Below are 226,686 nucleotides of genomic sequence, written 5' to 3'. Positions count from 1 at the left end.
GTCGCCACGCGTGCGGCTTGCGCTGGCCGAGGCGATCGCCTGGTCGCCCGATGCGCCGCGCAACCTGATTCTTTCGCTTGCCGAAGACCAGCCCGAGGTCGCCTGCCATGCGGTGACCTGTTCGCCGCTTTTGAGCGACGCCGATCTCGTCGACCTTGCCGCGCGCGGCAACGGCGCGACCCGCATGTTGATCGCCGCCAGAGCGCATGTGACGCGGCCGGTTTCCGCCGCGCTTGCGGAGGTCGGCGATGAGGAAGAACTGCTCTGCCTGCTGGAGAATGACGGCGCGGTGATCTCCAGCCTATCGTTGAAACGCATCGCCGAACGGCTCGGCGACTGCTGCGATATTCGCAACCTGCTTCTCGACCGGAGCGATCTTCCCGCCGATGCCCGGCAACTGCTCACCCAGCATGTCAGCAATGCGTTGGTTGGCTTGCCGCTGGCGCAGGCGGCGATCGGCCTGCAGCGGCTTCAGCGCATCAGCCGCGAGGCGACCGAGGCTGCCATCGTTTCGATCGCCGGCGACATCGCGCCGCGCGAAATACCCGATCTCGTCCAGCATCTGCGCCTCAACGGCCGGCTGACGCCGTCCTTCCTGATGCATGCGCTCTGCGCCGGCAAGGTCGACTTTTTCGCCGGCGCAATCGTCGATCTGACCGCGTGCAGCGAGCGCCGCGTGCGCTCGATCCTGGCAACCGGGCGGATGCATGCCGTGCGCGCGCTCTACGAATCGGCTGGCCTGCCGAGGGATATCAGCGTGATCTTCGTCGAGGCGACAATGCTGTGGCGGGACGCCGCCAGAAAAGCGCCGGGCAGCGTGCTCGGCACTATCTGCGGCCGTCTTCTCGAAAAATTCCGCCATCACGACGCGCATGGCGCGATCGGCGAGTTGCTCGACATAGTGGAAAAGCTGCATGTTAACGAGCAGCGACAATCGGCCCGCGTCTATGCAGCGCTTGCTGCCGCCTAAAATACGGCGAAAGGATTGGCCTGCGCGCATTAGGCGCATAAACATAAGCAATATGGGGCGTTGCTGCGCGTGTTCGGAAGATTTTTTGAATCTCGGCTTGATTCACCGATCTAGTAAGCGATCAACCGGTGTTTATGTGCTTTTTCCGCTAAACGCAGCGGTTGGGCAACGTACTGTTTCAATTGTTGACAATGTGGCACTGCCATCTGATGCCAAAAAATTCGCTGCGTTCCGGGCTGGTACTATCGACCCGGCTACGCGAAAGGTGGGTGTGTGGTGGCTATGGGATGGAGAGAACGAATTGCAAATCGGACAGCTGACCACTGAGCAGCGTCACCTCTCGATTCGTGGAGTATGGAACGATATGTTGTTGATTGAGCGAATTGAATCTGGTTGGACGCCGGAAACAGACCCGACGTAAGCGTGGTGGGCGGGGCACATGTAGGCTCGATGATAGGGTGAGTAAATGGAGACCGTTTCAAGGCTTTGTGCCTGGTTTGAGCGTCAATGCGTAGACGAATGGTATGAGGACCGTGGGGTCAAAATCGGCACCATAGACAATCCTGGCTGGTCGATGAAAGTTGACCTCAAGGGAACCGCCCTTCAAGACAAGGACTTTCAGGAGATCCGAGTTGAAAGATCGGATCGTGATTGGTTTGTGGCTCGCAGAAATGATCAAGCCTTTGAGGCATTTGGCGGGCCAATTAATCTTAATGAAATGGTTGAAAGTTTTCTCGCTTGGGCTGAATAGTTCTCGTGTAGACGTGGGCGTTGGCTTGAAGAAGCGCCGTGAGGTTCGAGAAGGCGTTTCTTCAAACCTGCTCATTCCAGACCGTGTTAACACGACCTAGTACATGAGCAGAACGATGGGGCGCGCTCGGTACGTCCTATCGGATGCGCGACGACCTAATCACTCAGCCGCGTGACCACCCAGGAATAGCTGGCGGAGACGAAATGCACCGGTTTGGTGAGCGTGCTCTTGACGCTTTTGCCCGAGGGCAGATGGGCGCGGACCTGCCCGGCGATGCCTTCAGCAAAACCGCCGATCCTTCCTGTGGGTTCCTCGGGCGCTGTGACGGCGACCTCGGGCGCGGCGGCAGGCACGGGCGCTGGTTTCGGCGGCTCGGCGGCGGCTATGGCTTTCGGCGCCTCGCACACCGCGATCACCGAGGGATAGTTGACATTCACATAGGTCTTCAGCCGCCGTTCGGCTTCGGCATCACAGGCGGAAACAGTTTCCCAGCGTTTATCGACCGTCGCGACATAATTGCACTGGCTGATGGAATCGTCGCAGCCGAGAATGGTCATCGCGATCAGCACCGCTTGCATATTCTGCTTCCTTGATTATTGAGCACCTCATCGTCTTAGAGGGCGCAATTCCAACCGAATGAAGGCAAGGGTATTAACTCTTCGTCATATCGGGGAAAATTTTGTTACGCGCCGGCAGAGGGAGCCAACATGTCCGTCACCATCGCTCTTGAACCGCCACGCCAGGAGGGCGTCATCCGGCTTCTCGATCTCTCCGATGCCTATGCACAATCGCTCTATCCGGCTGAAAGCAACCATCTGGTCGACCTTTCCGTGCTGGAGAAACCTTCGGTGAGCTTCCTCGTCGCGCGCAACGACGATGCGATCGTCGGCTGCTGCGCGCTGGTCGAGGCCGGGGACGATACGGCGGAGATCAAGCGCATGTTCGTCGATCCCGAGGCGAGGGGCCTGAGGATCGCCAGCGGCCTGATGAATGCGCTCGAAGCGATCGCCGGGGAAAAGGGGCTGACGGCGATCCGGCTCGAAACCGGCATCTACCAGCCCGAGGCGATCGCTCTCTACCGCAAATACGGATATCGGGAAATCGAGCCCTTTGGCAGCTATCTGCCGGACCCGCTCAGCCTGTTCATGGAAAAGCAGCTGGGCTAGCCGGTCTGCGAAACCATGTTTAGCCTTCGGCGACGCGCGGCATGGTTTTCGGCGAACCGGGGACCGGCGGCGGGGCCTGTTCGTCGATGATGATCTGGGGTCCGGTCTCGCTCTTGTCGGCGTTGCGGGCCTCGTGGATCCATTCGCGCCAGATGGCGACGATCAGCGCCATCAGCACCGGGCCGATGAAGAGGCCGAGGAAACCCATCGTCTTGACGCCGCCGACGAGGCCGAAGAAGGTCGGCAGGAAGGGCAGCTTGATCGGACCACCGACGAGCTTCGGCCGCAGCGTCTTGTCGACGATGAAGAGCTCGACCGTCCCCCAGACGAAGAGACTGATGCCGGCGACATGCGAGCCGCTCGCCAGCAGATAGATGGAGACCAGCGTGAAGGAGAGCGGCGCACCGCCCGGTATCAGCGCCATCACGCCCGTCAGCACGCCGAGCGTCACCGGCGATGGCACGCCGGCAATCCAGTAGGCAAGGCCGAGCACGATGCCTTCGCCGATCGCGATCAGCGTCATGCCCATGACGGTGGAGCTGATCGTCGCCGGCACGACGCGGGAAATCCGCTCCCAGCGGTTGGGCAGGATGCGCTCGCCCAGCATGTCGATCTGCTTGGAGAAGGAGAAGCCGTCGCGATAGACAAAGAACAGCGCGATCAGCATGAAGAGCAGCGTCAGCAGCAGGTGGAAAGCGCCGCCGCCGGCCGCAAGCACGGCACGGTATATGTTGCCGATATTGGCGCCGCTGACCGCCTGGATGACCTCGCCGAGCGCGCCGGGACTGCCGATATATTTTGTCCAGACTTCATCGAGATAGGCGCCGGCCCAAGGCAGCGCGACGATCCAGTTTGGCGTCGGGGCGCCGGCGCGGTTGGCGTGGATTGCCCAGGCGACCCAGGTGCGCACTTCGCCCGTCGTATAGGTGACCGCAAGCCCGATCGGGATGACCAGGAAGGTGATAATCAGGATGATGGCGATGGTCGCGGCGATCGTCGTATTGCCGCCGACGCGGGCAAGAAGCTTGCGATAGAGCGGCCAGCTGGCAAAGCCGATGACGAGGGCCGCGAGCACCGGCACGAGGAAGCCGTAGAAGAAATAGACGCCGGCAGCGACGACCAGGACCAGCAGCCAGCGCGCCGCCGAGATGGAGGGAATCAGCGGCGTGCGCGTCTGCGCCGACGATCCGAGCCATCGCGGTTCATGATTACTTTTCTGACGGTCGAACACACCCACGCGCGCCTCTTCTTATTCTTGTACTCTGGTTATGGGCCATCAACCCGGCGGTTTCAAGGTCCGTAGCGGGAAAGCGTATACAAAGCGTCGCTATTCGCCCCCCAGATCCGAACGCCTTACTGCTGCGGACGGCTGAGAACCTTGAAGGCGTAGAATTGCGTCTTCTGACTGGGCGAGAAATTATTGTCGGAGCCGAGAATGAGGACGTCGGCGCCGTCCTTGGCCTTGCCGAGCGACATCGCCTCGATATTGTCGGGAACGAGGCCGATTGCCCTCAAATCGAGGATCTGGCTCTTGCGGGCGGGGACGACGCGCTGGTCGTTTTTGGCGAGCGAAGCGATAGCGGATACATCGGTGGCATCAGTCAGATCCATCATCATGATCTTGATATTGTTGCCGAATCCCTGGGCATAGCTGCGTTCGACGGCAAGCAGGCGGTGATCGTCGAGGGCAAGAAACTCGGACATGCCGTTGTCATTGCCGCCGTCGGGTTTGGTGGCGGCCTGCGGGATCGGCGAGACGGGGTAGACGTACTCAGCCTTCGGCTCGCCGGTGGCGCCGTCGTAGCGGACGATGCGCGACAGGCCGCCCGACGTCAGCGAGGGGTTCGGACCATCCTGGTAAAGGGCGGCTTCAACACCGACGAAAACATCGCCGGAGGGCGCAACAGCAAGATCCTCGAAGGCGAGATTGTCCCGGATGCCGGTCGACTTGTCCGCAGTCGGCGCAAAGCCCTCCGGCAGCTTGAATTCGCGGACGAAGGAACCGTCCGGCGACGCGACACGGACGAAGGGCGCCAGCAGCGCCTTGCCGTCGCCTTCGCTGCCCCAGTAGATGCCGTCCTTGCCGAGGCGGATCGATTCCGGATCGACGGTCCGTGCAGCGAAGGGCTCGCCATTCTTGTCCTTCAAGGTCACCTGCTTGACGACCGAAACGCCCTTGAGGCCCGACGCGTCGAGATCGACTTCGAGTTCATAGAAACGGGCAGGGCCTCTTTCCGAACGGTCGTCGCTGATGGCGATATAGTGGCCGGTGGCGGCATCGAAATCGAGGCCGGAAATACCGCCGAATTCGACGCCGTTTTCCATATGGCCGGTCGGGATGACGAATTCACCGAGATAGGAGAGCGAAATGCCGGCGGCGCAATCGCCGAAGGGGCAGGCGGTCTCGAAAGTGGCGCCGATATCGGTGGCCCCGATATCTGTGGTGCTGGCGGTGACGGTGCTGGACAGGAGAACGAAAGCGGCAGCCGCGAGAGAACGCTTGGTCATGACAAATATCCGGCATGGGTTGAAACGGTTCGAACCGGCGCAGTTGCTTCTCCGAGGGGAAGGCGCGCCGACCGCTTCATGCGCCGGTTGTTTGACGGAGTTGTTACGGTTCTTCGTCAGTTCCGTGAAATCGTCGATGCTAAAATGCGTGGCGACGCTTTAAATATCGAGGTTCTCCGCGAAGGCCGCACGGTCCTGGATGAAGCGGAAGCGGGCTTCCGGTTTGGTGCCCATCAGATCGTCGACGGCGCTGCGGGTGCCTTCGAAATCCACCTCGTCGATCAGCACCTTGAGCAGCGTGCGCTTGGACGGATCCATGGTGGTTTCCTTGAGCTGGGCGGGCATCATCTCGCCGAGACCTTTGAAGCGGCTGATCTCGACCTTGGCCTTGCCCTTGAATTCCGTCTGCATCAACTCGGCGCGATGATTGTCGTCGCGGGCATAGGCGGATTTCGAGCCTTGGGTGATCTTGTAAAGCGGCGGCACGGCGAGGAAGAGATGGCCGCCGCGCACCAGCTCCGGCATCTCCTGATAGAAGAAGGTGATGAGCAGAGAGGCGATGTGGGCGCCGTCGACGTCGGCATCGGTCATGACGATGATGCGCTCGTAGCGCAGGTCCTCGTCGCGGTATTTCGAGCGCGTGCCGCAACCGAGCGCCTGGATGAGATCGGCGAGCTGCTGGTTGGCGCCGAGTTTTTCGCGCCCGGCGCTGGCAACGTTGAGGATCTTGCCGCGCAGCGGCAGAATGGCCTGGTTGGCGCGGTTGCGCGCCTGCTTGGCCGAACCACCTGCCGAATCACCCTCGACGATGAAGAGTTCGGCACCCTCGGCGGTGTTCTGCGAGCAGTCGGCGAGCTTGCCGGGCAGGCGCAATTTGCGCACAGCGCTCTTGCGGTTGACTTCCTTTTCCTTGCGGCGGCGCAGGCGCTCCTCGGCGCGTTCGATCACCCAGTCGAGCAGCTTGGCCGACTCGTTCGGATTGTCCGCAAGGTAATGGTCGAAAGGATCGCGCAGCGCGTTCTCGACGATGCGCTGGGCCTCGACGGTCGCAAGCTTGTCCTTGGTCTGGCCGACGAATTCCGGCTCGCGAATGAAGACCGACAGCATGCCGACGGCCGAAATCATCACGTCGTCGGTGGTGATCTGCGCGGCGCGCTTGTTCTGCGTCAACTCGGCATAGGCCTTCAGGCCCTTGGTCAGCGCGATGCGAAGGCCGGCCTCATGCGTGCCGCCTTCGGGCGTCGGGATGGTGTTGCAATAGGAATGCACCTGCGGATCGCCGCCATACCAGGTAATCGCCCATTCCATCGAGCCGTGGCCGCTCACCTTCTCCGTCTTGCCGGCAAAGATCTCGCGGGTGACGGTGAACTCCTTGCCCATCGTCGCCTGGAGATAGTCCTTCAGGCCGCCGGGGAAATGGAAGACGGCCTTGTCAGGGACCTCGGAACCTTCGGGCAGCACGCCCGCCTCGCAGCTCCAGCGGATCTCGACGCCGCCGAAGAGATAGGCCTTCGAGCGCGCCATGCGGAAGACGCGGGCGGCGTCGAACTTCATGTGATCCCCAAAGATCTGGGGGTCGGGATGGAAGCGCACGCGGGTGCCGCGGCGATTGTGGACGTCGCCCAACTCTTCGAGACCGCCCTGCGGCAGGCCTCGGGAGAAGCGCTGGCGGTAGAGCTTGCGGTTTCGCGCCACCTCGACCTCGAGATCGTCGGAGAGCGCGTTGACGACCGAAACGCCGACGCCGTGCAGGCCGCCCGACGTCTCATAGGCCTTGCCGTCGAATTTGCCGCCGGCATGCAGCTTGGTCATGATGACTTCGAGCGTCGACTTGCCCGGCACCTGCGGATGGTTCTCGACCGGGATGCCGCGGCCATTGTCGGAGACGGTGAGATAACCCTCGAGGTCAAGATAGACCTCGATGAAATTGGCATGCCCGGCGACCGCCTCGTCCATCGCATTGTCGATGACTTCGGCAAACAGGTGGTGCAGCGCCTTTTCATCGGTGCCGCCGATATACATGCCCGGGCGCATGCGCACCGGCTCGAGGCCTTCGAGGACGCGGATCGACGAAGCGCCGTAATCATCGGAGTTCGAGGCGGCGGGCGCCGGGCGTGCGGAGGCTCCGGCAGCAGGAGGTGCTGCCGCTGCGGCGGGCGCAGCCGTCACCGGCGGCCGTTCGGAGGGCACCGCAGGCTTCTGCGCCTCCTCGCGTTTTTCAGAGAGGGGCATTCCGGAAAAGAGGTCGTTGCTATCGTCCATGGAGCCGTTCAGATCTTCATCCTGTCTTGGGTCTGGCTTGGGCGGGCATCCGCCGCCGACCCAAAATCACCGCATTTCATGCCACGTTTGCGAATCAGGCAGATTTTGCCAGAAAGCACCTCTATACGCGACACCGCCGGATTTGGCGGGCTTTTCCCAAATGATTTGCGTTGCCGGGCGCAGAATGGCAAGCGGCGGCAGGCTTCAGGAACCATCCGAATGCGAATGTCCACAAGTCATTGCACCATCATCACCGCAATTGCGGCGTTTTTCTTATCCGCAGCCATCCTGTCCGCTGTTGGCCCGGCAGAGGCGGCCGACGCTTTGCCGCCTTTCAAGGACGATCTGTTTTCCAAGCAGTCCGTGTTGGAGACGGGCGACGGCGGCGCCTTCGAGGTCATCGACTATGACGAGATGCGCGATATCAACGGCCGCGATCAGATCCCGCAAAAGCGGGTGCAGCAGAAATATGTGGCACTCGGCATCCGCAAGGCGCAAGCGGACGAGACGCTGTCCCTCGACGGCATTAAGCTCGATGTCACCAGGGTGGGACCGGCTGGCAGTGCCGCCTTCACGGTGATTTTCATCCATGGCCGCGACGGCGACCGCCGGCTCGGCGCCAACGACTATAGCTTCGGTGGCAATTTCAACCGCCTCAAGAACCTCGTCGCCGGCAATGGCGGCGTCTATTATTCGCCGACGGTCAAAAGCTTCGACAGCAGCGGCGTTGCGGCGATCGCCGGCCTCATCCGCTATGCCAGCGCGCAATCGCCCGGCCGGCCGATCATCCTTTCCTGCGCCTCGATGGGCAGCCAGGTTTGCTGGGGCATTGCGCGCGACAGCGACAGTGTCAAGCGGCTGAAGGGCATGCTGATCATGAGCGGGGTCTCCGATCCGGATTTCATCAAGAGCGCCTTCTACAAGGCAAAGCTGCCGCTGTGGTTTGCCCATGGCAGCCGCGACCCGGTCTATGCCGCCGCTAACCAGCAGGCGCTGTTCGAAAGCCTGCACAAGGCAAAATATCCGGCGCGTTTCACGCTGTTTCAGACCGGCAATCACGGGACACCGATCCGGATGATCGACTGGCGCAGGGTGGTGAACTGGATTCTGGCCGGCTAAGGCATATTGCGCAAAACTGTGCAGCCGTTTTTTCGATAACGGCATGCAGAAAAAACCAAAAGGCGGTTTTCGGCAGAAATATGCTCGGGATTGCAGAGATTCCCCTTACGTCAAGGGCATGATGCTTTTCTTTGCTGCAAGCTTTTGATATTGCCCAAGGCATAAGCAGATTGTGGAAGGCCGGCATGACACCTGACGTGCGCCCGCTTGTGGCGGGAAATTGGAAAATGAATGGCATGCGTGCCTCCCTGGATCAGATCAAGACGATCGCCGAGGGTGTTCGCCCGCCGTTGGCCGACAAGGTCGAAGCGCTGATCTGCCCGCCGGCGACGCTGCTCTATGTGGCGACGGCGCTGTGCACCGACAGCCCGCTGGCGATCGGCGCTCAGGACTGCCATCAGAACCCGTCCGGTGCGCATACCGGCGACATCTCGGCCGAGATGATTGCCGATTGTTTCGGCACCTATGTCATCGTCGGCCATTCCGAGCGGCGCACCGACCATGCCGAAACGGATCATCTGGTCCGCGCCAAGGCGGAGGCCGCCTTCGCCGCAGGGCTGACGGCGATCATCTGCATCGGCGAGACCGCGGATGAGCGCCGGACAGGCCAGGCGCTCGACGTCATCAAGCGCCAGCTTTCCGCCTCGGTTCCGGACGGCGCCACCGTCGAGCGCACAGTCATCGCCTACGAGCCGATCTGGGCGATCGGCACCGGCGTGACGCCGACATCAGCTGATGTCGAAAAGGCGCATGCCTTCATGCGCGCAGAGCTTGTGGCCCGCTTCGGCGATGAAGGCCGCAAGATGCGTCTTCTCTATGGCGGCTCCGTCAAGCCGGCCAATGCCCATGAACTGATGGGCGTTGCCAATGTCGACGGCGCGCTGATCGGCGGAGCGAGCTTGAAAGCGGCCGACTTCCTCGCCATCTACCGGGCCTATGAGGCGCTGCTAGCCTGAGGCATTGTTCATTGGCAGTTTATTCCGGGCCGAAGGGCTTGGAATAGATGAAAGCCTCATGTAAAGAGCCGCCAGAATTCTTAACTTTGTCCGTCTCCACGCGGGCAGGACTGGACCCATGCAGACCGTATTGATTGTCATCCATCTCATGATCGTGCTCGCCCTTGTCGGCGTCGTGCTCATCCAGCGCTCGGAGGGCGGCGGCCTCGGCATCGGCGGCGGTTCCGGCTTCATGTCGGCCCGCGGCACGGCCAATGCGCTGACGCGCACGACCGCGATCCTTGCGACCCTGTTTTTCCTGACCTCGCTCGGCCTGGGCATCCTGACGCGTTACGAGAGCCGTCCGAGCGACATTCTCGACCGCATTCCGGCAACAGGCGGCCAGGGCAACGGTATTCTCGATTCGCTCGGCGGCGCGCAGGCTCCGGCAGCCCCGCCGGCCGGCAACGGCGTTCCGAGCAGCGGCGCGGCGGCACCCGCACCGCAGGCTCCCGCCGCTCAAGCTCCGGCAACTGGCACTCCGGCGACTCAGGCCCCGGCGGCCACCGCGCCTTCAACGACTGCTCCGGCAACGACTGCCCCGGCAACGCCCGCAGCTCCGGCCGCACCGGCACCGGCTCAGCCCTCCGGCGTCCCGACGGGACAGTAAACCGGTCTTCGACATAAACCGCCGGCAGGCCCTCGGGTCTGCCGGTTTTCTTTTGTTCAGATTCCTGCGCCACGCATCGAAAGTTCTGGAAAAGAATTTTTGGGCTGGTGGAATCGTTTTTGAAAAGGTATCCGGTGACTCCCATGGCGCGATACGTATTCATCACTGGCGGCGTGGTTTCCTCTCTCGGAAAAGGAATTGCGGCCGCGGCTCTCGGAGCGTTGCTGCAGGCCCGTGGATATCGGGTTCGGCTTCGCAAGCTCGACCCCTATCTGAACGTGGACCCGGGCACGATGAGCCCGACCCAGCACGGCGAGGTCTTCGTCACCGACGACGGCGCGGAAACCGATCTCGATCTCGGTCACTACGAACGCTTCACGGGGCGTTCGGCGACCAAGACCGACAACATCACCACCGGCCGCATCTACAAGAACATCATCGACAAGGAACGGCGCGGCGACTATCTCGGCGCGACGGTGCAGGTCATCCCGCACGTCACCAACGAGATCAAGGATTTCGTCATCGAGGGCAATGACGACTACGACTTCGTCATCTGCGAGATCGGCGGCACGGTCGGCGACATCGAAGCGATGCCGTTCATGGAGGCGATCCGCCAGCTCGGAAACGACCTGCCGCGCGGCACTGCCGTCTACGTTCACCTGACGCTGATGCCCTATATTCCGGCGGCCGGCGAGCTCAAGACCAAGCCGACGCAGCATTCGGTGAAGGAACTGCAGGCGCTCGGCATTCATCCCGATATCCTGCTGGTGCGGGCCGACCGCGAAATTCCGGAAGCCGAACGCCGCAAGCTTTCGTTGTTCTGCAACGTGCGCCCGTCCGCCGTCATCCAGGCGCTCGACGTCGCCAACATCTATGACGTGCCGATCGCCTACCACAAGGAAGGCCTCGACGACGAGGTGCTTGCTGCCTTCGGTATCGAGCCGGCGCCGAAGCCGCGTCTCGACCCATGGGAAGAGGTCTGCAACCGCATCCGCACGCCGGAAGGCGAGGTGACGATCGCGATCGTCGGCAAATATACCGGCCTCAAGGATGCCTATAAGTCGCTGATCGAGGCGCTGCACCATGGCGGCATCGCCAATCGCGTCAAGGTCAATCTCGAATGGATCGAATCCGAGGTTTTCGAAAAGGAAGATCCGGCGCCCTATCTCGAAAAGGTGCACGGCATCCTCGTGCCCGGCGGCTTCGGTGAACGCGGTTCGGAAGGCAAGATCCACGCTGCCCGCTTTGCCCGCGAGCGCAAGGTGCCGTATTTCGGCATCTGCTTCGGCATGCAGATGGCGGTCATCGAGGCGGCGCGCAATCTCGCCGACGTGTCCGGCGCCTCCTCGACCGAATTCGGCCCGACGAAAGAGCCGGTGGTCGGCCTGATGACCGAATGGGTCAAGGGCAACGAGTTGCAGAAGCGCACGGCAGCCGGGGATCTCGGCGGCACGATGCGCCTCGGCGCCTACAAGGCGGCGCTGAAGAAGGGCACGAAGATCTCGGATATCTACGGTTCCACCGATATTTCCGAGCGTCACCGCCACCGCTACGAGGTCAATGTCGACTACAAGGACCGGCTCGAAAACTGCGGCCTGGTCTTCTCCGGCATGTCGCCGGACGGCGTGCTGCCGGAGACGATCGAATATCCCGATCATCCCTGGTTCATCGGCGTGCAGTACCACCCGGAACTGAAGAGCCGGCCGCTCGACCCGCACCCGCTGTTTGCCAGCTTCATAGAAGCGGCGACGGAACAGAGCCGTCTCGTCTGACGACTGACAGCACCAGATCGCGTTGTTTCAGGCGCGATCTGGATAACATCCATGCCTGCGCTAACTTGCCGGCATGACCCCTTCACGCAGCACGACCGTCTCACGTTTCATCGCAGCGCCGCGCGAGCGCATCTACCGCGCCTTCCTCGATGCAGATGCGGTCGCCACCTGGCTTCCGCCTGATACGATGAAGGGCATCGTCCATGCCTTCGAGGGCAGGGAAGGCGGCGCCTTCAGCATGTCGCTCGTCTATCCCGACGACGAGATATCGCAACCGGGCAAGACCTCCGACAAGACAGACAGGTTCGAAGGCCGCTTTGCCAAGCTCGTGCCGGACGAACGGATCGTCTGGGCAACGGTCTTCGATTCCGAGGACGAGGGCTTTTCCGGCGAGATGACCGTCAGCACGCTGTTGTCGCCTGCGGATGTAGGCACCGATGTGACGATGGTCTGCGACAATATTCCGTCCGGGATCCGCCTCGAAGACAATGAGGAAGGCTGCCGCTCGACGCTCGACAAGCTGGCCGCTTTCGTCGGCGGTTGAGGATCGGCGGCAGGACATGCTGCCGCCGAATTAACCTTCACGCCGCCGCCGGCAGCGGCCCGATATAGACCGAGCGTGGCCGGATCAACCGGCCGTCGAGCGCCTGTTCGCGCGCGTGCGCCAGCCATCCGACGGTGCGGCCGATTGCGAAGACGCCGGTGAAGGCCTTACGCGGAAAGCCGAGCGCTTCGAGCAGCAGCGCGGTATAAAACTCGACATTGACGTCGAGCGGACGGTTGGGCTTGCGCGCCTTCAGGATCGCCAATGCCGCAGCCTCCACGGCTTCCGCCAGCGCACTGCGGGCGCTGTTTACCTGTCCGGTCGAGATCAGCGGCTTCAGCGCGCCCTTCAGCGCATCGGCGCGCGGATCGCGAACGCGGTAGATACGGTGGCCAAAGCCCATCAGCCTTTCGCCACGGTCGAGTGCTTCCTCGAGCCATGGGTAAGCATTCTCCGCCGCTCCGATCGCATCCAGCATGTCGAGCACAGGACCAGGCGCGCCGCCATGCAGCGGCCCTTTCAGCGCGCTCAGTGCGGCGAGCACGGAAGAGTTAAGGCCGGCCTGCGTCGAGGCGATGACGCGCGATGCGAAGGTCGAGGCATTGAGGCCATGGTCCGATATCGTCACGAGATAGGTGTCGAGTGCCGCCGTCTGCTCCCTGGTCGGCAATTTTCCGGTCAGCATACGCAGGATATCGGCCGCCTGCGGCAGCGAGGCGTTGGGCGCGATCGGTCTTTTGCCGCTTTGCATGCGAAGGATCGCCGGCAGGAAAACTGCGGGCGCAGCAAGAAGGCTGAGAGCAGTATCGAAATCCTCGCCGTCGGGCAGGCGGGCGATCAGCGCCCGCATCGCATCAACAGGAGGCAAAGCGAGCAGAGCGGCATCGGCGGCCTTGATATGGCCGAAAATCCTCGTTCGCGCCTGCGCCAACCAGTCGCGCAATTCCGCTTCGTCGAAGCTTTTTTCCATCAGCCCATCGAGCAATAGGGCGGCGACGCCTTCATAAGTGCCGTCTGCAATCAGGTGATCCAGCGATACGCCGCGGATGATCAGACGTCCCGCTTCGCCATCGACATCCGAAAGCTGCGTTTCGGCAGCAATGACATCTTCCAAGCCGTTTTTCATGTTGTTTCTCCTTTACGACAATGATGATCCGACCTAGTCTCATTGACGTCAATCTTGATGCAATTGATCAATATGAGGTTCCGATGTCGTGGCTGACTGCCGAGGAGGCGCTGCGGGCACTGAAGACCAAGCCGCAGACGCTCTACGCCAATGTCAGCCGCGGGCGCATCCGCGCCAAGCCCGATCCCGCCGACCCGCGCCGCAGCCTCTACCAGGCCGCTGACGTCCAGCGGCTTGCCGAGCGCCATGCCGGCCGCCGCAAGACCGAAACGGTCGCCGCCGAGGCGATCCGCTGGGGCTATCCGGTTCTGTCCTCGGCAATCTCCACCATCATCGGCGGACGGCTTTTCTATCGCGGAAAGGATGCGGCCGGTTTCGCTGAAGTCGCGATGCTGGAGCAGACGGCGGCACTGCTCTGGAACGGCGCGGAGCCACTCTCCTGCAGCGCCGGGGCCGGACATGCCTCTCCGTCGCTTCAGGCGGCATTCCTGGCGCTGGCGGGGCGGGTGACATCGGATCTGCCGTCGCTCGGCCGCTCGCAGGCCGCACTTCGGCGTGAAGCAAGCGGGGTTCTCCATACAGTCGCCGATGCGCTAGCACCTGGGTCGTCGGACCGGCCGCTGCATCTCAGGCTTGCTGCAAGCTGGCAGCGGCCGGCGGCTGCCGATTGCCTGCGCCGCGCGCTGGTGCTGCTTGCCGATCACGAACTCAACGCCTCGGCCTTCGCGGCGCGGGTCACGGCATCGGCGGGTGCAGCCCTTTCGGCCGTCGTGTTGTCCGGTCTGGCGACGCTGACAGGGCCGCTGCATGGCGCTGCCTGGCAGGGCGTCGATGCCTTGATCGATACCGCTTCCGCGCTTGGGGCGGAGCAGGCGATCCGCCGCACGCTCGCCCAGGGCAATCGCCTTTCGGCCTTCGGCCATCCGCTCTATCCCGATGGCGATGTCCGGGCCTTAGCGCTGCTGTCGCAGTTCCACCTGCCGCCGCAATTTGCCGAGGTCCGGGAAGTGGGCGAGGAGATGGTCGGCGAGAAGGTCAACGTCGATTTCGCGCTTGCCGCGATGTGTGCCGCCTTCGATCTCCCGAGGGAGGCGCCGATCATCATTTTCTCGCTTGCCCGTTCAGTCGGTTGGCTTGCCCATGCAATGGAACAGATCGACAGCGGCGAATTGATCCGGCCGCGGGCGCGTTATACCGGACCGGCGCCTGAAACGGATAATAGAGCGTAAGAATTTCGCCGGCGATTGCGACGATTTGCTTTTTTGGTCTAGGGAAATATTTGAATTCGGCTATCATGCTTCATATTAGAAGACGGTTGGGAAGAAGACGCGGTTGATGGACGCTTTCGAAAAGACCCGTCCGCACGGTCAAGGGGACTTTCCATGAATACGACGCTTCGCAACCTTTTTGCCGCCGCACTCGCTGTCGGCCTCATTCCGCATGGGGCGGCCTTTGCGCAGTCTGCCGGCTGCACGGTATCGCGTGATGCCGGCGCCCGCCAGGTGCTCAATTGTCCCGGCGGCGTCACTGTGACGGCGGAGGCCGGCGCGGCCTACAGCCTCGTCGACCGCAACCGTGACGGCAGCCCCGATTCGGCATCGCTGCGCCGCAAGGCCATTCTTGTCGACGTCGACAACACCCAGCACGCCGGTGGTTTTCAGGTCGTGACACCGCAGGCGATTGCGGCCGTGCGCGGCACCCAATGGGCTGTCGATGTCGCAGGCGGCCAGACCTCGGTGCTGGTCGTCAGAGGCAGCGTCGCGGTTCGCCGGCCGGCTGGCGAACCGGTGCTGCTGTCGCCGGGAGAGGGCGTCGACGTTACCGCCGGAACCGAACCCCTCGTCGTGCGTCGCTGGCCGGCGCCGCGCGCCGCTGCCCTTCTTGCCCGTCTCGGCCAATAAGCCCCATGAGCCATCGCCTGCTGACTGTGATCGCGCTGCTGCTCGCCGGTCTTTGGGGAGCTGCGCTCGGCTATACCAATCTCCATGCCGGAAGCGGCCTTCTCGACCGGATGGAGGCCTCGCTTGCCGATATCCGCAGCCTCATCGTCGGGGCGAAAACACCGCCTCCCGTCGTCTCGATCGTCGCGATCGACGACCGCACCGCTGGGGCGCACGGCTATCCGCTCAATCGGGCGACACTTGCGCGCCTCGTCGATGCCATCACCGCGCTTAAGCCGAAGGCCGTGGCCATCGATATTCTGCTGGTCGATCCGGGGCCGGAGGAGGGCGACGCGGCCCTGACCTCAGCCCTTCGCCAGGGGCCAAGCGTGATTGCGGCCGCGGCCACTTTTGCGCAAAGCCGCCAGCGGGTCACCGATGCGGCCGAGGATCCGCTTGCCGCCATCCCGGAGGCAAACCAGCTTCTCTTGCCGCTCGCCCGCTTTGCCGAGGCCGCCGCGGTCGGCATCGTCAACGTCGCAACCGACCAGACCGGCACACCGCGCTTTATCCCGCTGATCTCGCGTGCCGCAGACCGGCTGGATCCGGCTTTTCCGCTGCGTGCCGCGTCGGTGGCGCTCGGCGTCGATCCCACGATCGAACGCGACGCCATCATGCTCGGAAAGCTGCGTATTCCCACTGATATCGGCCAGCGTCTGCCGGTGACATTCTATGGCGGGCACGGCAGCATCGCCACGTTCAGCGCCGCCGATGCGCTGGACGGCAAGCTTTCGGCGGATGCGGTCGCTGGCCGCATCGTCGTCATCGGTTCGACTGTCACCGGCGGCGGCGACGTCTTCCCGACCCCGTTCGATCCCGTCATGCCCGGCGTCGAGGTGATGTCGACGGCGATCACCCATCTCGTTACCGGCGACGGCATGGTGCGCGACCGCAGGATGCGGCTGATCGATGCCGCCACCGCCATCGGACTGCCGATCGTGCTCGTGTCGCTGGTCGCCTGGCGCCGGAGTGCGGCAGGCTATGTCATCATCGTGCTGACGCTGATCGTCTGGGCGATGGTCAATCTGTCGGCCTTCGCACATGGCTATTGGCTGAGTGCAGCGCTGCCGATCGCCGCAGCGCTGCCGCCGGCGCTGGCTTATGGCGCGGCCGAACTCTGGCTCGACCGCGGCCGCGCCCGTCATTACGCCGAACAGAGCGCGCTGCTGCAGCGCATCGAGGCGCCTGGCCTCGGCGAGTGGCTGGCACGCGATCCGAATTTCCTCGCCGCGCCGGTGCGCCAGAACGCCGCCGTCATCTTCATCGATCTCTCGGGCTTCACCGGCCTCAGCGAAAATGTCGGGCCGGTGGCGGTCAGCGAGATGTTGAGCGACTTCTTCGAACTGGTCGACGAGGAGGCCCGCGCCCATGGCGGCGCCATCACCAGCTTCATGGGCGATGGGGCGATGATTCTGTTCGGCCTGCCGGAGCCCGCCGATGACGATGCCGCCCGGGCCGCCGCCTGCGCCGTCAGTCTGTGCGAGCGCACAAGGGCCTGGCTTCAAGCGCATGCCGGCTTTGCCCAGAAGAAGATCGGCTTCAAGGTCGGCGCCCATTGCGGCCCGATCGTCGCCTCGCGATTGGGCAGCGGCGACCGGCAGCAGATCACGGCGGCGGGCGACACCGTCAATGTCGGCAGCCGCCTGATGGAGGTCGCCGCCCGCCATGGTGTCGAACTGGCGCTGAGCGCCGAAATCGTCCGCGCCGCAGGTCCCGACAGCGTGCTTACGCAGTCCGGCCGGATGGAGGGACCGTTGGAAACGGCGCTGCGCGGCCGGGCAAGCCGCATCGACGCCTGGCTGTGGCGCAGCCGCACGCTTTGACAATCGCTGCGGGAGCGGCTAGGAACGGCGCAAATACCCCGCCGGCTGGCTCCGGCCATGGCGCAGCAACGCGCCTGACAGCTCCGAAAGATCGAACCCATGACAGAATTTAACGGCGTCGTTCCGGCGATCGCCAAGGCGTTGCAGAAGCGCGGTTACGCCGAACTCACCCCGGTGCAGAAGGCGATGCTCGATCCGGCGCTCGCCGCTTCCGACGCGCTGGTCTCGGCTCAGACCGGCTCCGGCAAGACCGTCGCCTTCGGCCTGGCGCTCGCGCCGACGCTGCTTGAGGGCAGGGAGCGCTTCGGCAATGCCGGCGCGCCGCTCGCTCTCGTCATCGCCCCGACCCGCGAGCTTGCCCTGCAGGTGAAGCGCGAGCTCGACTGGCTCTTTGAGATGACCGGTGCGGTGATCGTCAGCTGCGTAGGCGGCATGGACATCCGCAGCGAGCGCCGGTCGCTCGAACGCGGCGCCCATATCGTCGTCGGCACGCCCGGCCGGCTTTGCGACCATATCCGCCGCAGGGCGCTCGACATGTCGGAACTGAAGGCCGCCGTGCTCGACGAGGCCGACGAGATGCTCGATCTCGGCTTCCGCGAAGACCTGGAATTCATCCTCGATGCGGCGCCGGACGAACGCCGGACGCTGATGTTTTCGGCAACCGTTCCGGCGGCGATCGCCAAGCTTGCCAAGAGCTACCAGCGCGATGCCGTGCGCATCAGCACCGCGGCCGAGGAAAAGCAGCATATCGACATCGAATATCGCGCACTCATGGTGGCGCCGAGCGACCGCGAGAATGCGATTATCAACGTGCTGCGTTATTACGAGGCGACCAACGCCATCGTCTTCTGCTCGACGCGCGCCGCCGTCAATCATTTGACCGCCCGCTTCAACAACCGTAATTTCGCCGTGGTGGCGCTGTCCGGCGAGCTGACCCAGAACGAACGCAGCCATGCGCTGCAGGCGATGCGCGACGGGCGCGCCCGCGTCTGCATCGCCACCGACGTCGCTGCCCGCGGCATCGACTTGCCGGGCCTCGATCTCGTCATCCATGCCGACCTGCCGACCAATCCGGAAACGCTGCTGCACCGCAGCGGCCGTACCGGCCGGGCGGGACGCAAGGGCATCAGCGCCATGATCGTGCCGCTGAATGCACGGCGCAAGGCAGAGCGCCTGCTCGAGAATGCCGGTATTTCGGCTGCCTGGGCGCGGCCGCCTTCGGCCGAGGAAGTGAGCGAGCGCGACGACGAGCGGCTGCTCGCCGACCCGATTTTCAACGAAACGCCGCAGGAGGAAGAGCAGGGGCTGGTACAGCAGCTTCTCGCCAGCCACGGCGCGGAAAAGCTTGCCGCTGCCTTCCTGCGTCTTTACCGCACCAATCATTCGGCGCCGGAGGATCTGATCGAGGTTACCGTGCAGGACGAGCGCAGCCGCAAGCGCCGCGACAATGCCGAACCGTACGAGCCGGCGCAGAAGGGACCGCGCGAGGATTTCGGCGCCAGCGTCTGGTTCTCCGTCTCGGTCGGGCGCAAGCAGAATGCCGAGCCGCGCTGGCTGATCCCGATGCTCTGCCGCAACGGCAATGTGACGAAGCGCGAGATCGGCGCGATCAAGATGCAGCCCGAGGAAACTTTTGTGGAGATCGCCGCGGCGAGTGCCGAAAGCTTCCTGGCGGCGATCGGACCGAACAAGGCGCTCGAACGTGGCATCCGCGTAACCAGGCTTTCCGGCACGCCGGATTTCAGCCGGGCGCCTGCGCCAAAACCCTATGCCGGCAAGCCATCCCGTGACGAGCGGCCGGATGATTCGTTCCGCAGCGAGCGGCCGAAGAACAAGTTCGGCAAGGGTCCGGGCGGCGGATATGCCGCGGCCGACAATGCCGGTGGGGACAGACGGGATAGCAAGCCCTGGAGCAAGAAGCCGGGCAAGCCAGCTTTCGATGGCCCGAAATCCGACAAGCCGAAATTCGACAAGCCGAAATTCGAAGGCCCCAGATCCGAAGCCCTCAAATATGAGGGTAAGGGCGGCACCGGACCAAAAGCTAAGTTCTCAAAGAAGAAGCCCGGCTGATTTTGCCGGCAGCCCTTCGCTGGTCCGGCGGAGGGCTTTGGGCCGTATCCCCTGAGGGTGGCAAGGATGGTGATGGAAACGGCAATCCTCAGCGTCCCGGTTTTCAGTACACTCTGCAATGAGGCCTTCCGGCTGCGGCGTGCTGTTTTCGTGCATGAGCAGAAGGTTCCTGAAGCCGAGGAATTCGATGCCGACGACCTCAACGCCCATCATCTTGTCGCCGTCACGGCGGGTGAAGTCTCCGGCACGCTGCGGGTCATTTACGCCGAGGAACATGTGAAGATCGGCCGGGTTGCGGTTGCCGGTCTACGGCGCGGCCAAGGCATTGCAGCCGCAATGATCGGGCAAGCGATGGAACTGCATCGCGCTGCCCGCGACAACCGCTTCTATCTCACAGCACAGGCGAACAATCTGCCGCTCTACGAGCGTTTCGGCTTCGTCGCCTATGGCGCGGAATTTCTTGACGGTGGCATGCCGCATCTTGCCATGAAGAATTACTAAGTTTCAGCGACGCGTCATTTCAGTCTTGGGCTTTCACGTCGAAGGCAAGCGAACTTGAAAGGTCGCGGTAGGCATCGATCTGTTGCTGCAACAGCGCGATTTTCTGTTCCACCATGCCAACAGCATCAGCTCCGGCGATGAACCGGCGGGGTAGCTCCGGTTGGTTGACCAGGGTGATCAGCGCCTGGGCGAGTTTTGCGGGATCGCCGCTCTGCTGACCGTTGGCGGATTTCCAGAATGCCAGCTGTTGGGCGCGTCTTTCGTCGTAGTCGCTGACAGATGACCGAGCATATTGGGTTGATTCGTCAGTCAGCAATTCCGTGCGGAAGAAGCCCGGATTGACGATCATCGTTTCGATACCAAACGGCGCCACTTCGGGCTGCAGCGATTCCATCCAACCATCGAGGGCAAACTTCGCGGCAGAGTAAGCGCTGCAAAACTCAAAGCCCAGCAGGCTGGCCGTCGATGAGATCGAGACGATCTTGCCGGATTCCTGCCGGCGCATCACCGGCAGGACGGCGCGGGTGACACTCATGGGGCCGAGGAGATTACTGGCCAACTGCAGACCCATCTGGGCTGAGGTCAATTCCTCAAAATAGCCTGCGTAAAAGTTCGCGGCATTGTTCACCAGCACGTCGATGCGACCAAAACGTTCAAGTGCTGCTTTGACAGCGGAGTCCGCATCGGCAGACTTTGTCACGTCCAGCGTGACGACCAGCAGGTTTTCCGATTGACCGATGGCCGTGGCAACGCGCTCACGATTTCGGCCGGTGGCGACGAGCTTGTCGCCGGACGCCAGAACCGCCTTGGCGAAATCGAGCCCCATGCCGCGCCCGGCGCCTGTGATCATCCAGACTTTACTCATAGAGTTCTCCTTGATGGCGAGTTGTATACCGACACTTTATGCGTTGGCCTTCCGCCCGTGCGCCGCATGATCATCGTTGATCTTGCCGGTCAACGGTTTGTGAAGTGACAGATAGCGATGAAGACAAACGATGATTAGCCGCTATAATCTGCATGAAGTTAGAAATGGGGCTGATAAATGAGACACGGTGACTTCAGCGAACTTGCAGCCTTCATCGCCGTCGCCGAGGCCGGAAGTTTCACCCGCGCCTCCGCCAAGCTGGGACTTTCCCAGTCTGCCGTCAGTTACTCGGTCAGGATGCTGGAGCAGAGGCTGGGGGTGCGGCTAATCTCGCGCACTACACGAAGCTTGTCGCTGACCGATGCCGGAGAGCGTATGCTTCGGAGCCTCCGCCCTGCCTTCGAACACATCGAAAGCGAGATCGCAGCCGTCACCTCACTTCGTGACAAGCCGGCGGGCACTATCCGCATCACGACGTTTCGATATGCCGCCATGAGCGTGCTTTGGCCTGTCATGACAACATTCTTGGCGGAATACCCGGACATTGAAATGGAGGTCATTCTTGACGAGGGCCTGACGGATATCGTGGCCGGCCGGTTCGACGCCGGTATTCGCATTGGAGAACAGGTTCAAAAAGACATGGTTGCCGTCAGGATCGGTCCTGATCTTCGCATGGCAGTCGTCGGATCGCCGTCCTACTTCCAGAACCGCACAATCCCGATGACGCCCCGCGATCTCGGCGACCACCGGGGTATTAGCTACCGGCAAACCACAGGAGGTGGGTTGTATGCCTGGGAGTTCGAGCGCGACGGCGAGGAACTTGTGGTCAGAATGAACGGGCCGCTCATCCTCAACGATAGCTTGATGCTGGAAGCCGCTGCTTTGGATGGGCTCGGGCTTGCCTACACTTTCGAAAGTCAGGTTTCACAATACATTGCAGACGGGCGACTGATCCGAGTCCTCGACGATTGGTGCCAGCCGTTCCCTGGCTATCACCTGTATTACCCAAGCCGACGTCAGCATACGGCTGCGTTTGCGCTCCTCGTCGAGGCGCTTCGTTTCAAAGGCTGACGCTCCTGCCAGGGCTGCCCGGTAGATGGCCGCGATGCGTTGGGGGATTGATCTCGGTTGCGCGATTGCCGATAGACGTGAAGTCCTGCCTGTCCTGATTGCTTGTGAAGCGCGCGGTCATCGCTGACCGCGAAGTGTTGGCGCCATTATTGTCAAGACGTCACGCAACAGGAATATCGCGGCCCTGTGCGGCCCGCTGCATTCAGCGGAACACAGGACCGGGGCAGGCTCTCGTCCGAGCCAGGTTCTAAGCGAGGTTGAAAGGCATCTGCCTGACTGGCTTGCCTGTCAGACGCGAGATGGCATTGGCAAATGCCGGCGCCAAAGGCGGCAGGCCGGGTTCGCCCATGCCTGTCGGTGCATCCGCGCTCGGTACGATGTTGACGTCGAACTCCGGCACATCCGTGATCCTTGCCACCGTGAATTCGCTGAAGTTGCCTTGCTCCACAATACCGTCCTTGAGCGTGATTTCCGCGCCGGCAAGACATGTCGACAAGCCCATGATTGCCGCGCCCTGTACTTGCGCTTCGACGGTACGAGGGTTGACGGCCAGATTGCAGTGAACCCCGGCCGTGACCCGATGCAGCTTCGGCTGTCCATCGACAACGGAGGCTTCCACCACGTAGGCCACCACCGACGCAAAGGATTCATGCACAGCTACACCCCAGGCCCTACCTTCGGCCAAGGTCTTGGAGCCGTAACCACTCTTGTCTACGGCGAGCTGCAGGGCATCCCGGTGACGAATATGCTCGTTGCCGAACATCTTCATGCGATAGGCGACCGGGTCCTGGTCGGTTGCGCGCGCTATATCGTCAAGCAGGGTTTCCATGACAAAAGCCGTATGGGTGGAGCCAACGCTGCGCCACCAAAGAACCGGCACGTTGACAACTGGATGATGCACCGTCAGGCACATAGGAAGCGGATAAGGGTTCCGCATGCCTTCGGTCGTGGCGGCATCGATGCCGTTCTTCACCATGAACTGCTCGAACACAGTTCCCGTCAATATCGACTGGCCGACGATGCTGTGATCCCAGGCCAGCACGTTACCTTCTTTGTCGAAGCCGATGCGAGCGCGGTGTAGGTGCAGTGGACGGTAGTAGCCACCCTTCATATCGTCCTCGCGGCTCCACAGTGTTCGCACTGGCGCGTCCAGCCCCGCCGCCTTGGCCGCTTTGGCTATCTGGCACGCCTCGATGATGGTGTCGCTGCTGCTGGAAAAGCGCCGGCCGAACCCACCGCCCGACGTCTGCACGTTGACCACAACTTGTTCCGGCTTGAGGCCGAGCGCGGTTGCGGCCGCGCCGGCATCGAGCCCGGCACTTTGGCTCCCCATCCAGATCTCGGCGCGATCGTCGGAAAGCCGAATTGTACAGTTCAGCGGTTCCATCGCCGCGTGGGCGAGATAGGGGAACACGAATTCAGCTTCCAGACTGAGTGGTGCGGTTGCCAATGGCGCCATGTCGGCATCGAATTGGCGCGGGCCAGTCTGCGTGGCCATCTCGCGGAATTGTGCAAGCAGCGTTTCGGTATCGACTTTTTCGACCTTCGACGCGTCCCACTCCACCTTAAGGGCATCGCGGCCCTGAGACGCTTGCCAATATCCGTCCGCGACGACGGCCACCCCCTCCGCACCGCGATCCAGCGGCACGCGCAGGACGGCCTTCACGCCTTTGATGGCGCGCGCTGCACTGTCGTCAAGGGAGGCAATTTTGGCGCCGAAGACCGGAGGGCGAGCAACCACGGCCGTCAATTGTCCCGGCAGCTTGAAATCGATGCCAAAGCTCTGTTGGCCACTGCTCTTGGCTTTTGCGTCCAGGCGCTGGGTGGGCTTGCCGATAATGCGGAAATCCTTCGGGTCCTTCAGCGTGATCTTCTGCGGCACCGGCAAGGCCATGGCCGCCTCGGCGAGCTCGCCGTAACCCAGCTTGCGACCATCGGAGGCGAGAACCGCACCGGCCTCGGTTCGCAGAGTGGCAACATCCGCGTTCCAGCGGTCTGCGGCGGCGGCAAGGAGCATGGCGCGGACACGCGCACCCAATTCGCGATACTGCGTAAAGCTGTTCTTGATGGTGTTCGAACCGCCGGTCAGGTGCATGCCGAAGGCCGGATCGACATAGGCCATGTCATTGGTGCCGAGCTGGCTGCGGACAAGGTTCCAGTCTGCATCGAGTTCTTCGGCAAGGATCATCGGCAATGCCGTTTGGACGCCTTGACCGAACTCCAGCCGGTTGATTGTGACCATAACCTCGCCATTTGGCGCAATTTGAACAAACGCAGAAGGCTGCTCGGTCGGCTTCAGAGCGGTGGGCACCTCACCCGCGTCGGTGGACTGGGCGGCGGCCAGATGGGGGAAAATGCCGACAGCCAAACCGAGGGTCCCCGTCAGCTTTAGAAAGCTGCGGCGTGGCAACGCCTGAACCGCCGTTGAACGACCCCGTTCCAGCATGTGCTGCAGCGCACGTGGTAATTCGCTATAATCCATGTTCGGCAACATATGGTGTCTCCCTCAAACGAGATTGCTGGCAGCATCGGCTATGGCGGCGCGGATACGGACATAGGTTCCGCAACGACAAATATTGCCTTCCATTGCCGTATCGATCTCCGAGGCGGTCGGCTGCGAACCGGAGGGCAAGGATGCCAGGAACGCTGTGGCGCTCATGATCTGGCCGCTCTGACAATAACCGCACTGCGCTACATCGTGCTTGACCCAAGCTGCGTGCACAGCGGCGCCGACGCGGTCGCTGCCGTCGGTCGCTTTTTCTATGGTGGTGATATTCAGGCCCTCGGCAGCGGAGAGAGGGGTGCTGCAGGAACGGACAGCCTCACCATCCAGATGTATCGTGCACGCGCCGCAAAGCGCGGCGCCGCAGCCGAACTTGGTCCCGGTCATGCCGAGCGTGTCGCGCAGGACCCAAAGGATGGGTGTCTCCGGGTCGGCATCGACCTCGTGCTGATTACCGTTGATATTCAGTGTGATCATGACTGGTCGGTTCTCCGATGTTTCATAATGGATGTGCTCGTTGACTGCGGTCGTTAGCTAACGGTTAGAACCGTCGATCTCTGAGGCGAGCGACGGCGACGGGAGTGCCGCCAGCAACCTCCAGGATGATGAGACGCCGTCGACCAAGAGCCTGCTCTCCGCGGCAACGTTAGCTCGTCCGGCGGCGCCAAATTAGTTGGAAAAACCTGCACGACGTTAGAAAGGCGGCTTCTGAATGCGAGGCAAAAGCACGAGCAGACACGTCAACCCAAGACCGACCGGCGATGATCAGCCGCGTTGGGTGCCCATCGATCGCCGGCTTGCTCAGCCACGAGGTTCGCCGCTACTCCGACAGGGACTTCAGGTAAGCGATGATGTTTAGCCGATCCTCAGGCTTGGGTACGCCCACGGTCATCGTGGTGGTCGGTACGACTTCGCGCGGCGCTGCTAGAAATCGGTCCAACGTCGCCTCGTCCCATACTAATCCCGACGCCTTCATGGCCGGCGAATAGCGGACGCCTTCCGCAGCGCCGGCCGCGCGCCCGACAACGCCACCGAGCCCCGGCCCAGCCTTTTTCTGATCCGTGGTCGAATGACAGGCGGAACAGCGCTGAAACGCTTTTTGTCCCAAGGCGACATCTCCCTGCGCTGCCGCAAGAGCCGTCGCCGACGCAAGGATCAAGGTGGAGATAACAACAGAAGCCAAAATTTTTGTCATGCGTGTACTTCCCGAATACAGGCTGCCGAAGCCCTGAAAGGACGGTGTAGTAGCGCGCGCCAGCACCGTTGCTGGCAGGCCGCGCCAAAGACCTTAGACCCAAGACACGCCTCATCTTCTCCGGACATGGCATCGCACTGGAGACGGCGGTTGGTTGGGGACGTTACCTCGCCTCAGCATGGAGCATTAGGCGGTACTATTTGCATGATGTTAGAAATGAGGTTCATAAATGCCCGACAGCCAACGATCGTCGACGAAGGTTGTCTGCCTTGCTTTGCACGAGCAGGAATCAACCCTGTTGATGCCTGCCGCAGCGTGCAATCAGGAAAGCTTAAGCTTTCCTCAGACATCGGTTGCAGGACGGAAGTTCGCCTATCGTCGGCTTAGTGATTCCCCGCTGATGGAGTAGTTTCTCGCAGATCTCGCACGCGCCGAGGCTCCCAAGACGGTCTCGCTTCAACGGCCTGTGTTGCGTTCTTGAATGGCATATGGCACGCCTCGTCACGAATAGCGGTTCAGTCCTTGCGAAAAGCCTGGGCTCGGCTTCATTATTCACCTCAATCGTGGCGTGCATAAATGGCGGGGAATTCCACGACGGCGACCTGCTCTTGTTATTAAAAACGATGACGCCCTTACAGCCTCGGCAGGAGCAGACGACGATGAAACGCCCGGGCATGTCGCAACCCGATCCGGCCGCCTTCATCCGTGCCAACCTGCCTATATCACCCGTTCCCTCGATCCCCGAGATTTGCCTTCATACGGCAGGGCCTGCGAGCGGGCTCTGGCGGCTTGCCGGTAGCAGAGAGGCCGATCCGCCGCCTTACTGGGCTTATCCCTGGGCCGGCGGCGCCGTGCTTGCCCGCCATCTGCTCGACCAGCCGGAAACGGTCGCGGGCCGCCGTGTCCTCGATCTCGGCGCCGGCTCAGGGCTCGTCGCTATCGCGGCAGCAAAGGCTGGAGCGCGCACGGTTACGGCGGTCGACATCGATGCCAATGCCATTGTCGCGATCGGCCTCAACGCGGCGATCAACGGCGTGGATATCGTAGCTCGGGCCGCCGATATCATCGAGGATCCGCCACCGGAGACAGATCTCCTCGCGGTCGGCGACCTGTTCTACGATCCAGCGTTAGCCTTGCGGGTCATGGCCTTCCTGCGGCGTTGCCAGGCGAGCGGCATCGAGGTGCTGATCGGCGATCCCGAGCGGGCTTACCTGCCGCAGGGTGAACTCAGCCGAATCGCCACCCATAGGGTAGCGGATTTCGGCGGGGGCACAGGCGGCGGTGCCGTGCCGGCGGGCGTTTTTGCGCTCTCCGGCAACGCTGAAGGCGAGATTATGCCACAAGGTTAGGCCGCAACAACATGACCGGGCAGGGCGCTCCGGCCGGCAATTCCGGCGCATGTGGCGGGCGGATGACAAGGCAGTCGGCTTTGGCGAAGACCTTCATCATCGAGGAATCCTGCTTGCCGAAAGGCTCGGCGAGCCAGTGGCCGGCAGCGGATTTCGAAAGTTTCGCCCTGATATAGTCCTGCCGGTGGTCGTTGGCGCGCAGGGTGACGGCTGCCTCCACCGTTACCTCGCGCTGCACCGGTGGCAGGGAGGCGAGCTTGCGGATCAGCGGCTCCAGGAAGAGCAGCGAACAGACGAGGCTCGAGACCGGATTGCCGGGCAGGCCGAGCACATGCGTCTCGCCGAAGCTGCCGACCATCAGCGGTTTGCCGGGGCGCATGGCGATGCGCCAGAAGTCGAGCTGCATGCCGGCCTCGATCAGCGTGGCCTGCACCAGATCATGGTCGCCGACCGACGCGCCGCCGAGCGTGACGATGACATCGACCCTGGCGTCCCGCGCCGTGTCGATCGCCGCGCTGATCCTGGCCTTGTCGTCAGGCACGATACCTAGATCGAGCACATCGGCGCCGGCTTTGCGGGCAAGGGCTGCAATACCAAACGTATTGGATGCGATGATCTGCGAAGGGCCGGGCGTGCTTCCCGGCGGCAGCAACTCGTCGCCGGTTGCGAGGATGGCGATCAGCGGGCGCCGCAGCACTTCGACATCAGGCCGGTTCATGCCGGCAGCAACCGTCAGTCGCGAGAAATCGAGCACGGTGCCGGCCGACAGCACGGCTTCGCCTTCGGCGAAATCCTGGCCGCGCGGCCGAACATGCTGTCCCTGCCGGACAGGGAAATTGGTTCTGATGCCGCCCTCGATCTTCTCGGCATCCTCCTGCAGCAGGACGCTATCGGCGCCAGGCGGAACAGGCGCGCCGGTGAAGATACGAACGGCCTCTCCCTGGCCGACGCTTCCCTCGAAGCCGTGGCCAGCGGAAGACATGCCGATGACCTTCAGCAGGGCGCCCGGCTCCGGCGCGTCTTCGCGGCGTAGCGCATAGCCATCCATGGCGGAGGCATTGAAGGGCGGCTGGGTCAGGCCAGCCGTCAGATCGACTGCCAGGATACGGCCCTCAGCCTCGGCAAGCGGCAGCGTCTCGGACGCAGCAATGGGCTTTGCGCTGGAGAGCAAGCGGTTCAGCGCCTCGGCGACCGGGAGAAGGTTCATCTCGCCTCCGGATGACGGAAATCGCCGGATTTTCCGCCGGACTTTTCAAGGAGCCGGATGCCGCCGATCTCCATTGCCTTGTCGGCCGCCTTGGCCATGTCGTAGATTGTCAGACAGGCGACGGAGACTGCGGTCAGCGCCTCCATCTCCACGCCGGTCTTGCCGGTCAACTTGGCGGTTGACGTGACGCGCAGGCCGGGCAGGGCGGCATCTTCCTCGATCTCAACCGTGACCTTCGTCAGCATCAACGGATGGCAGAGCGGAATGAGATCGGCGGTGCGTTTTGCCGCCATGATGCCGGCAAGGCGCGCCGTGCCGATCACATCGCCCTTCTTGGCATTGCCTTGGCGGATGAGAGCGAGCGTTGCCGGTGCCATCTTCACATGACCCTCGGCCGTGGCGATGCGCACCGTCTCGGCCTTGTCGGAGACATCGACCATATGCGCCTCGCCGGAGGCATCGATATGCGTGAGGCCTGGCTTTGGGCCGCTCATATCATTCGGCCGCGATGGCGGCTTCGCCAAAGAGCAGTGTGCGGGTGGCGGCGGCGACGTCCTCCTTGCGCATCAGACTTTCGCCGACAAGGAAGGTATTGATGTCGACGGCCTGCAGGCGCTTACAATCGGCATGGGTGAAGATGCCGCTTTCGCCGACCAGGAGCCGGTCTGCCGGCACCACGGGGGCAAGCGTCTCGCTGACGGAGAGGCTGACCTCGAAGGTACGCAGATTGCGGTTGTTGATGCCGATGAGCGGTGAGGAGAGTTTTAGCGCCCGCTCCATCTCCTCGGCGTCGTGGACCTCGACCAGCACGTCCATGCCGAGGGCGAAGGCCTCGTCCTGCAGGCGCTCGGCTTCATCGTCCGACAGCGAGGCCATGATCAGCAGGATGCAGTCGGCGCCCCAGGCGCGAGCTTCGTGCACCTGATAGGTCTCGAACATGAAATCCTTGCGCAGCGCCGGCAGCGTGCAGGCAGCGCGGGCGGCTGTCAGAAATTCCGGCGCGCCCTGGAAGCTCGGCGTGTCAGTCAGTACTGAAAGGCAGGCGGCACCGCCGGCCTCATAGGCGCTCGCCAGCGACGGCGGATCGAAATCCGGGCGAATGAGACCCTTCGAGGGGCTTGCCTTCTTGATCTCGGCGATCAGGCCGAAGCGGCCAGCGTCGCGCTTGGCAATGAGCGCCTTGTGGAAGCCGCGCGGGGCGGACTGGCCGGCCTGCATCGCCTTCAGATCTGCAAGCGACACTACCGCCTTGGCAGCGGCGATCTCCTCGCGCTTGTAGAGTTCGATCTTCTTCAGGATATCGGTCATCGAACAATCCTAATCGATATCGTTGGAAACGGCGATGAGTTTGTCGAGGGCGAGCGCGGTCGCACCGCTATCCAGCGACTGCGTGGCCAGCGTCATGCCGTCGCGGATCGTCTTGACTTTGCCGGCGATGACGAGCGAGGCGGCGGCATTGGCGAGCGAGACATCGCGATAGGCATTCTGGGCGCCGCCGAGGACCTCGCGAAGGGCAGCAGCATTGGCGACACCGTCACCGCCCTTGATGTCGGCGAGCACACAAGGGCTGACGCCGAAATCGGCGGGCGAGAGCTCGAAGGTGCGGATCTTGCCGTCTTCGAGTGCTGCGACTTTCGTGATGCCGGTGGTGGTGATCTCGTCGAGCCCGTCGCCATGGACGACCCAGACGCATTCGGAGCCGAGATCGCGCATGACTTCGGCAAGCGGCACCAGCCATTGCGGTGAGAAGACGCCGAGCAGCTGGCGGCGAACGCCGGCCGGATTGGAGAGCGGCCCGAGCAGATTGAAGATCGTCCGCGTGCCGAGCTCGACCCTCGAGGGACCGACATGGCGCATGGCGGAATGATGCATCTGCGCGAACATGAAGCCGACGCCGGCCTCGGCAATGCAGCGGGAGATGATTTCGGGACCGACGTCGAGCTTGACACCGAGTGCGGCCAGATTGTCGGCTGCGCCCGATTTCGAACTCAGCGCCCGGTTGCCATGCTTGGCGACGGGAACACCGGCGCCGGCGACGATCAGCGCTGCCAGCGTCGAGATATTGTAGGTGCCGCTGGCATCGCCGCCGGTGCCGACGATGTCGATCGCATCGGCCGGCGCCTCGACGGTCAGCATTTTCGAGCGCATCGCGGTGACGGCGCCGACGATCTCATCGACGGTTTCGCCGCGCACGCGCAACGCCATCAGGAATCCGCCGATCTGCGAGGGCGTCGCCTGGCCCGACATCAGGATGTCGAAGGCGGCGCGGGCCTCGTCACGCGTCAGCGGCTCGCGGCTTGCGGCCTTGGCCAGGAACGGCTTCAGATCGGTCATAAAGCCTCCTAGCGGACCGTCGCCTGTTCAGCGAGCGTCTGGTTGATCTGAGCGCCATAGTGCGTCTGCAGCAGGTTGACCATCTGATCGAGAATATCGTCGCCGGCGGCATTGGCCATGGCGGTGATCTGGGCATCGCGATTGTTCAGCACGTCGCCGGTCGGCTGGGTGTTGACCTCGGTGACCTTCAGCAGGATCTGCGTCGAGGGATCGGCGCCGACAGCACTTGCGACCGTATCGACCGGACCCGAGAAGGCGGCTGTGACGCCAGCCCGGCCGAGGACTGCGTCATCGGTCGCGCGGGTGACACCGCTCTTGCTTTCGACGGCAATGCCAAGCGGCATTGCGATATCGGCAAGGGCCGTGCCCTTCTGCGCCTCGGCCTTCAACGCGTCGGCCTTCTTGGCGAGCTCGGCCTTCTGCTGCTCCGCCGTCCAGTCCTCGACGGCCTTTTCGCGCACTTCGGCGACCGGGCGGTCGCGGTCCGGCGTAATTTCGCGGACGTTGAACCAGACATAGCCGTCATTGCCGATCGGCAGCGGCGGCGCATCGACGCCGACCTCGGTCTTGAAAGCTTCGCCGAGCAGTTGCTGCTTGGCTGGGATATCCTTGACCTCTTTGCCATCCTTGTCGGCGCCGGTCATATCGACGGCATCGACGGTTACGGCTTTGAGATTCAGCTGGCCGGCAATATCCTCGAGCGTCGAACCGCCAGCGCGCAGGTCCTCGATGCGGTCATGAACGTTGATCACTTCCTGAGAGGCGTTGGAAAGCGCCAGCTGCTTGCGGATATCCTCCTTCACCTCGTCGAAATTCTTCGCCGTTTCCGACTTGATGTTGGTGACGCGCAGGATGACGGGGCCGAAGGAGCCATCGACGACAGGCGTCGTGCCGCCATCGCGCGAAACCGCGAAGGCGGCATCGGCAACGGCCTGGTCGGGAACCTTGTCCTTGGTGAACTCACCGAGAAGCACGTCGCTTGCCGTCTTGCCCTGGTCGGAGACCAGCTGATCGAAGCTGGTGCCGCTCTTCAGCGCCGTTTCGGCGGCAGCGGCGAGATCCTTGCTGGCGAAGGTCAGCTGTTCGATGGTGCGGCTTTCCGGCGTGCGATAGGTATCCTTGCTCTTGTCGAAGGCTTCGTGGACCTGGTCGTCGGTGACGGTCGCGGCATCGGCAATATCGGCAGGCTGCAGCTTGAGATAGACGAGTTTGCGGTATTCAGGCGCTCGGTAGCGCTGTTTGACACCTTCGAACCACGTCGCCAGCACGTCGTCGGCAGGTGCCTTGATCGGCTCGATATTGGCATTGGTGAGCAGCAGGTATTCGACGCTGCGACTTTCGTCGCCATAGAGCTTCAAGGCGTCGACCAGCGTCTTCGGTGCGGTGAAGCCGTTGGAGATGGCATCGACCACCTGGCTGCGGACAGCGACCTTGCTGCGCTCCTTGATGTAATCGTCCTGGCGGATGCCGGCATTGCGCAGGCGCGAGATGAAGAGCTCGCGGTCGAACCGGCCGTTGACGGCCTTGAAAGCCGGATCGTCAGCAATCAGCTGGGCGAGGCGATCTTCGGAAAGACCGAGGTTCATGTCTTCGGCGAGCTGGTCGAGCGAGGCGCCGGCGACGAGCTGGGCGAGCACCTGCTGCTCGACGCCGAAGGCGCGGGCCTGCTCGGGGGTGAGGCGCGTGCCGAACTGCTGGCTGAGGCTTGCCACCTGGCGCTGATAGGCGAGGTGGAACTCGTTGACGTCCACATGCTGATCGCCGACGGTCACGACCGTGGTGCTGTTGCCGCCTGACAGCAGCTCATGCGACACGCCCCAGACGCCGAAGGACGCGACGAGCAGAAGCAGGAGGAGCTTGGCAACCCAGGTCTGAGCAGCTCTTCTCAGGATATGGAACATAGAAACGCAAACCTCGCAGTATCATTGACCCGCGCGCGGGCGGACATTCGACGTTCCTTAAAACAAAGCCGACAGGAAATGAAGGGTTTGTCGCGCGAAAAGCTGCACAAGGGGTCCACTCAGCCGCGGTGGCTTTGCGGCGAACAAAAGATCGGTTGCGGCGGAACCTTTCGGGCCGCCATTTCGTTGAAGCGGCATCCCATGAAACAGGAGCAGACCATGGCAGAATTGAAAACCGCTTCCGCCGAATCCACCGCTGCGCGCGTCAAGGCTGATATTGCAGCAGACGATCTGTCGGCACAGGTTGCAGCCCTTCGCAACGATCTCTCCCGACTGACGGAAAGCGTGGTCGCGCTGGGGCAGGGGGCGAAGTCGGCGGTGACCGACGAGGCTTCGCTGATGACGGAACGGCTGCGCGACAAGGTGCGCGAAGAACCGCTCGTGGCGCTCGCCGTGACGGCAGGCATTGCCTACGTGTTCGGCCTGCTCAGCCGCCGCTGAACGAAATTCAGGGTAAGGAAAAGCCGGACGTGATGAACGCCCGGCTTTTAACATTTACGACGATCGGCAAAAGCGCCCTTTAGCGGCGTATGACGCGCCCGATCGCGATCAAGATGCAGGCACCAACGAAACCGGTGATCAGATAACCCAGCCAACCGGCGAGCGGCTGGATGTGCAACAGACCCAGGATCCAGTTGGCGACGATGGCGCCGACGATGCCAAGCAGTATGTTCATGAGCAGGCTCATGCTGCTGCGCATGGCCTTTTCCGCCAGCCATCCGGCGACACCGCCGATAATGATGGCTGCAATCCAACCCACGCCTGCGTCTTCCATGCTTATCTCCCTCCTGGCAAAACGAGTCACAGAATGCACGAAACGAAGGGAAGTTCCACTCCCAGTTACGAAGATCGCGTGCGGGTTCAGCAACTTATGTGACTCACAGCTGCAGCAGGGTGACCGGAGAGCGCAGCGCGTGGGCGATTATCTGGAACAGCAGGCCTGCAATGGCGAGCAATGCGAAGCCAATAGGCATAATCAGGCTTTTGCTAAACATCATCCCTCTCCCCTTTTGCGCAAAGCATAGGCGGAAGCGGGCGGAGCGCAACAATATTGTTAACGAATAGTTAAGTCTGGCAATTAATTAAAATTAAATACATCGATGAGCAGAAAAATACTTACGAATTGTTGAAGACTTTGTTTTGCACTTTTCCCGTGTTAGTGCGGATCATCTGTGATCTATGCGCTCCAGACCTTCCGGTCTCCGTCTTGTTGTCAAGGCGGCGACTGGTGCTGCAATCTCTGTGGATCACAAACAGCGGGCCTGTGATGAAGCTGTTCCAGTAACGAACTGGCTGTCAGCCAGCCGGATCTATGTCCTGTGAACAACGAGCATGAAGACGAGGAAGGACGCTGTTGCGACCGTCGCAGCGAAGGCAATCTGGTAATCCATGTCGTTAACCCCGATTGGATGGCTCCCGTAAACGCCTGTGGCGTCACCGAGTTCCACGCCTGCGGATTGATTTTGGCGAAGAATGCGTCATCTTCCCTTGATCGCCATTCAATCCGGGGAAACACTTGATGCCAAAAGCTGCAATCGCCATCGCCTGCATCTGCCTGCTGACACTTTCCGGCTGCGGCAATACCGCATACGGGCTGAAGAAGGACGGACAGGAGGCGAGCCACGCCATGGACAATGCGACACATCGGGTGCTTTCGGCCGGCGCCAAGAAGTGATGTAGGCGATGGAAAAAAAGCCCGCCTGGGGTGAGGCGGGCTTAGGATTAACAGGGAGAATGGACGGATAGACTCCGCCTCAACTCATAAAGCAGTTTCTTAAGCGCATGACTTTACGTCATTCGACGTAGCGCGACCGGCAACGACCGATGCGGCCATGATTCGCAATCGAGTCAGAGATATCCGGATCGAATCAGAAGTTGCCCCAGTTCTGAGCGCGGGCACGAGCGCGAATAATGCGGTATTCGCGACCGCCATAGAGCGAGCCGATTGTCAGCAGAAGCGTCAGAACGTCCCAGATGATATGCATGTTATCCTCTTAGGTTGGACGGGCCCTGCCGTCGATCGGGTAAAGATACAATAGCAATCTTTCAAACGTGCTTATATGACAAGAAATCGGGATGAGCGGGAAAGCCGGCAGGGCGCTTCCGCAGAAGAGAGGCGGCGTTGCCGCCTTGGAGCAGCAAAGTGAACAGATTCGACGGTGGCTTATGACGATTTTCTCCGTCCGCCACATCACGTCCTATCGTTACGTCAGGGACGTCGATTTCGGTGAGCATCGCTTGATGTTCCGGCCGCGCGACAGTTTCGACCAGCGGCTGCTCGAAGCGTCGTTGACGATCTATCCTGAGGAAAGTCATGTGCGCTGGATCCACGATGTTTTCGGCAATTGCGTGGCACTCGTCGATTTTTCGAGGCCGGCGTCCGAACTTCGTTTCGAAACCTGGATCACGCTCGATCATACGCCGCAGGTGGCCCTGGATCTCAAGGTCGACGACGCAGCCCTGACCTATCCATTCTCCTACGACAAGGACGAGATCGCCGATCTGACGCCGGCGATGCAGCGCCATTATCCAGATCCGAACGACGAGGTCGGACGCTGGGCGCGGCAGTTCGTGCGCCTTGGGCGTCCGACGGAGACCGGGCATCTGCTGATGACGCTCTGTTACGCCATCCGCGAAAGCTTCGTCTATGCGCGGCGCCATGAACATGGAACGCAGACGCCGGTGCAGACCTTGCAGCTTCGCTCCGGCACCTGCCGGGATTTTGCGCTTCTGATGATGGAGGCGGCACGCATCCTCGGCCTCGCAGCGCGGTTCGTCACAGGCTATGTCTATGTTCCCGACCGGGACGGTTCCACCGTGCTCGGCGGCGGTTCCACGCATGCGTGGTGCCAGATCTATCTTCCAGGCGCCGGCTGGACCGAGTTCGATCCGACCAACGGCATCGTCGGCAATCGCGATCTCATTCGTGTCGCGGTTGCCCGCGATCCGCGCCAGGCCGTCCCATTGAGCGGCAGCTATGACGGGGACGGGAAGGATTTCGACAGCATGACGGTGCAGGTCAACGTCACCACGAGGTAATCTCGATTACCTCCGAAGTAATCTGGGACTGCCACGAGTTGGCCGCGCAGTGACAGTCCCGCGGCCACGGAACCGGGTAGCGCGATCAACGTTCCATACTCACCTCCACCGATGCGGAGACGCGACAAGGAAGCGACAATGAAGATACGCGCCGGGTTTCATCTGGGCTATGAATGCACGCAGCCGACGCCGATGCTGCTCGTCCTCAACATCCATCCCTCCCGTCGCGCCGATCTTCTCAGCGATCAGATCCTGACTTTCGACCGGCCGATCGAGGCCTGGGGCTATACCGATGTGTTCGGCAATGCCTGCAGCCGGATCGTCGCTCCGCCGGGGCTGACGACGATCTCCACGGAATTCGAGATCTACGACAGCGGCCAACCCGACATCGTTCCCGACGATGCCGTCCAGCACGCGATCAATGACCTGCCGGACGATGTGCTGGTCTTCCTGCTCGGCAGCCGATATTGCGACACCGACAGGCTTGCAGATTTCGCCTGGGCAACCTTCTCGTCGACGCCGCTCGGCTGGGCGCGCGTTCAGGCGATCTGCGATTTCGTCCATGACCACATCACCTTCGATTACCAGAAGGCCGACCTCCTGCGCACCGCGCATGGCGGCTTCATCGACAAGGCAGGCGTCTGCCGCGACTTTGCCCATCTCGCCATCGCGCTTTGCCGGTGCATGAATATCCCGGCCAGATATTGCACCGGCTATCTCGGCGATATCGGCGTGCCGATCGATCCCAATCCGATGGATTTCAGCGCCTGGTTAGAGGTCTTTCTCGGCGGCCACTGGCATACGGTCGACGCTCGCCACAACACGCCGCGCATCGGCCGGATCCTGATCGGAACCGGCCGCGACGCCACCGACGTCGCCATGTCGACAGCCTTCGGCCCGGCAACGCTCTCCCGTTTCGAGGTGATCACCGAGGAAGTGCCGCCGGAGGCGGTGAAAGCCGATTGATCGCGGAGTCACGGGCGAGGGACTTTATGCCTTCTTCAAAAACTCGGTTTTCAACACGAGGCCTTTGACCTGCTTGGTGCTGCACTCGATCTCGCCCGGATTGTCGGTCAGACGAATGCCCTTAACCAGCGTTCCACGCTTCAGCGTCTCCGAGGTTCCCTTGACCTTGAGGTCCTTGATCAGCGTCACGGAATCGCCGTCGTGAAGCTGGCTTCCGTTGCTGTCCTTTACAATGATGTCGGTCATAACGTCCTCGTTTGGTGATCACAACGGGAAATCACGGCGACGGGGGATAGTCAACACACGGATCAATCGGGTCAGACCTTAGATCCTACGCGGCCCTTCAATCAGCGCGCTCGCAGGTGTCCCGAACGCAGCCGCGCAGCCATCGATGCGCGGGGTCGGCATCCATCCTGGGGTGCCAGAGCAACGAGACCGTAATCTCAGGCGTCGGGACGGGGAGGGGAAAACTATGCATCCCCGCGCGTAAGGCTCCGGTGTGCCGTTCGGGCACGCTGGCGATCAGATCGGAGTTCCGGGCGAGCGCCAGCGCCGTGGAAAAGCCGCTGACGATGGTGGCGATCTGCCGTTCCAGCCCGAGCGCATTCAAGGCGTCATCGATCGGTCCCTTGTCGAGGCCGCGCCGCGAGACGTAGATGTGCTCGCCGCCGGCATAAAGGGAGGGTGTCATCTCGCGCTCGCAAAGCGGATGCCCCAAGCGCACGACGCCGATGAAGCGATCGCGGAACAGGGCCTGCGCCCGCACCTCTGGACCCGTCGTCCCGCTGACAACGCCGGTTTCTAGATCGACGGTTCCATCGCGAAGCGGGGCGCTGTCCTTGTCCGGTTTCTGCACGAAGCGCAGCCGCACACCGGGCGCTTGCCGGCCGAAGCGTGCGATGAGATCAGGTCCAAAGCTCTCGGCAAAGCCTTCGCTGGTGCGCAGCGTGAACGTCCGGACCAAGCGTTGAAGGTCAAGCGCCTCGGCAGGACGCAAGACCGCCTGCGCGTCCTCGACAATCTGGCCGACCCGCTCGCGCAGTTCGAGCGCGCGCGGCGTGGGGACGAGGCCGCGGCCGGCGCGCACCAGCAGCGGATCGCCCGTCGTCTCGCGCAATCGCGCTAAGGCCCTGCTCATCGCCGACGGGCTGAGCCGCAGCCTTTGCGCCGCACGCGCAACGCTGCCCTCGGCTAGCAACACATCGAGGGTGACTAGCAGGTTGAGATCGGGTGTCGACATGCATCAACTATAACACTGTTTCATCCTGATGTGGCGTCAAACGCATGGATGAAGTGCAAATCTTGCGCCTTCCGCCATATCACGCGGAAGACTAGTTTTCACCAGTTCCATTCGGGGAACTAAGAGAAAACGGAGTTCACGGGGTGAAATCGATTATTGCAGCGCGAGGCGAAACAGTCGCCGAGCAGGCACCCTCCATTCGATGGGCGCTTGCCAGTCTTTCCCTCTCGATGTTGCTGCCTTCACTCGGCACCAGCATCGCCAATGTCGGCCTGCCGAGCCTGGCGCAAGCATTCAACGCCGCCTTCCAGGATGTGCAGTGGATCGTTCTCGCCTACCTCCTTGCCATCACCACTCTGATCGTCAGCGTCGGACGGCTCGGCGACATCACCGGCCGACGCCGACTGCTGCTCATCGGCATCCTGCTCTTCACGCTGGCCTCGATCCTCTGCGGCCTCGCGCCGACGTTATGGCTGATGATTGCCGCGCGCGCGGTGCAGGGTCTGGGTGCGGCCATCATGATGGCGCTGACCATGGCCCTTGTCGGCGAAACGGTGCCGAAGGCGAAGATAGGGGGCGCCATGGGGTTGCTTGGAACGATGTCGGCGATCGGCACCGCTCTTGGGCCTTCGCTGGGCGGCCTGCTGATCGCCGGGCCTGGCTGGCCGGCAATCTTTCTCGTCAACGTGCCGCTCGGTGTTCTGACCTTCGTTCTCGCCTATCGCTATCTGCCCGCCGATATCAGCAAGGGGAAGACGGATTGGAAGGGCTTCGACATGGCGGGCACACTGCTGCTTGCGCTGACGCTTTCCGCCTATGCGCTGGCGATGACGACCGGGCACGGCCGCTTTGGCCTACTGAACATCGTCCTGCTCTCAGCCGCCGTCTTCGGCACCGGTTTGTTCGTCTTCGCCGAGGCAAGAGTGGCATCGGCGCTGATCCAGTTGACAGTATTCCGCAATCGCGTGCTCACCGCCAGCCTGGCGATGAACATGCTAGTTTCGACTGTGATGATGGCGACGCTGGTCGTCGCGCCGTTCTACCTCTCCCATGCGCTCGGGCTCAATCAAGCTCTCGTCGGCATCGTCATGTCGATCGGCCCCGTCATCTCCATCTTGAGCGGGGTTCCGGCCGGTCGGCTGGTCGACCGTCTGGACGCGCCATTCGTGGTTGTCGCAGGGCTCGTTGCCATGGCGGCAGCCTCCGTCGCCATGGCCGTGCTTCCCGGAATATCAGGCTACATCGCCGCCATCGCCATGCTGACACCCGGCTATCAGCTGTTCCAGGCAGCCAACAACACCGCCGTCATGGCGGATGTGCGCCCCGACCAGCGAGGCGTCATCTCGGGCATGCTCAACCTGTCGCGCAATCTCGGGTTGATTACCGGCGCATCCGTGATGGGCGCCGTCTTCGCGTTCTCTTCGGGAACACCCGATATCACAGCGGCGCATCCTGAGGCCGTTGCCTCAGGCATGCGGATGACCTTCGCCGTTGCGGCAGCACTGGTTGTCGTCGCGCTCGTCATCGCGGCCGGGACTTACCTCCGTCGAACCAATCCGAAGGCGCATGATCGGCGCCCGGTATGAACATGCGAGCACAAACCGCCGGGAATTCAACTGGACTCGAGTTTGCCGGTCCAGCGGTTTCTCCCCTTCCAATATGAGCAATCCGGGCAGGCCTCGCCGCTCGGATAGTCGATTCCCTCCTCGTGGGGGCAGCCGATGATTGCGTCCACCGTCACCCACCGACTTCACGTCGCTCTCGCGCAGGAATGCGGCGATCTCGGCGATCACAGTCTCGTCCATCCTGAGATCGCCGGTTTCGGCAAACCATCGGCGCAGATCGACCGGATCCGCGAGCGCAAGGAAAAGGAGCGGCTGGCGGCAGAGCGAAAAAAGCAGGAGGCAGAAGAGGCCCGCGCCCGCCGCGCGCGCCTCAACGCGATCATCCAGCGGGGCGATGCTGTCTGGCGCGAGATCGAGACCGAGATCGAGCGCCGCAACGCTTCCGGCTATGACAAGGCGACCAGCCTGCTCGCCGACCTGAAGACGATTGCCGAACAAAATGGCGGCACGGCCGATTTCATCCGCCGCCTGCATTCGATCCGTGAACGCCACGCTCAGAAGGGGCGCTTCATCGAGCGGCTGAACGTTTTCGGTTAGTCCGCGCGAGCGAAGCTCAGACCAAGGTCCGATCCATCCCGGACTTCGTGCCCATAGGAACTTTCCGGTGATGCAATAGGTTGCTTCGACATGCGTGGAGGTGTTCGGAGTTTTGCTGTGACTAAAATGTTCGTTGCGGGGATGATACTGACGCCGCTTATCTTCTGGGGTTCTATTGGCGTCCTGATATACTCGTACTTCTCATGAGGGCTGTCCGGCGAATCATCGACATCGCCAAGCCTGTATTTCGAAACATTCTGCGCCTTGACGATACCGGCCGATGGCGCCGAAGAGATTCCGCACTGCAGACCGGCCGCCGACACATCGGGATCAGTTCGATTGGCCACGGAAGATCGCAACGGCCGCAGCGACCAGCGCGGCATTGTCGTTCGCAATCGTCCCATCCGGGAGGTGCTTGCCATCTTCCAGGCCGATACGGGTGGAGTAGCGCCGCTCGCGCGCCAGCCTGACGAAGGGCCAGACGGTGTCGTCGAAACCGTGCAGAAGAATGGGCCGATTGACCCGGCTATCCCTGAGCACCTCGACAATGCCGTCCGCGATATCACATGCGCGCTGCAAATCCTGTTCGTCATCGAGTTCGATGAGCAAGCGAAAGACCCGCTCATGATCATCGAGGCCGATGTAGCGCTCCGCATCGGCGACCGATGCCAGTCCGACTTCAATGCCGATATCTTTCTGCCGCAGTAACTGCATGACATCGGGCGCATCGTCTTCGGAGAGGTTCACCGAGGCATAATCCGGCAGGACACGCCAGCGGCGGATGGCTTCCCGCGTTTTCTCCCGATCGCCTTCGATCCAGGCGCCGGTGGATACGCCGATCAGCGTTCCCGGACAGGCACGGCGGATCGCGCCGACAGTGTCGTCGACGGCGGCAAGGCTCTCCTTACCATTCGCCGCACGCGGATGAACATGGAGCTCTGCGGCGCCGGCAGCGACCGAAGCCGCGGCGTCACGCACCATGGCATCGATCGTCAGCGGAAGGAGAGGATGGAAATCGCTCGGCCGCGCGCCGTTGATGCAAGCTTGAACGATCATAAAGGAGCCTCGCTCTTGTTGGACCGCTTAAGACACTGGAAACCTGAGGACTTAGGGGCGCTGCTGACAAGGTCGCTTCCTTTGCCATTGCGCCCAATATTATCAAGTCAGTCGAGATAGGCGACTGCTGCTCTCGTGCAAGGTCAAGCTGTGCGGATGCGGACCAGAGGACGGCCACGTGATCTCGTGGCAGCGACGTGACGTCAATCTGCCGCCCGACCCCATTCTTAAGTTAATGGCGGTCGCGTCCTGTTGTTGCCTGTATATTATCTCATCGTCAACGCAAAGGAGGAGGCGTGAAACTCATCTATTGCCTCAGGGAAGGCCAACCTTCTTGACGGTTGCGATAACGGATGGATCTCGCGCAAAACGGCAATTTTCGGAAAACGACATATGGCGGAAGAGGTGGGATTCGAACCCACGGTACGGTTTCCCGCACGCCGGTTTTCAAGACCGGTTCCTTAAACCACTCGGACACTCTTCCATCTGATTGAAAAGGTTGAGACATCAACATCTTGTTGATTTCTACCAACCGGCCATCGCGGCCGATTTGCTACCCAATCACTCGATGGCTGGCTTTTTAGCAGCTTTGATAGCAGCGTCAACGTGCGCTGCAGCATTTGCCGGCATCCTTGGCGCAACGCGCGAATAAGCTCGAGCATGAGCCGAGGTAGGTCCATTCCGCACATTGGAAATGACTCGCGTTCGCCCCGGCTTGAGCGTTTACTGCGTGTTCTGGCGGAGGAAACAAACCATGGCCATGTATCTCACACGCTTCAGCTACACGCCCGAGACCTGGGCGCGGATGATCGAAAACCCCGAGGATCGCCGAGAGGCGGCACGGAGCTACATTGAATCCGTGGGCGGAAAGCTCCATGGCTTCTGGTACGCCTTCGGCGAGCATGATGGTTGGAATCTGTGGGAGGCGCCTGATAACGTATCGATGGCGGCTGTAGCACTTGCGATCGGCGCAGGAGGCGCGCTCAGCTCCATGGAAACCACTGTCCTCCTCAACGTCGAGGAGACGATCGAAGCCTTGGAAAAGGCGAAGTCGATTCGCTATCGTCCACCGGCAGCATAGACGGCCCACGGCTTCCCACCATGTCGAAGATGAGCGCTTCGCGCGCATCATTCCCGGCGCAAGCTCTGTGAATTGCGCTGGCGACATAAGAGATTTAGCTTCCGTCAGATCCAAGGCCCTTCGGGCCGTTGAGCTGTTTCATATCCTCGCCGAGAGATCGAACCGCCTCCATCGTCACGGCGAGGGCCGACATCAGGATTGCAATGTCGTTGTCTTTATCCGGCTGGGCAAGCGCGCAAGATCGGGCATGCAACTGCTGGCTGATCGTGTCGAGCTGAGTCAGGGTTTCATCGTTCATGGTGATCCTCCAAAGATCTAACCTTCAAAGCCCGTGGCCGACAATTCGTTCCCATACAGCCACGAAGCGTCAAATACGCGACCCGCGTTGCATCACATCTATCGGCGACGCTACCTAGCCATTCGGTTTGCGCAAGTGCGGAAGCCGCAGGTAGGGATTTTGGGGATCGTAGGTTCCCTTCGGCTCACCCTTGCCGGGCTTAACCAGATTGGGCACCAGCTTTCCCTCCCGCCCGAAAATATAGTCGATACCGGCGCAGAGGTGGGCGAGGGAGCGGTAGTTGAAATATTTGAACCAGTCGTTGGCGAGGAAGGCGGCTTCGTCCCACGCCTTTCCGCGGATGCGGCCATAGCCTGCCCGTTGAAGAAATGCTTCGCCTGCTCTCCGGTCGATGGCGGCGTCGAGGCAAAGGTTGCCGGCGATCAGCGACAGCCTGAGCACCTTGAGGGTTTCGGCATCCTTGTTTGGTAAGGGTTTCAAGGCCTCGGCCAGATAAAAATTCGTCTTGGGATTATTGGTCATCGTCTTGCGCCAATAGGCGGGAATTTCCTCCGCGACGGCGCCGTCGGCCGATGAGGCTGATATCACGACCAGCAAGATCAAGCTTTTGAAAATTCTGTCCATTCTTATGCCCTCAACCCGCGCCGAGAGTGCATAGCGTCATATCACGGGGATAGGCAAGCTAGTGACGCGCCGCCGCTCCTCAAATACGCGCAGGCCGTGTTCCAATATGGAGCTTTGGGGCGTCCGGACTCACCCAGATGTTCACCATATGCCCCGCATCGGCACGATGATTTCGGGCCTCATTGCGGCGGCGGAAGGGCAGGCGGAAGGAGCTTTTGTTAATGATCTATAAACCATAATCATTAGAATTGTCGCTATCGCTGCGAAATCGTTCGTAAATTTGCCACGAACTTAGCAAGATTAAAGCCTCGTTAGGCGGGCGGGAATAAGGCGCTATTGCCCCAGAATGGGCAGGGTTCCTTAACCATAACGATCTTTGAGCGGCGTGGGGCATATGAAACTGGATTACGGGGCGGCGTCTTTCGCAACGACAGCACGGTGGCTGGCGATCTCGGCGATGTGTGCAACGGTTGCGGCTTGCGGCACGACGCAGGCGGTGCCGAAGAAAAAAGCCCACGGCAAGGAATATTTCTCCGAATCCGAATATGGCGTGAAGGCGAGCCCACGGGTCGCGACCGGCAACAATATCCCGAAGGGCGGCGGCCGCTACATCGTCGGCAACCCTTACGAGGTGAAGGGCAAGTGGTATTATCCGAAAGAAGATTTCTCTTATAACAAGGTCGGCGTCGCCTCCTGGTATGGCTCTGCCTTTCATGGACGCCTGACGGCGAACGGCGAAGTCTACGACCAGATGCATCTTTCCGCCGCACATCCGACCTTCCCGCTGCCGAGCTATGCGCGCGTCACCAATCTCGAAAGTGGTTCTTCCGTCATCGTGCGCGTCAACGATCGCGGCCCCTATCACGAAGGCCGCATCATCGATCTTTCCAACAAGACGGCCGACATGCTGGACCTGCAGCACAGCGGCACCGGCAAGGTGCGCGTGCAATATGTCGGCCGGGCCCGCATGGACGGCCACGACATGCCCTATCTGATGGCCTCCTACGCGCCGAAGGGCAGCCGCATTCCCGGCGTCAATCCGGAAGGCCAGATCGCAACCGGCGTGATGGTCGCCTCCAACAGCCGCAAGATCACCCGCGACCAGCTGCAGAGTTCGGAAGACTACGAGACGCCGGCCAACGTGCCGGTGCCGAGGTCGGCCACCTCCTATGCCGGCTCGACGCCGAGCGCCCGCAACAATGCAGCAGCCGCCACGGCACCGGCTGCCCATGTTCTGGTCGCGCCATCAGCACCATCCTTCAACGGCGCGCAGGCCATGGACCAGATGGTAGTGCTGCCGGAGATTGGTCCGATGCCCTATGAGCGCCCCCAGAATTCGCTGGCGCTCGGCTACCAGAACGAAGAGGTGAAGACGGTGACCGTCGATCTCGCCTTCGACGCGGTGATGGTGCGCAATGACGGGCTGACCCAAGAGTCCATCCTTGCCTCGGCCAAGCGCCAGCAGGCAAAGTTCGACGCGCGCTGAACTGGCAATTGCATCGGATTTCCTCGCGTTCTAACCTCCTGAAATACGCCGCTCGATCAATGGAAATTGCGATGCTGAAGCCCGCGCTTCGCCTGCTTGCATGCCTGATGCCGTTCGCCACCGGAGCCTTTGCAGCCGATGACGGTGCCGCCGGCTTCGCCACCAAGGCGGCGCAGGCCTATATGATCGAGGCCGCCACCGGCACGGTGCTTCTCGCCAAGAACGAGGACCAGGGCTTTTCGCCCGCCTCGCTCGCCAAGCTGATGACGATGGATCTCGTCTTCGAGGCGGTGACCAAGGGCCAGATCACGCTCGATACCGAATATCCCGTTTCCGAATATGCCTGGCGGACGGGCGGTGCCCCGTCGCGGACGGCAACGATGTTTGCCAGCCTCAAATCGCGCGTGCGCGTCGAGGACCTGATCAAGGGCGTCGCCATCCAGGGCGCCAATGACAGCTGCATCATCCTTGCCGAGGGCATGGCCGGAAGCGAGCAGCAATTTGCCGTGTCGATGACGCGGCGCGCCCGCGAACTCGGCATGGAGAAGGCCGAGTTCGGCAATTCCACTGGCCTTCCCGATGGCAAGAGCAAGGTGACGGCACGCGAGATGGTGACGCTCGCCGCCGCCCTTCAGCAATCCTATCCGAACCTCTATTCCTATTTCGCGCAGCCGGATTTCGAGTGGAACAAGATCTTCCAGCGCAACCGCAACCCGCTGCTCGGGCTCGATCTCGGCGCCGATGGGCTTGCGACCGGCTTTACCGAGGGCGAGGGCTATTCGATCGTCGCTTCGGTGCAGCGCGACGGCAGGCGGCTGTTTGTTGCGCTTGCCGGCATCGCTTCCGACAAGGAGCGGACGGAGGAGGCCAAGCGGGTGCTCGAATGGGGACTGACGGCCTTCGAGAACCGGCAGATCTTCAGCGAGAACGAAGTGATCGGCGCCGCCAGCGTCTATGGCGGCACGGCGCGCACCGTCGATCTCGTCGCCAAGGCGCCGGTCAGCGTCTATATCCCGATCAGCAATCCCGACCGGCTGTCGGCGCGCATCATCTATCGCTGGCCGCTGACGGCGCCGGTCAAGCCGGATACCCAGGCAGGCACGCTGAGGATTTTCGCCGGCAGCCGGCTGCTCAGGGAAGTGCCGCTCTATACCGTGCAGGCAGTCGGCGAGGGCTCGCTCAGCAGCCGGGCGGTCGACGCCATGTTGGAACTCGGCGAATCGCTGTTCTTCTCCTGGCTCTGGGACAAGCCCGCGCCCGTCTGACGAGCTGTTTTCAATGCAATTTGCCGGGAAAGGTGAATATGTCGCCGCGGCGAAAGGTTTTCCTCCCTGATATCTTCGGATAGATAGAAGGAGCGGGGCGCGTGAGGCGCCTGGAATGCGGGAAGTTGTCATTGTCATCCGGTACGGGATTGTTCGTTACGTTTGAAGGCGGGGAAGGCGCTGGGAAATCCACGCAGATCCGCCGCCTCGCCGAGGCGTTGAAAGGCGAAGGTCACGACGTGCTGGTGACGCGCGAACCAGGCGGATCGCTTGGCGCCGAAGCCGTGCGCCATGTGCTGCTGTCGGGGGCAGCTGAAGCCTTCGGCACGCGGATGGAGGCGATCCTCTTTGCGGCGGCCCGCAACGACCATGTCGAAGAGGTGATCCGGCCGGCCCTTACCGCCGGCAAGGTCGTGCTCTGCGATCGCTTCATGGATTCCTCCCGCGTCTACCAGGGCATCACCGGCAATCTCGAGCCTGATTTCATCGAGACGCTGCAGCGCATCGCCATCAACGGCGTCATGCCGGATTGTACCGTGATCCTCGACATCCCCGCCAAGGTCGGGCTGGAGCGGGCGCAGAAGCGCGCCGCGGCCGATGGTCCCGATCGCTTCGAGAAGGAGCGGCTGGAAACGCACGAGAAACGGCGCGAGGCCTTTCTCGATATCGCCGCCCGTGAGCCGGAGCGCTGCCACGTGGTCAATGCCATGCAGACGGAGGAAGCGATTGCCGCCGAGATCCTGGCGATCGTCAAGCAGCTGCTATCGCCCGCAGGTCGTGCCCGAATGCCGGAAGCCGCTCACCATGAGTGAAGCCCATCATGAGTGAAGAAAGGCCCGGACTGCTCGACGGCGCCATCTGGCCGGGGGAAAATACCAGGCTGTTCGGCCATGAGGAGGCGGAAGCCTTCCTTGCGCAATCTTATCGCTCCGGCAAGGGCCATCACGCCATCCTGATCGAAGGGCCGGAGGGCATCGGCAAGGCGACGCTGGCCTTCCGATTCGCCAACCACGTGCTCTCGCATCCCGATCCCGCGACAGCGCCGGAGAAAATCGGCGATCCAGATCCTGCCTCTCCCGTCAGCCGGCAGATCGCGTCGGGCGCCTCGCACAATCTGCTGCATCTTGCCCGGCCGGTGGACGAAAAGACCGGCAAGGTGAAATCGGCAATCACCGTCGACGAGGTGCGCCGCGCCGGCAAATTCTTCTCGCAGACGTCCGGCACCGGCAACTGGCGGATCGTCATCATCGATCCGGCCGACGACATGAACCGCAATGCGGCCAATGCCATCCTGAAGATCCTGGAAGAACCGCCGAAGCGGGCGCTGTTCCTGGTGCTGTCGCATGCGCCGGGGCGGCTGCTGCCGACGATCCGCTCGCGCTGCCTGCCGCTGAAACTGGCGCCGCTTGCCGATGATGCACTCGTCGCGGCCCTTGACCATCTCGGCATATCAGGCGAGGGCGGGGCGGTGCTTTCAGCCGCCAAGGGCAGCGTCGGCGAAGCGCTAAAATTGTTGAACTACGGCGGCGGCGAGATCATCGCCGCTTATGATGAGATGCTTTCCGCCGAAGGGCCGACAGCACGCAAGGCAATGCATCGGCTGGCCGACGCGCTTTCGGGGCGGGAAAGCGACACGATCTTCGATTTCTTCGTCAGCCATGTCGGCGACGACATCATGAACCGGGCTCGCGCGGCAGCGGGCGAGGGGCAGATCGCGGCGGCGGAGCGGCTGGCTCGGCTCTATTCCGAGATCACCGAGCGGCTCACCATTTCCGATGGCTATAACCTCGACCGCAAGCAGACCATCATCAGCATTCTTGCCGACATCAAGCAGCCAGGCCTTTAAAGCGCTAACGCTTTGACCCCATAAACTGAGCGAGGTTCGTTATGCGATGCGGGGGACGCCAGGCTGGCGTTCATCGAGCGTTTCACCGACTATCAGTCGATCGAGTATTAACTCAAAATCGTTAGCCCAATGAAGCTGCTCGCGCACGCTGGGAAGGTATTCTGCCCGGCTTCGTATCGTGGCGACGGCGGACCGAAGGCTGAACAAAACCTGCTTTGAGATGGAAGACTCGTGCTTGAGACCTTCGGCTTTTCGCCAAAGATGGTCCTTCAAGGCCTCGAAAGCTGAAGCGTCGAATGTATCCGCCTTCATAAGCCTGTCGACGGACCGTTCCTTCAGCTCTTCGAGTATAGGATCGAAGTGATTTTCTGACATGCATTATCTCCGTTTATCAGTCTGCACCTGGTCAGCCGGTCAACAGCTTGAGTGCGACAACCGCAAGCGTGGCGGCAAGGACGATGCGGATGGTGCGTTCGTGCAGCTTCGGCGCCAGGAGGCTTCCGAGGATGATGCCGGGGATAGAGCCGATCAGCAGGGCAAGCAGCATCGGCCAGTCGATCTCGCCGATCAGCCAATAGCCCGTGCCGCCGATCAAGGTCAGCGGTACCGCGTGGACGATATCGGAACCGACGATCTCGCGCACATCGAGCCTGGGATAGAGGACCAGCAGGATCGTCACCCCCAGCGCGCCGGCGCCGACCGAGGTCAAGGTGACGAGGACGCCGAGAACGAACCCAAGAATGACGGTGAGGGCGAGGATGGTCGTCGGCTTCGGCGGCGTTCGATCGCCGATGGCGTGGCGCGCCAATTCGAGGATCGGGCCTCGGAAGACCAGCATGATCGCGGTCATGACGAGAAGCCAGCCGAGTGCCGTGGTGATCGTGTTGGTCACGCCGATGCTTTTGCGATCGACGCCCGCCAGCAGCCACAGCATCAGCAGGGCGGCCGGCAGGCTGCCGGCTGCGAGGCTGCCGACAATCCTCCAGTTGACCCGCCCATGCATGCCGTGAATGGCCGTGCCGGCCGTCTTGGTGATCGCCGCGTAGAGAAGATCGGTGCCGACGGCGGTGGCGGGATGGACGCCGAAGAGCAGCACCAGCAGCGGCGTCATCAGCGAACCGCCGCCAACGCCGGTGATGCCGACGAGGGCGCCGACGAACAGGCCGGAAAGCGAATAGAGCGGCTCGAAGGTCAAACAAGCGCCCCCGACGGCGCGGGGTCACGAGAAATCCGGTAGATGAAAACTGGCACTTCGTTCTTGTCCCGCCCTCTTTCCCAAGACGGGTAGATTGGGCGAGAAGCTGAGTCAAGTTCACGCCCCCATCGTCCCGGAAATCATCGACGGTGGCGAAACTTGAGGTTTCGCTTGACGGTGACATGCGCTAAGAGCGGCTGACCATTTTTATAGAGTTAGCCGGACATTGGCCGCCATGACAGACAAGACACCCTTCTACATCACCACCGCGATTTCCTACCCTAACGGTAAGCCGCATATAGGCCATGCCTATGAGCTGATCGCGACCGATGCGATGGCGCGTTATCAGCGCCTGGATGGCAAGGATGTGTTCTTCCTGACCGGCACCGACGAACACGGCCAGAAGATGCAGCAGACGGCGCGTGCCGAGGGGATCACCGCGCAGGCGCTCGCCGACCGCAACTCCGGCGAATTCCAGGCGATGGCGACGCTGCTCAACGCCTCCAACGATGATTTCATCCGTACCACGCAGGAGCGTCATCACGAGACGTCGCGCAACATCTGGAAACTGATGGCCGACAATGCCGATATCTACAAGGACAGCTATGCCGGCTGGTATTCGGTACGCGACGAGGCCTATTACCAGGAAAACGAGACGGAGCTGCGCGCCGACGGTGTGCGCTACGGGCCGCAGGGCACGCCTGTCGAGTGGGTGGAAGAGGCAAGCTATTTCTTCAAGCTCTCCGAATACCAGGAGAAGCTGCTGGCGCATTACGAGGAAAACCCCGACTTCATTGGTCCCGCCGAGCGCCGCAACGAGGTGATCTCCTTCGTCAAGTCCGGCCTCAAGGACCTCTCGGTCTCGCGCACGACCTTCGATTGGGGCATCAAGGTGCCGAACGATCCCGCCCACGTGATGTATGTCTGGGTCGACGCGCTGACCAACTACATTACCGCGACAGGCTATATCGAGGACAGGAACGGCCCGCGGGCGAAATACTGGCCGGCCGACGTGCACATTATCGGCAAGGACATCATCCGCTTCCATGCCGTCTACTGGCCGGCCTTCCTGATGTCGGCGAAGCTGCCGCTGCCGAAGCGGGTCTTTGCCCACGGCTTCCTGCTCAACAAGGGCGAGAAGATGTCGAAGTCGCTCGGCAACGTCGTCGATCCCGTCAATCTGGTGAACCATTTCGGCCTCGACCAGGTGCGCTATTTCTTCCTGCGCGAAGTCTCCTTCGGCCAGGACGGCAGCTACAGCGAAGAGGCGATCGGCACCCGCATCAACTCCGACCTCGCCAACGGCATCGGCAATCTCGCCAGCCGTTCGCTGTCGATGATCGTCAAGAATTGCGACGGCAAGATCCCGGAATGCGGGGCGCTCAGCGGCGAAGACAAGGCGATGCTGGCTGAGGTCGACGCGCTGCACGCATCGACGCGCGAGGACATGAGCAAGCAGCAGATCCATCGGGCGCTCGCCTCGATCATTGCAGTGGTTTCCGAGACCGACCGCTATTTCGCCGGCCAGGCGCCGTGGGCGCTGAAGAAGACCGATCCGGAGCGGATGGGCACGGTGCTCTATGTCACCGCCGAAGTCGTGCGCCAGATCGCCATCCTGCTGCAGCCCTTCATGCCGGATTCATCGGCCAAGCTGCTCGATCTGGTCGCGGCACCCGAAGACAAGCGCGACTTCGCCGCTCTGGGCGAGGCCGGCCGTCTGGTTGCCGGAACGGGGCTCGAAGCGCCGACGCCGGTCTTCCCGCGCTACGTGGCTCCGGAGGCTTGAGGCCGTGCTGATCGACACGCATTGCCATCTTGATTTCGCCGACTTCGAGGCAGAGCGGGACGAGATCGTCGCGCGCGCCCATCAGGCCGGTGTCAAACAGATGGTGACGATCTCGACGCGGGTCCGCAAGCTCGAGACGCTGCTTGCGATAACTGAGAAATATCCTTCGGTGTTCTGCTCGGTCGGCACGCATCCGAACAATGCCGACGAAGAGCTGGATATTGAGACGGATGAACTGGTGCGTCTTGCCAATGCCCATGAGAAGGTGGTGGCGATCGGCGAGGCCGGTCTCGACTATTTCTACGATACGCAAAAGCCTGAGGACCAGCAGACCGGCTTCCGCCGCCATATCGCCGCGGCGCGCGCGACCCGGCTGCCTCTCGTCATCCACAGCCGCATCGCTGACGAGGACATGGCTACGATCCTGACCGAGGAAACCGGGAAGGGCGCCTTCCCCTTCATCCTGCATTGCTTCTCGGCGGGCCCGGAGCTTGCGAAGACTGGCGTCGCGCTCGGCGGCTATGTCTCCTTCTCGGGCATCCTGACATTCCCGAAGTCGGAAGAGCTGCGCGAAATCGCCAAGACGATCCCGCAGGATCGGCTGCTGGTGGAAACGGACGCGCCGTATCTGGCGCCGAAGCGCTGGCGCGGCAAGCGCAACGAACCGTCCTATGTCGTCAACACCGCCGAGGTGCTCGCCGAGACGATCGGCCTTTCCTATGCCGAGGTCGCACGGATCACGACGGAGAACGCTTTCCGGCTGTTCTCGAAGATGCCGAGGGTCTAGCGGCGTGCTCTACCGGCGGCGTTTCACCATTCTCGGCTGTTCGTCGTCACCCGGCGTGCCGCGCATTACCGGCGACTGGGGCGCCTGCAATCCCGACAATCCGAAGAACCGGCGCACGCGCGCCGCTTTCATGGTACAACAATTCGCACCGGATGGCGGTGTTACCACCGTCGTCATCGACACGGGACCGGATTTTCGCGAACAGATGATCAGGGCAGGGGCCGACCATGTCGATGCCGTGCTCTACAGCCATCCGCATGCCGATCATATTCATGGCATCGACGATCTGCGCGGCTATTTTCACAATACGCGCCGCCGGGTGCCGATCTTTGCCGATCAATTTACCATGGACAGGTTGCGGGAAGCCTTCGGCTATTGCCTGGAAACGCCGCCGGGCAGCAATTATCCGCCGATCGTGCTGCCTGTTGTCATCGAAAACCTCGACGCGGCCGTCGAAATTCATGGTCCCGGTGGGACGATCGCCTTCCATCCGCACATCCAGCAGCATGGCGATATCCACTCGCTCGGCTTCCGGATCGGTGATGTGGCTTATTGCAGCGATATCAGCGATTTTCCGCCACAGACCGTCGAGAAGCTTCAAAATCTCGACACGCTGATCATCGATGCGCTGCAATATACCTATCACCCGAGCCATCTGTCGCTGGAACAGTCGCTCGATTGGATCGGCCGGCTGAAGCCGAAACGGGCGATCCTCACCCATATGCACACGCCGCTCGACTACGACGTAGTGATGGCCGAGACGCCGGACCATGTGGTGCCGGCGTACGACCAGATGAGCTTCGAGACCGAGGTCAGGATTTAGAGCCTTTCCTGGCCAGCTTGAAGCATTCTGCCGGAGCAGGTTTTCGTCAGGGCAGAGGCGATTGGCGAAGGGCATACCTTTTGGTACGTCCGAGCCGATCGCCTCTGCCCTGACGGAAAGATGCCCGGCCCACCGGCCGCACCGCTTCGCCATGGCGAAGCGACAAGTGCGCCCGGCGATTTTAAAGTCTTGCAGATTTGCCAGGCAAATCTGCGGGAGGGTTGGCTGAAACGGGCCGCCTGATCGACCGGCCGGCTTGGCCGTAGAGCTGGGCTACGACGCGCGCCGGCCGGTCGACCATCCGACTCCGTTTGAGCCAACAGAATGCTGCGATCTAACCCGGAAAGGCTCTTAAAGCTTTAACCCGCTCGCTTGCACGTAGGGCCACAGTTCGACGCCACCGCGGTGGATCATGTCGAGCGAGACGTAGAGGATGATCAGCAAGCCGACATAGGCGATCCAGCGATGGCTGCTGAGCAACCGGGCGATCAGGTTTGCGGCGATACCCATCAGCGCGATCGACAGGGCAAGACCGATGACCAGCACGCTCGGATGTTCGCGCGCAGCACCGGCAACGGCAAGCACGTTGTCGAGCGACATCGAGACGTCGGCGATGACGATCTGGGTCGCCGCCTGGAAGAAGGTCTTTTTCGGGGCGCCTTCGGCACCCACCGCCTCATGGCTCTCGCCATGGCCGGCGCGAAGCTCGCGCCACATCTTCCAGCAGACCCAGAGCAGCAGCAGGCCGCCGGCCAGCAGCAGGCCGACGATCGCCAGCAGGTAGACTGCGACGCTGGCAAAGAGAATACGCAGTACGGTCGCCGCCACAATGCCGACGATAATTGCCTTGCGGCGCTGCGTCGCCTCGAGGCCGGCAGCAGCAAGACCGATAACCACGGCGTTGTCGCCGGCGAGAACGAGGTCGATAGCAATGACCTGCAGCAAAGCCGTCAGACCGGCTGCCGTAAACATGTCCATATGAATTATCCCCAATGCGTCAAAGCCGTGCTAGCGTCTCGAAGGTTTGACGTCAACCGCTGAGAGATTTCGAAAGCGGCGTAATTTGCGAGTCTGCGCCGAAATGGCAGGCGACGCGCCGGAGTCACCGCCGGGCCTATCGCCAATCCCATTCGCCACCCCTGGAACATTCAACTCAGCCGACGGTTCTTCAAGTCAGGAAACCAGACGCCGGCCAAACGTCGGCCAAAACGCATTGGCGGCTGGATCTGCATATCGAGAGGAGAGTCCCATGGGCAGCATTTACAACGATACCAACCCGGCCTTTTCAGGCCCGACAGGCGGCAGCAGTCTTGCCGCATTTTTCGACAACCGATCGGACGCCGAATCCGCCGTTTCCCGTCTCGAGGACGCAGGCGTGCCGGTCGCGAGAATAAGGCTGATGCCCGGATATGAGGCGGACGCAAAAAATGCCGGCGCAATGCGCGAAGACCGCAGCGGCTTCTTCGACGCGCTGGCAGACTTCTTCTTCCCCGACGAGGATCGTGCGGTCTATGCAGAAGGGTTGCGGCGAGGCGGCTTCCTCGTTCAGGTCAATGATATCGACGACGCGCTCTACGAGACCGTCCACGATATTCTGGACGATGAGGGCAGTATCGACATGGATGAACGCGCGGATCTCTGGTCGTTGGAGGACAGACAGCAAGGCGCATCCAATACCGGTTTTGCCGGCCAACCCTCCGGCGGCAAATCGTCGGAAGATCTCGCCGTGTCCGAGAGCGCATTCGACGATGCCCGCCCAGTGGCAATGCGCGACACCACGCATGGAAGCGCCAAAGTGCGCGCCTATACCTTGCCCGGCAGTAGCTCTGAGCCATCGGACGATGCCGACCGGCAATCGCAAAGCCAGTCGCAATCCCAGGGCAGGTCTCACCAGAGCCAGGGCTTCCGGCGCGACCACTGACGTTACGAGGCCTGGCCGCAATGCCGGGCCTCATTTCCTCTCGCTCACCTATTCGAGGATACCTCCATGCAATCATCCATCAACCGCCACGGCCTTCCGCCGGATCCCGACGAACTGATCGCGGAAGGTGATCCGCCTTTTGCCGATGCCGCTGAGCAGACGGCGCGTGAAAAGGCCGACGAGAGCCTGAACGCCCTGCAGCATGAGGTCAGGCTCCTGAATGCCCGCATAGGCGTGCTGCGCGAGGATGCGGAAGCGGCGCTGAAAGCCAAGGCCACATCGGTCGATGCGAGCGCCCATGTCCAGCTCGGCGACTATCCCTGGCTGAAACTTGCCGCGGCAATCGGCGCAACCTTCATTGCAGCCAGACTGCTTCGGCGTCTTCCGCTCGGCGTGCTGCTTGCGGGATTTGCCGGCCATATCCACGAGGTGAGACGGCAGTGACGGGCCTGAGGCCTGATTGCGAACGCCGCGCTTTTGCGCGGATAGTTTAATCACCGCTGCGCGGAAGGAAATCAGTGAATCGGCGCGACGTCTGAAGGCATCGGCTTAGCAAGCTCCCTGACGATCGCTTCCAGCGCATCGGCTGTCCTCTGCAGGCCGGATGACCGGGCGATTTTCAGTGCCGCGCTGCAGTGAGCGGACAATTCGTCTTGCTGGGCATGATCATTCGTCGGGAAGACGATACCCGCATATTGCGACGGGTTTCCGGCTTCATCCCTGAAGCAGCGGCCCAAGGCCGCGACGGCGACTATTTGCCCGCTTCGATCAAATACCCGATAATCACAGCGATACGGATTTCCTGTGATCACCGATTCTGAAATTGCCTTGGCCACGGATGGCTTGTCATCCGGATGAATCCGGTCGAGGTATCTAATGACCGGCAGCCCCGTGAGAGTCTCTTCGGGATCAAGCCCAAAGAGGTTTGCCAGCGCCGAATCCGCATAAACCTTGTCGGTCGCCAAGTCCCAGGTAAAAATGCCCGGCTCTTCGGCAAAAGAAAATTCGGACGTTCCCAAAGCTTTGTTGACAAGACTCATTCCGCATCCCCGGTCTGCACGCCATGCTGCCGGGTGGCTAGGCCCCCCGGTTCTTGAGAGAAAAGGACGCGCTCGATCAATGACAGGGCGGTCGACCATTTCACCCCGATCTTAGCCGCCTTTCCATCGGACGCAACTGCAAGGACATTTCGAGGGCCCCCGCGACCGCCACACGAGCTCGTTGCATGCAGCCAGCAGCGTCGTTTTCTTGACGCGCGCGGCGAAGATGTGCTCCACCTCGGCTTCGACGATCCAGAAAGCGACGAAGCTGACAGGACCGGCGCGAGAGGTTGACGGACATCATGACGAAAATCGATCTCAATTCTGATCTGGGGGAGGCGTTTGGACCTTGGCGGATGGGCGACGACAAGGCGATCCTTGACGTCGTCACCAGTGCCAACATCGCATGCGGCGGGCATGCCGGAGATCCGGCGACCATGGTGGAGACGCTGGCGCTCGCAAGCGAGCGGGGTGTCGTCGCCGGAGCGCATCCGGGCTTTGCAGATCGCGAGGGCTTCGGACGACGCCTGATCCCCTTGAGCGTCCGGGAAGTGGAGCAGCTTGTCGCGACGCAGACAGGAGCGCTGATGGGAGCTGCGGCTCTGGCGGGCGCCCGCGTCCGCTACGTCAAACCGCACGGCGCACTCGCCAATTGGGCGGCCGACGAACGGCCGGTCGCCGACGCCATCATACGCGCAACCCGAGCGGTCTCGCCGGAACTTGCCATACTGGCGATCTCCGGGACAGAGCTGGAGCATGCGGCGCGCGATGCCGGGATGACCGTCTTCAGTGAGATTTTTGCCGACCGCGGCTACCTCTCCACAGGTCGGCTCGTTCCGCGCAACTTGTCGGGAGCGATGATCGATGATCCCGCGGAGGCAGCATCGAGATTGATCGGGTACCTGTCCAGCGGCCTCATGCCGACGGTCGACGGCGTTCCGATCCGTCTCGATGCGCACTCGATCTGCGTTCATGGGGACAGCCCAGGAGCGCTCGCCATGGCCGTCCACGTGCGCCATGCACTGCAAAAGGCAGGCATCGAGGTGGCACCATTCCTTCAACCGACAAAGGAAAACAGGTGATGGCCAAAGGCTATCTTATCGCCGGGGTTACCGTCACCGATCCGGAAGCCAAGGCGCTTCGGGCAGGTGCTGCGCATGCGAACTTCATGATCGAAGGCGCCGACTGATTTGTCACAGGACCCGTCCGCAGCGTCCGGCAGTGTTCCGACCTACCGCCCGGTGGGCGGGCACGCGGTGCTCGTCGAATTCGGCGCAACCATCGATAAACGGATCCACGATCGTGTCGTCAAGTTGGATGCCGCCTTGAAGGTGGCACCCTTTCAAGGATTCGTCGAAGCCGTTCCGGCCTATGCCAGCATTCTCGTATGCTTCGATCCGCTCGTGGCCGATCACCGGACGACGGAGGCGGCCATTGCCGAGCGTCTGGCGGCTGAGGTCCCAAAGACGATTGGAGCGATGCGCGAAGTCGAAATCTGCTACGATCCTGATCTTGCGCCCGACCTTTCCGCCGTCGCCGAGGCGAGCGGATTGTCGCCGGAAGACGTTATATCCGCCCATCTCTCCGGCGACTACAGCGTCTTCATGTACGGCTTCGCTCCAGGCTACGCTTACCTTGCAGGCGTGCCCAAAGCCATTCAGCAGCCGAGGAAGCCGGCGCCTATTCGCGGCATCGCCGCTGGAAGCGTGCTGATCGCCGGTCCGCAGTGCCTGGTGAGCACGCTCGCCATGCCGACCGGCTGGTGGATCATCGGCCGTTCGCCGACGAAAATCCTCGACGCCACGTCCAACGACCGGCCGTTCCTTTTCGACGTCGGCGACGAGGTCCGTTTCCGCCGCATATCGCGGGCAGAATTCGACGCGAGGTGCCTCGTATGAGCGAAGCAGTCCTTGCAATCAACTTCGCGGGTCCTCATGTCGCGGTCCAGGACGAAGGACGTCACGGATCGATGCGGTACGGCGTTCCGGCCTCCGGTCCAATGGACCGGACCTCGTTTGCAGCCGCCAACGCCGCCATCGGCAATCCTGCCGGTCAGCCGGCAATCGAAGTCTCCATGGGCGGCCTGGTTCTCGACTGCATCTCGGGGGAAATTACGTTCGCCGTCGCGGGAGGAGGTTTTATCGTAGAGCATGCCGGCAACAAGCGCGGCGCATGGATGGTCGCCACCTTGAGGGCCGGGGAGCGGCTGTCAATTCGCCCGGGACATTGGGGAAGCTGGACATATCTGGCCTTCGCCGGTCATATCGAGGCGAAGATCTGGCTGGGCAGCATGTCGACTCACAGTCTCTCCGGCCTTGGCGGCGGGCGCCTCGCAGCCGGTCAGACCATCACCGTCGCCGATCCGGAAGTACGAGACGATCGACATGGTCCGATCATATGTCCGGTCATCGCAAGACCGCGATCCGAGCTGCGTGTGGTGGTCGGTCCACAGGATCGGTTCTTCCCGAAAGAAACCTTGTCGAATTTCCTTTCGTCGCCTTTCCGCCTGAGCGACGCCTATGACCGCATGGGGGTACGCCTCCAAGGTCCGTCGCTTGCGCCAAGCGTCGCGCTGGACATGCCGTCGGAGGCTATCGTGCGGGGCTCGGTGCAGGTCGCCGGAGACGGCGTTCCCACCATTCTGCTGGCCGACCACCAGACGACCGGAGGATATCCCAAGATCGCCACGGTAGTCGATTCCGATCTGGACGCCTTCGTCCAGCTGCGCCCACGCGACCATGTCGGCTTCCTGGCCGTGACGCCGCAGCAGGCGATCGAACACATTCGGCTTCGGGCTTCGACGATGTCCCGTTACCTCGCAGCAATCCGCGATCGACCATGACGCGCGAACAGGAGTGTTGATCTGAAGGGCAGGGCGGCGATAGACGCTTGGAGCTGCCGTTAGCTCGAAGTACTGTTCAGAAAAAATCCACATTCGGTTCGGGGGCACCATGGATTTGCTGAACATCGCGGCGATCGTTTTCTTCCTTCTCGTCTGGGTGGCCGTCGAGCCTTTGATGGCAGCGGGGTGGCCGAGGAAGAACGACAGTCTTTCCGTTGATATGGTGCGCATTCGCGCCGCCTGGATGCGGGAGGTGCTGACGCGAGACAACAACTTCATCGGCGATGCCGCGATCCTCGGGCACACGATCAATTCGGCATCCTTCTTCGGCTCCGCCAATCTCATCGTCATCGTCGGACTCAGCGGCGCGCTGTTCATGGAGCCGAATTATGGATCGGGTGGTGGCCTGATCGCGATGTTTGCGGCCCAGGACCCCGCGTGGTTTTTCCAGTGCAAGGTCCTCCTGATCATAGCGACGCTGCTGCGCGGACTATCCGATTTCATCTGGGCAGTCCGGCAGATCAACTACTGCCTGGCGGCGATCGGGGCGAGCCCATCCCGCGATGAGGAAAGGGATATCGCCGGTTGGACGAACGCCCTGACCCTCGTTTTGAACCCTGCGCTTCGATCGTTCAGCGTCGGCGTCCGATCTTACTACTTCACCTTCGCGGCCGCCTTCTGGTTTCTAGGGCCAATCCCTTTTGCTGTTGCGACCATCCTCAGCGTCGGCATTTTGATCTGGCGTCAATCCTGGTCGGACGCTGCAAAGGGGATCATGGCCATACGCAAGCTGCTTGATTAAAGCCAAGCCTTAAGCTGGGCCGAAGCGGAAATTTGTTTGGGTCCGTTGTGGCAGCCGCGGCGCTCGAACGACAAACAGAAGCGGTGTGTTATTGGAGGTGTCCGATGGATCGTCTCGAAGCGATGCGCATATTGCTGGCGGTCGTCGACGCCGGAAGCATCTCTGCCGGCAGCAGGAAGCTCGACGCGCCCTTGCCCAGCGTCAGCCGCAAGGTGGCCGAACTCGAACGACATCTTGGGACAAACCTCATCGTCCGCACCAGCCGCAATCTTCAACTCACCGATGCAGGGCGCGACTATGTCGACGCCGCTCGAAAGATCTTGGCGGATATCGAGGAGGCCGAGCGAAGGGCGTCCGGGGAATACCAAACACCCAGAGGCGTGCTGACGATCACGATGCCGGTCGAATACGGGAGCCGATACGTGCTGCCTGTTGCGCTGAGCTTCATGGACAAATACCCGGAGGTGTCGCTGAACCTTCTGTCGCTCGACCGTACGGTCGATCTCGTGTCCGAGCAGGTGGATATAGCGATCCGTCTCGGCGACCTCGCCGACAGCGCCCTCCATGCCGTCAAGGTCGGCGAATTCCGCCTGCTGACCTGCGCGAGTGCTGCCTATCTCAAGCGGCATGGCATGCCCGAGCGTCCCGGCGATCTCATCGATCGGGACGGGATAATCTTCAACAAGCGAACATTTTTCTGGACCTTCGACGTCGACGGCACGCCGATAGAGGCGGTGCCTCGCAACCGGCTTGAGGTGAATACCGCGGCAAACTGTGTTGCGGCCGCCGTCGGCGGGGCGGGGATCGCGCGACTGTTCGACTATCAGATTCCAGACGAACTGGCGTCCGGCGCGCTCGTCACCATCCTCCGCGATTTCGACGGTCCACCCCAGCCCATTCATATCGTCTACGCGCGACACGGGCTTCTCTCCCGTTGAAGGTACGGGCTTTTGTCGACTGGGCACTGCCGCGGCTGCGCGCGCGATCTGTCTACGAAGATAATCCAATATTATCTGAATGATGTGATTATCTCCTCAACCGTTTGTTTCGAATTCTGTAGGTGTGGAAAGTGACCAATCCCTGGCAGGACGTCGAGTTTCACTCCGATCTTGCCGGCGAACTCAATGCCCATTTCCCTTGCGATGTAGATGTCCTTCTCGCCCCAGATCACTTTCACGGGCGTCTTCAGCCGGTCGAGGTTGGCCTCTAGGTGATGCTGGTCGCGGGTGAAATTCGCGTAGTAGTGGGCAAAGGCGTCCGCCGAAGTGATCCCATCAACGCTCCACGAACGGACCATGTCTTGCTGGACCTCGATCGGCAGATCGAATTGTTCAGCGGGCGAGAGGCCGCGCCTGTGCACGTTCTGAAGGATCTCGTCGTTCGTCTTGTTCATATAGGCACGGGTCGGCGAGGCGGTGGGCTCGGCTTTGAGGTTCTGCAGGTTCTCCCACATATATTGCGGCCGGTCGAACGGCGCGAAGTCTCCGACGATGATCTGCCTGGCGATCGGCGGCTCGTCGAGAGCAAGCAGCAGGACGGGGAGGGCACCGATGTCAGTCGCGTAGATCACGAACTTCGACCGATCGATGCCTGCCCGTTCGATATAGGCCTTCAACACTCGGGCGTACTCTTTCGGCGCGTAGGAAAACCGGTTCAAATCCGGGCGCGACGACTGCCCGTAACCCGGCCAATCGAAGGCGTGGACGTCGTAGTCGCGAGCAAGCGTTGTCGCGATGCCCTTCCAGACCATCAGTGTTTCCGGAAATCCATGCAGGAAGAGCACGGTGCCTTTTGGCGCGGGGGCGCGGACAATCATCCTCCTCAGCGTCAGGATCTCGTCGATCCCGATGAAGTCTACGGCGTCTTTCGCGGATTCTGCGGAAGCGGAAGCGAAGGCTTCAGGTGTATGGGAAGGCGGAGTTGCCACGACTGATGCAGCATTTACGGTTTTGTCCTTAGACATAGGATGTCCTTTCTGAATGGCGGTCAGCCAAAGCCTAAAAGCCGGCTGTCTCCACAAATAATTGAGCATGGCGTCAGCCCGCGGTAGCCGGAGAAAGTGAGAGGAACCCTCTCGACGGCGGCAGCGCTGCAACCCGGCTGCCCAAGGCTGAGATCTGAACGAGAGGGTGCCTCTCACTTTCCCGAGGTGCCGGCCGGCCGTCGACCCGCCCAAATATCCACCAGCCGCCGATTTGAGACAGCTCGTTGGCGTTTGCTTGCGGAAGGCAGAACGTCGGCCGCGACAGTATAAGGAAGAACTGATATGACTGGCATTACCCAAAGCAGACAGGTTGCGGCCGCCCCCGACAAGGTCCGCGGCCTCCCGGGCCACGCCACTGTCGGCACGAACGATCTGGATGCCGCCTCGGTATTCTACGACAAGCTTCTGGCCGTGTTCGGGATCGGACGAGTCCTCGTCCAGCCCAACCGAGCCATCTACTACGGTCATCGCGCGCTCGAATTCGGTATCATCAAGCCGTTCGATGGCCGCCCTGCCACCGTCGGTAACGGTGGAATGATTGCTTTCGAAGCTCCGTCCCGTTCAAAGGTCGACGAAGCCCATGCAACTGCATTGGCGGCGGGTGGCTCGGACGAAGGGGCTCCTGGTCCGCGTGGCGAGAACGGCACGGGTCCTTACTGCGCCTATTTTCGCGATCCCGAAGGCAACAAGTTTCTTATCTTTCGTTCCGGCGCGGGCGCGGCCTGACGTTTTCGGCATTGAAGCGGGGCAGGGCATCTTTTCATCTCCTCGATATCACGAAAGGACACGGCATCATGGCAATGCTGAACGTTTTGAAACACCGCAACGTATCGCGCCGCTCACTGCTGTCAGGCTTTGCCGCGGCCGGCATAACCGCCGTTCTCCTTCCGCGCACGTCCAACGCCGCTGATGTTGTCGGCGCCGCGTCCGAGGAGGTTCGACCGTTCAAGGTTGAGGTCTCCGAGGCGGCGCTTGCAGACCTCAGGCGGCGTCTTGCCGAGACCCGATGGCCCGACGGCGAAACCGTTATGGATCGTTCGCAGGGCGCGCAGCCCGACAGGCTGAAGGAGCTGGTGGGCTACTGGCAATCGGCCTATGACTGGCGGAAGGCAGAGAGCAGGCTGAACAGTTTTCCGCAGTTTCTCACCAATATCGATGGACTGGATATCCATTTCATCCATGTCCGTTCCCGTCATGAAAACGCGCTGCCGTTGATCATGACCCATGGTTGGCCAGGTTCGGTCTTCGAGTTGCTTGATGTCATCGGGCCGCTGACGGATCCGACGGCGCATGGCGGCACGGCTGATGATGCCTTCCACCTGGTAATCCCGTCGATTCCAGGATTCGGTTTCTCCGGGAAACCGCCAGCAACAGGTTGGAACCCCCAGCGGATAGCGGCTGCCTGGGACATGCTGATGAAGCGACTGGACTATAACCGATATGTCTCGCAAGGTGGCGACTGGGGCGCGATCATCAGCGACGCCTTGGGTCGCCAGGCGCCCGATGGGCTGCTCGCAATCCACGTCAACAGGGTCGAGCGTGCCACGACCTTCCCAGCGGACGCAGCCCAGGCTCTTAAAAGTGGAGGGCCGGCTCCCGACAGCTTGTCTCAGGACGAGAAGGTCGTCTTCGACGAGGCCCGGGACTTCCTCAACAACGGCTTCGGCTACGCCGCGATCATGAGCACGCGGCCTGAAACGATCGGTTACGGCATTGCGGATTCTGCGGTTGGCCTCGCCGCCTGGCTTTACGACAAGATCGCCGACTGGGTCTATACACGCGGCGATCCCGAACAGGCTCTTGGCAAGGATGCGATCCTCGACAACATCACACTGTACTGGCTGACGAATACCGGCCCCTCGAGTGGCCGCATCTATTGGGAAAACGTCATGTCGGGCGCGAAGCTTACGGAAGTCAAAGTCCCGGTCGCCGTCACGGTGTTTCCCGGAGAGGTCTACAAGCCGCCAAAGCGCTGGCTGTCGAGGGCCTATCCGAAACTCGTCTACTACAATCGCGCCTCCAAGGGCGGTCACTTCGCTGCCTGGGAGGAGCCGGAGCTGTTCAGTCAAGAGATCCGGGACGCCTTCAGAAGCTTGCGGTCTTAATACCGTCTAGCCCTTGGTTCGCAGTCTGCGTCCGCCAGACGGGTTGGTCGATTGACGTTGGTCGTGCAACGCTGCACAAAGTCCGAAGTTTCGACCAACCCGGCAAAGCGACGACAACGTCGCGGGGACCACGGCTATATGCGCATCAACGACGACCGTCATCCCCTCCGCAGAGTGTCCACATTCCTGACGGTGCTATTTTCAACGCTTCTGCTCGCGAGCGCAAACCCCGTCTCGGCGGCTGAGCCGACCAATTCCGCGGGGCCGATCCGAGTTATTATCGAATTGCCGAATGATGATTCCGGACGAGCGCTGGTCAATCGGATCGTTCCGGGCAATCAGGAACCGGCGCAGCCGGTAGCAGTCACGCAAGAGGCGGCACCGACGTCGATTGCCACGTCACTACAGGATTTGCGCCAGAGGTTGCTCACACTCGTCGATGCCGTTCCGACGCTTCCGGGGCAGGTCCAGTCGGCGATCCGGGTCTTCCAAACGGATGATCGTATCGAACCTGTCGGCCTGATCTTGGCGGTCATACTCTTCGTCGCAGGCGGGTTCGTTGCGCAGCGCCTTGCCTGGTGGTCAGGGCGAGGGCTGCTCCATTTTGTGCTGAACGCGCCCGCCGACACCGTCCGGCAGCGGATCAAGCTCCACGCCGCCCGGCTTTCAATGGGTCTCCTCGCGTTGGTCGGCTACCTGATCGGAAGTCTCGGCGCGTTTATCCTCTTTCCATGGCCTGCCGTGTTTCGCGATATCGCGCTCATCCTGCTATCGGCCGCGCTCATGGTGCGCCTTGGCGTGCTCGTGGGCCGTATTGTCATCGCGCCAGGCGCCCGTCTGCCGCATATGCGGCTTCTGACGCTTGTCACCCCGCTTGCCTGGTTCTGGTACTATTGGCTCCTCGGAATCGTCGCAGTGCTGGCGGCTGGCTGGGCCACCATTGAAGTGATCGGGACGATCCGAGCTTCACCGATCTTGGTCGACCTCTTTACCGCAGCATGGCTTGGTGTCGTTTCAATCGCTTTGATCGTTATGATCTGGCTGCGGCACTTTCGTTCTGACGGACCGCCCGTGAGCCGGTTGGTCTGTGTCGGCTTCAGCGCGAGCATCATGCTATCTTGGCTGTTATGGGTGTCCGGTCTCCACGGGGCATTCTGGACGGTGATCATCGCTACGCTTCTGCCGCTTACCGTTTCGGTGGCTCGTGATATCATTCGTCGCATTATACAATCCGGGGAGGGGCAGGCGGTCGAAGATCCGGCCATCGTCGGATGGTCCGTTGTCATCATGCAAACGCTGCGTAACGGCCTCATTGTGGTCGCTGCGCTGCTCATTGCCCGCGCCTGGAGTGTCAATCTCAGTGACCTCGCCGCAGCCGAAACGGTGACCACGCGTTTGATCCGTGCAGGAATCCGCATTGTTATCGTGTTACTGGTGACCGACGTTATCTGGAAGCTCGTAAGCACGCTGATCGACAGTCAGATGGCGGTAGCGTCGCGAAGCGTGCAGGCGGGGCATCAGGACGGACCCGACGCGCGCCGGCGTCAGCGGTTGAATACGCTCCTTCCCATTCTTCGCAATGTTCTGTTCCTGGCGATCGGCGCTGTCGGCTTTCTGATGATCCTGGATGCCATTGGCATTCAGATCGGACCGTTGCTGGCAGGCGCTGGTGTCGTCGGCATAGCCGTCGGCTTCGGTGCCCAAACACTCGTCAAGGACATCATCTCCGGCGTCTTCTATCTATTCGACGATGCCTTTCGCATCGGCGAATACATTCAGGCGGCGAAATATAAGGGCACGGTCGAAGGTTTCTCACTGCGATCGATCCGCTTGCGCCATCACCGCGGTCCGGTCACCATCGTTCCCTTCGGCGAACTCGGCGCGGTGCAAAACCTCAGCCGCGACTGGGTCATTGACATCATTACGCTCACCCTGAATTATGACAGTGACCTTGAGGAGGTCCGCAAGACCATCAAGCGCATCGGCGTAGAGCTTCTGGAGGATGCTGAACTCGGGCCCAACATCATCGAGCCCTTGAAAATGCAGGGGATCGAGCAGATGGCGGATTACGGCGTGCAGATTCGGCTGAAATTCATGGCGAAACCCGGCGAACAGTTCGGCGTTCGCCGAAAGGCGCTTGCCATGCTCAAGAAGACATTCGCGGAAAAAGGCATCCAGTTTGCAACGCCGACCGTTCATGTTTCCGGCGGTCCCGCCGATGCCGCGGCAACCGCTGCCGCCTCGGAGCTGCAAAGACCACCAAAGGTCATCTCGACACTTGAGGAATAGCAACGGCGAGCGGACAGGCGAGCTTTCCGGCGAATCCCGCCAAAAGCAACGCGCTGACCCGGACGTAGTCGCCAAGCGCGCGTCGTCCGGGACATGAGTTTCAAGAGAGTCTGTTGGCTGGGATCAGCTGTTCTATGAGGGCCCGTGCGCAGGTGACTCGTCGATGTGCTGGATCGTCTAGGCGCAAATTCGAGCGGGCCGATTTTAAAAGGAATGGGCCTATGAGATGGATGACGAAGGTATGCCATTGTAATCAAACAGCATCCTGATGTTCCATAATCTATCTTATGCGATGTATGCATGTAAGGGCTATTTGGTAATGCGACAGTTGGGCCAGTTAGAGATGCGACAGTCTCGCCTCTCGACGTCACCCGCCCCGATCTAAAAACGGATTATCTCAACGGGGCAAGGTCGCGACACGCATGGCCCATCCACTGACCTAATCCTGATTGGCAACCACAGGCAAACTGCCTTCGTTGGAAAGACGGGTTTCGGTCTGCCGGGCGGCCGAGACAAGGCGGCGCTTTGCGCGGATTGCGTGCCATTGTTGGTCGATCAGGACGCCGATGAGGATCACGCCACCCATGACAGCGAAATTCAACGACGAAGGGATACCAAGTAGATTCACCAGATTCTGCAACTCTTGGAGCAGGACCGTTCCCAGCACGACGCCGACGATCGACCCCTCGCCGCCTCGGAGCGAAAAGCCGCCGAGTACAGCAGCGGCAATCGCGTAGAGTTCGTAGAACTGGCCATGGCTCGCCGGCGAGATCGAGCGTGTGTACATGGCGAAATAAATCGCCGAAAGCGCCGTCAGCAGCCCGCAGATGACATAGGCCGACATGACCATGCGGCCGGTACGGATACCGGAATAACGGGCCGCCTCCTCGTTCTTCCCGATTGCGTAAAGATAACGCCCGAAAACAGAGCGATGCAGCATGATCCACATGACCACGGCAATGATGACGAGTGCGATGAAGGTGTTGGGAACGCCGTAAAACCGCCCAGCGGTCAGGAATTCGAGGTCTGGGAAATTTTGGCCGAAAGCAAAGCCTGCCGTTCCGTCGGCCGTATAGAAGCGCGCTGCCCCACGATAAATCAGGAGGCCGCAGAGGGTAACGACGAAGGGCTGCAGGTTGAGCCGGGTGATCAGCCAGCCGTGGACGGCACCTATGACCGCGCCGAGCGCAAGAATGAGCGGTAGCGCCAGCATCCAGGACATATCCTGGACCGCGATGAAATCGACGAAGAGCACGCCGAGAAGCGCTACCAGCGAACCCACGGAAAGCTCGATACCGCCGGTAATGATGACAAAGGCCTGGCCGATCGACAGAATGCCGAACAGGCCGATCAGGTTGGCAGTGTTGGCTAGGTTGATCGGCAGCAGGAAGCGCGGATTGATGATGGCGACGACGATGCCGACGACGACGATCAAAAGCAGCAGTCCGAGATCTTTTTTGATCATTCGAGATCCATCCCCGATACTTATTTGTATTGGCCGCAGCCGCTATTTTACCCTTTTGCCGACAGCAAGCAAAAGGACGCTTTCCTGGCTGATTTCGTCCTCTTCCAATATGCCGGCGATCTGGCCCTCGTGCATGACGGCGATGCGGTCGGAAACGCCGATCACCTCTTCCATGTCGCTGGAGATCATCAGGATCGCCACTCCGGCGTCGGCAAGCGCTCGCATCAGGCCGTAGATCTCGTTCTTCGCGCCGATATCGATGCCGCGTGTCGGCTCGTCGAAGATCATCACCTTCGGGCTCATCGACAACCATTTGGCAAGCACAACCTTCTGCTGGTTGCCGCCGGACAGAGTGCCGGTTCGCGTCGAAACGGAGGGCGCCTTGATACCGAGGCGAAGGCGCTGCTTTTCTGCCGCCGCCCTCTCCCGCTCGGCAGAAAGCATGAAGCGGCTGGAGAGCTTTGGGAGATCCGCAAGACTTATGTTCTGGGCGATCGGGAAATCAAGAAGAATGCCGTTGCGCTTGCGATCCTCCGGGACCAGGAAAATGCCACGAGCGACGGCGTCCCGAGCAGAGCTGACCGCAATTTGCCGCCCGTCCTGCAGAATGGCTCCACCGTAGCTCCGGTCGATGCCGAAGAGTACTTTTGCAAGCTCGGTGCGGCCCGACCCGACGAGCCCTGCAAGCCCCATGATTTCTCCATACCGGATTTCCAGATCAACGGGACGACCGGGATAGGCCTCGGTGCGCACGCCGCTTGCCTTCAGCGCGACCGAGCCGGGCGAACGCTGCGGTTTTGCGGTCCGGGCCGCGAGCACCCGGCCGATCATCAGCTTGACCATCTGGTCGTGGCCGATGTCTTTCTTGGCGAGCGTGCCCACAAGCGTGCCGTCGCGCAGGACCACGACGCGGTCTGCGACGCGTTCAACCTCGTGGAGGCGATGCGAGATGAAAATGACACTGATACCATCGGCTTTCAGCGATTTGATAATGGCCAGGAGCCGCTCGGTTTCGGCCAGCGGCAGGCTGGAGGTGGGTTCATCAAAGATGACGAGCCTGGCGTTGATGGACAGCGCCTTGGCGATTTCCACCATCTGCTGCTCGGCAAGGGAAAGCGATGCCACGGGTGTGTCGGCGGAAAACTGAGCCCCTACCCGCTTCAAGAGCGGCTTCACCATGTCTCGCAGCCGATTGCGATCGACGAGCTTGAGAGGTCCGGCCTTCAGCGGCTCGCGGCCTAGGAAGATATTGGCAGCAACGTCAAGATTCTCAAAGAGATTGAGTTCCTGGTGCACGAACGCGATGCCGGATGCGATGCTCGATTCCACAGTGAGGAAACGAAGCTCTGCGCCGTCGAGCAGAATCGTGCCTCGGTCGGGTGCGATCACGCCGCCGAGAATCTTCATCAGCGTCGATTTTCCAGCCCCGTTCTCGCCGACGAGGCCGATGACCTCGCCCGGTATGATGTCGATCGACAGGCCCTCAAGCGCAACGACGCCCGGATAGGTTTTGCCAACGCCGGAAAGCGAAAGGAATGGCGTTGCAAGCGCGTCCGGTGACGGGATGTCGGAGCTGTGGTTCATCGCCTGTCCATGGCTGCCAATACTGTCGGCATGAGACGTCTTTCGCGGCGGCGGCAAGTGCCCCGCCGCGAAGGAGGGTTATTTTCCAGACATGGCCTTCAGGCTGGCGGCATATTTGTCAACGTCATCCTTGCCGATGATTACCGTCGGGATGATGATCAAGCCGTTGCTGGGAACGCCGGATTTGTCGCCCTTGAGGTAGGCCGCCATCAGCTTCATGCCTTGATAGGCCCACTCGAACGGCTGCTGCACGACGGTCGCTGCGACCGTGCCTTCCTTGACGCCGCCGAGCGTGATCGGATCGTCATCAAAGCCGACGACGGTGATCTGGCCGAGTTTGCCGGCGTCGCGCAACGCCTCATAGATGCGCGGAGTATTGTAGGAGTAGAAACCGACCATGCAGGTGACGTCGGGGCTGGCCACCAGCGCGTCCTCGACGTTCTTCTTTGCGCGCGTCTGGTCGATATCGTCGCCGCGTACATCTGTCAGCTCGATCTTCGTGCCCTTCAGGCCGTCCTTCATGCCCTGGATGCGTTCCTTGGCATTGTCGGCGCCGAGCAGGCCGACGAAACCGATGCATTTGCCGCCGTCCGGCATCGCTTTCTTGGCGATTTCGGCGGCCTGCATGCCGGCGTCGATATTCGATGAGCCGATATAGGCGACGCGGTTGGTCTGCGGCGCGTCACTATCTGTGGTGAAGAGAGCAGTCTGCGAGCCGATCTTGTTCAAGCCGTCCGTCTGGGTCTTGGGATCGACTGCGGAAACCATGATCCCCTTGACGCCGGCACTGACCAAGTCTTCCATAAGCCGCTGCTGAACGGCGACAGATGCCTGCTCAGGGTACTTCAGCTCCATCTGGTAGTCGGGCATCTCGCCCTGCGCCTTCTTCACGCCCGCCTCTGCAGCTTTCCAGAAGTCGGATGCGCCGTTGACGACGAATGCAAGCGTCGGTTTGTCGGCAGCATGCGATACGGCAATCGGCGCCGCGCTCAACATCAACCCGGCGAAGAACAAGGCTGCATTGCGTTTCAGCTGTTTCATAATACACCTCCCGAGGGGCCGCAGTTCACGGGCCCGTTTCCGATTTACGGCCGGCCGGATGCGCGCCCCCTCCTAGGGCCGTCGCAAAGCGACGAGTGGCATAGGTTCCGATCGCTCCTTGACGGTATACAAGAAATTTAATTAGTAAATAGTATTATCAATGCAGATCAAAACATTTGATCGCGGAGGACTAAGGACGGCAATTTTGTACTGGCAATGGCCAACAACTGCAAGTGTTGCAGCAATTCACGCAATTGCCAGCGCTTTCAGATAGATGCTAATATTAATTATCTAAGACGACGATCAATCCACCCTACCCTATTATCCCGAGAGAGACCGTTTCCACGAATGCGAAAACCCAAGACCCAAAATAAACCTGCGCGCGTGACGATGATGGACATCGCCGCCGCGGCTGGCTGCTCGCAGGCGGCCGTCTCCTTCGTCCTCAATAACACGCCCGGCACCCGTATCTCACAACAGACGCGCGATCGCGTATGGGAGGCGGCGCGCGCGCTCGGCTACATGGAGAAGACCTATGCGACGAAGGCCTCTTATTCGGGACTGGACAACGTCATCGGTTTCGCCGTCGATCAGCTCGCCACCAGCCCGGAAGCGATCGTTGCGATCGAAGGCGCGCGGCAAGCCTCCTGGAACGCCGGCAATGTCCTTCTGGTAACCCAGACGCTCGGTGATCCCGTCATGGAGCCGAAGGCAATCGAGGCGTTGACGAACGGAGGCATATCGGCGCTCATCTATATGACAATCTATACCCGCCAGGTGGAGCTTCCTTCCTATGTCCGCAAGCTCAACATCCCGACGGTCCTGCTGAACTGTTATACGGCAGACCATGCCTTTCCCGCCGTGGTGCCGAGCGAAATCGCGGGAGGGCAGAGCTCCACCCGGCATCTGATCATGCACGGACACCATCGTATCGCGACGATCACCGGCGAAATCTGGATGCAGGCGGCGCAGGACCGGCTGACGGGATATCGCCGCGCGCTGGCGACCGCCGATATACCCTTCGATCCGGAATTGGTCATTGAGGGCGACTGGTCGGCCGGTGCCGGCTATGCCTCCACGATGAAACTGCTTGCTCTGAAAGAGCCGCCCACCGCGATCTTCTGCCAGAACGACCGCACCGCCATCGGGTGCTATGAAGCGCTCAAGGATGCAGGGCTTCGCATTCCCCAGGACATGTCGGTGGTGGGTTATGACGACGAAGAAATTTCACGACATCTCGTACCCCCGCTGACGACCTCAGTCCTTCCACATCTTGCCATGGGGCAATGGGCGATCGAACATCTCAACCCGGAAAGTACACCCGGCAAGCGCTATCCCATTGCGAAGCTCGAATGCTCGCTCGTTAAGCGTCATTCCGTCGCCGCGCCGCGGGCCGAGGCACGGCAGATCCTCGATGGCGCATATACCTCGCCATAGAACTTAGGTTCGCGCCGGGACGGAACGCCGGCGGCTGGCTCGGAAACCGTGACCGGCGACACTGGAAGAGGCGGTCGAAATCGCTTAGCGGCGAATGGAACGGGCAGTGTTTGCCTTGTCGATAGGTTGCGAACGGGTTGCCCCCTGCCGTTGCCTCGTCACTGACCAACAACCGATCTCAAATATTCTCAACCACAGATACAATCTACGCAGAGGCGACGTTGACGACGTGTAGATTTAGAGCTAGCTCTATCGCCCATGAAAATCGCAATGGTTCTCGTAGTGGTGATATCGCGCATGGGCAGGACGGTCTGATCGTCCGGCAATAGCCACCCATGCGCCGAAAACAGGTCCCTGACGGGGCCTTTTTTTATGCCCCGTCGCAGCTATCACCTCACTCACGACGGAACCCAGATATGACCGGCGAGACAGCCAACTCTTCCCTCAACACCCCCTCTGATCGTCGCATGAACGGCGGCGAGATCGTTCTGCAGGCGCTACGCGACAACGATGTCGAACACATCTTCGGCTATCCCGGCGCAGCGGTGCTGCCGATCTATGACGAAATCTTCCAACAGGAGGACATCAGACACTTCCTGGTGCGCCATGAGCAAGGCGCCGGACACGCAGCCGAAGGCTATGCCCGATCGACGGGACGAGTTGGCGTCATGCTGGTGACATCGGGACCAGGCATTACAAATGCGGTCACTGCGCTGCAGGATGCCCTTATGGACTCCGTTCCGCTTGTCTGCCTCGCCGGGCAGGTGCCGACAAGTCTGATCGGCACGGACGCTTTTCAGGAATGCGATACGGTCGGCATCACCCGTCCCTGCACAAAGCACAATTTCCTCGTCAAACACGTCGACGATCTGGCCAAAACGATCCATCTGGCTTTCCGGATCGCGGCGGCCGGTCGACCCGGTCCTGTTCTCGTCGACATGCCGAAGGACGTGCTCTTCGCCAGCGGGACATACGTCTCACCTGACAAGGTATCTCCGTTGCCGAGCTACCAGCCGGCAATGCGAGGCGATCGAAACGCGATCCGAGCGGCGGTCGCATTGATCGCCGAAGCCCGGCGCCCCATCATCTACACCGGCGGCGGCGTCATCAATTCGGGGCCGGAGGCGTCGCGATTATTGCGTGAGTTCGTCGACCTCACCGGCTTTCCCTTAACGTCCACCGTCATGGGACTTGGAGCCTATCCCGCCAGCGGGCCGAACTGGCTGCGCGTCGCCGGACGGGACGGATCGCATGAAGCCAATATGGCAATTGGCGAGTGCGATCTGATGGTCGTCATCGGCGCGCGGTTTGACGATCTTGCGATCTCGCGCATCCATGAGTTTTCGCCTCACTCGAAGAAAATCCAGATCGATATCGATGCCTCGTCGATCAACAAACGCGTTCCCGTCGATATCGGCATTCAAGGCGACGCCGCGCATGTGCTGGCGGATATGATCCATGCCCGGCGCTCACTTTCCACCATCCCCGACCAGAAGCGGTTGCGGGCCTGGTGGACGCAGATCGATCACTGGCGAACCCACCATTCGTTTTCCTACGAGCGGCTGGACCATGCAATCATGCCGCAACATGCCCTGGAGCGCCTGCATGCGCTGACAAAGCCGCACGACCCCATCATCGCCACGGAGATCGGTCAGCAGATGCGGGTGGCGCAGTTCTTCGGTTTCGACGGGCCCAATCGCTGGATTACGTCAGGGGGATTGGGGACCATGGGTTTCGGTCTTCCTGCCGCGCTGGGGGCGCAGCTCGCAAATCCCGGCCGCCTTGTCATCGATATTGCCGGCGAAGCATCGGTGCAAACGACGATGAAAGAGCTGTCGACGGCGATACAGCATCAAGCGCCGATCAAGATCTTCATCTTGAGCGATGAGCACCCAAGCATGGCGCGAAAATGGGAAGAAATGCCGGATAGCAATGTTCGATCGCGCGCTTATTCGGCCTCGCTGCCCGATTTCACCAAGCTCGCGGAAGCCTATGGCGCCGTCGGCCTTCGCTGCGAGAGCCCGAGCGAACTCGATGCCAGGATCGAGGAGATGATCGACGTGGACCGGCCGGTGCTCCTTCACTGCCGGGTTGCAAGGCTCGCCGACACCCTTCGGCAGTAACGGCCGGTGATCGAACACCCCAAAAGCAAGCCGTGCGATCCTGCAGGCCGCAGTCATCGTCTATGTTAACCCAGGACATCATGATCGAGGCTGGCGTCTCGATCATGTATCTATGCCGCTCTATGAGATCGATTTTCTTCAGGCCGCAGAGAAGCCGAATTGCGGTCCGAGGAATTCCAGGTACGCGCCGTTCCGACCAAAGATACTATGTCACGACTCTTTGTTTGAAAGAGCGGCCAAGTCCTCTTTAAGCCGCACCGGTAAATCCATCCGCTCGTGAAGAATGCTCATGACGCCAAGATCACCATTCTCAAGCTCACGAAAGAATAGGTAGTGATGCTCATAGCGGCTGAAATAGGCCCGGCGCCTGATGTCAGCGGGAACTGCCAACCGTTGCGGAAGCCGTCGCCAGATCAGGCGATCCTCGCACAAACGCTGCAAATAAACATGCAGCCCGCGAATATATGCATCTGCCTGTTTTTCTCCCCACGCCTCGAAACTGTCACGCCAAATCTTGTCCTGCGCGGCGTCAGCGCGTGGGTAAAACCGATAGGCTACCATGCTCAGCGGCGCTTGTTGCGGCGGATAACGTCTTCAGCGGAAACGACGACAAACTCGCTGTCGTCGGCACGCATCGCGGGTGCAAGTTCCTTTTGCAGGGCATCCCATGCCTCGTCGCGCGTTTGCAAATCGCGTCGGATCAGTGCGCGAATGTACTCGCTCGCATTCTCATAGAGGCCGTCGTCACCGATCTGCTGCTGAATGTGATCTTGCAGCACGCCGCTGACCTTCACATGAATGCTGCCCGATGCCATCGACCTACCCTTTCGTTCTTACTCTATCGTGGGACAGCGTAGCATATATTGTCAATATTCATCACAAAGAATTAATCGTGACATGGTTTCTCGAGCTCACTCGGCGACCTGGCTGTCTTAAGATCTTCTGACCAGGATCATCATAGCCGTTCCGCCGCTTGTGTTTAGTGCTTGCGGGCCTGGGGCAGCAGGTTCATGCTTGTTTCCTATTCTGAGGCCTGCTGGTTGCGGCTGAAATAGCCGTACATCGGGGTTTCGTGAGATGCGTCCGATGGAGTGTAGCGGCTGCGGGTTCGATATTCAGAGCGGTTTTGCTTTCTGTCCGCGATGCGGCGCAAGGCAGCCTGTCACCTGCGCCGCCTGCGGCTATGCTTGTCAGCCCGATTTTGCCTTTTGCCCCGGATGTGGCGCGCCGATATCAGGCAAAGTCCAACCAGCATCGAAGCCCAAGATCGAGGCGGTATCAGACAGCGATGCCGACCGGCGGCCGGTGACTGTGCTCTTTGCCGATCTCTGCGGCTTCACGACGCTGAGCGAGCAGATCGACCCTGAAGTCATGCGGGTGCTGCAGAACGAATTGTTCGAAGAGATGACCCAGGCGGTCGAAGCCTATGGCGGCTTCGTCGACAAGTTCGTCGGAGATGCACTGCTGGCGCTGTTCGGCGCGCCGGTCGCTCATGAGGACGATCCGGTCCGGGCGCTTGGTGCTGCACTCGATATGATCGGTCGGGCCACTCAGGTCGGCGAGCGCTGGCACGCCCGCGCTGGCGTGCCGCTGCGTCTGCATATCGGTATCAATAGCGGCCCTGTCGTCACCGGCGGCTTCGGCGCGGTCAGTACAAAATCCTATTCGGTGACCGGCGATACGGTGAACACCGCCCAACGTCTGCAATCCATGGCCGGCGAAAACGATATCCTTGTCGGGCCGCTGACCTATCGCCTCACCCGCCATGCCTTTGCCTTCGACAATCTCGGCGCGCAGACGTTGCGCGGCAAAAGCGGAAACGTCCTTGTCCACCGGCTGACAGGGGCGTCGGAAGCGCCGCATACGGCGCGCGGGCTCGAAAGTCTCGGCCTTCAGGCGCCGATGATCGGGCGGGATACGGAAATGTCGCGGTTGCTGACATGCCTCGACCTTGCCTGCGGCGGTGCGGCGCAGCTTGTCCGGTTGATCGGCGAAGCGGGCATCGGCAAGTCGCGGCTGGTCAACGAATTCGTTGCAATTGCCGGCAGTGCTGCCCGTTTCCAGGGCCTCGCCATCCGCAAAGCGACCTGCTCTCCGCTCGGCGAACAATCCTATGGCACGCTCGGCGCGGTCGTGCGCAGCGCCTACGGCATCGGTGAGCGGGATGATCTCGAGAGGGCGCGGCAATTGCTGGCAACGGGGTTCCGCGCGCTCGATCTGACGCAGGATGAGATCGAGGGGCTTCTGCCGCTGTTTCTACATGTCCTGGGCCTCGGCGATCCCGATGGCGCGTTGCGGTACATCGAGCCGGAGCAGTTGCGGCGGCAGCTCTTCTATGCCGTCCGCACCGTCTTCGAGCGGCGGCTGGCGCAAGGTCCCCTGCTGCTTGTGATCGAGGATCTGCACTGGGCGGACGCCGCCTCGCTGGAAGTGCTTCGCTTCATGATGGATCGGCTGGAGCGCAGCCGGTTGATGCTGCTGGCGATCTACCGGCCGACCTCGAAGACCGACCCGTTGGACTCCAATCGTGTCAGCGTCACCGTACAACGTCTTGGCCCACTCTTTGCCGCCGACGGGCAGAAGCTGCTTGCTGCCTTTTTTGGCGAGGGTCATGGCAAATTGCCGATGACGATGCGCAAACGCATCCTCGACCGCGCCGGCGGCAATCCGCTTTTCATCGAGGAAATCCTTCGGGCACTGATCGACATGGGCACGTTGCACAATGACGGCCAACGCTGGCATGTCGCAGCGGAAGACACGGATGTCGATATCCCGGTGAACCTGCAAGCCCTGTTGCTCGCCCGCGTCGATCGTCTGCCGCCGGAGATCAGACGGTTGGCGCAAGAGGCGGCGGTGGTCGGCCCGAAATTCGATACCGCCCTGCTCCGCACCGTCGCCACAGACCCGGCCGCCATCGATGCTGCATTGGATCATCTCTGCGATGCCAATATCATCGAGGAATTGCGCGGGCCCGATGCCGGGCAATCGCCTGGCTATCGCTTCAGCCAGACGCTGATGCACGACGTCATCTACCACAATCTCCTGCTGCAACGGCGCATGGAGCTTCATCAACGGATCGGCCGGGTTCTGGAACGCCAATATGGCGCAGCGCCCGACCGGCCCGAGCATCTGGCGCAGCTCGGCCATCACTTCAGCCTGACCACCGAAAAGGCCAAGGGGGCCAGCTATCTGATGGCGGCGGGCGATCTGGCGCGCAAAACCTACGCGAATGACGATGCAATGCGCCTCTACCGGCAGGCCCTCGCGGCCTTCGCAAATGAGGCAAAGGTGACGCCGGAGCAGCTGGCGCTCCTGGAGCGACTTGCCGATCTCTGCGGTCCTGCCGGCCACCGCGACGCCGCCCTGACCCATTATCAGCGAGCGCTGGCGATCCACCGTATCGAAGACAACCCGATCGCCGCAGCGCGGATACTGCGCAAGATCGGCCGTTTGCATCTCGATGCAGGACGCCGCGATCAAGCGGAGACACATTTGGCCGAAGCCGAAGCGATAATCGCAACAATCGATGCGCCGGTCGAACGTGCACACGTCCTGCAGGAGCGCGGCCATCTGGCCTTCCGCATGGGGGATCAGGCCGCTGCCGCCGAGTGGGCGACGCAGGCATTGCAATGCCTGCAAACGCTGCCCATCGACGGGACGACCGAGACCGGACGGGAGACAGCGCGAGCGATGGCGGAGGCGCTGAACACCAAGGGGGCGGCCTTTGCGCGGCTCGGGCGTCGCCGCGAGGCCGTGCAGGAAGTGGAGCGCAGCCTCTCGGTCGCCGAAAAGGCCGATCTGCAAAGTGCTGCCTGTCGCGCCTATTCCAATCTCGGCGTTCTCTACACGATTGTCGATCCGGCCAACGCCATCAAGATCTGCCGGCGCGGGCTGGAGCTTGCGACCCGTATCGGCGATCTCGGCTTCCAGGCGCGACTTCTCGCCAACCTCGCCGTTGCCTGCTGCACCTTCACCGATCGCTGCGCCGCCGAGGGTGTACCGGCCGCGGAGAAAGCCGTCGAAATCGACCGGGCGCTCGATCAGCGCGACCATCTCTCCGTGCCGCTGATCGTGCTGGGCCAAATTCATCAATGCCACGGGCAGCCGAAGCTAGCCCGTAAGTATTACGAGGAAGCCCTTGAGGTTGCGAAGGAAATTGACGAGCCGCAACTGCTGTTTCCGTGCTATGATGGCTTGGCGACACTCAGCCTTGAGCATGACGACATGGACGAGGCCGAACGCTATTTCACGCTGGCACAGGATGTGTGCATCCGCCACAACCTCGATCCAGGCACGCTCGTCGTCTTGCCGTTTCTCGACTGATCTTGTCCTCGTTGCAGTGATCGCCGGAGATCGATTTGGCAAATCGATTCAAAAACATAAAGGGAGGAACGAAACATGCAGGAGAACCACGCAGCAAGACCATTGCAGCCGGGAGATCGCGCACCAAACGTGGTGCTGGATGCGATCACCCGCCAGGGTAAGGTCGCCATAGACGACTTTCGCGGCCAGAAGCCGGTGTTCGTCGGGTTGTTCCGCGGATTACATTGCCCCTTCTGTCGCCGGCAGATTGCCGCCATGGCCGAACTCACCGATGCCTTGCAAGAGAAAGGCATCGACAGCCTGACCGTCGTCAATACGCCGATCGACCGCGCCCGCCTCTATTTCCGCTACCATCCGCTTCCCAATCTGCTGGCGGCCTCTGACCCGGAACGGGTATCGCACAAGGCCTTCGGCCTGCCGAACCTTCAGTTCACCGAAGCCGAGAACGACTGGCCGCGCAAAGTCAGCATGAACACGGTGATGTCGATGCGCATCGACATGCCGGGCGAGCTTCCGGAGCCCATGGACCCGATGGCGGCGGCCGAATTCCTCGACAAGGCGGACGGCTATGAAATCACCGAGGATGACACGCGGATGATCGCCGCCGGCCACGGCCAACTCGTTGGCGAATTCCTGCTCGATCGGGATGGCGTCGTGCGCTGGTGTTTCACCGAAGTCGAGGATGGTGGTCGCCATATGTTCGGCGGTCCGGCCCCTCGGGAAGTGATGTCGGCAGCGTCGAACATGGCTGTTTGAAGCAAATGATCTTTAAAACGCGTCGCATCGAATTGGATTCATGCGACGCGCTTTCCATGAGACGAACTACCCGTTCGGCGTCCGCCGAGTCCTCTTGCCTCAAGGAACAAATCTCGCATGGCGATGTTGTCATTAGGATAAGCATAGGACCATGGGAGGAACTCATGCGCAAATCTCTTCAGTTCGTACTGGTCGGCTTGGCTGCGATAAGCGGGTTGACGATCTCTCCGACAATTGCGGCCGCGCAAGACTTGGAGTTGCGGGTCGGCCCCGGTGGCGTCGGCGTTTACGACCGTAATCGTGATCGTGATCGATATGACGGATATGATCGGCGCGGACCGCGAGGATGCGACCCGGATGATGCTCTCGACATCGCACGCAGCGAAGGACTTCGCAGGGCGCAAATCGTCCGCATGTCTCCTCGCAGTATCGTTGTGCAAGGGATGACGCGCCGTGGACCGGAACGAATGACCTTCGCAAACCGGCGAGGCTGCCCGGAAATCTGACCGGCGTGAGCAACTGAGGTGGACGGCCGAGCCTTCGAGATCTTCGAAGGAATGCGGTTGCGCGGCCTTGTTTTCAAACCGGCGGAACCTTTGGCCACCCTGGACATTGCTGCCCATGCAGCGCTCTGCTTTGGGTCGCGTGCACCTTTGAGCACCATAGGAGGATTCATCATGATGAGCGGTCAATTGAAGGCGCTTCTCGCCGTCCTTGCCGTTGCCGGCTACCAGAACAGAGATAAGATCGGGGAGCTCCTACGGGGCATTCAGAACCCTCAACAGGGTGGCGCGGGAAGCCAGCAGCCCGGCGGGCTTGGCGGCCTTCTTGGCGGACTGACAGGCTCGGGTGGTCTCGGCGGCCTTCTCGGCGGGCTGACGTCCGGCAGCGTCGTCAGCGGCGGTTTGGGCGACCTGCTGAAGACGTTTCAGCAGAATGGTCACGGTGACAAGGCGGAGTCTTGGGTAAAGCCCGGACCGAATGCGGACATCAATGACGGCCAGCTCGCGGAAGCACTGGGACCGGACGTTCTCAACGAGATCGCTGCCAGTACCGGCCTTTCGCATGAAGAGATTCTGGGGCGGCTGAAGCGCGATCTTCCCAAAGCGGTCGACGACCTGACACCAGAGGGAAAACTGCCCTCCGCCGAAGAGGATTTTTTGTCTTCCGCGAGCCAATCAACAACCTCCGCGCGGCCCGGCACCATCTAACCTCCGGCCGTCTATGAGGCGGTGCACCGGGCTTACTCCGGACGTCCCGCCTTGCGCGGAGTGGTTCGGTCGTTGCCCAGTGACAGGTTGAAAAGTGCGAGTTGGCAACGAAGAGGCGATGAGGAACAGTTCGACCCGGCGGGCTGGCCGAGTGAACATTCATGCCGTGTCATTTCACGCCAAGCTCGACGCCCTTGGTTGCCTTCGGACGCCCTAACGTATCCTTGAGCCAGCATTCGGACTTCTTCGGCACGTACGAGAAGGCTTTGCATGAATTGTCGCCAATGCAGGCCGTAAAGCATTGGAGATAGTTGCTTTCGCGGAGCCGCTTGTAGTCGCCACCCGGCAGATCCATGCCGCTGTAGCTTGTGAAGTCAGACATAATAACGTCGGCTGCCTTCGCCGACGAATACGCTGCCACCGCGTCGCCGTTTCGGATAAGCGCCACGACGTTGTCCTTAAGGAAGCAAGCGCGGTACTTCGTATTGTACGTGATCGCTTTGCATTGGCTGTCGCCCTCGCAGATTTCATGGCAGCTGGCGAAAGTAACGTCCTTGATGGTCCGATAGTCGAACCCGATTGCGTCATAACCGCGGGCGTCGATGAGAGCCGACGCCGACGGCGTGGGTAGGCTTGTCGCCGCGCCTGAAGGCGTGATCGACGCCTGCTCCTCGGGCTTCCCGTAGCAAAGGATCTGGAATACAGAAGGCGTCACCTTGTCCGAAAGGTCGGCTGTAGACATTGGTTGCCGATCGGCGGCTCGACCACCGGACTGACCGACTATGCTCTGCGACTGCATGAATAAATCAGCAACCGATGCGCGGATGGCAAAGTTGATGTTTTGCGCCGTAATGCCAATTTCGTCAGCAGCCTGCTTCGAGAATGTAGCGCTTGTGATCCCGAGCAAGAATCCGTCGCGGTCGACAACCGGGCCTCCCGAATTGCCCGGCTGTATCGGCGTCGAAATCTGTATGTAGCGTGTGTCGTTTCGAAGCCCGGCGAGCGCATTGACGTTCCCGGTCGTGACCTTGACGGAATCCGCGAGCAAGCTCGCCAACGGATAACCGACGGCAACGATATCTTCTCCCAGACGAGTCGGCGCTTGACGGAAGACTACCGGTTTGAGGGGGACGGTTGATTGAACCTTTACGAGGGCAAGGTCATTTGTCGCGTCGATGCGAGGATCGGACGCATCGCCCTTCCCCTTCACTTCGATCCGCTCACAGCCTTGGACGACGTGAGCGTTTGTCATGAGCCAGCCGTCACCGATCACAGTGAAGCCGGTTCCCGAAGAAGTTGGGCTCTCGGCAAAGCAATTGGAAGCAAGTGTCACAGACAGAGCGCCTGCTATAAGTACGCGAGACAAAGCTGACATTTGAAGTTTCCCCAGGCGCCTGCAGACTAGAACTTCAGCTCGAGCCTTTGCAACTGGGTCTTGTTCTCAAGCTTAATTTTGAGTCGCGCCCGACCGCTGCCGTTCGAACCTTTCGCCTATCAGGTCGACGAGCATCTTGGTCTTCGTTCGAATATGGCTCTTATTTGGCAAGACACGACACTCTCCGACCCGTCCCGGTGCGGGAACCTCACTCCGAGAGCAAATGCTCGAAGGCTCGCCGACGCCCATCCGTAATGATGGTGACAGCTCCCTTCTACATGTTCCTCAAAGGTGATCGACGGCCGGATGGCAATGGTTTTTTTGCGGCGCGTCACTCCGGAAGTCCCGCCTTGCGGTAGCCGTCAACGAAATGCTCAAGCGTCCGAGCGTCGCGGAATGGCTCGGTCGCCGCCCAGTGGCGGGTTGAAAAATGCGGGTTGGCGACGAGAAACAGTTCGGCCTCGGCGCGTGCCTCGTCGAGCCGGCCGAGTTGGGCAAGACTTGCCGCCAGGAAACGGCGTGAGCTCGTGCGATAGGTCTCGTCGTTGCGCAGCGTCTCGACAGCGGTTGCGTATTGGCCGGCAGCATATTGCGCCTGGCCGAGCGCCAGATAGTACCAGCTTGCCGGAAACGGGTTCAATCGGAAGGCCTTGGCGATATGCTCTAGGCCCTCCCCGACCCGCCCGGCCAGGACCGCGATGTCGGATAGCGCCGCGAAGGTGTCGGCCTCGTTCGGGTCGAGTTCGATCGCCTTGGCAAATTCCGCCTCCGCCTCGTCGAAGCTGCGCTCATAGGCAAGCAGGTAAGCCAGGATCCAGCGGCAGCCGGCATCGTTGGGATCGATCCCGACGGCTTTGCGCGCCAGCCCCAAGGCAAGGTCACGGGTGGGTTGCGTTGGTCCGCCGGAATGCACCTCTCCCATCCAGTGGTTCATGGCAAGCCAGCGATAGGCCTCGGCATAATCAGGATCGAGCGAAATCGCGCGCGCCAGCATCAGATGCGCTTCCCGCGCCGCCTGCGGCGTGTCGTCCATCAGCCTGCGCGCCTGCACGCAGAGATCGTAAGCCTCGATATTTTTGGGCCGGTTGCGCGGCGGCGGTGCGCGCAGCCGGCCGAGCAGCGCCTCGACGATCTTACCAGTCACCTCGTCCTGAACGGCAAAAATATCCTCCAGGCTGCGATCGAAGCGTTCCGCCCATAGATGATCGCCACCCACCGCGTCGACCAGCTGGGCGTTTATGCGCACGCGCGCCTCGACGCGTCTCGCGCTGCCCTGCAGCAGGTAGCGCACGCCGAGTTCCTCGGCGATCTGCCGCACATCCATAGCCTTGCCCTTGTAGGCGAAGGCCGATTTGCGGGCGATGACGAACAGACCCGGCATCCTGGAGAGGTCGGTGATGAGGTCCTCGGTCAGCCCGTCCGCGAAGGATTCCTGCTCGGGATCGTTGCTAATATTCACGAAGGGCAGCACTGATATCGATGGTTTGTCGGGCAGCGGCAAAGGTTTTCGCTTCACGCCGCCCAACTGGTTGACGGCGCCTATGAAGCGGTAGCCGATGCGCGGAACCGTGGAGATCCATTCACCGCCGTCGGCGGCCGGACCAAGCAGCTTGCGCAGCTGTGCGATCTGGACGGTGAGATTGCCCTCCTCGACGGCCCTGCCCGGCCAAGCAGCGTCCATCAACTCGGCCTTGCCGAGGATTTCGCCGGATCGTTCGACGAGTGCGGCAAGCAGCTTCAGCCCGCGATGGCCGACCGCGACGGGATCATCGCTCCGAAGGAGCGTTCCCGCCACCGGATCAAGCACGAACGGACCAAAGGCAAAGCGTGATCCCTGCATGGGGCGCATCCTAGAGTCTTTAAAGCTTGAGTGGAACTGTTCGTCGCTTAGGCCGCGTGGCATTGAGGACGCGGGCAGTGTAAATCGTGTTCTAGTGGCTGATGGCGGTGACAACCAAATGATGACTGCCTGAAAATAGAGCGTCGAGGTGACTCCCATGATTTTCTGGACAGCGGGTGCGGTTGGATTGGCGATCGCTTATCTCTTCGGTTCCACACCGACGGGCTATCTGGCGGGCAAACTGCTCAAGGGCATCGATATCCGGGAGCACGGCTCAAAATCCACCGGAGCAACGAACGTATTGCGAACGCTGGGCAAATGGCCTGCATTGGTGGTTCTGCTGATCGATGTGCTGAAAGGTGTAGGAGCAGTCATCTTTGCCCGGTGGTTTTATCCCTGGTTCTTGACAGTCTCATCAGCCACGCCACCGACGGCGCTCTATCTGCAAAGCTCGGCGCCTTGGGCTGTTTGCCTGGCGGGACTTGCCGTGTTGTTAGGCCATGGCCGTTCGGTCTGGCTCAACTTTACGGGAGGCAAGTCGGTTGCCACGGGGCTCGGCGTGTTGCTGGCGATGTCATGGCCCGTAGGTTTGGGCGCTGTGGCGGTTTTTGGCGTTGCCCTGGCGGCCTTCCGGATTGTTTCCCTGAGCTCCATGCTGGCGGCGTTGACGGCCATCGCTCTCGTCTGCGGTTTGGAACAACCGCTGCCCTATCGGCTGCTGGTGATCGCAGGCGGCATTTACGTGATTGCCCGCCATCGCACCAACATTCGGCGGCTACTGACCGGGACGGAACCGCGTCTGGGCAAGGTCGCCTAGAAGCGAAAACGCGCCGCACCATGCTCTGCTTGCTGCCAGAGCGAGCAGAGTTTCAATCTTGCCGGACGATGGCGCCGATTAAATTGACGAGAAGGCGCGCGGCGGTCAGGGCCGACAGGCCATCAATATCGGCGGGAGGATAGAGCTCGACAAGGTCGAATCCTGCAATCCTGGCCCGCCTGCCGAGGCCCGCGATCAGGTCAATCACCTCAGTGTAGGTGAGGCCGCCGGGCGTACGCGCCGCAACGCCCGGCATAATGCTGGGATCGAGACTGTCGCAGTCGAGGGTGACAACGACCCGCGCTCCCTCGGAATATGCCGGAGAGCGGCTTTGACGCCCTCGGCGTGAACCTCGCGGGCGGTCACGAAGTGGCTGCCGTAGGCCCGCGCCGCTTCGATGTCGGCGAGGCCTGCGCTGCCGACGCTGCGGAGGCCGACCTGGACCATGCCGGCGACATGCGGCATCTCGCTCGCCCGACGCATCGGGCTTGAATAGCCGTAGCGTTCGCCATGCACCTCGTCGCGCCAGTCGATATGGGCATCGATCTGCAGGACCCAGACCGGCCCGTGATCCGCAAAGCCGGTGAGGAAGGGAATGGTCACGGAACAGTCGCCGCCGAGCAGGATCGGTATGGCCGGCAATGCCAGGACCTCGCGCGTCTTCGCCTCGATCCGGGCCCGGTTGCCGGCATTGTCATGCAGGGTGGTCTGGATGTCTCCAACGTCGATGCATAAGACCGGCCTGCCGTCGAACAGCAGCCCACCGAGATCGAAATCCCAGTGCTCGACGAGTGGGGCATCCTCCTCACTCGCAGCGCGGATGGCGTCAGCGGCCAAAGCGTAGCCGCTGCTGTCCTTGCCGGGATAGGTGCTGCCGTGAGCGACTTCGAAGATCACCGCACGGGGCAAGCGCCCATCGGCGAGGTGATCGGGAAGGTCGAGAAAGGAAAGTGAGGCACTCATTTCCTGATGGTCCTGATGATGTCCGGCTGAATTGCGGTGGTGACCTGTTTAGTCCCTTTGGACGTTTTTGAGAACTTTTTGGAAGAGCTTAAGTACGACGCTCCCAGCCTCGTGCAGAATTCATCCTCTTTGACGCCCCGGCCCGTCAAACCATACGGTCTGATGAGGACATCTGCATGACTGCCGAAAGCATCAAATTAGCGCGAGAGGACCGGATCCCTTGGGCCGCGATGGCGGGTATCATCGCGACCGTGACGGTGTTCGCCGTGGCGCAGGGGCTGACCTATCCGCTGCTCAGCTTCATTCTGGAGCGGCAGGGAACGACATCGGGCCTGATCGGCCTGTCGGCGGCGATGACGCCGCTGGGTTTCATCCTATCGGCGCCCGTCATTCCGGCGCTTTCGCGGCGCGTGGGTGGGGCGCGGCTGGCGATCCTGTGTTCGATCCTGGCCGCCCTCACCCTGATTGCGATCGCCTGGGCTGAGGACGTGTGGGCCTGGATGCCATTGCGCTTCCTGCTCGGCGTCTTCGCCAATCCGCTTTACGTGATCAGCGAGACCTGGCTGATCACGATCACGCCGGCGCCGCGGCGGGGCCGGATCATGGGACTCTATTCGTCGGTCGTTTCGGGCGGCTTCGCCGTCGGCCCGCTGTCGCTCTGGCTCACCGGCACTGAGGGTTGGCCACCCTTCGTGATCGGTATTGCGGCCCTCCTCCTCTGCGGCCTGATCGTGCTTGCGGTCGTCCCACACCTGCCTGAGATGCCTGACGAAGGCGAGGCAACATCGGTCGGCCGCTTCTTCGCACTGGCGCCGCTGCTGTTGTTTGCGGTTTTCACCGCTGCCGCCTTCGAGCAGATCCTGCTTTCCCTGTTCGCGGTCTATGGCGCAGCACTCGGCAGTGCCGAGGAGCGTATCGCTTCGCTCATCACCTGTTTCATCGCCGGCAATGCCGTGCTGCAGATTTTACTTGGGCGCTTGGCCGAACGGTTCGGCTCGACGCGGATCATGCTCTTCTGCGTCCTGGCTTGCCTCGCCGGCTGCCTGCTGCTGCCGTCGGCCTTCAATTCGTGGTTTATCTGGCCGCTCGTTTTCCTCTGGGGCGGGGTCTCATTCGGGATCTACACCCTGTCGCTGATTCAACTCGGCGAGCGGTTCACCGGCCAGGCTCTGATCGCCGGCAACGCGGCCTTCGCCTTGGTATGGGGCATCGGCGGCATCGTCGGCTCGCCCGCGACAGGACTGGCGATGCAACTGATCGGACATCAGGGTCTGCCACTGTCCCTTGGCCTGCTCAGCTGCGTGCTGGCGGTGTTTCTGATGGCCAGGAAATGGCGGGGCTGATCGAGACATTTGCATGTGCCGCCCTTCCCCTGGCCTCATCTGCCGACCACCCTCGCAGACGAATTGCCATTTAATCCATAACACGTTATATAACACCCAATACAAATGGAGATCGGCATGGTCGAGGATGTGGTCAGAACACTCGGGTTTCTATGCATGGGCAGCCGGCTGCGGCGCATCGGAGAAAGGCTGCAGGCCGATACGCAGCAGATCATCGATGAGGCGGGCCTTGGCATCCAGGCAGGCCAATATCCATTCCTTGCAGCGATCGACCGGGCCGGGCCACTGACGATCGGCGAGCTTGCGCAGGCGGTGGGTATCACTCAGCCCGGCGCAACGCGCACCATCGGCCAGCTTCTCGAACTCGGTTACGTCGACATGCAGCCGGCCCCGGATGATCAGCGTCGCAGACTGGTCTCGCTGACCGACAAGGGACAGGACCTCGTCGATCATTCGAAAAAGGTGATCTGGCCGCGCATCGCCGCCGCCGTTGCCGATCTCTGCGGCGATCTCGACGGGCCGATCCTCGAACAGCTCGCGGCCATCGAGGACGGGCTTGCGGCGGTGCCGCTTGCGCGCCGCAACGCCGCCAAGGAGGAAACACAGTGAAACATATTCTCGACCGACCGATCTGGAGCGCACTCGAGACCGCGCATGCCGATCTTGCCGAAGGTGGCAAGTCCGCGCGGCGATACCCACCCTCCATCGTTCCTTTCGCAGCGTCAGCCGACGATACGCCGGAGAGCCTCGATGCCCTGGAGAACCTGCCTTCGCCGGAGGAGAGCATGATTCTCGTCGAATCCCGGCCGATCGCCATCCCATCGGGTCTTGCCGTCGTCGCGGAAGCATCGGTGGTCCAGATGATTGCCGAGCGGCACCATGAGAGGATTTCGGATTCTCGCATCCAGCCGCTGACGGAGGCCGATGCCGCCGACATGCTTGATTTGGCGACACTGACCAAACCTGGGCCGTTCACATTGCGAGCCCAAAGCCTCGGCAGCTTCTGGGGGATCAAGAGCGAAGGCCGCCTGGTGGCGATGGCCGGACAACGGATGCGTCAGACAGGCTTCATCGAGCTCAGCGGGCTTTGCACCCATCCCGATGTCCAGGGACGCGGCCTCGGCACCCTGCTCTTCCGCTTCGTTGCCGGCGAAATCGCATCGAGCGGCGACGCAGCCTATCTGCACGCCTATGCGGCGAACACATCGGCCATTTCGCTCTACAAGACACATGGCTTTGCGCTTCGCGGGGAGATGAACATGCGCGTGGTCAAACGCCGTTCCTGAGCCGTGCCCACGACCTATCGCACCGCCGGCGGCAGCACTTCGAATTTCCAGAATTTTTCCGGGCTGAAATAAGTCGTGGCAAACGCGCGGATATCTGCGGCGGCGACCCTGTCGTAGCCGCTGAGATTGTCGCGTATCCGGTCTAAGCCGCGCGAATCCGTCTGAGCGCCGCGCAAATATTCAATCCAATATTCGTTACCCTGCTGCTGATGCTTCAGTGTCTCGATGATGGGTTCCCGGGCGCGCGCGAGTTCGTCCGGGGTGACATCTTGCGACCGCAGATCCTTGGCGATCTCGTCGACGAGTGCGTAGAAGCGCGCGACCTTTGCCGGGTCTGTCTCGACGTAGAAATATGCGTAGCCATAGCCAGGGACTTCACTTGACAGGTCAGCATCGCCCTCCAGCACATAGCTTGCTCCTTCTGCGATGCGAAACTGATCGACCAACCTGTTTTGGAAAATCTGGGTGGCGAGATTGGCGGTGAAGGACCGCGGCAGGTCGGAATGCAAATCGCCAATCGGAGCCCCTACCGCGGCGGCGGCGCTATCCGCCCTGCCCTTATGGGCCTCCACAACGGGCTTCTCGTTCGTCACCGGAAAACGCACGTCGTTCCGATCGTTGCTCGACATCATCTCCGGGCGCGGCGGCAAGGCGCCAAAGGTTTCGGCCGTCAGTCGGATCGCGTCATCCACCGTCACGTCGCCGACGATGGTGATATCGATCGGGCCGTTGGAGATCATAGGTTGGAACAGCGCCTCGAAATCCTCTGGATGAGCGGCCGACAACTGCGCGCGATCGGGGAAGGTCCAGCGCGGGTCGCCCGAATGCACGAGACTTGGGAAATCGCGGCTGACAATGCCGCCGGGCGTCGCCTCATACTGATCGAGACCGCTCAAATAGGCTTGCTGCACACGCTTGAACGCCTCGGGGCGATAGGCGGGATCGGAGGTGTATGCGGTCATGAGCTGCAGTTGCGTCGCAAGATCTTCAGTCCTTGTACGACCATCGAACCTGAAGGAGCTGTCGCCTACCGAGAAATCGATGCTGACGATGTTGGCCGTCAGCGCTTTCTGGATATCCTGGTAGTCCATGGCCTTCACGCCGGACAGCACGACGGCCGGAGATGCCCAGATCGGGGCGGAACGGTCGTGCGGCAGGTCCAGCCGACCACCGCCGATATCTTCACGCACCAGCACTTCGTTGGCACGCAGCTTGGTTGGCTTGACGGTAAGCCGCACGCCGTTGGAAAAGCGCACCAAGGTCAAGCCGAGATCGTCAACGGCGCGGCGTTCGACCACAGCGCCTGGCGCGCCGAAATGGGCGTAGGGCCAGGCGACGTCAGCTGCACTGGATAGTGCCGAGACGGCAACGGCATTTGACGCATCGTAGACTTGTCGAACCGCGTCGGCTCCGCCCTCAGGTGATTGGGCCGTCTGTAGCACGACCTGCGGACCGTTGCCGGAGAACGCACGCTGCAGGGCCTGATTGACCTCGACCGCCGTGACGCCGTTCGTCATCGTCTCGAACAGCGAGAGGTCTTCGGCAGGCGAGGTGAAGACTTGATCGTCATCGACACTGCTCAACAGCATGGAAGCGACGTCGGTGGTCGTGCGCGTCGCGGCTCCGGCCGCAGCAGCCTGCAGGGCCGAGCGATAGTCGAGAATTTCGCGATCGATTTCCGCCTGCGTAGCGCCGAACTTCTGGATACGACGCTGTTCCTGGTCAATGGCCGTGAGCGCCGCCGGCCATTTGTCCGGCTCGGAGTTCGCCGCGATCAGGACGACATGAGCGGAATCGAGGAGATCCTGAGAGCCGATGCCCGCACTGATGAATGGAGCATCCGCCTTGCCGGCGATGGTGCTCACCCGGCGATTGAGCACCATGAGACCGAGATTTTCAATGAGCTCAGCGCGGCGCTTGGCGAAGGTGTCAGGCGCGGCGTCATAGAGACGTGTCCAGGCGACCTGTACGCTCGTCATGCCGCCGGGAACAACGATGAGGTCGGCGCTTTCGCCTTTCGTCACCAGCGTGCCGAGATCCGGTTTTGTCGGCGTCGGATCCACAGCCTTCCAGTCGCCGAAGCGCTGCCGGATTTCGGTTTCCATGGCGACGGGGTCGACATCGCCCACCACCACCAGCGTTGCCCGATCGGGTCGGTAATTGGCCCGGTAATAATCACGGACAAGGGCGACAGGCGCATTGCTGATGATGTCGACTTTACCGATCGGCGCCCGCATGGTCGCGCGCTTACCGGCGAGCAACGAATTCATGATTTCGAGCGCCGCGCGATACTGCGGCGTGTCGCGCAGCCGCTCCTCCGACAGGATGACGCCGCGTTCGCGATCGAAGGCGCTGGCGTCGAGGGTCAGCTCGCTCGCCGTTTCTCGCATCAGCATCAGGCCCGTCGAAACCGTGTCTGCATCGACCTCGGGCAGATCGAGTGCATAGACAGTCTCGTCATAAGAGGTATGGGCGTTGGTGTCCGGCCCGAAGGCCAAACCCTTGCGCTGCAAGACACGGATCATCTCTCCTTCGGCGACATGTGTCGAACCCTTGAAGGCCATGTGCTCGAGAACATGCGCCAGACCCTGCTGGTTGTCGTTTTCGTCGAGCGAACCTGAGTCAATGCGAAAACGGATCGCTGCCTGTCCGGGCGGCGTGACATTGCGCATGATCGCAAACCGCATGCCGTTGGCGAGCATGCCGAAACGCACATGGGGGTCGGCTTGGATGTCGCTTTGCGTTTGTGGCCAGGGCACGGACGGGCTGTCCGCATAGGCTGGCGACGTGAAGTTCGCGACGAGGGAGACCGTCGCGAGAAACCACCACACCGTGGAGCATTCCATTTTTTTGTGAGACATTCTTGTCCAGGTGATGAGAATGAAGGGGGTCGATGGCGTCAATCTGACTATTCCACAGGTTGCATTTCCCATCAACTTCCATGTGTGTAATGAATAAGAAGTAGATAACTCTGCCTAGAACAGGATGATTTTAGGCCCGGTCGGCTTAAAATCTGAATCCTGTTCTACATTATATAGTTAGAGCATGATGTCGTCCGAAAACCGCTCACACTTTTCGGCATCATGCTCTGGGTGTCAGACCAATGTCATCGAACCCGCCTAAGGGATTGCGCCTCGATGCTGTCACCAGGAGGCGTTTTCGATGGCGACATTGGAGCAGGTCGCGTTCCGGGCAGGATGCTCGCTGGCGACCGCAAGCAGGGTTCTCAACCGCAACGGACCGGCCAGCGACCTGATGGTGCGCAAGGTGCGCCGTGCGGCTGCAGAACTGGGCTATCGCCCGGCCGGCCTGTCTGCAGGGCGGCTGGGACGCAGGCCTGTGGTCGGCGTGCTGATCCCGAGCATCACCAATCCGGTCTTTGCCTCGTCGCTGTCGAGCATCCAGAACCGCATGCTGGTGGCCGGCCACGGCGTCTTGATCGCCCAGTCGAACTACGATCCGGCGCGCGAGGCCGATGCCGTCGCCGCACTCTTGAACGACCGGCCGACCGGGCTAATCCTCACCGTCTGCGATCCATCCACCAGCGAGGCGCTGCTTGCGAAGCTCCCGCCGACCGTGCTGCTCAACAACCTGCCGACAGGGCAGTTTCCGGCGGCCGTCACTGCCGACAATCGCGGCGCAGGCCGCGAGATCACGACATTCCTGATCGGCATGGGCCATCGCCGCATTCTGTTTCTCTCCGGCAATTTCGCCGCCTCCGACCGCGCCCAGCTTCGCTACCGCGGTTATCTCGACGCTATGGCTGAGAACGGGCTGACACCGCTCGATGCCGTGCAGATCCCCTTCGTCAGCGGCTACGACCAGCTCGATCTTGGCGTCGCGATGAGCTCGCTTGCGCCGACGGCGATCATCGCCTCCAACGATCTCCTGGCGCTCGGCGTCATCGGCGCGCTGAAGCGCGAGGGGCTGTCGGTCCCTGGGGATGTTTCGGTCGCCGGCTTCGACGGCATTGCCATCGGCCGGCTGATCGATCCACCGCTGACGACCATCGAAATGCCGGATGCCAGCATGGGGGCGACGGCCGCCTCGCTGCTGCTCGACATGGCGGAGAATGCCGCGCCCGCCCGCCATCTCGACGTCGCCTATACGCTTCGCCGCGGCGGCACGGTGCGCGCCATCTGAGAAGCTAGGGAAAAGAAGAGGCCGCCACGCGCTCGGCATGGCGGCCTCTGCCTTATGCCTAATGAGGAAGGAGATCAGCTGCGCGGCAGCATGCCCTCGACATCGGCGGCTGCGTCGTCGAGCGCTTCCTTCGGTTCGGCCGACTGGTCGACGATGCGCGAGAGGTTGTCGACGATCGTCTGCGTGACCTTGACGCCGTTCGAGCCGGGGAAGGCATACCATGGGATCATCACCGGCATCTGGCTGAGGCCTGCCTGAAACAGTGGGTTCTGTTTGTAGAAGTCACCGAGATAATCGGGTGACTTGGCGGCAAGCTCGTTGTTCGGGACATAACCGGTGCCGGGCACGACGACCGAAGCACCATAAGGGCCGGCGGCGAATTTGGCGAACTTCCAGGCAGCATCCTGCTTGGCGGCATCATGCGTCAGGATGACGACGGCGTTGCCGCCGGTCGGCAGGCGGCCGTTCACCGGATCGATCAGCGGGATCTTGGCGGTGCGCAGATCGAACTTGTTGCCGACATTCTTGATCGTATTGCGCAGCGCGCCCGTCGTCTGGAACTCGAAACCGACCTTGCCGGCTGCGAATGCCTGTTCGCCGGCGGGTTTGGTGAACACAGGCATGCCGCCTTCGGTGACCAGGCGATGCAGGACCTCGACGGCCTTCTGACCTTCCGGGCCGTTGAAGGCAACCTTGCTTTCGTCGTCGCTCAGCATCTTGCCGCCGGCGCCGAAGAGCAGTGCCGAAAACATCCAGTCGTCGCCCTGCCAGCGGTAATCGATGCCGTCGACGCCATTGCCGAGCGCCTTGATCTTGCCGCCGAGCGCGATGACCTCATCCCAGGTTTTCGGTGGGTTTTCAGGATCGCCACCGGCCGCCTTCACGAGATCGGCGTTGTAATACATGATCGGGTTGGAGGTCGCGAAGGCCAGACCAACCTGCTTGCCCTTGACCTGGGCAAGCTTGAGGATCGTGTCGGAGAAGCCCTGCTCGGCCATGTTGCCGTCCTTCTGGACGAGCGGACCGAGGTCGACGGCGACGTCACGTTCGTCGAGCATGCGCAGGCGGTTGAGGCCGATGAAGGTGACATCGGGCATTTCACTGGTGCCGACCTGGCGAAGGATCGTCTGGATGCCTTCTTCATAGGTCGCCGAGGGGCTGGCGAACTGGATCTTGATATCCGGGTTTTCTTCCATGAATTTCTTCGAGATCGTGTCCATCACGTCCTTGAAGAAGCCCGGCATCGGGTAGTGAACCGTCAGCGTCGTCTCGGCATGCGCGGGAAGCGCGATTGCCAAGGATACGGCCGCTGCGGCGAGAAGCTGGGTGATATGTTTCATCGCTCGTTCTCCTGGGTTGAAACCGGTCAGCCTTTGAGACCGGTCATGGTGATGCCCTCGACGAACCGCTTCTGCGCAAGCAGGAAGGCGGCGACGAGGGGAAGGGTAATGATGAGGGTCGCCGCCATCAGCGCGCCGTAGTCGTCGCCGGCCTCGGCGGCGCGGAAATACATGAGGCCCAGCGGCGGCGTGGCGTATTCCTGCTTGCTGATGACGATCAGCGGCCAGTAGAGGTCGTTCCAATGGGCGACGACCGAGAAGATGGCAAAGGCGGTCACAGCAGGCCAGGCATTCGGCACGATGACGCGGGCGACGATGCCGAGCTCCGACATGCCGTCGAGACGGGCGGCGTGGATGAGATCATCCGGCATGGCGCGGAAGAACTGCAGGAACATGAAAATCGCGAACACCGAAATGGTGAAGGGTGCGACAAGGGCGGCATAGCTGTTGAGCAGCGAGGCGCTGTTGAAAGCGACATAGAGCGGCAGCGCCGTCGCATGGATCGGCACCAGCAGGCCGAGCATGACCAGCACCATCATGGCGCGGGCCGCACCGAAGCGCAGCTTCGCCATGGCATAGGCGCAGGGGATCGCCACGAGCACCTGGAAGAAGAAGATCAGCCCGCAGACGACGACGCCGTTCCACAGCAGCCGTGCCATCGGCACTCGGCTCAAGGCCTTGGCGAAATTTTCGACATAGGTGAAGTGCGCCGGGATCAACGACAGCGACGAGGTGAAGATGTCGCTTTGGGCCTTGCCTGCCGTCGAGATCATGAAGACATAGGGCGACAGGAAGATCATCGCGCCGAGGGAAAGCAAGGTGAGACGGATGATCCTGCCGAGGGAAAAAGCGTTCGTCATGTGTAATGCACCCGGCGATCGAGAACGCGGTACTGCAGGAACATCAGCACCACCAGGATCAGCAGAAAGACCACCGTCATCGCCGAGGCATAACCGACGCGCAGATAGACGAAGCCTTCCTGGTAGATGGTGAAGAGCAGCACTTCCGACGCCTTGTTCGGGCCGCCCTCGGTCAGCGTCTTCACAGTCTCGAAGACCTTGACTGAATTGGTGATGCTGATGGTGATGACGAAGAGCGTCGTCGGCCCGAGCATCGGCCAGGTGACGAGCAGAAAACGGTCGAGGGAGGATCTGGCGCCATCCACCTCGGCTGCCGCATAAAGCTCGCGCGGGATCGCCGTCAGCCCGGCGAGGAACAGCACCATGTTGAAGCCGGCCGATTGCCAGACGCCGATGATCGAGAGGCTGTAGAGCACCGTGCCGGAACTGCCGAGCCAGTTCGGGCCTGGAAGCCCGACGAGGGCCAGCAGCGCGTTGAGCGGGCCGATTGTGGGGTGGAACATATATTGCCAGACGGTCGCCATGGCGACGATCAGCGAAGCGACCGGCAGGAAATAGGCGGTGCGGAAGAAGCTGCGCGCCTTGGTCTCGCTCTCGATCAGCACGGCGATGCCGAGGCCGAGAAGAATCGAGATCGGTGCGACGAGCGCCGTGTACACCGTGGTATTCCACAGCGACTTGCGAAACGTCCGGTCGGTGATCAGGTGCGCGTAATTCTCGAAGCCGACGAAACGGAACTTGCCGTAGCCGAGTTCGAAATCGGTGAAGCCGAGCACGATGACTGATACAACCGGCAAAAGCGCGAAGAGGAACAGCAGGATCATAGCCGGCATCACCAGCATCCAGGCGATGCGGGCTTCGCTGCGCCGATGCGCCACGGCGGCATCGTGTGACACGGCCATGGAGACGATGCTAGCCATGCGCCCTCTCCCGCTGGGCGTCGCTATTGGCGAGCCCTGCATCGGCAGCGCCGAGCCCGGCATCACCCGTTGCTACGCCGCCGGCCAGCCGGCTGCCGTCCTCGGCAAAAATCAGCGTGCGGCCGGGCGAAAGCCGCAACCCGACCGGATCGCCGGCCACCAGGCCGGAGGCTTCGGCCGGCTGAACCTTGGCAACGATAGTCTCGCCGATCGCCTCGAGCCGGCAATGGAGGATGACTTCGGAGCCCAGGAATTCGACACGTTCGATCCGGGCGGCAAGGCCGTCATGCCGGTTCTTGGAAAGAAAGACGAATTCGGGGCGAATGGCGAGCGTGACCGGCATCTTCCCGTCGCGCGCATTTTCAAGCGTCAGGCGCAGGCCGCCGCAGAGAATGACGCCGCCTTCGGCAAAGGCCGGCAGCAGATTGATGCGCGGCTGGCCGATGAAGCGGGCGACCTCGATATGGGCGGGATCATCGTAGATGACCTCGGGGCTGGCGATCTGCAGCAACTTTCCGCCCATCATCACGGCGACACGGTCGGCCATGGAAAGCGCTTCCGCCTGGTCGTGGGTGACATAGAGCGTCGGCACGCCGGCGCGGCGATGCAGGTCGACGATCTCGCCGCGGGCGTGAACGCGCAGATTGGCATCGAGATTGGAGAGCGGCTCGTCCATCAGGAAGATGCTCGGCTGGCGCACCATGGCGCGGGCCAGCGCCACGCGCTGACGCTGGCCGCCCGACATCTGGCCGGGCTTGCGGTCAAGCAGATGATCGATCTTCAGCGACGTCGCCATATCCCTGACGTCACGGGCGATCGCCCTGCGGGTGGCGCGCTGGCCCGGCATCAATGACCCGATGAAGGGCAGCCGCTGCATCCTCGACAGCCGGCGCATCGCCAAGGGCACGGCGATGTTCTCAGAGGCCGTCAGATGCGGATAAAGCGCGTAGGACTGAAAGACCATGGCGATGTTGCGATCGGCGGCCGCAACGCCGGACATATCCTGCCCGCCGATCAGGATCTCTCCCTGGTCGGCGTGGTCGAGGCCGGCAAGGACGCGCAACAGCGTGCTCTTGCCGCAGCCGGAAGGGCCGACCAGCGCGATGAATTCGCCGGCGGCGACATCCAGGCTGACGCCATCAAGGATCTGGTTGCCGCCGAAAGCCTTGGTGATACCGCGAAGCGAGAGCGCGCTCATTCGACGGGTTCCCGCTGCTTGACCGCCTGGGGGTAGACGTCATGCACGACATCGTCGAGCACATGCGCGGTCATGCCGGGAACGGTGACGATCGTGCTTTCGACTGCCGTATCGAACTCGTGGACGACGGCGCCGATCAGGCGCTCGCCCGGCATCTCGCGCTCCATCTTGTCGATGATGAAAGCGGCCGAGGGACCCCATATCAGCTGGGTATTGTCAAAGCGCCCCTGCCAGGCCCAGTGGAGGTGGCCGCTCGCAAACAGCGCCACGTCATGGGCAGCAATCAGATCATAGAGCCGCCGGCGCTGAGCCGGGCGAACGCTCCAATATCCGGTATCGCCTTCGTCGGGGGCATCGACGAAGAGCGGCTTGTGCGCGAACAACGCTACGCGCCGCCCTGCCCTGCCGGACAGCGCCTGATCGAGCCATTCGAACTGCGCCTCCTCCTCGGCATCCTCATGGCCGAGAAGTAATGAGTTCAATCCGATGAAGCGCCAGCCGGCCGAATCCTCCAGCCAGCGGTCCTCGCCGGCAAGGCTTCGCCAGCGCGCCAGACGCTCGGCATTGACGGGCTGGTCTGATCCCTTGAGGTGGCCGACATCGTGATTGCCGGGGACGATCAGCATCGGGATCGACACCTGACGCATCAGGTCCATCGAGAAGGTAATATCCGCGTCCTTGTCGGCGCCATCGACGGTGAGATCGCCGGTATGGACGATCAAGTCCGCGCCGGTCTCTTCGATCCAGCTCAGAAGCGGCGCCCAGTTGCCGTTGAAATGCGGCTTGTCGGGGCTGAAATGAGTGTCAGTGATCTGAATGATTTTCATGGGGCGCGTCTCCGAGAGGTCGGCAGCGCCTCACCGGCGCTCCCTTCTCGTGCCCTCTCTAGAAGGCTCCCATGTCAATCACACAGCTGAAGTTTTCAGCTGTTTCTCAGTTTTGACATCAATCTGTCATGCAAGAAGAAGGCTGCCCGCGCGAACCGGGCAGCCTTCTTCTAGCATTTGGAATTGAAACTGCGGTGAAATCAATGCCGTGGTGCGTTGGCGGGGATGGACGAGACCGTTGCCGAGACGGGGTCGCTTGCCGGAAAGCTGTCCTCCAGGCCCTCGTTGAGTTCCTCCTCCAGCGTTTCGCTATCACCGGCCGAACGCGCACTCGGCTGACCGATCAGGCCTTTGCTGCCTTCGTCGAAATTGCCGTTGCTCAAGGCATCGTAGCGGTTGATGCTGCCGTCTGCTTCCGCCCCGGTAAAGGCGGTCAGCTGAACCATCATGACCTTGGCGCGGTCGACCGCCGTCGTCTCATCGAGTTCGCCATGGGAGTTGTCGATTTTGACGGAAATCGATTCTCCTCCCTCGCCCAGGAATTCGACGGTAAAGATGTCGCCGGCCTGTGTAACTCGCGTATCGATCAGCTGCATGGAAACCTCCTGTGTTTCATGAACCTCAACGGCCATCCAGGTCCGGAGTTCCACGGCAACGCCATTTCAGGGCAAGGCGATGGGTCAGCGAGCAATGGGCCAACTCGGAACAAAAAACGCCTATGCGAGTTCACACGCAGTTCAACAGGTCGCCGAAATTGCCGCTGTCGCTTTCCGAGAAACGCTCGTTCTCTACCACTCCCGCAGATCAGAAACTCGCTTTGATATCGAGCTATTCGGAAGCGTTGCGTAAGCTCGCCAGATCGACTGAGGCGGTCGGACGGGCCGATATGCTGCCGAAACTGATCCAGGTGGCGGACGGACTGGACGGTCTGGCAACCGCGATTGCCGAGACGGAGGCCGGAACCGAGGTGATGGCACGCACGGCGCGGCTGATCCGGGCGACCGAGGGGATGCTGGCGTCGATGTCCTCGTCATCAATCATCCATTAAATTTCACCCTTTCGCGAGGGACCGGATCGAATGCCGCCGCGCGCCTCGCTCCCACGCTTATGGTTAATTTATTAGTAATTCTGGACTTATAAAAGGAACCGGACGCCCATTTCCAATGTTGATGCTCCGCCTGGAGGAACCCCCGATGATCCTGAAAATCCTTGCCCCCAAGATCGACGCCGATTGCCATGACACCGGCACCTGGCCCGATGGAATTTTCGCTGAAAACCGGATCGATCTTTCCGCTCGCCGCGACGGCCGCCGTCGCTCGCCGCATGAGCGCGACTACGGCAATGACAGGAAAGTGGAAAATCTGCCGCTCGGCTTTGTCTGACCGTTCCGGGCGTGGCGCGTCACAGCCTACGGAAGACCAGAACGCCTGACGCCGGCAACACGGCATTCAGCACTCCCGCCGTGGCTCTGATCCTTCCGCCGCCGTTGCCGACGTTCCATCCGCCATATTTGTCAGCATCGGTATTGAAGATCTCCTCCCAGAGATCATCGCCCAGACGTTCGCTGTGCAGCCGATATCCGTGTTCGAAGGGCGAGTCGCTCAGCGACCCCACAACAAGGAAATCCTCGCCGTCATTCCATCGATGAAACGCGATCACCCGATTTTCGTCGTGAACCAGGGGAATGTCGATGTTGCGCGAGCGAATGGCATCCTGATGGACGCTGAGCGCGATCAGATCGCGATAACAGCTGAGCATCCCTGCCCCGTTACCATCAGCTTCGCCGAGAATATTCTCCCGGTTCTCAAGGAAATCATTGTAGCGATAGGGCTTCTGGGCGCCGATTTCCTCGCCCATGAAAAACATCGGCGTGCCGGCCGATAGCAGCGTCATCGCCGCCGCAAACCGGGATCTCGCCTCAGCCCACGCCCTTGTCTCACCGACGATCGGCGCAAAATTGACGGCGATAACGGCGGTTCGCGCCGATCCTTCACGATTGCCGCAATCGTCATGCGACTGGTTATAGACCACCTTAGATCGCGCGCTCGTCTGCAATGCGCCGGCAAGAGACGACATGGTCAGCGCCCGCTTGTCCCCGAAGCCGGCATTCTTCAACAGCTGCGCCTGCGCGCCCCCGTGATATTCGACGAGGTTGTGATGAAAATCGCCGTACCAGGTCGCATCGAAGCCGAGCCCGTCGCCAGTCAGGCTCGGCTCGGTCATCGCCGACCAGTCCGAATAGTCCTCGGCCGTCAGGAAAAGCTGCGGCTTGATCAGCCGCATCGTGCGGGTCCATTGCTTCAGGAATTTGGCGCCGAAGGCTGCGGCCCGATCGGCGCGCCGGCCGTCGGCATGCAGGACCGGATATTGATGGATCGAACTTGTCTGATCGAGCCGGAAACCATCGATATGGCAGACGGAGACGAGGAACGCCGCGCTGGAGATGAAAAGCTGGCGCACCGCTTCCTCATCGAAGCGAGGCGCCCATCCCGTGGAGATGTTATCGATGTAGCCGCCTGTCGGATCGCCGTAATCGCCGGGGCGTCCTTCATACCAATAATAGATATTGCGGGTGTGATCGGTGGAATCATAGGCCCATTGCGCCCGTTCGCCGTCCGGGTCGAAGTGATTGTAACAAACATCGAGGATGACGGCGATGCCGCGCTGGTGGCAGATCTTGACGAACATCTTCAGCCGGTCGGTGCCGCCAGCCCCCTGGTCGGCGGCAAAGAAATGCGACGTGCCGTAACCCCAGTTGGCCCGCGTTTCGAATTCCGCAATCGGCAGCAGTTCCACGGCGTTGACGCCGAGTGCCGAAAGATGCTCGATGAAGGCGATGGCATCATCAAGCGTGCCGGGCACGGCCTTGCCGAAACCGAGCGCGCCGACGTGCAATTCATAGATCACCAGATCCTCGAGCCGCTCCGGAAGTGTTCGACCTCCAACGAATTCGTCAGCCCAGAACGTCTCGGCGGCAACCTCCTGCCCGGATGGAAGTACGACCCGCTTCGGATCGCAGACGACCGAGCAGCTTTGCGGTCCATCCAATGCGGCCGGCGATCCGTGATAGTTCGCTCCATCCGGATCGAAGTCTCCGGCGCCGATCTGCATGAGCGACCAGATATCCGTGCGGTAGGCGAGCGATCCATCATCCCTGGTGATGCGGTACATATAGGGCGTGCCGACCATGCCGTCGAAATCGGAAAGGCCGTGGTCTTCGCCGGTTTCAACGCTCCAGAAGCCATCAACTGTCCTGCGCATCCCGATGGTTGCAACCGTTCCGGTGCCGTCGTCGGCGACGTAGCCGATGGCCGGATCGGCGAGGACGAGCAAGACATCTCGCGCATTCGGCGCCCAGACCGAAAAGCGAATGCCGTCGACACTGTTGCGCCTTTCAACCCGGTTGGCCCCCAGACGGCCGATCCATGTCAGATAATAGGTCTGCGGCCCTATCCCCTGCTGGAGATCGAAGGAGCGTTCGCGACGCGTCGAGGCCTCGTCGTCCAATTCGGCGGCGATTGCCCACAGGCTTGAAGCGCCGGGGCGATCGACTTCGATCCCCCAGCGAAAATGCGTACCGATCTCGTCATCGGGAAAAGAAACCCTGGCGACGAAGACATCATAACCATCCTCGTCGCGAGAGCGCTGCATCGGAACAGATGCCCACTCGTTCGAGGGACGGCCCTGCTCGTCCCAACTGCCGCGGAGACGGACATTGTCGAACGCCGTCGACAGCAAGCCGCTGCGAAACCGGAATTGAACATTAACGGTCATCGGATCCTCCGGGCCATGTTGGACTTCGCCAGATTCTGCCTATGCGTCTGTTTCACTGGGTCATGATCGGCCGGCTGGATGCAAAAATGCAAGCATAGGTTCGGCATTAAAACCGATCCGGCGCGGGCCACATTCAGGACAATTTATCATGGTTAACGGGCAGCACTGCACGGTCCTCCTCGTGTATTAAATCGAATTGGCATCAGAAATGTGAAGAATAAATTCCCATCGCCAATTCCCTCATAAACTGGGAGAAAAACTTTGGCTCAAGCCGTTCGAATAAACGATATTATTCGTTCCTTTGGAATTGACACGCATATCGACTACACCGACGGAAAATATTCCAATGTCGAAGAAGTTGTTAAGGCTCTCGACTATCTTGGCCTTGATACAGTCCGCGATCACGCCCCCAACTCCGCTTCCGATCCCAACGGTCAAACACATCTCGGCGATGCAGCCGAAGCCGGCGTGCAATTCGTCTTCAGCGCCCAGCGAGAGGTGGACCCCGCGACCGTCGCCCAGCGGCTGCATGACTTCGTGCAGGCCCATCCCGGATCGGTCGTCGGCATCGAAGGACCGAACGAAGTCAACAACTGGCCGGTCAGCTATCATGGCCTGAGCGGCCAGGCTGCGGCGCTCGCCTATCAGAAAGACCTCTCTGCCGCCGTCAACGCCGATCCCTTGCTGAAAAATATCCCGGTCCTCGGCTTTACCGGATATACGGTCGCTTCCGCCTCCGACTACACGACGATCCATACCTATGCGAAGGATGGCGACCAGCCATATTCATGGCTTTCCCGGGAAGCCGGCGTTCAGCGCGCTGCCGATCCGGGCAAGCCGCTGGCGATCACCGAGACCGGATACCACACCTCGCTCACCGCCGACACCAATGGCGGGTGGGAAGGCGTCAGTGAGGCGACGCAGGCAAAGCTCCTGCTCAATACGCTGATGGACGGCGCCGCACTCGGCTCGAAACAGACCTTCATCTACGAGCTGCTGGACGCCTATTCCGATCCGCAGGGCGCCAATCAAGAAAAGCATTTCGGCCTTTTTCATCTCGATTATTCGGCCAAGCCGGCGGCGACGGCGATCCACAATCTGACCACAATCCTTGAGGACAACGGTGCGACGAAGGCCAGCTTCAGCGCGGGAACCCTCAATTATTCGATCGACGGCCTGCCGTCCTCGGCCCGCAGCTTGCTCACGGAAAAATCGGACGGAAGCTACCAGATCATCATCTGGAACGAGCCCGATATCTGGAACCAGTCCACCGACACGGCCATTCAGGCCGCGACGACAGCCGTCAAAGTCAATCTCGGCGCCTCGTTCGGCTCCGTTAAGGTCTTCGACCCCGTGACCGGAACGACGGCGATCAAAAGTCTCAGCAATGTCTTGTCCCTGACGCTCGATGTCCTCGACCATCCCGTTATCATCGACATCGAACGCGGCAGTACCAGCACGCCGCCGAGCACCAATCATCTCTATGGCGGCACCGGCAACGATACCTTCACCGTGACCAATGCGAATCAAATCGTCGACGAAAGCCGGGGCGGCGGAACGGATACCGTCAAGGCTTCAATCTCCTTCAGCCTCGCGGACACGGCGCATGCGATCGGAACGATCGAAAACCTCACCTTGACCGGTACGGCCAATCTCAGCGCGACAGGCAACAATACGGCCAACGTTCTCACCGGCAACGACGGAAACAATTTTCTCAACGGCGGGAAAGGGAACGATCGATTGGTCGGCGGACTCGGCAACGACAAGCTCATCGGCAAGGCCGGTGCTGACGTTCTCACGGGCGGAGGCGGAGCCGATTCCTTCGTCTTCGATGTGAAGCCCAGCAATACAAGCGTCGACAAGATCGTCGATTTCTCTTCAGCCGCAGGCGATAAGCTAGTGTTCGACGATGCGATTTTCACCGGGCTCAAACCATCGAGCTTTTCGGCCGAGAATTTCGTTCTGGGAACGAAGGCGCTCGAGGCTGATGACAAGCTGATCTACGATCAGGCCAGCGGCATCCTATCCTATGATGCGGATGGAAGCGCAGCAGGCGGGGCAATCCATGTCGCCGATCTCGACAATTCCGCTGCACTTCACTTCAAAGATCTCTTGCTTGTCTGAGCCGGTCGGCCCGTCGCCTTTCAGGCGGCGGACCCATAGCGTCACGGGCAGTCGTGTCTCCTCCTCTTGCCGGAGCCGGAATCCCGGCCACATTCTCCGTTGACGCCACCCGTGCAGGTCAGGAGAATCCTTTGCCCTGGATCGCCTATATCGTCCATTTCATCGCCGCGGCATTTCTGACCAACGGCATCCCGCATTTCGTCAACGGCGTCAGCGGCCGGCGCTTCCGCATCCCCTTCGCGCAAGGGACAAAGCTCGGCTCGCCGACGGCGAATGTCGTCTGGGGCTGGGCCAATTTCCTCATCGCCTTCCTGCTCTTTGCCAATATCGGGCCGCTCTATATCGGTACGCCTGGTGATACGATCTTCGTCGCGGCCGGCATGCTGGTCACCGGCATCCTGCTCGCCCGGTTTTTCGAGGGCGAGTCCCGATAGTAACTTGCATGATGATAGTCACTGCTATAGTGACATCAGCCATGCAGCGAACGAGCTTCAGCGATTTCAAATGCCCGGCGGCGCGCGCGCTCGACAGCGTCGGCGACTGGTGGAGCATGCTGATCCTGCGCGACGCCTTCCAGGGGCTTTCGCGCTTCGACGAATTCCAGAAAAGCCTCGGCGTGGCGCCGAATATCCTGACGCGGCGGCTCAAGCATCTGACGGAAAAGGGGCTGTTCGAACGGCGGCTCTACCATCAGCGCCCTGCCCGCTACGAATATCGGCTGACGGACAAGGGCCGTGACTTCTTTCCCGTTCTGATGACGCTGTTTTCCTGGGGAAGCCGGCACATCCCGGAAGAGGATCTCGCCTTTCTCTTGGGCGATGCCGCTTCCGGCAAAAAGCGCGAGACGATGCTGGTCGATGCGCGGACCGGCGAAGAAGTGACCCCCGAAAACACCAGCCTGCTTGCAGGCCCCGCCGCCGACGACGAGGTGCGCGAACGGATCGCCCGCATGCGCGCCTGGTATCTCGGCATCGACGGATAGAGAGGAAAATACAATGGATCGCATCGTTGTCACCGGCATGGGACTTGTCTCGCCACTCGGCACCGGCGTCGAGCCTGCCTGGAAGCGCCTTCTCGGTGGCGGTTCGGGGCTGAGAGTGCTGGCGGAGGATATCGTCGGCGAACTCTCGGCCAAGGTCGGCGGCATCGTTCCCGGTATCGCTGAGGATGCAGAGGCTGGTTTCGACCCAGACCGTTACATCACGCCGAAGGACCAGAAGAAGATGGACCGCTTCATCCACTTCGCCATGGCGGCGACGGAAGAAGCGGTGAGGCAGGCCGGCTGGATGCCCGTTGATGAAGGCGAGCGCGAGCGCACGGCAACGATCATTGCGTCGGGCGTCGGCGGCTTTCCGGCGATCGCCGAAGCGGTGCGGATCGGCGAAACGCGCGGCGTCCGGCGGCTGTCGCCCTTCACCGTGCCCTCCTTCCTCGTCAATCTCGCCGCCGGCCAGGTCAGCATCCGCTACGGCTTCAAGGGGCCGCTCGGGGCTCCGGTGACAGCCTGTGCCGCCAGCGTCCAGGCAATCGGCGATGCGGCGCGGCTGATCCACTCCGGCGAAGCGGATGTGGCGATCTGCGGCGGTGCCGAGGCCTGCATCGACAAGGTGAGCCTCGGCGGCTTTGCCGCTGCGCGGGCGCTTTCCACCGGCTTCAACGAAACACCGGAACTTGCGTCACGGCCCTTCGACACGGCCCGCGACGGTTTCGTCATGGGCGAAGGCGCCGGCATCCTGGTCGTCGAAACGCTGGAGCACGCACTTGCCCGTGGCGCCACACCGCTCGCCGAACTCGTCGGCTACGGCACGGCTGCAGACGCCTACCACATGACCTCAGGCCCCGAAGACGGCGACGGTGCGCGCCGGGCGATGGAGGCGGCACTCAGGCAGGCGAAGATCCCGGCTTCGGCGGTCGGGCATTTGAACGCGCATGCGACCTCGACACCGGTCGGTGACAGGGGCGAGATCGCGGCGATCGGCACGGTTTTCGGCCGCAACGGCGGCATCGCCATCAGCGCGACGAAATCGGCGACCGGCCACCTGCTCGGGGCGGCCGGCGGCCTGGAAGCAATCTTCACCATCCTTGCCCTGCGCGACCAAATCGCACCGCCGACCCGCAACCTCGACCGGGCCGATCCGGCCGCCGACGGCATCGATATCATCGGCAAGATGGCGCGGCCGCTGGCGATGGACTACGCCATTACCAACGGTTTCGGCTTCGGCGGGGTGAATGCCAGCGCCCTCTTCCGCCGCTGGTCGTAAAGTCCACTTTCCTTGCGCTGAAAATCGCCTACACTCTGCTCTATCGGCGATCCTTCCCCGATAGAGCCGGAGATACCCCATGCGCGCCTTCTTCGCAGTTCTTATTCTGTGTGCCGCGTCCTTCCTCTCCCCTGTCTCGGCCCGCGCCGAAGATCCGATCGACACGACGCGGACGATGATCGAGGACCAGATCAACGCCTTCCTCAAGGACGATGCCGAGACCGCCTATTCCTTCGCCGCCCCCGGCATCAAGGCGATGTATCCCGACAAAAATCTGTTCTTCGCCATGGTGAAGAAGAGCTACGAGCCGGTCTATCATCCTGGCAATTACGCCTTCGGCCGCAGCCGCTCGATCGACGACGGCGCGCTGATCTATCACGAGGTGCTGATTTCAGGCCGCGACGGCAAGGACTGGACGGCGATCTACCAGATCATGCGCCAGCCGGACGGCAGCTACAGGATCAACGGCGTGCAGATCATGCCGGACGCCGACAGCAAGGGCATATGATCCCGCTCTGATCAAGCTTCGTCTGATTGGATCAAACGGGTTCGAGATCGCCCCTCGCCCATTCCTCCTGCGTTTCCGCCATGAAATCGGCGAAGCGGCCTTCGGCGATCGCCTTACGGATGCCCTGCATCAGTTCCTGGTAATAGGCGAGATTGTGCCAGGAGAGCAGCATGCCGCCGAGCGCCTCGTTGGAGCGGACGAGGTGGTGCAGATAGGCACGCGAATAATCGCGTGAGGCCGGGCAATTCGACTGTTCGTCGAGCGGGCGCATATCCTCGGCATGGCGGGCATTGCGGATGTTGACCTTGCCGCGGCGGGTAAAGGCCAGGCCATGGCGGCCGGAACGGGTCGGCATGACGCAGTCGAACATGTCGATGCCGCGGGCGACCGATTTCAGGATATCGTCCGGTGTGCCGACGCCCATGAGGTAACGCGGCTTTTCCAGAGGAAGGACCGGCAGCGTTGTTTCTAGCATTTGCAGCATGACATCCTGCGGCTCGCCGACGGCAAGGCCGCCGATGGCATACCCCTTGAGGTCGAGCTGGCTCAACGCCTCGGCCGAGCGGATGCGCAGCGCCGGGATATCGCCGCCCTGGACGATGCCGAACATCGCTTTGCCGGGCTGCTCGCCGAAGGCGACCCGGCAGCGCTCGGCCCAGCGCAGCGACATTTCCATGGCGCGCTCGATCTCCTTCGGCTCGGCCGGCAGTGCCACGCATTCGTCGAGCTGCATTTGGATGTCGGAGCCGAGCAGCCCCTGGATTTCGATGGAGCGTTCCGGCGACATATGGTGCAGGCTGCCGTCGACATGCGACTTGAAGGTGACGCCCTGCTCGTCGAGCTTGCGCAGGCCGGACAGCGACATGACCTGGAAGCCACCGGAATCGGTGAGGATCGGGTGCTCCCAGCGAATGAGCTTATGCAGGCCGCCGAGACGGGCGACGCGCTCGGCCGTCGGGCGCAGCATCAGGTGATAGGTATTGCCGAGGATGATGTCGGCGCCTGTCTCGCGCACCTGGTCGAGATACATCGCCTTGACCGTACCGACGGTGCCGACCGGCATGAAGGCCGGCGTGCGGATCTCGCCGCGCGGCATGGAAACCTGGCCTAGACGGGCGCCGGCATCGGTCTTCTTCAGGGTGAATTGGAAGTTGTCTGTCATTTGTCTTTCCGGAAAAGAAGGCTCGCGTCGCCGTAAGAGTAGAAGCGGTAGCCCGTCGAAATGGCGTGTTTATAAGCCGCGTGCATGGTCTCGAAGCCGGCAAAGGCCGAGACCAGCATGAACAGCGTCGAGCGCGGCAGGTGGAAATTGGTCATCAGCATGTCGACCGCCTTGAAGCGGTAACCAGGCGTGATGAAGATGCCGGTAGCGCCGGCCCAGGGCTTGATCTCTCCGCTTTCCTCGGCGGCACTCTCGATGAGCCGCAACGAGGTCGTGCCGACACAGACGATGCGCCCGCCGTTTGCCTTGACGGCGTTCAGCCGCGCCGCCGTCTCAGCGCTGACGGTGCCGCTTTCTAGATGCATCCGGTGATCGGCGGTATCGTCGGCCTTGACCGGCAGGAAGGTGCCGGCACCGACATGCAGCGTGACGAAATGGCGTTCGATGCCGGCTTTGTCGAGGGCTTCGAACAGGCCGGGTGTGAAATGCAGGCCGGCGGTGGGGGCTGCAACGGCGCCCTCCTCGCGAGCATAGATCGTCTGGTAATCCGCGCGGTCGCGCTCGTCCTCGCGGCGCTTGGCGGCGATATAGGGTGGCAGCGGGATATGGCCGACGGCGGCGATCGCCTGGTCAAGCGCCGGGCCTGAGAGATCGAACAGCAGCGTCACCTCGCCGGCCTCGCCCTTCTCCTCGACAGTGGCATCGAGCGAGCCGAGGAAGCAGCTTTCGCCGGAATGGCCGAAGGCGATGCGGTCGCCCTGTTTGATGCGTTTGCCCGGCTTGGCGAAGGCCTTCCAGCGGCTGGGGTCGGTGCGCATATGCAGCGTTGCCGACACCTGTTGGCCGCCGGCGCCGTCGCGATGGCGGATGCCCTCGAGCTGGGCAGGAATGACCTTGGTATCGTTGAAGACCAGCGCATCGCCCGCTTGCAGGAAGGACGTGAGATCGCCGACGCTGTGATCCGAAAGGCTGTTTGCCGCATTCGGATCGACGACGAGCAGGCGCGCACTGTCGCGCGGCTCGGCGGGCCGCAACGCGATGCGTTCATCGGGCAGATCGAAATCGAAAAGGTCTACGCGCATCAGGGCACTTTCAAAGCGAAACCCGCCCTCGCGCAGTCACGCAAGGGCGGGTTTCAGCAGAAATCACAATCAGACGTCGGCGGCAACCCGCATGGAGACGATCGAGTCCGGATCGGAAACCGGCTCGCCGCGCTTGATCTTGTCGACGTTGTCCATCCCTTCGATGACCTGGCCCCAGACGGAATACTGCTTGTTCAGCCAGGGCGCGTCGGTGAAGCAGATGAAGAACTGCGAATTGGCCGAGTTCGGGTTCTGCGAACGGGCCATCGAGCAGGTGCCGCGCGTATGCGTGGTCGCAGAGAATTCGGCCTTCAGATCCGGCTTCGAGGAGCCGCCCATGCCGGCGCGACTGGGATTGAAGGTTTCCGAGCCCTTCTTGCCGAATTCGACATCGCCCGTCTGGGCCATGAAATCCTGGATGACGCGGTGGAAAACGACGCCGTCATAGGCCTTCTCGCGAGCGAGTTCCTTGATGCGGGCGACATGCTCCGGGGCGACCTGCGGCAAAAGCTGAATGACAACCTTGCCCTTGGTGGTTTCCAGAATGACGGTGTTTTCGGGATCCTTGATCTCGGCCATTGTCTTTTCCTCTCGTTTTCTCTCGTAACTTACTTCTTGCCCAAAGTGACCTTGATCATCCGGTCGGGACTTTTGACTTCGCCGTTCTGGCCTTCGCCGCGCTTGATCTTGTCAACGTTCTCCATGCCGGAAACGACCTTGCCGACGACGGTGTACTGGCCGTTGAGGAAGGAGCCTTCGGCGAACATGATGAAGAACTGCGAATTGGCGGAATTCGGATCCTGCGAACGAGCCATGCCGACCGTGCCGCGCACGAACGGGGTCTTGGAGAATTCAGCCGGGATGTCAGGCATATCCGAGGAGCCGGTGCCGGCGAGGCTCGCATCGAAGCCCTTTTCCATGTTGCCGTATTTGACGTCGCCGGTCTGAGCCATGAAGCCGTCGATGACGCGGTGGAAGGCGACGTTATCGTATTCGCCCTTCTTGGCCAGCGCCTCGATCTGAGCGACATGCTTCGGCGCCACCTCAGGCATGAGCTGGATGACAACCGGGCCATTCTTCAGCTCGATGGTGAGATAATGATCGGCCGACTCGGCGAAGGCATCCCCCGCGAAGGAGGCGAGATACAACACGCCGGCAAATGCGAGATAGAAGAGTTTCATATGAGCTCCATTGCGGCGGGGTCCGCCTGGTCTTTGCGCTTGCTAGTCTTTGTCTTACTAGTTTGGGCGCTTGGATGTGAGGGCTTGCAAGACGGCGGCAGGCACGAAAGCGCTGACATCGCCGCCCATGGCGGCGATCTGGCGGACCAATGTGGCGGTAATGGGCCGCGAGGCCGTGCCTGCCGGCAAAAAGATGGTCTGGATATCGGGCGCCATCGTCCGGTTCATGCCGGCCATCTGCATTTCATAATCGAGGTCGGTGCCGTCGCGAAGACCGCGGATCAACAGCGTGGCGCCATGGCTGCGAGCGGCATCGACGACCAGATTGTCGAAGGCGACGACGGTAATATCGCCGGTCTTGCCGGGCAGCGCTTGAGCCAGAGAACGGCGGATCAGCTCGGCCCTCTCTTCGAAGGAGAAGAGCGGCGCCTTGCCGGGATGGATGCCGATCGCGACGATCACCTTTTCGGCGACGTTGAGAGCCTGGACCAGAACATCCACATGCCCATTGGTGATCGGGTCGAAGGACCCCGGATAGAAAGCTGTCGTCATTGGCCCGACCGTTGGTTTGACGCCTTTTGTCACGGATGCCGCCTTCCCGCAAGTGATTTGCCCAGCTCCGGCCAGAGCGCCGCGCGTCTTTTCAGACGCGTAAAGGACCTTATGCGCCGGGCGGTTAAACGGCGGATGAATGGCCCGTTCAAGACCGTTTCAGACAGGATCTGCTTAACTCCGATCATCAAAGCAGCCAATGCCATTCCGGCATCCGGCGCTCCCCGAAAGACCATGTCCATGCTGATCGTGCTCGTTGCGCTTGCCATCGTTTCCTCCCTCGCCGCCGAGATGGCCTATGGCTATTTCGCCGATCGATACGAGATGAGCTGGGTGCGGCCGGAGCTTGCCGAGCATGCGGCGATCGTTCGCGCTCAGGGCCGGCTGCGCGAAAAACGAGCTTCGAATCTGAATGCCAGATGAACGAGACATTCAAGGTCGCTTCAGATCGGCATTGGTAAACACCCGATCAACATCCGGCGGAACCATTTACAGACGGATGCGTTCATTCAACCGATACATAGAGCGGCGCGGAAGGATTAAAAATGCCCGGCAAGATTACGATGATTAACGTGCTCTGGATGGTAATGGTCACGGGCATGCTGACCGCAACTGTCGCTCTCTATGATCAGAAGGTCGATACGTCCAAGGTTTATGGTCCCTATGCTTCGGCCCGTACGGCCGTGCTGGGCCAGTACTGAGGGGCGAGAACGCAACTCCCCAGGAAAGGAATGCCTATGTTCACGATCTTGACAGTGCTCACCGCCCTTATCAGCGTCATGTTCATCGTGTCTGTGGCCTCGACGATTTCAGCGCTCCGGCGCGAAGGCGAAGAGGTGAAGGCTCTGAACGAAAAACATAGAGCATTCTGACGTTCCTTTCTCTCCTCTTCCCACCCTTGAGCGGCACCCTTCCGTCACCAGGGCTATTCAAAGCCGGATGCACCCAGCGTCCGGCTTTTTCTTTGGTGTCGTCCTGAACCATCATCCATCTGAAAAGAAAAGGGCGGCTCGAAGCCGCCCCGTTCATTTGATCATTCCTCGGCAGGCCCGGCCGGATCGCCATCGGCAATCGGTGCCTCGTCGCCGCCACCTTCATCGGCAGCACCTTCGTCGGTAGCAGGGGCGCCTTCCGCGACCTCATCCTCCTCCGGCTCGCTGATGCGCTCGACCGAGACGACCTTCTCATCCTTGGCCGTCGAGAAGATGGTAACGCCCTTGGTGGCGCGGCTGGCGATGCGGATGCCGCCGACCGGCACGCGGATCAACTGACCGCCATCGGAGACCAGCATGATCTGATCGCCGTCATCGACAGGGAAGGCCGCGACCAGCTCGCCGATCTCGCCGGTCTTCGACGTGTCGGTGGCGCGGATGCCCTTGCCGCCGCGGCCGGAGATGCGGAAGTCGTAGGAGGACGAACGCTTGCCGAAGCCCTTCTCGGAGACGGTGAGCACGAACTGCTCGAGCAGCTTCAGCTCTTCGTAACGCTCATCGCTCAGCTGGCCTTCCTCGGTGACTTCCTCGCCGACCAGCGCGATTTCCTCGGCCTCGCCCGTCGTCAGGCGCCGATCGTTGGCGGCGCGCTTCAGATAGGCGGCGCGTTCCCAAGGTTCGGCGTTGACATGGCGCACGATGGTCATCGAGATGATGCGGTCGCCGCCGGCAAGCGAGATGCCGCGCACGCCGATCGAATTGCGGCCGGCAAAGACCCGGACGTCGTCGACGGAGAAGCGGATGCACTGGCCGAGCGCCGTCGTCAAAAGTACGTCGTCATCTTCGGTGCAGGTCTCGACGGAGAGGATTTCGTCGCCCTCCTCCTCGAGCTTCATGGCGATCTTGCCGTTGCGGTTGACCTGGACGAAGTCCGACAGCTTGTTGCGGCGAACCGTGCCGCGCGTCGTCGAGAACATGACGTCGAGATCGTCCCAGCTCGTCTCGTCCTCGGGCAAGGGCAGGATCGTGGTGATACGCTCGCCGGGTGCGAGCGGCAGCATATTGATCAGCGCCTTGCCGCGTGAGGTCGGCGTGCCGATCGGCAGGCGCCAGACCTTCTCCTTGTAGACGATGCCGCGCGAGGAGAAGAACAGAACCGGCGTATGGGTATTGACGACAAATAGCCGGCTAACGAAATCCTCGTCGCGGGTGGTCATGCCGGAGCGGCCCTTGCCGCCGCGCCGCTGGGCGCGGTAGGTGGTGAGCGGCACACGCTTGATATAACCGAGATGCGAGACGGTGACGACCATGTCCTCGCGGGCGATCAGGTCCTCGTCGTCCATTTCGAGACCGCCATCGACGATCTCGGTGCGGCGCGGCGTGCCGAACTCGTCGCGGACGGCGATGAGTTCATCCTTGACGATAGTCTGGATGCGGACGCGCGAGGAGAGAATATCGAGATAATCCTTGATTTCCTCGCCGATCTTGTTGAGTTCGTCGCCGATTTCGTCGCGGCCAAGCGCCGTCAGGCGGGCCAGGCGCAGTTCGAGGATGGCGCGGGCCTGCTCTTCGGAGAGGTTGTAGGTCAGGTCGTCATTGATGCGGTGGCGCGGATCGTCGATCAGACGGATCAGGCTTTCGACATCTGCCGCCGGCCAACGGCGGGTCATCAATTCTTCGCGGGCCGACTGCGGATCGGGCGCCTGGCGGATGACGCGGATGACCTCATCGATATTGGCGACGGCAATGGCGAGACCGACCAACACATGGGCGCGGTCACGCGCCTTGCGCAGCAGGAATTTCGTTCTCCGGCTAACGACATCCTCGCGGAAGGACACGAAAGCGCGAAGCATGTCGAGCAGGGTCAGTTGCTCGGGCTTGCCGCCGTTCAGCGCCACCATGTTGCAGCCGAAGGACGTCTGCAGCGGCGTATAACGATAAAGCTGGTTGAGGATGACCTCGGCATTGGCATCGCGTTTCAGCTCGACGACGACGCGATAACCCTGGCGGTCGGATTCGTCGCGCAGATCGGAGATGCCTTCGATGCGCTTGTCGCGCACCAGCTCGGCCATCTTCTCGATCATCGTCGCCTTGTTCACCTGATAGGGAATCTCGGTGATGATGATCTGCTCGCGGTCACCGCGCATCGGCTCGATGGCGGCAACGCCGCGCATGATGACGGAGCCGCGGCCGGTCTCATAAGCCGAGCGGATGCCGGCACGGCCGAGGATCTTCGCACCCGTCGGGAAGTCGGGACCGGGAATGATCTGTATCAGCTCCGGCAGCTCGATGGCCGGATCGTCGATCAGCGCGATACAGCCGTCGATGACTTCGGAGAGGTTGTGCGGCGGGATGTTGGTCGCCATGCCGACGGCGATGCCGCCGGCGCCGTTGACGAGCAGGTTCGGGAATTTGGCGGGCACCACGACCGGCTCGGAGAGCGTGCCGTCGTAGTTGTCGCGGAAATCGACGGTTTCCTTGTCGAGATCGTCGAGCAGCGAGTGGGCAGCCTTTTCGAGGCGGCATTCGGTATAACGTTCGGCCGCCGGCGGATCACCATCGACCGAGCCGAAATTGCCCTGACCATCGATCAGCGGCAGACGCAGCGACCAGGGCTGCGCCATGCGGGCGAGCGCATCATAGATCGCGGAATTGCCGTGCGGATGGAATTTACCCATCACGTCACCGGTGACGCGGGCGCATTTGACGTATTTCTTGTTCCAGTCGATGCCGAGCTCGGACATGCCGTAGAGGATGCGCCGGTGCACGGGCTTCAGGCCGTCGCGCACGTCGGGGAGCGCGCGGCTGACGATGACGCTCATGGCGTAATCGAGATACGACCGCTGCATTTCCTCCATGATGGAGATGGGCTCGATGCCTGGCGGGAGCTTCCCGCCGCCGGGGGGTGTTTGCTCAGTCAAAACAGATCACGATCTCTTCTAGAATCACTTGAAGATTTATAGCGGAAAGCCTGTTCCCGCGCCAATTTCACAGCGCGTTTTGAACAGGCTTTTGCGGCTTAAAGAGGGTAAAACATGCAAGTTGCGCGGCTGGGCCCGACGAATCCGCCGCAGCCCGCCGCGGGATATTTGCCAAATCGGAATCCCCGCTTCACAATCATAAAAACCACGCACTTATATGGGGTTCCGGAGAGCCGATGGCAAGCGCCGACCAATTGATCAACGCCTTCACGACGCTTCTCGTCACCATCGATCCGCCGGGGCTCGCACCGATCTTTCTCGGCCTGACGACAGGCATGAGCCGTACCGAGCGCACGCAGGTGGCACTGCGTGGTTCGGTCATCGCCTTCATCATCCTCGCCGTCTTCGCGCTGTTCGGCGCCGGCGTGCTCGGCGTACTCGGGATCTCGATCGGCGCCTTCCGCATCGCCGGCGGACTGCTGCTCTTCTGGATCGCCTTCGAGATGGTGTTCGAGAAGCGCCAGGACCGCAAGGAAAAGGCCACGGAGGTGGCGATCACCAAGGATCATATCGAGAATATCGCCGTCTTTCCCCTCGCCTTGCCGCTGATCGCCGGCCCGGGCGCGATCTCGGCGACGATCCTGCTGGCCGGCACGCTAGCGACCTCCGTCGGAAAGGCGCAGCTGATCGGCGTCCTTGCCGCCAATCTGTTGCTGACCTTCCTCATGCTGCTCGTCGCCGAAAGGCTGGACCGTTTCCTCGGCGTCACCGGCCGGGCCATCCTGACACGCCTCCTCGGCGTCATCCTCGCCGCCCTTGCCGCCCAATTCGTCGTCGACGGCGCAAAATCGGCGCTCAATCTCATCAGCGCGACGCCGCATTGAAAACGGCCGTAGATGATTGAGGCCGATCCGGCCTGAATGATCTGCCGCGAAATCAAAGAAAAAGAGCATGACGCCATCCAAGGCATCATGCTCTCTCACGTCTTTTACAAAGTCAGAAAAGGCTACCGATCAAAACGGGATATCATCGTCGAGATCCCGCGAGAAGTTGCCGCCGCCACCGCCGCGGCTCGGCGATGAGGAGGGAGCCGGGGCGCCGTAGTCGTCGCCATAATCGTTGCCGCCACCGGCACTGCCACGGCCGCCGCTTGCGCCGCCGCCTTCACCGCGGCCGTCGAGCATCGTCAGCGTCGAACCGAAACCCTGCAGCACCACTTCCGTGCTGTAGCGGTCCTGGCCCTGCTGGTCCTGCCACTTGCGGGTCTGCAACTGGCCTTCAATATAGAGCTTGGCGCCCTTCTTCACATATTGCTCGACGACCTTGCAGAGGCCCTCGTTGAAGACGACGACAGTGTGCCATTCGGTCTTCTCACGGCGCTCGCCGGAATTGCGGTCGCGCCAGGTCTCCGAGGTCGCGATACGAAGATTGGCGATCGGCCGGCCATCCTGAGTGCGGCGGATTTCGGGGTCTGCACCGACGTTTCCAATCAGAATTACCTTATTCACACTACCAGCCATGCTTCTCACCCTGCCTGCCGCCCTGCCCGGCGGCGTTTAATCGATCGGCGCACCTTAAACCATCACGGACCGCCGATGCGCATGGGCGGCATTTAATCCACATGTTTATCCATCAGAAAGCCACATGCATCCATCAGGAATTTTGTTCTTTATTTGTTCTAGTTTATCCGTATGATCCTGTCAACAGAATCGAAAACCTTCAGCCCTTGTGGATATTCAGCCTCGACTCGCCCGTCGGCATCACTAAATAAGGGCTGTCATCCAGAAAACCAAAGCAGAGACGATGAGCGAACTGAAGACGATCTCCATCCGCGGCGCGCGCGAGCATAATCTCAAGAGCATCGATCTCGATCTGCCGCGCAACAAGCTGATCGTCATGACCGGGCTGTCGGGTTCCGGCAAATCCTCGCTCGCCTTCGACACGATCTATGCCGAGGGCCAGCGGCGCTATGTCGAGAGCCTGTCGGCCTATGCCCGGCAGTTCCTCGAAATGATGCAGAAGCCCGATGTCGACCAGATCGACGGGCTGTCGCCGGCAATCTCGATCGAGCAGAAGACCACCTCGCGCAATCCGCGCTCGACGGTCGGCACCGTCACCGAGATCTACGACTACATGCGCCTGCTCTTTGCCCGCGTCGGCGTTCCCTATTCGCCGGCGACCGGCCTGCCAATCGAGAGCCAGACCGTGAGCCAGATGGTCGACCGCATCCTCGATTTCGGCGAGGGCACCCGTCTTTATATCCTTGCGCCGCTCGTGCGCGGGCGCAAGGGCGAATACAAGAAGGAACTGGCGGAGCTGATGAAGAAGGGCTTTCAGCGCGTCAAGGTCGACGGGCAGTTCTACGAGATCGCCGAGGCGCCGGTGCTCGACAAAAAATACAAGCACGATATCGACGTGGTGGTCGACCGCATCGTCGTGCGCTCGGATGTCTCGGCGCGCCTGGCAGATAGTCTGGAGACCTGCCTGAAGCTCGCGGACGGGCTGGCGGTCGCCGAATTCGCCGACAAGCCGCTGCCGCCGGAAGAGACCTCGGCCGGCGGCTCGGCCAACAAGTCGCTGAACGAGACGCATGAACGTGTGCTGTTTTCGGAGAAGTTCGCCTGCCCCGTCTCCGGCTTCACCATTCCCGAAATCGAACCCAGGCTGTTCTCCTTCAACAACCCGTTCGGCGCCTGCCCGACCTGTGACGGCCTCGGCGCCCAGCAGAAGATCGATCCGGACCTGATCGTGCCCGAGCCCGAACGGACTTTGAGGGACGGCGCGATCGCGCCCTGGGCCAAGTCGACCTCGCCCTATTACAACCAGACGCTGGAGGCGCTCGGTAAACATTACGGCTTCAAGCTCGGCACCCGCTGGAACGATCTTTCCGACGAGGCCAAGGACGTCATCCTCAATGGCACCAACGACAAGATCGAATTCCACTACGCCGACGGCGCCCGCTCCTATACGACGCAGAAGAACTTCGAGGGTATCATCACCAATCTCGAGCGCCGCTGGAAGGAGACCGATTCCGCCTGGGCGCGCGAAGACATCGAGCGCTTCATGTCGGCTGCCCCCTGCCCTTCCTGCAACGGCTTCCGCCTGAAGCCCGAGGCGCTTGCGGTGAAGATCGACACGCTGCATATCGGCGAAGTGACTGGTATGTCGATCCGCGTCGCCCGCGACTGGTTCGAGACGCTGCCGGCAAGCTTCAACGCCAAGCAGAACGAGATTGCCGTGCGCATCCTCAAGGAGATCCGCGACCGGCTGCGCTTCCTCAACGATGTCGGCCTGGAATATCTCAGCCTGTCGCGCAATTCCGGCACCTTGTCGGGCGGAGAAAGCCAGCGCATCCGGCTAGCCTCGCAGATCGGCTCGGGGCTGACCGGCGTGCTCTACGTGCTCGATGAGCCGTCGATCGGCCTGCATCAGCGCGACAATGCCCGGCTGCTCGACACGCTGAAGCATCTGCGCGACATCGGCAACACCGTCATCGTTGTCGAACATGACGAGGATGCGATCATGACGGCCGACGACGTGGTCGATATCGGCCCGGCTGCCGGCATTCACGGCGGTCAGGTCATTGCTCATGGTACGCCGCAGGACATTATGGACAGTCCGAACTCGCTGACCGGCAAATATCTTTCCGGCGAACTTGGCGTTCCCGTTCCTGGCGAGCGCCGCAAGCCGAAGAAGGGCCGCGAGATCAAGGTGGTCGGGGCGCGCGGCAACAATCTCAAGAATGTCACGGCGTCGATCCCGCTCGGGGTGTTCACGGCGGTGACCGGCGTTTCCGGCGGCGGCAAATCCACCTTCCTGATCGAGACGCTCTATAAATCGGCCGCGCGCCGCGTCATGGGCGCGCGTGAAAACCCGGCCGATCACGACCGCATCGACGGCTTCGAGCATATCGACAAGGTGATCGATATCGACCAATCGCCAATCGGCCGCACGCCGCGCTCGAACCCGGCGACCTATACCGGCGCCTTCACGCCGATCCGCGACTGGTTCGCCGGCCTGCCGGAGGCGAAGGCACGCGGCTACCAGCCCGGCCGCTTCTCCTTCAACGTCAAGGGCGGGCGCTGCGAGGCATGCCAGGGCGACGGCGTCATCAAGATCGAGATGCACTTCCTGCCCGACGTCTACGTCACCTGCGACGTCTGCCACGGCAAGCGCTACAATCGCGAGACACTCGACGTCACCTTCAAACAGAGATCGATCGCCGACGTGCTCGACATGACGGTGGAGGAAGGCGTCGATTTCTTCGCGGCGGTGCCTGCCGTGCGCGATAAGCTGCAATCGCTGAAGGATGTCGGCCTCGGTTACATCAAGGTCGGCCAGCAGGCGAATACGCTCTCGGGCGGCGAGGCGCAGCGCGTCAAGCTTGCCAAGGAGCTGTCGAAACGCTCGACGGGGCGCACGCTCTACATTCTCGACGAACCCACGACCGGCCTGCATTTTCACGACGTCGCCAAGCTGCTCGAAATGCTGCACGAACTGGTCAACCAAGGCAATTCGGTGGTGGTGATCGAGCACAATCTCGAAGTCATCAAGACCGCCGACTGGGTGCTTGATTTCGGTCCTGAAGGCGGCGATGGCGGCGGCGAGATCGTGGCTGTCGGCACGCCGGAAGCGATCGTCAAGGAGAAGCGGTCCTATACCGGACACTTCCTGAAGGAATTGCTGGAACGGCGGCCGGTGAAGAAGGCGGTTGCGGCTGAATGACGATGAGGCCAGCATCGCCCGATGATCTGGAAACGATCGCGACACTGACAACCGCCGCCTACCGGCCCTATAGCGAACTTTTCGGCGTTCCGCCGATCCCAGTGACGGAGGATTACACGCCGCGGATCGAACGCGGCGAGGTCTGGCTGCGCGAGATCGGCAGACAAACGGCCGGCTTGGTGGTCGTCGAGCAGCATTCCGATCACCTCATGCTGTTCAGCATCGCGGTCTCGCCGGCCTTTCAGGGTGCCGGGCATGGGCTGGCGATGCTGCGCTGGCTGGAAGAAAAGGCGCGGGAATGGGCCGCGCCGGAGATCCGGCTCTACACGAATGCGCGGATGGAGCGGAACATCGCGCTCTACAGCGCCTTCGGGTTTCAGGAAACGGGTCGCCGGCCGAACCCTTATCGGCCAGGATGGACACTCGTCGACATGACCAAAGAGATCGATGCGGCCTGAGCGGCTGCGAATGGGGAGGACGACATGACGAAATCCGGCACTATCCGCACCGGCATCGGCGGCTGGACCTTCGAGCCCTGGCGCGGGCATTTCTTTCCCGATGACGTGAAGCAGAAGGACGAGCTGAATTACGCCAGCCGCCAGCTGAAGGTCATCGAGGTCAACGGCACCTATTACAGCACGCAGAAGCCCGCGGTCTTCGCCAAATGGGCAGCTGACGTGCCCGACGGTTTCATCTTTTCGCTGAAGGCGACGCGTTTCGTCACCAATCGGCGGGTGCTTGCCGAAGCCGGTGAATCGATGGAGCGGTTCCTGTCATCGGGCATCAGCGAACTCGGCGATCATCTCGGGCCGCTGCTCTGGCAGTTCGCGCCGACGAAGAGGTTCGATGCAGACGATTTCGAAGCCTTCCTGAAGCTGCTGCCGGCAAAACAGGACGGGCTGACGCTCCGCCACGTGGTCGAGGTACGGCACGATTCCTTCAAGGTGCCGGAGTTCGTGGCGCTGCTTTCGAAATATGGCGTGGCGCCTGTTTGCGCCGAACATTTCGAATATCCGATGATCGCCGACGTGACGGCCGACTTCGTCTATGCGCGGCTGCAGAAGGGTTCGGACGATATTCCGACCTGCTATTCGGAAAAGGACTTGAAGGCCTGGGCAGGCCGGCTGGAGACCTGGGCTGAGGGCAAAGTTCCTGATGACCTGCCGCTGATCGATGGAGATCGCAAGGTGAAGACCGAGCCGCGCGACGTCTTCGCCTTCATGATCCATGAGGGCAAGGTCAATGCGCCGCACGGGGCGATCGCCCTGCAGCAGGCGCTGGCGAAATAGGCGAGGCTGGATAGTCACAAAAGGATCGTAACATTGTGGGTATCAATCTTCAGTCACGCATACCATGAGGGCATCATGAGCGTGGTAACCCGGGAGCCCGCATGAGCGTTGCCGCATCCTATCTCTATCGCAACGGACGGCGGGTCGAGGCCATACCTTTCGAGGCGGCCTCCATTCCGGCGACGGACAACGAATTCATTTGGATCGGGCTGCACAAGCCTAGCCGGGACGAACTCCTGCTGCTGCAAGGCCGTTTTGGCCTTCACGAACTCTCGATCGCCGATGCGCTCAGTTCTCTGCAGATGCCGAAGCTCAGCGTTTATGACGACCAGCTGTTCGTCATCGCAAAGACGGCACAGCTCGAGGCGGACCATATTACCTACGGGGAAACCGCAATTTTCGTCGGCAAGCGCTATATCATCACCGTCCGCAATGGGTCGGAGCGGGGGCACGGAGAGCTGCGCGGCCGGCTGGAGACATCGCCGCAGACGCTCTGCCATGGCACCGACTACATTCTGCATGCCATTCTCGATTTCATTATCGACGGCTATCTTCCCATCGTGCGCACGATCGAGGATTCCGTTCTCGAGATGGAACGAAAAATGCTCGATGCGTTTCTCGACCGCAGCCAGATCGCCCGGATTTTCAAGTTGCGCCGGGAAGTCATTCTGTTTCAGCGGGTGCTGGATGCGATGCTGGACCTTTGCGGCAAGCTCTACCATCTCGACCTGCCGTCGCTTGACAAGGAAGCGAAGCCCTATTTCCGCGATGCGCTTCAGCACATGCACCGTGTCGAGACGATGGTTGCAAGCTTGCGCGACGTGATCACATCGGTTTTCGAAGCGAGCAATCTGCTTGAACAGCAAAGACAGGGCACGATCACTCGGCAGCTAGCGGCCTGGGCTGCTATTCTCGCCGTTCCAACGGCAATCGCCGGCATCTACGGCATGAATTTCGACAATATGCCCGAGCTGAAAACCAGCTACGGTTATTTTATCGTCCTGGCAGTCATCGCCGTCATGTGCATCGCACTTTTCATCCGTTTCAAGCGCGCCCGCTGGATATGACGCCTTGCTCGCCGATGGGCTTCATTTCTTCCCGTCCGCCAACGCCTCTTTCCGGCGGCGCGGCAGGAGCGATTTGAGGTACCGCCAGATCGGCGAGACGATGTAGCCGGCGACCGGAATAGCGATCAAGCCGGCGACGATACCGACGATGCCCGCTCCCGCGGCCTCGACGATCCAACTGACCACGGATGCCAGAGCGGGAATGGCATGCGCGGTCGCCTCCCCGGCATCATGGATCAGATGTGCAAGGCCGCCGAGGCCATAGGATTCGAGGCCGTGAACGATGATGCCGCCGCCGACCCAGATCATGGCGGCCGTGCCGACGATGCCGAGCAATTTCAGAAAATAAGGCATGCCTGTGACAAGCCCCTTTCCGATCGCACGCAAGAAGGCGCCGATCGGAGAGGCCGTGCGCACACGCGCCAGCATCAGACCCAGATCATCGGCCTTGACGATAAGCGCCACGCCGCCATAGACCAAAACCGTGATGCCCAGTCCCACGACGGCGAGGATGAGGGCCTGCGTGAACATGCCGCCTGACGGCACCGCGGCGAGCGTAATCGCCATGATTTCGGCCGACAGGATGAAATCCGTCTTGATTGCACCGGCGACCTTTTCGTCTTCTACCGATTTGGCATCGAGGCTCGTCGCCTCGAGTGCCGATTCATGGGCGTGGGCCGCATGCGGCAGCACCAGTCCGTAGACTTTTTCCACGCCTTCGTAGCAGAGGTAAAGCCCGCCGATCATCAGCAGCGGCGTGATCGCCTGCGGGGCGACAAGACTCAGGATAAGCGCTGCGGGAAGCAGGATCAGCAGCTTGTTCTTCAGCGAGCCGAGCGCGATCCTGCCGATGATCGGCAGTTCGCGCGCTGCCGAAAATCCGGTGACGTAACGCGGCGTGACCGCCGCATCGTCAATGACGACACCAGCCGCTTTCGCGCCCGCCTTGGCCGCCTGGCCGGCAATGTCGTCGAGCGACGCCGCAGCCACTTTGGCCAATGCCGCGATATCATCAAGAAGGGCGATCAGGCCAACACTCATTCGAGCCTCCGTCGGGAAGACAGACTTACGCAGTGAAAAACGGAAAACCAATCAACGAAACGTGGCATCCTCCGGCGGGAAGATGCCACGCAAGGATCGCGACGACAATGGCCGTTATTCAGCCGGCATCGGGCTCAACCCGCCCTCGTCCAGCGGAGGACGTGCCTGTCGTTCCCGTTTCTGCGAAACCCGTGACAAAACGCTCTGGCGGTTCACGGATTTGCGCTCCTCGTCGATGCGGCGGATCAGAATCTCCGCGCGCTCGACCGAGCCGAGAAGCGCCAGGATCGTGCCGCGTTCGGCCGCACCGGCATTCGGGCCAAGTGCCAGTGTCTGTTCCCGCAGTTCGGTGACGTTGGGAAGGCTGACATGGCCGGCCGGCATGGAGGGACGAACCACGCCATAGTCGGGCATGATATCCTGCAAAGAGGCATCGAGCTTGCTCAGTGCAAGATTGACGATCGCCAAAGCGGGTTCGCTGAATTTTTCACGCTTCACGCGCCGCGCGACCTGATGCATCGATTCCGTCAACGCAGCGGTGAAATCCGCCTCCTCGATCAGGCTGGCGACCAGATCGAGTTGCTCGTAAGGCAGATCCTCCTTCATCAGCGATGCGGTATAATCGCGAATGTCACGGCTGAGGATATCGGTGGCAAGATAATGATCGCCCGGATCTGATGGCGCCGACTTGGCGGATCGGGCAATATCCAGGAACATCGCGCCGGCCTGCAGATGACGCGCGGTCTCCTGCTGGACGGCCGGAACGGCCCGCGCGAAGTCGCCTGTGAGCTTGCGGTCGAGGAATTTCGGCGTCGAATAATCTTCCACATCCTCGGCGTCGATGCGGCCGATGCGCGACAAGACACGTTCGAAGACGCTGACGAAGGGAAACAGCAGCGCCGTGTTGAAGACGTTGAAGAAGGTCGAATAGAGACCGACAGCGACCGGAACCAGCGGAAATGTCTCCTTGCCCTCGACCACGACCGGAACGCCGGGATCGCCGCCGAACCACTGCATCGCCCATGCCAGAACGTCGATCGAGACGAAGAACAAGGGCACCGTTATGCAGACGCCGATAATGTTGAAGGACATATGGGCATAGGCAGCGCGTTTGGCGTTCTTCGACAGATTGAGCGAGGCAATCCAGGAGGTGATCGTGGTTCCGAGATCCGCACCCAGCGAGAAGGCAACCGCCGTCGTCCAGTCAAGGACACCGGCCGCACCGAGCCCCATGACGATACCGATCGTCGCCGACGAGGAGTGGATCATCGCGGTGACGCCGGCGGCGATCAGCACGCATTTGATCAGGTTGTAATAGGAGTCGGCGGTCAGCGTCGACAGAACATCCATGACCTCCGGTATGTTGCGCAGCGGTCGAAGGCCGCCGGTCATCAGATTGAGACCGTAGAAAATCAGCGCGAAGCCCATGCAGGCAAGCGCGACGTTGCGGATCCGCTCGCTCTTGGCAAAGCAGTAGACCAGCGAAAAAACGCCCGCAAAGATCAGGCCAAGAGGCCCCAGCGGCAAGGCGATCAGGCCGTTTCCGAGCGTCGTCCCGATGTTGGCGCCCATGATGACGCTGATCGCCGGACGCAATCCGACAACGCCGGCATTGACGAGGCCGACGACCATGACCGTCATTGCCGTCGATGACTGGATGACACCGGTGATGAGCGTTCCCGCGATAACGCCCTTGATCGGCGTGCCTGCGGCTCTCGCGAGAAATGCGCGCATCTTGTTGACGGAGAGTGCCTGGATGCCGTTCGACATGAACTCCAGACCGAGCATGAATATCCCCAGCCCGCCGATAACAGGCACGAGAATATCCTTGAAAATGTCGATGTTCATTACGCCTTACCCCCTTGGCGCCAAAATGGCGCGCTTCAACGGCGCCCCCGCGCCTCACTCATATGCCCGATTTCATACAGTCAGGGATGTCCCGACCGCGTATCATGCGCGAACGAATTACTGGCTCGCGGATGCATCCTGCTTCAGCCAGTATTTGACGATCTGACTGACGAGCTGCGGCGGCAAAGGCACATAGCCCATCGCCTCGGCGTCCTTACTGCCTGTCTCGAACGCCAGGCGGAAAAAATCATGCACGCGGCGATAGCGATTGGGCGCCTGTCCCTTCATTGGAACGACAGCAAATGTCGCCCCGCTGATCGGATAGGCCGCCTCTCCCGGTTGATCCGTGAGCGACACCGAAAAAGCTTTCGCTTCATCCCATGAGGCGGTGCTGGCCGCAGCCCGCACGCCATCCGGTCCCGGTTTTACGAACTGGCCGGATTTGTTCTGAACAGCGGCATAGGGCAGGTTTGCACGCTCGACCTGGCCAAAATCGGCATAGGCGATCGCCCCCTTGGTTGCCTGCACCGCGCGAATGAGATCTCCGGTTCCCTCGACACTCGTCCCCACAGGCCAGGCGATCAGCGTATCCGCTCCATGTGCCGCCTTCCATTCCGGGCTTGCCGAGGACAGGAATTCGGTGAACATGAAGGTGGTGCCTGATCCGTCCTTGCGGGTAACCGGACTGATTTTCTGATCGGGAAGGCTGATCTCCGGGTTGATCGCCTTGATGGCAGGGTCAGCCCACGACTGGATCTTGCCGAGATAGATATTCGCAAGCAGCGGGCCAGTCAGGTTGATACGGCCCTTGTCGATACCGTCAAGATTGACGGCAATCGCCACGCTGCCGAGCACGATCGGAAACTGCTGGCGACCATGCTTCAAAAGCTCGTCGTGGGAGACAGGCACATCGGTCGCAGCGAAATCCAGCTCCGGCTGATCAAGGCGCATCAGACCTGCCAACGAACCGACGAGCTCGTAGTCTACCGTCCAGTCGGGTGAGCTGAAGTCGCCGTCATCCATCCGCGCCTTCTCGTAGATCTCTGCCCACTTCGCGATGATGGGTGCCGCGAAGGTGGAGCCGGCGCCGCGAATGGGCTCGGCCGTGGCTGCAGGAGCGATGGACAGTGAACCAACAACTGCCGCAAGTCCGGCAAAGCAGGCGGCGGCGCTCGTCACTCTGTGGACTTGCCGAAAAAAACGTTCCATCGGCGCTTCCCCCTTGCAACCGTTCACTGCGCACTCGATCAGAATTCAAACCAGATCAGCTCAGGACCCGGCGTACGAACCCGTGTTCCAGCCGACAGGAATTCCTGACACTATTAAGTATTTCCATTCATTAACATTTTAATGACAGTTTAGTTTTGCGGATTGCTGATTCTCGGCGCGGGACATCTTTCGCTGATCGATGTCGCTTTAAAAATCCGAAATAAAACCGTCACTCAACTGACACATCGGCCGCATTTATAATGTTAAATAACCCAGCCTGCGCGACGGCCAGACATGTTGGGGACGGGACGGTGCGGATTAACTTCTGCTTTCGAGGTGCAAGGGGATGCAACGGCGCTAAAGCGGCAATACCTCGGCTGCAAGCTCCTCCGCCGTCAGCCCTTTGCCGGCCCGTTGGCCGGCCTCGCCGTGCAGCCAGACGCCGGCAGCGGCGGCCTCGAAGGCCGGTAGGCCCTGGGCGAGCAAGCCGCCGATGATGCCGGCAAGCACGTCGCCGGAACCGGCGGTGGCAAGCCAGACCGGGGCATTGGTATTGATGAGCGCACGTCCATCAGGTGCCGCGATGACAGTATCGGCGCCTTTGTAAATGATCGCGGCATTGGCGCGGCGGGCGGCGGCCACAGCCTTGTCCACCTTGCCGAGCGCATCGTCGCCGGCGATATCGGGAAAAAGCCGCGCGAATTCACCCTCGTGCGGTGTCAGCACCAGACGTGGCTCACCCCGGAAAAGATCAAACAGCTGCTGCGGATCGTCCTTGAACGAGGAGATGCCGTCGGCATCGAGCACCAGATGACGATCGGCAAGGGCCGAGACGAAGCCGCGCGCCCGGGCGCCGATCCCGAAACCAGGGCCGAGGACGAAGGTCTGCAGCCGCTTGTCAGAGAGCCAGTCGCCGAGGTCGGCCTCGTCGTCGATGGCATGCAGCATGACGGCGGTCAGATGCGCAGCATTGGCAACCATCGCGGCGCGGGGGGCGGCGATCGTCACCAGGCCGGCGCCAGCCTTCAGGCCCGAGATCGCCGACATACGCGCTGCACCCGTCTTGTCGGCCTCACCTGAGAAGACGACCAGATGACCGCGCTTGTATTTGTGGGTTTCCAACTGCTCGGCCGGCAGCACACCCTTCCAGGCATCCGGCGTGTTCTCGGCGATGGTGTCGCCCGCCTCAGCCCTGACGATGCGGGCGGGAATTCCGATATCGAAAACCTCCAATTCACCGCAAAGCTCCCTGCCCGGCATCAGTAGATGGCCGGGCTTGCGGGTCATGAAGGTGATGGTGTAGCAGGCCCGGAAGGCGGCACCCAGCACCTTGCCGGTGCGACCATCGAGGCCGGAGGGCAGATCGATGGCGAGCACGGGAATAGCGGCCTCGGTGACGCGCTCGATCAGCGCCTGCACATCGGCCGGCACCGCGCGGCCAAGTCCCGCCCCGAACAAGCCATCGATGACGACGTCGCCGGGTTCCGGCCGATAGAGGTCAAGTTGCTGTCCCTTGAGCGCGCAGCCCATGCGGGCACGGGCGGCATCACCCTTCAGCGCCACGGGATCGCCGAGGTGGAAGAGCGCCACCCTCGCCCCGCTCTGCTGCAGATGACGTGCCGCAACATAGGCGTCGCCGCCATTGTTGCCGGGTCCGCAGGCGACGACGAAGCGCAACGCTCCGGGATGAAGGCGCAGAGCAGCGGCCGCGACCGCGGCACCTGCCCTCTCCATCAGGCCGAAGGAGTCGATGCCGGATGAGGCCGCGGCCGCATCGACGGCGGCCATTTCGGCAGGCGTGAGAAGAAGGTCGGAGAGACGATTGATCATCACCCTATTCAATCAAAAAACGCCTAAAAAACAACCGCCTGAAACAGCAAAGAGAAGGACTCAATTTAGGCATTTGCCTATATTTTCATCCTTACGAGATGTGTATTCGCCGTTGCGAAAATACATGAGTTTTTCGGTTTCGGATGTGATTTTGATCGGAGACAATGTTTTTCCACCTGTTCCGCCACCAAAACCACGTAGAATTCCCCACAAACGCGCCGGTTTTGGCAGAATCGCCGTCTTTTTTCGATAAGATGGATTTCAAACTGGCACGATATCTGCATCATATCCGGCGAGCGGGAAAATTCCTGCCATAACAAGAGAAGCGGAGAGACATTTTCTCATGAAAAAGATCGAAGCGATCATTAAGCCTTTCAAGCTGGACGAAGTGAAGGAAGCCCTTCAGGAAGTTGGCCTGCAAGGTATCACGGTCACGGAAGCCAAGGGTTTCGGCCGTCAGAAGGGCCACACGGAACTCTACCGCGGAGCTGAATACGTCGTCGATTTCCTGCCGAAGGTCAAAGTCGAGGTCGTGTTGGCCGACGAGAATGCGGAGGCCGTCATCGATGCGATCCGCAAGGCGGCGCAGACCGGCCGCATCGGCGATGGAAAGATCTTCGTCTCCAATGTCGAAGAGGTTATCCGCATCCGCACCGGCGAGACCGGCATCGATGCCATCTGACCACTTTGCCAATCGCGCAAAGTCCGTTACCGTCATCGCCGACCTACACCGTCACCGCAAATCGGAGGAAACTCATTAATGGCGACCGCAAGCGAAATTCTGAAGCAGATCAAGGAGAACGACGTAAAGTTCGTCGATCTGCGTTTCACCGACCCAAAGGGCAAGCTGCAGCATGTGACGATGGACGTTGTCTGCGTCGATGAGGACATGTTCGCCGACGGCGTGATGTTCGACGGCTCCTCGATCGGCGGCTGGAAGGCCATCAACGAGTCCGACATGGTGCTGATGCCCGATACCGAAACGGTGCATATGGACCCGTTTTTCGCCCAGTCGACCATGGTCATCGTCTGCGACATCCTCGATCCGGTTTCCGGCGAAGCCTATAACCGCGATCCGCGCGGCACCGCCAAGAAGGCCGAAGCATACCTCAAGGCATCCGGCATCGGCGATACGGTCTTCGTCGGCCCGGAGGCTGAATTCTTCGTCTTCGACGACGTCAAGTACAAGGCCGACCCCTACAATACCGGCTTCAAGCTCGATTCAACCGAACTGCCGTCGAACGACGATACCGATTACGAGACCGGCAACCTCGGCCATCGCCCGCGCGTCAAGGGCGGTTATTTCCCTGTTCCTCCCGTCGACAGCGCCCAGGACATGCGTTCGGAAATGCTGACGGTGCTCTCAGAAATGGGCGTCGTCGTCGAAAAGCATCACCATGAAGTCGCGGCCGCCCAGCACGAACTCGGCATCAAGTTCGATACGCTGGTGCGCAACGCCGACAAGATGCAGATCTACAAATACGTCGTGCACCAGGTGGCCAACGCCTACGGCAAGACGGCGACCTTCATGCCGAAGCCGATCTTCGGCGACAATGGCTCGGGCATGCATGTGCACCAGTCGATCTGGAAGGGCGGCAAGCCGACCTTTGCCGGCGACGAATATGCCGGCCTTTCCGAGAGCTGCCTGTTCTACATCGGCGGCATCATCAAGCATGCCAAGGCGATCAACGCCTTCACCAATCCGTCGACGAACTCCTACAAGCGTCTCGTCCCGGGTTACGAAGCCCCTGTGCTGCTTGCCTATTCGGCCCGCAACCGCTCGGCTTCCTGCCGCATTCCGTTCGGCTCCAATCCGAAGGCCAAGCGCGTCGAAGTCCGCTTCCCGGATCCGACCGCCAACCCCTATCTCGCCTTTGCCGCCATGCTGATGGCCGGCCTCGACGGCATCAAGAACAAGATCCATCCCGGCAAGGCCATGGACAAGGATCTCTACGACCTGCCGCCGAAGGAATTGAAGAAGATCCCGACCGTCTGCGGCTCGTTGCGCGAAGCGCTCGAAAGCCTCGACAAGGATCGTAAGTTCCTGACGGCCGGCGGTGTTTTCGACGACGACCAGATCGATGCCTTCATCGAGCTGAAGATGGCCGAGGTGATGCGTTTCGAAATGACGCCGCATCCGGTCGAATACGACATGTATTATTCGGCCTGATCGGCCGCCAAGACCGAAAGCCCCGGTTCGCCGGGACTTTCACCTCCCGGGTCATGGACGCCAGCAGGAGGATGTGACGTTCATGTGACGAACTCGCGCAAAAATCTTGATTTGCGCGACACCAATCACCAAATTCGGTGATGAAAGGAAGTCGTACCATGAAAGAAAGAGTAGCAAAATTCAGTATCGGCGAAGTGGTTCGGCACAAGGTTTTTCCGTTTCGCGGCGTCATCTTCGACGTTGATCCGGAGTTCGCGAATACGGAGGAATGGTGGAATTCCATTCCGGCCGAAGTGCGCCCGAGCAGGGACCAGCCCTTCTATCACCTGCTCGCCGAGAATGACGAAAGCGAATATGTCGCCTACGTCTCCGAGCAGAACCTGATGAACGACGAAAGCGGCACGCCGCTTCGCAACCCACAGATCTACCAGATTTTCGATCAGGCCCCGTCAGGGCAGTTCAAACCCAAGATGAGCTTCGCCCACTAAGTCACTCGTGCCGATCGTTGAATCAAGGCCTCGCTTCTCCCGGCGAGGCCTTTTCTTTGCGCAACAAAAAACCCGGCGCGAAGCCGGGTTTTGTTTCAAGAAGGTGGCAGGATTACTGCGCCTTGGCTGCCTTCTGGGCATCTTCCAGCTTCTTGCGGGCTTCTTCAGCCTTCTTCTGCATGCTGTCCTGCAGGCTGCGTTGGCTTTCAGCGAGCTTGGATTCGGAAACCGGTTCGCCGTCATAAGCGCCGGTGAAGCCTTCAAGCGAAATCTTGATCGGGTTCGGGGCGCGGCGGAAGTTGATCGACGTGAAGATCACATCGCTGCCCTTCTTGAGGCTGGCGATCATCGCGTCGGTCAGCGGAATTTCGGCGGTGCACTTGTCCGGCAGGCAGACTGCGTAGTCGAGCTTCTGGCCCTTGCCGCCGTCGATCTGCATGATGATGCCGGGAGGAACGAGGCGCGCTGTCGGAACCGAGACCTGCAGGAGCTTGCGGTTGATCTTGCCGGAAACGGAGATCAGCCCGACGGCCGTGACGAGCTGGCCGCCATTGGCGAGGATCAGGTTCTGGACAACACAGATGTCGTTGTCTTCCTGCTTGCTGCAGGTCTTGTACCAGCCGAGCTTCGGCGCTCCTGCGGCCTGTGCCGGGGCATCGGCCGGAGCCTGTGCCGCCGCATCCTGTGCGAAGGAGGAGACCGGAGCCGAAGCGCCGAACACCACTGCCAGAACGGACAGCGCTGCCCGCATTTTCTTTTCAGACTTGAACATCATAACGAATTCCGTCTCCTGATATCCGTTCGGGGCAGCGTCTTGCCGCCCCAACCATCGGGTCGTTCGGCACTCCACCTCTTAAAAAAATAAGGCAAATGCATGACCCCGAAACTTCGGGTTCACCTGTTACATCGCGGCGTTCAAGATATCCAGCATTTCTTTGGCAATTTGAGGTGCATTTCGTCGCGATGCCAAAGAAATCGCCGTTCCGTGTTGGAATCAGTCGACCCCATGATAATCTTGGCGTGAATCATGCCCCGTTTTCACGGATCAAGGATTGCCGAATGCTCCGGATTGTCGTCCCCCTCGTCCTCTCGCTGCTGTGCGGCACTGTCGCTGCCGAGCCACTGCACAGCATCGCGATGCATGGCGAGCCGGCTTTGCCGCCGGACTACAAGCACTTCCCTTACGTCAATCCCGACGTGAAGAAGGGCGGCAAGATCACCTACGGCGTCGTCGGCACCTTCGACAACCTCAATCCGTTCATCCTGAAGAGCATGCGCACGACGGCGCGCGGCATGTGGGATCCGGATTATGGCAATCTCGTCTACGAATCGCTGATGCAGCGCTCCAGGGACGAGCCCTTCACACTCTACGGCCTGCTGGCCGAAACGGTGGAATGGGACGATGATCGGAGCTTCATCCAGTTCAACCTCAATCCGAAGGCGAAATGGGCCGATGGCCGGCCGGTGACGCCCGAAGACGTAATGTTCACCTTCGAGCTGATGCGCGACAAGGGCCGCGTGCCCTTCGCCAACCGCCTCAACGTCGTCGCCAAGATGGAAAAAGTCGGCGAGCGCAGCGTGCGCTTCACCTTCAACGACAAGGCCGACCGCGAGACGCCGCTGATCTTCGGCCTGTTCCCGGTGCTGCCGAAACATGCGATCGATCCTGAAACCTTCGACCGTTCGTCGCTGACGCCGCCGGTCGGCTCCGGTCCCTACAAGGTGAAGACGGTGAAGCCTGGCGAGAGCATCACCTATGAGCGCGATCCGGATTACTGGGGCAAGGACATTCCCGCCAAGGTCGGCACCGACAATTACGACCAAATCACCGTCCAGTATTTCCTGCAGGACACGACGCTGTTCGAGGCCTTCAAGAAGGGCGATGTCGACATCTATCCCGACGGCAATCCCGGTCATTGGGCCAATGCCTATAATTTCCCCGCCGTCACCTCGGGGGCTGTGGTCAAGGACGCGTTCACACCGAAACTGCCGAGCGGCATGCTCGGCTTCGTGTTCAACACGCGCCGGCCGATCTTTGCCGATCCCAAGGTGCGCGAAGGCCTGTCGCTGGTGTTCGACTTCGAATGGGCGAACAAGAACCTCTATTCCGGCGCCTATAAACGCACGCAGAGCTTCTGGCAGAACTCCGAGCTGTCGAGTTTCGGGGTCCCCGCCAATGCGGCCGAGCTTGCCCTGCTCGGGCCGATCAAGGACAGGATCGCACCGGAGATTCTCGACGGCACCTACAAGCTGCCGGTCACCGACGGCTCCGGCCGCGACCGCAATGTGCTGAAACAGGCCGTCGAGCAGCTGAAACAGGGCGGCTACACGATCCAGGGCGGCAAGATGCTCGATGCCTCCGGCCGCCAGCTCGCCTTCGAGATCATGACGCAGAATGCCGACCAGGAGAAGCTCGCGGTCGCCTATCAGCGTTCGCTGCAGACGATCGGCATCGCCGCTTCGATTCGCACGGTCGACGATTCGCAGTATCAGAGCCGGACGAACAGCTTCGATTACGACATGATCATGAAGTCCTACACGTCCTCGCTATCGCCTGGAAACGAACAGCTCGGCCGCTGGTCTTCGGCCGCGCGCACGCGCGAGGGAACCGACAGCTTCGCCGGCGCCAACGATCCCGATCTCGACACACTGATCGATCACCTGCTCAGGGCCCGCTCGGCGGAGGATTTCACTGCGGCGGTCCGCTCCTACGACCGGCTGCTGCTTTCCAGCCATTACGTGCTGCCGCTCTATCACATGGACCAGCAATGGGTGGCGCGGAGCAAGCGCATCGGCCGTCCCGACAGCGTACCGCTCAGCGGCTATCAGCTGCCGGTATGGTGGGATACGAGCGCGCAGTAAAACCGGCGAACGGCCGTTCTCATGCCTCCTTCGGAGGCGCACAGAAATAAGGAACATCATCATGGAGCGCATCACCATCGACGTCGTCTCGGATGTCGTCTGCCCCTGGTGCTATCTCGGCAAGGCGCGGCTGGAACTCGCCATCGCCGAGGTTCAGGACCAAATCGGCGTCGACATCAACTGGCGGCCGTACCGGCTCAATCCCGACTATCCCAAGGAAGGCGTCGACCAGAAGAAGGCGCTGGCTGAGAAGCTCGGCGGCGAGGAGCGCGTGGCGCAGGCGCATAAGATGCTCACCGATTACGGCCGCGAGGTCGGCATCGCCTTTAATTTCGAGGCGATCAAGATCGGCCCGAACACGCTCGATGCGCATCGGTTGATCCACTGGGCGATGATCGAAGGCCGCGAGAAGCAGGACAAGGTCGTTGCCGCTCTGTTCAAGGCGAATTTCGAGGAAGGCCGCAATGTCGGCGACCATACGGTGTTGCTCGATATCGCCGAAAAGTCCGGCCTCGTCCGCTCGGTCATCGCCTCGCTGCTTGCCTCCGATGCCGACCGCGATCTGATCGTCGCCGAGATCAAGGCGGCGCAGGAGATGGGCGTCAACGGCGTGCCGTTCTTCATCTTCGACCAGCAGTATGCCGTCAGCGGCGCACAGACGCCCGACGTGCTGGCGAACGCGCTGCGTGATATCGCCAAGGCGAAGGCCGAGGCGCGGTCGGGCCTCAACTGACGCCGGCGGCTCCAGCTTCAGCCCAGAATCGGAACGCACCTCACCTCGGTCTTCACCGAATTGGCGATGAAACATTCGTCATGGGCGCGATGGTGCAGGGCTTCGAGTTCGCTTAAAGAGGGCTGCGTTTCGCCGCTGAAGACGACATGCGGACGGAGCGTCACGACGGTCATGGCAAGGCGGCCTTCGGCATTCTTCTCCAGAATGCCCTCGGCGACATCGGTGTAGTTGTCGACGCGAAAGCCCTGTTTGGCCGCGATCGACAGGAACCAGAGCATGTGGCAGCTGGAGAGTGAGGCGACGAAAGCCTCTTCCGGATCGACGGCATCCTCGACGGAATAGGGCAGAGGAACGCTGTGCGAGGAGGATGACGCCCGCACTTCGATGCCGCCATCGAAGGTCCAGCGGTGGGCGCGGCTATAGCGGTTGTCGGTGAAGGTCTCACCGTTGCGCTGCCAGGCGATCGTTGCGCCGTATTTCGCCATCACCCTCTCCTCTTTTTACGCAATTCCCGACGCAAAACCGCGGTATACTTTTGCTGGAATTGCTCTATTTCGCGAGTTCTGCCAGTTGCGTCATGATAACAGCCGCACCCTGCAGGCGCTTCTCCGGTGTCGGCAGGTCGCGGGTCAGGAACAGGCTGTGATCGGGGCGGATCTTCGCCATCGTGCCTTGCTTGCCGATATAACCGACGAGGTTGGCCGGATTGGGGAATTCCTTGTTGCGGAACTGCACGACGACACCCTTCGGGCCGGCATCGAGCTTTTCGACATTGGCGGTGCGGCAGAGCGACTTGATGTAGACGATCTTCAGCAGATGCTGGACTTCGATCGGCATCGGCCCGAATCGGTCGATCATCTCGGCGCCGAAGCCGTCGATCTCCTTGAGCTCGGTGATTTCTCCGAGACGGCGGTAGAGCGCCATGCGCAGGTGCAGGTCGGGAACGTAGCCTTCCGGGATCATTACCGTCGTGCCGACCGAGATCTGCGGCGACCAGCCGGTATCGTGGATCTCGTCGACACCCTTGACCTCGGCAACCGCCTCTTCCAGCATCTGCTGGTAAAGCTCGAAGCCAACCTCCTTGATATGGCCTGACTGCTCCTCGCCGAGCAGGTTGCCGGCGCCGCGAATATCGAGATCGTGGCTCGCCAGCTGGAAACCGGCGCCAAGCGTATCCAGCGACTGCAGCACCTTGAGGCGACGCTCGGCAGTTGCCGTCAGCACCTTGTTGACCGGCAGGGTGAAGAGCGCAAAGGCGCGCACCTTCGAGCGGCCGACGCGGCCGCGCAGCTGATAAAGCTGGGCAAGGCCGAACATATCGGCACGGTGGACGATCAGCGTATTGGCCGTGGGCACGTCGAGGCCGGATTCGACGATGGTGGTCGAGAGAAGCACGTCGTAGCGGCCTTCATAGAAGGCATTCATGATGTCTTCGAGTTCGCCGGCCGGCATCTGGCCATGGGCGACGGCGACCTTCAGCTCCGGCACATCCGATTGCAGGAAGGCATGCACGTCCTCGAGATCGGCAAGCCTGGGGCAGACATAGAAGCTCTGGCCGCCGCGATAGTGCTCGCGCATCAGCGTCTCGCGGATCACCAGGCTGTCGAAGGGCGAGATGAAGGTGCGCACCGCCATGCGGTCGACCGGCGGCGTGGTGATCAGCGACAGTTCGCGCACGCCGGTCATGGCAAGCTGCAGCGTGCGCGGGATCGGCGTTGCCGACAGCGTCAGCACGTGCACGTCGCTCTTCAGCTCCTTCAGCCGCTCCTTGTGCTTGACGCCGAAATGCTGTTCCTCGTCGACAACAAGCAGGCCGAGATTGGCGAATTTGATACCGGCGCCGAGCAGCGCATGCGTGCCGACGACGATATCGGTCTTGCCTTCCGCCACTTCCTTCTTGGTCAGCGCCAGCTCCTTGGCGCCGACAAGGCGCGAGGCCTGCTGGATGCGCACCGGCAGGCCGCGGAAACGGTCGGAGAAGGTCTTGAAATGCTGGCGGGAAAGCAGTGTCGTCGGCACGACGACGGCGACCTGGGCGCCGTTCATCGCGGCGACGAAGGCGGCGCGCAGCGCCACTTCGGTCTTGCCAAAACCGACGTCGCCGCAGACGAGACGGTCCATCGGCCGGCCGGCGGCGAGATCCGAGCGCACGGCTTCGATGGCGTTATCCTGGTCCTCGGTCTCGTCATAGGGGAAGCGGGCGGCAAATTCGTCGTAAAGGCCTTCCGGCGTCGTCAGCATCGGCGCATGGCGTGTCAGGCGCTCGGCAGCGATGCGGATCAGCGCATCGGCCATATCGAGCAGGCGCTTCTTGAGCTTGGCCTTGCGCATCTGCCAGGCGCCGCCGCCGAGCTTGTCGAGCTGGGCTTCGGTGCCTTCGCCGCCGTAACGCGAGAGGAGATCGATGTTTTCGACCGGCAGGAAGAGCTTGGCCTCGTCGGCATATTGCAGCTCGAGGCAGGCATGCGGCGCGCCTGCGGCTTCGATGGTCCTTAGCCCTATAAAGCGGCCGATACCATGTTCGGCGTGGACGACGATCGAGCCCTCGTCGAGGCCCGCGACTTCCGAGATGAAATCGGCTGCGCGCTTGCGGCGCTTGGAGCGGCGCACCATGCGGTCGCCGAGGATATCCTGCTCGCCGATGACGACGAGATCGCCGGCCTCAAAGCCGGCTTCGAGGCTGAGCACGGCGGCAGCCGCCTCGCCTCTCGCCAGCGAGCCGACATCCTTCAGCGCCTCGATCGGCTTGACCTTTTCCAGGCCGTGTTCGTTCAGCACCTGCAGCAGGCGCTCCAGCGAACCTTCGGTCCAGGCGGTGACCAGCACTTTCGCGCCGGCGGCACGGCGATCGGCAATATGCTTGACGACGACGTCGAAGATATTGATGCGCTCGGCATCACCGCCGCCTTCGGCGTTCGAGCGGGCCCAGCGCTGACCCTGGCGGGCGTCGACATTGACGACCCGCCGCGCCTCGCCCTCATGCTCGTTGAAGGGGCTGATGCGGATCGCGCCGAGCGCGTCGAGGGTTTTGACGAAAAGCTTGCGGTCGAGATAGAGCTGGCCCGGCGTCACCGGCTTGTAAGGCGTGCCCTGCGTCATCTGGCCCTTGGCCGGCTGGCCGGAATTCAGGCGGGCATCGTAATAATCGAAAACGAGCTTGGAGCGCTCTTCTGCTGCCTCACGTACCGTATGGTCGATGACGATACGGAAGCCGCTGAGATAATCGAAGACGGTATCGAGCTTCTCGTAGAAGAGCGGCAGCCAATGCTCCATGCCAGGGTAACGGCGGCCTTCGGAGACGGCGAGATATAGCGCGTCGTCGCGGGTGGTCGCGCCGAAAGCGGAGAGATAATTCTTGCGGAAGTGGCTGATCGTATCCGGCGTCAGCGTCACTTCGCTCATCGGGTTGAGATCGAGGGATCGCACCTGCCCGGTCGTGCGCTGGCTCGCCGGATCGAAGCTGCGGATGCTCTCCAGCGTATCACCGAAGAAATCGAGGCGGACCGGCTCTTCGGAACCCGGCACGAAGACATCGAGAATACCGCCGCGCACGGCATATTCGCCGACTTCGCGAACGGTCGCGACCCGCTCGAAGCCATTGCGCTCCAGGCGGCCGGCGAGATCGTCCATGCGCAGCTGGTTGCCGGGACGAGCCGAAAAGCTCAGGCTTTCGATGACATCCTGCGGCGCCACCTTCTGCAGCATGGCATTGGCGGTGACGAGCACGATTGCCGCATGCGGCTTCTTGCGATGGGCAATCAGGCCGCCGAGTGCGGCAAGCCGGCGGGCCGAGGTGTCGGCGCTCGGCGAGACGCGGTCATAGGGCAGACAGTCCCAGGCCGGCAAGGTGAGAACCGGAATGTCGGGGGCGACGAAGCCCAGCATCTGCTCCAGGTCGGCCATGCGGTGGCCGTCGGACATGACATAGGCGACCGGCTCTCCCGTTCGGGCAAGTTCTGCGAGCAGCAGCGTCTCAAGACCTGCCGGCACATTGCCGATCGTCAGCGGCTCGGCAATGGCCGCAAGCTTCTTCGCATCGAAACCAGGAATCATTCCGGCGTCCTGAGGGGCTTGTCAAAATCGGGCTTGTAGGCGGCAATGCGGGCAAACATCGGTGTCTGGAAACGCTCAGGCACCGGCCATGTTCCCATGATCCAGCGAACGAGATCATTGTCCTCTTCCGCCATGATCGTCTCGAACTCGTCGAGCTCGGCTTCCGATAGTCTGGCGACCTCAGCTTCGGCGAATTGGCCGAAAACCAGATCCATTTCGCGGATGCCGCGATGCCAGCAGCGGAAAAGGATTCTGCGGCGGCGCGGGTCGAGACCGGCACTCGTGAGCGTGACACCTGTCATGGCATTACCTTCCTGTTGATGCGCCTCTATAGACCCTGGAAAGCGGCTTGTCAGCCTTGCCAAGGCCGCATTGTTCATCGCATTTTGGCCGCATGCGCCCCGCCATTCTCGATCCTCTGTTTTCCCCTATTTCGGGCCTTCCGGGCGTCGGCCCGAAGATCGCCGACCTGTTGGTCAAGCTGCTCGGGCGCGAGACGCTGGAGGATTGCCGGGTCATCGACCTGCTCTTCCACGCGCCCTTCTCGCTGACCGACCGGCGCAACCAACCGGGAATAGCCCGCGCGCCGCAGGGCGCGATCGTGACGATCACCGCGCGCGTCGACCGCCACCAGGTGCCGCCGGGCGGCAAAAGCAATATCCCCTACCGCGTCTTCCTGCATGACGAGACCGGCGAACTGACACTGGTCTTCTTCCGCGGACAGGCGGCGTGGCTAGAAAAGCAACTGCCGATCGACGCGGAGGTGACGGTCAGCGGCAAGATCGACTGGTTCAACGGCCGCGCCTCGATGGTGCATCCCGATTATATCGTCAGGGCGGACGAGGCGGAGAGCCTGCCGCTGGTCGAGCCGATCTATCCGCTGACGGCGGGGCTCTCGCCGAAGACGCTGCGCAAGATCATCGACGCCGGTCTGCCGCGTTTTCCCGAGCTGCCGGAATGGATCGACCTGGCGCTGACTGAGAAACAGGGCCTGCCGTCGATCCGCGACAGTTTCCACATGCTGCACGAGCCGCGCGATCCCAGCGATATCGACCCGCAGGCCCCTGCCCGGCGGCGGCTTGCCTATGACGAGTTCCTCGCCGGCCAGCTGTCACTGAGCCTGGTGCGGCAGAGGCTGCGCAAGGTGGCGGGCCAGCCGGTCACTGCGACCGGCGCCATCAGCAGCAAGATCCTGAAGACCTTGCCCTTCTCGCTCACATCAAGCCAGAACGAGGCGATCGCCGAGGTTTTGAAGGATATGGCCGGCAACGAGCGCATGCTGCGGCTGCTGCAGGGCGATGTCGGTTCCGGCAAGACGCTGGTGGCGCTGATGGCGATAGCGGCGGTGATTGAGAGCGGCGGCCAGGCCGTGCTGATGGCGCCGACCGAAATCCTGGCGCGGCAGCACCACGCAACGATCTCGAAATTTGCCGCCTCCGCCGGGCTCAACATCGAAGTGCTGACCGGGCGCACCAAGGGACGCGAACGGGAGGAAATCCTGGAGCGCATTGCCTCGGGTGCTGCCCAGATCATCATCGGCACGCATGCGCTTTTCCAGGACAGTGTCGCCTACGCCAATCTGATGCTTGCCGTCGTCGACGAGCAGCACCGTTTCGGCGTGCATCAGCGCCTGCGGCTGACCGCCAAGGGCCTCTCGCCGCATATGCTGGTCATGACAGCGACGCCGATCCCGCGCACGCTGGTGCTTGCCGCCTTCGGCGATATGGACGTCTCCAAACTCACCGAGAAGCCGGCCGGCCGCAAGCCGATCCAGACGATCACCGTGCCGATGGAACGGACCGGCGAAATCGTCGGGCGGCTGCAAAGCGCGCTTGGCGAAGGCAAGAAGGCCTACTGGATCTGCCCTTTGGTCGAGGAGTCCGAAGAGCTCGACCTGATGTCGGCCGAGGAGCGGCATGCGACGCTCACCTCCGCACTCGGCCCGGATGTCGGCCTCATCCACGGCCGCATGAGCGGGCCGGAGAAGGACATGGCGATGATGGCGTTCAAGAACGGCGAGACCCGGCTGCTCGTTGCCACGACCGTCGTCGAGGTCGGCGTCGACGTGCCGGATGCGACGATCATGGTGATCGAACATGCCGAACGCTTCGGCCTGGCGCAATTGCATCAGCTGCGCGGCCGCGTCGGGCGCGGCGACGAGGCTTCGACCTGCATCCTGCTCTACAAGGGACCACTCGGCGAGACCGGCCATGCCAGGCTTTCGATCATGCGGGAGACGGAGGATGGCTTCCGCATCGCCGAGGAGGACCTGAAGCTGCGCGGTGAAGGCGAATTGCTCGGCACAAGGCAATCCGGTACGCCGGGCTTTCGCATCGCCAGCCTCGAGGCGCATGCCGACCTGTTGGAGATCGCCCGCAAGGATGCGGCTTACCTCATCGAGCGCGATCCGGAGCTGACCACCGAGAGGGGAACGGCGATCCGCACCCTGCTCTATCTTTTCCGCCGCGACGAGGCGATCCGTTTTCTCAGGGCTGGATGAAGCGCGCTGCGGCATGCTTTAAGTCTTTGTTCCATGCATGTCGTTACCCCAAAACCGCTGAACGCTTTTGGGCGACATGCATCATTCCGCTTTGGAAACTGCCACCGGCTTTGGCCGCGGCAAATGCTTCTGCTTCGGATCGGCCGGCTTGTGTTCCGGCGCGACAAGCCCGCCTGAAATCAGGAACTTGGCGGCGTCTTCCGGCGACATATCGAGCATGACGATCTTCTCGCGCGGCACGAAGATGAGGAAGCCGGCTGTCGGCACCGGCGTCGGCGGCAGGAAGACGGCGACCATATCCTGGCCCATCGCATTGAACTTCGACGCGATTTCGCCCTTGGCGTCGGTGGCGATGAAGATCAGCGCCCAGAGGCCGGGGCCTGGATATTCGATGAGGCCGACCTTCTTGAAGGAGTTCGCCTGTTCCTTCAGCACGGTTTCGAAAATCTGCTTCACGCTTCTGTAGACCGTGCGCACCAGCGGCATGCGCTGAACGATCGATTCGCCGAACCGGACGATGCTCTGGCCGATGAGGTTCTTGCCGAGAAAGCCGACGACGGTGATCAGCACGACGGCGATCAGCAGGCCGAAACCGGGAATGGCGAAATTGAGATAGCTTTCCGGATTCCAGCGCGCCGGAATATAGGGCCGGACCCAACTGTCCGACCAATGGATGAAGGTCCAGGTCAGCCAGATGGTGATCGCGATCGGCGCGCAGATGATCAACCCTGCGAGAAAATTATTCCTCAGCCGGGTCGCGACCGGCATTCTGGGGGTGTTGTCGGTCATCGTTTCCTGATGATCTCCATCTCAGTCATGGACAGGCTGGTACGCCGGCCCTTCCCCCTTGTCCGCAGACCAAAATTGCCAGAATTCGGGGTCCCGCACAATATGTTTCGAGCGAAGGTCGCGGCGTTACAGGCTTATTCCACGGTCACCGATTTCGCCAGGTTGCGCGGCTGGTCGACATCGGTGCCCATGAAGACGGCGGTGTGATAGGCGAGCAGCTGGATCGGCAGCGAGAAGATCATCGGCGCGATGATTTCGTCGACCACAGGCAGGGTGATCGTCGCCATGGTCGGCAGTTTCGAGGCCGCTGCACCGGCCTCGTCGGTGATGAAGATGATGCGGCCGCCGCGGGCTGCGACCTCCTGCATGTTCGAGACGGTCTTTTCGAAGAAACGGTCGTAGGGGGCGATGACGATGACAGGCATGTTCTCATCGATCAGCGCGATCGGCCCGTGCTTCAATTCGCCGGCGGCGTAACCTTCGGCATGGATATAGGAGATTTCCTTGAGCTTCAGCGCGCCTTCCATGGCGAGCGGGAAACTGGTGCCGCGGCCGAGATAGAGCACGTCCTTGCACTTCGACAGCTCGCGCGACAGGCTTTCCATCTGCGGCTGGATGAGGTTCAGCACCCGGCTCATGATGCGCGGCATTTCGGCGAGATGGCGCACCAGCGCCCTCTCCTCGTCTGCACTCACCGTGCCGCGCGCCTTGCCGGCGCCGATCGCCAACGCTGCCAGCACGGCGAGCTGGCAGGTGAAGGCCTTGGTCGAGGCGACGCCGATTTCGGGGCCGGCCATGATCGGGAAGACGGCATCGGATTCACGCGCGATCGTCGATTCGCGGACATTGACGACGGCGCCGATCTTCAATCCGTTGTCGCGGCAATAGCGCAAGCATGCCAGCGTATCGGCGGTCTCGCCGGACTGCGAGATGAAGAGAGCGGCCTGCGACGGCGACAGCGGCATTTCACGGTAGCGAAATTCCGAGGCGACGTCGATTTCGACCGGCAGGCGGGCATAACGCTCGAACCAGTATTTGCCGACGAGGCCGGCGAGATAGGCAGTGCCGCAGGCCGAGATCGCCAAGCCGGTCGCAGCTTTGAAGTCGATCGTGGCGGCGTTGGCGCCGATCGTATTCTCGGCGAAATCGACATAGTGGCTGAGCGCGTGGGAGATCACCTCCGGCTGCTCGTAGATTTCCTTTTCCATGAAATGGCGGTGGTTGCCCTTGTCGACGACATAGGCAGTCGCCTGCGAGATCTGGCGGGCGCGTTTGACCGGCTTGCCGGCGAAATCGAGCACCGAGACGCCATCTCGGGTGAGGACGGCGCAATCACCGTCGACGAGATAGGTGATCTCGTTGGTGAAGGGCGAAAGCGCGATCGCGTCCGAGCCGAGGAACATCTCGCCGCGGCCGTAGCCGACGGCGAGCGGCGGTCCGGAACGGGCGGCCATGATCGTGCCGGGATCGGCCTTGAGCATGATGGCCAGCGCATAGGCGCCGGTCACCCGGTTCAGCATCTTCAGCATGGCGGCGCGCGGCTCTAGGCCTTCGCGCAAGTATTTCGCCATCAGATGGGCAACCACCTCGGTGTCGGTATGGGTTTGGAAGACCGAACCCTCTTCGGTCAACTCGTCGCGAAGCTCGGAGAAGTTCTCGATGATGCCATTATGGACGACGGCGACGCCTTCGACGAAATGCGGATGGGCATTGGTCTCATTGGGAACGCCATGGGTCGCCCAGCGCGTGTGGGCGATGCCGACAGTGCCGGGCAGCGGTTCGCTGTCGAGGCGCTTTTCCAGATTGAACAGCTTGCCCTCGGCGCGGCGGCGATCCATCACACCGTCATGAATGGTGGCGACACCGGCAGAATCGTAACCGCGATATTCGAGACGCTTCAGCGCATCGACCAGGCGCCCGGCAACAGGCGCAGTTCCGACGATCCCCACAATGCCGCACATATAGTATCCCCATAAAGGCTTCGATGACGAGGCCAGTCCTAACGATTCCTGCTTATTTCTCAATCACCTCGGCGGTCACTTTCAATTTCCGCCGGTTACGCAAGGCTGGTCAGGCTTTCGCCTTCTTCGCCGCCTTGATGGCGAGCGCACGCTCACGCAGCAGCGTCGCGCGGCCGGGCTTGATCTCCTGCCGGGCACGGCCGAGCGCCAGCGCGTCGGCCGGTACGTTGGCGGTGATGACGCTGCCGGAGCCGATATAGGCGCCGTCGCCGATCGTCACCGGCGCGACCAGCGAGGAATTGGAACCGATGAAGGCGTTTTCGCCGATCACCGTCTCGCTCTTGTTGACGCCGTCATAATTGCAGGTGATCGTGCCGGCGCCGATATTGGCTCCGGCGCCGATGACGGCATCGCCGATATAGGTGAGATGATTGACCTTGGCGCCCTCGCCCAGCCGGCCGTTCTTCACTTCGCAGAAATTGCCGACCTTCGAACCGTTGCCGAGATCGGCGCCCGGCCGCAGCCGCGCAAACGGGCCGACGGTCGCACCCTGACTGACATGAGCGCCTTCGATATGCGAGAAGGCGTGAATGACGGCGCCGCTGTCGATCACCGCGCCGGGACCGAAGACGACGTTCGGCTCGATCAGCGCGTCCTGGCCGATGACGGTATCATAGGAGAGATAGATGGTTTCCGGCGCGATCATGGTCACGCCAGCCAGCATCATCTCGTGGCGGCGGCGCTCCTGCCAGAAACGCTCGATGACAGCGAGTTCGGCACGGGTATTGCAGCCGGTCATCTCGATCTCGGGAGCATCGACGGCGGTGACGCGTCCGCCGAGCGAACGGGCGATCTCGACGAGATCGGTCAGATAGAATTCGCCCTTGGCATTGGCGTTGCCGATGCGCGTGAGAAGATCGAGCGCCTTGCGGCCATTTATCGCCATCAGCCCGCTGTTGCACCAGGTGACGGTGCGCTCGGCATCGGTCGCATCTTTCTCCTCGCGGATGGCGATGAGTTCGCCGTCCTTGACGAGCAGGCGGCCATAGCCGGTCGGGCGGTCGGTGTGGAAGCCGATGACGACGACATCGCTGCCGTCTGCAAGGCCCTGGCGGGCGGCTTTGAGCGGCCCGTCGGTCTGCAGCGGCACGTCGCCATAGGTGACGAGGATATCGTCATAGCCCTTGGCGATCGCGTCGCGCGCCGCCAGCACCGCGTGGCCGGTGCCGAGGCGTTCCTTCTGCAGATAGGATTCGATGACGACGCCGTCGATGCTTGCGGCCTTCGCCACGTCCTCGGCATCACGGCCGACGACAAGGGCGACGGATGAGATGCCGGCGGAGGCGACCGCCTCGACCACATGGGCGATCATCGGCCGTCCGGCGACCGGATGCAGCACCTTCGATTTCGAGGATTTCATCCGCGTGCTGTCACCGGCGGCAAGGATGACGGCAAGACAAGTGCGTTCCATGATTTGCTCCGCGAATCCGCGCCATGAGGCGGCTTTATCGCCTCATACTGCATAATTCCCTAAATCGGAATCGATTTAAGGATAAATTATGCAGCCATTCAAAGTGCTGCAGCGTCCTTTGCGGCTCTCGAAAAGACGCGTGGCCCTGTCGCTAAGCAAAGCCTTCACAAAGGTGAAATTGCGGCCGAAATCGGCCCTGTGACGGCGTCGGAACCGCGGGCCACGAAGGCTTCGTGCACATGATGACGGCCGTCCAGGATAACGTCCTCCATCGCGCGGCGCGCAGCATTGCTATCGCCGGAAACAATCGCATCGACGATGCGCATATGGGTGTCGGCGATATTGGCGAAGCCGTTTTCGGTTGGCGGCGTGCTCATGCGGAACATGCCGACGAGGGCTGCTTCGATGAGGCTGCCCAGTGTCCGCATGAAGGGATTGTGCGAGGCTTCGGCGATCGCCAGGTGAAAATGAAGGTCGGCGAGTGCGAGGCTGTCGGCCGTATGACCGGCCGCCGCCATCTCGAGCGCCAGCCCGCGCAGCATCTCGATCTCCTCGGCATTCGCCCGCTCGGCGACGAGACCGGCGGCGAAGGGTTCGAAGGCGAGACGAATATCGTAGAGCTGCAGCAGGAATTCTTCCGTCACGCCGTTGTCGAAGTGCCAGGCGATGATCTCGCTGTCGAACATGTTCCAGAGGTTCTTTTCGGTCACACGCGTGCCGACCCGCGCCTTGGCGACGACCATGCCCTTGGCGGCAAGCGTCTTCATCGTCTCGCGCAAGACGGTGCGGGACACTTTAAAACGCTGCGCCAGTTCCGTATCGCCCGGAAGGATCGAGCCGACGGGATAGGTGCCGGCGACGATCGCCTTGCCGAGTTCGTCGACGACCTGAGCATGGCTCGTCCGGGTTCTGCGCCCCGTCTTGCGTGTCTCGTCCAATTTGTAGCGCAAGCGATCCGTCTCCCCCTCAGGCGTACCTCTTGTTCAGACTGGAAACGAACAGGATGGCTTTCTGCATCAGGATGAATGCAAATAGCAGAAGGCCAATCAGGATCTTGGTCCACCAGCTCGACAACGTGCCGTCGAAGGTGATGTAGGTCTGAATGAGCCCCTGGATCAGGATACCGATCAAGGTTCCCGCCACGAATCCCGCTCCTCCGGTCAGCAGCGTCCCCCCAATGACGACCGCCGCGATGGCATCGAGTTCGACGCCGACTGCTGCAAGAGAATATCCGGCAGAGGTGTACAGCGAAAAAACGATCCCGGATAGCCCCGCCAGAAAGCCCGACAGCGCATAGATCTGGATTGTCGTGCGGCCGACCGGCACGCCCATCAGCCGCGCCGTCTGCGTGCCGCCGCCGAGCGCATAGACGTTGGTGCCGAAGCGGGTGCGCTGGGCGACGAAGATGCCGACGGCAAAGACCAGAAGCATGACGCCGCCGATTAGCGTCAGCCGCCCGCCGCCGGGCAGACGGTAATAGAGGCTCGTCAGCGTCGAATAATATTCGTGGTTGATCGGGATGCTGTCGATCGAGAGCACGAAGGCCATGCCGCGCGCCAGGAACATGCCGGCAAGGGTGACGATGAAGGCCGGCATTTCGAGATAGTGGATGATCGCGCCCATGATACCGCCAAAGGCAGTGGTGATGACGAGCACGATCGCGAAAGCGAGCAGCGGATGGATCGCAGTGTTCTGCAGGATCACCGCGAGGAAGACGCCGGTAAAGGCGATGACCGAGCCGATCGACAAATCGATGCCGCCCGAAATGATGACGAAGGTCATGCCGACGGCGGCGATGCCGAGAAAGGCGTTGTCGGTCAAAAGATTGCCGATGACGCGCGTCGACAGAATGTTCGGATATTGCAGCGCGCATCCGGCATAGGCGAGCACGAAGATGACGATGGTCGCAAGCAGCGGCAGGTATTTGGAATTCATTTCAGCTGCTCCCTGCCGCCCTGCCGGCGGCTGGCGAAGATGGCGAGCGATTGTACCGCCGGCGACTGGATAACGAGGATGACGATGATGATGACAGCCTTGATGATCAGGTTGAATTCAGGCGGGAAGCCGGCGGACAGGATGCCGGTATTCACCACCTGGATGATCATCGCGCCGATCAGCGATCCGAGAATGCTGAAGCGGCCGCCGAGCAGCGAATTGCCGCCGACGACGACGGCGAGGATGGCGTCCAGTTCCAGCCATAGGCCGGCATTGTTGGCATCGGCGCCCTTGATATCGGCTGCGACAATGATGCCCGCAATCGAGGCGCAGATCCCGCTCAGCATATAGACCGCCATCAGCAGCACCGGCGTTTGAATGCCGGAGAGCGTGCTGGCGCGACGATTGATGCCGACGGCCTCGATCAGCATGCCGAGCGCCGTGCGGCGGACGAGCAGGATGACGAGCAGGCCAACGAGAAGCCAGATGACGACAGGCATCGGCAGGAGAGCCATGGAACCGCTGCCGAAGAAGGTCAGCCCGTCATCGTTGAAGGTCAGGATGGCCCCTTCGGTGATCAGCTGGGCGATGCCGCGACCGGCCACCATCAGCACCAGCGTCGCAATGATCGGCTGGATATTGAGGACGGCCACCAGGAACCCGTTCCAGACGCCGCAGGCAAGCCCGATCGCAAGTGTCAGGATAATGGTGTAGGCAACTGAATTTCCTGAGACAATCGACGATGCGGCAACGGCGCCGCAAATGGCGATGACCGCGCCGACGGACAGGTCGATGCCCTTGGTGGCAATGACCAGCGTCATGCCGATCGCCAGCAGAGCCACCGGCGCGCCGCGGTTCAACACGTCGATCAGGCTGCCATAGAGGCGGTCATTCTGAACCACGACATTAAAAAACTGCGGTGACGTGATGAAATTCAACAGAAGAATGACAACGAGCGCAATCAATTGCGGCGCCAGGCGATAGGCCAGCGCTTTCAGCGAGGACCTCATGCATCCTCCATCTTGTGTTCGGCCGCAGCGATGGCATCGACGATGCCGGCAGCGGTGATACGCTCGCCTGTCAGTTCGGCGATATGCTGCCTGTCGCGCAGTACGATGACACGTGAACTATAGGCGACAAGCTCTTCAAGTTCCGAGGAAATTACGATCAATGACATGCCTTCGGCGCAGAGTTGTTCGATGAGCTTGATGATCTCGGCATGGGCGCCGACATCGATACCGCGGGTTGGCTCATCGAGGATGAGAAACTTGGGATTGGTTGCCAGCCAGCGGGCAAGGATCGCCTTCTGCTGATTGCCGCCGGAGAGCAGCCGGATCGGCTTTTCGCGGTCGGTGGTGCGGATATCGAGCGCCTTGATGTAGCGGTCGGCGAGTGCATTCTGCTCGGCGCGCGACAGCGGCCGCGTCCAGCCGCGGCGGGCCTGCAGCGCCAGAGCGATGTTCTCCCTGATCGACAGGTCGCCGATGATGCCATCGGTCTTGCGGTCCTCCGGGCAGAAGCCGAAACCCTTTCCGATCGCCGCGCGGGGGCTCGAAATCGTCACTGGCTGGCCGTCGATCGTGGCGCTGCCGCTGTCGGCATGCTCGATGCCGAAGAGCAGTTCGGCGGTTTCGGTGCGCCCGGAGCCGAGCAGCCCGGCGACGCCGACCACCTCTCCGGCGCGCACTTCAAGATCGAAAGGTTTGACCTTGCCGCGTTTACCGTAGCCTGAAAAACGGTATCTGACCTCGCCCGCGGCGAGGGTGTGTTCTCTCACCGTCTCCTCGACATGGGCCAGTTCGCGGCCGAGCATCATGGCGATCAGGCCCTGGCGCGGCAGATCAGAGGCGTCGCGGGTGCCGACGAGCTTGCCGTTGCGCAGCACGGTAATGCGGTCGCTGATCGCATAGACCTGTTCGAGAAAATGGGTGATGAAGACGATGCCAAGGCCGCGTTTCTTCAGGTCGTCGATGATGCGGAAGAGCAGCGCCACTTCCTGATTGTCGAGACTTGCGGTGGGCTCGTCGAGGATCAGCACCTTGCCGGAGAGGTCGACGGCACGGGCAATGGCGACCACCTGCTGGACGGCGACGGAGAAACGACCGAGCTCGGCGGTGACGTCGATATCGACGCCGTAGCCGGAGAGCAGATCGCGCGCCTTGCGGTTCATCGAACGCACGTCGGTCATGCCGAAACGCCTTGGCTGGCGGCCGAGAAAGAGGTTTTCGGCGACGCTCAGATTGGCCAGCAGGTTGACCTCCTGGTAGACCGTGCCGATGCCGAGCTTCTGGGCAGCAAGCGTATTGGCCGGATTGATTTCCTGGCCGTTGAGCGTCAGGCTGCCCTCGTCACGATGATAGGCGCCGGTGATGCACTTGATCAGCGTCGACTTGCCGGCGCCGTTTTCGCCCAGCAATGCGTGCACCTCGCCTCTGCGGAGCGTGAAATCGACCTTATCCAGCGCCACTGCGCCTGGAAAGAATTTCGATATTCCGGAGGCCGCGAGAACGTTCTCGAAATCGTGAATCATAAGGGTCTGTTTTCCTGATATTGACGGCAAAAGCCGCACCGCGGCCGGACATGACGTCCCAAGGCGGCAAGGCAGTTCCGCACCGGTCCATGACGGGCCGGTGCGGTTCTACAGCGCCCCCGCATCTTTTCGAGACGCATAAGGACGCTGTAGCGCTTTGAACTGCTGCATGATTTTATCCAGAAATCGAATGCCGATTTCAGGAATTGTGCAGCGGCGTCACATCAGATCAGTAGCCCTGACCCTTCTTCTCTTCGTAGACCTTCATCGGTTCGTCAGCCGGTGTGTAGAGCTTCGACTCAGTCTGGATCCACTTGGCCGGAGCCTTCTTGTCCTTCAGATAGGCTTCGAGCGCATCGAAGGCCGGACCTGCCATATTCGGCGTCAGCTCGACCGTGGCATTGGCCTCGCCTTCAGACATCGCCTTGAAGATATCCGGCACGGCGTCGATGGAGACGACGAGGATATCCTTGCCGGGCTTCAGGCCGGCTTCCTTGATCGCCTGGATGGCGCCGACGGCCATGTCGTCGTTATGAGCGTAGAGCGCGCAGATATCCTTGCCGCCATTCTCGGCCTTCAGGAAGCTTTCCATGACTTCCTTGCCCTTGGTGCGGGTGAAGTCACCGGTCTGGCTGCGTACGATCTTGAGGTTGTCGTGACCGGCAAGAGCCTCTTCGAAGCCCTTCTTGCGGGCGATGGCCGGCGACGACCCGGTGGTGCCCTGAAGCTCGACGACATTGCACTTCTTGTCGCCTACGGTCTTGACCAGGAAGTCGCCTGCAACCTTGCCTTCATGGACCAGGTCCGACGTCACCGCCGTCAGGTAGAGATCGTCAGGGGCCTTGATGGTACGGTCGAGAAGAATGACCGGGATTTCGGCTTCCTTGGCTTCCTTGAGAACGTCGTCCCAGCCGGTTTCGACGACCGGAGCAATGAGAATGGCATCGACGCCCTGAGCAATGAAGGAGCGCAGAGCCTTGATCTGGTTTTCCTGCTTCTGCTGCGCATCGGCAAACTTCAGATCGATGCCGCGCTTCTTGGCCTGTTCCTTGGTCACGGTCGTTTCAGCCGCACGCCAGCCCGATTCCGAACCGATCTGCGAGAAGCCGACAGTGAGGCCGGCGGCCGAAGCCGAACCGAACATGCAGGCAGCCAGAATCGTGGCACTCAAAAGTGCAGTCTTCAATTTCATGATTTCCTCCCAATGCCGCATCCTCGCGGCGCAGGGTCAAAAAATCATATAGTATTACTTTTGTAAATCGGAATCTTAGGATGCATTGCAGCAAAAAAAGAGCGCCCACAAGGGCGCTCTTCGCATCTGCGAGATGACTTGCCGGATTATTTACCTGGCAGCTTGTCGTCCACACCTTCGACATAAAAGTTCATGCCGAGCAGCGTGCCGTCATCGGCCTTTTCGCCGGCCTTCAGCCACGGCGTGCCGTCCTGCTTGTTGATAGGGCCGGTGAAGGGATGCAATTCGCCGGACTTGATCTTGGCTTCGGTCTCCTCGGCGAGTTTCTTCACGTCGTCGGGCATGTTGGTATAGGGCGCCATCGTCAGGATGCCGTCCTTGAGGCCGTCCCAGCTCTGCTCTGACTTCCAGGTGCCGTCGAGAAGCGCCTTGACGCGCTTGACGTAATAATTGCCCCAGGTGTCGATGATCGCGGTCAGCTGGACGTTCGGGCCAGCCTTGATCATGTCGGAAGCCTGGCCGAAGGCCTTGACGCCGCGCTGCTCGGCGACCTGCATTGGAGCCGTCGTGTCGGTGTGCTGGGTGAGGATATCGACGCCCTGGTCGATCAGCGCCTTGGCGGCATCGGCTTCCTTGCCCGGATCGAACCAGGTGTTGACCCAAATAACCTTCATCTTGAAGTTCGGATTGACCGACTTGGCGCCGGTTTCGAAGGCATTGATGCCCATCACCACCTCGGGGATCGGGAAGGAGGCGATATAGCCTGCCGTGCCGGTTTTCGAGAGCTTGCCGGCGATAATGCCACTGATGTAGCGGCCTTCATAGAAGCGGGAATTGTAGGTCGCGACATTGTCGGCGGCCTTGAAGCCTGTCGCGTGCTCGAACTTCACTTTCGGGAACTTCTTGGCGACGGCAATAGTCGGGTCCATGAAACCGAAGGACGTGGTGAAAATAAGCGAGCAACCGGAGCGGGCCATGCGCTCGATGGCGCGTTCGGCATCCGGGCCTTCCGGGACGCTTTCGAGGTAGGGCGTCTCGATCTTGTCGCCGAATTCCTTCTCGATCTGGAGGCGGCCGTTCTCATGGGCCTGCGTCCAGCCGCCGTCGGTGCGGGTGCCGACATAAACGAAGCAGACCTTGGCCTTGTCAGCCGCCTCGGCGGCCGAACCGATGCTCAGGACGAGGGCAGCTGTCGCTGCGAGAGCAAGTGCAAGTTTTTTCATATTGATCCCTGTTGGTTGGAAGTTTCGAAACCCGTCTTGTTGTTGTTGCTCACCGGTCCGGCACGAAGGCTTTGCCGAGCGAGGCCGGCGTATTGATCAACGTCGTGCGCCGATTATGCGAGATGATGATGAGGACCACAACTGTCGCCGCATAGGGCAGCATCGAGAGGAACTGCGAGGGAATGCCGATGCCGAAGGCCTGTGCGTGCAATTGCAGGATCGTTACCGCCCCAAAGAGATAACCGCCAGCCAGCAGGCGCCAAGGCCGCCAGGAGGAGAAGACGACGAGCGCCAGCGCGATCCAGCCGCGCCCGCCGGACATGTTCTCTGTCCATTGCGGCGTATAGATCAGCGATAGCTGCGCCCCGGCAAGGCCGGCGCAGGCGCCGCCGAACATCACGGCGAGGTAGCGCATGCGGATGACATCGATACCGAGCGCATGCGCCGAGGCGTGATTATCGCCAATGGCACGAATCTTCAGGCCGGTGCGACTCTTGAAGAGGAACCAGTTGACGGCGATAACGAGCAGGATCGACAGATAGAAGATCAGATCCTGCTTGAAGAGGACCGCTCCGACATAGGGAATGGCCGAAAGCACCGGGATTTCGATCGGCAGCAGCCGGACGCCGGGCGCGCCGACGAAGGCCTCGCCGAGCATGCCGGAGGCGCCGAGGCCAAGGATCGTCAGCGCAAGGCCTGTCGCCACCTGATTGGCGACGAGCGTCAACGTCAGGAAGGCGAAGAGCAGCGAAAACAGCGCGCCGCTGACGACGCCGCCGACAATGCCGATATAGGCCGAGCCGGTGAGCTGTGCCGTGGCAAAGGCACCGACCGCGCCCATGATCATCATGCCCTCGACACCGAGATTGAGAACGCCGGAGCGCTCGGTCACGAGTTCTCCCAGCGCGGCAATGACGAGCGGCGTGGAGGCGGTGATGACCGTCAGCAGAATGGCTTCGAAGATGCTCATGCCGCCCTGCCCCTTAACCGCGACCAGACCACGCGGATTTTGTAATAGATCAGCGTATCGCAGGAGAGCACGAAGAAGAGCAGCAGGCCCTGGAAGACGCGGGTGACCTTGTCGGAAACGCCGAGCGAAAGCTGTGCCGCCTCGCCGCCGAGATAGGTCAGCGCCAGCACCAGGCCGGATGCGATGATGCCGAGCGGATTGAGGCGGCCGAGGAAGGCGACGATGATGGCGGTGAAGCCGTAGCCCGGCGAGATCGCCGGCTGCAAATGGCCGATCGAGCCGGAAACTTCGGCTATCCCGGCAAGGCCGGCAAGCGCACCCGAAAAGAGAAAGCTGAACCAGATCATCTTCTTCGACGAAAAGCCGGCAAAGCGCCCTGCCCGCTCCGATTGGCCGAGCACGACGATCTCGAAGCCTTTCAGCGTATAGCGCAGCATGAACCAGACGCCGATTGCGGCGACAATGGCGAAGACGAAGGCCCAATGGGCGCGGCCCGACTCTTCCCAGATCGCCGGCAGCACCGCTTCCGGTGCGAAATCCAGCGAAACGGGAAAGTTGAAGCCCTTCGGATCGCGCCAGGCGCCGCGGATCAGCCAGTCAAGGAAAAGCTGGGCGATATAGACCAGCATCAGCGATGTCAGGATCTCATTGGTGTTGAAATGTGCCTTCAGCAACGCCGGAATAGCGGCAAAAAGCGCACCGCCGAGCGCGCCCAGGATCAGCATCAGCGGCAGCACGAGCGGCGAATGCCAGTCGTAAAAGACGATCGGCAGATAAGAGCCGGTGATGGCACCGATGGTGAACTGGCCTTCGGCGCCGATATTCCAGTTGTTCGAGCGATAACAGACGGCCAGCCCGACGGCGATCAGGATCAGGGGCGCGGCCTTGATCGCCAGTTCGTGCAGCGACCAGACCTCGAGCAGCGGCTCGATGAAGAAGGCTTCCAGCGCGGCGATCGGGTCCTTGCCGAGCATGGCGAACATGATGGCGCCGAACACCAGCGTCAGGACAAGGGCAAGCAGCGGCGAGACGAAGGCGAAAAGCTTCGAGACGTCGGGACGTTTTTCGAGTTCAATGCGCATGGAGCGCCTCCGGGGCGGAGCTGCTCTCGTGCAGTCCGCCCATCAGCAAGCCGATCCTTTCCCGCGTCAGCTCGCCCGCTGGAAACGGGCGGGAAAGACGGCCTTCGCAGATGACGGCAATATCGGTCGCCACTTCGAAGATCTCGTCGAGATCCTGGCTGATGACGACCACGGCCGAACCGCTTCTTGCGAGATCGACGAGCGCCTGGCGGATGCGGCTCGCCGCCCCGGCGTCGACGCCCCAGGTCGGCTGGTTGACGACGAGCACCGCCGGCTGGCGGTCGAGCTCGCGGCCGACGATGAACTTCTGCAGATTCCCACCGGACAGCGAGCCAGCCGCCGGGTCATCGCCGCTCTTGCGGACATCCATCGCCTCGGAAATGCGCCTTGCGGCAGATTTCACTGCTGCTTGGCGGATGATGCCGAGCAGGCCCAGAAACGCGTTGCGGTCAGACTGGCTGCGGGCAAGGACGAGATTGTCCGACAGTTTCATGGCGGAGACGGCAGCATGGCCATGGCGCTCCTCCGGCACGAAGCCGGCGCCGAGAAGACGGCGGGCGGTAATGCCCTGGTTGCCGACCGGCTTTTTGCGGATGACGATCGCCTCGGCCGAGGCGACCGGATATTCACCGGAGAGAGCGTCGAAGAGCTCGCTCTGGCCGTTGCCCGCGACCCCGGCAATGGCGAGGATCTCGCCGGAGCGCACCGCCATCGAGACATCACGCAGCGGCATCGCGAAGGGCGTGCGCGCGGCGACGGAAAGGTTGGCGACCGCAAGCTGCACCTCGCCCCTGTCGCTGCGTTCTGGATGCGTGACGGTCGCCACTTCACTGCCGACCATCATGCGGGCGAGCGAGGCCGGCGTTTCCTGCTTCGGATCGCAGGCGCCGGTCACACGGCCATGGCGCAGCACGGTGGCGCGATCGCAGATGCGCTGCACCTCTTCCAGGCGATGGCTGATATAAAGAACCGAACGCCCCTCACCACGGAGCTTGAACAGCGTCTCGAACAGCCTGTCCGCCTCCTGCGGCGTCAGCACCGAGGTCGGCTCGTCGAGGATGATGAGCTTCGGGTTCTGCAGCAGCGCGCGGACGATCTCGATGCGCTGGCGCTCGCCGACCGAGAGATCGGCGACATGGGCATGCGGATCGAGCGGTAGGCCGTAGGCAACCGACAGCGCCCTCGCCTCCTCGGCGATCCTGTCGATCGGGATGGCGTCATCGAGCGACAGCGCGATGTTTTCGGCAACCGTCAGCGCCTCGAACAGCGAAAAATGCTGGAAGACCATGCCGATGCCGAGCTTGCAGGCCTCCCCTGGCGATGCGATCGCAACCGGCTGGCCCTGCCAGAGGATTTGCCCGCCCGTCGGCTCGAGAACGCCGAACAGCATCTTCACCAGTGTTGATTTGCCTGCACCATTTTCGCCGAGAAGCGCATGAATTTCGCCCGGCGCGATATCGAGATCGATTTCATTGCAGGCTGCAAAGCCACCGAAGAACTTCGTCAGCTTCTGGACCGATAATAACGCGCCGGAATCCGGCACATTCAATGGCGACACGTTCCCCTCATTTCTTCTGCCAACCGGTCCGTTCGGATCTCATGGAATCAGCAGCGTCGTTCCTGTTGTTTTTCTTGTTTCCAAATCCGCGTGAGCCTGCCCAACCTCACGCAGCGGATAGGTTTGATTGATATTGATACGCACTTTGTTGCTTTGCACAATATCAAATAGCGCTTTCGCACTGTCGATCAGTTCCTGGCGCGCGGCGATATAGGTGAAGAGCGTCGGCCGCGTCGCAAAGAGCGAGCCCCTCTGCGCCAAAGCCGCAAGGGTGAAATTCTCGATCGGCCCGGAGGATTGGCCGAAGGAGGCAAAAAGGCCGCGCGGCTTCAAGCAGTCAAGCGACTGTGGAAAAGTATCGCGGCCGATGGAATCGTAGATGACATCCACGCCCTTGCCGCCGGTGATGTCGCGAACACGGTCGACGAAGCTGTCGCTCTTGTAGTTGATCACATGGTCGTAGCCATGGGCGAGCGCCAGCTCGATCTTGTCTTGCGACCCCGCCGTGCCGATGACGGTGGCGCCGAGCGCCTTTGCCCACTGGCCGGCGATCAAGCCGACGCCGCCGGCAGCGGCGTGGAACAGCAGGACCGTCTCAGGCCCGACCTTGAAGGTGCGGTTCAAGAGATATTCGGCGGTCATGCCCTTCAGCATCATTGCCGCTGCCGTTTCGAGCTCGATTCCCTGGGGCACATGCACCAGATGCCGCGTCTCGATATTGCGTTCGGCGCTATAGGCGCCGTCGGCACTGGCATAGGCGACACGGTCGCCGACCTTGAAGTCCTCGACGCCGGGGCCGACCGATGTCACAGTGCCGGCGCCCTCCTTGCCGGTGACAAAGGGCAGATGCGGCGTCTTGTAGGTGCCGTTGCGGAAATAGACGTCAATGAAGTTAAGCCCGACTGCCGCCTGGCTGATCTGCACCTCGCCCGCCGAGGGTGAGGGAAGATCGATCTCGACATAGTCGAAAACCTCCGGCCCACCCGTTCTCGAAAATGAAACAGCCTGCGTTTTGCTCATCTTGCCTGTCCTATGCTTCGCGTCCAAGGGCGGGGAAGAATTGCAGCACCGCGCCGATGACGTAAAGATAGGCGCCGGTCACGATGAAGAGAATGAGCGCCCATTCGGGTGTGTCGAAATGCATCAGCAGCGAAAAAATGCCGAGCGCCGACCATAGGAAAAAGACGCCGAGGTTGAGCGGGCGCAGCCTTTTGACCCGGACCGGGTGGAGGAAATTGATCGGCAGGAAGGTCAGCACCACCGAAACGATGACAACGGTGAGCGCCGTCGTGGCGCTAGCATCGATGACGAACAGCGTGAAGACGATCATGTTCCAGACGACGGGGAAACCGGAGAAGAAATACTCATCCGTCTTCATGCCCATATCGGCATAGTAGATGGCGCTGGAGACGACGATCATGCCGGCGGCGACGAAGGACCAGGGCTCGCCGATCATGCCGCTCTGATAGAGCGCGAAGGCCGGCAGAAGCACATAGGTGACGTAATCGATGATATTGTCGAGTGTGTCGCCCGACCAGTTCGGCAGCACTTCCTTGACGCGCACCTTGCGGGCGATCGGCCCGTCTATGCCGTCGACGAGAAGCGCAAGTCCCAGCCACCAGAACATGTCGATGAAGCGGTGCTCGGCGGCGGCAACGACGCCGAGAAAGGCAAGGAAGGAGCCGGATGCCGTCAGGATATGGACGGAAAAGGCGCGCATCTCCGCATAAGGAACACGCTTGTAGTTGAAAATCTTCATATTCCCCCGACCGCCCTATCGCGCTCGCCCCGGCAAGCATCTTTTTTCGCCACCATCGCCGGACCCTGTTGCTGAATCGGGTTCGACGCCGTAGGTCTTTGTTGTCGCACCGTTTTTGCCGAAAATCGGCATGTGTTTCCGGCGTGCTGCTCTAATATGCATCCTTTGCCGGGCTTCGCCAGCGGGAAATACGACATTCCCCACCCGCCCCCTGCTCCCCATTGAATCCTGACGATGACATGCATATTTCCCTTTAGAAGCGTCGCGTGGAATGGAATGCCTTTAATTCCGGCCCGATATGTAATATCTCGCTCGCATCCGACAGTTCATCCGACGAAACGGGATCCTCTACCGCAATGAACGCGCCTGCAAAGACCGAAGACTTCGCCTCGTCCATCCCCGCCGGCGTCTACGCCGAGACGGTGCTCGATGTCACGCACTATACCGACCGGCTCTTCCGCTTCACGATGACCCGGCCGCAGGGCTTCCGTTTCCGTTCCGGCGAATTCGCGATGATCGGCCTGATGGTCGAGGGCAAGCCGGTGTTCCGCGCCTATTCGATCGCGAGCCCCGCCTGGGCCGAAGAGCTTGAATTCTTCTCGATCAAGGTGCCGGACGGCCCCCTCACCTCCCATCTGCAGGCGATCAAGCCGGGCGACCAGGTGCTGATGCGCAAGAAGCCGACGGGCACGCTGGTGCTCGATGCGCTGACGCCCGGCCGTCGTCTCTACATGTTCTCGACGGGAACGGGCATTGCGCCTTTCGCCAGCCTGATCCGCGATCCAGAGACCTATGAGAAGTTCGAGGAAGTCATCCTCACCCATACGACACGCGATGTCGCCGAGCTGAAATACGGCTTCGACCTCGTGCACGAGATCCAGAATGACGAGCTGCTGAAGGAAGTCGTCGGCGACAAGCTGCGCCACTACCCCACAGTCACGCGCGAGGATTTCGAATATCGCGGCCGCATCACCGACCTGATCTCCTCCGGCAAGCTGTTCACCGATCTCGGCGTGCCGCCGCTCGACCCGGCGATCGACCGCGGCATGATCTGCGGTTCCTCGGCGATGCTGAAGGATACCAAGGAACTGCTCGAGAAAGCCGGCCTCGATGAAGGCGCCAACAGCAAGCCCGCCGAATTCGTCATCGAGCGCGCTTTCGTCGGCTAAAGCATTTCTGACAATCCGGTCTGTCAACGGCTCCGGAAACGGAGCCGTTTCTATGTCTGGCTGAGGTAATCGATCAGCACCGTCATGGTGGCGCGCGCTTCATCCGGCCTGCCCTGATGGATAGCGCGGATGACGGCCACGTGCAGCGCAATGGAGCGATCCATGCGCTCCGGGCTTGCCTTGGAGTACCATAGGCGGCGTGAATGCGTTTGCACCGGGCCGAGTGCTGCCGTGATGAAGCCGTTCGGGCAGGCATCTTCAAGGATTTCGTCGAAGGCCTTGTCGGCAGCGAAGAAGCCGGCGAGATCGCCGGTGACGGCGCATTCCTCCATCGCGCCGGCGCAGTCGATGAGGCGCGCGCGCTGCTCGTCGCTCGCATGTTCGGCGACGAGGCCTGCCGCGATCGGCTCCAGCTCACGGCGCACCTGCATGACATTGCCATGATCCTCAGCCGCGATCTCGGCGACCTGCAGGCCGACACGCGGCTTCACCAGGATCAGCCCCTGCCAGGCGAGCTTCTGGATCGCCTCGCGCACCGGCGTACGCCCGTGGCCCGCCATATCGATCAGCTGCTTTTCTGTGACAAGTGCGCCAGGCTTCAGCGCCAGCGTCACGATCAGATGCTCCAGTGCGAGATAAGCAAGATGGCTCTGTGAAGTCTGCAATAAGGAGCTCCGTCGCCAAGTCTGATATATCACATAGTGGCACGGTCAAAAACCGAAGACAAGTCGGCACTGAATATCATAATAGAGACAGATAGATAACATAGGCGAGGCTGCTGAAACTCGGCGACGCATTGACGTCTGCGCCGTGAAGGGTGCTACCACCCGCCGGCCTACTGAGGCACGCCGCCTCGCCCACGTCATCAGGCCGGCACCTACCCCTCGGTCACCCCTTGCGAAAAGCCCGGCTCGAAACCGAGATCGAATTTTGACACGGGTCTTTTGCATTGGCGAACAGATACCGTCGGCGTTATGGATGGCTCCGAACTCCAGGCCATTCTCCGCGCATCGCCTGCAGAAAGCCTCGACGTCCTCCACGTCGAAGACCGGCTTGACGGTGGATTGACCGCTCCGCTGCCCCTTGGCGGCTTGATGCAGCATGATATTCGCACCGCCGTCCTGAGCGATGAGTTCAACGATCCTGTCGCCCGGCAGGCTGGTCGCCTTGAAACCGAAGTGTTTCTCATAAAAGCGCGCCGTTTCCTCGACATTCCCAGCGTAGATCACCAGCCTGTTGAGCGGCATGATGCTTGGCCTCCGATAGCGGTTGCGTTCGATTGACAAGAGTAGATGGACATCATGCGTTTTGCCACGGCGCATTACTCGTGCCGCAGCGCCTCGATGGGATTGAGTTGCGCTGCCCTTCTCGCCGGGAAATAGCCGAAGATCATGCCGATCGCTGCTGAAAAGAGGAAGGCGACGGCGACCATCAAAGGGCTGAAGACGAAGGGCACTTTCAGCAGCGTCACGGTGCCGAAGCCGAGGCCGAGGCCGAGTATGATGCCGGTGATGCCGCCGAACAGCGACAGCGCCACCGCTTCGACCAGGAACTGGGTGAGCACCTGGCTTTCGAGCGCGCCGATCGCCAGGCGGATGCCGATTTCGCGGGTCCGCTCGGTAACGGAGACCAGCATGATGTTCATGATGCCGATGCCGCCGACGAGCAGGCTGATCGCAGCGACGGCGCCGAGCAGGCCGGTCAGCAGCGTCGTCGTGCCGGTCATCGCCTCGGCGATCTGGGTCATGTCGTTGACGTTGAAATCGTCCTGCCGGCCGGGCACGATCTTGCGGCGCTCGCGCAGGAGATTTTCGACATCGGACTGCACCTTCGCGGTGGAGACGCCGTCGCGCGCCGAGATGATGATCTGCGGCACGTTGCTGTTGCCGCTGATGCGCCGCTGAAACACCTTGACCGGCATGATGACAACATCATCCTGGTCATTGCCCATGCCGGACTGGCCGCGCTTGGCCAGCACGCCGATGACGGGGCACGAGACCTTGCCAACGCGGATCTGCTGGCCTGTGGGGTCGGCGCTGCCGAAAAGCTGCGAGCGCACCGTCTCGCCGATGATGCAGCGCGCTTGGCCGCGTTCCTCAGCAGGGGTGAAATTGCGGCCGAGCGCCAGGTTCCAGTCCTGCGCGATGAAATAATCATTGGTAGTGCCGGAGACGCTGGTGGAATGGTTCTGGCCGCCGAAGATCACGGTCGCCGTGGACTGGTTGAGCGGCGCCACGGCCCTGAGGCCGCCGATCTGGTCGCGGATGGCCGCGACGTCCTTGACACTGAAGCGCTTGGCTTCGGAGCTCGCCCGGCCGGGGCCGAACTGGCCGGGACGGACGAACAGCATGTTGGTGCCGAGCCGCGACAGCTCGGTCGAGACCTGCGCGGTGGTGCCGTTGCCGATCGTTACCAGCGCGATGACTGCGGCAACGCCGATGACGACGCCGAGCACGGTCAGGAAAGAGCGCAGCATATTGCGGCTGATGGCCCGCAATGCCAGCTTCAGCGTCTCAAAGAACATGATCCGCCCTCCTCCGGTGCTCGACTTCCGTCTCCAGCTTGCCGTCGACGAAACGCAGCAGCCGCTGGGCATAGGCGGCGATATCGGGCTCGTGGGTGACCATGACGATGGTGATGCCCTGCTCGCGGTTCAGCCGCGTCATCAGATCCATGATCTCGACGCTGGTCTTGGTGTCGAGATTGCCGGTGGGCTCATCGGCCAAGAGCAGCGCCGGCTCGGTGACGATGGCGCGGGCGATGGCGACGCGCTGCTGCTGGCCGCCTGATAGTTCCTGTGTCTTGTGATGTTCGCGCCCGGTGAGACCGACCAGCGCCAGGGCTTCGCGGGCCCGTTCGCGCCGCTCGCGCACCGCCATGCCGCGATAGATCAGCGGCAGTTCGACATTTTCGACGGCCGAGGTGCGCGACAGGAGGTTGAAGCCCTGGAAGACGAAGCCGAGCATGTGGCGGCGCAGCAGCGTCAGCTGGCTGCGGTCGAAGCCGCTGGTCGGAATGCCCTCGAAGATGTAACCGCCTGATGTCGGCACGTCGAGGCAGCCGAGAATGTTCATCGCCGTCGACTTGCCGGAGCCAGACGGCCCCATGATCGCGACGAATTCATGGGCGTTGATCGCAAGATCGACGTGGTCGAGCGCGCGGATCGCCGCCTCGCCCTCGCCATAAATTTTCGAGACCTGCCTGAATTCGATAAGCGGCGGGCTTGCCATCCGTCTCTCCGCCTAGTTCGCACGCGCCGTGGCGTCGATCACCAGTGCGTCGTCTTGTTTGAGGTCGCCGGAGACGACCTGTGTGAACTGGCCGTCGGATGAGCCGACCTGGATGACAACAGGCACTGGCCGGCCGTTGCGTAGCACCCAGACGCGGCGCTCAGCGCCCTTCAGCGCCGGACCGGCATTGTTGTTGCGCTGGCGCGGCGGGCCGAAGATGCCGAAAATGCCGCGGCCGCGCCTTTCCGCCTGCGCCGGCGCGTAGCGCAGCGCGGCGTTCGGCACCATCAGCGTGTCCTTGACGGCCTCGACGGTGACATCGGCCGTCGCCGTCATGCCGGGGCGCAGCAGCAGATCGGCATTGTCGACGGATAGTACCGCCTTATAGGTCACGACATTGTTGACCACTTCGGAGGCGAAGCGGATCTGCTCGATCTCGGCGGGAAAGGTCCGGTCGGGATAGGCGTCGACAGTGAACTTCGCCTTCTGGCCGACGGCGATCTGGCCGACATCGGCCTCGTCGACATCGACCTGCAGCTCCATCTTCTTCAGATCGCCGGCGATGGTGAAAAGGATCGGCGCCGACAGCGAGGCTGCGACGGTGGCGCCCGGATTGACGGAGCGGGTGAGGATGACGCCGTCGATCGGCGATATGATCTTCGCCTTGGCGAGATTGACCTCGGCAAGCTGCAGGTCGGCCTCTGAGGCGAGAACCTCGGCCTCGTTGATCTGTTTGGCGGCGACGGCGGAATCATATTTGTAGCTGGCGTCGTCGAGGCTCTGCTGGGTGGAGACGTTGCTCCTGACGAGGCTCTTCAACCGCTCGAGAGAGGTGCTTGCCGATTGCATATCGGCATTGGCTTTGACGACGTTCGCCTTGGCGGAATTGAGCTTGGCGCGCGAACTCTTCACATCCGCCTCGAGCTTGTTCGTATCAAGGAGAGCGAGCACTTCGCCTGATTTGACCGTGCTGTTGTAATCGACATTGACGTCGCGGACCGTGCCGGAAAGCTCGCTCGATATATCCACCTGCTCGGTCGGCTGTACCGAGCCGGTGGCGGTGACGAGCACCGTCAGGTCGCCGCGTTTTGCCGGCTGGGTGGCATAGCTCACTTCGCTTTGCCCGCGGCCCATATAGAAATAAGCGGCGACGGCTGCGGCAGCGATAAGGATCAGCAGGATGAACAGGCGTCCGCGCCAGCGGCTGCGCTTGCCCTGCCGTTCCGACGCGGCAAGGATCGCGGCGAGATCGGACGCTGCGCCTGTCTTTGCTCCGGTCTCGCTGCCGCTTACGATTTTGTTCATGTCGTCCTCAATCCGTCAGTGGCCGCCTGCGGCCTCTGCAGCGAAATAATCACAACGCAGATGAACCGGGCATTAGCGTTGCCGCGGAAGTGGCACGGAATTGCGGATGGGGGAAATGAAATATTGGTAAGAAAAGTCAAGTTTCGGTGCGCAACCGTCGGTCAATCCGCATCCTCGGCAAATTGATCCGCGCCGGGCAAAGGATGCAGCCACGGTTCCCGCCGCTTGATCCAGACTTCATAGCCAGGCGCAAGGTCGGTCGGCGGAGCGTCCAGGGATCCCAGGCGAATTTCCGCCTCGTCTTCCCTGAGGCAGAAAAGCCTGCCGCCGCAGGCGGGGCAGAAGCTGCGGCCGGAGAAAGTGGCGATCTCGCCGTTATGGGAAAAAGCCTGGCGCGGCCAGACCGCGAAGAAGGTGAAGGCGGAGCCGCTCGATTTGCGGCAATCGGCGCAGTGGCAGAGGCCGATGCGAAGCGGCTCGCCTTCCACCCGATAGGCCACCGCCCCGCAAAGGCAACTTCCGGTTCGGATCCTCATAGAGGCGCCTTCAGGCGTCGAGACTTGTGGGAAGGCCCGGCGGGCGCCGCTTTGCTGCCATCAACAGGTCGAGTTCGGTGGCCGACGGGCCGAACTTTTCGTAGAGGCGCTTTGCCTCCTTGTCGTCCAACCGGTATTTCTTGGCAAATTCGCCGATGCTGTAGGGGCGGCCACGCAACACTCTTCGCGCCGGGGTCGCCGTATTCGGTGCGTCGGTCATGGGTTTCTCCTTTTCGTCACGTCCCCTTTAAGCTAGAGCGACCTGTCGATTTGGAAAGAGCCCGGGAGCCGCATCGAGGGGCTTCCGGCATGGATGGATGCGGTTGTTTTCCTGGAACCTTTTCGTTCGATATGCGCATTTTTTGATCGAGGTTGCGGTGGCAGCCGTCATTCCATCCTGAACCGGGTGTGGCAGGTCGTGCAGGTCTGTAGCATGAGGTGGAACGCGTGTTCCGCCGGCATCGCCGACAGTTCGTGCTCGTCGCGGACGTGAGTGCCGAAAGGACCGCCGCCCATGGCCTCTCCGGGCCTCATGCGCATGCTGGCAGGCATCGGCCCGGGGTTCTTTTGCGCGGCGGCATCCAGCGCGACGGCGTAGTCGCGCAGGTCGCTGGCGATGCGGTCGAACCGGTCGCGCTCCTTAAGGATGTTCGGCCCGGCCTTCGACTGCCGACTGTCGGCCGCGGACGCGAAATGTGCAGAGAGGACGCCTCCAGACCTGTCGCGGATGGTGTCGGCCGCCCATTTGAACTCGCTGGCCTTGTAGGTCGTCGAATCCTTGAACATGCCGGAGATCGTCTTTGCCGCTGCGGCCATGGCTTTCATGTCCGCCTGCCGAATGGCGATAACGTCCTCCTCGGCAGAAGCCATGGCCGCCGTTATCAGGACAGCTGCCACGAAGGCGAACAGTCCGAATTTGTTCGCGTCAGCTGTTAATCTCATCGACGACGCCGTCTGGATTGGTGACCATGATGCTGCAACGGATATCCGATGCCGTGACCGGATATCCGTCTTTATCTGGGCAGCAAGAGGGCGGATGCGCGCCCATCAGGCGGCCGGCGCATTCTCAGCTTCCAATCGGCGTTGATCTGTAGCACTCAAATCTTTTTGCAACCGGGCGATGAGAAAGCATTAACTGTCGCCGGTTAGTCTGCACCTCTCGCTCGGAGAGGATCGATGAAGAGTGGCTACTCGCTCGCCCAGATAGGACTTCACTGGCTCGTCGCCTTCATGGTGCCGGTCCAGTATCTGACCGGCGGCAGCATCGAGAGAACCCATCACGCCGTCCACATGGGTATCACGCCATCCTCTTGGGACGTCGTCCAGCACCAACTTCACAACTACGCGGGAATGGCGATCGGCCTGCTGATGGGCGTGCGGCTGGTTCTTCGTCTCCTTCAACCGCCCGAAACCAGCGGGCCGGATTCATGGGCCGGGCGGGCCGCGAAGGCGCTTCACTACGGCTTCTACGTCGCAATCATCGGACAGGCCTGCATGGGGTTCGTCGCGAGCTATCTCTCTTTCGCCGTCGCACCGTATCACGTGATCGGGTCGAGGATTATCCTGGCGATGGTCGCGCTGCACCTCGCCGCAGCGGCCTGGCACACGCTGGTCGCCCGGGACGAGACGGTCGACCGCATGGTGTTCTCGCGCCGGAAGCGGTCAGCCGAGAATTTCTAGAGTGGCCAGCGTCAGCACGACATAGCGGCCGGTCTTGGCGGCGAACACCAGGATCGTGAACGGGATGATGTTCGTGCCACACAAAAGGCTCGAACATTGACGACAGATGAGTTGCAATTGAAATCGAACTGCTTAGCATGTAGTTCGAGGAGCATGGGCAAGATGTACCGAATCGCAATGAGCAGGCTGCTCGTGATGATACGGCTGGTGATCATCGTATCACTGGCGGGGTACTCGCTGTCGAACGCCAGCGCCGCCATGCATGGCTCCTCGTTCCCCGAAATGGCGGCGGTCGTGTCCGAAACCGATGCTGTGCAGCATCACGATGGCCATGACATGACGAAGATGGCTGTCCATGACCACTCCCAGGGCGAGGCCGGCGGTAACACAGATGGCGTATCGAAGCCCGTCAAGCAAGAATGCTGCAAGGATTTCTGTGGCGGGCTCGGCATTATTTGTGAAGGCCAGGATGTCGGCGGACCGGTCGTAACCTCGATCCGGCAGTTCATCGACGACCGGACGACCCTTGGCGAACTGCCGCCCCTCCACCGTCCCCCGAATATCTGAATAGAGACGCACCCGCTTGATCGGGTCTAGTCGGACGCTTGCGTGCTTCTGGGCGAGCGCCCTGTAGGCTATCTCCTATTCGGACATTTCAAAATGAAACCCTCGTTTTTCGTGGTGGGGCTGCCGCTTGTTGCCGGTGGCTGCGCATCCACGCTTCCTCCCGACGTGGTGGCGTTCCCCACTGCGGTCGTTCAGCCGTCCGCACTTCCGGCGGCATACAGGTCGCCGATCACAGGTTACGTCGCCCGCCAGCCGGTCGATCCCAAACCCTGGCGTAGACAGAACGATCTGCAGTCTCCCATGAATGGAGACGACTCATGATCGGTACCACAAGACTGATCGCGGCGCTGGCATTCCCGCTCGCCTTGAGCGGATGCGTGACAGGCGCCGACTATTCCCGCAAAGAGGCGGGCTTCACCTCCGTTGCCAACAAAACCGCCACTGTCACGGCGAAAGAGACCGTCTGGATCCAGAACCAGAACCAGGCCCGATCGGCGGCCGCGCAGGTCAAAAGTCTGCTGGCTCGGACGAAGCCTCTCGACGTCGAGACGGCCGTCCAGATCGCGCTGCTCAACAACAAGGGCCTCCAGGCCGCCTATGCCGATCTTGGCGACAGCGCCGCCGACGCCTGGCAGTCGACGATGTTCATCAACCCGATCGTCTCCATCGGCACGACCGGGATCGGGACTCCGGAGCTGCAGGCGTTCAAAACGATCGAAGGGATGATCACGACGAACATCCTGGCGCTCGCCACGAAGAACAGGGACATGGCGATCGCCGACACCCGCTTCCGGCAGGCGCAATTGATCGCGGCGGTGAAGACGCTTCAGGTCGCCGCTGACACCCGGCGCGCCTGGATCGGTGCGGTCGCGTCATGGGAGAATGTCGGGCAGCTCCAGCACGCCCAGGCGACTGCCGACGCAGCCTCGGAACTCGCCGAGAAACTCGGCGAGACAGGTGCAATGGCCAAGGGCGCCCAAGCCCGTGAACATGTGTTCGTCGCCGAACTCGCCGGAGAGACGGCGAAGGCTCGGCTATCGGCACGTCTCGCCAAGGAGGAGCTGACGCGGCTGATGGGTCTCTGGGGCTCCGACCTGGACTATCAGGTTCCGAACAGCCTGCCCCCGCTCCCCAAATCCGTCGTCAGACGCGATACCATCGAGAGCGAGGCTCTCAGGAACCGCATCGACCTGCAGATCGCCAAGCTCGACCTTGAGGCCACGGCCAGATCCTACGGTCTCACCGAGGCGACGCGCTATGTGACCGATCTCGAGATCCTGACCGGTTTCGAAACGGAACGGGAAATCGAGGACGACGAGACGAAAACGCGAACCACCGCGCAGGTCGAGCTTGAGTTCGCCATCCCGATCTTCGACACCGGCAAGGCCCGGATGCGCAAGTCCGAGCTGGCCTATATGCGGGCGGCGAACCTCCTGGCGGAGAAAGCCGTCAACGTCCGCTCGGAAGCACGCTCCGCCTACGAGGCCTACCGCTCGAACTACGACATCGCGCGGCACTACCGCAACAACGTCGTGCCGCTGCGTACCAAGGTCGAGGAGGAATCCCTGCTGACCTACAACGGCATGATCTCGAACACCTTCGAGCTGCTGACAGACACACGCGACAAGATCAACTCCACCCTGCTTTCCGTCAACGCGAAGCGAGATTTCTGGCTGGCCGAAGCCGATCTGGCGCCTGCGATCTACGGTGGCGGCGCGACGAAGGCGTCGGCAGAGGCCGAGGTCGTTGCTGCTTCCGAAAGCGGCGGTGACGGCGGTCATTGAGAAAGGACACACCATGTTCAACAGACGACAACTTTTTGGAGCCAGCGCCGCTCTGCTCACCACAGCCGCCTGGACGAAGACGTCGGCGATGGGTCTGCCTGAGGCCCCGACGATGGAATCGGCGGAGATGCAGCCGCCGCTCCACCCTAGCTCCGGCCCGGAATACCAGCCGGTGGTCACCCTCAACGGCTGGACCCTGCCGCATCGGATGAACAATGGCGTCAAGGAATTCCACCTCGTCGCCGAACCGGTCGAACGCGAGATGGCGGACGGCATGACCGCCTATCTGTGGGGCTACAACGGACAGTCACCGGGACCGACGATCGAGGCTGTCGAGGGAGACCGCGTCCGCATCTTCGTCACCAACAAGCTGCCGGAGCACACGACGATCCACTGGCACGGCATGATCCTGCCGTCGGGCATGGACGGCGTCGGCGGTCTGACGCAACCGCATATTCCAGTCGGCAAGACCTATGTGTACGAATTCGACCTCGTGAAATCCGGCACCTTCATGTACCACCCGCATTCCGACGAGATGGTGCAGATGGCGATGGGCATGATGGGTTTCTTCGTGATCCATCCGAAAGATCCCAAGTTCATGCCCGTCGACCGAGACTTCGTCTTCCTGCTCAACGCCTACGACATCGACCCTGGCTCCTACGTGCCGCGGATCATGGAGATGACCGACTTCAACATGTGGTGCTGGAACAGCCGCGTGTTCCCGGACATCAGCCCTCTCGTCGTTTCAAAGAACGACAGAGTGCGGGTGCGTGTCGGCAACCTGACGATGACCAACCATCCGATCCACATGCATGGCTATGATTTCGAGGTGACATGCACCGACGGCGGCTGGGTCCGGCCGGAGGCGCGGTGGCCGGAGGTGAGCATCGACATCCCGGTCGGCGCGATGCGGGCCTACGAGTTCGACGCCAGGTATCCCGGCGACTGGGCGATCCACTGCCACAAATCGCACCACACGATGAACGCCATGGGTCATGACATTCCAACCTTCATCGGTGCGGACAAGTCGAAGGTCGCCGAGAAGATCAGGAAGCTGCAGCCGGAATACATGCCCATGGGCACCAAGGGCATGGCCGACATGGGCGAAATGGAGATGCCCATCCCCGAGAACACCGTTCCGATGATGACTGGCTGGGGGCCGCATGGTCCGATCGAAATGGGCGGCATGTTTTCGGTCGTTAAGGTCCGCGAGGGGATCTCGGCGGACGATTACTCAGATCCCGGCTGGTACGAAAACCCGCCCGGAACGCAGGCCTTCGAGTGGACCGGAGAACTTCCGGACGCGACCAAGGCCAAAGACGCGAAAACGCAAATCACGCCGAAGCCGACAAACGGCTGAGGTCCGATCTCAACATCGAAAGGAATTACGGATGAAGAATTATCTCATGGCACTGGCCCTCGCAGCACTCGCGTCGCCGGCACTTGCCTCAGGCAATCATGCCGGTGGCCACGGCGAGAAAATGGCTATCGGAGAACCCGGCGACAAGGCCAAGGCGACACAGACCATCCGCGTCACGATGAAGGAAACCGACGACGGAAAGATGCTGTTTACCCCGGCAGCCTTCAACGTCCGCAAAGGGCAGACGGTCAAGATCGCGATCAAGAATGCCGGAACCGTCGACCACGAATTCGTGCTCGATCAGGAAGACAAGATCCTGGAGCACAAGAAGGTCATGGAGAAGTTCCCGGAAATGGAACATGCCGACCCCAACTCCATCCGTCTTCCGCCTGGCCAATCCGGCGAGATCGTCTGGAAGTTCACCACCGACGGCGAATTCAAGTTCGCCTGCCTGATCCCCGGTCACTACGAAGCCGGCATGCATGGCGACGTCACCGTCGCCGGCAAGTAATCTGCAACAAAGGAGCTACACACATGAAAACTGCAATGATCAAAATCGGCCTCGCCGCCCTGCTCTGCGCCAGCGCAGCCTTCGGCGCATTCGCCGAGGAATTCACCAAGGGTGTCGTCAACAAGGTCGACACAAAGGCAAAGAAGGTCACCATCAAGCATGAGGATCTGAAGAACCTCGACATGCCCGCGATGACGATGGTCTTCCGCGTCGAAGACCCGGCTCTGATCGAAAAACTGAAAGAAGGCGCGAATGTCGAGTTCGTTGCCGAGCGTGTGAATGGCAAGCTGACCGTCACCAATGTAAAATAACCGCCTCCTGCCGCCCGGGTCGGTCGATCCGGGCGGCAGGACATCGAGGAGCGCAGACGATGCACAGAAGAAGAAGTTTCATTGCAATGACGGGCTCTGCCCTGGTGTTCCTGAGTGGAAAGGCCCGTGCCACGGCTCCGGCAGAAATGACTGTCCATAAGGACCCGAATTGCGGTTGTTGCCACGAATGGGCGAAAGCAATGGCGGAGGCGGGTTATTCCGTCGATCTCCACAACACCGACGACCTTGCCGCAGTCAAGGCACGGCTTCGCGTGCCTTCCGAAATGGAAGGATGCCATACCGCTGTCGTCGAGGAATACTACCTTGAGGGACATGTTCCGCTCGAGGCCGTGCAGCGCCTGCTTCGAGAGCGGCCCCCGGTCCGAGGACTGGCCGTGCCGGGGATGCCGTCCGGCTCATTGGGAATGGGTGTCGATCCGGCCGCGGTCTATGACGTCTATGCGATCCCCTCGGAAACCGGCGCGCCATACGTGTTTATGGAGGTTCGTCCCCGCAAGGCCTGACCTCATCGATCAATCAAGCCGGGCTCGGCGCTTTATCGAAGATCCGGACCTCGGCGCGTCACCGACAAGGCGAAGTTCGCGCATGCGAATTGCGAGCGCCCGACCGGAAGCTGACGAGCGGTTTGTCACAGCCTATTAGGACAGAGGCCGCCGTTCTCGCCTCGAAGTGCTGTTCACACGGTCACTTTCAAAGAACAATAATAGCCACGGCTAGAAAGCCGCTTTCTCGAAGGTATTCGACCAGTTCGGAAAATGGGATCATGGCGATGGTGAAGAGAGAATCTCTTGATGTCACCAGCAGCGCCCGGTTGGAAATCACCGGAGCCTGCGCCCACTCAAAATTGGAGAAATTGGGCCAGAACAACGGTGTGCGCCGGGCGTATTCCGCATATGGCTCGGCGAAGAGGTGAGACAAATATACGGCCTCCCGCTTCGCCGTATATCTGAACACAAGATAGGCGAGTAGCGTGAAAATTCCGGTGAAAAGCAGACTACCAAACACCAGGCAGACACCGCTGATCATGCAGAGCGAAAAGAGATAAAGAGGATTGCGCGTGATCGAATAGGGTCCCTGGGTCACAAGCGCGGAATTCTTTCGACCCCCAATATAGATGGTCGACCAGATTCGTCCGATTATGCCAAGGGCGATCAACAATGTACCGAACTGAGCGAGCAGGGTCAGAAAAAGGCTTTCAGATCCAAGGCCCGGATGCGCGATGAGCTGGAAGGTGACAAAGGCAACGGTCAGCACCCAAAAGGCCCAAATTCGCCGCTTCTGCTTGAAGGGGCGGTCGGAGGAAGTCGTATAAGCCATCATTATTTCCGATCTCTATAAAGTCTTCGAAACGCTCTGCAGGCATGTCTGCAGAGCGAGGTTGAATTCGGGGGCCGAGGCAACAATCAGCTATCCGCAATCCCTCTGTTTGCAGGGATGCTTTTCCTGAGCGCGCCACTCCTTGACGAGTTGGCGGCGGTTTCCCGGATAATGATCGTCCAGGAAACTGACGGTCATGACGTGGTCAGCTTGGAAGATGCGAAAGTCGCCCTGCAGTTCGCACCAACCCGCGATAAATCGCTGTGAATCAATGAATCCCAGCATGATTGGCCATATGGTCCTTTCGGACACAGCCCCGCTTTGATCTACGTGCGTGATGCGGATCTTTCGCTGCTCGCGCATCGCTCGCCTGACCTGCGCCAGATCAACAACCGATGAACCTTTTTCAGAACGACCAACAAAGAACGTGTTGTCGTCCAAGCCCCGTCGCAGGTCGGGCGGAAGCACACCGCCGATTTTTGCGAGCGCGTTTTGAACAGCGTTCGCCAAAGCATCGTCCGTGTGCCGACTAACCCACTGCGCTCCAGCAACAAGCGCCTGGATCTCTTCTTCCGTGAAAGACAGAGGCGGCAAAAGGAAGCCCGGCTGCAGTATGTAGCCGACCCCGGGCTCTCCATCGATATCCGCGCCCATGGCCTGCAGCGTCACGATGTCACGACGGATGGTCCGCAGCGAAACGCCGAGCTCGCGCGCAAGCGTCAAACCGGCCACCGTTCCGCGGTGACGACGAAGAACCTGCATCAGGTCAAATAATCGATGGCTTCGTGACACGCTCAATCCATCATGACCAGGGCTTTTCCGGCGAGCTTGCGTCCGGACTCAAGAGCCGTGATGAGTGGAATCGCTTCGCGAGAGGCACGATCTCGGCGATCGAAAGGCGAAGATTTTCGTCCTTGGCGGCACGAGCGAGTCGGTCGAGAATCTCGGACCTCGGTGTGCACACCACAACCTTCAGTCTTCGGTTGAACATCGACCGAATGAATTTCCCCGGCGTGGGATTGAGGTCGACGAACCGGCCATTCTGACGCAAGAGCCCAAGCCCCACGGCGTCCGTCATCGTCGCAGCCGTGTCGTAGACCACATCGAAACGCTCGCGAACCGTCGACAAATCAGTTGTCCGATAGTCGAACACGGTTTGAACACCGAGGGCCCGCGCCCGTTCAGTCGCCACCGCGCTGCAACTGCCCGAGACCCGTGCGCCCAGAATCTGCGCGATCTGCACAGCCGCTTCGCCCACCGCACCGGTACAGCCGTTGATGAAGACGTGCTCGCCGGCAGTCAGCTTCGCTTTGTCGACCAGCCCATTCCAAGAAGTGGCTCCAGGCGTTCCGAGACAAGCCGCCTCCTCAAACGAAATGGTTTCGGGCTTCTTGGCCAAGAAACTGTCCTTGGTGACGACAGCCTCTCCCAGGGCGCCGCTCTCCTTGAACCGGGCAAGACCGAACACGGCATCCCCGATCTTGAAACGCGTCACCCCCTCACCGACCGAAATGACCGTTCCGGAAATATCCATCCCCATTGCGCGAGGAAAAGCCCTTCCCGTAACGATCTTCATCCGTCCCGCCCGCAGCTTCCAATCGATGGGATTGATCGCTGCGAACTTGATCTTGACCGCCACTTGTCCTTTACCCGGCGAAGCCAGTTCGAACTCCTCGAGCCGCATTAGATCGGGGCCGCCGTATTGGTGATATTGAATGCGTTTCATGGTGAGCCATTCTTCCTGTTTTGCTGAAGGCACGACTGTGACAGTGGCAGCCGCCTCGGAGCCCGGGCAGCGCCAGCGGCCCGATGACCAGGCGACCTCCCCTGCCCGCGCTTGACGGGGATGCTTGGGATCCCACGGACATCCGCGGAGGCATTTTCCGGCGTCGCCGCGAAGTCTGATGACCATGGCTTTCCTGAATTCCGTCACGTCGATGCAGGTTAGACCACCACGGTGCCAGATTCTGGCACCATCGTTGGTGTGACGTCGTCCGCTTGGATATCCAGCGGGCGAGCAGCGATCTTCGGGAGGGATTGCCGCGACCGGTCAGGGCAATCCACACCCATCAGGAGCGGCTGTTCATGCGCTCGAACACGGCTTCGCCCATCCGGCGCGTGTCCGCGGAGATGCCGACGAGGATCTCGTCCTTATCCGCTTCAAGCTGCGCCAGCGCATCGGCAGCGAACTCTTCCGAGGAGACCATCATGCGGCTTGCGGTGCCTTCGCTGCGCGTACCTCCGCCGAGAGCGGTATCGACGATCGGTGGTGCGACCTCGATCACCCGAATTGCTGTCGATTTCAACTGATGGCGCAGGCTGAGCGTAAAGGAGTGGATCGCGGCCTTCGTGGCGCAATAGACCGGCACATCGGCCATCGGCGAAAAAGCGAGGCCCGAGCTGACGTTGATGATGAACGCATGTTCTTGCTGCCGCAAGGTAGCGAGCAGCTCGGCGATCAGATGGATCGGCGCCGTAAGATTGATCGCCACTTCCTGATCGAGAGTGTCGATCGCCGGATCGGTATTGAAATCGCGCCGATACTGAACGCCGGCGTTGTTGACGACGATGTTGAGTGCCGGATGCTCCGCCTTCAGCCATTCGACCATGGAGTGGCGGCTCTCGCCGTTGGCAACGTCGCAAATGCGGGTGATCAGCGCAGGCACGTCCTCCTGTGCCTTCCGGAGCGCGGCTTCGCTTCTACCGCAAATGATGACGTGATTACCCTTTTCGGAAAGGCGCCGCGCCAGCGCAAAACCGATGCCGGTTGCGCCGCCAGTAATGAGAATTGTGTTTCCTGTGAGCTTCAAGGTCGTCCATCCTTCCAACAGTTGAGAAGGTGCGCCGACGATGACGTGGTTATCAGCGGACACACCTTTGCGACCGGCAAGCCGGTCTCGGGTGTCGCGGATACCCTTGGAGGGAGAATTGCCGTCCCTTGAGACGGCGACCGGGCTACCATCCGGTCAGCACTCTTTCGACGGGCCCTTCGTAGCAGAATGCCGATCATACCGCAATCCAGTCGCCATGTTCCCTCGCACCGGGTTACGTCGCCTGTTGACGTGAGCGATGATCAGGTGCGTTTCAGCCACCTTTCCAGCAGAGCCCCTAAGAGCGAAAGGCTGCATCGCAGGCCGAACCTCACCTGTGACCTGTATTGATGATTCACGCTCATAAGTTCATGCGATTTGCGGCGCCTAATCATGGTTGGGCACGCGCTCTATATTGAGAGCATTAAGATCGGGAAGCGGTACGACGACTGCGGAGAGCGACGATGAACTGGTCGGATGACGAGCTTAGCAAAATCGATCAGGCCGACGATTTGAAAATCGCACCGTTTCGGGAAGATGGCGCCACCTATGGGACCCCGACCTGGATTTGGGAGGTCGTCGTCGATGGCGCGCTCTACGTGCGCGGCTACCATGGTCAGAAGTCCCGCTGGTATCAGGCCGCGGTCCACCAGAAGGCCGGACGGATCATTGCCGCCGGCATGACGCGCACGGTTGCCTTCGAGCCTGTCGACGGCCCGATCAACAATCGCATCGACGACGCCTACCGCGCCAAATACGGCAAGAGCCAGTATCTCGCGCCGATGGTCAGCGCCCGAGCACGCGCGGCAACCGTCCGGATCACGCCGCGTGGAGAAACTGCCTGACGGCGGTCGGATCCGGATGGCGTCGTCGGTAGCCATCCAAACCAACTCAAGCAAAGGAGCCGCAAGATGATCAAGCGCACACTCGGCCAGGGCCTGGAAGTCTCCGCTTTGTCGCTGGGCGCCATGGGCTATGGCAAGGCCCGCGAGCTTCCCGACCGGGCCGAGATGATCGACCTGCTTCGCACCGCTGTCGAACACGGCATGGATTTCTTCGACACCGCCGAGGTCTATGGCCCCTGGACCAACGAGGAGATGGTCGGCGAGGCGCTTGCTCCGGTTCGCGACAAGGTGAAGATCGCGACGAAGTTCGGCTGGGATATCGATCAGGAGACCGGCGAGCACCGTGGTGGCGTCAACAGCAAGCCGGCGCAGATCCGCCGCGCCATCGAGGGCAGCCTAAAGCGCCTGCGCACCGACCACATCGACCTCTATTATCAGCACCGGGTCGATCCGGACGTGCCGATGGAAGATGTGGCTGGGACGGTCAGGGAGCTGATTGCCGAGGGCAAAGTGCGGTGGTTCGGCATGTCTGAGGCGGGTGCCCAATCCATACGGCGAGCGCATGCAGTGCAGCCGGTGGCAGCGTTGCAGAGCGAATATTCCTTGTGGACCCGCGAGCCGGAAGCCGAAATCATTCCGACGATCGAGGAGCTCGGCATCGGGCTCGTGCCTTTCAGCCCTCTCGGCAAGGGATTTCTGACCGGCAAGATCGACCTCAACACCACATTCGACAGTTCCGATATCCGAGCGGGAATCCCCCGCTTCTCCGAGGAAGCACGTATCGCCAACCAGAAGCTGGTCGATCTGATCCGCAAAATCGGCGAGAAGCATCGCGCGACGCCTGCGCAGGTCGCCCTAGCCTGGCTGCTGGCCCAGAAGTCCTGGATTGTTCCACTGTTCGGCACACGCAAGCTCGAACGGTTCGAGGAGAATATCGGGGCAGTGAACGTCACCTTGGACAAGGTCGATCTCGACGAGATCGCGCAAGCCAACATCGTCATTCAGGGAGCTCGTTACCCCGACGCAATGCTGCGCCGATCGGGTCTCTAGCGGCACATTCTGCGGCAACCTGCTTCGACGCTGACGACAGGCGCATTGCGGCTTTCGTCGTTGCGCCGTTGCAGGCCCATTCCAGGCGATGCCGGAACAACCAAGTTGGAAGGATATCATCATGAAACGAATTTTGGCCGCCACGGCAATCTCGCTCACGATGGGCGAGCCTGTCATGGCCCAGGAAGGAAGTGGAGGTGGAGCCATGCCGGCAAGTGCTTCATCACTGTCGCTCAGCGACATTCGGTCCGCATCGCCGGCCCTTGGCCGATACGCTGAAGAGGACGTGCTCGGAAACCTGTGGCAGCGGCCGCAACTGTCACGCCGCGACCGCAGCATCGTCACGCTGGCCGTTTTGATCGCCCGAAGTCAGGCAATCGATCTGAAGCACTACGTCGACGTCGCTCTCGATAACGGGGTGACCCCGACGGAGGTTTCCGAGATCATCACGCATCTGGCTTTCTACTCAGGCTGGTCGAACGCGATGTCCGCGGTCGCCGCGACGAAGAGCGTATTTAAAGATCGGGGCATCACGGCCGTTCAGCTGCCTGCCGCCTCTCCGCAATTGCTGCCGCTCAACGAAGAGGCCGAGCGCCAACGCGCCACCGGCGTTGAGAAGAATGTCGGTCCGATCTCTTCGGGGCTGGTGCAGTTTACGACCGACCCGCTGTTCCTCGATCTCTGGCAGCGGCCGGGCCTTGCACCGCGAGACCGCAGCCTTGTGACGGTCAGTTCGCTGATCGCATCGGGCCAGAGCGCCCAAATTGCCTATCACCTCAACCGAGCCATGGATAACGGCCTTATCGCCGAACAAGCCGGCGAGGTCGTTGCCCATACGGCCTTCTACGCCGGCTGGCCGAACGCCTTCTCTGCGTCGTCGGTTGTCGGAGAGGTGCTGCGCAGCCGGGCTAAGTGAGGCTCCAGCCTGCAGCAAAAACATGCCGGTCCTGTGCAAAGAGGTTCCGGCGTGCTTGCTGATCCAGGCTTCATTGCTACCCATTTCATGGGCAGACGTTTATGATGAGCGTCTGTCTATGAGAAGGAATCATCAGTGGAGCGCCAGAATATAAACGACCTGATGGTGTTCCTGGTGGTTGCGAGGGAGCGCAGTTTCACGAAAGCCGCCGCCAAGTTCGGCGTCTCACAGTCGGCGCTGAGCCACACGATCCGTCAGCTCGAGGAGCGGCTGGGCGTGCGACTCCTGACGAGGACGACACGCAGCGTCTCGCCGACCGAGGCCGGCGAACGGATGCTACAGAGCATCGGTCCGCTTTTCGACGAGATCGGATCTGCGCTCGATGGACTCAACACACTTCGGGACCAGCCGGCGGGAACCATCCGGTTAACCGCCGGCGACTACCAGATCCAATGCTACATATGGCCGAAGCTTCGAACCTTTCTCCACCAATATCCCGACATCAGGCTCGAATTGGACGTGAACTACGGTCTGCAGGACATCGTCAGCGAAGGCTATGACGCTGGCGTGCGCTTCGGCGAACAGATCGCCAAGGACATGATCTCTGCGAGGATCGGGCCTGATGTTCGCTTCGCGGTCGTTGCCGCGGAATCATATTTTGCGTCACGCGATATTCCAAAGCATCCGAAGGACCTCATGCAGCACAGGTGCATTAATCTGCGCTTGCCCACCTATGGCGGTCTTTATGCCTGGGAATTCGAAGAGAACGGCCGCGAGATCAAGGTTCGGGTGGACGGACAACTGGTCTTCAACACGATCTACAACGTTCTTGAGGCGGCTCTCGACGGCTTCGGCTTTGCCTATGTCCCGGAAGATATCGCCAAGCTCCATCTCGGAACCGGTCGCCTCCACCGGTTTCTGGAAGACTTTTCGCCCTATTGGGAGGGCTTCCATCTCTACTACCCAAGCCGACGCCAGTCTTCGCCCGCTTTTTCCCTTCTCGTGAACGCGTTACGTTATTCAACGTGAGCGGCTGCGACGACACCGTGGAGAGCCATTTTAGGCGCCGTTGCGCGGCTCCTGCGGGAAATGAAGCGCAAACGGCGGCCATCTCGTCTCTGACGGCCAGCGGCATGTTCCGCACTGCCTAGTTGCGGCAGGCGATCGATGCCGTCGGCGTGGACCGCATCCTGTTCTCCACAGACTACCCATACCAGTATCGCCCCGGAGGCGATGCGCGGCGATTTGTCGAAGATCTGGAGCTCGACGCCGCCGACAAGGCGAAGTTCGCGCATGCGAACTGGAGCGCCTCACCGCAGGCCGCCTGCTCGCCTGATCTCGGCAGAATGCTTCCGTTCGTGAGGCAGACTCATAAGGTCTTGCAATTTGCCGCCGGTAATCCTTTCCGATGCGTGACCCATTTACTCACGTGAGCGATCCACTGCTTCGCCCCTGAGCACCGGTCCCAGCATCGACTATTCCGGTTGACGGACTACTGAAGGCGCGGAGCCCCTACTCAAGAACCCGTTCAAGCTGTTGTTGGTGGAGCGGACGCTCAGCGACGTGATAGCGCAAGCGAGGACTGATCCATGAAGTTCGACACACCTGCAGGACCGAACCCGATTGACCGGATGACCGTTGTCGGCCAGCCTCACAACCGCTTCGAGGCAGAGCTCAAGACGACAGGGACGGCGACTTACGCCTACGAATATCACAACGTCGCACCAAACGCTGCCTACGGCTATATCCTTGGCGCGGCAATTGCCAAGGGCCGGATCTCATCGATCGACTCCCGGCGCGCCGAGGCCGCGCCCGGCGTGCTGGCCGTCATTACTCACCGCAATGCCGGTCCGCTTGGTGTCGGAAAATTTTATGTCCAGCGCATGTTGGCTGCCCCTGATGTCGATCACTACCATCAGCCCGTTGCAGTCGTGGTGGCCGAAACCTTCGAACAGGCACGCGCGGCTTCCTCGCTGATCCGCGTCGACTATGCGCGCAGCCCGGGCCGATTCGATCTCGCCGAGCAACTGGACAGCGCGCCGGTTGCACCGCAGATGGAGTTTGGTGGACCGACCGAGACGCAGGTCGGAGACTTCGACCAGGCTTTCGCAGCCGCGGAGGTGAAGGTTGACGAGACCTATACTGTTCCCGACCAGGCGCATGCGATGATGGAGCCGCATGCCACGATCGCGACCTGGGATGGCGATCGGGTGACGTGCTGGACATCAATCCAGCAGATGAATTGGGGCACCCGCGATCTCGGACTCATTCTCGGCATTCCGCGCGAAAATATTCGGCTGATCTCACCGTTCATTGGTGGTGGCTTCGGCGGTAAGGGCACGGTCCAGTCAGATCTGGTGCTGGCGGCCGTTGCCGCGCGAATGGTGCGGCGACCGGTGAAGATCGCGCTTCAACGTCCGATAATGTTCAACAATACGATCCATCGGCCGAAGACGATCCAACGGATCCGGCTCGGCGCCTCGCGCGACGGCAAGCTGACGGCGGTCGGTCATGAGAGCTGGTCGGGCAATCTCGCCGGCGGCCGCACCGAGCCGACCACCCTTTCGACACGGTCGCTCTACGCCGGGGCGAACCGGATGACAGCTGTCCGACTGGCGACGCTCGACCTGGCCGAGGGCAATGCCATGCGTGCGCCGGGAGAGGCGCCCGGTTTGATGGCGCTCGAGATCGCCATGGACGAGATGGCCGAAAAGCTTGGCATGGATCCGGTCGAGTTCCGCATCCTGAACGATACTCAGGTCGATCCGGAAAATGCCGATCGGCCCTTTTCCTCGCGTCCCTTCGTCGAATGCCTGCGCACGGGCGCCGAGCGCTTCGGATGGAGCATGCGGAAAACAGAGACAGGTCAAGTCCGCGATGGTGACTGGTTGATCGGAATGGGCATGGCGGGTGCGATCCGCGGCGCACCGATTTCAAAGGCCGGAGCGCGGGTTCGTCTCGATCGCCAGGGCATGCTGACGGTCGAGACCGACATGACGGACCTTGGCACCGGCAGCTATACGATCGTGCAGCAGACGGCGGCCGAGATGATGGGTCTGCCGATCGAGCGCGTGGTGGCAAAGCTCGGGGATTCGAGTTTTCCGGAAACGCCGGGATCTGGAGGACAGCAGGGCGCGCCTTCCGTCACCGCAGGCGTCTATGCTGCCTGCACGAAGCTGCGGGCGGTGGTCGCCCAGCGTCTGGGCTTCAACGCCGCAGAGGCAGAGTTCGTCGACGGTGAGGTTCGTTCCGGAAATCGACGCGCGCTGCTCGCTAGCGCTGCCGCCGATGGCGATCTCGTCGCCGAGGACGTCATGGAATTCGGCGATCTGGTAAAGCGCTTTGCGATCCAGACCTTCGGGGCGCATTTTTCCGAGGTCGGCGTCGATGTCTATACCGGTGAAATTCGCGTTCGCCGCATGCTCGCCGTCTGCGCCGCCGGCCGCATTCTCAACCCCAAGACGGCGCGTAGCCAAGTGATCGGCGGGATGACGATGGGAATCGGGGCGGCCCTGATGGAAGAGATGGTGGTTGATAAGAGATCCGGCTTCTTCGTCAATCATGATCTCGCCAGCTACGAGGTTCCGGTCCACGCCGACATCCCTCATCTCGAGGCGGTGTTCCTCGACGAAGTAGATCCAGCGATATCGCCGGTAAAAGCGAAAGGCGTCGGGGAACTGGGACTGACCGGCGTCGCGCCGGCCGTCGCCAATGCGGTCTACAACGCAACCGGCGTGCGGGTGCGGCAATATCCGATCACACTGGAGAAATTGCTCGATCGGTTGCCTCATCGCGAGTGATAGTCCCGGCGAAATGACTAGAGCCTTTCCGGGTTAGATTGAAGCATTCTGTTGGCACAAACGGAGTCGGATGGTCGACCGGCCGGCGCGTGTCGTAGCCCGGCTCTACGGCCAAGCCGGCCGGTCGATCAGGCGGCCCGTTTCAGCCAACCCAAAGGGCCGGGCATCTTTCCGCCAGGATCAAAGGCGATCGGCTCGCACGTACCTTGGGGTATGCCCTTCGCCAATCGCCTTTGCCCTGACGAAAACCTGCTCCGGCAGAATGCTGCAATCTAACCCGGAAGCTCTAGAGGTCTCAAAGGACATCAGGATAGACGCCGACCATCCTCGCCAAAAAGATGCAGGACGGCGGGGTCGAGGTGCAGGGGTAGGCTGTCGCCTGATTTCATCCGCTGCTGGCCGGCAAAGACCGCAATCAGCTTCTTCCCGCCTGCGTCGGCATGAACCACGGTCTCCGAGCCCAGTTCTTCGACAAGGGTGACGCGAGTGTCCAGCCTACTCGCTGAGACGGCATCGGCAAGGGTGATATGCTGCGGGCGGATGCCGATGCTGACCCTTTCGCCCGTCGGGCGTGCCTCCTTGGCAATCACCGAGAGACGATGGCCGCCGACGGTTTCGACCTCAGCGAAACCGGCCTCGTGACCGACAATCGCACCTTCGAGAAAATTCATGTGCGGTGCGCCGATGAAGCCGGCGACGAAACGGTTGGCCGGCTTGTTGTAGAGTTCGAGCGGTGTTCCCACCTGCTCGATCCTGCCGCCTCTCAGCACGACGATGCGGTCGGCCAGCGTCATTGCCTCGACCTGATCGTGGGTGACATAGATCATCGTCGCCTTCAGGCGGGCGTGAAGGGCCGCCAGTTCGGCGCGCATGCTGACCCGGAGTTCCGCGTCGAGATTGGAGAGCGGCTCGTCGAGCAGGAAGGCATCCGGCCGCCGCACGATGGCGCGGCCGATCGCAACGCGCTGGCGCTGGCCGCCGGAGAGCTGGCCCGGACGGCGCTGCAGGAAAGGTTCGATCTCCAGCATGCGCGCGGCGTCGGTGATGCGCGCTTCGATCTCGGCTTTCGCCACCTTGGTGTTCTCGAGACCGAAGGCAAGGTTTTCCCTGACACTCATATGCGGATAGAGCGCATAGGACTGGAAGACCATGGCCAGGCCGCGATCGGCGGCGCTGATAGCGGTAACATCCTTGCCGTCGATGGCGATGCTGCCGGCAGTCGGCTTATCGAGGCCGGCGATGAGGCGCAGCAACGTCGATTTTCCGCAACCGGAAGGGCCGACGAAAGCGACGAACTCGCCGTCGTTGACCTCAAGCGAGACATCGCGAATGACCTCGACGGCGCCGAAATTCTTGACGATGTTCCTGAGCTCGAGCCCGCTCATGCACTCTCCTGTTGCTTATATTAAGATTGGCCTATTTGAGCCCCGAGCCGGCGATGCCTGTCGTAATGAAGCGCTGCAGGAAGACGAAGATCAGCACGACCGGGATCATCGAAACGACGGTCATGGCGAGGATATAGTGCCACTGCACATTGAGTTCGCCGGCATAGACGTTGAGGCCGACCTGCAGCGTATAAAGTTCCTTGCGCGACAGCACGATCAGCGGCCAGAGGAAATCGTTCCAGCGCCAGACGACCGAGAAGATCGCCAGCACGGCGAGAGCCGGCGCCGACAGCGGCAGGATGATGCGCCAGTAAATCTGCCACTCGCTGGCTTTGTCCATACGCGCGGCGTCGAGCAATTCGTCGGGGATCGTCAGCATGTATTGCCTGAGCAGGAAGACGCCCGTCGGGGTGGCGACCGTCGGCAGGATGACGCCCCAAAGGCTGTCGAAGAGGTTCAACGTACCGATGACGGAATAGAGCGGCACGACGATGACCGAGAGCGGCACCATCAGCGTCGCCAGGATCATCAGCATGACGGCGGTGCGGCCGGGGAACTGGTATTTCGACAGCGCGAAGGCGGCCATGGAATTGACGAGCAGCGTAATCGCCGTCGCCACGACGGTCACGAAAACGGAGTTGCGCAGGAACAGAAAGAAATCGAAGCGCTGGAAAGGTTCGGTGTAGTTGCCGCCGGCGAATTCGACCTGGCGCACCGGCGTGCGGTCCTTGATATTCGCCTTGACGATTTCGCCCGGCTGTTTCGGATCGACCATCTGGCCGATGATGCCGATGCGGCGGACTTCGGCGAGCACACGCGTGCTGCCATCCGGCATTGCGACATTATAGAGCGGCAATGGCTTGTCGTATCCCGGCACCACTGCCTGTTCGGTGACATAGGGCAGGAAGGAGGGCGGGAACTCGGCAAGGGCCGCCGGCGTCTTGAAGGAGGAGAAGACCAGCCAGACGGCCGGGCCGAACATCAGGAAGACGCCTGAAATCAGCCAGATCCAGGTGACGACATCCGTCCAGTGCCAGCCTCGGCCGCGGCGGCGGAGCAGAAAGGCAGAGACAGCGCTCATTGGCGTGCTCCCTTCTTCTCGTTGCGGTTACTGACGCCGAGCTGGACCAGCGTCAGGATGACGAGCACGATGCCCATCAGGATCGAGGCGGCGGAAGCCAGCCCCGGATTGCGCAGCGAACTCGCAAAGCCGGTCTCATAAATATATTGGGTGATGTACATGGTGCTGGTGCCCGGCCCGCCGCCGGTCAGCACGAAGACCTCGTCGAAGATCTGCACGGCGCGGATCAGCGCCAAGACCAGAACGACGATGAGGTTCGGCATCAGAAGCGGCAGGGTGATGCGCCGGAAGATGCGGATCGGGCGGGCGCTGTCCATCGCCGCCGCCTCGTAGAGATCCCGCGGGATCGCCTGCAGGCCGGCAAGCAGGATCAGCGCATAAAAGCCCATATGCGCCCAGACCGAGACGAAGACCGCGAAGAAGAAGGCCCAGAAACGATCGCTGAGCCAGGAAAACGGTTCGAAGCCGAAGGGGCTGAGCGCATAGTTCAACAGGCCCTCGCGCTGCAGGATCCATTTCCAGATCAGGCCGACGACGACGGGCGACAGCAGCACCGGGAAGAAGAAGACGGCGCGCCAGAAGCCGCGATTGGAAAACTCGCGGTTGAGGATCAGCGCCGTTGCCAGCGCTGCGATCAGCATCACTGTGACCTGGAAGACGACGAAGACGGCGGTGTTGCGCACCGCCGCCCAGAAGGTGTCGGCAGCACAGGTCGAGGGATCGAGATAAGAGCGGCAGTCGAAGAGGATGCGGTACTGGTCGGCGCCGACATAGGTCCTGTTCTGCAGGAAGATGGCGCTGCCGCTCGTCGTCGAATAGATGAAATTGATGACCAGCGGCAGCAGCACGAAGACGGTGAAGATCAGCATGTTGGGCGCCAGGAAGACGCCCGCCATGCCGTTCAGCCCCGTCAGCTTCTGCCAGCCACGCATGGGAATGTCGACGATCCCCATGACAAGCCGGACAGGCGCAAGCAGCGCCTGCCGCAGACCGGTTTTGACAGGTGGTTCAGAAGAAACCGTCTTCGCCGTCATCTGTTCTTCCGTCAGTTGCCGGCGACCTTGGCCTTGATGTCCTCGTCGATGCGGGTATAGGCATCGTCAAGCTTCATTTCGCCGGCGATCACCTGGCTGATGCGGGCGACGATGGCGCTGTAATAGGCATCCGACCACTTCCAGCCCGGCAGCTTTATGGCGGGTGCCGCCGTCTGGCCGGCCGCCTCAACGAAGGCCTTCAGCGCCGCCTGCACATGCGGATTGTCGGTCTTGAAGTCCATCTGGCCGGCGGCGACACCCTTATGCGCTGGAATGAACAGGCTGCGTTCGGCAAATTCCTTCTGCACGTCGGCACCTGCCAGGTAATCCATCACCTTGGCGACGTCCTTTGGGTTCTTGGTGTATTTGACGGCAACCAGACCGGCGCCGCCCTGCATGCCGGAGCATGCGACCGAACCGCAGGGGCTGCCCGCCATCACCCAGTCGAAATTGTCGCCGATCTTCTGGGCGAAGCCCGAAACCTGCCAGCTGCCCGAATAGAGATAGGCAAGGCCGCCATTGATGAAGTCCTCTGCGGCGGAGCGGTAGGTGGTGCCGGCAGCACTGACCCAGACATCCTTGTTCATGGTGCCGTCCTCGTTCCACTTGACGAAGCGGCTGAGGAAGTCCTTGGCGCCCTGATCGATCGGCGCCGGCTTGCCATCGGCGGCGATATAGTTGGCGCCGTAGGAGATATTCGGGCCGGAGACGCGGTGGCCGGAGCGGTCGATCGCCATGGCGAAGACCTTCTGGCTGTCGGCAACCTTCTTGGCCGCCGCCGCCCAGTCGTCCCAGGTGGCCTTCGGGCCGGGGATCTCGACGCCTGCCTGCTCGAACAGCGTCTTGTTGACGAAGCCTCCGGTCAGCGTCAGCTGGGTCATGAAGCCGGTGATGGCAGTCGAGCCGTCCGGACGCATCCAGTCTGCCTGGGCGCCGAAATTATCGTCCCAATATTTAGCATCAGCCAGGAGCGGGCGAAGATCGAGCCAGTGCTGGGCCTGCGCCTTCAGATTGGTGACACGAGCGATATCCGGCCCCTGCCCGGCTTCGAGCTGCACTGGCAGCTGTTCCTTGACGACGTCGTAGGAGACCTCGTCAAGGATGACGTTGACGTCGGGATTAGCCTTGGAGAAGCGCGAGAGCAGGTCCTTGACCACCTCGCCTTCGCCGCCATCGGAATACCACATGATGCGCACGTCGCCGGCATGGGCCGCGACGGAACTCAAGAGAACTGCGGCGAAAACCGCACCGATCGATTTCATTCTGGTCATTTTCTCCTCCTCTTGACCGATAAATTCCTGCGTCCGACCGGTCCTCCACCTACCGGACACGTCGTCTACGAGGCCGCGCGCTGAGGCTGCCGGCCCGGTATCTCCAAATGTACCGCGTCTCCCCGCACCGACCAGTCCGCCGGGCGAAGAATACGGCCTTCGGCACGCACGGTGCCGTCTTCTTCGAAGACCACCCGGCCATAATCCGGATCGACGACGATCAAGGCGCCCTCTTCGTCGCGGCGAACCGAAAGCGTGGCGAAACGCGCCTGCATGCCGTCGAGGCCACCCTCGCGCCCGATATCGGAGAGACGGACGATCCAGCGGCCCTTATGGCCGGCTAGCCGCAGCTCGATATCCGTCGTCGGGCCGTGCTTTACCGGCTCCAATGCTCCGCTGCCGATCAGCATCGCAATGCCGTTGCCGGAGCGGGCAAGCGCCAGATTGCCGTCGACCACCGTGTCGTCGAACGCCTCGAGCGGGAACCAGGCATGGGTGAAATCCGGCTGGCCCTCATGGATGTCGAAATCGAGGATCGCCAGATCGCGATACTGGTGCACGCGCGGCAGCGTTCCGCAGCCGCCCCAGAAGCTCGGCCGGCCATAGCCGAATTGGATGGTCTCGCCGGGATGATTGATCCAGATCTGCGCTTCCGGTCGCTGACCCAGACGCAGATGCAGCACCGTCTCCTGATAGCCCCAGGCGCCGGGGCGATAATGGGCAATGGTGCCGAGCGCGGTGTCACGGGTCTTATAGTGGTAGAGGGCGGCGAAACGGTTTTCGCCCTGGGAAAAGGTCCATTCCTGCGCGTCGTCGGACTGGTGCGCCGCAATCGCCGCAAGCGCTTCGGGAAAACGCAGGCCATGATCGCGAATGCAGACGGCAAGCTGCGGCAAAGCGTGGACACGCCGGCCGTACCAGCCGCGGCCCCAGAGCAGCCGGGCGATGGCTGAGAGTTCGACCGAGCGGCCGGGGCGCAGCGTATGTTCGTAGGAGCGGCCCTGGCTGCCGGTCAGCATGCCGTGATGGGCCGAGCGGGCAACAATCTCCATCAGGCGGATAGTGCTGGCACTCGCCCGGTCGCGGATCGTCTCATCCGGCGCACAGGCGGCCAGCGCCGTCAGCCCCTTGAGATCGATCGGGAAATAGGGAACGGAGTTCCACTCGGCCATTTCCCAGCGCTCGAAATGATCGAGCCAGGCGCGGACACGCTCTTCGCCAACCTTCATTTGCTCGGCGCCGGTGCGGCCGGAGCGGACAAAGACGGCATCGGGGAACAGCCTGCCACCGAGATAGGCGGCGGTGTGGAAGAGAAGCGCGTGGTTTTCGGAAAAATACCACTGAACGTCGTTGCCGGGCTCATCCATCCAGTAGCGGTAATTGAGGACGGCGTGCTCGATCCTGTCGCGCAGTTCGGGTGACAGCAGATCGCTCCAGCGCGTATAGGCAAAGAGCAGCGGCACCAGCACGAAATCGGCGCAGTCGTGGCAATCCTCGATGACCGGCAGCATCGCCGAGATCATCGCCTCGGTTTCCTCGCCGCCCTGCCCGAGAGCGAGACGCGCGAAAGCGCAAACGGTGTCGGGCTCGGAATGGGCGGCAACCTCGGCCAGCGCCTCGGCGACGCGTTCCTCAAGGGCGGCGGGTGCATCCCCCTGTCGCTCAGGATGACAGATCTCGACGCCGAGCGTGCGACCGAGCGAAAGCGCGCCTGTTTTGAAGGTGATGCGGAAATGACGGAAATCGGCGGGCATATCAGCCGAGGTTCCGAGCGCCAGTTTCGTTGCTCCCGCTTCCAGATCGAAATCATAATCGAAGCGCTCGGTCGACATGAAGTCGCCTTCGATCTCGACATGGCAGGTCAGCGCCACCGGCAGCGGCGCGGGAAAAAGGATGGTCACGTCTTCGCCGAGATAGGCGGTGCGGTCGAAGCGCATGCCTTCGAGGATCGCCTCCAGCGCATCCGCATCGCCGGCGGCGATGGGAGCAGGCAGAGCGGTTTCAACTTCCGGCCCTTCGACATAGTCCAGCTGGAAATAGAAGCGGGCGTCACGCTCGGCGAGATCGTCGAAATAGACGCGGATCTCGTTGAGGCCGGCCGCCAGCTCGACCTCGAACAGCTGCTGGGCTTCGAGATTGCGCTGGTATGGCGCCATGAAGCCCTGCTCGCGACCATTGACGAAGAGGATCGCGCCGCCGCAGGTCGACAGGCGGAGCGTCGCACGCCCCGTCGACCGGGCATCGAGGAAGGTGCGCGCCCAGCAGCCGATGCGTGTCGGGCGGAACCAGAAGCCGGAGAGATCAACACGGGGGGAAGCAAAGGGAAGCCACCAGCGGACGGCCTCGAATTCGGCAGCCGGTTGCGGCCTCTGGTCGGAGAAGGATTTTTTGAATTCGGTACGGCAGGGATATTCATGCGGAATGAAATTCTTCGTCTTGGTGACGAAGAAAAACGGATCCATGCTGCCTTCCATCGGACGATCGGCAACGTCGTAGCGCTGCTGCCACAGCTCGGCGAGCTGCCAGTAGACGATCGGGCTAGCCTTTGGCGTTGCGCGGCGGAGATGGGATTGCTGCTCAGTGGTCATATTTCAGCCCGCTCAAGCCTTGGGACGGGTAAAACGCCCGACGCATGGACTGGCCGTCTAGCCACATTTCAAAGCCTCCCTGCTCTGCCGCTTGTCGCGGACTCCTCAAGCAACAATTGTGCACAGGCATCCCATTTGCGCAATCTGAAAGATTTTTGCATAGTCGTTGGGAGCGAGGAGATGACATGGCGGCGGAAGAGAAAAAAGGCAGGCGCACGCGCCTCGACGACATTGCCGCCCGATGCGGCGTCTCGATCAGCACGGTGTCTCGTGCACTGGCAGGGGAAAAGGGCGTCAGGCCGGAGATTCGCAAGCTGGTTCTGGAAACGGCAAGTGCGGTCAGCTACGCCCTGCCGGCGAGTGTTGCGGGCAAGAAGGTCATGCTCGTCGCCTCCGGCGCGGCGATGATCGACTATGTCCGCAACCAGTTCACGCTCTATGTGCTAGAAGGATTGAACGCGCGTGCCGCCGCCCTCGGCATCGAACTGGCGATACGCCCGGTTGCCGACAAGGGGGATGAGGCCCGCGTCCTCGCCGAGATGCGTGACGATCCGAGCTTCGGCGGCATGCTGATCCTGACTGTCGACGAAGAGGAGATGCTGGCGGCGGCCGCCGATCTCGGAAAGCCCGTGGTGCTCGTCAACAGCGACGATCCCTATATGCGGCTTTCGAGTGTGACGCCCTGCAACCGCTCGGCCGCCTTCATTGCCGCCGAGCGGCTGATCAAGGCCGGGCATGAACGCATCCTGTTCATGCTGAGGCCGGGTCGGCGGACGATCGAGCGGCGCTTTGAGGGCTGGCGCGATGCCCTGCAGCATCATGGGCTGGCCGCCGATGCCGATCTGGTGCTCGAGGTCGACGACTGGCTGCCGGAACTCGGCGCCGAAGCAATCACTCGTCTTGTTCGCGAGAAGGGTCTCTCCTTCACCGCCATCCTGACGGCGGGCGACAGTCTTGCCAATGGCGCGGTGCGCGGATTGCAGGCGATGGGTTATGCCGTGCCGCAGGACATCTCGGTCATGGGCATAGACGATCTGCCGCAGTCGGCCTTTCTCAATCCGCCGCTGTCGACGGTGCATATTCCGATGCGCGAACTCGGCGCCACCGCGCTCGATCTGCTGCGCGACATGATGCTCGGCCTTGCGGCCCCACGGCGGCGCGTCGAGCTTGCCTGCCATCTCGTCGAAAGAGGCAGCGTTGCGGCCGTCCGCATCCCTGCCGCAACGGCGGGCCGCTGAACCCACCGCGATCGAGGATATCAAGCCTCGATAAAACTCGCTTCGAACAGTTCTCGCGCATAGGCATCATGCGTCGTGCCGGCCTGCAGATCCGCTTTGGTGAGATCGTCGACGAAGCAGCCATTCTTCATGATCAACACCCGATCGCACATATGGGCGATGACCGCGAGGTCGTGGCTGACAAGCAGATAGGTCAGGCCCTTTTCCTCGCGCTGATCGGCAAGGAGGTTGAGGATTTCGGCCTGGACCGAGACATCGAGCGCCGATGTCGGCTCGTCCAGCAACAGGATCGGCGGCGACAGGATCAGGGCCCGGGCGATTGCCACCCTCTGCCTCTGGCCGCCGGAAAGCTCATGCGGAAAACGGTTTGCGAAGCTCGCCGGCAAACCCACCTGGATCAACGCCCTCTCGACCTTCGACCAGATATCCGAATGGCGCATGGCGCGCAGCGGCTCGGCCAAGGCGGTGCCGATACGATGGCGCGGATGCAAAGATCCGTAAGGGTCCTGAAACACCATCTGGGCAAATTTCAGCTCGTCGCGGGAGCGCTTCTTGCCGATCGGTTTGCCGCCAAGCTCGATGTGACCGGTCCAACCAGACTCCATGCCGGCGAGGCAACGCAGCACCGTCGATTTACCGCATCCGGATTCACCGACAATACCCAGCGTCTCCCCCTGGCCAACCTGAAAACTGATGCCTCTGACGACATGGTTGCTTGATTTGCCGGAGGCAAAGAGGACATCGAGGTCACGCACATTGATCATTGCGCCGTCTCCAGATCGAGTTTCGTCCTGTCGAGAACCGCAAGCCGGCGAACCGGGTTCCTGGGGTCGGGCAGCGCAGCGATCAGCCCGCGGGTATAGGGATGGCGAGCATCCTCGAGACGGGTCAGGGTCTCGACGATCCGGCCGGCATACATGACGATGATGCGCTCGCAAAAGGCTGCCACCATGCGAATGTCGTGGCTGATCAACAGCAGTCCGGAATTGTTCTCGCGCACCAGTTCATCGAGCAGCAGCAGCACGTCCTTTCGGACGCTGACATCAAGCGCCGAGGTCGGCTCGTCGGCAATGACAAGCTTCGGCCGCGCCAGCAGCATCATGGCGATCATCACGCGCTGGCCCATGCCGCCCGAGATCTGATGCGGATAAAGCGCCATGACCCGCTCCGCATCGCTGATGCGCACACGCTCCAGCATGGCGCGGGCAGCCTCATGCGCCTGTTTCTTGTGAAGACCGAGGTGAAGGCGGGCAGCTTCGGCGATCTGTTTACCGATCGAAAGCACCGGATTCAGTGAATAGCGCGGATCCTGCATGATCAGCGCGATGTCCTTGCCGCGCAGCGCTCCCATCTGACGCTCGCTCTTTGAAAGCAACGGATCGCCGCTAAGATCCATGCGTTCGGCCGAGACCACCGCGGCCGGCGGCAAAAGGCGCATGATCGCGCGACCCGTCGTCGATTTGCCGGAACCGGATTCTCCGACGATCCCGACGCGTTCGCGCCCGACGTCGAAGCTGACATTGGAGACGGCGGGCACGGCGCCTCGGCCGAAACGGACGCTCAATCCTTCGACGGAAAGAACGGGCTGCAGATCACGATTTTGCATGTCACGACCTTGCATGGCGGGGATCCAGAATGTCGCGCAGAGCATCTCCGGCGATGTTGAAGGCAAGGCTGGTGAGGAGGATGGCGATACCCGGCATCACGGCAACCCACCAATAATCCAGCATGAACTTGCGGCCGCTGGAGATCATCGCGCCCCATTCCGGCGCCGGCGGCTGGGCGCCGAGGCCGAGGAAGCCAAGGGAGGCCGCCGTCAGGATGATGCCCGCCATGTTGAGGGTCAGGCGAACGATGACTGAGGGAACGCACATGGGCGCGATATAGAGGAGAAGGATGCGGATCGGCGAGGCGCCATAAAGGCGGGCGGCGACTACATAGTCGGCGTTTCTGACGACAAGGGCCTCGGCGCGCGCGAGTCTGGCAATCGGCGGCCATGCAGTCAGCGAGATCGCGATGATGGCCGTGGTCAAGCCGGCCCCGAGTGCGGCAGCAAAGGCGAGCGCCAGGATCAGCGACGGGAAAGAGAGAACGATATCGGTGGCGCGCATCAGCAGCGCATCGGTGCGCCCTCCGAAGAAGCCGGCAACGACGCCGATCAGCAGGCCGATCGGCCCGACGATCAAGGAAATCGACAGCACGGTCTGGATGGTGATGCGCGTGCCGAAGATGAGGCGGCTCAAGATGTCACGGCCGAATTCGTCCGTGCCTGCCAGGTGCGCGAGGCTCGGCGGCTGCAAGGCCTCGCCAAGCGACTGTATGGCCGGATCGTAGGGCGCCAGGAGCGGCGCGAAGATCGCGACAATGCAAAGCAGACCAAGGATGACGAAACCGGCAAGACCGAGCGGCTCGTGGGCCAATTTGCGGCCGGCGCGCGCAAACGACGCCGCGATACGGGTCGACACACTTGGCGGGCGGATATGAATCTCGCTGCGGATAACATCGCTCATCGGGCGGCCTCCCGCATACGCGGATCAAAGACGGCGTAAGCGACGTCGGCCAGGAAGTTCAACAACATGAAAATGAATCCCACAATGATGGTGCCGGCGACGATGGCGTTCATGTCGCCGATCATCAGCGCGTTGGTCATGTACTGGCCAATGCCCGGCCAGGAGAAAACGATCTCGGTCACGACAGCGCCTTCCAGCAGACCGCCGTAGGAAATGGCAAGGATGGTGATCAGCTGCACCGCAATGTTCGGCAGGACGTGGTGCCAGATCGTGCCGAGCGGGCTTACACCCTTGGCTCGGGCCGCAATGACATAATCCTGGCTCAACTGCTCCAGGGTGAAGCTGCGTGTCATGCGGGTGATGTAGGCCATCGCCGCATAGGCGAGGATGACGGCCGGCAGAATGATATGGCCGAGCGCATTCCAGAAGATTTCCGTCTCGCCCTGCAGCAGGCTGTCGACCAACAACAGTCCGGTTTGCGGCGTGACGAGGCCTTCGTAAAAGACATCGATCCGGCCCGGCCCGCCGACCCAATTGAGGCCGGCATAGAAGATGACGAGCCCGACGATGCCGAACCAGAAAACCGGGATCGAATGACCGACGAGCGCGACCACCCGGGCCGTCTTGTCGATGAAGCTGTCGCGAAAGAGTGCCGCGACCAGCCCGAGCGGGACACCGACGAAGGTCGAAATGATCACCGCCAGCGTCGCGAGCTCGAATGTCGCCGGAAAGGCCTGGGCAAGGTCCGAAGAGACGGGATTGCCGGTGAGGACGGCGGTGCCGAAATCACCATGCGCCAGGCCGTTCAGATAGAGGAAAAACTGCTGGTAGATCGGCAGATCGAGCCCCAGGCGCGCCCGCATCGCCGCATAGGCGGCGGGATCGGCGAGCTCGCCGACAATCGCGCCGACCGGATCGGTGGGCAAGACGCGGCCAATCACGAAGGTCACACATAAGAGGATGAACAGGCTGACCAGCAAATGCGCCAGGCGTCGGCCAAATTCGGCTACGGAGAGTTCCTTCATGATCGGCTGTCCTGGGAAGTATTACTGGGTTTCGACCTTCGTCACGTTCTCGAGACGCGTCAGCTGAGACGGATGCCCGACATATCCCTGAACCTTGCCGGACAGGACGATCGGCTCAAAGCGCTCGAAGAGCGGAAGCACCGCAGGCTTCTGTTCGACGAACATCTTCTGCATCTGAACATAGAGTTCGCCACGCTTCTTGGCGTCCGGCTCCATCGATGCTTTGGCCGTCAGGGCCGTGAGTTCCGGGATGTCCCAGGCCGAGCGCCATACGAAGTTGCCAGCATTGTTGGCTTCCTTCGAGTTGTCGGGATTGGAGGAGAACTGCTCCATCGAGCCGAGGACGTTCGGCATATAGGCGCTGGTCTGCGGGATCAGCAGATCGAAATCCCTGGCACGATGGGCGGCGATGATTTCCGAGCCGTTGCCCTGCTGGATGTCAACCTTGATGCCGACCTGAGCAAGCGATGCCTGGATGGCGGTGGCCAGATCGATGCGCGGCGTTTGCGCGATGGTCTTCAGCGACAGCGAGAAGCCGTCCTTGAAACCTGCCTCGCTCAGCAGCTGCTTGGACTTTTCGACGTCGAGATGCCAATCGGGATTCGGGATGGCATATTCGAAATTCTCCGGAACGGGAACGTTTCTGGCCCGGCCGTAAGGACCCATGATCGTCTTTTCGATGCCCTTGTAGTCGATGCCGTAGGCAATGGCTTCGCGGACCTTCGGGTTGGCGAGGTATTTGTTGCCGGCATTCATCGACAGCACGTAGAAACCGCCCGTCGGAATACGCTGGATGGCAAAGCCCTTCTTGTCCTGGAACGTCGCGAGATCCGATGCGGTCAGCGCGCTGGCAATATCGATATCGCCGCGTTCGAGCATCAGCCGCTCGACCTGGCTTTCAGGCACATGCCGGACGATGACGCGGCGCATTTTCGGCGCACCGGCCATATAATCCTTGTTGGCATCGAGGATCACCAGTTCGTTCGGAGACCAGCGATTGAGGGTGAACGGACCGGAGCCAGCCGAATGGGTTCGCATCCAGGCGTTGCCGTAGTCGTTGTCGACGGCGTGGCTCTCGACCTCGACGCTGTCGACCACGCTGGTGGTGGTCGTCGTCAGCCGGTAGAGCAGAAGCTCTGCCGTCACCTGGTCGGAGAGATCGATCCGCACCGTCTGGTCGTCGACGGCCTTGACGAGCTTTTCGACATTGTCCTTGTCGTAACCGACGCGCTTGAGGTTGGCGGCGGCGGCCTGGTCCATCTTCAGGAGCCGCGCCAGCGAATAGACGACATCCTTTGAGGTGACCGGGTTGCCGGAGGCGAAATTGGCCTTGCGCAGCGTAAAGGTGATGCCCTTGTCGTCAACCTTCCAGCTTTCCGCCAGCTGCGGAAGGATCTTGCCATCAGCCGTGCTGGCGACCAGCCGATCATACAGATTCGACATGATCTCGACCGCCTTGCCTTCGGTCGCCTGCTGCGGATCCAGCGACAGAACCTGCGCCAGCGATGTGCCGACCACCAGTTGGTCCTGCGGTGTGGCGGCCTGCGAGAGCGGTGCAGCGATCGTCAGGGCGCCGATGACGGCGCCGACGAACAAGCCCTTAGAAAAATGCTTCATTGTCAGTCCTCCCTAGACTACTATAAAAGACATATTATGTCGCCCGTATGTCGTATTATGATTTATCGAAGTCTGATATGATTTGCAAGACCCGAGCGGGAGACTTGATGCAAGGGATTGGGGAGCGGACAATGACAACACTCGGCGGTGGCCGGCAAAGACTGGCGCAACAGGTCATCGATCAGCTGCGGGCACAAATCGAGACGGGGAAGCTGCGCGTCGGCGATCAACTGCCGACCGAGCCGCAGCTTGAAGCCACATTCGGCGTCAGCCGCACCGTGGTGCGCGAGGCCATTGCCGATCTGAGGTCGGCAGGCTTCGTCAAGCCGATCCAGGGCAAAGGCGTTTTTGTCGCGGATCCGAAGGCGCATTCGGTCCTATCGCTGACGCCGGTGGAAATCAAAAGCATTCCGGAAACCCTGGAATTGCTGGAGTTTCGTATGGCGGCCGAGGGTGAAGCGGCGGCAATCGCCGCCTATCGCCGCACAGCCGAGCAAGAGGCGGCGATTCGCGAAGCCAACCGCAGAATGGCGCACCTGATCGAAACCGGACAGCAAACCGTGGAAGCGGATTACGCCTTCCACATGGCGATTGCCGCCGCCACGAACAACCGATTCTATGTCGATGTCCTGCGCCATTTCGGCCCCAGAGCCATCCCCCGCGGCCAGTTTCCGACACTGCCGGAAGCCAATGATCGCAGCTATCTTCAGAAGGTTTATGCCGAACATGTCGAAATCCTCGCGGCAATCGCCGATCAGGATCCCGAACGCGCCCGCCAGGCAATGCGCGCCCATATGCTGGCCAGCCAACGCCGCTACCGCATGCTCGCCGAGCAGCAATAGGGCTCGACACTCTTCAAAATTCATATTATGTCATATGACATTATGTAATTTCGAAAGAGACTCAAATGTATCTGGGAACACAGGTCGCAGCGCGAGATGACGACGATTATCGTATCTTCGCGCAACTGGGTGTGAAGCATATCAACGCCGATCCGCCGGGAAAGCCGAGCAGCTGGACGCTCTCCGATCTCGAACGTCATCGCGACAAGGTCGAAAGCTTCGGCCTCATCCTCGACATGATCCAGTTGCCCCTGCCCTCGCAGCCGATCGAGAAGGCTTCCTATCCCGATATCCTGCTTGCCGGCCCCGAGCGCGACAGACAGATCGACGCCGTCTGCAAGCTGATCGAGAATGTCGCCGCCGCCGGCATTCCTGCGGTGAAGTACAATCTCAACCTGATCGGCATTCCCCGCACGCCGGATGAGCCAGGACGCGGCGGGTCGCTGAATGCCAGCTTCCGCTGGGACAAGACGGATCAGCAGGCCGAGCCCGGCCTTGCCGGCGTGCTTTCCGAGGACGAAAACTGGGAACGGATCGACTATTTCCTGGAGCGCGTCGTTCCTGTCGCTGCAAGCAACCGCGTCCGGCTCGCCTGCCATCCGCACGATCCCTATACGCCGCCGGGCTATCGCGGCGTCACGCGTGTGCTGGGTACGGTGGAAGGCCTGAAGAAGTTCGTGCTGATGCGCGAAAACCCCTATCACGGCCTCAATTTCTGCCAGGGCTCGATCGGCGAGATGCTGGAAAATCCCGGCAAGGAAATCGACGCTGTCATCCGCTGGTTCGGCCAGCGCGGCAAGATCTTCAATGTTCACTTCCGCAACATTCGCGGCGGCAAGCTGTCCTTCATGGAGACCTTCCCTGAAGAAGGCGACATGGACATGGTCCGCTCGGCCAGGATCTACAAGGAAGTGGGCTTCAAATACATGCTGATGCCCGACCACGTACCGACGGTCAGCGGTAAGGATCCGACCGCCACCGCATTTGCCTTTTGTTACGGCTATATCGCAGCACTTCTGCAAGTGCTCGACAGCGAGTAATCCGGTTTTCAACACCTAAGACATAGGACTTCATGATGAACCCGATTGAATTGAAGAAGGCCGTCGGCAGTGGTCTCCTGTCGTTTCCGGTGACCCATTTCGACGATCAACTCAAATTCGACGAAGCCAAATACCGCCGTCATGTCGAGTGGCTTTCCGGTTACGACGCCGCTGCGCTGTTTGCCGCCGGCGGCACCGGGGAGTTCTTCTCGCTTAATCCGGCCGAGATTCCGCAGGTTGTCCGGGCCGCCAAGGCATCGGCCGGCAAGACGCCGATCATTTCGGGAACCGGCTACGGCACATCGCTCGCCATCGAGATCGCCGTCGCGGCCGAGAAGGCCGGCGCGGACGGACTGCTGCTGTTACCGCCCTATCTGATGTTTGCGGAACAGGCGGGTCTTATCGCCCACGTCAAGGCAGTCTGCCAATCGGTCGGCATCGGCGTCATCGTCTATAACCGCGACAACGCCATCCTGACCGCCGACAGCATCGCGCGCCTGGCGGAAGAATGCCCGAACCTGATCGGCTTCAAGGACGGCGTCGGCGATGTCGACAAGGTGATCGAGATCACCACGCTGCTTGGCGACCGTCTCGTCTATGTCGGCGGCATGCCGACCCACGAGGTTTACGCCCAGGCCTATTTCGCGGCAGGCGTGACGACCTATTCATCGGCCGTTTTCAACTTCGTACCCGCGCTTGCCCAGCGCTTTTACGGCGCTTTGCGCACCGGCGATCAGGCGACTGTCGATGAGATCCTGAAGAGCTTCTTCTTCCCCTTCGTCGCCTTGCGCAACCGCAAGAAGGGATACGCCGTCTCGATCATCAAGGCCGGCCTTCGCGCCCTCGGGCAGAATCCCGGCCCCGTGCGCCCGCCTTTGACGGATCTTACCCCGGAAGAGCTCGCGCTGCTGGAAAAGATCGTCCAGGCCAACGGCGTGACACGGATCGCGGCGGAATAATATATCGCGGCAGTAGGCCGCCGGGTGGCCCGGCGGCTGTCCGTTTCGCACCAACAACGGACATCGGCTCGGCTTGGATAGACGACCGCTACGGGGCCGGAAGTGGCGCGTCTGTTATCGGGGCGAGTTCAGCAGAAAGCTGCCAATCGGCATTCGACCCCACGTCGGACATTCGCGCGTTACAATCTGGTATGCATTGCGCCGGATCTACACCATCATCGATCCTGAATAGTTGTCGATTTGGCATTCATGGGCGCAAAACCAAACTGTGCCTTGAAGGCTCGGCTGAAGGCTGCTTCGGAATCATAGCCCACTTGCCTGGCGACCGACCCAACCTTGGCATCAGGCTGGCGCATCAAGCCCAAGGCGAGCGTCAGCCGCCAGCGGCTGTGGTAGGAAAGTGGCGCTTCTTTCACCAATGCTGTAAATCGCGCCGCGAAGCCGGACCGGGACAGGCCCGCCACCCGAGCCAGATCGAGCACGGTCCAGCGCCGATAAGGTTCGTCGTGGATGGCCTTGAGCGCGCGGCTGATGCGCGCATCCCCGAGCGCTCCAAGCCAGCCGACATTGCCGCCCCGCTCGATCCGCACCCAGCTGCGCAGGATACTAATCACCAGCACGTCGATCAGCCGTGAAATCATGATGGACGCGCCGGGATACACCTCCTGGGCTTCCTTCATCATGAAGTAGCCAAGGCCCTCGGCCCATCCGGCGGTCTCGCCGCTGGCTTTTGGAATGTGAATGACCGACGGCAGTGCCGATACGAGCCAGGGCACGGAAGCGCTTTCGAACCGAAAGGCTCCGGCGATAAGCTTGGTCTGTTGGCCGCCTCCGCCGTGGGAGACATTGAGTTTTTCGGCGGTAACCTGCGCCGCCATCAGGGCTGCCAAGTCAGCCTCAGATGCACACTCGCCATCGCTCAAGCCGTGCCCAAGGCCTCGCGGCAGCATGATTAGATCGCCAGTTGCCACCTGCAAGGCCTGGCCCTGATCGTTCACAACCGTCAGGCCCCCTTCGAGCACGATGAAGAAATAAGCCGCTCCTGGATGAAAGCGTAGCGCCCATGGTTGGCTGAGCTCGACTGTAAAGACGATTTCGCCATGCAGGCTGACCATGGCCAAAATCTGGGAGAGCAGATCCACCCGAGAGGCGAGCATAATCGCATTTTTGGACGATGGAGCATGCATTGCGGGGCTCGGGTCATGGTGATCCATCTCGGTAAGCCCTAGTTTGGTTTTGTCTTCAAAGAGGAATTATCTGGCAGTTCAAGTGTTTCCGCGAAGGCAAGGCCATCCCGGTCTTCCTGCCGTCGTGTAGGTGACAGCATTGCAGATTATCCGAATTAAGCAATCGCGCTGATGCGCCCTATAGGAGCTCTCCAAATGAAATCCCTTCTTATGTCCGCCCTAATGCTGACGACCGCCATGCTTGGTGCCGCACCTGCATGGGCCCAGCCGGCTCTCCCGGATCAAACAATTAAGAATATCGTTCTTGTCCACGGCGCCTTCGTCGACGAAACCAGTTGGGACGGCGTCGCTGCAATCCTGACCGCCAAGGGCTACAAGGTGACTGCGGTGAAGAACCCGTTGACCTCGCTTGCTGACGACGTCGCTGCCACCAATGCGGTGCTGGATGCGCAAAATGGCCCGGTTGTCCTGGTGGGCCATTCCTGGGGTGGCGTGGTGATCGGCGAGGCGGGCGACAACGCCAAGGTGGCATCACTCGTCTATGTCTCGGCCTTTGCCCCCGAGAAAGGTGAAACCATCACAGCATTGGCAGCCAACGGTCCGGCAACCCTCGGAGCGGCGGCCATTCGGCCCGACGCAAAGGGTTACTTGAGCATCGATCCTGCAGTATTCCCCAGTGCAGTGGCGGGCGACCTGCCCAAGAAGATCGGTGAACATCTGGCAGCGCACCAGATGCCGATCAACCACACTGCCTTCGATGCGCCTGCTGAGGTCGCGGCATGGCACGACAAGCCAAGCTGGTACGTCCTGAGCTCCAAGGACCTCGTCCTTGATCCCCACGCACAGGCTTTCTTTGCCGAACGGATGAAGGCCAAGGTGACGACGGTCGAGGGTAGCCACGCCTCGCTGGCCTCGCACGCCAAGGAAGTGGCTGCGGTCATAGAAGCGGCCGCAGGAGCAAAGTAGCCCTCGTCAATGGATGCTATCGCCCGCCTAGCGGTGGTCGGTAGCATCGATGTGCAACGATTCCAGTCGCAGGGTCGCACTCGCAGCGCTGACTGGCCGTCTTAACGCGTCTCCGGCCGCGGCGAATAGCTCGAGCAAAGCCCCGGCCACTGCCCACATGCCATGGCCTCGGACTGCGCCGCACTGGTAACCGCCGGATTAGCACTCAGCCAACACGCCCCCTCACCACCCATGAGGTGGTGTCCTGATCGGGGTGCTGGTTGTTGCTCTCCTTGATCGCCGTGGCCCAGTCGGCGCCGTTGCTTTCGGTCGCACCGGTATTTTCTATGCCCGTGATCGTATCGAACCATCCCACCATGTTCTCGGTGCAGGTATTGGCAAGCGGCGAGAAGGCATGCGGATCGTCGAGCGAACCGATCATCAGGTTGGTGCGACCGTTTTCGAGGTGGTGGAAGAACAATGGGGTGCCGCAATTGGCGCAGAAGCCGCGCTCGACAAGCTCCGAGCTCTTCCAGACGCTCGGCTTGCCGCGTGTCCAGCTGAGCGCATCATCGGGCGCGGCGACGAGCGCGGCAAAGATGTTGCCCGAGGCCTTCTGGCACATGCGGCAATGGCAGAGATGCGAATTGTCATGCATAGCGGTCGCGTGGTAGCGCACGGCACCGCACTGGCAGCCGCCGCTCACCTCCATCTCGATGCGTTTCATTTTTTCTCCTCCTTCAAGAGGCGGGTTTGGGCTTAATCTCTTTTGGGTTCGCCACTTTCCCGCAGCCCGAAGCTGTCATGCTGCCTTAATGGTACGTTACGACGGGATTGAACACCCTTTGCAGGAAGGGCCTGAGAACTCCCTGCATGTGGTTCCTGGGAATTTGATGTCCACACTCAAAGACGTGAAGCGTCGCCAGGACTCCGGCATTGGACAGAGCTTTTGAGAAGAGTTCGGCTTGGGCAACAGGAGCACGGTCGTCATGCTTTCCATGCAGCAACAGCGTCTCAGACCGAACTTCGGGCGCATAATGCAATGCAGAGCGAGCCAGAAAGGCCTCTCTCGATAGACCCGCCTCTTTCTCGATAGCCCACCGCAAACCGTCTGAACTCTCGTGATAAGCGACTTCAAGATCGTAGACGCCGCTGGATAGAATGACTGCTCGCAGATCAGAAATCTGGGTGGCGACCATGGCCGATGCAACGGCACCACGACTGTTTCCATAGAGAACAATTCGGTCAGGATCGACGGAAGGCTGGCCCCGCAAGAAAGCGAGAGCAGCTATGATCGCTTGCTGGGTTTTGGGACCGCAGAAATCTGGAGGGCCATCTGACGCCCCGAAACCGGGCTGCGAGACTGCCGCAGCAGTGATATTCAGACCAGAACAAAACCGAAGCAACGCGCCGCTGTCGACCGCCTCTATCCCTCCAAGCAGACGGCCACCCTGATTGCCGTGGACGAATAGGATTGCTCCTGCGGGCGTTTCGCTTGCGGCTTGAGCTTGAAAAAGCTCGACCGTGGCTCCGTCACCCCGGTCAATGAGATATCGAGTTACTACCGGCATAACCACCATCAGTTTTTCGCGTGCCGGACAGACAATAGTGCAACTTGTGGCATTGGCAACGTCCGGTGGCGGGGGATATCGTTGAGAAACCGCTCATCCGTCTGTTTCGGTCTTTTGAGCAAGTAGGTGCTGGCTATCCGCCCTTGGCTGGTTTCGGCGATCTCCTAGACCGAGGATTCGCATGCCCCAGCGGTTCTTGTGCCTACAACGCCACACCAGTACCGCGGTCGAAGACGTGGACCTGATCGCTGGTGATGCTTGCCTCGAACACGGCGCCGTAACGGGCGGGGTATTCGCCGTCGACGATGGCGGTTACCTGCTGTCCGGCGAGATCGAAGACGACATGGGTCTGGGCGCCGGTCGGTTCCACCAGCATCGTCCGGCCGGCGAGCGGCGTGCCGGCGGCAACACCGGGAATGAGATGTTCAGGGCGCAGGCCGATGGTGACGGCCTGGCCGGCCTTGACCTTGCGGTCGGGCGCTATTCGGATCGCCGTGCCGTCGCTGAGACGAGCAGCAGGCCCACCATTTTCACCGTCGACCGTGCCTTCGAGCATGTTCATTGTCGGCGACCCGATGAAGGCGGCAACGAAGAGATTGGCGGGCTTCCTGTAAAGTTCGAGCGGCGTGCCCTGCTGTTCCACCCTGCCCTGATTGAGAACGACGATGCGGTCGGCCAGCGTCATCGCTTCGATCTGGTCATGGGTGACATAGATCGAGGTCGTCCTGACCTTCTGGTGCAGCGTCTTGATTTCCGAGCGCATCTGCACGCGCAGCTTGGCATCGAGGTTGGACAGTGGCTCGTCGAACAGGAAGACGGCGGGATTGCGCACCACGGCGCGGCCCATGGCGACGCGCTGGCGCTGGCCGCCGGAAAGCTGGGCCGGCTTGCGGTCGAGGAGGTTGGCGAGATCCAGCATACGGGCGGCTTCGGCAACGCGGGCCTCGATCTGGGGTTTGGCAACGCCGGCAAGCTTCAGATTGAAGCCCATGTTCTCAGCAACGGTCATGTGGGGATAGAGCGCATAGGATTGAAACACCATGGCGATGTTGCGTTCGCGCGGCGTCATGGCATTGACGACTTTGCCGCCGATGGCGATCTCGCCGTCGGTGATCTCCTCGAGGCCGGCGATCATTCGCAGCAGCGTCGATTTTCCGCAACCGGACGGGCCGACGAGGGCGACGAATTCCCCATCCTCGATATGAAGCGAAATGCCATGGATGACGTCGACGGCGCCATAGGTCTTGCTGATATCGGTGAGTTCAACGGATGCCATGATGGTACTCCAACGGTTCGGCTCAGGACTTCACGGCACCGGCGGTCAGACCGGCGATGATGTGTCTCTGGGCGACGAAAAAGACGATGATGGTGGGAAGGATTGTCAGCGTGATGAAGGCCAGCACCAGCTGCCACTCCGTACCGTACTCGCCGCGATAGACCATGATGCCGAGCGGCCAGGGATATTTCGATTCCGAGTTCAGCATGATCAGCGGCAGGATGTAGCTGTTCCAGCTGCCGACGAAGGAGATGATGCTGACAGTGGCGACGATCGGGCGGGAAAGCGGCAGCGAGATATGCCAGAAGAAGCGGAGATAGCCGCAGCCATCGACAAAGGCCGCCTGAAACAATTCTTCCGGAAGATTGCGGAAGTAGTTTCGAAACAGCAGGATGCTCATGCCAAGGCCGAAGGCCACCTGCGGCAGCACCACGCCCCAATAGGTATCGAGCAGGCCGAGATCGCGGATGCGGATAAACAGCGGCAGGATCGCGGTCGCCGCCGGAAACATCAAGCCGAGCAGGAAATAATTGAGCAGGAAAGACGATCCGAAGAAGCGGACATGGGCGAAGGCGAAAGCCGCCATCGACGATACGATCAGCGTCAGGAGGACGGTGAGCGACGCGATCACCAGCGAATTGCCGATCTGCAGCCAGTAGCGTTCACCGAAAAGAATGTCGGTGTAGTTCGTCCATTGCCACTCTGTCGGCAGGCCGAAGGGATTGGTGCGCAGGTCGCCCAGCGTCTTGAAGCCGCCGAGCGCCGTCGTCAGCAGCGGCACAAGCACGATTGCGGCAATCAGGCTCAGCGACACGTAGAGATAGACGCGCGTGGACGTGCTCATGCGGATGGAAGAGCTCATATCAGTCATGGCGCATGAATATCCTTTTGTAACCGAAGGCCAGCGTCACGCAGATGATGAAGAGCACGACGCCGACGGCGCTGCCGAGGCCGACCTGCATGCGCATGACGCCGTAGGTGTAGAGGAAGGTGACCATCGTCTGGGTGGAGTTGGACGGCCCGCCGCCCGTCAGCGGCATGATCATGTCGAAGAGCTGCAGCGAGCCGACGACGGCAAAGAAGATGGAAAGACGCAAGGTCGAGCCGAGCAGCGGCAGCGTGACGTAGCGGAACTTCTGCCAGCCGGTGGCGCCGTCGATTTCGGCAGCCTCCAGCACGCTCTTGTCGACGGATTGCAGGCCGGCGATGAACAGCATCATGTGGAAGCCGAAATATTTCCAGACGATCACCCCAAGCACGGCATAGATCGCCACGTCCTTGTCGGCGAGCACGTAAGGGTTGGCGAATCCGAAGAAATTGGAAACAGCGGCAAACAGGCCATAGTCGCCATCATAGACGAAGCGCCAGATAAGACCCGCGGCAACGTCCGCCAGCACATAGGGCAGGAAGAAGATCAGGCGGTAGCCGACGACACCCGGAATGCGGTGCGCCAACATGGTCGCCAGCCAGATGGCGAGCGGCACCTGGATGCAGATCGAGATCACGATGATCAGGCCGTTATTGACCAGCGCCTGGGTGAAGGCCGCATTTCGAAACAGAACCTGGAAATTGCGCAGCGCGATGAACTCGGTCGGCGTGCCGTAGCCGTTCCACTTGTAGAGGCTGTACCAGGCCGCCTCGCCCATCGGCATGATGACGAAGAGCGTGAAAAGCAGCAGCGCCGGCGGCAGGAAGATCAGCAGCACTGCCAGCCGGTCATGGGCGACCGAGCTCTTGCTGTTTGCGGCTCTTTTTGCCGGCCTTGCGGCCGTAGTTATCGATGGGACTGAAATATTGGCCATGGGTCCTGCTTTCGCATCTCGTCGGCAGCAATGCTGGCGCTCCAGCTCTTCACTGGAGCGCCAGGATGGGTCTGCAGGTGCTGGTTATTGTTCCAGCTCGAAAGCGTCCTGGATCATCTGGGCGCCGTCCTTGGAATTCATCTGACCGGAGACGATTTCCACCGACACATCGTTGACGACACGGCCAACCGCCGCACCAAGATCCTGGTCGAAATAATTCTGATGCCAGGTCGAGCCGGCCAGCTGTTTTGCCGATTCGGCAAGCAGCGGGTTGGTGACGCCGTCGCCGGCGCCGACGGCAACGGGCAGAAGCATGCCGGCCTTGGCCATCGCCCGCTCGTTCTCCGCATTCGTCAGGAAGGCGAGGAAATCGATCGCTTCCTTGGATGCCTTCTTGGTGACCGCCCAGCCGTTCAGACCGCCAAGCGTATCGGTCGGCTTGCCGGCGCCGCCATCGACCGCCGGGAAGGCGAAACGGCCGATATTTTCGGGTGCGAGACCCTTGCCGTCACCGGCATTCTTGCGCTGGTTGGCCTCGGTATTTTCAAAGCCGAGGATAATCGCAGCCTTGCCGTCACCGAAAACGCCGAGCGCCTGCGGCCAGGTCGAGCCGAGATAGCCGGGCTGGAACGGCTCGAGCTTTCCGAGTTCGGCGAGATCGTCGCCGGCCTTGATGATCGCGGGATCGAGGAAACCTTCGCCCTGGCCGGTCTTTGCCGCTTCGAAGACCTTCTGGCCGCCTTCGCGCATGACGAGATAGCTCCAGTAGAAGTGGATCGGCCATTTCTCGCCGCCGCCGCCGGCGATAGGAACGATGCCGGCGTCCTTGATCTTCTTCACCGTGGCGAGAAAATCAGCCCAGTTCTTGATGTCCTCGGCCTTCACGCCGGCCTTGGCAAAGAGTTCCTTGTTGTAGAAAAAGCTGACCAGACCGACCTTATAGGGAATAGCCCAGGTCTTGCCCTCGAAGGTCAGGCCGCTGACCGAAGCCGGGCTATAGGCGTTGCGCAGTTTGCCGCCATCGGCATCCAGCGCCGGTGTCACATCCTGAAGGGCGCCGGTCTCGGACTGCTGCTTCAAGACGCCGCCGCCCCAGCTGAAAAAGAAATCCGGCACGTCGTCGGATTGCAGCAATGTCGGAAGCTTGGCCTTGAAGGCCTCGTTTTCGAGAAACTGCATCTGGATATCAACGTCGGGATGCTGGGCTTCGTATTTCTTGACGATGTCTTCCCAGGCCGCGACATATTTCGGGTCGAGCTCGAGATGCAGCCATTTGACCACCGTCGCCGCCGAAGCGGCACCTGCTCCGGCCAGCAACATGCCGGCAGCCGCGGCCATGGATGCGATACGCCTGCCGCTAAGAGCGGTGCTCTTGAACCTAAAAGTCATGATTTTTCCTCCCAGGGGTCCTGTCCTCACAATTTTTCCCCTATGCGGATTAATTCAACGGAGCTTTGGCATATTGTCAACCCAATGCCTCTATTTTTATCAAATGCGCTTGACAGGGCCGCTGAATTCCCTGCTATTTATTTCGTAACCCGTTAAAAATATTTGGGTTCCGCCCCAACGAAACGCTCGCCTGGCTAGTTCCAATGAAGACCGCAGATCCCGAATTAATGCGCGCGATCAATCGCTTGAACGTGCTCGATACCATCAGGCGCCATGGTCCGATCTCGCGGATAGAGATCAGCGAGCGTACCGAACTCTCCACCACGACCGTTTCGGCCATCACCGCCTCATTGCTCGACGACGGCCTCATCTTGCCGCGTCACGAAGGCGATATCCGCAATGAGGCCGTGCGCGGACGGCCGCGCGTGATGCTGGAGCTCAATCCCGATGCCGCCCGCGTGGTCGGCGCAAAGATCGCCGCCAACAGGATGGTCTTCGTCGTCACCAATTTCCGCGGCGACGTGCTGTCGAAGCTCGCCTTGCCGATCCGCATCGACCGGCAGCCGATCGGCGTCATCGCCGATCTGGTCGAGGATGGCGTCAGGCGCTGCGTCGTCGATGCCGGGCTTTCGCTGGAGGATGTCGACAGCGTCTGCCTCGGCTTTCCCGGCGTCATCGAGCATCGCACCGGATATATCCGCAGCAGCCCGATCTTTCGCGACACCAATGTCGATTTCGCCGCCGAAATGTCGACGCGGCTGGCAACGCCGACCATTGTCGAAAGCGACGCCCACGCCATCACGCTTGGCCATCACTGGTTTGGAAAGGCCCGCGATCTCGAAGATATGGTGCTGATTTCGCTGGAGCAAACGCTGGGTCTCGGCGTCCTGCACGGCAACAGCCTGTTTCGCGGCGCCGGCGGCCTGAGCCACAATCTCGGCGACCTGGTGCTCGGCATGGGACCGAACGGCGTCGTCCGGCTTTTCAGCCAGGCCGGCGAAAGCGCCATCCTCGGCGAACAGCAGGCCGACGGGCGTTTTGCCGAAGCGATCCGTCTCGGCCGCGGCATGAACCATGCCCAGGCGCTGATCAAGGCCGATGACGACCGGCTGATCAGTGCTGCGATCCGCGCCGGCGAAGCGGTGGGTTTGACCATTGCCAACATCGTCACGCTGTTTGCGCCGCCGCGGGTCATTCTGGTCGGATCGAGCCTGGCGCTCGGCGAACCCTTTCTCAACAGCCTGCGCGATGCCTATGCGCTCGCCATTCCGCCATCGCTGCGTGGGGTGAGCGAACTCGTCTTCGACGATTCGACCGACGATTTCTGGGCGCAGGGTGCGGCGGCGGTGGCGCTCTACGAACTCTACGAATCGCCCTGGAGCACGACAGGGCCGGCGCTCTGACGGGCGTCCCAATCAAGACTCAATGGAGGAATTCATGGACAAGGTCGGTATCGGCATCATCGGATGCGGCAATATTTCGGGCGCCTATCTCACGGCGATGGCATCCTTTCCCATTCTCGACATCCGCGGCGTCGCCGATCTCAACCGGGAGCTGGCGGAAGCAAAGGCTGCGGAATTCAACGTTCCCGTCAAGACGGTTGAGGAGCTTTTCGCCGACCCCAAGGTCGAGATCATCGTCAATCTGACGATCCCGAAGGCCCATGTTGCCGTGGCGCTGCAGGCGCTCGATGCCGGCAAGCACACCTATTCGGAAAAGCCGCTCGGGATTAATTTCGCGGAAGGGAAAAAATTGGCGGAAGCCGCCAAGGCGAAGAATTTGCGCATCGGCGCCGCCCCCGACACCTTCCTCGGCGGCGGCCACCAGACGGCGCGTGCCTTGATCGACCAGGGCGTCATCGGCCAGCCGGTCGGCGGCTCGGCGACCTTCATGTGCCCGGGCCATGAGCGCTGGCATCCGAACCCGGCCTTCTATTACGAAGTCGGCGGCGGGCCGATGCTCGATATGGGTCCCTATTACATCACCGATCTCGTCAATCTTCTCGGACCGGTTTCTCAAGTTGCGGGCTTTGCGACGACGCCGCGATCAGAACGGCTGATCACCAGCGAACCGCGCAATGGCGAGCGCATTCCCGTGCATGTGCCGACCCATGTCACCGGCATGATGGCCTTTGCCAACGGCGCCGTCGTCCAGATCGCCATGAGCTTCGATGTCGCCGGCCACAAGCATGTGCCGTTGGAAGTCTACGGAACCGAGGGCACGCTGATCGTTCCCGATCCGAACAAGTTCGGCGGCCCTGTGGAATATCTGAAGAAGGGCGGTCCGTTCGAGGACCAGCCGGTGGCGGCAGCCTATGCCGACGGCAATTATCGCTCGCTCGGCGTCGCCGACATGGCGCATGCGATCCGCTCCAACCGGCCGCACCGCGCCAACGGCGATCTGGCGCTGCATGTGCTCGAAGTCATGGAAGCGTTCCACACCGCTGCCGCGACCGGCCGGACGGTCGCGATCACCACGGCAACGGAGCGCCCTGCCCCGCTGTCCGATTCCATCGTCGACGGACGGCTGGCGAAATAAGTTTCAGGAGGAAAGACTATGCGTGAAGCACTGATCGTTTGGGGCGGCTGGAGCGGGCATGAGCCGCAGGAGTGCGCCGAAATCATCAAGACCATGCTCGAGGAGGACGGTTTCAAGGTCTATCTCGAACACGGCACCGAGGCGCTTGCCGACCCTTCCGTCCATGATCTGAGCCTCGTCGTGCCGATCATGACGATGTCGAAGATCGAGAAGGAAGAGGTCAAGAACCTCGCCACCGCAATCGAAAGCGGCGTCGGTATCGCCGGCTATCATGGCGGCGCGGGCGATGCCTTCCGCGATTCCGTCGATTACCAGTTCATCATCGGCGGCCAGTGGGTGGCCCACCCCGGCAACATCATCGACTATACCGTCAACATCACCCGCCCTGACGATCCGCTCATGGAAGGGATCGCCGATTTTCCCTACACGTCAGAGCAATATTACATGCATGTCGACCCCTCGAACGAGGTTTTGGCGACGACCAAGTTCACCGGCGAACACGCCTACTGGATCGACGGCGTCGTCATGCCTGTCGTCTGGAAGCGAAAATACGGCAAGGGCCGCGTCTTCTATTCCTCGCTCGGCCATCAGGCTAAGGAATTCGACGTTCCCCAGATGAAGACCATCTTCCGCCGCGGCGCCAACTGGGCTGCGCGGTAAGGTGAGGCCGTCCGGTTCGTGCGGATGGCTGCCTCTCATCTAACCTTATCGGGGTCGAGCCACTCGTCTCGACCCTCCAGACCCTGTAAACGCGGCGAAGGACGTGCCTTGCGAGATGTGGCGAGGGACGGAGAGGTCGCGGCATAATCTCTTCTCCCCTCGGGGAGAAGGTGCCGGCAGGCGGATGAGGGGGCCACACGGAACACCTCGCACATAATCCACCTATCCCGCCACACCGACGGCAACGCCAAGATCCAGCGCCCTGACCTCGGTCGAGACGACACGACCGGCTTCGCCGGCCCCCTCATCCGCCCTACGGGCACCTTCTCCCCGCTGGGGAGAAGAGGGAATCGAGACGTTGCGGCATGTCCCCTCGCCCTGGGGCGGACGAAACGCCCCCGGGCTCAGCGGATGATCAATGCCGTCCCGTAGAGCCCCAGCGCGAAAACCGTATGAGCCAGCAGATTGAAGCACCGGACCTTGTTCGGGGTCGGATGTTTGGAGGCGGCCCAGCCGATGCCGAGGCCCGGCTGCAGCAGGAACCACCCCGCCCCGACGGTGACGATGCCGAAGATCCAGGCGGGAAGAAATGTCGGGGCCGCCAGCCAGACCGAGCCCATGATGATGGCGAAGATCACCCCATAGAGGATGCCGACGGCGTAGTGGCTGATCCAGCCGAGCGCCAGTTCATGGGCATAGGGCTCGGCGTCGGCAATGCTCTCGTGAAAGACCTTGCCGCGGCCAAGGTGCCAGAACCAGCGTCCCACAGGCGCCCAGTTGGGGGCCGCCTGGCCGAACTGGGTGAGCAAGATCGCCCAGAGGTCCATGAGAATGGTTGCGCCGGCGCCGATCACCAGGCCGCGCCACAGAATATCGAACATTGAGAATCACCGGAAAACGTTGCGATTGCAGGACGCTACAAGATCATCGCAGACGCGCCGGCGCAATGGCTCCGGTGGATTCAAAAGGCACATTCCGGAGTGTAACAGAGGCTAATCTGCCTGCGGTCTGTCCTCGCCCTGCGTCTCACCCGCGCCATTGCCGATATCGCCACTAATATCCTCGGCAAACTTCCGCATGAGGCGCACGAGTTCATTGAAGTCGTGTTCATCCCAGCTCTCGAAAATGGCCCGGCCCATCCGCTCGCGGGCGACATCGATGCGATCGGTCATTGCCTTGCCCTTCGGGCTGATGACCGCCTCGCGCACGCGGCGGTCGGCGGCATTGCCGCGGCGCTCCACCAGATCGAGGCTCTCGAGCTTGGCGACCTGACGGCTGACGGTGGTGTAGTCGCGGCCGGCACGGTCGGCGAGTTCGACCACGCCGATGGGACCGAGCCGTTCTATCGTGACGAGCAGCGGAAACAGGGCGCGATCGAGCGAAATGCCCGCCTCGCGGACCATCTGCTCGTCGCGCTGCGGGCGGTTCATGACGCTGACGATCTCGATCAAAGCCCCATGCAGTTCGCGCAGTTTTCCGCTTATATGTGTATTTTGCACATTCTTTGTTGACGCCATGCCGATTCTCCTATTATGTGCATAATACACATATGGAGAGATCAATGACAGAGAATTCCACAGTCGACGTGCTGATATCAGGCGCCGGTGCGGCCGGCCTGACGCTGGCAATCGAGCTGGCGCGGCGGGGCGTATCCTTCCGCCTGATCGAAAAATTGAACGACCCGTTCCGCGGTTCCCGCGGCAAGGGTATTCAGCCGCGGAGCCAGGAGGTCTTCGAGGATCTCGGCATTCTCGACCGGATCGTCGCGCTCGGCGGCGTCTATCCCCGGCAGCGGGAATATCGTGACGACGGTAGCGTCAGCGAATCCGACGCCGTGGTGGGTGGGGAGCCGACGCCGGCCGAGCCCTATCATCTTCCGCTGATGGTGCCGCAGTTCCTGACCGAGGGCGTGATGCGCGAGCGCCTGCTCGAGCTTGGGCATCGCCCAGAATTCGGATGCGGACTCATCGGCTTCGAACAGGATGAGACGGGCGTGACTGCGCGGCTTAAGGGCACATCCGGTGAAGAGGCCATCCGCGTGCGCTGGCTCGTCGGCGCTGATGGCGGCCGCAGCTTCGTGCGCCACGCACTGGATATCGGCTTTCCCGGCAAGACGCTCGGCGTGCGCGCCATGGTCGCCGATGTCATTCTCAAGGGATTGGACCGAGACGTATGGCATCGCTTCGGCGATGGCGACATGCAGCGGCAGATCGCCATTTGCCCGCTCGCGGGAACGGATCTGTTCCAGATCCAGGCACCCATCCCGCTCGAAGGCGAGGCCGACCTCTCCGCGGCAGGCTTGACTGCCCTGGTGAAGGAACGCACCGGCCGCGACGACATCGAGATCCAATCGGTCTCCTGGGCGTCAGCCTTCCATATGAACGCCCGGCTTGCCGATCGCTATCGGCTCGGCCGCGTGTTCCTGGTCGGCGATGCCGCCCATACGCATCCGCCGACCGGCGGACAGGGTCTGAATACCAGCGTTCAGGACGCCTATAATCTCGGATGGAAACTGGCTGCGGTCACTGCCGGTGCTCCCGACGCGCTGCTCGACAGCTATGAGGAAGAGCGCCGCCCGGTCGCTGCCGCCGTGCTCGGCCTGGCGACCCATCTTCTCGACGCCATGAAGCGAGGCGATATGCGGCGTGGCCGCGATGTGCATCAACTCGATATCGGCTATCCCTCCTCCTCCTTCGCGCTGGAAAAGCCGGAGCGGAGCGCCGCCGGCCTGCTTGCGGGCGACCGTGCGCCCGATGCGCCGCTCAAAGGTGTCGCTGGCCAGCCGACGCGCCTGTTCGAACTGTTCAGGGGGCCGCACTGGACGCTGCTGGGCTACGAGGCCGAGCAAGCCGCCGTGCCGCCGCGCCCGGGCCTGCATATTCACAGGATCGGCGAGCGCGGAGATATCATCGATGAAGGCGGGCATTTCCATGATGCCTACGGTCTGACATCGGGCGACTGGGTGCTCGTGCGTCCGGACGGCTATGTCGGCGCTATCATTGCGTCCGCTCACGCCTGGGCTCTGGAAGCCTATCTCGCAAATGTCGGCCTTGCTGCATAAGCGGCAACTGAAAGCGTCACCGCCTCGGCGCGTCTGAAAACAGGCGCGCTGCTGGAGCCGGTTTCAGAAAAACCACCGCGATTGCGTGGCACGCCGGAAACGTGCGTCGACGCGGGTTTCTCAGGGCGACCGCCCGTCGCAGCGCCCTACCGTCAATGAGAGAGATGTGATGAGCGATGAACTGCGTCCGATCGATGCTGCCGCAAGCGCCGCGTCGCAGAAACTTGACTGGCGGCTGATGCTGCCGGTTTTCATCATCGTCAGCCTCGATGCCGCCAGCAGCGGCGCCATCCTGCCGATCCTGCCATTCTACCTCCGAAATCTCGGCGCGTCGCCGCTCGTTCTCGGGCTTGTCCTCGGTGCGGAAGCGCTCAGCCAGTTCGTTGCCGCTCCCTGGCTGGGTCAACTTTCCGACCGTTACGGCCGCAAGAGGGTTTTGCTCGCCAGCCAGGCCGGAGCGCTGATCAGCCTCTTGCTGCTGGCGCTTGCCAACAGCGTCGTCTTCGTGTTGCTGGCGCGGATCCTGCTCGGCCTGACCGCAGCCAACTTCTCGGCCGCGGCAGCCTATGCCGCCGACAACAGCAGCCTCACCACCCGGCGCCAGGCCATCGGTATTTTGAGTGCAGGCCTCGGCCTTGGCGGAATGATCGGACCGAGCCTCTCCGGATACCTTGCCGACATTTCCCTGACGGCGCCGATCTGGGTCGCGCTTTCCCTGTCGGCAACCAGCATGCTGGTGACCGGGCTTTGGCTGAAAGGCGCCGATGTGGGCGGCCGGTTCGGCAACGACAGCAAAGCGAACGAGACGGTCGGCGAGAAGGTTTCCTTCCGAAGCCTGCTTGCCTCGCCGGTCACCCGCGTCCTCGTCGCGGTTCTTCTCTGCCACTATTTCTCATACGGGATGTTCAGTTCGCAGCTCGCCGTTTTTCTGGCGGATACCTTCACCTGGAACGAGCATGCGTTTGGTCCGAAGGAGTTGGGTTACCTGCTCACCGCCGACGGTGCGATCAACGTCCTGGTCCAGCTTTTCCTGCTGAGATGGCTCGGCGGCACCTTCTCTGAGCGAGGCCTGATCGTCCTGGTCTTCACCATTCTCTCGATTGGCTATGTCACGGCTGGCCTTGCTACCGACATCGCCGCCCTCGCCTTCGCCGTCCTTTGCATCAGCACGGGCGTGGCATTGGCGCGGCCGACATTCGTTGCGGCGCTCTCTGTGCACGTGCCGCAGCAACGCCAGGGCATCGTCATGGGAGCAACGCAGTCGCTTGTCGCCGTCACCGACATCGTCACGCCGGTCCTTGCCGGCGTCATTCTCGGGCAGAGCTTGTATGGCGCATGGATCGGCGCCGTGGTGGCGATCGCACTGGCCGGGGCCGTCATCGCCCGCATTAGGCTCCCCGCGATCGATCCGGAGACGAATGCTGCCGGCGGCTGACGCCTCTTGCCAGGCCTGGATCGCCTCTGTTTCAGAGGGCGTCACGCTCATATCGCGGCGCCCATCCGCGGGCCATCCCGCGGCTCATCACGCTTTCCGCCAACGCCAATTGCTGGCGGAGATGTTTGCAGTCATCGAGCAGCGAGCGTATCGCCGCCTTGGCATTGTCGTCATGCCAGGCAAGCACGGCTTCGACTTCCCAAGCTTGATCGGGCCAAGCTTGATCGGGCCAAGCTTGATCGGGCCAGGCTTGCTCGAGCCCAGCTTGCTCGATCCCGGCTCGTTCGGGGCGTGCCCGATGGGGTTCCAAGGCTTTTGCCGGCTGCATCAGTTCAGCGCCAACGGCAATTGAACGGGGCGCGGCAAGGGCGGCAGCGGCCGGCTGAGTTCGACCTTTCTCTGCCAGGCGGCACGCCGCTGTTGATCCCGCTCGCGGGCTGCGCGGGACGCTTCGACAAGCGCGAGGGCGTTGGCGATCACCTGTTCCGTATGCGTCATGATCATCTCCAATGTTCCTGTTTTGTTCTAAGTTAGAACTTCGGCAGGAAAAGTCAAGCGTCGGACGATATGGCTTTGAGGATGGGTGGAAGCGCGGAGAGTATTCAGTCCGCCGCTTCTATGACGGCAATGCCGGCCTCCTGTGCCGCCCGGATGAAGGCCGCCCGCACGTGTTCCGGTGGGAGATCGCCGATAATCGCATCCAGGCACGACTTGACGGCCTCGAAATACTCTTCGCCGTCGTCTACCGGCCAGTCGCGCAGGAGCGTGCGCGCGGCGTCCCACACAGAGTTAATAACGGCATAATGGCCGAGCCCCATTGAGGCCAAGCCAACCGGTCGAAAATGTGCCGTCTGTCTCACTTTGCTACAGCTTTTCCCAATTTCGGTGGAGCTATGGAATACGATGCAATTTGCGTGCCGTTGGCAAGCCGCCTACCGGCCGAAGCGTGGCTTTTGATCCTAGAACAGATGATTTTGGACCGGTCGGCCTAAAATCTGAATCCTGTTCTACATTATATAGTTAGACCATGATGTCGTCCGAAAGCCGCTCACACTTTTCGGTATCATGCCCTCGTCAATCATGGCCGTCACAGACGTGTTACTCCAATCCCGGGTCCGGCAGCCGCCGCGCTTGAGAACACGGAACGCTTGAAGATCCCGACAGCTCCCGACCAGTCATTAAGCGACTGATTATGGTAAATATCGGGCTTTCATCCCACGCGCCGCTGATTAAAACTCAGTCTTTCCTTCTATACTCTATAATGATTACAGCAACACATATGCTTTGCTGGAAGCAAAAACCCTCTCTAATCATTCATTGATTGTCCCGGAGGTGGACGGAGTTTCGTCCGGGTCGTACAATGCCTCTCCTGCACGCGGCGGATCTGGGAGGAGCGCGCGATGCCTATTTTCATGGATCGGCACTTTCTTGAAGGAACGACAGCCGCCGACGTTGCCCGGGCACATCGCATGGATCTCGATGTTCAGGACAAATACGGCGTCAAGTTCCTGACCTACTGGTTCGATCAGCGGCGCGGGACCGCCTTTTGTCTCGTGGATGCGCCGGATGCGGAAACCGCGCAATGCGTGCATCGCGAGGCGCATGGCTTCGTCGCCGGCGAAATCGTCGAGGTCGCCTTGTCGGCGGTCGAGGCTTTTCTTGGCCGAATTCATGACCCTGAGCCGGCCCCTGGCCAGTCGTCCAGCGACGTCGATCCCGGCCACCGGGCAATCCTCTTTACCGACATCGTCGGATCGACAGCGATGACATCGCGCCTCGGCGACCGCATTGCGACCGAAATGGTCAGAGCCCATGACGCTATCGTGCGCCGATGCCTTAGCCAGAATTCGGGCCGCGAAGTGAAGCACACCGGCGACGGCATCATGGCGGCCTTCGCCGCGACAACGGCGGCCGTCGAATGCGCCATGGCGATCCAGCGGGAATTCGAGCGTTACAACGGCGGAAACACCGAGCCGATCCATATCCGCATCGGACTGGACTGCGGCGAGCCGGTTGAAGACAGCAACGACCTCTTCGGCTCGACCGTGCAACTTGCCGCGCGGCTCTGCGCGGCAGCCTCTAGCGACCAGATCCTGGTATCAGAGAATATTTTTCGGGAATATGGCGCTGCCGATCTCTTCGCTCACGCAACACGCCGACGGTTCAAGGGGTTCTCGAAGCCCGTGCTGGTCTTCCGATGCGATTGGGCCAATGCCGGCGTAAACTAGGATCTGTTGGATCCAACACCCGACCAAATAGCCGGCTGCCTCTTGAAGGGCTTGCCGCGACGCTTTGTGGCGAAGAAATAGGCGATCATCCGATCAGAAGATATCGAAACCAGAACGCGCCGCAACTAATGTCACGGCGCGCCCTCCCTGCCATGCAGACTGCCCCCAACAGGCCTATACTCTGACTAAGCATTACCCATTTGATGGTTCATCAGTCCGTCGAATTTGGGGCCACCCTCGACCTTGGCAAGCACGCCAGACATCTTCAGGAACCGCCGGAAATTCTCGCGTGCAGCGCTCAGCGGGAAACGCCCGTTAGCCGTGTCTCTGCATGCCTTTAACAGCGTGTCATATGCCAAACCCCGTTTGTCCTCCGGCCACTCGTCGAGAAAATCGAAGATTTCATCGAGGGAGCTGATCTCATCGATGAAATGTTTGCGGTGAAGCAGAATCGGATCAAACCGAGTTGACGACATAGTATCCTCCCATTTATATTACTTTTTTATGGTGTAATTTTACTGAAAAACCGTGGTCTGTTCAAGTCACAATCGAGTCCGCTTGACTATTAACTTCGTGAAACTACTTCCATAGCGACAGAATAACCCGACCAGATTAGCCTTACGCGAATTTGATCATCGGTTGAGGCACGGCGCATCACGATTATAAATTGATTGATCAATCATACGAATGTTTCGGCTCAGGTGAGCGTGATCTGGCGGCCAGATGTTTTCGTATATTCTCGTCCTGACATGGTAGATTACAACCATGACAAGCTTGCGAAGAGACGTTCAGATGAGCCGATTTTTTCCATTGGTAGCGGGAGTGCTGATCGGTGTGTCCGCGTTCACGTCTTCCTGCACATCGCCTGCAAGGCAGGATCACCAGGATTTTCAATATCAGCGGGATACATCAGTAAACCCGGCATGCGCGGGTGGATTCAGACCCGGCAATGCTCGCTCGTGCAGCTATTGAAAGACATAGAGCCGAAAATTGGTTTTGCGCCGAAGGTGGCACGCCACAGCAATTGGACCGGTTGGGAACTCCAAGCCCTGCCTCACCGTTAAGTGATCGGGTCACAATGGCCCGACCCTTAAACAGGAGAACGGTTTCCCATGAACAATTTGATCTGGCTTGTCGGCGCTGTCGTTATCGTGCTTGCGATTTTGAGTTTCTTCGGCTTCCGCTGATTGCAGACGCGCTCATGGCATGCGGCGGCTCAACCGCGTCTTCTTCTCCCGGCGATCGTATGGACGAGGGAAGCCCGAGCACGCGCCTGGTTGAAAACACTTCACGAAGCGCGATTGATCCGCCAATGCCTCCTGACAGGTTTTAAGACGGCCGAGCCGGCTGTTTCACCGAAGGAATTTTCGGTCGTCGGTTGTGACGGTGTTTATGGCATCGGCGATCTGCCCCGCCACTTGCCACCGGAGATACGCGTTCCATATCGGAGAGCTTGAGCATTGGAGGAAAGGGAGACCGATAGTCCTGCGATGTCTTGCTCCTTTCAGCGCACTCGTTCTTGCGGGTTGCAGCGGTCAGCAGTCCGCGCTTAGCCCCGCCGGCGAGGAATCGGAGGCGGTCTATCGGCTGTTTGTCGTCATGCTTGTTGGCGGCATGTCGATTTGGGTCAGCGTAACCTTCCTGCTCATTCACGCTGCGCGCCATCGACGGGAAGCCTGGGCGGCGGAGAAGGCTGGCGCGCTCATTGCCTGGGGTGGAGTTGCATTTCCGACTGTCGTCCTTCTGCTTTTGCTGGGCTACGCAGTCTGGCTGATGCCGGCCATACGGCCTTGGAACCCGCCTGCAGCAAAGGACGGGGCGATCGAAGTGACGGGGGAGCAGTTCTGGTGGCGTATTCGCTATCCGGCCGTCGGCGACCAGCCCGGTTTCGAGACCGCCAACGAAATTCGCCTGCCCATCGGCCGAACCGCGACCTTTTCTCTCAAAGCAGCCGACGTCATTCATTCTTTCTGGATTCCGGCGCTTGGCGGCAAGATGGACATGATTCCGGGCCGGACCAATTTCCTCACGCTGACGCCAACGCGCACCGGCACCTATCGTGCCCCTTGCGCCGAATTTTGCGGTGCTTCGCACGCCTATATGGCTTTCTCGGTTGTCGTCATGGAGGAGGACGACTACAGCGCTTGGCGCAGCAGGCTGATCGATGGCGACGCAAGCGTTGCGGCTGAAGGCCGACAACTCCTGCAGCGCCATGGCTGTGTGGCCTGCCATTCACTCCGTGGACTGCAGATCGCCGGCCAGACCGCCCCGGATCTCTCCTTGATCGGCGCCCGCCTCTCCATCGGTGCAGGTGCGCTTGCCAACACCCCAGAAAACATCGCCCGCTTCATTCGCTCACCGTCGTCGGTGAAACCGGGCGCGAAGATGCCCGCTTTCGACATGCTTCCTGAAGATGATATCGAGGAAATTGCCCGCTATCTCGGGGGGCTCGAATGACGGAACCCCTTGCTTCGGTCCCAGCCGAAACATCCGCCGCGCAGGAAGCGGAACTTCGGCGCGTCTGGGCCAATCCGAAAGGCTGGCGTTACTGGACCTCCGTCAACAACACTCAGATCGGCCTGTGGTATGGATCGGCCGCCTTCATCTTCATGCTGTTTGCCGGCATGCTTGCGCTGCTCGTGCGTCTGCAATTGGCGGTCCCCGACAACGACTTTCTCTCCGCCGACCTCTTCAACCAGGCCTTCACGCTGCACGGCACGGTCATGATGTTCCTGTTTGCCGTTCCGATCTTCGAAGCGGTCGCGATCTTCCTCTTGCCCTCCATGCTCGGCGCGCGGGAGCTGCCCTTTCCGCGGCTTTCCGCATTCGGCTTCTGGAGTTTTGCGCTCGGCGGCGTGTTTGTCTGCGGGTCGATATTTTTCGGGGCGGCGCCCAATGCTGGCTGGTTCATGTATCCGCCGCTTGCCACCGACAAGCAATATTCTGGCATCGGCGCGGATATCTGGTTGCTCGGCCTTTCCTTCATCGAGGTCGCATCCATCGCCGCAGCCGTCGAGCTCATCGTCGGCATCATGAAATGCCGGGCGCCGGGCATGCGGATCAACATGATGCCGCTCTTTGCCTGGTATCTGCTGATCGTGGCGGGGATGATCCTCTTCGCCTTCCCGCCGCTGATTGCCGGTGACATCCTGTTCGAGATGGAGCGGATGTTCGACTGGCCTTTTTTCGATGCCGCACGCGGCGGCGATCCGCTGCTCTGGCAGCATCTGTTCTGGATTTTCGGCCACCCCGAGGTCTACATCATCTTCCTGCCCGCCATCGCGCTCATGGCGATGATCGTTCCGACCTTCGCGCAGCGTCCGATCATCGGCTATTCCTGGATCGTGCTGGCCGCGGTCGGCACGGGGTTCCTGAGCTTCGGGCTCTGGGTCCACCACATGTTCACCACGGGCCTGCCGCAGATTTCACTGGCCTTCTTTTCGGCGGCATCCGAGGCCGTAGCAATCCCGACCGGGGTGCAGATCTTTGTCTTCATCGCCACCATGCTGGCCGGGCGGGTGATCTTTTCCCTTCCCATGCTCTTTGGCGCGGGGGGACTGGCAATCTTCATCATTGGCGGGCTGACTGGCGTCATGGTGGCGCTCGCCCCCTTCGACTGGCAGGCACATGACACCTATTTCGTCGTCGCCCATCTCCATTACGTGATGATCGGCGGCATGCTGTTTCCGGTGGTTGCCGGAATCTATTATTATTATCCGCTGATCAACGCGCGAAAACTCTCGGCTCGATGGGGCAAGATCGCCTTCTGGCTGATGTTCGTCGGTTTCAACACTGCCTTCTTCCCCATGCATCTGACCGGTCTGCGCGGCATGCCGCGGCGGGTCTTCACCTACCCGGCCGATGTCGGCTGGAACCTCCTGAACCTCGTCTCCACCATCGGCGCTTTCGTCTTTGCCGCCGGTGTGGCCATCATCGTCGTCGATATCCTGCGTCCGAAACATCGCGAACCGACAGGCGAAATGAACCCCTGGAATGCCGGAACGCTGGAGTGGATCAGCGAGCCGGAAGAAAATTGGGGCGTGCGGTCCATTCCGATCATCAAAAGCCGGTATCCCCTCTGGGACCAGCCGGAGCTGATCGACGGCATCAAGGCGGGTCGGTTCTATCTGCCGGACGCGCCCGATGGTCGGCGCGAAACGCTCGTGACGTCGGTTCTGGACGCCGAACCACAGCAATGCCTGCGGGTCGGCGGCACGTCGCTTCTGACCATCATCTCCGCTTTGGCACTTGGCGGCGCGTTCATCGCGCTGACCTTCCATTGGTGGATCTTGACGGCGCTATGCACCACCGCGACGCTTGCCGCCATCCTGATCTGGCTCTGGACCGGAACCGGCGAGATACCAAGGCAAAACCTCAGGGATATCGGGCTTGGCAAGCAGGTTCCTCTTTACGCCTCCGGCCCGGCTTCGGTCGGCTGGTGGGCGGTATTCATCACCATGGCCGGAGACGGCACCGCCTATGCCAGCTTGATGTTCGGCTATTTTTTCTACTGGACTATCCATCCCGATTTTACGGCAGGATTGCCGGGTCCGGGCAGGCTCTGGCCGCTGATGGCGGCAGCGCTCTTTGCGCTTGCCTGGCTTGCCATGCTGTTTGCGCAATACATCAATACCATGGGCCGAGTGGCATCTGTCCGCCTTTGTCTCCTCACCGCCACGTTCCTCACACTTGCCGCCTGCGCCGCCGGTCTGGCGGGTCCATATCTCTACGACATGCAGCCGACGGCGCATGTCTATCCGGCGATCGTCTGGGTCATCATACTCTGGACGGTCATTCATGGCCTCGTTGCCGTGATCATGCAGCTCTATTGTCTGGCGGGTAGTTTTGCGGGTCGCCTGACGGCGGAATATGACGCCGACCTGCGCAACGTCGTGCTCTACTGGCACTTCCTCATCATCACTGCCCTCACCTCCTTCGGAGTGCTGGGCTTGTTTCCGGAGTTGAGGTGACGAGATGCGCCTGATTCCCAAAGAAGCGGAAACGCTCTGGACCCTGTTTACCGGCCCGGTCGTCTGGGCTCTGCATTTTCTTGTCTGCTATGTCGCAGCAGCCGTCTATTGCGCGAAAGCATCGGAGATCGCTTTCTCTTTCGGCATGCTCCGCTTTACCCTGTCGATTGTGACGGTTTTCGCGCTGCTTGCCATTCTCGGCGCCGCCTGGCTCGCCTGGCGGCAATGGGGCTTCGGCAGCGGCGATCCGCCCCATGACGAACCGACGAGGGAAGACCGGTTGCTGTTCCAGGGCTTTGCAACGCTGCTGCTGTCGGGCCTGAGTTTCGTTGCGGTCATCTTCGTATCGGTCCCGCTGCTTTTTATCGAGGCCTGCGCAAGATGAAGAACCTTGCTCTTGTCGCCGGCATCCTTGCCCTTTGTGTTGCGCTGGCGCTTCTTGCGACAAACTGGAACGGCGAATCGCTGACGGCGCATATGATCGTCCACATGACGACCGTCGCCATTGCAGCTCCGCTGCTGGCGATCGCAGTCAGCGGCAGGCGGCTCGATCCCGCCGTCCATCTGCCTTGGTTCGGGCCGGTACTCGCCTCGGTCGCCGAGCTCCTCGTCGTCTGGCTCTGGCATATGCCGGCGCTCCGTCGGCTGGCGGAAACGCGGCTTGATGCGATGCTTCTCGAACAGGCAAGCTTCCTTCTCGCCGGAATTCTGTTGTGGACCGCGTGTTTCCGGCGCCATGAGGAAGGCACCCAGCGGCTGGCGGGCATCATCGGACTGCTCTTCACCTCGATCCACATGACGCTGCTCGGCGTGCTGCTGACACTTGCGCCCCGCCCGCTTTATGGGATCGGAGACGTCACCTGTCTCGGCTTCGTCCTTGGCCGTGACACCGATCAGCAACTCGGAGGTGTCGTCATGCTCCTGGTCGGCGCAGCCGCCTATATGCTCGGCGCCATCATCCTGCTTGCCGACGTCCTCAAGCCTACGTCTTCAGAGGGCAGCCAATGCGGATAATTTTGAGACGGATATCTGCCGGCGCCGCAGCACTTGCTGCAGCGGGCCTGTTCGTCGCCTGGGCCGGCATCATCGACATCCGGGCAAGCACCGGGCATTGGCGCGTCACGGACTGGTTCCTGCATTGGGTGATGCGGTCATCCGTGCGCACGGCAGCCCTCGGCGGCCATGCGCCACGGTTTACGGCGGCCATGCTGCCGCTGGCCGCAGGTCACTACGAAACCGGATGTGCGGGCTGTCATGGTTCGCCGGCAATGCCGCGACCCGCCATGGTCGAAAACATGCTTCCTCCTCCGCCCGACCTGCAGCATGTCACCGCGACATGGAACGATGCCCAGCTCTTCGAGATCGTCAAGCATGGCGTGCGCTATACCGGCATGCCCGCCTGGCCGACGCTGGAGCGGGACGACGAGGTCTGGGCCATGGTCGCCTTCCTGCGGGAATATCCAAGCCTCGACCAAGCCGCCTATCAGCGGCTCGCCGGCTTTTCCGCTACGGGATCCCCGGAGTTCACGACGATCGTGAAAAGCTGCGAAGGCTGCCATTCGTCGCCAGGCCTTAATGAAACCAGTCTCATCCCGCGTCTCACCGACCAGTCGGAGACTTACCTCCGCGACAGTCTTGAGGCTTATGCGGCCGGCAAACGTCCAAGCGGTGTCATGAAGGTTGCGCTCTCGCGGACATCGAGCGAAGACCGAAAAAAGCTGGCAGACCATTTCGCCAACCAGAGCGCAGCCACTGAAACGGGCCGGGCTTCGGAAAAAAGCGCTCGCGGCAAGGCCCTTGCGGAACGCGGTGACCGGACGCGTGGCATCGCAGCCTGCGCCGCCTGCCACGATGCTGCCGGCGTCAACGAGGCCTATCCACGCCTCGCCGGCCAACCGGTACCCTATCTTGAGAACCAGCTCGGTCTTTTCCGCAGCGGAAATCGTGGCGGCGGCGCCTATGCGGGTGTGATGACCAGGGCTGCTACTGGTCTCAGCGACGACGATATTCAGGCGCTCGCGGCCTACTACAGTGCGTTGTCAAGGATGGAAGCTTTCCTGCGCGACGATGTTCGCCGGATTGCAAAAAGTAGATGATCACCCCCCGACCCTTCCTTTACACTTCCAAGGCAGATGGCAAGGGAATTCGATGGCTCGTCTTATTGGCGCAGATGAAGCGGCTCAATCGGGAAAGCGGACTGCAAAAGCCGATCGGCCGGAGGGCCTGGCGCGGGATGTGACTGCCATCAAGGTCGGCGACTGTCTCATCGGTTACAAGGCCGTCCAGCGCCGCATGCGGGCCAGCCGTTGGAACCATTTCCGCGGCCGGATGCGCGAGATCGAAAAACTGATCAAGCATCGCCATGGAGAGATCGTGCCCGAGGCCGATGACGCATTGATTTACATCGAGGTGATCGCCGGTCTCGCCCTTGTCGAATTCAAGGAAGAGTTTGTCGAGGTGGTCCTTGGCTGGGCGGCGCGATGGCTTCCCTGGGCCGGGAAAGCCGACATAGAGGAGGTGATCTACGAGCGGACAAAAGTGCGCTTTTCTGACTTGTCGGCCGACGCGCTCGGCCACGCTCTGCATTTAAGCTACGCGGAACGGAGCGCCCTCGATATCCGCACCATCGGTGCGTTCGATGTGCCGAAACGGAAGAGAGCAAAATTTCAAAAGGAAAAGCGGCGGCAGCGGGACCGAAGCCGAAAAGAGGAGCAACGGCGTGCCGCCGGCGCGCTTTCCAGAGCCGACTATCTCGCCAATTCTTTCAGTCAAGTGCGCCCCTGGGAGGCTTTCGGCATCAGCCGCCGGACGTGGGAACGCCGCGGCAAACCGATGCCGGATCTCGCGACGATATCGGATTGCGATCCGATCTCGCTCGCCGCTTAATCAGCGCTTTTCGGCCTTGAGCCGAGTTGTCCGAACCAGCTATTCACAGCCGCTTGCAGACCATCCTGCGTCCCGTTGCCCACCCACGCCACATATCCATCGGGCCGGATCAACACTGCCGTCGGCGCCGAGACCAAGCCCAGCGCAGGCAGCTCCCATGCGCCGTCATATCCGGCGTCGACCGATCTGATGCGGTCCGACCACGGCGCAATGTCGAAGCTGCCGGGCACGTCGAGGTTCACGAACACGGGCCGCGCATCCTGGAGCAACGCAAAGAGGCGCACAGGACCATCCGCCGTGGTGAGGTCGAGGTCGGGCATGCGTCGGCCGAGCAGCGGATGCCCCTCGCCGAACTCGTAATGGATCGCCAATCCGGACATTTCGGCTGCGATCCGTTTGCGTGGCTCCTCCATGCCAAGCAGCTCCGTCACCACCTCACGCAGGGCTTCGGTGCGATCGTCGGTGCGCTGCAATGCGACCTGCGCCATCGTCATGCGCAACACGCGGGCAGCAACCGGATGCCGCTCGGCGTGATAGGTGTCGAGCAAGGCTTCAGGCGATGTCCCTTTCACCACCTGGGCCAATTTCCAACCGAGATTGACGGCATCCTGCACGCCCGTGTTGAGGCCTTGCCCACCGACCGGAGAATGCACATGGGCGGCATCGCCGGCCAGGAGTATCCGGCCCTTGCGGTAGGCCGTCGCCTGCCTGGACATGTCGGTGAACCTGGAAATCCAGTTGACGCGATGGAGTCCGTAATCCGTTCCGAAGGCGGCAATCAGCGCTTCCCTGAGATCGCCGAGCGTCGGTTCGGTCGTCGCGCCCGCATTCTTCTCCGGCACCATCACGCCGATCGGACCTTCCTTGGCAAAGACGATCTTGCCGTCGTGGATTTCATACTCCTCCCTGCCGAAGGCGTAGATGCCAAGAGCCGTGCGATGGATGCCCAATGGCGGCTCCTCTTCCATCTCCACCTCGGCGAGAATGTTGCCGGTCGTCGGATCCCATCCTTCAAACGCAATGCCGGCAGCCTTGCGAACCAGACTGCGGCCGCCATCGCAGCCGACGAGATAGCCTGCCCTGAGCGAGGCGTCATCGGAGAGTTCGATGGTGACGCCGGTCTCGTCCTGCGCGAAACCCGTTACCTCAAGACTGCGATAGATCGGCACCGCCAGCTCGCCGACCCAGCCGGCCAGAATGCGCTCGATATGCTTTTGCCGCAGCGCCAGCCCGTAATTGTGCCGGGTCGGAAAATCGCTGATATCCAGACGCGTGACCGCGAATCCCGTGACCTGGGCTATCTGCCCTTCGGCGAGGAACCGGTCGACGATGCCGCGCTGATCGAGAACCTCGAGCGTGCGCGCACTCAGACCGCCGGCACGCGTACCGGCAAGCCCCTGGTCGGGTCGGCGCTCGACAATGGCGACGTCGACGCCCGCCAAGGCCAGCTCGCCCGCCAGCATCAGGCCTGTCGGCCCTGCCCCGGCAACCACGACTGCATGTTCTCTCATCCGCAAACTCCCTTATTTCAATGGTTCCAACGCAATATCTCAAGGTTTCAAAGACCTGGCCGCACGGCCTCCTCCCATCCAATCGGCCCATCCAATCGGCCCTGCACAGATGTCGTTTTTCTCTGTCGCAGGTTGTTCTCCCTATAAATATAAGCTCCATACTGGTTGGAAGGATTTCGGGTTTGCTCTCCAAAGCCCGATTTGCTGCCACTTGGGGGTCTCTTGCTGTGGAGCCCAAGCTTCTTAATACGACCTGACCGGGTGGGCGCTGGATGTGGCAGAGGCCTTCCCACGTCTTCGCTCCTCTCGAAGGACGATCAATCAATGACTTGGAAGGACGTATCTCACTGTGGAGCCGGAGCTTTTTGCGGAATCGTGTCGGCCGCCGGTCGCTCGGACGGATCGGCGGGATGGCCATAGATCGTGTAGGCGGCGCCTGCCAGCACCCCCAGCACGAGAAGAGCGAGCACGTACAACGTCATTCCGCGGATGGCCGTCTTCGGTGTCTTGTCCATCAGGATCTCCAGGATTGCTCAGCGGTCAAATTCACTGCGAGCGCTTTTGGTTCCGACGCGGCGGTTGTTCACGTGAGTGGCCGCTCACGGAACGATAAGGTCCGGATTTGGTTTAACCCACATTACTCATCGCTAGCGGAGGCCATCATGTGGGCAATCCTGACCGGAGCCGCTCTCATCATCGGCGGACTTCTTTTTCTCTTTACGTCGGTGCTTGGTCGAAAGCCGAGTAATCCGCATCAAATGCCGCAAGGCGGCACCACGCTGGAACCACGGCGCCAAGGCCTCCGGTTCCTCGGGATATCCCAGAACTGGCCGGCGCTCGCCGTTATCGCGATCGGCGCCCTTCTCTTGGCTTTTGGCGGATATTCATGACATCCGACAGTCATCAGCCGGCTTAACTCCTTCGGCAGCAAAAACCCGGCTTTCACCGGGTTTTTGTTCGGTCATTACCAAGTCTGGCATTACCAAGTCTGGCGACCGGTCCAGTCATCGATGTCGCGTTTGATACGGTCCTTTTCGATGCCATAACGCTCCTGGATCTTGCCTTCCAGCTGGTCGCGCTTTCCGGCGATCTGGTCGAGATCATCGTCAGTGAGTTTTCCCCACTGCTCCTTGATCTTGCCCTTCGCCTGCTTCCAGTTTCCTTCGACACGATTCCAATCCATGGTCGATTTCTCCTGTTTGTCGATGAGAAGAAAACGGACCGCAGTGGAAGTTGGTTCCAAGCCGGCAGGTATTGGCGGGGTGGAATTCTCGAAATTCCACCCCTCTTTCCGTGAAATTTATATCGGCGCTTGTCAACTCGTTCATGATGACGAAAAGCGATGCTTCGTGAGGCTCGGGCTTGCGGCTGGTGCGAATAGAATCCCGTGACACACGATGTCCAAAGAGATGATGACTTCGTCGTGAACGCCAATCATCACGTTAAATCAGATGGTGTGGCGTTTAATGTGCTAAAATACTCTGCAGGCGGAGATGACACAAATCAGGGAGAAAAAACGATGGCCGACTTAGGAGACCGCAAAAAGGCGATGGAGGATCAATACTTCCAAGACGCAGAGAGGTCCATCAAGCTCAAATCTCGCATGGACAGGCTTTTGGCGCAATGGATTGCGGGCCTCATTGGTCGGGATGATGTTGCGGGCTACGGCGCTGAAATCACTGATGCCCGCTTTAAGGGGGGTGGAGACGCTGGAGTTCTCTCGAAAGCTATATCGGATCTTCAAGCGGCTGGTCAGGACGTCAGCGAGCAGGACGTGGCAGCAAAGATGAGTGAATTTCTGGTTGAGGCCGCTGGACAGCCTTGAACACGAAGCGCTCCTGCACTGGGCGCGTTCCATACGGATGCAGCCGTCGGCCTCACCAGCCGGCGGTTTTACATGCCCATGTGTCATATGCCAATCGTGTGCCGTAAAACCGCGTCATGCGCCGGAAAGTGCGTAAAAGGGCCCCAATCACTGACGCCCTTTACACATACTACAGTATTGATATTGCTTGCAAATTATGGTGAGAGCGTCGGGGTTCGAACCCGAGACCTACTGATTAAAAGTCAGTTGCTCTACCGGCTGAGCTACGCTCTCCCTCTCCGCGGGTGTGACCACCCCGGCTGGAAGTGGGCGGAACATAGGCAGGCGACCCATTGCGGTCAACCGAAAAATTTGCCTTTTTCCGGCGGCCGGCACATTTCTTGCCGAGCGCAAGACAGATGTCTCGCCTGCAAAGACAGATTTCTTACGCGCGCAAAAAGGTGATTGGCAATCGCTTGCCTGCAAAGCTAGGAACATCACGCAGATTGCAGCCGGAGAGAATGCGTGTCGATTGCCGATATTTCCCTGTGGAGCGCACTGATTGCCGGGGCGCTTTCCTTTCTGTCGCCCTGCGTGCTTCCCCTCGTCCCGCCCTATCTCTGTTACATGGCCGGCATTTCGGTCGAGCAGTTTCGCGGCGGTGGTGCGGTGGCGGTGGCGCCCGACGTCAGGCGCGGCGTCTTCTTCTCGGCATTGCTCTTCACGCTCGGATTCGCCACCGTCTTCGTGGCACTCGGCGCCGGTGCTTCGAGCATCGGCATGGCGCTTCGCCAGCATCTCGACCTCCTGTCGAAGATCGGCGGGCTGATCATCATCGTCATGGGGTTGAATTTCCTCGGTCTCTTACGAATCGGGGTGCTGGCGCGCGAGGCGCGCTTCCAGGGCAACGGCAAGCCGGCGACGCTGACGGGCGCCTATATCATGGGTCTTGCCTTCGCCTTCGGCTGGACGCCTTGCATCGGCCCGGTGCTCGGCGCCATCCTCGGCGTTGCCGCCTCGCGCGAGACGGTCGGCTCCGGCGCCGGGCTGCTCGCCATCTATTCGCTCGGCCTTGCCATCCCGTTCTGGATCGCCGCCGGCTTTTCCGGCGCCTTCATGCGCTTCCTGTCGCGCTTCCGCCGCCATCTCGGCACGGTGGAAAAGATAATGGGTCTCTTCCTCGTGCTTACCGGCCTCGCCTTCCTGTTCGGATGGATCAGCAATGTGGCGATCTGGTTCCAGCAGACCTTTCCGATCCTGATGCAGATCGGATAGGCCATCGGCCGCCCCTTTTCCAGGCCATGTGGCAGGTTGCGCTTGGGCTCGTCAGAAATAGCGCCGTGCCCACAATTCCGTGCAACTTGCTCTCATAAAAAAGTCAGATGTCAGCGCAGGCGTTTAAGTTGCGCCTTTTGTACGGACGTGCGTCTTCGTCTCGCATTTGCCGACTTCAGCTCGGGAATGTCCAAATTCGTCTCGTAATCCCAGCTAATGTCCATATCTATCGCTCAAGCCGGTCCCAAGGATCGGTCTTTGTGTCATCGTGCGAACGCTCCGATCTCGCTTGTTCAAAGCAACGCCGAGGCTGACCCTAAAGCCAATTAATGACGGGTCTGGCAGTCGCTAAAGTTTCTCGACAGGCTCGCCGTTTGGGTTGGGCACCGGCGCCTCTCTTGTATCACGGGCCGGGTGTTTACCATCGTCAGGCTCCGGCGGTTCCTTACGGTCGGGGCGATTGACAGGCTGCTCTTTAGGATTGCCCCTTTTCGGGGCATTATTCTTTTTGAACATGGCGGTTCCTCCACAACAGTACGAACCGATTGGGGACATTGAAAGTTCCGAGGCAGCCAAACTGCCAACGCCAGCGCATAAAACTTAAAGCTGAAATACATTCGGTGGCGCTCGCCGGGCGCGATCCTACTTTCGTCCGAGGAAGTGACGAACGCTTTGTTACCATCTGAAGGCGGCCCCCACTCGGACGCGGAGCGGTATGCGTCGGCTCTACGGCCGCCATTCCTGGCTATTGCGATCGTCGAGCTCGCGATCTAGGTAGAACGCTGCGCTGATGAGAGCGAGATGAGTAAAGGCTTGCGGGAAATTGCCAGCGAGCTGCGCCTTGGTATCAAACTCCTCGGCATATAACCCGAGATGGTTGGCATAATTCAGAACCGACTCGAAGACCCTGCGAGCCTTCTTGGTGTCCCCCGCTCGTGCGAGACACTCTGCATACCAGAATGAGCAGGCTGAGAAGGCGCCCTCCTCCCCGTCAAGGCCGTCATTACTTCGATATCGGTGCACGACACCGTCGTCCGCTAGTTGGTCGCCGATCGCCGTCAAGGTCGACAGCCACCTCGGGTCCGTGGCACTGACAAACCTCACCAGCGGCATGAGTAGCAGCGAGGCGTCAAGCGTGTCGCCGCCCTTTGTCTGCACAAAGTGCCCCTTCTCCTCGTTCCAGAAGTTTTTCCAAATGTCTTCGTAAATGTCGTTCCTGACGTCATGCCACTTGGAAAAAGGCGCCGCGAGGGATCGCTTGGTCGCGAGACGTATTCCCCGATCGACCGCCACCCAACACATGAGCCTGGAATGGAGGAACTCCTGTGGCTCGCGGCGCATCTCCCAGATCCCGGCGTCAGGATCCTCCCAGTGGTCGCAGACAAACTCCACAACCTTTCGAACCCCCTCCCAGTGATCGTGAGAGATTGCGT

The 226,686-nt window shown here is 61.3% G+C and carries 211 protein-coding genes, 2 tRNA genes and 5 pseudogenes (2 of these 218 running past the window's edge); 107 read left to right on the top strand and 111 right to left on the bottom strand.

Going from position 1 to position 226,686, the window contains the following annotated elements; all coding sequences use genetic code 11:
* The 3 genes from OIU37_RS02935 to OIU37_RS02925 form a co-directional block, all read left to right on the top strand.
* A protein-coding gene (locus tag OIU37_RS02935; RefSeq protein ID WP_264257442.1) for a DUF2336 domain-containing protein crosses the window boundary here: on the top strand, positions 1–970 show its 3' portion. Its footprint begins 173 nt before the window's first position; only the last 970 of its 1,143 coding nucleotides appear in the window; its start codon lies beyond the left edge, outside the window; its stop codon occupies positions 968–970.
* 85 nt (positions 971–1,055) lie between these two features.
* Positions 1,056–1,391 carry a hypothetical protein gene (locus OIU37_RS02930; RefSeq protein WP_264255536.1) on the top strand — a complete coding sequence of 112 codons (336 nt, stop codon included), beginning with the start codon at positions 1,056–1,058 and terminating at the stop codon, positions 1,389–1,391.
* Positions 1,392–1,436: 45 nt separating this feature from the next.
* A complete protein-coding gene (locus OIU37_RS02925; RefSeq protein ID WP_264255535.1) occupies positions 1,437–1,721 on the top strand; it encodes an immunity 53 family protein in 285 nt (94 codons plus the stop codon).
* 155 nt (positions 1,722–1,876) lie between these two features.
* Here the strand turns inward: OIU37_RS02925 and OIU37_RS02920 are convergent, their stop codons facing one another.
* On the bottom strand, positions 1,877–2,299 hold the full coding sequence (locus OIU37_RS02920; RefSeq protein WP_264255533.1) for a hypothetical protein: 423 nt from the start codon (positions 2,297–2,299) through the stop codon (positions 1,877–1,879).
* A 129-nt stretch (positions 2,300–2,428) separates the two neighbouring features.
* On the opposite strand from OIU37_RS02920, the gene OIU37_RS02915 reads away from it, so the two are divergent.
* On the top strand, positions 2,429–2,887 hold the full coding sequence (locus OIU37_RS02915) for a GNAT family N-acetyltransferase (RefSeq protein ID WP_171602528.1): 459 nt from the start codon (positions 2,429–2,431) through the stop codon (positions 2,885–2,887).
* Positions 2,888–2,906: 19 nt separating this feature from the next.
* Here OIU37_RS02915 and OIU37_RS02910 read toward each other — a convergent pair whose 3' ends face one another.
* The 3 genes from OIU37_RS02910 to parE form a co-directional block, all read right to left on the bottom strand.
* Positions 2,907–4,124 (bottom strand): AI-2E family transporter, encoded by a 1,218-nt coding sequence (locus OIU37_RS02910; RefSeq protein ID WP_017960548.1) that lies wholly within the window; start codon positions 4,122–4,124, stop codon positions 2,907–2,909.
* Between the two features lie 116 nt (positions 4,125–4,240).
* Entirely contained in the window at positions 4,241–5,395 is a 1,155-nt protein-coding gene (locus OIU37_RS02905; RefSeq protein ID WP_264255526.1) for an esterase-like activity of phytase family protein, read from the bottom strand.
* 159 nt (positions 5,396–5,554) lie between these two features.
* The gene (gene parE, locus OIU37_RS02900) at positions 5,555–7,657 is read right to left on the bottom strand and encodes a DNA topoisomerase IV subunit B (protein WP_171602526.1); all 2,103 of its coding nucleotides are present in this window, start codon (positions 7,655–7,657) and stop codon (positions 5,555–5,557) included.
* A gap of 219 nt (positions 7,658–7,876) precedes the next feature.
* On the opposite strand from parE, the gene OIU37_RS02895 reads away from it, so the two are divergent.
* The 5 genes from OIU37_RS02895 (at position 7,877) to OIU37_RS02875 (ending at position 12,697) form a co-directional block, all read left to right on the top strand.
* The gene (locus tag OIU37_RS02895) at positions 7,877–8,776 is read left to right on the top strand and encodes an alpha/beta hydrolase (RefSeq protein WP_171602525.1); all 900 of its coding nucleotides are present in this window, start codon (positions 7,877–7,879) and stop codon (positions 8,774–8,776) included.
* A gap of 185 nt (positions 8,777–8,961) precedes the next feature.
* Positions 8,962–9,732 carry a triose-phosphate isomerase gene (tpiA, locus tag OIU37_RS02890; protein ID WP_171602524.1) on the top strand — a complete coding sequence of 257 codons (771 nt, stop codon included), beginning with the start codon at positions 8,962–8,964 and terminating at the stop codon, positions 9,730–9,732.
* Between the two features lie 118 nt (positions 9,733–9,850).
* Complete coding sequence (secG, locus tag OIU37_RS02885; RefSeq protein WP_171602523.1) at positions 9,851–10,381, top strand: preprotein translocase subunit SecG; 531 nt, start codon at positions 9,851–9,853, stop codon at positions 10,379–10,381.
* A 143-nt stretch (positions 10,382–10,524) separates the two neighbouring features.
* Positions 10,525–12,153, top strand: coding sequence for a CTP synthase (locus tag OIU37_RS02880; protein WP_003539844.1), 1,629 nt, complete (start codon positions 10,525–10,527; stop codon positions 12,151–12,153).
* Positions 12,154–12,226: 73 nt separating this feature from the next.
* Positions 12,227–12,697, top strand: a complete 471-nt coding sequence (locus tag OIU37_RS02875) for an SRPBCC family protein (RefSeq protein WP_171602522.1) — start codon at positions 12,227–12,229, stop codon at positions 12,695–12,697.
* 37 nt (positions 12,698–12,734) lie between these two features.
* Here OIU37_RS02875 and OIU37_RS02870 read toward each other — a convergent pair whose 3' ends face one another.
* Positions 12,735–13,823, bottom strand: a complete 1,089-nt coding sequence (locus OIU37_RS02870; protein WP_171602521.1) for a citrate synthase/methylcitrate synthase — start codon at positions 13,821–13,823, stop codon at positions 12,735–12,737.
* Positions 13,824–13,906: 83 nt separating this feature from the next.
* Here OIU37_RS02870 and OIU37_RS02865 point away from each other — a divergent pair, with 83 nt between their 5' ends.
* From OIU37_RS02865 to OIU37_RS02845, 5 genes are all read left to right on the top strand, one after another.
* The gene (locus OIU37_RS02865; RefSeq protein ID WP_171602520.1) at positions 13,907–15,052 is read left to right on the top strand and encodes a citrate synthase; all 1,146 of its coding nucleotides are present in this window, start codon (positions 13,907–13,909) and stop codon (positions 15,050–15,052) included.
* A gap of 153 nt (positions 15,053–15,205) precedes the next feature.
* Positions 15,206–15,724: a FecR domain-containing protein gene (locus OIU37_RS02860; RefSeq protein WP_171602519.1), complete on the top strand. Its 519-nt coding sequence runs from the start codon at positions 15,206–15,208 to the stop codon at positions 15,722–15,724.
* 5 nt (positions 15,725–15,729) lie between these two features.
* Positions 15,730–17,586: a CHASE2 domain-containing protein gene (locus OIU37_RS02855; RefSeq protein WP_171602518.1), complete on the top strand. Its 1,857-nt coding sequence runs from the start codon at positions 15,730–15,732 to the stop codon at positions 17,584–17,586.
* A gap of 99 nt (positions 17,587–17,685) precedes the next feature.
* Positions 17,686–19,656, top strand: coding sequence for a DEAD/DEAH box helicase (locus OIU37_RS02850; protein WP_171602517.1), 1,971 nt, complete (start codon positions 17,686–17,688; stop codon positions 19,654–19,656).
* Between the two features lie 66 nt (positions 19,657–19,722).
* Entirely contained in the window at positions 19,723–20,157 is a 435-nt protein-coding gene (locus OIU37_RS02845) for a GNAT family N-acetyltransferase (RefSeq protein WP_171602516.1), read from the top strand.
* Positions 20,158–20,176: 19 nt separating this feature from the next.
* On the opposite strand, the gene OIU37_RS02840 is transcribed toward OIU37_RS02845, so the two are convergent.
* Positions 20,177–21,022, bottom strand: a complete 846-nt coding sequence (locus OIU37_RS02840; RefSeq protein WP_171602515.1) for an SDR family NAD(P)-dependent oxidoreductase — start codon at positions 21,020–21,022, stop codon at positions 20,177–20,179.
* Between the two features lie 177 nt (positions 21,023–21,199).
* On the opposite strand from OIU37_RS02840, the gene OIU37_RS02835 reads away from it, so the two are divergent.
* On the top strand, positions 21,200–22,093 hold the full coding sequence (locus OIU37_RS02835; protein WP_171602514.1) for a LysR family transcriptional regulator: 894 nt from the start codon (positions 21,200–21,202) through the stop codon (positions 22,091–22,093).
* Between the two features lie 247 nt (positions 22,094–22,340).
* On the opposite strand, the gene OIU37_RS02830 is transcribed toward OIU37_RS02835, so the two are convergent.
* The 3 genes from OIU37_RS02830 to OIU37_RS02820 form a co-directional block, all read right to left on the bottom strand.
* Complete coding sequence (locus OIU37_RS02830) at positions 22,341–24,587, bottom strand: xanthine dehydrogenase family protein molybdopterin-binding subunit (protein WP_171602513.1); 2,247 nt, start codon at positions 24,585–24,587, stop codon at positions 22,341–22,343.
* Between the two features lie 12 nt (positions 24,588–24,599).
* The gene (locus OIU37_RS02825) at positions 24,600–25,073 is read right to left on the bottom strand and encodes a (2Fe-2S)-binding protein (RefSeq protein ID WP_171602512.1); all 474 of its coding nucleotides are present in this window, start codon (positions 25,071–25,073) and stop codon (positions 24,600–24,602) included.
* Between the two features lie 343 nt (positions 25,074–25,416).
* Entirely contained in the window at positions 25,417–25,791 is a 375-nt protein-coding gene (locus OIU37_RS02820; RefSeq protein ID WP_171602511.1) for a cytochrome c family protein, read from the bottom strand.
* A 659-nt stretch (positions 25,792–26,450) separates the two neighbouring features.
* Between OIU37_RS02820 and OIU37_RS02815 the strand changes: the two genes are divergently transcribed.
* Positions 26,451–27,140, top strand: a complete 690-nt coding sequence (locus OIU37_RS02815) for a methyltransferase (protein WP_264255514.1) — start codon at positions 26,451–26,453, stop codon at positions 27,138–27,140.
* On the opposite strand, the gene glp is transcribed toward OIU37_RS02815, so the two are convergent.
* The 5 genes from glp to OIU37_RS02790 are packed head-to-tail and all read right to left on the bottom strand — an operon-like array spanning position 27,124 to position 32,582.
* The gene (glp, locus tag OIU37_RS02810; protein WP_264255513.1) at positions 27,124–28,347 is read right to left on the bottom strand and encodes a gephyrin-like molybdotransferase Glp; all 1,224 of its coding nucleotides are present in this window, start codon (positions 28,345–28,347) and stop codon (positions 27,124–27,126) included. The genes OIU37_RS02815 and glp overlap by 17 nt on opposite strands.
* Entirely contained in the window at positions 28,344–28,841 is a 498-nt protein-coding gene (gene moaC, locus OIU37_RS02805) for a cyclic pyranopterin monophosphate synthase MoaC (RefSeq protein ID WP_264255512.1), read from the bottom strand. Before moaC ends, glp begins: the two co-directional genes overlap by 4 nt.
* Position 28,842: 1 nt before the next feature.
* A complete protein-coding gene (trpC, locus tag OIU37_RS02800; protein WP_171602507.1) occupies positions 28,843–29,655 on the bottom strand; it encodes an indole-3-glycerol phosphate synthase TrpC in 813 nt (270 codons plus the stop codon).
* Positions 29,656–29,664: 9 nt separating this feature from the next.
* Complete coding sequence (gene trpD / locus OIU37_RS02795) at positions 29,665–30,681, bottom strand: anthranilate phosphoribosyltransferase (RefSeq protein ID WP_264255511.1); 1,017 nt, start codon at positions 30,679–30,681, stop codon at positions 29,665–29,667.
* 8 nt (positions 30,682–30,689) lie between these two features.
* Positions 30,690–32,582: a peptidylprolyl isomerase gene (locus OIU37_RS02790; protein ID WP_264255509.1), complete on the bottom strand. Its 1,893-nt coding sequence runs from the start codon at positions 32,580–32,582 to the stop codon at positions 30,690–30,692.
* Between the two features lie 219 nt (positions 32,583–32,801).
* Between OIU37_RS02790 and OIU37_RS02785 the strand changes: the two genes are divergently transcribed.
* A complete protein-coding gene (locus OIU37_RS02785) occupies positions 32,802–33,083 on the top strand; it encodes a hypothetical protein (RefSeq protein WP_025394620.1) in 282 nt (93 codons plus the stop codon).
* 79 nt (positions 33,084–33,162) lie between these two features.
* On the opposite strand, the gene OIU37_RS02780 is transcribed toward OIU37_RS02785, so the two are convergent.
* Positions 33,163–33,417: a GlsB/YeaQ/YmgE family stress response membrane protein gene (locus tag OIU37_RS02780; RefSeq protein ID WP_168311315.1), complete on the bottom strand. Its 255-nt coding sequence runs from the start codon at positions 33,415–33,417 to the stop codon at positions 33,163–33,165.
* A gap of 744 nt (positions 33,418–34,161) precedes the next feature.
* Between OIU37_RS02780 and OIU37_RS02775 the strand changes: the two genes are divergently transcribed.
* The 3 genes from OIU37_RS02775 to OIU37_RS02765 all read left to right on the top strand — a co-directional run bounded on the left by OIU37_RS02775 (position 34,162) and on the right by OIU37_RS02765 (position 36,647).
* Positions 34,162–34,317 carry a hypothetical protein gene (locus OIU37_RS02775; RefSeq protein ID WP_018445292.1) on the top strand — a complete coding sequence of 52 codons (156 nt, stop codon included), beginning with the start codon at positions 34,162–34,164 and terminating at the stop codon, positions 34,315–34,317.
* A gap of 491 nt (positions 34,318–34,808) precedes the next feature.
* A complete protein-coding gene (locus OIU37_RS02770) occupies positions 34,809–35,681 on the top strand; it encodes a transglutaminase family protein (RefSeq protein ID WP_171602504.1) in 873 nt (290 codons plus the stop codon).
* 138 nt (positions 35,682–35,819) lie between these two features.
* Positions 35,820–36,647 carry a transglutaminase family protein gene (locus tag OIU37_RS02765; RefSeq protein ID WP_171602503.1) on the top strand — a complete coding sequence of 276 codons (828 nt, stop codon included), beginning with the start codon at positions 35,820–35,822 and terminating at the stop codon, positions 36,645–36,647.
* Between the two features lie 24 nt (positions 36,648–36,671).
* On the opposite strand, the gene OIU37_RS02760 is transcribed toward OIU37_RS02765, so the two are convergent.
* Positions 36,672–36,893 (bottom strand): alkylphosphonate utilization protein, encoded by a 222-nt coding sequence (locus OIU37_RS02760; RefSeq protein ID WP_020050017.1) that lies wholly within the window; start codon positions 36,891–36,893, stop codon positions 36,672–36,674.
* A gap of 97 nt (positions 36,894–36,990) precedes the next feature.
* Entirely contained in the window at positions 36,991–37,887 is an 897-nt protein-coding gene (locus tag OIU37_RS02755; RefSeq protein WP_264255483.1) for a LysR family transcriptional regulator, read from the bottom strand.
* Positions 37,888–38,030: 143 nt separating this feature from the next.
* On the opposite strand from OIU37_RS02755, the gene OIU37_RS02750 reads away from it, so the two are divergent.
* The gene (locus OIU37_RS02750; RefSeq protein ID WP_264255480.1) at positions 38,031–39,473 is read left to right on the top strand and encodes an MFS transporter; all 1,443 of its coding nucleotides are present in this window, start codon (positions 38,031–38,033) and stop codon (positions 39,471–39,473) included.
* A gap of 135 nt (positions 39,474–39,608) precedes the next feature.
* A complete protein-coding gene (locus OIU37_RS02745) occupies positions 39,609–40,049 on the top strand; it encodes a hypothetical protein (RefSeq protein WP_264255478.1) in 441 nt (146 codons plus the stop codon).
* 330 nt (positions 40,050–40,379) lie between these two features.
* On the opposite strand, the gene OIU37_RS02740 is transcribed toward OIU37_RS02745, so the two are convergent.
* Complete coding sequence (locus OIU37_RS02740; protein ID WP_264255476.1) at positions 40,380–41,105, bottom strand: 3-keto-5-aminohexanoate cleavage protein; 726 nt, start codon at positions 41,103–41,105, stop codon at positions 40,380–40,382.
* Between the two features lie 394 nt (positions 41,106–41,499).
* Positions 41,500–41,589: transfer RNA gene (locus OIU37_RS02735), tRNA-Ser, on the bottom strand.
* Between the two features lie 270 nt (positions 41,590–41,859).
* Here OIU37_RS02735 and OIU37_RS02730 point away from each other — a divergent pair.
* A complete protein-coding gene (locus OIU37_RS02730) occupies positions 41,860–42,186 on the top strand; it encodes a GYD domain-containing protein (RefSeq protein WP_180695106.1) in 327 nt (108 codons plus the stop codon).
* 94 nt (positions 42,187–42,280) lie between these two features.
* On the opposite strand, the gene OIU37_RS02725 is transcribed toward OIU37_RS02730, so the two are convergent.
* Both OIU37_RS02725 and OIU37_RS02720 read right to left on the bottom strand, forming a co-directional pair.
* Positions 42,281–42,484 carry a hypothetical protein gene (locus OIU37_RS02725; RefSeq protein ID WP_180695107.1) on the bottom strand — a complete coding sequence of 68 codons (204 nt, stop codon included), beginning with the start codon at positions 42,482–42,484 and terminating at the stop codon, positions 42,281–42,283.
* Positions 42,485–42,598: 114 nt separating this feature from the next.
* Positions 42,599–43,108, bottom strand: coding sequence for a hypothetical protein (locus OIU37_RS02720; protein WP_180695108.1), 510 nt, complete (start codon positions 43,106–43,108; stop codon positions 42,599–42,601).
* A gap of 394 nt (positions 43,109–43,502) precedes the next feature.
* Between OIU37_RS02720 and OIU37_RS02715 the strand changes: the two genes are divergently transcribed.
* The 4 genes from OIU37_RS02715 to OIU37_RS02700 all read left to right on the top strand — a co-directional run bounded on the left by OIU37_RS02715 (position 43,503) and on the right by OIU37_RS02700 (position 47,705).
* Positions 43,503–44,594 (top strand): septal ring lytic transglycosylase RlpA family protein, encoded by a 1,092-nt coding sequence (locus tag OIU37_RS02715; protein WP_180695109.1) that lies wholly within the window; start codon positions 43,503–43,505, stop codon positions 44,592–44,594.
* Positions 44,595–44,665: 71 nt separating this feature from the next.
* Positions 44,666–45,859 carry a D-alanyl-D-alanine carboxypeptidase family protein gene (locus OIU37_RS02710; RefSeq protein ID WP_180695110.1) on the top strand — a complete coding sequence of 398 codons (1,194 nt, stop codon included), beginning with the start codon at positions 44,666–44,668 and terminating at the stop codon, positions 45,857–45,859.
* Positions 45,860–45,990: 131 nt separating this feature from the next.
* Positions 45,991–46,671, top strand: a complete 681-nt coding sequence (gene tmk, locus OIU37_RS02705; RefSeq protein ID WP_180695111.1) for a dTMP kinase — start codon at positions 45,991–45,993, stop codon at positions 46,669–46,671.
* A gap of 8 nt (positions 46,672–46,679) precedes the next feature.
* Positions 46,680–47,705 carry a DNA polymerase III subunit delta' gene (locus tag OIU37_RS02700; protein ID WP_264255473.1) on the top strand — a complete coding sequence of 342 codons (1,026 nt, stop codon included), beginning with the start codon at positions 46,680–46,682 and terminating at the stop codon, positions 47,703–47,705.
* A 39-nt stretch (positions 47,706–47,744) separates the two neighbouring features.
* On the opposite strand, the gene OIU37_RS02695 is transcribed toward OIU37_RS02700, so the two are convergent.
* Complete coding sequence (locus tag OIU37_RS02695; protein WP_264255472.1) at positions 47,745–48,080, bottom strand: hypothetical protein; 336 nt, start codon at positions 48,078–48,080, stop codon at positions 47,745–47,747.
* A 31-nt stretch (positions 48,081–48,111) separates the two neighbouring features.
* The gene (locus OIU37_RS02690; protein ID WP_180695114.1) at positions 48,112–48,900 is read right to left on the bottom strand and encodes a sulfite exporter TauE/SafE family protein; all 789 of its coding nucleotides are present in this window, start codon (positions 48,898–48,900) and stop codon (positions 48,112–48,114) included.
* 235 nt (positions 48,901–49,135) lie between these two features.
* Between OIU37_RS02690 and metG the strand changes: the two genes are divergently transcribed.
* The 3 genes from metG to OIU37_RS02675 are packed head-to-tail and all read left to right on the top strand — an operon-like array spanning position 49,136 to position 52,296.
* Positions 49,136–50,686, top strand: a complete 1,551-nt coding sequence (metG, locus tag OIU37_RS02685; protein ID WP_180695115.1) for a methionine--tRNA ligase — start codon at positions 49,136–49,138, stop codon at positions 50,684–50,686.
* A 4-nt stretch (positions 50,687–50,690) separates the two neighbouring features.
* Positions 50,691–51,473: a TatD family hydrolase gene (locus OIU37_RS02680; protein ID WP_180695116.1), complete on the top strand. Its 783-nt coding sequence runs from the start codon at positions 50,691–50,693 to the stop codon at positions 51,471–51,473.
* A 4-nt stretch (positions 51,474–51,477) separates the two neighbouring features.
* Positions 51,478–52,296, top strand: coding sequence for an MBL fold metallo-hydrolase (locus tag OIU37_RS02675; protein ID WP_180695117.1), 819 nt, complete (start codon positions 51,478–51,480; stop codon positions 52,294–52,296).
* A gap of 351 nt (positions 52,297–52,647) precedes the next feature.
* On the opposite strand, the gene OIU37_RS02670 is transcribed toward OIU37_RS02675, so the two are convergent.
* The gene (locus tag OIU37_RS02670) at positions 52,648–53,274 is read right to left on the bottom strand and encodes a TerC family protein (protein WP_171602488.1); all 627 of its coding nucleotides are present in this window, start codon (positions 53,272–53,274) and stop codon (positions 52,648–52,650) included.
* A gap of 271 nt (positions 53,275–53,545) precedes the next feature.
* Between OIU37_RS02670 and OIU37_RS02665 the strand changes: the two genes are divergently transcribed.
* Complete coding sequence (locus OIU37_RS02665; protein ID WP_171602487.1) at positions 53,546–54,217, top strand: hypothetical protein; 672 nt, start codon at positions 53,546–53,548, stop codon at positions 54,215–54,217.
* Between the two features lie 66 nt (positions 54,218–54,283).
* Positions 54,284–54,661: a hypothetical protein gene (locus tag OIU37_RS02660; protein WP_171602486.1), complete on the top strand. Its 378-nt coding sequence runs from the start codon at positions 54,284–54,286 to the stop codon at positions 54,659–54,661.
* A gap of 71 nt (positions 54,662–54,732) precedes the next feature.
* Here the strand turns inward: OIU37_RS02660 and OIU37_RS02655 are convergent, their stop codons facing one another.
* Positions 54,733–55,257: a PAS domain-containing protein gene (locus OIU37_RS02655; RefSeq protein ID WP_171602485.1), complete on the bottom strand. Its 525-nt coding sequence runs from the start codon at positions 55,255–55,257 to the stop codon at positions 54,733–54,735.
* Between the two features lie 302 nt (positions 55,258–55,559).
* On the opposite strand from OIU37_RS02655, the gene OIU37_RS02650 reads away from it, so the two are divergent.
* The 5 genes and pseudogenes from OIU37_RS02650 (at position 55,560) to OIU37_RS02630 (ending at position 59,922) form a co-directional block, all read left to right on the top strand.
* On the top strand, positions 55,560–56,339 hold the full coding sequence (locus OIU37_RS02650) for a LamB/YcsF family protein (protein WP_264255467.1): 780 nt from the start codon (positions 55,560–55,562) through the stop codon (positions 56,337–56,339).
* 108 nt (positions 56,340–56,447) lie between these two features.
* Positions 56,448–57,155, top strand: coding sequence for an allophanate hydrolase subunit 1 (locus tag OIU37_RS02645; RefSeq protein ID WP_264255465.1), 708 nt, complete (start codon positions 56,448–56,450; stop codon positions 57,153–57,155).
* Positions 57,143–58,099 carry a biotin-dependent carboxyltransferase family protein gene (locus tag OIU37_RS02640; protein ID WP_180695120.1) on the top strand — a complete coding sequence of 319 codons (957 nt, stop codon included), beginning with the start codon at positions 57,143–57,145 and terminating at the stop codon, positions 58,097–58,099. Before OIU37_RS02645 ends, OIU37_RS02640 begins: the two co-directional genes overlap by 13 nt.
* A gap of 109 nt (positions 58,100–58,208) precedes the next feature.
* A complete protein-coding gene (locus tag OIU37_RS02635; RefSeq protein ID WP_180695121.1) occupies positions 58,209–58,901 on the top strand; it encodes a DUF599 domain-containing protein in 693 nt (230 codons plus the stop codon).
* 104 nt (positions 58,902–59,005) lie between these two features.
* A pseudogene (locus OIU37_RS02630) lies at positions 59,006–59,922 on the top strand (LysR family transcriptional regulator).
* Here OIU37_RS02630 and OIU37_RS02625 read toward each other — a convergent pair.
* On the bottom strand, positions 59,911–60,864 hold the full coding sequence (locus OIU37_RS02625; protein WP_180695451.1) for an alpha/beta fold hydrolase: 954 nt from the start codon (positions 60,862–60,864) through the stop codon (positions 59,911–59,913). The pseudogene OIU37_RS02630 and the gene OIU37_RS02625 sit on opposite strands and share 12 nt — an antisense overlap.
* A gap of 303 nt (positions 60,865–61,167) precedes the next feature.
* Here OIU37_RS02625 and OIU37_RS02620 point away from each other — a divergent pair, with 303 nt between their 5' ends.
* The 3 genes from OIU37_RS02620 (at position 61,168) to OIU37_RS02610 (ending at position 65,279) form a co-directional block, all read left to right on the top strand.
* Positions 61,168–61,611 (top strand): VOC family protein, encoded by a 444-nt coding sequence (locus OIU37_RS02620; protein WP_264255462.1) that lies wholly within the window; start codon positions 61,168–61,170, stop codon positions 61,609–61,611.
* A gap of 68 nt (positions 61,612–61,679) precedes the next feature.
* A complete protein-coding gene (locus OIU37_RS02615) occupies positions 61,680–62,990 on the top strand; it encodes an epoxide hydrolase family protein (RefSeq protein ID WP_264255461.1) in 1,311 nt (436 codons plus the stop codon).
* Positions 62,991–63,128: 138 nt separating this feature from the next.
* Positions 63,129–65,279: a mechanosensitive ion channel family protein gene (locus OIU37_RS02610; RefSeq protein WP_264255460.1), complete on the top strand. Its 2,151-nt coding sequence runs from the start codon at positions 63,129–63,131 to the stop codon at positions 65,277–65,279.
* A 439-nt stretch (positions 65,280–65,718) separates the two neighbouring features.
* Here OIU37_RS02610 and OIU37_RS02605 read toward each other — a convergent pair whose 3' ends face one another.
* From OIU37_RS02605 to OIU37_RS02595, 3 genes are all read right to left on the bottom strand, one after another.
* Positions 65,719–66,744 carry an ABC transporter permease gene (locus tag OIU37_RS02605; RefSeq protein ID WP_003539732.1) on the bottom strand — a complete coding sequence of 342 codons (1,026 nt, stop codon included), beginning with the start codon at positions 66,742–66,744 and terminating at the stop codon, positions 65,719–65,721.
* Positions 66,745–66,786: 42 nt separating this feature from the next.
* On the bottom strand, positions 66,787–68,328 hold the full coding sequence (locus tag OIU37_RS02600) for a sugar ABC transporter ATP-binding protein (protein WP_264255458.1): 1,542 nt from the start codon (positions 68,326–68,328) through the stop codon (positions 66,787–66,789).
* A gap of 78 nt (positions 68,329–68,406) precedes the next feature.
* Positions 68,407–69,369 carry a sugar-binding protein gene (locus OIU37_RS02595; protein WP_027665802.1) on the bottom strand — a complete coding sequence of 321 codons (963 nt, stop codon included), beginning with the start codon at positions 69,367–69,369 and terminating at the stop codon, positions 68,407–68,409.
* 348 nt (positions 69,370–69,717) lie between these two features.
* Between OIU37_RS02595 and OIU37_RS02590 the strand changes: the two genes are divergently transcribed.
* Complete coding sequence (locus tag OIU37_RS02590) at positions 69,718–70,806, top strand: LacI family DNA-binding transcriptional regulator (protein ID WP_171602475.1); 1,089 nt, start codon at positions 69,718–69,720, stop codon at positions 70,804–70,806.
* 416 nt (positions 70,807–71,222) lie between these two features.
* Entirely contained in the window at positions 71,223–72,929 is a 1,707-nt protein-coding gene (ilvB, locus tag OIU37_RS02585) for a biosynthetic-type acetolactate synthase large subunit (RefSeq protein ID WP_264255455.1), read from the top strand.
* Positions 72,930–73,139: 210 nt separating this feature from the next.
* Here ilvB and OIU37_RS02580 read toward each other — a convergent pair whose 3' ends face one another.
* Together OIU37_RS02580 and OIU37_RS02575 are read right to left on the bottom strand one after the other, a co-directional pair.
* On the bottom strand, positions 73,140–73,490 hold the full coding sequence (locus OIU37_RS02580; RefSeq protein WP_180695127.1) for a type II toxin-antitoxin system RelE/ParE family toxin: 351 nt from the start codon (positions 73,488–73,490) through the stop codon (positions 73,140–73,142).
* A 2-nt stretch (positions 73,491–73,492) separates the two neighbouring features.
* Positions 73,493–73,744: a transcriptional regulator gene (locus OIU37_RS02575; protein ID WP_129420972.1), complete on the bottom strand. Its 252-nt coding sequence runs from the start codon at positions 73,742–73,744 to the stop codon at positions 73,493–73,495.
* Between the two features lie 271 nt (positions 73,745–74,015).
* Here OIU37_RS02575 and OIU37_RS02570 point away from each other — a divergent pair, with 271 nt between their 5' ends.
* From OIU37_RS02570 to OIU37_RS02555, 4 genes are all read left to right on the top strand, one after another.
* Complete coding sequence (locus OIU37_RS02570; RefSeq protein ID WP_264257441.1) at positions 74,016–77,252, top strand: adenylate/guanylate cyclase domain-containing protein; 3,237 nt, start codon at positions 74,016–74,018, stop codon at positions 77,250–77,252.
* A gap of 75 nt (positions 77,253–77,327) precedes the next feature.
* Positions 77,328–78,008 (top strand): peroxiredoxin-like family protein, encoded by a 681-nt coding sequence (locus tag OIU37_RS02565; RefSeq protein WP_171602471.1) that lies wholly within the window; start codon positions 77,328–77,330, stop codon positions 78,006–78,008.
* A 164-nt stretch (positions 78,009–78,172) separates the two neighbouring features.
* The gene (locus OIU37_RS02560; protein ID WP_129420969.1) at positions 78,173–78,514 is read left to right on the top strand and encodes a hypothetical protein; all 342 of its coding nucleotides are present in this window, start codon (positions 78,173–78,175) and stop codon (positions 78,512–78,514) included.
* Between the two features lie 171 nt (positions 78,515–78,685).
* Positions 78,686–79,219, top strand: coding sequence for a YidB family protein (locus OIU37_RS02555; protein WP_171603055.1), 534 nt, complete (start codon positions 78,686–78,688; stop codon positions 79,217–79,219).
* Between the two features lie 169 nt (positions 79,220–79,388).
* Here OIU37_RS02555 and OIU37_RS02550 read toward each other — a convergent pair whose 3' ends face one another.
* Positions 79,389–80,594 carry a trypsin-like peptidase domain-containing protein gene (locus OIU37_RS02550; protein ID WP_264255452.1) on the bottom strand — a complete coding sequence of 402 codons (1,206 nt, stop codon included), beginning with the start codon at positions 80,592–80,594 and terminating at the stop codon, positions 79,389–79,391.
* A gap of 331 nt (positions 80,595–80,925) precedes the next feature.
* Positions 80,926–82,434: a winged helix-turn-helix domain-containing tetratricopeptide repeat protein gene (locus OIU37_RS02545; RefSeq protein ID WP_264255451.1), complete on the bottom strand. Its 1,509-nt coding sequence runs from the start codon at positions 82,432–82,434 to the stop codon at positions 80,926–80,928.
* A gap of 157 nt (positions 82,435–82,591) precedes the next feature.
* Here OIU37_RS02545 and plsY point away from each other — a divergent pair, with 157 nt between their 5' ends.
* Positions 82,592–83,251 carry a glycerol-3-phosphate 1-O-acyltransferase PlsY gene (gene plsY / locus OIU37_RS02540; protein ID WP_171602468.1) on the top strand — a complete coding sequence of 220 codons (660 nt, stop codon included), beginning with the start codon at positions 82,592–82,594 and terminating at the stop codon, positions 83,249–83,251.
* Positions 83,252–83,303: 52 nt separating this feature from the next.
* Here the strand turns inward: plsY and OIU37_RS02535 are convergent.
* A pseudogene (locus tag OIU37_RS02535) lies at positions 83,304–84,214 on the bottom strand (agmatinase).
* A 176-nt stretch (positions 84,215–84,390) separates the two neighbouring features.
* Between OIU37_RS02535 and OIU37_RS02530 the strand changes: the two are divergent.
* From OIU37_RS02530 to OIU37_RS02520, 3 genes are all read left to right on the top strand, one after another.
* Entirely contained in the window at positions 84,391–85,557 is a 1,167-nt protein-coding gene (locus tag OIU37_RS02530) for an MFS transporter (protein WP_171602467.1), read from the top strand.
* A gap of 117 nt (positions 85,558–85,674) precedes the next feature.
* Positions 85,675–86,166, top strand: a complete 492-nt coding sequence (locus OIU37_RS02525) for a MarR family winged helix-turn-helix transcriptional regulator (RefSeq protein WP_171602466.1) — start codon at positions 85,675–85,677, stop codon at positions 86,164–86,166.
* A complete protein-coding gene (locus tag OIU37_RS02520) occupies positions 86,163–86,843 on the top strand; it encodes a GNAT family N-acetyltransferase (protein ID WP_264255446.1) in 681 nt (226 codons plus the stop codon). The genes OIU37_RS02525 and OIU37_RS02520 overlap by 4 nt, the downstream gene beginning before the upstream one ends.
* A 14-nt stretch (positions 86,844–86,857) precedes the next feature.
* Here the strand turns inward: OIU37_RS02520 and OIU37_RS02515 are convergent, their stop codons facing one another.
* Entirely contained in the window at positions 86,858–89,776 is a 2,919-nt protein-coding gene (locus OIU37_RS02515; RefSeq protein ID WP_264255444.1) for a pitrilysin family protein, read from the bottom strand.
* Positions 89,777–90,005: 229 nt separating this feature from the next.
* Here OIU37_RS02515 and OIU37_RS02510 point away from each other — a divergent pair, with 229 nt between their 5' ends.
* Positions 90,006–90,986, top strand: coding sequence for a substrate-binding domain-containing protein (locus tag OIU37_RS02510; protein WP_264255442.1), 981 nt, complete (start codon positions 90,006–90,008; stop codon positions 90,984–90,986).
* A gap of 74 nt (positions 90,987–91,060) precedes the next feature.
* Here the strand turns inward: OIU37_RS02510 and OIU37_RS02505 are convergent, their stop codons facing one another.
* From OIU37_RS02505 to OIU37_RS02480, 6 genes are all read right to left on the bottom strand, one after another.
* Positions 91,061–92,326: an ABC transporter substrate-binding protein gene (locus tag OIU37_RS02505; RefSeq protein ID WP_264255440.1), complete on the bottom strand. Its 1,266-nt coding sequence runs from the start codon at positions 92,324–92,326 to the stop codon at positions 91,061–91,063.
* A 26-nt stretch (positions 92,327–92,352) separates the two neighbouring features.
* On the bottom strand, positions 92,353–93,186 hold the full coding sequence (locus tag OIU37_RS02500) for a carbohydrate ABC transporter permease (RefSeq protein WP_264255438.1): 834 nt from the start codon (positions 93,184–93,186) through the stop codon (positions 92,353–92,355).
* A complete protein-coding gene (locus OIU37_RS02495) occupies positions 93,183–94,106 on the bottom strand; it encodes a carbohydrate ABC transporter permease (RefSeq protein WP_264255436.1) in 924 nt (307 codons plus the stop codon). Before OIU37_RS02495 ends, OIU37_RS02500 begins: the two co-directional genes overlap by 4 nt.
* Entirely contained in the window at positions 94,099–95,304 is a 1,206-nt protein-coding gene (locus OIU37_RS02490) for an ABC transporter ATP-binding protein (protein ID WP_264255434.1), read from the bottom strand. The genes OIU37_RS02495 and OIU37_RS02490 overlap by 8 nt, the downstream gene beginning before the upstream one ends.
* Positions 95,301–96,131: a metallophosphoesterase gene (locus OIU37_RS02485; protein ID WP_264255433.1), complete on the bottom strand. Its 831-nt coding sequence runs from the start codon at positions 96,129–96,131 to the stop codon at positions 95,301–95,303. The genes OIU37_RS02490 and OIU37_RS02485 overlap by 4 nt, the downstream gene beginning before the upstream one ends.
* 200 nt (positions 96,132–96,331) lie before the next feature.
* On the bottom strand, positions 96,332–96,727 hold the full coding sequence (locus OIU37_RS02480) for a hypothetical protein (RefSeq protein ID WP_264255432.1): 396 nt from the start codon (positions 96,725–96,727) through the stop codon (positions 96,332–96,334).
* A 94-nt stretch (positions 96,728–96,821) separates the two neighbouring features.
* Between OIU37_RS02480 and OIU37_RS02475 the strand changes: the two are divergent.
* Positions 96,822–97,179 (top strand): annotated as a pseudogene (locus OIU37_RS02475) (hypothetical protein).
* 145 nt (positions 97,180–97,324) lie between these two features.
* Positions 97,325–97,513 carry a hypothetical protein gene (locus OIU37_RS02470; protein ID WP_029875172.1) on the top strand — a complete coding sequence of 63 codons (189 nt, stop codon included), beginning with the start codon at positions 97,325–97,327 and terminating at the stop codon, positions 97,511–97,513.
* Between the two features lie 19 nt (positions 97,514–97,532).
* On the opposite strand, the gene OIU37_RS02465 is transcribed toward OIU37_RS02470, so the two are convergent.
* Positions 97,533–99,905, bottom strand: a complete 2,373-nt coding sequence (locus OIU37_RS02465; RefSeq protein WP_264255426.1) for an alpha-amylase family glycosyl hydrolase — start codon at positions 99,903–99,905, stop codon at positions 97,533–97,535.
* 261 nt (positions 99,906–100,166) lie between these two features.
* On the opposite strand from OIU37_RS02465, the gene OIU37_RS02460 reads away from it, so the two are divergent.
* From OIU37_RS02460 to OIU37_RS02440, 5 genes are all read left to right on the top strand, one after another.
* Positions 100,167–102,029 (top strand): calcium-binding protein, encoded by a 1,863-nt coding sequence (locus tag OIU37_RS02460; protein WP_264255425.1) that lies wholly within the window; start codon positions 100,167–100,169, stop codon positions 102,027–102,029.
* Positions 102,030–102,160: 131 nt separating this feature from the next.
* Positions 102,161–102,463, top strand: coding sequence for a hypothetical protein (locus OIU37_RS02455; RefSeq protein ID WP_264255423.1), 303 nt, complete (start codon positions 102,161–102,163; stop codon positions 102,461–102,463).
* 41 nt (positions 102,464–102,504) lie between these two features.
* Positions 102,505–103,011 (top strand): helix-turn-helix domain-containing protein, encoded by a 507-nt coding sequence (locus OIU37_RS02450; RefSeq protein WP_171602452.1) that lies wholly within the window; start codon positions 102,505–102,507, stop codon positions 103,009–103,011.
* 13 nt (positions 103,012–103,024) lie between these two features.
* Positions 103,025–104,290 carry a beta-ketoacyl-ACP synthase II gene (gene fabF / locus OIU37_RS02445; RefSeq protein ID WP_264255421.1) on the top strand — a complete coding sequence of 422 codons (1,266 nt, stop codon included), beginning with the start codon at positions 103,025–103,027 and terminating at the stop codon, positions 104,288–104,290.
* A gap of 79 nt (positions 104,291–104,369) precedes the next feature.
* Complete coding sequence (locus tag OIU37_RS02440) at positions 104,370–104,798, top strand: DUF4864 domain-containing protein (protein ID WP_138389192.1); 429 nt, start codon at positions 104,370–104,372, stop codon at positions 104,796–104,798.
* Positions 104,799–104,829: 31 nt separating this feature from the next.
* Here the strand turns inward: OIU37_RS02440 and tgt are convergent, their stop codons facing one another.
* The 5 genes from tgt to coaD all read right to left on the bottom strand — a co-directional run bounded on the left by tgt (position 104,830) and on the right by coaD (position 108,775).
* Complete coding sequence (gene tgt, locus OIU37_RS02435) at positions 104,830–105,960, bottom strand: tRNA guanosine(34) transglycosylase Tgt (protein ID WP_171602449.1); 1,131 nt, start codon at positions 105,958–105,960, stop codon at positions 104,830–104,832.
* Complete coding sequence (gene queA / locus OIU37_RS02430) at positions 105,957–107,042, bottom strand: tRNA preQ1(34) S-adenosylmethionine ribosyltransferase-isomerase QueA (protein WP_264255417.1); 1,086 nt, start codon at positions 107,040–107,042, stop codon at positions 105,957–105,959. The genes tgt and queA overlap by 4 nt, the downstream gene beginning before the upstream one ends.
* Positions 107,043–107,111: 69 nt before the next feature.
* Complete coding sequence (locus OIU37_RS02425; RefSeq protein WP_003539661.1) at positions 107,112–107,621, bottom strand: peptidylprolyl isomerase; 510 nt, start codon at positions 107,619–107,621, stop codon at positions 107,112–107,114.
* 29 nt (positions 107,622–107,650) lie between these two features.
* Entirely contained in the window at positions 107,651–108,223 is a 573-nt protein-coding gene (locus OIU37_RS02420; protein WP_264255410.1) for a peptidylprolyl isomerase, read from the bottom strand.
* A gap of 57 nt (positions 108,224–108,280) precedes the next feature.
* Positions 108,281–108,775 carry a pantetheine-phosphate adenylyltransferase gene (gene coaD, locus OIU37_RS02415; protein ID WP_171602446.1) on the bottom strand — a complete coding sequence of 165 codons (495 nt, stop codon included), beginning with the start codon at positions 108,773–108,775 and terminating at the stop codon, positions 108,281–108,283.
* A gap of 135 nt (positions 108,776–108,910) precedes the next feature.
* On the opposite strand from coaD, the gene OIU37_RS02410 reads away from it, so the two are divergent.
* The 3 genes from OIU37_RS02410 (at position 108,911) to OIU37_RS02400 (ending at position 109,647) form a co-directional block, all read left to right on the top strand.
* Positions 108,911–109,198, top strand: a complete 288-nt coding sequence (locus OIU37_RS02410) for a hypothetical protein (RefSeq protein ID WP_264255409.1) — start codon at positions 108,911–108,913, stop codon at positions 109,196–109,198.
* 122 nt (positions 109,199–109,320) lie between these two features.
* Positions 109,321–109,476, top strand: coding sequence for a hypothetical protein (locus OIU37_RS02405; protein ID WP_003539654.1), 156 nt, complete (start codon positions 109,321–109,323; stop codon positions 109,474–109,476).
* 36 nt (positions 109,477–109,512) lie between these two features.
* Positions 109,513–109,647, top strand: a complete 135-nt coding sequence (locus OIU37_RS02400; protein WP_018445350.1) for a hypothetical protein — start codon at positions 109,513–109,515, stop codon at positions 109,645–109,647.
* Positions 109,648–109,808: 161 nt separating this feature from the next.
* On the opposite strand, the gene gyrA is transcribed toward OIU37_RS02400, so the two are convergent.
* On the bottom strand, positions 109,809–112,628 hold the full coding sequence (gene gyrA, locus OIU37_RS02395; protein WP_264255403.1) for a DNA gyrase subunit A: 2,820 nt from the start codon (positions 112,626–112,628) through the stop codon (positions 109,809–109,811).
* Positions 112,629–112,864: 236 nt separating this feature from the next.
* Here gyrA and OIU37_RS02390 point away from each other — a divergent pair, with 236 nt between their 5' ends.
* Positions 112,865–113,512 (top strand): MarC family protein, encoded by a 648-nt coding sequence (locus OIU37_RS02390; protein ID WP_171602443.1) that lies wholly within the window; start codon positions 112,865–112,867, stop codon positions 113,510–113,512.
* Between the two features lie 129 nt (positions 113,513–113,641).
* On the opposite strand, the gene OIU37_RS02385 is transcribed toward OIU37_RS02390, so the two are convergent.
* Positions 113,642–114,148, bottom strand: coding sequence for a single-stranded DNA-binding protein (locus tag OIU37_RS02385; protein WP_180695143.1), 507 nt, complete (start codon positions 114,146–114,148; stop codon positions 113,642–113,644).
* Positions 114,149–114,431: 283 nt separating this feature from the next.
* On the opposite strand from OIU37_RS02385, the gene uvrA reads away from it, so the two are divergent.
* The 4 genes from uvrA to corA all read left to right on the top strand — a co-directional run bounded on the left by uvrA (position 114,432) and on the right by corA (position 119,709).
* Complete coding sequence (gene uvrA / locus OIU37_RS02380) at positions 114,432–117,353, top strand: excinuclease ABC subunit UvrA (protein ID WP_180695144.1); 2,922 nt, start codon at positions 114,432–114,434, stop codon at positions 117,351–117,353.
* The gene (locus OIU37_RS02375) at positions 117,350–117,811 is read left to right on the top strand and encodes a GNAT family N-acetyltransferase (protein WP_180695145.1); all 462 of its coding nucleotides are present in this window, start codon (positions 117,350–117,352) and stop codon (positions 117,809–117,811) included. The genes uvrA and OIU37_RS02375 overlap by 4 nt, the downstream gene beginning before the upstream one ends.
* Before the next feature lie 24 nt (positions 117,812–117,835).
* On the top strand, positions 117,836–118,642 hold the full coding sequence (locus OIU37_RS02370) for a DUF72 domain-containing protein (RefSeq protein WP_264255397.1): 807 nt from the start codon (positions 117,836–117,838) through the stop codon (positions 118,640–118,642).
* Between the two features lie 101 nt (positions 118,643–118,743).
* Positions 118,744–119,709 carry a magnesium/cobalt transporter CorA gene (corA, locus tag OIU37_RS02365; RefSeq protein ID WP_171602439.1) on the top strand — a complete coding sequence of 322 codons (966 nt, stop codon included), beginning with the start codon at positions 118,744–118,746 and terminating at the stop codon, positions 119,707–119,709.
* Between the two features lie 21 nt (positions 119,710–119,730).
* Here the strand turns inward: corA and OIU37_RS02360 are convergent, their stop codons facing one another.
* From OIU37_RS02360 to OIU37_RS02345, 4 genes are all read right to left on the bottom strand, one after another.
* Positions 119,731–120,750, bottom strand: a complete 1,020-nt coding sequence (locus OIU37_RS02360; RefSeq protein ID WP_180695147.1) for a DUF808 domain-containing protein — start codon at positions 120,748–120,750, stop codon at positions 119,731–119,733.
* 114 nt (positions 120,751–120,864) lie between these two features.
* Positions 120,865–122,598: a Na/Pi cotransporter family protein gene (locus tag OIU37_RS02355; protein WP_264255393.1), complete on the bottom strand. Its 1,734-nt coding sequence runs from the start codon at positions 122,596–122,598 to the stop codon at positions 120,865–120,867.
* Between the two features lie 117 nt (positions 122,599–122,715).
* On the bottom strand, positions 122,716–123,807 hold the full coding sequence (gene pstS, locus OIU37_RS02350; RefSeq protein WP_171602436.1) for a phosphate ABC transporter substrate-binding protein PstS: 1,092 nt from the start codon (positions 123,805–123,807) through the stop codon (positions 122,716–122,718).
* Between the two features lie 357 nt (positions 123,808–124,164).
* The gene (locus OIU37_RS02345) at positions 124,165–125,637 is read right to left on the bottom strand and encodes an NAD(P)H-hydrate dehydratase (RefSeq protein WP_264255391.1); all 1,473 of its coding nucleotides are present in this window, start codon (positions 125,635–125,637) and stop codon (positions 124,165–124,167) included.
* Positions 125,638–125,980: 343 nt separating this feature from the next.
* On the opposite strand from OIU37_RS02345, the gene OIU37_RS02340 reads away from it, so the two are divergent.
* The 3 genes from OIU37_RS02340 (at position 125,981) to hspQ (ending at position 128,295) form a co-directional block, all read left to right on the top strand.
* Positions 125,981–126,319 carry a P-II family nitrogen regulator gene (locus OIU37_RS02340; RefSeq protein WP_003539626.1) on the top strand — a complete coding sequence of 113 codons (339 nt, stop codon included), beginning with the start codon at positions 125,981–125,983 and terminating at the stop codon, positions 126,317–126,319.
* A gap of 78 nt (positions 126,320–126,397) precedes the next feature.
* A complete protein-coding gene (gene glnA, locus OIU37_RS02335; protein WP_011651961.1) occupies positions 126,398–127,807 on the top strand; it encodes a type I glutamate--ammonia ligase in 1,410 nt (469 codons plus the stop codon).
* 158 nt (positions 127,808–127,965) lie between these two features.
* Complete coding sequence (hspQ, locus tag OIU37_RS02330; RefSeq protein WP_003539613.1) at positions 127,966–128,295, top strand: heat shock protein HspQ; 330 nt, start codon at positions 127,966–127,968, stop codon at positions 128,293–128,295.
* Between the two features lie 112 nt (positions 128,296–128,407).
* Here hspQ and OIU37_RS02325 read toward each other — a convergent pair whose 3' ends face one another.
* Positions 128,408–129,070: an invasion associated locus B family protein gene (locus tag OIU37_RS02325; RefSeq protein WP_180695150.1), complete on the bottom strand. Its 663-nt coding sequence runs from the start codon at positions 129,068–129,070 to the stop codon at positions 128,408–128,410.
* A 284-nt stretch (positions 129,071–129,354) separates the two neighbouring features.
* On the opposite strand from OIU37_RS02325, the gene OIU37_RS02320 reads away from it, so the two are divergent.
* Both OIU37_RS02320 and OIU37_RS02315 read left to right on the top strand, forming a co-directional pair.
* Positions 129,355–131,157, top strand: coding sequence for an extracellular solute-binding protein (locus OIU37_RS02320; protein ID WP_264255331.1), 1,803 nt, complete (start codon positions 129,355–129,357; stop codon positions 131,155–131,157).
* 61 nt (positions 131,158–131,218) lie between these two features.
* On the top strand, positions 131,219–131,890 hold the full coding sequence (locus OIU37_RS02315) for a DsbA family oxidoreductase (RefSeq protein ID WP_264255329.1): 672 nt from the start codon (positions 131,219–131,221) through the stop codon (positions 131,888–131,890).
* A gap of 17 nt (positions 131,891–131,907) precedes the next feature.
* On the opposite strand, the gene OIU37_RS02310 is transcribed toward OIU37_RS02315, so the two are convergent.
* The 3 genes from OIU37_RS02310 to OIU37_RS02300 form a co-directional block, all read right to left on the bottom strand.
* A complete protein-coding gene (locus tag OIU37_RS02310; protein ID WP_264255328.1) occupies positions 131,908–132,375 on the bottom strand; it encodes an OsmC family protein in 468 nt (155 codons plus the stop codon).
* Positions 132,376–132,439: 64 nt separating this feature from the next.
* Entirely contained in the window at positions 132,440–135,943 is a 3,504-nt protein-coding gene (gene mfd, locus OIU37_RS02305; RefSeq protein WP_264255326.1) for a transcription-repair coupling factor, read from the bottom strand.
* The gene (locus OIU37_RS02300) at positions 135,940–136,245 is read right to left on the bottom strand and encodes a succinate dehydrogenase assembly factor 2 (protein ID WP_012757428.1); all 306 of its coding nucleotides are present in this window, start codon (positions 136,243–136,245) and stop codon (positions 135,940–135,942) included. Before OIU37_RS02300 ends, mfd begins: the two co-directional genes overlap by 4 nt.
* A 92-nt stretch (positions 136,246–136,337) precedes the next feature.
* Here OIU37_RS02300 and recG point away from each other — a divergent pair, with 92 nt between their 5' ends.
* Complete coding sequence (recG, locus tag OIU37_RS02295; protein ID WP_264255316.1) at positions 136,338–138,443, top strand: ATP-dependent DNA helicase RecG; 2,106 nt, start codon at positions 136,338–136,340, stop codon at positions 138,441–138,443.
* Positions 138,444–138,524: 81 nt separating this feature from the next.
* Here recG and OIU37_RS02290 read toward each other — a convergent pair whose 3' ends face one another.
* From OIU37_RS02290 to pcsA, 14 genes are all read right to left on the bottom strand, one after another.
* On the bottom strand, positions 138,525–139,232 hold the full coding sequence (locus OIU37_RS02290) for a DUF502 domain-containing protein (protein WP_264255315.1): 708 nt from the start codon (positions 139,230–139,232) through the stop codon (positions 138,525–138,527).
* 134 nt (positions 139,233–139,366) lie between these two features.
* On the bottom strand, positions 139,367–141,193 hold the full coding sequence (gene glmS, locus OIU37_RS02285; RefSeq protein ID WP_264255314.1) for a glutamine--fructose-6-phosphate transaminase (isomerizing): 1,827 nt from the start codon (positions 141,191–141,193) through the stop codon (positions 139,367–139,369).
* Positions 141,194–141,302: 109 nt separating this feature from the next.
* A complete protein-coding gene (gene glmU, locus OIU37_RS02280) occupies positions 141,303–142,664 on the bottom strand; it encodes a bifunctional UDP-N-acetylglucosamine diphosphorylase/glucosamine-1-phosphate N-acetyltransferase GlmU (RefSeq protein WP_264255312.1) in 1,362 nt (453 codons plus the stop codon).
* A gap of 164 nt (positions 142,665–142,828) precedes the next feature.
* Complete coding sequence (locus OIU37_RS02275; RefSeq protein ID WP_171602427.1) at positions 142,829–143,614, bottom strand: FadR/GntR family transcriptional regulator; 786 nt, start codon at positions 143,612–143,614, stop codon at positions 142,829–142,831.
* 16 nt (positions 143,615–143,630) lie between these two features.
* Complete coding sequence (yjfF, locus tag OIU37_RS02270) at positions 143,631–144,599, bottom strand: galactofuranose ABC transporter, permease protein YjfF (RefSeq protein ID WP_171602426.1); 969 nt, start codon at positions 144,597–144,599, stop codon at positions 143,631–143,633.
* Positions 144,596–145,609, bottom strand: coding sequence for an ABC transporter permease (locus tag OIU37_RS02265; protein WP_264255308.1), 1,014 nt, complete (start codon positions 145,607–145,609; stop codon positions 144,596–144,598). The genes yjfF and OIU37_RS02265 overlap by 4 nt, the downstream gene beginning before the upstream one ends.
* Entirely contained in the window at positions 145,606–147,129 is a 1,524-nt protein-coding gene (gene ytfR / locus OIU37_RS02260; protein ID WP_171602424.1) for a galactofuranose ABC transporter, ATP-binding protein YtfR, read from the bottom strand. The genes OIU37_RS02265 and ytfR overlap by 4 nt, the downstream gene beginning before the upstream one ends.
* A gap of 229 nt (positions 147,130–147,358) precedes the next feature.
* On the bottom strand, positions 147,359–148,321 hold the full coding sequence (ytfQ, locus tag OIU37_RS02255; RefSeq protein WP_003539585.1) for a galactofuranose ABC transporter, galactofuranose-binding protein YtfQ: 963 nt from the start codon (positions 148,319–148,321) through the stop codon (positions 147,359–147,361).
* 146 nt (positions 148,322–148,467) lie between these two features.
* The gene (locus OIU37_RS02250; protein ID WP_264255304.1) at positions 148,468–149,544 is read right to left on the bottom strand and encodes a BMP family ABC transporter substrate-binding protein; all 1,077 of its coding nucleotides are present in this window, start codon (positions 149,542–149,544) and stop codon (positions 148,468–148,470) included.
* A 49-nt stretch (positions 149,545–149,593) separates the two neighbouring features.
* Positions 149,594–150,514 carry an ABC transporter permease gene (locus tag OIU37_RS02245; RefSeq protein ID WP_171602423.1) on the bottom strand — a complete coding sequence of 307 codons (921 nt, stop codon included), beginning with the start codon at positions 150,512–150,514 and terminating at the stop codon, positions 149,594–149,596.
* A complete protein-coding gene (locus OIU37_RS02240) occupies positions 150,511–151,596 on the bottom strand; it encodes an ABC transporter permease (protein WP_182209547.1) in 1,086 nt (361 codons plus the stop codon). The genes OIU37_RS02245 and OIU37_RS02240 overlap by 4 nt, the downstream gene beginning before the upstream one ends.
* Entirely contained in the window at positions 151,586–153,154 is a 1,569-nt protein-coding gene (locus OIU37_RS02235) for an ABC transporter ATP-binding protein (RefSeq protein ID WP_264255300.1), read from the bottom strand. Before OIU37_RS02235 ends, OIU37_RS02240 begins: the two co-directional genes overlap by 11 nt.
* Positions 153,155–153,193: 39 nt before the next feature.
* Complete coding sequence (locus OIU37_RS02230) at positions 153,194–154,174, bottom strand: quinone oxidoreductase (RefSeq protein ID WP_182209549.1); 981 nt, start codon at positions 154,172–154,174, stop codon at positions 153,194–153,196.
* Positions 154,175–154,184: 10 nt separating this feature from the next.
* Positions 154,185–154,913, bottom strand: coding sequence for a phosphatidylcholine synthase (pcsA, locus tag OIU37_RS02225; protein ID WP_012757415.1), 729 nt, complete (start codon positions 154,911–154,913; stop codon positions 154,185–154,187).
* 356 nt (positions 154,914–155,269) lie between these two features.
* Between pcsA and OIU37_RS02220 the strand changes: the two genes are divergently transcribed.
* Entirely contained in the window at positions 155,270–156,082 is an 813-nt protein-coding gene (locus OIU37_RS02220) for a ferredoxin--NADP reductase (protein ID WP_020049885.1), read from the top strand.
* Positions 156,083–156,132: 50 nt separating this feature from the next.
* Here OIU37_RS02220 and OIU37_RS02215 read toward each other — a convergent pair whose 3' ends face one another.
* From OIU37_RS02215 to OIU37_RS02180, 8 genes and pseudogenes are all read right to left on the bottom strand, one after another.
* Positions 156,133–156,747: a GntR family transcriptional regulator gene (locus tag OIU37_RS02215; RefSeq protein WP_171602419.1), complete on the bottom strand. Its 615-nt coding sequence runs from the start codon at positions 156,745–156,747 to the stop codon at positions 156,133–156,135.
* Positions 156,748–156,970: 223 nt separating this feature from the next.
* Positions 156,971–157,329 (bottom strand): annotated as a pseudogene (locus OIU37_RS02210) (VOC family protein).
* Positions 157,330–157,403: 74 nt separating this feature from the next.
* On the bottom strand, positions 157,404–158,606 hold the full coding sequence (locus OIU37_RS02205) for an ABC transporter permease (RefSeq protein WP_017960409.1): 1,203 nt from the start codon (positions 158,604–158,606) through the stop codon (positions 157,404–157,406).
* Positions 158,596–159,312: an ABC transporter ATP-binding protein gene (locus OIU37_RS02200; protein WP_182209550.1), complete on the bottom strand. Its 717-nt coding sequence runs from the start codon at positions 159,310–159,312 to the stop codon at positions 158,596–158,598. Before OIU37_RS02200 ends, OIU37_RS02205 begins: the two co-directional genes overlap by 11 nt.
* A gap of 12 nt (positions 159,313–159,324) precedes the next feature.
* Positions 159,325–160,617 carry an efflux RND transporter periplasmic adaptor subunit gene (locus OIU37_RS02195; protein ID WP_182209551.1) on the bottom strand — a complete coding sequence of 431 codons (1,293 nt, stop codon included), beginning with the start codon at positions 160,615–160,617 and terminating at the stop codon, positions 159,325–159,327.
* Positions 160,618–160,778: 161 nt separating this feature from the next.
* Positions 160,779–161,153 carry a GFA family protein gene (locus OIU37_RS02190; protein ID WP_182209552.1) on the bottom strand — a complete coding sequence of 125 codons (375 nt, stop codon included), beginning with the start codon at positions 161,151–161,153 and terminating at the stop codon, positions 160,779–160,781.
* A 10-nt stretch (positions 161,154–161,163) separates the two neighbouring features.
* Positions 161,164–161,373: a hypothetical protein gene (locus OIU37_RS02185; RefSeq protein ID WP_264255290.1), complete on the bottom strand. Its 210-nt coding sequence runs from the start codon at positions 161,371–161,373 to the stop codon at positions 161,164–161,166.
* A gap of 167 nt (positions 161,374–161,540) precedes the next feature.
* Complete coding sequence (locus OIU37_RS02180) at positions 161,541–162,095, bottom strand: cytochrome c (RefSeq protein ID WP_182209553.1); 555 nt, start codon at positions 162,093–162,095, stop codon at positions 161,541–161,543.
* Between the two features lie 234 nt (positions 162,096–162,329).
* Here OIU37_RS02180 and OIU37_RS02175 point away from each other — a divergent pair, with 234 nt between their 5' ends.
* The 8 genes from OIU37_RS02175 (at position 162,330) to OIU37_RS02140 (ending at position 167,890) form a co-directional block, all read left to right on the top strand.
* Positions 162,330–162,833 (top strand): cytochrome b, encoded by a 504-nt coding sequence (locus OIU37_RS02175; RefSeq protein ID WP_264255288.1) that lies wholly within the window; start codon positions 162,330–162,332, stop codon positions 162,831–162,833.
* Positions 162,834–162,986: 153 nt separating this feature from the next.
* On the top strand, positions 162,987–163,400 hold the full coding sequence (locus OIU37_RS02170) for a hypothetical protein (RefSeq protein ID WP_319004690.1): 414 nt from the start codon (positions 162,987–162,989) through the stop codon (positions 163,398–163,400).
* A gap of 93 nt (positions 163,401–163,493) precedes the next feature.
* Positions 163,494–163,721 (top strand): hypothetical protein, encoded by a 228-nt coding sequence (locus OIU37_RS02165; RefSeq protein ID WP_240603319.1) that lies wholly within the window; start codon positions 163,494–163,496, stop codon positions 163,719–163,721.
* Positions 163,718–165,184, top strand: a complete 1,467-nt coding sequence (locus tag OIU37_RS02160) for a TolC family protein (RefSeq protein WP_182209554.1) — start codon at positions 163,718–163,720, stop codon at positions 165,182–165,184. Before OIU37_RS02165 ends, OIU37_RS02160 begins: the two co-directional genes overlap by 4 nt.
* A 13-nt stretch (positions 165,185–165,197) precedes the next feature.
* A complete protein-coding gene (locus OIU37_RS02155) occupies positions 165,198–166,544 on the top strand; it encodes a multicopper oxidase family protein (protein ID WP_182209555.1) in 1,347 nt (448 codons plus the stop codon).
* A gap of 31 nt (positions 166,545–166,575) precedes the next feature.
* Complete coding sequence (locus tag OIU37_RS02150; RefSeq protein ID WP_171602408.1) at positions 166,576–167,055, top strand: plastocyanin/azurin family copper-binding protein; 480 nt, start codon at positions 166,576–166,578, stop codon at positions 167,053–167,055.
* Positions 167,056–167,078: 23 nt separating this feature from the next.
* Positions 167,079–167,366 carry a copper-binding protein gene (locus tag OIU37_RS02145; protein ID WP_168311881.1) on the top strand — a complete coding sequence of 96 codons (288 nt, stop codon included), beginning with the start codon at positions 167,079–167,081 and terminating at the stop codon, positions 167,364–167,366.
* 59 nt (positions 167,367–167,425) lie between these two features.
* Complete coding sequence (locus OIU37_RS02140) at positions 167,426–167,890, top strand: DUF411 domain-containing protein (protein ID WP_264255281.1); 465 nt, start codon at positions 167,426–167,428, stop codon at positions 167,888–167,890.
* Positions 167,891–168,077: 187 nt separating this feature from the next.
* On the opposite strand, the gene OIU37_RS02135 is transcribed toward OIU37_RS02140, so the two are convergent.
* From OIU37_RS02135 to OIU37_RS02120, 4 genes and pseudogenes are all read right to left on the bottom strand, one after another.
* Positions 168,078–168,704 (bottom strand): isoprenylcysteine carboxylmethyltransferase family protein, encoded by a 627-nt coding sequence (locus OIU37_RS02135; protein WP_264255279.1) that lies wholly within the window; start codon positions 168,702–168,704, stop codon positions 168,078–168,080.
* 90 nt (positions 168,705–168,794) lie between these two features.
* Positions 168,795–169,502: a YafY family protein gene (locus tag OIU37_RS02130; protein WP_264255278.1), complete on the bottom strand. Its 708-nt coding sequence runs from the start codon at positions 169,500–169,502 to the stop codon at positions 168,795–168,797.
* Positions 169,499–170,430 (bottom strand): annotated as a pseudogene (locus OIU37_RS02125) (NAD(P)-dependent alcohol dehydrogenase). The gene OIU37_RS02130 and the pseudogene OIU37_RS02125 overlap by 4 nt, the downstream one beginning before the upstream one ends.
* Before the next feature lie 343 nt (positions 170,431–170,773).
* Positions 170,774–171,514: an SDR family oxidoreductase gene (locus tag OIU37_RS02120; protein ID WP_264255277.1), complete on the bottom strand. Its 741-nt coding sequence runs from the start codon at positions 171,512–171,514 to the stop codon at positions 170,774–170,776.
* A gap of 464 nt (positions 171,515–171,978) precedes the next feature.
* On the opposite strand from OIU37_RS02120, the gene OIU37_RS02115 reads away from it, so the two are divergent.
* The 6 genes from OIU37_RS02115 to paoC all read left to right on the top strand — a co-directional run bounded on the left by OIU37_RS02115 (position 171,979) and on the right by paoC (position 178,125).
* Complete coding sequence (locus OIU37_RS02115) at positions 171,979–172,359, top strand: DUF2255 family protein (protein WP_264255276.1); 381 nt, start codon at positions 171,979–171,981, stop codon at positions 172,357–172,359.
* 66 nt (positions 172,360–172,425) lie between these two features.
* Positions 172,426–173,409, top strand: coding sequence for an aldo/keto reductase (locus tag OIU37_RS02110; RefSeq protein WP_264255275.1), 984 nt, complete (start codon positions 172,426–172,428; stop codon positions 173,407–173,409).
* Between the two features lie 121 nt (positions 173,410–173,530).
* Positions 173,531–174,325, top strand: coding sequence for a carboxymuconolactone decarboxylase family protein (locus OIU37_RS02105; protein ID WP_264255274.1), 795 nt, complete (start codon positions 173,531–173,533; stop codon positions 174,323–174,325).
* A 135-nt stretch (positions 174,326–174,460) separates the two neighbouring features.
* The gene (locus tag OIU37_RS02100; RefSeq protein ID WP_264255272.1) at positions 174,461–175,354 is read left to right on the top strand and encodes a LysR family transcriptional regulator; all 894 of its coding nucleotides are present in this window, start codon (positions 174,461–174,463) and stop codon (positions 175,352–175,354) included.
* Positions 175,355–175,476: 122 nt separating this feature from the next.
* Entirely contained in the window at positions 175,477–175,758 is a 282-nt protein-coding gene (locus OIU37_RS02095) for an amidohydrolase (protein WP_264255270.1), read from the top strand.
* Positions 175,759–175,914: 156 nt separating this feature from the next.
* A complete protein-coding gene (paoC, locus tag OIU37_RS02090) occupies positions 175,915–178,125 on the top strand; it encodes an aldehyde oxidoreductase molybdenum-binding subunit PaoC (RefSeq protein WP_264255268.1) in 2,211 nt (736 codons plus the stop codon).
* A gap of 305 nt (positions 178,126–178,430) precedes the next feature.
* On the opposite strand, the gene OIU37_RS02085 is transcribed toward paoC, so the two are convergent.
* The 5 genes from OIU37_RS02085 to OIU37_RS02065 form a co-directional block, all read right to left on the bottom strand.
* The gene (locus OIU37_RS02085; RefSeq protein ID WP_264255266.1) at positions 178,431–179,510 is read right to left on the bottom strand and encodes an ABC transporter ATP-binding protein; all 1,080 of its coding nucleotides are present in this window, start codon (positions 179,508–179,510) and stop codon (positions 178,431–178,433) included.
* Positions 179,511–179,541: 31 nt separating this feature from the next.
* Complete coding sequence (locus tag OIU37_RS02080; RefSeq protein ID WP_003539547.1) at positions 179,542–180,591, bottom strand: carbohydrate ABC transporter permease; 1,050 nt, start codon at positions 180,589–180,591, stop codon at positions 179,542–179,544.
* Entirely contained in the window at positions 180,588–181,625 is a 1,038-nt protein-coding gene (locus OIU37_RS02075; RefSeq protein WP_264255260.1) for a carbohydrate ABC transporter permease, read from the bottom strand. The genes OIU37_RS02080 and OIU37_RS02075 overlap by 4 nt, the downstream gene beginning before the upstream one ends.
* An 11-nt stretch (positions 181,626–181,636) precedes the next feature.
* On the bottom strand, positions 181,637–182,896 hold the full coding sequence (locus OIU37_RS02070; RefSeq protein ID WP_264255259.1) for an ABC transporter substrate-binding protein: 1,260 nt from the start codon (positions 182,894–182,896) through the stop codon (positions 181,637–181,639).
* Between the two features lie 65 nt (positions 182,897–182,961).
* Positions 182,962–185,484 (bottom strand): hypothetical protein, encoded by a 2,523-nt coding sequence (locus OIU37_RS02065; RefSeq protein ID WP_264255257.1) that lies wholly within the window; start codon positions 185,482–185,484, stop codon positions 182,962–182,964.
* A gap of 185 nt (positions 185,485–185,669) precedes the next feature.
* Here OIU37_RS02065 and OIU37_RS02060 point away from each other — a divergent pair, with 185 nt between their 5' ends.
* Positions 185,670–186,722, top strand: coding sequence for a LacI family DNA-binding transcriptional regulator (locus OIU37_RS02060; RefSeq protein WP_264255256.1), 1,053 nt, complete (start codon positions 185,670–185,672; stop codon positions 186,720–186,722).
* 20 nt (positions 186,723–186,742) lie between these two features.
* On the opposite strand, the gene OIU37_RS02055 is transcribed toward OIU37_RS02060, so the two are convergent.
* Genes OIU37_RS02055 through OIU37_RS02035 form a run of 5 tightly spaced genes read right to left on the bottom strand, consistent with a single transcriptional unit; the run spans position 186,743 to position 191,874 of the window.
* Positions 186,743–187,486, bottom strand: coding sequence for an ABC transporter ATP-binding protein (locus OIU37_RS02055; protein ID WP_264255254.1), 744 nt, complete (start codon positions 187,484–187,486; stop codon positions 186,743–186,745).
* Positions 187,483–188,328, bottom strand: coding sequence for an ABC transporter ATP-binding protein (locus OIU37_RS02050; protein WP_264255252.1), 846 nt, complete (start codon positions 188,326–188,328; stop codon positions 187,483–187,485). The genes OIU37_RS02055 and OIU37_RS02050 overlap by 4 nt, the downstream gene beginning before the upstream one ends.
* 1 nt (position 188,329) lies before the next feature.
* Positions 188,330–189,232 (bottom strand): ABC transporter permease, encoded by a 903-nt coding sequence (locus OIU37_RS02045; RefSeq protein ID WP_264255250.1) that lies wholly within the window; start codon positions 189,230–189,232, stop codon positions 188,330–188,332.
* On the bottom strand, positions 189,229–190,257 hold the full coding sequence (locus OIU37_RS02040; protein ID WP_130661557.1) for an ABC transporter permease: 1,029 nt from the start codon (positions 190,255–190,257) through the stop codon (positions 189,229–189,231). The genes OIU37_RS02045 and OIU37_RS02040 overlap by 4 nt, the downstream gene beginning before the upstream one ends.
* A 21-nt stretch (positions 190,258–190,278) precedes the next feature.
* Positions 190,279–191,874 carry an ABC transporter substrate-binding protein gene (locus tag OIU37_RS02035; RefSeq protein ID WP_264255246.1) on the bottom strand — a complete coding sequence of 532 codons (1,596 nt, stop codon included), beginning with the start codon at positions 191,872–191,874 and terminating at the stop codon, positions 190,279–190,281.
* Between the two features lie 131 nt (positions 191,875–192,005).
* Here OIU37_RS02035 and OIU37_RS02030 point away from each other — a divergent pair, with 131 nt between their 5' ends.
* The 3 genes from OIU37_RS02030 to kdgD all read left to right on the top strand — a co-directional run bounded on the left by OIU37_RS02030 (position 192,006) and on the right by kdgD (position 194,715).
* Entirely contained in the window at positions 192,006–192,716 is a 711-nt protein-coding gene (locus OIU37_RS02030; protein ID WP_029873220.1) for a FadR/GntR family transcriptional regulator, read from the top strand.
* A gap of 65 nt (positions 192,717–192,781) precedes the next feature.
* Complete coding sequence (locus OIU37_RS02025; protein WP_264255243.1) at positions 192,782–193,756, top strand: mannonate dehydratase; 975 nt, start codon at positions 192,782–192,784, stop codon at positions 193,754–193,756.
* Between the two features lie 32 nt (positions 193,757–193,788).
* Complete coding sequence (gene kdgD / locus OIU37_RS02020) at positions 193,789–194,715, top strand: 5-dehydro-4-deoxyglucarate dehydratase (protein ID WP_264255241.1); 927 nt, start codon at positions 193,789–193,791, stop codon at positions 194,713–194,715.
* A 215-nt stretch (positions 194,716–194,930) separates the two neighbouring features.
* On the opposite strand, the gene OIU37_RS02015 is transcribed toward kdgD, so the two are convergent.
* Positions 194,931–195,929, bottom strand: a complete 999-nt coding sequence (locus OIU37_RS02015) for an AraC family transcriptional regulator (RefSeq protein ID WP_264255240.1) — start codon at positions 195,927–195,929, stop codon at positions 194,931–194,933.
* A gap of 168 nt (positions 195,930–196,097) precedes the next feature.
* Between OIU37_RS02015 and OIU37_RS02010 the strand changes: the two genes are divergently transcribed.
* Positions 196,098–196,868, top strand: a complete 771-nt coding sequence (locus tag OIU37_RS02010) for an alpha/beta fold hydrolase (protein WP_264255238.1) — start codon at positions 196,098–196,100, stop codon at positions 196,866–196,868.
* Between the two features lie 205 nt (positions 196,869–197,073).
* Here the strand turns inward: OIU37_RS02010 and OIU37_RS02005 are convergent, their stop codons facing one another.
* The 6 genes from OIU37_RS02005 to OIU37_RS01980 form a co-directional block, all read right to left on the bottom strand.
* Positions 197,074–197,574: a GFA family protein gene (locus OIU37_RS02005; RefSeq protein WP_180695186.1), complete on the bottom strand. Its 501-nt coding sequence runs from the start codon at positions 197,572–197,574 to the stop codon at positions 197,074–197,076.
* Positions 197,575–197,659: 85 nt separating this feature from the next.
* Positions 197,660–198,427 carry a S9 family peptidase gene (locus tag OIU37_RS02000; protein ID WP_264255236.1) on the bottom strand — a complete coding sequence of 256 codons (768 nt, stop codon included), beginning with the start codon at positions 198,425–198,427 and terminating at the stop codon, positions 197,660–197,662.
* Between the two features lie 193 nt (positions 198,428–198,620).
* Entirely contained in the window at positions 198,621–199,694 is a 1,074-nt protein-coding gene (locus OIU37_RS01995) for an ABC transporter ATP-binding protein (protein WP_264255234.1), read from the bottom strand.
* A gap of 22 nt (positions 199,695–199,716) precedes the next feature.
* On the bottom strand, positions 199,717–200,565 hold the full coding sequence (locus OIU37_RS01990) for a carbohydrate ABC transporter permease (protein ID WP_131644008.1): 849 nt from the start codon (positions 200,563–200,565) through the stop codon (positions 199,717–199,719).
* Positions 200,558–201,496, bottom strand: coding sequence for a carbohydrate ABC transporter permease (locus OIU37_RS01985; RefSeq protein ID WP_003559249.1), 939 nt, complete (start codon positions 201,494–201,496; stop codon positions 200,558–200,560). Before OIU37_RS01985 ends, OIU37_RS01990 begins: the two co-directional genes overlap by 8 nt.
* An 84-nt stretch (positions 201,497–201,580) precedes the next feature.
* A complete protein-coding gene (locus tag OIU37_RS01980; RefSeq protein ID WP_171602394.1) occupies positions 201,581–202,885 on the bottom strand; it encodes an ABC transporter substrate-binding protein in 1,305 nt (434 codons plus the stop codon).
* Between the two features lie 203 nt (positions 202,886–203,088).
* On the opposite strand from OIU37_RS01980, the gene OIU37_RS01975 reads away from it, so the two are divergent.
* Genes OIU37_RS01975 through OIU37_RS01965 form a run of 3 tightly spaced genes read left to right on the top strand, consistent with a single transcriptional unit; the run spans position 203,089 to position 206,083 of the window.
* The gene (locus OIU37_RS01975; RefSeq protein WP_003539497.1) at positions 203,089–204,288 is read left to right on the top strand and encodes an ROK family transcriptional regulator; all 1,200 of its coding nucleotides are present in this window, start codon (positions 203,089–203,091) and stop codon (positions 204,286–204,288) included.
* A gap of 34 nt (positions 204,289–204,322) precedes the next feature.
* On the top strand, positions 204,323–205,423 hold the full coding sequence (locus tag OIU37_RS01970) for a Gfo/Idh/MocA family protein (RefSeq protein WP_180695192.1): 1,101 nt from the start codon (positions 204,323–204,325) through the stop codon (positions 205,421–205,423).
* 18 nt (positions 205,424–205,441) lie between these two features.
* The gene (locus tag OIU37_RS01965; protein WP_003539493.1) at positions 205,442–206,083 is read left to right on the top strand and encodes a ThuA domain-containing protein; all 642 of its coding nucleotides are present in this window, start codon (positions 205,442–205,444) and stop codon (positions 206,081–206,083) included.
* Between the two features lie 404 nt (positions 206,084–206,487).
* On the opposite strand, the gene OIU37_RS01960 is transcribed toward OIU37_RS01965, so the two are convergent.
* The gene (locus OIU37_RS01960) at positions 206,488–206,964 is read right to left on the bottom strand and encodes a DUF2938 domain-containing protein (RefSeq protein WP_180695193.1); all 477 of its coding nucleotides are present in this window, start codon (positions 206,962–206,964) and stop codon (positions 206,488–206,490) included.
* Between the two features lie 111 nt (positions 206,965–207,075).
* Entirely contained in the window at positions 207,076–207,600 is a 525-nt protein-coding gene (locus OIU37_RS01955) for a MarR family winged helix-turn-helix transcriptional regulator (protein WP_180695194.1), read from the bottom strand.
* Between the two features lie 44 nt (positions 207,601–207,644).
* Between OIU37_RS01955 and OIU37_RS01950 the strand changes: the two genes are divergently transcribed.
* Entirely contained in the window at positions 207,645–209,144 is a 1,500-nt protein-coding gene (locus OIU37_RS01950) for an FAD-dependent oxidoreductase (RefSeq protein WP_264255208.1), read from the top strand.
* Between the two features lie 169 nt (positions 209,145–209,313).
* Positions 209,314–210,579, top strand: coding sequence for an MFS transporter (locus tag OIU37_RS01945; RefSeq protein WP_264255206.1), 1,266 nt, complete (start codon positions 209,314–209,316; stop codon positions 210,577–210,579).
* A gap of 31 nt (positions 210,580–210,610) precedes the next feature.
* On the opposite strand, the gene OIU37_RS01940 is transcribed toward OIU37_RS01945, so the two are convergent.
* The 3 genes from OIU37_RS01940 to OIU37_RS01930 form a co-directional block, all read right to left on the bottom strand.
* Positions 210,611–210,907, bottom strand: a complete 297-nt coding sequence (locus OIU37_RS01940) for a hypothetical protein (RefSeq protein WP_180695197.1) — start codon at positions 210,905–210,907, stop codon at positions 210,611–210,613.
* The gene (locus tag OIU37_RS01935) at positions 210,907–211,077 is read right to left on the bottom strand and encodes a hypothetical protein (RefSeq protein ID WP_162039352.1); all 171 of its coding nucleotides are present in this window, start codon (positions 211,075–211,077) and stop codon (positions 210,907–210,909) included. Before OIU37_RS01935 ends, OIU37_RS01940 begins: the two co-directional genes overlap by 1 nt.
* 104 nt (positions 211,078–211,181) lie before the next feature.
* Complete coding sequence (locus tag OIU37_RS01930) at positions 211,182–211,439, bottom strand: DUF982 domain-containing protein (RefSeq protein WP_011651896.1); 258 nt, start codon at positions 211,437–211,439, stop codon at positions 211,182–211,184.
* A gap of 540 nt (positions 211,440–211,979) precedes the next feature.
* Between OIU37_RS01930 and OIU37_RS01925 the strand changes: the two genes are divergently transcribed.
* A complete protein-coding gene (locus OIU37_RS01925; protein WP_171602386.1) occupies positions 211,980–212,807 on the top strand; it encodes a nickel-binding protein in 828 nt (275 codons plus the stop codon).
* 185 nt (positions 212,808–212,992) lie between these two features.
* Here OIU37_RS01925 and OIU37_RS01920 read toward each other — a convergent pair whose 3' ends face one another.
* Positions 212,993–213,283, bottom strand: a complete 291-nt coding sequence (locus OIU37_RS01920; protein ID WP_171602385.1) for a DUF982 domain-containing protein — start codon at positions 213,281–213,283, stop codon at positions 212,993–212,995.
* A 916-nt stretch (positions 213,284–214,199) separates the two neighbouring features.
* On the opposite strand from OIU37_RS01920, the gene coxB reads away from it, so the two are divergent.
* Genes coxB through OIU37_RS01890 form a run of 6 tightly spaced genes read left to right on the top strand, consistent with a single transcriptional unit; the run spans position 214,200 to position 220,663 of the window.
* Positions 214,200–215,264, top strand: a complete 1,065-nt coding sequence (gene coxB / locus OIU37_RS01915) for a cytochrome c oxidase subunit II (protein WP_246812989.1) — start codon at positions 214,200–214,202, stop codon at positions 215,262–215,264.
* Complete coding sequence (gene ctaD / locus OIU37_RS01910; RefSeq protein WP_264255168.1) at positions 215,261–217,777, top strand: cytochrome c oxidase subunit I; 2,517 nt, start codon at positions 215,261–215,263, stop codon at positions 217,775–217,777. The genes coxB and ctaD overlap by 4 nt, the downstream gene beginning before the upstream one ends.
* Positions 217,778–217,781: 4 nt before the next feature.
* Positions 217,782–218,162 carry a hypothetical protein gene (locus tag OIU37_RS01905; RefSeq protein WP_171602383.1) on the top strand — a complete coding sequence of 127 codons (381 nt, stop codon included), beginning with the start codon at positions 217,782–217,784 and terminating at the stop codon, positions 218,160–218,162.
* Positions 218,159–218,791, top strand: coding sequence for a cytochrome c oxidase assembly protein (locus OIU37_RS01900; RefSeq protein WP_182209578.1), 633 nt, complete (start codon positions 218,159–218,161; stop codon positions 218,789–218,791). Before OIU37_RS01905 ends, OIU37_RS01900 begins: the two co-directional genes overlap by 4 nt.
* Entirely contained in the window at positions 218,782–219,873 is a 1,092-nt protein-coding gene (locus OIU37_RS01895; RefSeq protein ID WP_264255165.1) for a c-type cytochrome, read from the top strand. The genes OIU37_RS01900 and OIU37_RS01895 overlap by 10 nt, the downstream gene beginning before the upstream one ends.
* 52 nt (positions 219,874–219,925) lie before the next feature.
* Complete coding sequence (locus OIU37_RS01890) at positions 219,926–220,663, top strand: hypothetical protein (protein WP_264257440.1); 738 nt, start codon at positions 219,926–219,928, stop codon at positions 220,661–220,663.
* Here OIU37_RS01890 and OIU37_RS01885 read toward each other — a convergent pair.
* The gene (locus OIU37_RS01885; RefSeq protein ID WP_182209581.1) at positions 220,660–222,174 is read right to left on the bottom strand and encodes an FAD-dependent monooxygenase; all 1,515 of its coding nucleotides are present in this window, start codon (positions 222,172–222,174) and stop codon (positions 220,660–220,662) included. The genes OIU37_RS01890 and OIU37_RS01885 overlap by 4 nt on opposite strands.
* A 344-nt stretch (positions 222,175–222,518) precedes the next feature.
* Positions 222,519–222,689, bottom strand: a complete 171-nt coding sequence (locus OIU37_RS01880) for a hypothetical protein (protein WP_264255164.1) — start codon at positions 222,687–222,689, stop codon at positions 222,519–222,521.
* A 147-nt stretch (positions 222,690–222,836) separates the two neighbouring features.
* Between OIU37_RS01880 and OIU37_RS01875 the strand changes: the two genes are divergently transcribed.
* Entirely contained in the window at positions 222,837–223,064 is a 228-nt protein-coding gene (locus OIU37_RS01875; protein ID WP_182209583.1) for a hypothetical protein, read from the top strand.
* An 89-nt stretch (positions 223,065–223,153) separates the two neighbouring features.
* On the opposite strand, the gene OIU37_RS01870 is transcribed toward OIU37_RS01875, so the two are convergent.
* On the bottom strand, positions 223,154–223,357 hold the full coding sequence (locus tag OIU37_RS01870) for a CsbD family protein (RefSeq protein ID WP_129420829.1): 204 nt from the start codon (positions 223,355–223,357) through the stop codon (positions 223,154–223,156).
* Between the two features lie 204 nt (positions 223,358–223,561).
* Between OIU37_RS01870 and OIU37_RS01865 the strand changes: the two genes are divergently transcribed.
* Positions 223,562–223,999 (top strand): DUF1476 domain-containing protein, encoded by a 438-nt coding sequence (locus tag OIU37_RS01865; RefSeq protein ID WP_264255163.1) that lies wholly within the window; start codon positions 223,562–223,564, stop codon positions 223,997–223,999.
* A 197-nt stretch (positions 224,000–224,196) separates the two neighbouring features.
* Here OIU37_RS01865 and OIU37_RS01860 read toward each other — a convergent pair.
* A tRNA-Lys gene (locus OIU37_RS01860) sits at positions 224,197–224,272 on the bottom strand.
* 231 nt (positions 224,273–224,503) lie between these two features.
* Here OIU37_RS01860 and OIU37_RS01855 point away from each other — a divergent pair.
* Complete coding sequence (locus tag OIU37_RS01855) at positions 224,504–225,253, top strand: cytochrome c biogenesis CcdA family protein (protein WP_264255162.1); 750 nt, start codon at positions 224,504–224,506, stop codon at positions 225,251–225,253.
* Positions 225,254–225,979: 726 nt separating this feature from the next.
* On the opposite strand, the gene OIU37_RS01850 is transcribed toward OIU37_RS01855, so the two are convergent.
* Positions 225,980–226,686, bottom strand: the end of a protein-coding gene (locus OIU37_RS01850; RefSeq protein WP_264255161.1) for a glycoside hydrolase family 15 protein. It continues 1,156 nt past the right edge of the window; the window shows 707 of its 1,863 coding nt (coding positions 1,157–1,863); its start codon lies off the right edge, out of view — the gene reads right to left on this strand; its stop codon occupies positions 225,980–225,982.

It is taken from the genome of Rhizobium sp. BT-226, from assembly GCF_025847085.2.
GTDB classification, from domain to species: domain Bacteria; phylum Pseudomonadota; class Alphaproteobacteria; order Rhizobiales; family Rhizobiaceae; genus Rhizobium; species Rhizobium sophorae.
This window is presented reverse-complemented; position numbering and strand designations above follow the sequence as displayed.

Excerpts from the sequence above, each read along its gene's own strand:
- OIU37_RS01895 (WP_264255165.1), top strand. The coding sequence starts at position 218,782 with ATGCGGATAATTTTGAGACGGATATCTGCCGGCGCCGCAGCACTTGCT.
- OIU37_RS02635 (WP_180695121.1), top strand. The coding sequence starts at position 58,209 with ATGGATTTGCTGAACATCGCGGCGATCGTTTTCTTCCTTCTCGTCTGG.
- OIU37_RS02070 (WP_264255259.1), bottom strand. The coding sequence starts at position 182,896 with ATGACCAGAATGAAATCGATCGGTGCGGTTTTCGCCGCAGTTCTCTTG.
- OIU37_RS02780 (WP_168311315.1), bottom strand. The coding sequence starts at position 33,417 with ATGGAAGACGCAGGCGTGGGTTGGATTGCAGCCATCATTATCGGCGGT.
- tpiA (WP_171602524.1), top strand. The coding sequence starts at position 8,962 with ATGACACCTGACGTGCGCCCGCTTGTGGCGGGAAATTGGAAAATGAAT.
- OIU37_RS02300 (WP_012757428.1), bottom strand. The coding sequence starts at position 136,245 with ATGACAGGTGTCACGCTCACGAGTGCCGGTCTCGACCCGCGCCGCCGC.
- OIU37_RS01995 (WP_264255234.1), bottom strand. The coding sequence starts at position 199,694 with ATGGCATCCGTTGAACTCACCGATATCAGCAAGACCTATGGCGCCGTC.
- OIU37_RS02880 (WP_003539844.1), top strand. The coding sequence starts at position 10,525 with ATGGCGCGATACGTATTCATCACTGGCGGCGTGGTTTCCTCTCTCGGA.
- OIU37_RS02840 (WP_171602515.1), bottom strand. The coding sequence starts at position 21,022 with ATGAGTAAAGTCTGGATGATCACAGGCGCCGGGCGCGGCATGGGGCTC.
- OIU37_RS02765 (WP_171602503.1), top strand. The coding sequence starts at position 35,820 with ATGAAGATACGCGCCGGGTTTCATCTGGGCTATGAATGCACGCAGCCG.
- yjfF (WP_171602426.1), bottom strand. The coding sequence starts at position 144,599 with ATGAATTCCAAATACCTGCCGCTGCTTGCGACCATCGTCATCTTCGTG.
- OIU37_RS02420 (WP_264255410.1), bottom strand. The coding sequence starts at position 108,223 with ATGAAACTCTTCTATCTCGCATTTGCCGGCGTGTTGTATCTCGCCTCC.
- OIU37_RS02165 (WP_240603319.1), top strand. The coding sequence starts at position 163,494 with ATGAAACCCTCGTTTTTCGTGGTGGGGCTGCCGCTTGTTGCCGGTGGC.
- OIU37_RS02425 (WP_003539661.1), bottom strand. The coding sequence starts at position 107,621 with ATGGCCGAGATCAAGGATCCCGAAAACACCGTCATTCTGGAAACCACC.
- OIU37_RS02010 (WP_264255238.1), top strand. The coding sequence starts at position 196,098 with ATGAAATCCCTTCTTATGTCCGCCCTAATGCTGACGACCGCCATGCTT.
- OIU37_RS02785 (WP_025394620.1), top strand. The coding sequence starts at position 32,802 with ATGGCAGAATTGAAAACCGCTTCCGCCGAATCCACCGCTGCGCGCGTC.
- OIU37_RS02005 (WP_180695186.1), bottom strand. The coding sequence starts at position 197,574 with ATGAAACGCATCGAGATGGAGGTGAGCGGCGGCTGCCAGTGCGGTGCC.
- OIU37_RS01905 (WP_171602383.1), top strand. The coding sequence starts at position 217,782 with ATGCGCCTGATTCCCAAAGAAGCGGAAACGCTCTGGACCCTGTTTACC.
- OIU37_RS02485 (WP_264255433.1), bottom strand. The coding sequence starts at position 96,131 with ATGAAAATCATTCAGATCACTGACACTCATTTCAGCCCCGACAAGCCG.
- OIU37_RS02200 (WP_182209550.1), bottom strand. The coding sequence starts at position 159,312 with ATGGCAAGCCCGCCGCTTATCGAATTCAGGCAGGTCTCGAAAATTTAT.
- OIU37_RS01935 (WP_162039352.1), bottom strand. The coding sequence starts at position 211,077 with ATGACGCATACGGAACAGGTGATCGCCAACGCCCTCGCGCTTGTCGAA.
- OIU37_RS01965 (WP_003539493.1), top strand. The coding sequence starts at position 205,442 with ATGCGTGAAGCACTGATCGTTTGGGGCGGCTGGAGCGGGCATGAGCCG.
- OIU37_RS01980 (WP_171602394.1), bottom strand. The coding sequence starts at position 202,885 with ATGACTTTTAGGTTCAAGAGCACCGCTCTTAGCGGCAGGCGTATCGCA.
- OIU37_RS02770 (WP_171602504.1), top strand. The coding sequence starts at position 34,809 with ATGACGATTTTCTCCGTCCGCCACATCACGTCCTATCGTTACGTCAGG.
- OIU37_RS01960 (WP_180695193.1), bottom strand. The coding sequence starts at position 206,964 with ATGTTCGATATTCTGTGGCGCGGCCTGGTGATCGGCGCCGGCGCAACC.
- OIU37_RS02105 (WP_264255274.1), top strand. The coding sequence starts at position 173,531 with ATGAAACGAATTTTGGCCGCCACGGCAATCTCGCTCACGATGGGCGAG.
- OIU37_RS02155 (WP_182209555.1), top strand. The coding sequence starts at position 165,198 with ATGTTCAACAGACGACAACTTTTTGGAGCCAGCGCCGCTCTGCTCACC.
- OIU37_RS02250 (WP_264255304.1), bottom strand. The coding sequence starts at position 149,544 with ATGAAAAAACTTGCACTTGCTCTCGCAGCGACAGCTGCCCTCGTCCTG.
- OIU37_RS02495 (WP_264255436.1), bottom strand. The coding sequence starts at position 94,106 with ATGGCTAGCATCGTCTCCATGGCCGTGTCACACGATGCCGCCGTGGCG.
- ytfR (WP_171602424.1), bottom strand. The coding sequence starts at position 147,129 with ATGATTCACGATTTCGAGAACGTTCTCGCGGCCTCCGGAATATCGAAA.
- OIU37_RS02000 (WP_264255236.1), bottom strand. The coding sequence starts at position 198,427 with ATGGTGGTTATGCCGGTAGTAACTCGATATCTCATTGACCGGGGTGAC.
- OIU37_RS02480 (WP_264255432.1), bottom strand. The coding sequence starts at position 96,727 with ATGCAGCTGATCGATACGCGAGTTACACAGGCCGGCGACATCTTTACC.
- OIU37_RS02310 (WP_264255328.1), bottom strand. The coding sequence starts at position 132,375 with ATGGCGAAATACGGCGCAACGATCGCCTGGCAGCGCAACGGTGAGACC.
- OIU37_RS02530 (WP_171602467.1), top strand. The coding sequence starts at position 84,391 with ATGACTGCCGAAAGCATCAAATTAGCGCGAGAGGACCGGATCCCTTGG.
- fabF (WP_264255421.1), top strand. The coding sequence starts at position 103,025 with ATGGATCGCATCGTTGTCACCGGCATGGGACTTGTCTCGCCACTCGGC.
- kdgD (WP_264255241.1), top strand. The coding sequence starts at position 193,789 with ATGATGAACCCGATTGAATTGAAGAAGGCCGTCGGCAGTGGTCTCCTG.
- metG (WP_180695115.1), top strand. The coding sequence starts at position 49,136 with ATGACAGACAAGACACCCTTCTACATCACCACCGCGATTTCCTACCCT.
- OIU37_RS02510 (WP_264255442.1), top strand. The coding sequence starts at position 90,006 with ATGGCGACATTGGAGCAGGTCGCGTTCCGGGCAGGATGCTCGCTGGCG.
- OIU37_RS02850 (WP_171602517.1), top strand. The coding sequence starts at position 17,686 with ATGACAGAATTTAACGGCGTCGTTCCGGCGATCGCCAAGGCGTTGCAG.
- OIU37_RS02580 (WP_180695127.1), bottom strand. The coding sequence starts at position 73,490 with ATGGTAGCCTATCGGTTTTACCCACGCGCTGACGCCGCGCAGGACAAG.
- OIU37_RS01920 (WP_171602385.1), bottom strand. The coding sequence starts at position 213,283 with ATGTCGTCAACTCGGTTTGATCCGATTCTGCTTCACCGCAAACATTTC.
- OIU37_RS02700 (WP_264255473.1), top strand. The coding sequence starts at position 46,680 with ATGAGTGAAGAAAGGCCCGGACTGCTCGACGGCGCCATCTGGCCGGGG.
- OIU37_RS02450 (WP_171602452.1), top strand. The coding sequence starts at position 102,505 with ATGCAGCGAACGAGCTTCAGCGATTTCAAATGCCCGGCGGCGCGCGCG.
- OIU37_RS02465 (WP_264255426.1), bottom strand. The coding sequence starts at position 99,905 with ATGACCGTTAATGTTCAATTCCGGTTTCGCAGCGGCTTGCTGTCGACG.
- OIU37_RS02565 (WP_171602471.1), top strand. The coding sequence starts at position 77,328 with ATGCAGGAGAACCACGCAGCAAGACCATTGCAGCCGGGAGATCGCGCA.
- OIU37_RS02150 (WP_171602408.1), top strand. The coding sequence starts at position 166,576 with ATGAAGAATTATCTCATGGCACTGGCCCTCGCAGCACTCGCGTCGCCG.
- OIU37_RS02605 (WP_003539732.1), bottom strand. The coding sequence starts at position 66,744 with ATGATCAAAAAAGATCTCGGACTGCTGCTTTTGATCGTCGTCGTCGGC.
- OIU37_RS02015 (WP_264255240.1), bottom strand. The coding sequence starts at position 195,929 with ATGGATCACCATGACCCGAGCCCCGCAATGCATGCTCCATCGTCCAAA.
- OIU37_RS01970 (WP_180695192.1), top strand. The coding sequence starts at position 204,323 with ATGGACAAGGTCGGTATCGGCATCATCGGATGCGGCAATATTTCGGGC.
- OIU37_RS01880 (WP_264255164.1), bottom strand. The coding sequence starts at position 222,689 with ATGGACAAGACACCGAAGACGGCCATCCGCGGAATGACGTTGTACGTG.
- OIU37_RS02055 (WP_264255254.1), bottom strand. The coding sequence starts at position 187,486 with ATGATCAATGTGCGTGACCTCGATGTCCTCTTTGCCTCCGGCAAATCA.
- OIU37_RS02830 (WP_171602513.1), bottom strand. The coding sequence starts at position 24,587 with ATGTTGCCGAACATGGATTATAGCGAATTACCACGTGCGCTGCAGCAC.
- OIU37_RS02035 (WP_264255246.1), bottom strand. The coding sequence starts at position 191,874 with ATGAAGCATTTTTCTAAGGGCTTGTTCGTCGGCGCCGTCATCGGCGCC.
- OIU37_RS02590 (WP_171602475.1), top strand. The coding sequence starts at position 69,718 with ATGCGAAAACCCAAGACCCAAAATAAACCTGCGCGCGTGACGATGATG.
- coxB (WP_246812989.1), top strand. The coding sequence starts at position 214,200 with ATGGCATCGGCGATCTGCCCCGCCACTTGCCACCGGAGATACGCGTTC.
- OIU37_RS02065 (WP_264255257.1), bottom strand. The coding sequence starts at position 185,484 with ATGACCACTGAGCAGCAATCCCATCTCCGCCGCGCAACGCCAAAGGCT.
- OIU37_RS02855 (WP_171602518.1), top strand. The coding sequence starts at position 15,730 with ATGAGCCATCGCCTGCTGACTGTGATCGCGCTGCTGCTCGCCGGTCTT.
- glmU (WP_264255312.1), bottom strand. The coding sequence starts at position 142,664 with ATGGAACGCACTTGTCTTGCCGTCATCCTTGCCGCCGGTGACAGCACG.
- OIU37_RS02400 (WP_018445350.1), top strand. The coding sequence starts at position 109,513 with ATGTTCACGATCTTGACAGTGCTCACCGCCCTTATCAGCGTCATGTTC.
- OIU37_RS02075 (WP_264255260.1), bottom strand. The coding sequence starts at position 181,625 with ATGACGGCGAAGACGGTTTCTTCTGAACCACCTGTCAAAACCGGTCTG.
- OIU37_RS02145 (WP_168311881.1), top strand. The coding sequence starts at position 167,079 with ATGAAAACTGCAATGATCAAAATCGGCCTCGCCGCCCTGCTCTGCGCC.
- OIU37_RS02140 (WP_264255281.1), top strand. The coding sequence starts at position 167,426 with ATGCACAGAAGAAGAAGTTTCATTGCAATGACGGGCTCTGCCCTGGTG.
- recG (WP_264255316.1), top strand. The coding sequence starts at position 136,338 with ATGCGCCCCGCCATTCTCGATCCTCTGTTTTCCCCTATTTCGGGCCTT.
- uvrA (WP_180695144.1), top strand. The coding sequence starts at position 114,432 with ATGAGCGAACTGAAGACGATCTCCATCCGCGGCGCGCGCGAGCATAAT.
- OIU37_RS01890 (WP_264257440.1), top strand. The coding sequence starts at position 219,926 with ATGGCTCGTCTTATTGGCGCAGATGAAGCGGCTCAATCGGGAAAGCGG.
- OIU37_RS02525 (WP_171602466.1), top strand. The coding sequence starts at position 85,675 with ATGGTCGAGGATGTGGTCAGAACACTCGGGTTTCTATGCATGGGCAGC.
- OIU37_RS01990 (WP_131644008.1), bottom strand. The coding sequence starts at position 200,565 with ATGACTGATATGAGCTCTTCCATCCGCATGAGCACGTCCACGCGCGTC.
- OIU37_RS02870 (WP_171602521.1), bottom strand. The coding sequence starts at position 13,823 with ATGAAAAACGGCTTGGAAGATGTCATTGCTGCCGAAACGCAGCTTTCG.
- OIU37_RS02440 (WP_138389192.1), top strand. The coding sequence starts at position 104,370 with ATGCGCGCCTTCTTCGCAGTTCTTATTCTGTGTGCCGCGTCCTTCCTC.
- OIU37_RS02670 (WP_171602488.1), bottom strand. The coding sequence starts at position 53,274 with ATGGACATGTTTACGGCAGCCGGTCTGACGGCTTTGCTGCAGGTCATT.
- OIU37_RS02715 (WP_180695109.1), top strand. The coding sequence starts at position 43,503 with ATGAAACTGGATTACGGGGCGGCGTCTTTCGCAACGACAGCACGGTGG.
- OIU37_RS02615 (WP_264255461.1), top strand. The coding sequence starts at position 61,680 with ATGGCAATGCTGAACGTTTTGAAACACCGCAACGTATCGCGCCGCTCA.
- OIU37_RS02345 (WP_264255391.1), bottom strand. The coding sequence starts at position 125,637 with ATGATCAATCGTCTCTCCGACCTTCTTCTCACGCCTGCCGAAATGGCC.
- OIU37_RS02625 (WP_180695451.1), bottom strand. The coding sequence starts at position 60,864 with ATGTCTAAGGACAAAACCGTAAATGCTGCATCAGTCGTGGCAACTCCG.
- OIU37_RS02815 (WP_264255514.1), top strand. The coding sequence starts at position 26,451 with ATGAAACGCCCGGGCATGTCGCAACCCGATCCGGCCGCCTTCATCCGT.
- OIU37_RS02710 (WP_180695110.1), top strand. The coding sequence starts at position 44,666 with ATGCTGAAGCCCGCGCTTCGCCTGCTTGCATGCCTGATGCCGTTCGCC.
- OIU37_RS02730 (WP_180695106.1), top strand. The coding sequence starts at position 41,860 with ATGGCCATGTATCTCACACGCTTCAGCTACACGCCCGAGACCTGGGCG.
- OIU37_RS02775 (WP_018445292.1), top strand. The coding sequence starts at position 34,162 with ATGCCAAAAGCTGCAATCGCCATCGCCTGCATCTGCCTGCTGACACTT.
- tgt (WP_171602449.1), bottom strand. The coding sequence starts at position 105,960 with ATGACAGACAACTTCCAATTCACCCTGAAGAAGACCGATGCCGGCGCC.
- OIU37_RS02135 (WP_264255279.1), bottom strand. The coding sequence starts at position 168,704 with ATGGCTTATACGACTTCCTCCGACCGCCCCTTCAAGCAGAAGCGGCGA.
- OIU37_RS02920 (WP_264255533.1), bottom strand. The coding sequence starts at position 2,299 with ATGCAAGCGGTGCTGATCGCGATGACCATTCTCGGCTGCGACGATTCC.
- OIU37_RS02175 (WP_264255288.1), top strand. The coding sequence starts at position 162,330 with ATGAAGAGTGGCTACTCGCTCGCCCAGATAGGACTTCACTGGCTCGTC.
- OIU37_RS02575 (WP_129420972.1), bottom strand. The coding sequence starts at position 73,744 with ATGGCATCGGGCAGCATTCATGTGAAGGTCAGCGGCGTGCTGCAAGAT.
- OIU37_RS02220 (WP_020049885.1), top strand. The coding sequence starts at position 155,270 with ATGAACGCGCCTGCAAAGACCGAAGACTTCGCCTCGTCCATCCCCGCC.
- OIU37_RS02375 (WP_180695145.1), top strand. The coding sequence starts at position 117,350 with ATGACGATGAGGCCAGCATCGCCCGATGATCTGGAAACGATCGCGACA.
- OIU37_RS02560 (WP_129420969.1), top strand. The coding sequence starts at position 78,173 with ATGCGCAAATCTCTTCAGTTCGTACTGGTCGGCTTGGCTGCGATAAGC.
- pstS (WP_171602436.1), bottom strand. The coding sequence starts at position 123,807 with ATGGAACGTTTTTTTCGGCAAGTCCACAGAGTGACGAGCGCCGCCGCC.
- OIU37_RS01945 (WP_264255206.1), top strand. The coding sequence starts at position 209,314 with ATGAGCGATGAACTGCGTCCGATCGATGCTGCCGCAAGCGCCGCGTCG.
- coaD (WP_171602446.1), bottom strand. The coding sequence starts at position 108,775 with ATGACGACAGCTTTCTATCCGGGGTCCTTCGACCCGATCACCAATGGG.
- OIU37_RS02505 (WP_264255440.1), bottom strand. The coding sequence starts at position 92,326 with ATGAAACATATCACCCAGCTTCTCGCCGCAGCGGCCGTATCCTTGGCA.
- OIU37_RS02325 (WP_180695150.1), bottom strand. The coding sequence starts at position 129,070 with ATGATGTTCAAGTCTGAAAAGAAAATGCGGGCAGCGCTGTCCGTTCTG.
- OIU37_RS02320 (WP_264255331.1), top strand. The coding sequence starts at position 129,355 with ATGCTCCGGATTGTCGTCCCCCTCGTCCTCTCGCTGCTGTGCGGCACT.
- OIU37_RS02085 (WP_264255266.1), bottom strand. The coding sequence starts at position 179,510 with ATGAGCGGGCTCGAGCTCAGGAACATCGTCAAGAATTTCGGCGCCGTC.
- trpC (WP_171602507.1), bottom strand. The coding sequence starts at position 29,655 with ATGACCGATATCCTGAAGAAGATCGAACTCTACAAGCGCGAGGAGATC.
- OIU37_RS01985 (WP_003559249.1), bottom strand. The coding sequence starts at position 201,496 with ATGGCCAATATTTCAGTCCCATCGATAACTACGGCCGCAAGGCCGGCA.
- OIU37_RS02905 (WP_264255526.1), bottom strand. The coding sequence starts at position 5,395 with ATGACCAAGCGTTCTCTCGCGGCTGCCGCTTTCGTTCTCCTGTCCAGC.
- OIU37_RS01870 (WP_129420829.1), bottom strand. The coding sequence starts at position 223,357 with ATGGATTGGAATCGTGTCGAAGGAAACTGGAAGCAGGCGAAGGGCAAG.
- OIU37_RS02550 (WP_264255452.1), bottom strand. The coding sequence starts at position 80,594 with ATGTCAGCTTTGTCTCGCGTACTTATAGCAGGCGCTCTGTCTGTGACA.
- pcsA (WP_012757415.1), bottom strand. The coding sequence starts at position 154,913 with ATGAAGATTTTCAACTACAAGCGTGTTCCTTATGCGGAGATGCGCGCC.
- OIU37_RS02360 (WP_180695147.1), bottom strand. The coding sequence starts at position 120,750 with ATGAGTGTTGGCCTGATCGCCCTTCTTGATGATATCGCGGCATTGGCC.
- OIU37_RS01955 (WP_180695194.1), bottom strand. The coding sequence starts at position 207,600 with ATGGCGTCAACAAAGAATGTGCAAAATACACATATAAGCGGAAAACTG.
- OIU37_RS02825 (WP_171602512.1), bottom strand. The coding sequence starts at position 25,073 with ATGATCACACTGAATATCAACGGTAATCAGCACGAGGTCGATGCCGAC.
- OIU37_RS02865 (WP_171602520.1), top strand. The coding sequence starts at position 13,907 with ATGTCGTGGCTGACTGCCGAGGAGGCGCTGCGGGCACTGAAGACCAAG.
- OIU37_RS02725 (WP_180695107.1), bottom strand. The coding sequence starts at position 42,484 with ATGAACGATGAAACCCTGACTCAGCTCGACACGATCAGCCAGCAGTTG.
- OIU37_RS02875 (WP_171602522.1), top strand. The coding sequence starts at position 12,227 with ATGACCCCTTCACGCAGCACGACCGTCTCACGTTTCATCGCAGCGCCG.
- OIU37_RS02190 (WP_182209552.1), bottom strand. The coding sequence starts at position 161,153 with ATGAGGATCCGAACCGGAAGTTGCCTTTGCGGGGCGGTGGCCTATCGG.
- OIU37_RS02925 (WP_264255535.1), top strand. The coding sequence starts at position 1,437 with ATGGAGACCGTTTCAAGGCTTTGTGCCTGGTTTGAGCGTCAATGCGTA.
- plsY (WP_171602468.1), top strand. The coding sequence starts at position 82,592 with ATGATTTTCTGGACAGCGGGTGCGGTTGGATTGGCGATCGCTTATCTC.
- OIU37_RS02500 (WP_264255438.1), bottom strand. The coding sequence starts at position 93,186 with ATGACGAACGCTTTTTCCCTCGGCAGGATCATCCGTCTCACCTTGCTT.
- secG (WP_171602523.1), top strand. The coding sequence starts at position 9,851 with ATGCAGACCGTATTGATTGTCATCCATCTCATGATCGTGCTCGCCCTT.
- OIU37_RS02620 (WP_264255462.1), top strand. The coding sequence starts at position 61,168 with ATGACTGGCATTACCCAAAGCAGACAGGTTGCGGCCGCCCCCGACAAG.
- OIU37_RS02230 (WP_182209549.1), bottom strand. The coding sequence starts at position 154,174 with ATGAGCAAAACGCAGGCTGTTTCATTTTCGAGAACGGGTGGGCCGGAG.
- glnA (WP_011651961.1), top strand. The coding sequence starts at position 126,398 with ATGGCGACCGCAAGCGAAATTCTGAAGCAGATCAAGGAGAACGACGTA.
- OIU37_RS02340 (WP_003539626.1), top strand. The coding sequence starts at position 125,981 with ATGAAAAAGATCGAAGCGATCATTAAGCCTTTCAAGCTGGACGAAGTG.
- OIU37_RS02050 (WP_264255252.1), bottom strand. The coding sequence starts at position 188,328 with ATGCAAAATCGTGATCTGCAGCCCGTTCTTTCCGTCGAAGGATTGAGC.
- OIU37_RS02030 (WP_029873220.1), top strand. The coding sequence starts at position 192,006 with ATGACAACACTCGGCGGTGGCCGGCAAAGACTGGCGCAACAGGTCATC.
- OIU37_RS01900 (WP_182209578.1), top strand. The coding sequence starts at position 218,159 with ATGAAGAACCTTGCTCTTGTCGCCGGCATCCTTGCCCTTTGTGTTGCG.
- OIU37_RS02025 (WP_264255243.1), top strand. The coding sequence starts at position 192,782 with ATGTATCTGGGAACACAGGTCGCAGCGCGAGATGACGACGATTATCGT.
- hspQ (WP_003539613.1), top strand. The coding sequence starts at position 127,966 with ATGAAAGAAAGAGTAGCAAAATTCAGTATCGGCGAAGTGGTTCGGCAC.
- OIU37_RS02790 (WP_264255509.1), bottom strand. The coding sequence starts at position 32,582 with ATGTTCCATATCCTGAGAAGAGCTGCTCAGACCTGGGTTGCCAAGCTC.
- OIU37_RS02755 (WP_264255483.1), bottom strand. The coding sequence starts at position 37,887 with ATGTCGACACCCGATCTCAACCTGCTAGTCACCCTCGATGTGTTGCTA.
- OIU37_RS02355 (WP_264255393.1), bottom strand. The coding sequence starts at position 122,598 with ATGAACATCGACATTTTCAAGGATATTCTCGTGCCTGTTATCGGCGGG.
- OIU37_RS02470 (WP_029875172.1), top strand. The coding sequence starts at position 97,325 with ATGATCCTGAAAATCCTTGCCCCCAAGATCGACGCCGATTGCCATGAC.
- glmS (WP_264255314.1), bottom strand. The coding sequence starts at position 141,193 with ATGTGCGGCATTGTGGGGATCGTCGGAACTGCGCCTGTTGCCGGGCGC.
- parE (WP_171602526.1), bottom strand. The coding sequence starts at position 7,657 with ATGGACGATAGCAACGACCTCTTTTCCGGAATGCCCCTCTCTGAAAAA.
- OIU37_RS02820 (WP_171602511.1), bottom strand. The coding sequence starts at position 25,791 with ATGACAAAAATTTTGGCTTCTGTTGTTATCTCCACCTTGATCCTTGCG.
- ctaD (WP_264255168.1), top strand. The coding sequence starts at position 215,261 with ATGACGGAACCCCTTGCTTCGGTCCCAGCCGAAACATCCGCCGCGCAG.
- OIU37_RS02915 (WP_171602528.1), top strand. The coding sequence starts at position 2,429 with ATGTCCGTCACCATCGCTCTTGAACCGCCACGCCAGGAGGGCGTCATC.
- OIU37_RS02600 (WP_264255458.1), bottom strand. The coding sequence starts at position 68,328 with ATGAACCACAGCTCCGACATCCCGTCACCGGACGCGCTTGCAACGCCA.
- OIU37_RS01875 (WP_182209583.1), top strand. The coding sequence starts at position 222,837 with ATGTGGGCAATCCTGACCGGAGCCGCTCTCATCATCGGCGGACTTCTT.
- corA (WP_171602439.1), top strand. The coding sequence starts at position 118,744 with ATGAGCGTTGCCGCATCCTATCTCTATCGCAACGGACGGCGGGTCGAG.
- OIU37_RS02370 (WP_264255397.1), top strand. The coding sequence starts at position 117,836 with ATGACGAAATCCGGCACTATCCGCACCGGCATCGGCGGCTGGACCTTC.
- OIU37_RS02185 (WP_264255290.1), bottom strand. The coding sequence starts at position 161,373 with ATGACCGACGCACCGAATACGGCGACCCCGGCGCGAAGAGTGTTGCGT.
- OIU37_RS02170 (WP_319004690.1), top strand. The coding sequence starts at position 162,987 with ATGGGCAAGATGTACCGAATCGCAATGAGCAGGCTGCTCGTGATGATA.
- OIU37_RS02745 (WP_264255478.1), top strand. The coding sequence starts at position 39,609 with ATGATTGCGTCCACCGTCACCCACCGACTTCACGTCGCTCTCGCGCAG.
- trpD (WP_264255511.1), bottom strand. The coding sequence starts at position 30,681 with ATGACCGATCTGAAGCCGTTCCTGGCCAAGGCCGCAAGCCGCGAGCCG.
- OIU37_RS02290 (WP_264255315.1), bottom strand. The coding sequence starts at position 139,232 with ATGACCGACAACACCCCCAGAATGCCGGTCGCGACCCGGCTGAGGAAT.
- OIU37_RS02240 (WP_182209547.1), bottom strand. The coding sequence starts at position 151,596 with ATGCGCATTGAACTCGAAAAACGTCCCGACGTCTCGAAGCTTTTCGCC.
- OIU37_RS02545 (WP_264255451.1), bottom strand. The coding sequence starts at position 82,434 with ATGCAGGGATCACGCTTTGCCTTTGGTCCGTTCGTGCTTGATCCGGTG.
- OIU37_RS02390 (WP_171602443.1), top strand. The coding sequence starts at position 112,865 with ATGGCAAGCGCCGACCAATTGATCAACGCCTTCACGACGCTTCTCGTC.
- OIU37_RS02045 (WP_264255250.1), bottom strand. The coding sequence starts at position 189,232 with ATGAGCGATGTTATCCGCAGCGAGATTCATATCCGCCCGCCAAGTGTG.
- ytfQ (WP_003539585.1), bottom strand. The coding sequence starts at position 148,321 with ATGAAATTGAAGACTGCACTTTTGAGTGCCACGATTCTGGCTGCCTGC.
- OIU37_RS02720 (WP_180695108.1), bottom strand. The coding sequence starts at position 43,108 with ATGGACAGAATTTTCAAAAGCTTGATCTTGCTGGTCGTGATATCAGCC.
- OIU37_RS02610 (WP_264255460.1), top strand. The coding sequence starts at position 63,129 with ATGCGCATCAACGACGACCGTCATCCCCTCCGCAGAGTGTCCACATTC.
- OIU37_RS02660 (WP_171602486.1), top strand. The coding sequence starts at position 54,284 with ATGCAATCATCCATCAACCGCCACGGCCTTCCGCCGGATCCCGACGAA.
- ilvB (WP_264255455.1), top strand. The coding sequence starts at position 71,223 with ATGACCGGCGAGACAGCCAACTCTTCCCTCAACACCCCCTCTGATCGT.
- moaC (WP_264255512.1), bottom strand. The coding sequence starts at position 28,841 with ATGAGCGGCCCAAAGCCAGGCCTCACGCATATCGATGCCTCCGGCGAG.
- OIU37_RS01975 (WP_003539497.1), top strand. The coding sequence starts at position 203,089 with ATGAAGACCGCAGATCCCGAATTAATGCGCGCGATCAATCGCTTGAAC.
- OIU37_RS02555 (WP_171603055.1), top strand. The coding sequence starts at position 78,686 with ATGATGAGCGGTCAATTGAAGGCGCTTCTCGCCGTCCTTGCCGTTGCC.
- OIU37_RS02040 (WP_130661557.1), bottom strand. The coding sequence starts at position 190,257 with ATGAAGGAACTCTCCGTAGCCGAATTTGGCCGACGCCTGGCGCATTTG.
- OIU37_RS02115 (WP_264255276.1), top strand. The coding sequence starts at position 171,979 with ATGAACTGGTCGGATGACGAGCTTAGCAAAATCGATCAGGCCGACGAT.
- OIU37_RS02490 (WP_264255434.1), bottom strand. The coding sequence starts at position 95,304 with ATGAGCGCGCTCTCGCTTCGCGGTATCACCAAGGCTTTCGGCGGCAAC.
- OIU37_RS02895 (WP_171602525.1), top strand. The coding sequence starts at position 7,877 with ATGCGAATGTCCACAAGTCATTGCACCATCATCACCGCAATTGCGGCG.
- OIU37_RS02835 (WP_171602514.1), top strand. The coding sequence starts at position 21,200 with ATGAGACACGGTGACTTCAGCGAACTTGCAGCCTTCATCGCCGTCGCC.
- OIU37_RS02860 (WP_171602519.1), top strand. The coding sequence starts at position 15,206 with ATGAATACGACGCTTCGCAACCTTTTTGCCGCCGCACTCGCTGTCGGC.
- queA (WP_264255417.1), bottom strand. The coding sequence starts at position 107,042 with ATGCGCGTAGACCTTTTCGATTTCGATCTGCCCGATGAACGCATCGCG.
- paoC (WP_264255268.1), top strand. The coding sequence starts at position 175,915 with ATGAAGTTCGACACACCTGCAGGACCGAACCCGATTGACCGGATGACC.
- OIU37_RS02695 (WP_264255472.1), bottom strand. The coding sequence starts at position 48,080 with ATGTCAGAAAATCACTTCGATCCTATACTCGAAGAGCTGAAGGAACGG.
- glp (WP_264255513.1), bottom strand. The coding sequence starts at position 28,347 with ATGAACCTTCTCCCGGTCGCCGAGGCGCTGAACCGCTTGCTCTCCAGC.
- OIU37_RS02845 (WP_171602516.1), top strand. The coding sequence starts at position 19,723 with ATGGTGATGGAAACGGCAATCCTCAGCGTCCCGGTTTTCAGTACACTC.
- OIU37_RS02195 (WP_182209551.1), bottom strand. The coding sequence starts at position 160,617 with ATGAACAAAATCGTAAGCGGCAGCGAGACCGGAGCAAAGACAGGCGCA.
- OIU37_RS01885 (WP_182209581.1), bottom strand. The coding sequence starts at position 222,174 with ATGAGAGAACATGCAGTCGTGGTTGCCGGGGCAGGGCCGACAGGCCTG.
- mfd (WP_264255326.1), bottom strand. The coding sequence starts at position 135,943 with ATGATTCCTGGTTTCGATGCGAAGAAGCTTGCGGCCATTGCCGAGCCG.
- OIU37_RS02665 (WP_171602487.1), top strand. The coding sequence starts at position 53,546 with ATGGGCAGCATTTACAACGATACCAACCCGGCCTTTTCAGGCCCGACA.
- OIU37_RS02650 (WP_264255467.1), top strand. The coding sequence starts at position 55,560 with ATGACGAAAATCGATCTCAATTCTGATCTGGGGGAGGCGTTTGGACCT.
- OIU37_RS02080 (WP_003539547.1), bottom strand. The coding sequence starts at position 180,591 with ATGAGCGCTGTCTCTGCCTTTCTGCTCCGCCGCCGCGGCCGAGGCTGG.
- OIU37_RS02405 (WP_003539654.1), top strand. The coding sequence starts at position 109,321 with ATGCCCGGCAAGATTACGATGATTAACGTGCTCTGGATGGTAATGGTC.
- OIU37_RS02740 (WP_264255476.1), bottom strand. The coding sequence starts at position 41,105 with ATGATCGTTCAAGCTTGCATCAACGGCGCGCGGCCGAGCGATTTCCAT.
- OIU37_RS01950 (WP_264255208.1), top strand. The coding sequence starts at position 207,645 with ATGACAGAGAATTCCACAGTCGACGTGCTGATATCAGGCGCCGGTGCG.
- OIU37_RS02060 (WP_264255256.1), top strand. The coding sequence starts at position 185,670 with ATGGCGGCGGAAGAGAAAAAAGGCAGGCGCACGCGCCTCGACGACATT.
- OIU37_RS02245 (WP_171602423.1), bottom strand. The coding sequence starts at position 150,514 with ATGAGCATCTTCGAAGCCATTCTGCTGACGGTCATCACCGCCTCCACG.
- OIU37_RS02570 (WP_264257441.1), top strand. The coding sequence starts at position 74,016 with ATGGAGTGTAGCGGCTGCGGGTTCGATATTCAGAGCGGTTTTGCTTTC.
- OIU37_RS02180 (WP_182209553.1), bottom strand. The coding sequence starts at position 162,095 with ATGAGATTAACAGCTGACGCGAACAAATTCGGACTGTTCGCCTTCGTG.
- OIU37_RS02385 (WP_180695143.1), bottom strand. The coding sequence starts at position 114,148 with ATGGCTGGTAGTGTGAATAAGGTAATTCTGATTGGAAACGTCGGTGCA.
- OIU37_RS02515 (WP_264255444.1), bottom strand. The coding sequence starts at position 89,776 with ATGGGAAATGCAACCTGTGGAATAGTCAGATTGACGCCATCGACCCCC.
- OIU37_RS02760 (WP_020050017.1), bottom strand. The coding sequence starts at position 36,893 with ATGACCGACATCATTGTAAAGGACAGCAACGGAAGCCAGCTTCACGAC.
- OIU37_RS02655 (WP_171602485.1), bottom strand. The coding sequence starts at position 55,257 with ATGAGTCTTGTCAACAAAGCTTTGGGAACGTCCGAATTTTCTTTTGCC.
- OIU37_RS02410 (WP_264255409.1), top strand. The coding sequence starts at position 108,911 with ATGAATGGCCCGTTCAAGACCGTTTCAGACAGGATCTGCTTAACTCCG.
- OIU37_RS02595 (WP_027665802.1), bottom strand. The coding sequence starts at position 69,369 with ATGAAACAGCTGAAACGCAATGCAGCCTTGTTCTTCGCCGGGTTGATG.
- OIU37_RS02110 (WP_264255275.1), top strand. The coding sequence starts at position 172,426 with ATGATCAAGCGCACACTCGGCCAGGGCCTGGAAGTCTCCGCTTTGTCG.
- OIU37_RS02160 (WP_182209554.1), top strand. The coding sequence starts at position 163,718 with ATGATCGGTACCACAAGACTGATCGCGGCGCTGGCATTCCCGCTCGCC.
- OIU37_RS02265 (WP_264255308.1), bottom strand. The coding sequence starts at position 145,609 with ATGAGGTCCTCGCTGAAAGCGCTGGCCTATCGCCTGGCGCCGCAATTG.
- OIU37_RS02205 (WP_017960409.1), bottom strand. The coding sequence starts at position 158,606 with ATGTTCTTTGAGACGCTGAAGCTGGCATTGCGGGCCATCAGCCGCAAT.
- OIU37_RS01925 (WP_171602386.1), top strand. The coding sequence starts at position 211,980 with ATGCCTATTTTCATGGATCGGCACTTTCTTGAAGGAACGACAGCCGCC.
- OIU37_RS01940 (WP_180695197.1), bottom strand. The coding sequence starts at position 210,907 with ATGCAGCCGGCAAAAGCCTTGGAACCCCATCGGGCACGCCCCGAACGA.
- OIU37_RS02315 (WP_264255329.1), top strand. The coding sequence starts at position 131,219 with ATGGAGCGCATCACCATCGACGTCGTCTCGGATGTCGTCTGCCCCTGG.